The organism is Pseudomonas sp. DY-1 (assembly GCF_003626975.1).
GTDB lineage: Bacteria > Pseudomonadota > Gammaproteobacteria > Pseudomonadales > Pseudomonadaceae > Metapseudomonas.
Genome location: NZ_CP032616.1, coordinates 5,424,956 through 5,648,823 on the forward strand (window position 1 = coordinate 5,424,956; position 223,868 = coordinate 5,648,823).

Here is a 223,868-nt window from a genome sequence, read left to right on the forward strand (position 1 = left end):
GGCCAGATGATTCCGGGATACCAGCCGGCTCCGCAGCTGGCCAAACTGGCCCTGGAAGCCAAGTAATCCGGGCGCCCAGCTTGATTGACCAATAAACAGCCGCTTCGTAAAGTGCGGCTCTTTTCCTCGGCCGGGGTACACCCGGCCGTTTTCGCAGTGATGATGGGGAGTTCAGCGTGAAGCCGGTAAAAGTAGGCATCTGTGGCCTTGGGACCGTCGGTGGCGGCACCTTCAACGTACTCAAACGCAACGCCGAGGAAATTGCCCGCCGTGCCGGGCGTGGAATCGAAGTTGCCCAGATTGCCGCTCGTCGCCCCAACCCGAAGTGTGAAACCGGCGCCACCCCCATCACCGCCGATATCTTCGACGTGGCCAACAACCCGGAAATCGACATCGTCATCGAGCTGATCGGTGGCTACACCCTGGCCCGTGAGCTCGTAATGAAGGCCATCGAGAATGGCAAGCACGTGGTCACCGCCAACAAGGCGCTGATCGCCGTGCACGGCAACGAAATCTTTGCCAAAGCGCGCGAGAAGGGTGTCATGGTCGCCTTCGAGGCTGCCGTTGCCGGCGGCATCCCGGTGATCAAGGCGATCCGCGAAGGACTCGCTGCCAACCGCATCAACTGGCTGGCCGGCATCATCAACGGCACCGGCAACTTCATCCTCACCGAAATGCGTGAGAAGGGCCGCGCCTTTGAGGACGTGCTGAAGGAAGCCCAGGCGCTGGGTTACGCAGAAGCCGACCCGACCTTCGACGTCGAAGGCATCGACGCCGCTCACAAGCTGACCATCCTTGCATCCATTGCCTTCGGCATCCCGCTTCAGTTCGACAAGGCCTACACCGAAGGCATCTCGAAGCTGACCAGCGCCGACGTCAACTACGCCGAGGCCCTGGGCTACCGGATCAAACACCTGGGTGTGGCACGTCGCACCGATAGCGGCTTCGAGCTGCGCGTGCATCCGACCCTGATTCCGGCCGACCGCCTGATCGCGAACGTCAATGGCGTGATGAACGCTGTGATGGTCAATGGCGACGCCGCCGGCAGCACCCTTTACTACGGCGCTGGCGCTGGCATGGAGGCCACTGCCTCTGCCGTGGTCGCCGACGTGGTGGACGTGGTCCGCGCGCTGACCACCGACCCGGAAAACCATGTGCCGCACCTGGCGTTCCAGCCGGACTCCCTGTCCGACCACCCGATCCTGCCGATCGAAGCCTGCGAGAGCGCCTACTACCTGCGCATTCAGGCCAAGGATCATCCGGGCGTGCTGGCACAGGTCGCGACCATCCTGTCGGAGCGCGGCATCAACATCGAATCCATCATGCAGAAAGAAGTCGAAGAGCAGGACGGCCTGGTGCCGATGATCCTGGTTACCCACCGGGTCGTCGAGGCGCGCGTCAACGACGCCATCGCCGCGCTGGAAGCTCTGGAAGACGTGGTAGGCAGCGTAGTGCGCATCCGCGTCGAGCAACTGAACTAAGCAGCCACCGGGCGCTGGTGCCGCCGCGAGGGGCGATCCCCCGGAGCGACGCACCAGCCCCGGCCGCTCGAAACCAAGGTTTTAAGACATGCGCTATATCAGTACCCGCGGCCAGGCTCCGGCCCTGAACTTCGAAGACGTGCTGCTGGCTGGCCTGGCCAGTGACGGCGGCCTCTACGTACCGGAAAACCTGCCGCGCTTCACCCAGGAAGAAATCGCCTCCTGGGCCGGCCTGCCGTACCACGAACTGGCCTTCCGCGTGATGCGCCCCTTTGTTGCCGGCTGCATCAATGACGCCGACTTCAAGAAGATCCTCGAGGAAACCTACGGCGTCTTCGCCCACAACGCCGTGGCGCCGCTGCGCCAGCTGAATGGCAATGAGTGGGTGCTCGAGCTGTTCCATGGTCCGACCCTGGCGTTCAAGGACTTCGCCCTGCAACTGCTGGGTCGCCTGCTCGACCACGTGCTGAGCAAGCGCGGCGAGCGTGTGGTGATCATGGGCGCCACCTCGGGCGACACCGGATCGGCTGCGATCGAAGGCTGCAAAGCCTGCAAACACGTCGATATCTTCATCATGCACCCGCACAATCGCGTGTCCGAAGTGCAGCGCCGCCAGATGACCACCATCCTCGGCGACAACATCCATAACATCGCGGTCGAGGGCAACTTCGACGACTGCCAGGAGATGGTCAAGGCGAGCTTCGCCGACCAGGGCTTCCTCAAGGGTACTCGCCTGGTCGCGGTCAACTCGATCAACTGGGCGCGGATCATGGCCCAGATCGTCTACTACTTCCACGCAGCCCTGCAGCTGGGTGGCCCGGCGCGCTCCGTGGCGTTCTCCGTGCCCACCGGCAACTTCGGCGACATCTTCGCCGGCTACCTGGCGCGCAACATGGGCCTGCCGATCAGCCAACTGATCGTCGCCACCAACCGCAACGACATCCTGCACCGCTTCATGAGCGGCAACCAGTACGTCAAGGACACCCTGCACCCGACCCTGTCGCCGTCGATGGACATCATGGTGTCGTCCAACTTCGAGCGCCTTCTGTTCGACCTGCACGGTCGCAACGGCGTCGCCATCGCCAGCCTGATGGATACCTTCAAGCAGGGCGGCGGCTTCAGCGTCGAGGAAGACCGCTGGACCGAAGCGCGCAAGCTGTTCGACTCTCTGGCCGTGGATGACGCAGCTACCTGCGAAACCATCGCCGAGGTGTACAAGGAGTGCGGCGAGCTGCTGGACCCGCACACCGCGATCGGCGTTCGCGCTGCCCGCGAGTGCCGCCGCAGCCTGGCCACCCCGATGGTCACCCTGGGTACCGCTCATCCGGTCAAATTCCCGGAAGCGGTGGAAAAGGCTGGCGTTGGCCAGGTCCCGGCCCTGCCGCCGCACCTCGCCGACCTGTTCCAGCGCGAGGAACGCTGCACCGTGCTGCCGAACGACCTGAAGCAGATCCAGGCCTTCGTCAGCCAGCATGGCAACCGCGGCAAGCCGCTGTAATCCAGGCGCCAGAACGAAAAGGCCGGCTCCCGAAAGGGGCCGGCCTTTTTTATGGCAGCCATTGCGTCGAGACCTCGTAGGGGCGAACTCATTCGCCAAGGGATGTGCAGCATCCCCCTTAGGTATCGCGGGGCAACTCTTCGACCTGCTTGGCGAATGAATTCGCCCCTACAGGAAAATCGGCTCTGTTCCAGCGGCGATCAGATCGCCCCATTTCCCTTCAGCGCCGTAACCTGCTCGGCGTTGTAACCCAGGGCGGCCAGCACCTCTGCGTTGTGCTCTCCAAGTTCCGGACCGATCCATTCGGTCGAACCGGGCGTGTCGGAGAGCTTGGGGACGATGCCCGGCATCTTGAATGGCTTGCCATCCGGCAGCTTTGCCGAGAGGAACATTTCCCGGGCGAGGAACTGCGGGTCGGCGAACATGTCTTCGGCAGAGAAGATGCGGCTGGCCGGCACTTCGGCGCGGTTCAGCACGGCCAGCACCTCGTCCAGCGGCAGCGAGCCCACCCAGCGGTCGATCACCCCATAGAGTTCTTCGCGACGTGCGTCGCGACCGTCGTTGCTGGCCAGGGTCGGATCGTTGGCCAGGTCCTCGCGGCCGATGGCCAGCATGAAGCGTTTGAAGATGGCATCGCCGTTGGCGCCGATCTGTACGTGACGGCCATCGGCGGCGGTGTGGATAGAGGAGGGGGTGATGCCGGGCATGATGTTGCCGGTGCGTTCGCGAATGAAACCGAACACGTCGAACTCCGGCACCATGCTTTCCATCATGGCGAATACCGCTTCGTAGAGCGCCACGTCCACTACCTGGCCCAGGCCGCCATTCACCTCGCGGTGGCGCAGCGCCATGAGCGCGCCGATCACGCCCCACAGGGCGGCGATGGAGTCGCCGATGGAGATGCCGGTGCGCACCGGCGGGCGATCCTCGAAACCGGTGATGTAACGCAGGCCACCCATGGACTCACCCACCGCGCCGAAGCCCGGTTGGTCCTTGTAGGGGCCGCTCTGGCCGAAGCCGGATAGCCGTACCATCACCAGCTTGGGGTTAAGGGCATGAATCACGTCCCAGCCCAGGCCCAGCTTCTCCAGCACGCCGGGGCGGAAGTTCTCGATCAGGATGTCCGCTTCGGTCAACAGCTTCTTGAGGATGTCCCGGCCATCGGGGTGTTTCAGGTTCAGCGTCAGCGACTTCTTGTTGCGCGCCTGTACGAACCACCAGAGCGACGTGCCTTCGTACAGCTTGCGCCACTTGCGCAGTGGGTCGCCGCCATCGGGGGATTCGATCTTGATGACTTCGGCGCCGAACTCCGCGCACAGGCGCGAGGCGAAGGGACCGGCGATCAGCGTGCCGAGCTCGATTACTTTGAGGCCGGCGAGTGGTTTGGCGGGGGCGTTCATCGGGATGTCCATGGGCCAGGCAATGGCGGCGACTCTACTCCCTTGGAGGTTGTTGCGAACAGCCTGGATTGTCGCTGGCGCGCCATTCCCGGGCGACTTAAAGTTCTTGGCAGGCCCCCGATTCGAACGCGTCGACGACCATGCCAGATCGCCTTGCCAGCCGCAGCCACTTGTCGCCCGGAACGTATCGGGAGGAGGGTGCATGCAACTGAATGTCCCCACGCTGGTGCTTGTGGATATCTATGTCCTCGCCCTGGTCGGCCTGCTCATGCTGCACGCCTGGCGTCGTGGTCGTCGCGAACCGACGCTCGGTTACCTCGCCGCCATGCTGCTGCTCGGTGCCCTGGGCACGGTGCTGGGCAGCCTGCGCGGCATGGGCATGGACTTCGTTCCGCTGGTGCTGGGCAATGTGGTGCTTCATTTCTGCGCGGCCATGAACTGGACCGCCATGCGTGTGTTCGCCGGGCGCCAGCCGCACCTGTTGGGTATCTGCGCCGGCTCGCTGGTCTGGATGCTGCTCTGTCTAAACCCGGCGTTCTACGAATCCCTTACCGTGCGCATTGCGGTCAGCTCGCTGATCACAGTCTGTTACTGCGGGCTGAGCGCCCATGAGCTGTGGCGCAGTCGCCAGTCGCTGGAAGTGGCCTACATGCCTGCTTTGGTACTGACCCTCTTCCACATGGTTTTCTACAGCGCGCGCATTGTGATCGATCGCGGCATGCCGTTCGATGCAGCCATGGCCAGCAGCGGCCAGGGCACCAGTTTCTTCTCCCTGCTGGTGTTCGAGACCCTGCTGTACGCCATCGGCATTGCCTTCGTCACCCTCGCGATGGTCAAGGAACGCGCCGAACTGAAGTTTCGCGCTGCCGCCTATTGCGACCCGCTTACAGGGGTCGGCAACCGGCGCGCCTTCATGACCACTGGGGAATACCTGCTGGAAAGTTGTGAGCACCGGCGCGAACCGGTTGCACTACTGCTCTGCGACCTCGACCACTTCAAGCGGCTGAATGACAGCTACGGCCATGCTGCCGGCGACGAGGCCCTGGTCGCGTTCACCCGTATTGCCGTCGGCAGCATGCGCAAGCAGGACGTCTTCGGCCGCATCGGGGGCGAAGAATTCGCCTGCCTGCTGGCCGATGCCGACGACGAAGCCGGTGCCCAGGTGGCCGAGCGCATCCGCCGCGAGTTCGCCGAACTGCCATTCCAAGAGCCGGGGGAGCTCAGCGTCAGCATCGGAATCGTCAGCTCCAAGGAAGCAGGTTACGACCTGTTCCGCCTGCTCTCGATGGCCGACGACGCCCTCTACGCGGCGAAAGACAAGGGGCGCAACCGCATCCAGCGCTACCCCGCCGATTAGCTGGAAGCCCCAGCCAAGGCAATGGAATCAGGGTAGACTTGCGCCCCTCCGCGAATCACCAAGAAGCCCGTCATGGCCCTCCAAGCGACCCCCTACAAAGTCGAACTCAACCTCACTGACCTGGATCGCAGCGTCTACGAGAACCTGCGTTTCACCGTCGCCAAGCACCCCTCGGAAACCGAGGAACGCCTGGCCGTGCGGTTGATCGCCTACGCGCTGTGGTACCACGAGCAGCTGGCTTTCGGCCGTGGCCTGTCGGACGTAGACGAGCCGGCTTTGTGGGAAAAGAGCCTGGATGACCGCGTCCTGCACTGGATCGAGGTGGGGCAGCCGGACGCCGAGCGCATCACCTGGTGCTCGCGCCGCACCGAGCGCTTCAGCCTGGTGGCCTATGGCAACCTGCGCGTCTGGCAGACCAAGGTCCTGGACGGCGTGCGCAGCCTGAAAAACATCAATGTCGTCGCCGTCGGCCAGCAAGCCCTGGAAGAACTGGCCCGCGACCTCCCGCGCTCGATCAGCTGGAGCGTGATGATCAGCGACGGCGAGCTGTTCGTCACCGATGAGCGCGGCCAGCACGAAGTTCCCTTGGAGTGGCTGGCCGGGGAGCGCTGATCGGAAATCCGGAAGATTTCCGGGGCAGGGCGCCAAGCCCTCGCCCCAAGGCCCTTTCCCGGGAGGGAGAGGGGAAGTCGATTCAAAGATTGGACCTTTCATGCGTATCGAACACCGCGTCCTACCCGATGTCCTGCCTGACCTGGGCGAGCTGCCCCCGCTGCTGACCCGCCTCTACGCTGCCCGTGGCGTACAGTCCGTGGCGGAGCTGGACAAGAGCCTGGCGCGGTTGATTCCTTACCAGCAGCTCAAGGGCATCGACGCTGCGGTGGAACTGCTGGTCGAGGCCCTGGAAAAGCGCCAGCGCATCCTTTATGTCGGCGACTTCGATGCCGACGGTGCGACTGCCAGCAGCGTTGGCGTACTCGGCCTGCGCATGCTCGGTGCCTTCCATGTCGATTACCTGGTCCCCAACCGCTTCGAGTACGGCTACGGCCTGACGCCAGAAATAGTTGCCGTTGCCCTGACCCGCCAGCCGGACCTGCTGGTGACGGTGGATAACGGCATTTCCAGTGTCGAAGGCGTGGCAGCCGCAAAGGCTGCGGGGCTCAAGGTGCTGGTCACCGACCACCACCTGCCGGGGCCGGAATTGCCCGCGGCGGACGCCATCGTCAATCCCAACCAGCCTGGCTGCGACTTCCCGAGCAAGTCTCTGGCCGGCGTCGGCGTGATCTTCTACGTGTTGATGGCGCTGCGCGCTCGCCTGCGTGAGCTGGACTGGTTCAATCGTGCCGGCCTCAAGGAACCCAACCTCGGCGACCTGCTCGACCTGGTGGCGTTGGGCAGCGTCGCCGACGTGGTGCCCCTGGACGCCAACAACCGCATCCTCGTGCACCAGGGCTTGGCGCGCATCCGCGCCGGCCGTGCCCGTGCCGGCCTCAAGGCGATCCTCGAAGTTGCCGGGCGTCCGGCAGGGCGCATCACCTCGACCGACCTCGGCTTCATCCTCGGTCCCCGCCTGAACGCTGCCGGCCGCCTGGACGACATGAGCCTGGGCATCGAATGCCTGCTTTGCGAAGACGAGGCCCTGGCCCGCGACATGGCCGTGCAACTGGACCAGCTCAACCAGGACCGCAAGGCCATCGAGCAGGGCATGCAGCGCGAGGCGCTGGCGCAACTGAAGAACCTGCCTATCGAAGACATGCCATTCGGGCTCTGCGTATTCGAGCCGGACTGGCACCAGGGCGTGATTGGCATCCTCGCCTCGCGCCTGAAGGAGCGCTACCACCGTCCGACCATTGCCTTCGCCGATGCTGGCGACGGTCTGCTCAAGGGCTCGGCACGCTCAGTGCCGGGCTTCCACATCCGTGACGCGCTGGATGCCGTCGCCGCCCGCCATCCGGGTCTGATCAGCAAGTTCGGTGGTCACGCCATGGCCGCTGGCTTGTCCCTGCCTGTGGAAAACTTTGGTGCCTTCGCTGCCGCGTTCGACGCCGAGACCCGCCGGCAGCTCGATGAAGACGACCTCACCGGCCGCCTGCTTTCCGACGGTCAACTGAGTATCGAGGAGTTCCACCTGGAGCTTGCCCGTGCCCTACGCCTGGCCGGCCCCTGGGGCCAGCACTTCCCCGAGCCGCTGTTCCATGGCGTATTCCAGATCGTCCAACAGCGCCTGGTCGGCGAGCGCCATCTGAAGCTGGTGCTGAAAAGTGAATGCGGTTCGGTGCAACTGGACGGCATCGCCTTCAACATCGACCGCGAGCAATGGCCCAACGCCAGCGTCCGCTGGGCCGAAGTGGCCTACAAGCTGGACGTCAACGAATACCGTGGCCAGGAAAGCGTGCAGCTGATGGTCGCTCACATCGCCCCGCGTTGACGCGAATGGTTGTGGGGACGAATTCATTGGCTATGCCTGCGTTTGGTGTTGCAAGCAGCTGCATTGCCCGTAGGAGTTGGCTTGCCAGCGAATGGCCCCGTATCGCTGGCAAGCCAGTTCCTACAAGCCTCTTGGCCCGCTGGTCAATCTCTCGCAACAGCTAGCGCAGACCCGCGAGGCAGACCTTCGGTCTGCTTGGCGATTGAAATCGCCCGCACTTGCTCATCCGTCACCCCGTCCGCGCAAACCTCCGATCCGGGTCTACGCTGATCCAGTCCTGCGCCCCCGAGAAAAAAATTTCGGCCTGTTGTCGATCTCGTCGATTCCCCATCGACCATTAAGCACAGTCAGCAGGCAACGGTCGCAGGCTGATGTTCATGCAACCCAACAGGAGAACAACAATGCGCTTCATGGTGATTGTCAAAGCAACCAAGGAATCGGAAGCGGGCATCATGCCCAGCACGGAACTGCTCACGGCCATGGGCCAGTACAACGAAGAGCTCGTCAACGCCGGCATCCTGCTTGCTGGTGAGGGACTGCATCCCAGTTCAAAAGGAGCGCGAGTCGTGTTCAAGGGCAAGGACCGCACTGTCATCGACGGCCCCTTTGCAGAAACCAAGGAACTGATCGCCGGCTTCTGGCTGTTCAAGGTCAATTCCCTGGAAGAGTGCGTCGAGTGGGTCAAACGCTGCCCCAACCCCATGATCTCCGAGTCCGAGATCGAAATTCGCCAGGTGTTCGAGGCCGAGGACTTCGGCGCGGAGTTCACTCCTGAGCTGCGCGAGCAGGAACAGCGCGTTTTCGAGAAAGCCCGGCAGCAGTGACCGCCATCCACCACGGACAGGAGACCATCATGAAAATCGATCCCTACCTCACGTTCGATGGCCAGTGTGGCCCCGCCTTCCAGTTCTACGCCAAGGTGCTGAACGGCACCCTGGAAGCCTTCCTGAGCTTCGCCGAAAGCCCAGCCTGCGAGGATGTGCCGGAGAACTTCCGCGACAAGATCATGCATGCCCGCCTGGCTGTGGGTGATCAGGTGATCATGGGCTCGGATTGCCCGCCTCAAGCGCCTTTCAAGGGCATCAGCGGCATCAGCGTTTCAATCAACGTCGACCGCATAGTCGAGGCCGAGCGGGTCTTCAATGCGCTGGCCGAGGGCGGTCAGGTACAGATGCCCCTGGCGCAGACTTTCTGGGCCGCGCGCTTTGGCATGCTGGTGGACCGCTTCGGAGTGCCCTGGATGATCAACTGTGAGAAGGATCATTAGTTCTCAAAAGTGACTGCGGCGCCGGGGTCTCCCCGGCGTTGTGGGCCTAAGCTTCTGGAGTCATCTGAAGCGGACGGTTCCAATGTTCCTGATCCACAGGCTGCGTGATCACGTCAGCCGTTTCCACTATCGCCGCGATTGGCTGCGCGCCGATCTCACGGCCGGCCTGTCAGTCGCCGCCGTGCAGATTCCTACGGCCATCGCCTATGCGCAGATCATCGGCTTTCCCGCTCAGGTCGGGCTCTACGCCTGCATCCTGCCGATGCTGATCTACGCTCTGGTGGGCGGCTCCCGGCAGCTTATGGTCGGGCCGGATGCCGCCACCGCAGCCATGGTGGCCGCCGCTATTACCCCGCTGGCGGCAGGCGATCCACAGCGTCTGGTACACCTGTCGATGATCGTCGCAGTGATGGTTGGCCTGCTGTCGATCGTGGCTGGCTTCATCCGCGCCGGTTTCATCGCGAGCTTCCTCTCACGGCCCATCCTCGTGGGCTACCTCAACGGTATCGGCCTCAGCCTGCTGGCTGGCCAGCTCGGCAAACTGCTGGGTTACCAGAGCGAAACCAGCGGCTTCATCGCCGGCCTGCTGGCGATGATCCGCAATCTGGCAGACACCCATCTGCCGACCCTGGCCTTGGGCGCCGCGGCGCTGCTGCTGATGATCGTCCTGCCGCGGCGCTGGCCACGGCTGCCGGTCTCGCTGGTGGCCCTCGTGCTGGCTTCGCTGGCGGCCGCCTGGCTCGGGCTCGACCGTCACGGAGTGGCCCTGCTGGGCGCCGTCCCGGCCGGGCTGCCCGAACTGAGCTGGCCGCGCGCCAGCTACCAGGAGCTGCTCAGCCTGCTACGCGACGCCACCGGTATCACGATCGTCAGCTTCTGCAGCGCCATGCTCACCGCTCGCAGCTTCGCCGCCCGTCACGGCTATGCCATCGACGCCAACCACGAATTCATTGCCCTGGGCCTGGCCAACGTCGGCGCCGGGGTGTCGCAGTCCTTCGTCATCAGCGGCGCGGACTCGCGCACCGCGGTGAACGACCTGGTGGGCGGCAAGACCCAGATGGTCAGCGTGGTGGTGGCGCTGGTGATTGTCGCGGTACTGGTGTTCCTCCATGGTCCCCTGGCCTGGGTGCCCATTGCGGCCCTTGGCGCGGTGCTGATGCTGGCAGGGTGGGGGCTGATCGATTTTCGTACGATCAAGGCCTTTTGGCGCCTCAGCCGCTTCGAGTGCGGGCTCTGCCTGCTGACCACCGTGGGGGTGCTGGGCGTCGGTGTGCTGCCCGGCATCTTCGTTGCCATTTCCCTGGCCCTGCTGCGCCTGCTGTATCTCACCTATCGCCCCACCGACGCGGTGCTTGGCTGGGTGGAAGGCGTGGATGGCCAGGTGGAGCTTGGGCGTTATCCACAGGCCACCACCTTGCCGGGGCTGATCATCTACCGATTCGACGCGCCGCTGCTGTTCTTCAATGCCGATTACTTCAAGCAGCGCCTGCTGGCTGTGGTGGAGCGGTCGGAAGCCCCGCGCGCGGTGTTGCTCAACGCCGAAACCATGATCAACCTGGACGTCACGGGCCTGGCCACCTTGCGTGAGGTGCAGGAAACCCTCGCGGCCCGTGGCGTTTTTCTCGGCTTTGCCCGTCTCTTCGGTCCGGCCCACGACCTGTTGCTACGCTCCGGGCAGTTTGGCGAGCTGAAACCGCCGCTGGTATTCAGCTCGGTACGTGCCGGCATCAATGCCTACCGTATCTGGCTGGCGAAGCAGGCCTTGCAGGAAAAGCAGCCTGTCGCGTAAACCACAGGATCAACCCATTGGAAACCAAGGAACGACCATGGACCCTTTCATGCAAGCCGCCATCGAAGAAGCCCGCCAGGGCCTGGCCGAGGGCGGGATTCCCATCGGCTCGGTGATCGTCCACAAGGGCCGCATCATCGGTCGGGGTCATAACCGCCGTATCCAGGAAGGCAGTGCGATCAAGCACGGCGAGATGGACGCCTTCGAGAACGCCGGCCGCCAGCCCGCCAGCGTCTACCGGGAGGCGGTGCTCTACACGACGCTGTCGCCCTGTTCCATGTGCAGCGGCGCGATCCTGCTCTACGGCATTCCCAAAGTGATCATCGGCGAGAACCGCACCTTCATGGGCGAGGAGGAACTGCTTCGCTCCCGTGGCGTGGAGCTGGAGGTGCTGCAGGATGCCGAGTGCGTGAAGCTCATGGAGGATTTCATCGAAGCCCGGCCGGAGTTGTGGAACGAGGATATCGGCGAGCCGGCGGCCTGATCCCAAACCAACGCCACAACCGCATCGTCCCCCCTGGCGCCCGCCAGTGGGACCCCTTGCGAGAGCCCCTCTCGCAAGGGGACTACCAATCGTCGAGTAGCGACTATGCTGGTATTCAGCCGATCCAGCAGCGGATCGGAGACGTCGCTTTAGGCCCGACACGATAGGGGTGTCTAGGCTGGAAGCCGGCAGAAATGACGATCATTGAACAGAAATGACTTGGATCAGACTCCAGTGCGGCTTGAGGATCTTGCGCCGTACGTCCGTTGGATCGCTGCCAAGCAGTAGGAATGTCCGACTGGTTTTGCCTGATTGCTACAGCAGAAGGAGAGCTCAATGCTGTCAAGTTCCGTTTCGGAAAGGATCCTGTCTCGCGGCCTGATGGACGTGCTCATTCGAGCAGGCCTGGTCGCGATCCTCGCCATTTCCTGCTACCAGGTTTTCCATCCCTTCCTCAACCTGATGCTCTGGGCATTGATCCTGGGGGTCACTTTCTATCCACTGCATCAGAGTCTGAAGGCCAAGCTGGGCATGCGTGATGGCCACGTGGCCACGCTGATCGTTGTGGTTTCCCTGATTCTGCTGATGGTGCCGGTCTACCTGCTGGCATCTTCCATGGCCGAGTCGGTGCAGGGGGCCATCGAACTGTTCAAGGGCGGTGAACTGAATATTCCATCACCCAACGCGTCCGTTGCCAGCTGGCCCCTGATCGGCCAGCCGTTGTTCGACTTCTGGCAGCAGGCGTCGGTCGACCTGACCAGCCTGATGAAGAAGTTGCTGCCCCACCTGCGCGGCTTCGGCATGAGCATGTTCGGCAAGCTGGCCGGCGTAGGGGCGGGCTTTCTGCTGTTCATCGCCGCATTGATCGTGGCAGGCATCTTCATGGCATTTGGCGAGAATGGTCACCGCAGTGCCATACAGATCGCTTCACGCATCTCCGGGCCGGACCGTGGCCCGCAGATCGCCGAGCTTTGCACGGCGACCATTCGTGCAGTGGCGCAGGGCGTGGTCGGCATTGCCTTCATCCAGATGCTGCTGGTGGGCATCGCCTTCGTGCTGATGGGAATCCCGGGCGCTGGCCTCCTGGCGCTCGGCGTGTTGCTGCTGGGCATCATGCAACTGCCCGCACTGCTGATCACCATTCCGGTGATCATCTTCGTGTTCGCCAGCCAAGGAGCGACCGCCGGAGCCATCATCTTCGCCATCTACACCTTCGTTGCCGGGATGTCGGACAACGTCCTGAAACCCCTGTTGCTGGGGCGTGGTGTCAACGTACCGATGCCCGTGGTGCTGATCGGCGCCCTGGGCGGCATGGTCACCGGCGGCATCATTGGGTTGTTCATTGGCCCGGTCATGCTGGCCGTCGGCTACATGCTGTTCTGGCACTGGGTCGACGACCAGCCGGAAAGCGCGGCGGTGACAACCACTTCGGAAGAAGAGACGACGACCTGACGCTCCGACTTCCCCATGTACATGGCCGGCAGATCTACCTGGCTGTTCCTGTTCGGAGCCCTTGGCCTCAGTGGCTGCGTGCGTCTGGGACCGGATTTCCAGACGCCGCGCGAACCCTGGATCGACCAATGGAACAGTCCGGCCATCGCGCAGGCGAGCCTTGATCGCCCGCAGCCGGACTTCCGCCAATGGTGGCAAGTGTTCACCGACCCGGTCCTCGATGCCCTGATTGCCGAAGCCGACGCGTACAACCCAAGCCTGGAAATTGCCGGCCTGCGGGTGATGGAGGCGCGCGCGCAGCTCGGCATCGCCATGAGCGGCCGATATCCGCAGGTGCAGCAGGTCAGTGCTGATGCGCTGTACCTGGACCGCAACCAATCCGGGGGGCGCAATCCGCAAGACAGCCATTCCTGGCAATACGGTGCGGGCTTCGACGCGGCCTGGGAGCTGGATTTCTGGGGACGATTCAGCCGCGCCATCGAGTCGGCCGACGCCGCCTACTTCGCCGCCTATGCCAACTACGAAGACGTGCTGGTGCTGCTGCGTGCCCAGGTGGCGGACACCTACTTCTCACTGCGCACCTTCGAGGCTCGCCTGCGCATCGCCCGTGACAACGCCGAACGGCAGCGGCGCAGCTTCGAGATCACCGAGCGGCGCTTCCGCAGTGGTGACAGCGACGAGCTGGACTTCCAGCAAGCCAAGACCCAGTACCTCGGCACCCTGGCTACCATCCCTGACCTGGAAAGCCAGGTGCTTCGCACGCGCAATGCCCTGGCCGTGCTGGTGGGCCGGCCGCCAGGTCCACTGCCGGAGCTGCGCGAACGAGAGGGCCTCATTCCATTGCTGGATCGCGCGGTGCTGCAGGACGTTCCCGCCAACCTGCTGCTACGTCGTCCCGACGTCCGCGCAGCCGAGCTCGCGGTTGCCGCCCAGTCGGCGTTGATCGGCGTATCCGAGGCGGATCTCTATCCTTCCATCACCCTGCTGGGCAGCATCGGCTGGAGCGCCTCGACCCTGGATGGCGCTTCCGACAGCCTGGACCTGGCCGCGGGGCCGAGCCTGGTGTGGAACGTGTTCGACCATGGTCGGATCAAGAACGATGTGCGCGTCCAGGATGCGCGCCTGCAACAGCTCATCGAGGTTTACCGTGACGGCGTGCGCCAGGCCGCGCGCGAGGCCGACGACGCCGCCACCGGGCTGATCAAATCGCTCGAAAGCGAACGCATCCGGCGCGAGGCTGCCGAATCGGCGGAGCGCTCCCTGACCCTGGCAATGGCGCAGTACCGCGAAGGCTTCGCAGATTTCCAGCGGGTGCTGGATGCCCAGCGGGAGCTATTCCAGCAGCAGGACAGCTATCTGGTCAGCCGCAGCAACGCAGTGGCCAACCTGATCGGACTGTACAAGGCCCTGGGCGGTGGCTGGTACAGCACGAGACCGTTGATCGACGACAGTACGCGCCAGCAGATGCAGCAACGCACCGATTGGGGTGACCTGCTGGACGAGCCCGATGCGCCGTCCGACTCGTCTCCGATCGAACAAGGTGAACGACCATGACCGATTCTCTTCAGGCCAATCCGCAGCCACCGGCCCAGCCCGCTCCCGAGAAGGCTGCGGACGGCGCGAAGAAGGGGACCCGCTGGGTCGCCCTGGTCATCGTCCTGACGCTGGTCTGGTACCTGCTGGCCGATCGTTTCACCCCCTATACGCAGCAGGCGCGACTGCAGGCCTTCGTGGTGCCGGTGGCCGCTGAAGTAGCCGGCCGGGTCACCAAGGTGCACGTTCGCAACAACCAGGACGTCAAGGTGGGCGAGGTGCTGTTCGAAGTGGACCCGACGCACTACCAGATTGCCGTCGACCGCGCCCGTGCCGACCTGGAAACCGTACGCCGGCAGGTGGGGGCGAGCACTGCCGCCATTGATTCGGCACTGGCTTCCCAGCGGGCCGCCGAGGCCAACGAACTGAAGGCGCGCCAGGACAGCGAACGCCTTGAACGCCTCTACCAGCAGGACCCGGGCACTCTCTCCGTACGGCGCCTGGAAGGGGCGCGGGCATCCCGCGAGCAGGCCATCAGCCAGGTAGCGGCAGCGCGGGCCGAAGTGCAGCGTGCGCGGGAGCAGCAAGGTGGCAGCGAAGCGGAGAACGCGCAGTTGCGCAGTGCCGCCACCGCCCTGGAAAAGGCCGAACTGGACCTGGCCAACACCCAGGTCAGGGCACGCTCGGCCGGCCTGATCACCGACCTTCGCACCGACATCGGGCAGTACGTGGGGGCGGGTAACCCGGTGATGACCCTGATCGCCATCCACGACCTGTGGATAAGCGCCGACTTCACTGAAAACAACCTGGGCCACGTCCAGCCGGGGGCTCCGGTCGCCATCGTGCTCGATGCCCTGCCTGGGCGAGTTTTCAAAGGACGGGTACGCAGCGTCGGCTATGGCGTCAGCGTTGGTCAGGCGCCGGCCCCCGGTAGCTTGCCATCGGTGGAGAACAGCCGTGACTGGCTGCGGCCCGCCCAGCGATTCCCGGTCATCGTCGAGCTCCTGCCGGGCGAACTCGACGAACTGCGCGGCCTGCGTGTTGGCGGCCAGGCCGAAGTCATGGCCTTTCCCCGCGAAGGCAACGTCCTCAATCCGCTGGGCCGACTGTTCATTCGCATGATGAGCTGGCTGTCCTATGCCTACTGAGCACGACCCACGCAGTCAGCGCGCCCTGCGCCTGGCCAGTGGTACGGCGCTGGGCTTGGCGATCAGCTTCGGCCTGGCCCTGCCGATTCCCTTCCTGGCGCCGATTTTCGTCCTGGTCCTGCTGACCGCCGGCAATCGTCCCCTGCCTTTGAAGGCCGGACCGGGACTGGCGCTGGTGATCATGCTCAGTACCGGAACTGGCCTGTTGCTGATTCCACTCCTGCGCCATGCGCCAGCGAGCGGTGTGTTGCTGGTCGCACTCTGCCTGTACCTGTGCTTTCGCTATGGATTGTGCGGCGGCAACCCGCTGGTGGCGCAGTTTCTGGTGATCGGCCTGACCATGATCAGCGCCGCCGGCACGGCCGAATTCGCGTTGGCACTGACGGTGATCCAGGCATTGGGCAAGGGTGTGCTGCTCGCTGTACTGGTGGTTTCGCTCAGCCATATGGTCTTTCCCGAGCCAACCGCGCCGCCGGCGCCCGCCGCGCGCCCGGTGCTGGAGGACGTGGAGGCTGCCTGGGTGGCGCTGCGCGCAGCGTTGGTGGTGCTGCCTGCTTTCCTCCTGGCGCTTATCGACCCGGCCAGTTACATGCCGCTGATCATGAAGTCGGTCAGCCTCGGCCAGCAGGTCTGCGGTGCCAGCGCACGCACGGCCGGTCGCGAACTGCTGGGCTCGACCCTGCTGGGCGGCGTGCTCGCCATGCTGTTCTGGAGCGCGTTGAGCCTCTTTCCGCACCTCTGGATGTTCTTCCTCTGGATGCTGCTGTTCGGCCTGCTGCTGGCCCGAAAGCTCTATCGTCTCAGCCCAACGGCGCAGACGCCGGGTTTCTGGGTCAACACCCTGATCACGCTGATCATCCTGCTGGGCCAGTCTGTGCAGGACAGCGCGGCGGGCAAGGATGTCTACACCGCCTTCGCCGTCCGCATGGGCCTGTTCATCGCCGTCACCCTGTATGCCTGCGCCGCGGTTTACCTGATCGATCGGCGTCGTTTCCGCCGGCAACGGCGCTCCACGCTCTGACGAGGTCGCTTCATGTTGCTCAATCTGCTAGTCGGAATTCCCGTGATGTTGCTCTGCCTCCTCATGCAGGCGTACTTCGTGGCGCTCTGCCTGAAATACTTCGTGCGTTATCGGAAGCTCTGGCAGGGGCATGATTCGCAATTGCGCAACACCGGATACCTGGCCGTGGTGATGCTTCTGATGCTGCTGGGCAATTTCGTGCAGATGGCGATCTGGGCGGCGTTGTTCCGGCTACTTGGTGAGTTCGATGACTTCGCAACCGCGCTTTACCACTCGGCGGTCAACTTCGCGACCCTGGGTTACGGCGACATCGTCATGTCTGGCGCCTGGCGCTTGCTGGGACCGCTGGAGGCCGCCAACGGCATCCTCATGTTCGGGGTGTCCACCGCCGTAATGACTGCGGCGGTGACCGAAGTCATCAAGCTCCACATGTCACGAGGGCTGCACAAGCAGGACGACTAGACTGTATCTGTCAGTCCGCCTTCGCCTGGAGGTGCAGCATGGCGATCCGCGAAGGTTTCATCGGCAGTGTCGGAAACACGCCGCTGCTGCGTCTCGAAAGCCTGAGCAACGAGACTGGTTGCGACATCCTCGCCAAGGCCGAATTCCTCAATCCCGGTGGGTCGGTAAAGGATCGCGCGGCGCGCTCCATCCTCGACGACGCCGAATGCCAGGGCTTGCTGTATCCCGGCGGCACCGTGGTAGAGGGCACCGCCGGCAATACGGGAATCGGCCTGGCACACATCTGCGCGGCGCGTGGATATCGCTGCATCATCGTGATTCCTGACAACCAGTCCCCGGAGAAGCTCGACCTGTTGCGTACCCTCGGCGCCGAAGTGCGTCCGGTGCCGCCCAGGCCTTACAAGGACCCGGACAATTACCAGAAGATCGCCGGACGGCTGGCCGCCGAGCTGCCAGGGGCGATCTGGGCCAACCAGTTCGACAACACCGCCAATCGGCAAGCCCACTTCGAAACGACCGGCCCGGAAATCTGGGCCGATACGGATGGTCGGCTGGATGCCTTTGTCTGCGCCACCGGTACCGGTGGCACTTTGGCCGGGGTGGCGCGGTTCCTCAAGGCGCGTGACCCGGGCATCCGCATCGTCCTCGCCGACCCGCTGGGCAGCGCGCTGTACAACTGGGTGAAGCACGGTGAACTGGTGGCCGAAGGCAGCTCCATCACCGAAGGCATCGGCACCACGCGTATTACCGCCAACCTCGAAGGCACGCCTATAGACGACGCCGTGCAGGTGGACGACCCCGCCTGCGTGGCCATGGTCTATCACCTGTTGCGGGAGGAGGGCCTGTTCGTCGGTGGCTCCTCCGGCATCAACCTCGCCGCGGCTGTGCAGGTGGCCCGCGCGTTGGGGCCGGGGCACCGGATCGTGACCCTGCTCTGTGATCGAGGCGGGCTCTATCAGGGGCGGCTGTTCAATCCGGCGTGGTTGGCGGAGAAGGGGCTGGCTGGTGCGGCTGGGTTCTAGGCTGTCGTTGCGCTGGGGCTTTCAGATCAGCCTTGGCACACGCTTGAGATGTTTCCCCCTCACTCAAGCCCCCTCCCTCTGGGGGAGGGGGGATTCGGCAGTACTGCGAGCCTCGGGGCATCAGGTGAGAGGGAAGGGGGAGAGGGTCACTCTGCTTCAGCTAGCCAGATCAGGATCGAACTGCAGCAGCAACGACCAGGGCGCATTGCAGTTGCCGACGAAAATCGGATGCAGCAGGCATATGGTGTTGCCGGCGCCCTTGAAGCGCAACGTCTGGCCATCGCGAATTGCACTGCGCGCATCGCCAGGAAGTTCGTTGGCCGGGGTGCCCAGCCGCTTCTCATTCGGGTGAGTCACGTAGTGGGCAGCGTTGGAAAGCAGCGCGTAGTGGCCGTTGCCGAACGGCTTGAGCTGGCTCAGACGCTCCTGAAGCTGTTGCAGGCTGTAGTCGGCACCAAGGATGCCGAGGAAGCGCCCGCCGGCCTGCATCGGGGTCATGAAGGAGGTCATCAGCACCGTGTTGCCGGCCACCGTGTACTCGTAGGGCTCCATGAACAGGTCGCGGCCTTTGCGCCGGGGTAATTCGTACCAGTCGCCGTCGTAGCCCACCAGGCACTCGCGCTGGATGGCGCCGGCGCCCCGGTTCCAGTAGGCCATGATGCGGCCGGTATGGTCGTGCCCCGGCTGGTTGGCGAACTCGCCGTCACGGCCGTCCAGGGCGTTGGGTTCGCTGGCACAGGCGAAAGCCAGCAGACCGGGGTTTTGCAGCAGGAATTGCTGCATCACGGCGTCGATCTGCTCGCGCTGCGGGCCGAGGCCCTGGGCATGCAGGCCGAGGATGAAATGCTTGAGGCCATAGAGCGCAGTAGCCATTACCGCAAACTGGTTCTGCAATTGCTGCGCCTCTCGGGCGAGCAGGACCGCAGCCGTCTCCGCCTTTGAGGCGCTTTCCGCTCGTTGCACCTGCTCGAGGGCCTTTTCGCTCTCCTGGCGGATGGTGGCGACCACGTTGCCAATATCGGAGGTGGCGTTGGCCGACTGGGTGGCCAGGCGCCGCACCTCGTCCGCGACCACGGCGAAGCCGCGACCGAGTTCGCCGGCGCGAGCAGCCTCGATGGCGGCGTTGAGGGCGACCAGGTTGGTATTCCTGGCGATCTGGCGGATCACGTCGGAAACCTTGCTGATCTCGTTCCAGCGGCTGTTCAGGCCGTCGATCAGCAGCTTGACCTGGTCGAGGGTGGAGTTGTCCTGGACGCCGTCGTCCGATATGGGCGCCTGGGGCTGTCGGGTACTGCTCTGCATGGTGGGCTACCGAAATGGATTGGGGCAGGAAGACGCCACAGGCAGTGGCGCGAAACCGGGGCCCGATCGCTCGTACCCCGGATGGCCTCGACCTGTCAGCCGAGTTCGCTGACCGCCCGGTGGGCTTCGTCTATGGCCGCGTGGGCATAGGCGCTCCAGGCCGAGTCGGAGTTTGCGATTGTCACGTTGCCTACCGGCTTGCGCGCCAGGAGCATGGTTTTCTCGCTCTCTTTTTCATCGTCGAACAGTGAGTTGGAGAAGTAGGCGTAGCCGTGGGACCAACGGTTCACGGTAATGGCGAGGATGTCTTTCTGGTGGTCGAAACCACCTGGACCGAGCATGCGCTGGAGCTGGTCGCGAAGCTGCGCTTCGAGCTGCTCGAAGGTCGTCGCATAGAGCTTGGCACGGCCAGTGCGGGCCTGGGTGCGGGCGTCCATGCCGGAGTTAGGCGACGTCGGCACGTAGACCATGTGCAGGCCGATGGGCTGCTTCGGTTCCCGCGGGTGGTTGTAGCCACCGAGGTCTACCGGGTAGTCCAGTTTGATCCGGCTGTAAGGCTGCGTGGTCGCATAGATTTCGTGCACGCCGAGCTTCTGGAAACTCTCCCAGTTGCGGATCACCACCTTGGTGTACACCAGCGGGAACTTCACGTTCTGACTCAGAGCCTGGGCCTGGTCGGGGGAGAGGTCGGGCAGGAGATAGGGAATCATCATGTTGTAGCAGGCCATTACGCAGTGCTTGCTACGTACCCTGGCCAGCTGGCCGCCACGGCTGTAACCGATATCGACGCCGCCGGCGCGGTTCTTCACGTTCACCGCCGTGCTGTTGAGGCGCAGGCGTACGGGGCTGCCTGCGACGTCCAGCTGGCTGTAGTCGAACTGCGCCAGGACGATGTCGTCCATGCCCTTGCCGGGCGCTACGGCCGGGATCAGGTCGCGCACCAGCAGGCGTGCCACCGAGGCGTTGCCGTCGGGGAAGTGATAGATGTACGGCTCTTCCATCTCCGCCTTGGCTTCCTCGCCAATGGGCGGCAGCTGCATCGCCGCGAAGCCGGGGAAGCCGACGTAGTAGGCGTCGTAGGCGGCCACGGCATCGATGCTGAGGGCTGAGAAATCATTGGTGCGGCTCTGGAAGTACTTCACCGCACCCTCGGACAGGCCAACGTCCTTGAGCAGGAAGTCGCGGTAGCTGGTTTTGGCCAGGTGGGCTTCCTTCTCGTCGCTTGTCTTGCCGGCCAGGTAGTCGCGGGGCGCTTCATAAAGATCGATCAGCGCCTGGCGGTCTGCCTCGGGCAGCGGGAAGTCGCTGATGAATGCGCGCCAGGAGCGGGCATTGAGTTTTTCCGGGGCGATGTCGTCGGCCACCATGGGTGTCGGGTCGCCGCTCACCAGCTTGTCCACGCCGAAGTTCTCCTTGTCGAAGAACACCCCGCGGGACAGGCCGAGGTTGGGGTAGAAGTTGCGATCGAAGGCGGTCTCGAAGCGCTTGATGTCGACACCGAGCTTCTTCAGCAAGCCATTCACGGTCTCGCTGTAGAGGTGGTTGGGCGACTGGAAGGATTCGCTGCCGCCGTAACCGATGATCATGCGGCCACCGACCTCGAACTCGTTGCGCTTGGCGTGGCCGCCGAAGTCGTCGTGGTTCTCGATGATCAGGATGCGCGCATTGGGCTGCTTCTCGCGGTAGAACCAGGCGGCAGCCAGGCCGCTGATGCCACCGCCGACCACCACCAGGTCGTATTCCTCGGCTACCGGCATGCCATCGGTGTCGAATTTCTTCTTCTCCCAACCCATCTGGTGGGCCACTTCGAAGGCGCCGGGGTGGCTGCCGCGCAGGCCGGTGAGGGCCGGCGGGTAGTAGCGGCCGGACGGCGCTGCGCGCAGCAGCTGCGTGGGCGTGAGGCCGGCGGCGATGGTGAGGGCGACACCGTTGAGGAAATCACGGCGGGTGATGGTCATAGCGAATCCTTGCAAGGCAGTTGTTTTCGATCTTTGCAGCGACGCTGGCGCGAAGCCGGGCGGGAGGAGACCGGTGCCCCGCATTGGGGGCACCGGTGAAGGGGTTACCAGCCGAGTTGCTTGTTGAAACCGAGGGCATCGTAGTAGTCGCCCTGGTAGGTGATCTTGCCGTTCTTGACGCGTACGAAGCTCACGCCTTCGAACTTCAGCGGCTTGTTGGTGGCCGGGGTTTCGGCACTCCAGGCACCGCTGTTGGTACCCGCGAATTCCCACTGGAAGGCGATGCCTTCGGCGCTGACGATGGGCTCGCTGATCATTTTCCACTTCAGGTCCGGCACGGCGCCGATGAACACCTTGATGACGTTGTCGCGGGCAGCCGCACGACCTTTCTGCGGCGTGCCGACGGTGGCATCGAAGTATTCCGCGTCCTCGGCCAGGAAGCTGGCGGCCTTGTCGACGTCGTGGGCGTTCCAGGCAGCCATGTAGCCATCGACTATGGCCTTGGCATCGTCAGCCGCCTGGGCCATCCCGGCCATGGCGAAAAACAGGATGAAGCTGAAATTACGCAAGGTATTACGCATTGCTCGTTCTCCTGGTTGGGTGAGGCGTACTGCGGGTGGAACGTTCTTGCTTTGCTTGTCTGTGGAGGCGATTTCAATCGCTAAGGGCGGCGTAGCTGCCCCAAGGTTTCCCCGGGCAGGCCTGCGGCCTGCTTGGCGAATGAAATCGCCCCTACAGCAGGTGGCGCGAATCCGGGCGTCGCTCACGCCGTGCGGGCTAGGCGAGAAGAGCGGAGAACGCGGAATGTACTGTTGTACATGAGCATTTCGACGTTCTTCTCAACAACGCCCGAGCAAGCGAGCGGCGGCCGGATCAGTGCTTGAACATCACGTGGCGAATGGCGGTGTAATCCTCCAACCCATACATGGACATGTCCTTGCCGTAGCCGGAGTGCTTGACGCCACCGTGGGGCATTTCGCTGACCAGCATGAAATGAGTGTTGACCCAGGTGCAGCCGTACTGCAGGCGCGCGGACAGGCGGTGGGCGCGGCCGACGTCGGCGGTCCAGAGGGAAGAGGCCAGGCCGTAGTCGGAATCGTTGGCCCACTCCAGCACCTGCTCCTCGCTATCGAACTCGGTGACCGAGACCACCGGGCCGAACACTTCGCGGCGGACGATCTCGTCGTCCTGGCGGGCGCCGGCGAGCACGGTGGGCTGGAAGAAGAAGCCCGGGCCGTCGACACGCTTGCCGCCGGTGACCACCTGGATGTGCGGCACGGCGGCAGCGCGCTGGACGAAGCCCTCGACGCGCTCCAGGTGCTGCTCGGTGATCAGCGGGCCGAGTTCGGTATTCGGGTCGTCCTGCAGGCCGGTCCGGATGCTGCCGACGGCTTCGCCGAGCTTGGCGACGAACTTCTCGTAGATGCCTTTCTGCGCGTAGATGCGGCAGGCGGCGGTGCAGTCCTGGCCGGCGTTGTAGAAGCCGAAGGTGCGGATGCCTTCCACGGCGGCGTCGATGTCGGCGTCGTCGAAGATGATCACCGGGGCCTTGCCGCCCAGTTCCATGTGCATGCGTTTCACGCTGTCGGCGGTGCCGGCGATGATGCGCGAGCCGGTGGCGACCGAGCCTGTGAGGGAGACCATGCGCACCTTCGGGTGGGTGGTCAGCGGTTCACCGACGCTCGGGCCGCGGCCGAAGACCATGTTCACCACGCCGGCGGGGAAGATCTCGGCGATGAACTCGGCGAGCTTCAGGGCGGTCAGCGGGGTCTGCTCGGAGGGTTTCAGTACCACGGTGTTGCCGGCGGCCAGGGCCGGGCCGAGTTTCCAGGCGGCCATCATCAGCGGGTAGTTCCACGGCGCGATGGAAGCGACCACGCCGACCGGGTCGCGGCGGATCATCGAGGTATGGCCGGGCAGGTACTCACCGGCGGCGGAACCGCTCATGCAGCGGCTGGCGCCGGCGAAGAAGCGGAACACGTCGGCGATGGCCGGCAGTTCGTCGTTCAGCGCGGCGGCGTAGGGCTTGCCGCAGTTCTGCGATTCCAGGCGGGCCAGTTCTTCGGCGTGGGCGTCGATGCGGTCGGCGAGCTTGAGCAGGAGGGTGGAGCGGTCTTTCGGCGAGGTCTGCGACCAGGCCGGGAAGGCGGCGTCGGCGGCGCGCACGGCGGCATCGACCTGGGCCGGGCTGGCCTCGGCGATTTCCACCAGGGCGGTGCCCAGGGACGGGTTGAGCACGGCGAGGCTGGGGCCTTCACCAGCGACGAGCTGGCCGTTGATCAGGAGTTTGGTTTGCATGGGGTGATCCTTGTTCGGTTCTAGCCCCTCTCCCCCTGGGAGAGGGGTTGGGGTGAGGGAAAATCGGTGTGGCTCGGACCGCCCTCACGCCCGGCCCCTCTCCCGGAGGGAGAGGGGAGAAAGCGAGGGAGAGGGAGCCGGCCTGAAACTGTTTACTTCCCGCTACCCGCCACGCTCTCGCCACCCTTGGTCAGGTAGTAGGCGGCGAGGATGGGCAGCATGGTCACCAGCATCACCAGCATGGCGACCACGTTGGTGACCGGGACATCACGCGGGCGGCTGAGCTGGTTGAGCAGCCAGATCGGCAGCGTGCGCTCGTGGCCGGCGGTGAAGGTGGTGACGATGATCTCGTCGAACGACAGCGCGAACGCCAGCATGCCGCCCGCCAGCAGGGCCGAGCCCAGGTTCGGCAGGATGATGTGGCGGAAGGTCTGCCAACCGTCGGCACCCAGGTCCATCGAGGCTTCGATGAGGCTATGGGAGGTGCGGCGGAAGCGCGCGATCACGTTGTTGTGGACGATCACCACGCAGAAGGTGGCGTGGCCGATGACGATGGTCAGCAGGCCGGGTTCTATGCCCAACTCCTTGAACGCCGAGAGCAGGGCGATACCGGTGATGATGCCGGGCAGGGCGATCGGCAGGATCAGCATCAGCGAGATGCCTTCCTTGCCGAAGAAGCTGTGGCGATACAGCGCGGCGGCCGCCAAGGTGCCCAGAACCATGGCGATCAGCGTGGCGACGACCGCGACCTGCAGCGACAGCTTGATCGCTTCCACCACGTCGGCGCGGCCGAAGGCGACGCTGAACCAGTGCAGGGTGAAGCCCTGCGGCGGGAAGCTGAAGGCGGCGTCTTCGGTGTTGAAGGCGTACATGAAGATGATCAGGATCGGGATGTGCAGGAATGCCAGCCCGCCCCAGGCGGCCGCTTTCAGGCCCCAGGACGCTTTCTCAGAGTGCATCGAAGGCCCCCAGACGTTTGACGATGGACAGGTAAACGGCGATCAGCACGATCGGCACCAGGGTGAAGGCGGCGGCCATGGGCATGTTGCCGATGGCGCCCTGCTGGGCGTACACCATGCTGCCGATGAAGTAACCGGGCGGGCCCACCAGCTGCGGCACGATGAAGTCGCCCAGGGTCAGGCTGAAAGTGAAGATAGAGCCGGCGGCGATACCCGGAATGGACAGCGGCAGGATCACCTGCATGAAGGTCTGGCGCGGGTGCGCGCCGAGGTCGGCAGAGGCTTGCAGCAGCGACGGCGGCAGGCGCTCCAGGGAGGCCTGGATCGGCAGGATCATGAACGGCAGCCAGATGTACACGAACACCAGGAAGCGCCCCAGGTGCGAGGTGGAGAGGGTGCTGCCACCGACACCGGGCACGCCCAGCAGCAGTTCCAGCACGGGCTGCAGATGCAGCGCCTGGACGAACCACATCACTACGCCGCCCTTGGCCAGCAGCAGGGTCCAGGCGTAGGCCTTGACGATGTAGCTGGCCCACATGGGCATCATCACCGCGATGTAGAAGAACGCCTTGGTCTTGCCCGTGGTGTAGCGCGCCATGTAGTAGGCGATGGGGAAGGCCAGTGCGGCACTGGCGATGGACACGGCGATGGCCATGCTCAGCGTGCGCACGATGATGTCGAAGTTGGCGGCCTGGAACAGTGCGCCAAAGTTGACCAGGGTCAGGTCCGTCGACACCGTCATGGTGAAGTCGTCGAAGGTGTAGAAACCCTGCCAGAGCAGCGTCAGCAGCGAGCCCAGGTAGATAGCGCCGAACCACAGCAGCGGCGGCACCAGCAGCAGCGAGAGGTACAGCGTCGGACGGCGATAGAGCAGGCCCGAGAACCTGCGCATCAAGCCATTGGCGGCGCGCGGCCGCTCGGCGTTGAGGGTCAGTTCCATGTCACGCACCCTCGGTCAGCTGGACCATGGCATCGCGGGCCCAGCGAGCGGTGACCACCTGGCCCTGCTGGTGCAGCGGCGCGGCGTCCTGCCACTGGCTGTTGGCCAGGCTGACGCAGAGGTTCTGGCCGTTATCCAGGCGGATTTCGTAGCGGGTGGCGGCGCCCTGGTACTGGATGTCGTGGAGCAGGCCGCTGATTTCCACCTCGTGGCTGCCGACCTCGCCCTGGGCGAAGCGGATGTGCTCGGGGCGGATGGAGAAAGGTTGCTCTACACCGGAGAGCTGGCGGGCCAGGTCGCCGCGCAGCACGTTGGAGGTGCCGACGAATTCGGCAACGAAAGGCGTGGCCGGCTTCATGTAGAGATTGCGCGGGGTGTCCACCTGCTCGATGCGGCCCTTGTTGAACACCGCCACGCGGTCGGACATGGACAGCGCCTCGCCCTGGTCGTGGGTGACGAAGATAAAGGTGATGCCGAGCTGGCGCTGCAACTTCTTCAACTCGCTCTGCATCTGCTCGCGCAGCTTCAGGTCCAATGCGCCGAGGGGTTCGTCAAGCAGCAGCACGCGCGGGCGATTGACCAATGCGCGAGCAAGGGCCACGCGCTGGCGCTGGCCGCCGGAAAGCTGCGCGGGCTTGCGGTCGCCGTAGCCGGCCAGGGCGACCATTCCGAGCGCTTCTTCGGCACGTGCCAGGCGCTCGGCGCGAGCTACGCCCTTCACCTTGAGGCCATAGGCGACGTTGTCGCGCACGTTCATGTGGGGGAACAGGGCGTAGTCCTGGAACACGGTGTTCACGTCGCGCTCGTAGGGCGGCAGGCCGGCGGCCTCTTCACCGTGGATGCGAATGGAACCCGAGGTGGGTTGCTCGAAGCCGGCGATCAGGCGCAGGCAGGTGGTCTTGCCCGAGCCCGAGGGGCCGAGCATGGAAAAGAACTCGCCGTCCTTGATATCGATGGATACCCGGTCGACGGCTTTGACCTCGCCGAACTGGCGGGAAACCTGAGTGAACTGGACAGCAAGTGTCATGGTGTGGTGCTCCGGTGACGCGAAAAATCAGGTGTGCAGGCAATAGCTCCCTCTCCCCCTGGGAGAGGGTTGGGGTGAGGGAAACGCCATTTGCAAGGTGTTTCAAAGGACTAAGGACAGCGCCCTCTCCCGTCAGGGAGAGGGCAGGACATGGGGTCAGCGACCGCCCATGATCGCGATGTAGTCCTGGGTCCAGCGGCTGTACGGCACGAACTTGCCGCCCTCGGCCTGCGGGGTTTTCCAGAAGGCGATCTTGTCGAACTGCTCATAGCCGTTGGTGGCGCAACCTTCGGCACCGAGCAGGGCGCTGGCCTTGCAGCCGGCGGGAACGGCCGGCAGGGCGCCGAACCAGGCGGAAACGTCACCCTGGACCTTGGGTTCAAGCGACCAGTTCATCCACTTGTAGGCGCAGCTGGGGTGCTTGGCGTCCACGTGCAGCATGGTGGTGTCGGCCCAGCCAGTGACCCCTTCCTTCGGGAACACGGTGTCTACCGGCTGACCTTCGGCCTTCAGGGTGTTGGCCATGTAGCCCCAGGTGCTGGAAGCGGCCACGCCTTCGTTCTTGAAGTCGCTCATCTGTACGGTCGCGTCGTGCCAGTAACGGTGCACCAGGCCATGTTGCTTGCGCAGCAGGTCGAGCACGGCGGTGTACTGCTCTTCGGTCAGTTGGTACGGGTCCTGAATGCCCAGTTCCGGCTTGGCGGATTTCAGGTAAAGGGCGGCGTCGGCGATGTAAATCGGGCCGTCGTAGGCCTGCACGCGGCCCTTGTTGGCCTTGCCGTCGGCCAGTTGCTGCGGCTCGAAAACCGCGCTCCAGCTGTCCGGGGCCTTGGCGAAGGCCTTGGTGTTGTACATCAGCAGGTTCGGGCCCCACTGGTAGGGGGTGCCGTATTGCTGGCCCTGAACGGTGAACCAGGGCGCGTCCTTCAGGCGCGGGTCGAGGTTCTTCAGGTTGGGGATCAGCTCCGGATTGATCGGCTGCACGCGCTTGCCGTAGATCAGGCGCAGCGAGGCGTCGCCGGAAGCGGTGACCAGGTCGTAGCCGCCCTTGGCCATCAGGCTGACCATCTCGTCGGAGGTGGCGGCGGTCTTCACATTGACCTTGCAGCCGGTGTCCTGCTCGAACTGGGTGACCCAGTCGTAGTTCTTGTCCGACTCGCCGCGTTCGATGTAGCCGGGCCAGGCGATGATGTCGAGCTGGCCTTCGCCCTTGCCGACTTGTTTCAGGGCTTCGGCGGCCTGCAGGCTGCCGCTGGCGAGGATGGCGGTGGCCACTGCGCTGAGCAGGGCGGTTTTGCGCACGGACATGTTGTTCCCTCTTTTTCGTTATTGGTCGGGGCAGATGAAGCAGGTACAGCCGGCCTTCAAGGCCGTTTATCTCTCTTAAAAGTCGTTCCCGTGGCGGGCCATGATGTGGCGCACCACGCTGTAGTCCTGGAGTGAATCGCTGGACAGGTCCTTGCCGTAGCCGGAGCGCTTGAGCCCACCGTGAGGCATCTCGCTGGCCAGCATGAAATGGGTGTTGATCCAGGTGCAGCCGTATTGCAGGCGCGCGGCCACCTGCATGGCCTTATCCAGGTTCTGGGTCCAGACCGAGGAGGCCAGGCCGTACTCGGAATCGTTGGCCCAGTCCACGGCCTGCGCCAGGTCGTCGAAGCGGGTGACGGTGACCACCGGGCCGAAGACTTCGCGCTGGACGATCTCGTCCTGCTGCTTGCAGCCGGCCAGCAGGGTGGGCTGGTAATAGAAGCCTGCGCCTGAGTGCACGGCGGCGCCGGTGACCCGCTCGATGTGGGGCTGGCCCAGGGCGCGCTCGACGAAGCTGGCCACGCGGTCGCGCTGGCGGGAGCTGATCAGCGGGCCGATTTCATTGTCCTGATCGCGCTTGCGGGCGAAGCGCAGGCTGGCCACGGCTTCGCCCAGCGCGCTTACCAGACGGTCGTGGATACCGGCCTGGGCGTAGATGCGGCAAGCAGCGGTGCAGTCCTGGCCGGCGTTGTAGTAGCCATGGGTGCGCACGCCCTGGACCACGGCATCGATGTCGGCATCGTTGCAGACGATCACCGGCGCCTTGCCACCCAGTTCCAGATGGGTGCGTTTCAGGGTGCGCGCGGCGCTCTGGAGGATTTTCTGGCCGGTGACGATGTCTCCAGTCAGCGACACCATGCGTACCCGTGGGTGGCCAACCAGTTGGCTACCGACGCTGTCACCTCCGCCGCAGAGAATGTTGATCACCCCCGGTGGGAGGATCTCCGCCAGGGCCGGCGCCAGGGCCAGGATGGACAGCGGCGTGTGTTCGGAAGGCTTGAAGATCAAGGTATTGCCGGCGGCCAACGCGGGGGCGATCTTCCAGGCCGCCATCATCAGCGGGTAGTTCCACGGCGCGATGGATGCGACCACGCCCACTGGATCGCGGCGCACCAGGCTGGTGTGGCCGGGCACGTATTCTCCGGCGAGCTGGCCCTGCTGGCAGCGCACTGCACCGGCGAAGAAGCGGAATACGTCGGCGGTGGCGGGAATGTCGTCCTGGCGCGCCAGATGCAGCGGCTTGCCGCAGTTCAGGGCTTCCAGGCGGGAGAGTTGGTCTGCGCGTTTCTCGATGGCGTCGGCAATGGCCAGCAGTGCGGTGGCGCGTTGTGCCGGCGTGGTGCGCGACCAACTGGCAAAAGCGCGATTGGCGGCAGTGATGGCAACTTCCACCTGTTCGATGGACGCTTCGGTGATGGTCACCAGGACCTCGCCGCTGGCGGGGTTGATGATCGGCTCGGCCAACCCTTCGCCGATGACGAGCTGGCCGTCGATCAGCAGTTCGGTGTGCAGGGTGGGTGTGCTGGCGGCGCCGGTCATCTTGCTGGCTCTTTTCTTCTCGGTTTTTTGTTCTTCGGTCATTCCGGTGCTCCCTGAATGGGCCCGGCATGCCTCTGCTTATGGAGACGAGAGACTAGAGGTCGGGCTTGAGGTCGACAAATTCTAAATATTGAAAGTGGCGTTCGATTAAATCGAAGGCTTGCGATTATTCGGCTGCTCTCGCGCCACGGTGAGGAATGGGTCCACCAGCGCCGGGCGCGCGGTGCCGCGGCGCCAGGCCAGGCCCACGTCCAGTGGGGCGCCCAGGTCCACCAGCGGACGGGCTTCGATGATGTCGCCCTCCAGCGACCAAGGGCGGTAGGTCATGTCTGGCTGGATCGACAGTCCGAGGCCTGCCGCCACGAGGCTTCGTACCGCTTCCACAGACGCGGTGCGCAGGGTGACCTGGGGCGTCAGACCCGCTCGGGACCAGATTCGCTGGGTGTGCAGGCCCATCTCGTCGGCATTGAGCTGGATCAGCGGTTCGCCCGCCACGTCCGCCAGTGCGATGCTGTCGAGTTCCAGCAGCGGGTGCTGGGCCGGCAGCCAGAGACGGTGTGGAGAGTGGGTCAGCACTTCGGTCTGCAGGGCATGGCGGTCTTCCAGGTTGGAGAGGATCAGCACGCCTACATCGATCTCGCCGCTGACCAGCAGATGCTCGATGTAGGGGCGTTCGTCCTCGACCACGCGGGTCCTTACGTTGGGGTAGGCGCGCTGGAAGCGCGTAATCAGGTCCGCCAGGTAGTAACCGGCTACCAGGCTGGTCACGCCAATGGTCAGGCTGCCGGCCACCTGGTCAGTGCTCTGCTGCAGGCTGCGCTTGGCGTTCTCGACCGTCGCCAGGATCAGGTGCGCCTGGCGCAGGAACTGGTGGCCCTGGTGGGTCAGAGACATGCCCTTGGCATGGCGATTGAACAGATTGACGCCGATTTCCTCCTCCAGTTGCTGGATGGCCAGGGTCAGTGTGGATTGGGATATGAACACTGCCTGGGCGGCGGCGGAGATGGAGCCGGTTTCGGCGACAGCAATGAAATGGCGGATCTGGCGGAGGGTCATCATGGGCGTGGCTCGCGTCTGGATGGCAGCCGGAGATTAGGGTTTATCGAAATCTGAACGGTTGATTCGCTTTTTTAGATGGTTATGCAGATTTCCGCCACTCTGCGGGCCCGCAGCAATATCTCGAAGCACTCTGTGAACTGCCGCGAGGAGTCCCTCCGGCTAGAGTCGGTCGATCTGTGAATTCGGACTGACCTGGAGGTTTCCATGAACACCCGCGGACTGCTCGACCAACTACTCAAATCCGGCCAGGACCTTCTGCAACAGAAAACCGCCGGTAAATCCGGCGGTTTTTCGGGCGGGAAGTCCAACTCCGGCGACCTCGGCAGCCTGCTCAAAGGTGCGGGTGGCGGAGCGCTTGCGGCAGGCGCCCTGGGGCTTCTGCTCGGCAACAAGAGTGCTCGCAAGCTGGGCGGCAAGGCGCTGACCTATGGCGGCCTGGCAGCACTCGGTGTGCTGGCCTACAAGGCCTACGGCAACTGGCAGGCCCAGCAGGCCGGTGCGCCGCAAAGCGAACCCCAGACCCTCGATCGACTGCCCGCTCCCCAGGCTGAACAGCACAGCCAGGCCATCCTCAAGGCGCTGGTGGCTGCGGCCAAGGCCGATGGCCATGTGGATGCCCGTGAGCGCCAGTTGATAGAAGAAGAACTGGCCAAACTGACCCAGGATGCAGACCTGCGCCGCTGGCTGGATGCCGAACTGAACAAGCCGCTGGACCCCACGGACGTGGCCCGCGCGGCCACAACCCCGGAAATGGCGGCCGAGATGTACCTGGCCAGTGTGCTGATGGTGGACGAGGAGCACTTCATGGAGCGCGCCTATCTGGAAGAGCTGGCGCGCCAGCTGCGCCTCGATCCGGGGCTCAAGGCCGAGCTTGAGCGTCAGGTTCGGCAAGAGCTGGCCTGAACAAGACGATCAACGAATGAAGTCGAGTCTTCTGTAGGAGCGAGCTTGCTCGCGAAAGATCGTGCTCGGGACTCTTCGCGAGCAAGCTCGCTCCTACAAATTCGGAATTCGCTCCCCACGCGCTTGCCCCGTCCATTCCCTTCCTGCAAACCGGCAACTTTCTGCCAAACTCCCAAAGCCACGCGCCGTCGGCTTTCTGGCGACGTAAATGTACGTCTTCCGGTGCTTGCGGGCGTTGGGGCGAGTCACTAGAGTCGCCGCCAATGGCGCTGCGCCGCCAAGATTCCGGGCATTGGTAACTGGGGAAGTTTTGTGAAGAACTGGACTGTTCGCCTGCGTATCCAGGCAAGTTTCGCGGTGATCATCGCCATCATGCTGTTGATGGCCGCCATGTCCTACATGCAGCTGAGAAACATCGAGCACGAAGGCGACCGGGTGCTGGCCGACTCCGTACCCGGCATGTTCATGATCAGCAAGCTGCGCAGCAGCTGGACTGACAACATGCTGCGGACCCAGGCGTTGCTGGGCGGCGCTGGTGCAAGCGACGTACTGGTTTATCCGGGCGACGAGAAGGCGCTGAAGGAAAGCAACGACCAGCTCGATGCCTTCATCAAGTCGTACGAAGAGACGATCTCCAAGACCGATGACCTGGACAACTACCGGCAATTCCTCGGTATCTACAAGGCCTATCGCGAGCACCAGGCACAAATACTGGTACTGGCGCGTGCCGGTAGCCTGGTGCAGGCTCGCCAGAGCTTCCGCGAAGGACTGATCGTGCAGTGGAACGGTGGGCGCCAACTGCTTAACGAAATGATCGATTTCAACAAGGGGACCGCCGAGAGCTCGGTCGGGGAGATCGTCAGCTCGGTGCGCAATGCCGAGCGCAGCATGCTCCTTGCCATGGTGTTGGCGGTTGCCGCCGCGGCCGTTTGCGGCTTGCTGTTGATGCGTGCGATCACCCGCCCGGTTGGCGGTATCGTCGATACCCTGCGGATCATGGGCGGCGGCGATCTGTCCGCGCGCCTGGATCTCAAGCGCCAGGATGAATTCAACGCCATCGAGACCGGCTTCAATAGCATGGCCGAAGAGCTCAAGGCCCTGGTTTCCCAGGCCCAGCGCTCCGCAGTCCAGGTGACCACTTCGGTCACCGAGATCGCCGCCACAAGCAAGCAACAGCAGGCCACCGCTACCGAGACCGCTGCCACCACCACCGAAATTGGCGCCACTTCGCGGGAAATCGCCGCGACCTCTCGCGACCTGGTCCGCACCATGAACGAGGTGTCCGGCACCGCGGAGCAGACTTCCATCCTCGCGGGTTCCGGCCAGCTTGGCCTGGCGCGAATGGAAGACACCATGCACCAGGTGATGGGCGCGGCCGAGTTGGTGAATGCCAAGCTGGCGATCCTCAATGAGAAGGCCGGCAACATCAACCAGGTGGTCACCACCATCGTCAAGGTGGCCGACCAGACCAACCTGCTGTCCCTCAACGCCGCGATCGAGGCGGAAAAGGCAGGCGAGTACGGTCGCGGCTTTGCCGTGGTGGCGACTGAGGTGCGGCGCCTGGCCGACCAGACCGCCGTTGCCACCTACGACATCGAGCAGATGGTGCGCGAGATCCAGTCGGCGGTGTCCGCCGGGGTCATGGGCATGGACAAGTTCTCCGAAGAAGTGCGCCGCGGCATCGCCGAAGTGGGGCAGGTGGGTGAGCAGCTGTCTCAGATCATCCAGCAGGTGCAGGCGCTGGCGCCGCGCGTGCAGATGGTCAACGAGGGCATGCAGGCCCAGGCCACCGGCGCCGAACAGATCAACCAGGCCCTGGTACAACTGGGCGAGGCCACTGGTCAGACGGTGGAGTCCCTGCGCCAGGCCAGCTCAGCCATCGACGAACTGAACCTGGTGGCCAACGGCCTGCGAACCGGCGTCAGCCGATTCAAGGTCTGAGTCGGCGCCCATGTGCCCGAGTCGTACCCGCGCGCCGGCCCGCACTGTCAGGGACCGGCTCTACCTGCAGTTCCGCATGGGCGGCGACCGCTATGCGCTGGATGTCCATGAAGTGGTGGAAGTCCTGCCCCTGCGCCAGCTGAAACAGGTGCCCGAGTCACCGGGCTGGGTGGCCGGGGTGTTTTCCCATCGCGGCGTGCTGGTGCCAGTGCTGGACCTGGGCGTGCTCGCCTTCGGCCAAGCTGCGCAGGTGCGCACCAGTACCCGGCTGGTGCTGGTGGATTACCCATTGGAGGGGCGGACGCGCTGGCTCGGGCTGATCCTCGAGCAGGCTACCGACACCTTGCGCTGCCGCCCGGATGAGTTCCGCGACTACGGTCTGGAGCAGGGCGGGGCACGCTACCTGGGGCCTGTCTACCAGGGCGCGGATGGCCTGGTACAACGCATTCGTGTGGCCGAGTTACTGCCGGATGAGGTTCGCGCGTTGCTGTTTCCGGCCACGGAGGGTGCGGCATGATCGAACGCTTCGAGGCCCTGTTGAAGAGCCGCATCGGCCTGGAGGCGGAGTCCGTCGGCCGGGTGGTGATCGAACGTGCGCTGCGCCAGCGCATGAGCGCTTGCGGCAGTCGCGATGAAGAAGCCTACTGGGCCACCCTCAACGCCTCGCCGGCCGAGCAGCAGGCGCTGGTGGAAGCGGTGGTGGTACCTGAAACCTGGTTCTTCCGTTATCCCGAATCCTTCGCCGCCCTTGGTCGCCTGGCCTTCGAACGGCTGCCGACGCTGGCGGGTGGGCGGCCCTTGCGCATCCTCAGCCTGCCCTGTTCCACCGGGGAAGAGCCGTTTTCCATCGTCATGGCACTACTGGATGCCGGTCTTGCACCAGGACTGTTCCAGGTGGATGCAGTGGATATCAGCGAACGTGTACTGGAGCGGGCGCGCCAGGGGCTGTACGGACGCAACTCGTTCCGTGGCGAGGACATGGGCTTTCGCGACCGTTATTTCATCCCCTCGGGCGAGAGCTATGTGCTGGCCCAGCAGGTAGCGTCGAAGGTGCGCTTCCTGCGGGGCAACCTACTTGACCCCGGCCTCCTCTCTGGTGAGCCGCCCTACGACTTCGTCTTCTGCCGCAATCTGCTGATCTACTTCGACCGAACCACCCAGATCGCCGTGCTGGAGGTGCTCAAGCGCCATATGCTGAAGGACGGCGCCATGTTCATCGGTCCGGCCGAAGCCAATCTGCTTAGCCAGCAGGGCATGCAACCGCTGGGTTATCCACAGGCCTTCGTGTTCCGCAATGCGCCGCCCCAGGCTGCCGCCAAGCCGGCCAAGGCACGCGCTCCGGCACCCACTCCCGTCGTGACCGCCCCGCTGCCCAGCAGAGCGCCGGCCAGGCCGCGCGCGATGCTGCCGAAGCCCGAACTGCCCAGGGCCAAGGCCGATGGCGTGGGGCCCGACGCCGCCTTGGCGGCTATCGCCAGCCTGGCCAACAGTGGCCGAACCGAGGAGGCTCGCGTCGCTTGCGAAGCCTTCCTGTCAGCTCACGGCCCATCGGCCGACGTCTTCTATTGGCTCGGGCTGCTCAGCGATGTGGCCGGCAAGAGCGATGAAGCCCAGGACCACTACCGCAAGGCGCTCTATCTGGCGCCCCAGCATGCCGAGGCGCTGGCACACCTGGCGGCGTTGCTCGCCGCCCGTGGCGATCGCGCCGGTGCAGAACGCCTGTTGCAGCGCGCCAGTCGCGGAGTGAACAGCCATGGCCGATAACCGCTTGCCCCTGATTGCCAGCGACCAACTGCCCGCCGTGGACGACTGCTGGAATCGCATTGGCGTGCATGGCGACAAGTCCTGCGAGCGCCTGGCAGCCCACGTGCACTGTCGCAACTGCGAGGTTCACGCCGCCGCCGCCACCTTGTTGCTCGACCGCTACGCACTGGTTCGCGAGGACATTGCCGCCGCGCCAGTGGCCGGCGTGGAAGAGGATGGCCGCGACTGCCGTTCCACCCTGGTGTTCCGCCTGGGCGAGCAGTGGCTGGGATTGGCGACGCGCAGTCTGGTTGAGGTGGCCTCGATCAACCCCATCCATTCCCTGCCGCACCAGCGTTCCCTGGCCCTGCTTGGGGTGACCAATGTTCGTGGGGCGCTGGTGGCCTGCCTGTCTTTGAGTGAGTTGCTGGGGCTGGAGAAGGGCGGCCTGGTGAATGGCGAGCGGCGTGTCGTGCCGCGAATGCTGATTCTCGCCAGCCAGAGCGGACCCTTGGTTTCGCCAGTGGACGAAGTGGATGGCATACACGGCATACCCGTGGATGCGGTGATCGATCCTGGCCGTACCCCGGATCTGGCGGCTCGCCAGTTCGCGTCGGGGGTGGTTCAGTGGCGTGGACGCAGCATCACGCTGCTGGACGAAAGCCTGCTGTTGCAGGCCATGGCAAGGAGCCTGGCATGACCCCGGACCAGATGCGCGACGCATCCTTGCTGGAGCTGTTCCGCCTGGAGGCGGATGCCCAGACCCAGGTGCTCAACGCCGGCTTGCTGGTGCTGGAGCGCAATCCGACCCAGGCCGACCAGTTGGAAGCCTGCATGCGCGCGGCCCACTCCCTGAAAGGTGCTGCGCGTATCGTCGGGCTGGATGCCGGGGTGCGCGTCGCCCATGTGATGGAAGACCTGCTGGAGGCTGCGCGGCAGGGGCATGTGCGGCTGCAACCGGACAATATCGATGCATTGCTGCAGGGGTCCGATCTGCTGCTGCGCATTGGCAGCGATGCCGATTGGGCGGAGAGCGCAGGCCGCGATGCCATCGCTGCGCTGATAGCCCGGCTGCAGGGTCGGTCCGCCGAACCTTCGCCCGTGGCCGAGGATTTCAACGAACCGGTCATCCCCGCGCCGACTGTATCTGCTCCCGCCATCCCTGCTGCACTGTCGCCGTCGCCGGAGTCCGCTCCCCGCGAAGTGGAAGCTCAGGTCCCTGTGGACAGCGGTGCCGAGGCCCGTGACCGGGTACTGCGGGTGAGTGCCGAACGTCTTGATCACCTGCTGGATATCTCCAGCAAGTCGCTGGTGGAGTTCCAGCGCATAAAACCCCTGAACGATGCCCTGCACCGCCTCAAACGCCTTCAGGCCAGTGCCAGCCGCGCCCTTGATGTGGCGCGGGAATCGGTGCTGGATGGCACCCTGGACCCGCAAGCCCAGGCGATGCTCGGCGAGGCCCGGCAGCTGCTCGGTGAGTGCCAGCAGATGCTCTCCGGCTACATGGCCGATTTCGATGAGTTCGGCTGGCAAGGTGGCCAGCGGGCCCAGTTGCTCTATGACGCCGCCCTGGCTTCGCGCATGCGTCCGTTCGCCGACGTGTTGGCCGGTCAGGCGCGCATGGTCCGTGATCTTGGCCGCTCACTGGGCAAGCCGGTGCGGTTGGAAGTGAGCGGCGAGACCACGCAAGTCGACCGCGACGTGCTGGAGCGCCTGGAGGCCCCACTCACACACTTGCTACGCAATGCCGTGGATCACGGTATCGAGAGCCCGCAGGTGCGCTCGCGCCTGGGTAAGCCGGAAGAGGGCGTGATCCGCCTGCATGCCCGCCATCACGCCGGGATGCTCCTGTTGGAGCTGGCGGACGATGGCGCCGGGGTGGACCTGGAGCGCCTGCGCGATGCGGTGGTCGCCCGCCAGTTCGCCAATCCCGAAACCGCCGCGAGGATGACCGAGGAAGAGTTGCTGGCCTTCCTCTTCCTGCCCGGTTTCAGCATGCGCGAGCAGGTCACCGAGGTTTCCGGACGTGGCGTTGGCCTGGATGCAGTTCAGCACATGGTGCGCCAGCTGCGTGGCGGCGTACGCATGGAACAGCGCAGCGGACAGGGCGCCACCTTCCGCATCGAAGTACCGCTGACCCTGTCGGTGGTGCGCAGTCTGGTGGTGGAGGTGGGCGGCGAGGCCTACGCCTTCCCGCTGGCCCATATCGAACGCATGACCCGCCTGCAGCACGAGGACATCGTCCAGCTCGAGGGTCGCCAGCATTTCTGGTACGAGGGCCGGCACGTGGGGCTGGTCTCGGCCAGCCAGATCCTCCAGTGCGCCGAGGGCAAGCGTGACGAGGCCGGCATCCCGGTGGTGCTGATCAACGAGCGTGACACCTGCTACGGCGTTGCCGTGGAGCGATTCATCGGCGAACGAACGCTGGTAGTGATGCCGCTGGACCCGCGTCTGGGCAAGGTCCAGGACCTGTCCGCCGGGGCATTGCTGGATGATGGCCGGCCTGTGCTGATCCTCGATGTCGAGGACTTGCTGAAGTCCGTCGGCAAGCTGCTGGGCAGTGGTCGTCTGGAAAAGGTCGATCGCGGCAGCCGCCAGGGAGTTGGTGCCCAGCGCAAACGCGTGCTGGTGGTGGATGACTCGCTCACGGTGCGTGAGCTGGAGCGCAAGCTGCTGGCCGGTCGTGGTTACGACGTGGCGGTGGCAGTGGATGGCATGGACGGCTGGAACGCACTGCGTTCGGAGCACTTCGACCTGCTCATCACCGATATCGACATGCCGCGCATGGACGGCATCGAACTGGTCACCCTGGTGCGTCGTGACAATCGCTTGCAGTCGTTGCCGGTCATGGTGGTTTCCTACAAGGATCGTGAAGAGGACCGGCGACGCGGCCTGGATGCCGGCGCCGACTATTATCTGGCGAAAGCCAGCTTCCACGACGAAGCGTTGCTGGATGCAGTGGTCATGCTGATCGGGGAGGCCCAAGGGTGAGGATAGGGATAGTCAACGATATGCCCCTGGCGGTCGAGGCGCTGCGTCGGGCCCTTGCCCTGGAACCGGCGCACCAGATCGCCTGGATAGCCGGCAATGGCGCGGAAGCGGTGGAGTGCTGCGGTCGGGATGTGCCGGATGTGGTGCTGATGGACCTGCTGATGCCGGTGATGGACGGGGTGGAGGCGACCCGCCAGATCATGGCTCGCAGCCCTTGCGCCATCCTCATCGTCACCGTGGATATCGAGCAGAACGTGCACCGGGTGTTCGAGGCCATGGGCCATGGTGCCCTGGACGCAGTGAATACGCCCGCGCTTGGCAGCGGCCAGGCCCAGGAGGCCGCGCTGCTGCTGCGCAAGATCCAGAATATCGGCTGGCTCGTGGGCCAGCGCGACAACCGCGGACGCGGGGCAGACGAGCCGCGTTCCCGGCACAGTGGCGGCCAGCGGCTGGTCGCCATCGGTGCCTCGGCGGGTGGTCCGGCGTCCCTGGCGCAACTACTCAAGCGGTTGCCGGCGGATTTTTCGGCAGCCGTGGTGTTGGTCCAGCATGTGGACGAAGTCTTCGCTGCCGGCATGGCCGACTGGCTGGCCAGCGAGTCCCGACTGCCCGTTCGACTGGCACGGGAAGGCGAGCCGCCACAGCCGGGAAGCATCCTCCTGGCCGGCACCAACAATCACCTGCGACTGCTGAAAAATGGCACGTTGGCCTATACCGCCGAGCCCACCAGCTTCGTATATCGTCCATCCATCGATGTTTTCTTCGACAGTCTGGTGGAGCACTGGAAGGGCGAGGCCATCGGCGTGCTCCTTACCGGTATGGGGCGGGACGGTGCCGAAGGCTTGAAACGCATGCGCGACCGGGGCTTCCTGACCATTGCCCAGGACCAGGCCAGCTGCGCGGTTTATGGCATGCCCAAGGCCGCCGCCGCCATTGGCGCGGCGGTGGAGATCCTCGGCCTGGAACGCATCGCGCCCCGGCTGGCCGAGGTGTTCGGATGATTTCTACCTCAGGCCTGCGGGCCCGGAGAGCGTTATGCAATACCCCTATCGCAACCCCATGGACATGACCCCGGTCGAGCCGTCGGCAATGGTGCTGCTGGTCGATGACCAGGCCATGGTCGGTGAAACGGTGCGTCGGGCACTGATGGCCGAACCGGGCATTGACTTCCATTTCTGCTCCGACCCGTTGCAAGCGGTCGCCGTGGCCCTGCAGATCAAGCCAACGGTCATCCTCCAGGACCTTGTGATGCCGGGAGTCGACGGTCTCAGCCTGCTTGCCGAGTACCGCGCGGTGCCAGCGCTGCGCGATGTGCCGATCATCGTCCTGTCGACCAAGGAAGAACCCACGGTGAAGAGTGCAGCCTTCGCCGCCGGGGCCAACGACTACCTGGTCAAGTTGCCCGATACCATCGAGCTGGTCGCGCGCATCCGCTACCACTCGCGCTCCTTCACCGCCCTGCAGCAGCGCGACGAGGCCTACCGCGCCCTGCGCGAGAGCCAGCAGCAATTGCTGGAAGCCAACCTGGTGCTGCAGCGGCTGATGAACTCCGACGGGCTGACCGGGCTGTCCAACCGGCGTCATTTCGACGAGTACCTGGACATGGAGTGGCGCCGCGCGCTCCGCGAGCAGAGCGAGCTGTCGATGCTGATGATCGACGTCGACCACTTCAAGGGCTTCAACGACAGCTTTGGCCATGTAGCGGGCGATGAGGCGCTGCGCCGGGTGGCGGAGTCGATCCGCACCTGCTGCAGCCGCGCCACCGACCTCGCCGCGCGCTACGGCGGCGAAGAGTTCGCCATGATCCTGCCAGGTACCGCCGCTGGCGGCGCGCGCCTGCTGGCGGAGAAAGTACGGCGCTCGGTGGAGGCCCTGGGCATCCACCACGACCTGCCGGTGGCGGGCTCGGTACTGAGCGTCAGTATCGGTGTCGCCACGCTCACTCCCAAGCCAGGCCAGGTTTCCCTGGTGCTGGTGGACATGGCTGACCAGGGGCTCTATCAGGCCAAGCACAATGGCCGTAACCAGGTGGCCATGGTGGCAACCAGCTCCACTCCGTGATCGGGACGGGCTTCATTGAGCCCGTGCGTCGCCGGCGTGGCGCAATTCGCGGCTGGCATGCTGCCGGCATCCAGTGACTCGGGTATACTCGCCGGCTTTTCCGAAAGTTTTGCCAGCGAGAGCTTCCCGTCATGGAAATCAACCCGATCCTGAACAGCATCAAGGACCTCTCCGATCGCACCCTGTCTATTCGGGGGTATCTTTGACTACGATCAGAAGCATGATCGTCTCGTCGAAGTAAACCGCGAACTCGAAGACCCCGCCGTCTGGAACAACCCCGAATACGCGCAGAATCTCGGCCGTGAACGTGCCCAGCTGGCGCAGATCGTCGAAACCCTGGACGACCTGACCAGCGGCCTGGCCGACTCCCGCGACCTGCTGGACATGGCGGTCGAGGAGAACGACGAAGGCGCCGTGAATGACGTCGCCACCGAAGTCGAGCGCCTGCGCACGATCCTCGAGAAGCTCGAATTCCGTCGCATGTTCAGCGGCGAGATGGACATGAACAACGCCTACCTGGACATCCAGGCCGGCTCCGGCGGTACCGAAGCCCAGGACTGGGCCAACATGCTGCTGCGCATGTACCTGCGTTGGGCCGACAAGCGCGGCTTCGACGCCACCATCATCGAACTGTCCGAAGGCGAGGTCGCCGGTATCAAGGGCGCCACCGTCCATGTGAAGGGCGAGTACGCCTTCGGCTGGCTGCGCACCGAGATCGGCGTGCACCGCCTGGTACGCAAGAGCCCGTTCGACTCCGGCAACCGTCGCCACACCTCGTTCACCGCGGTGTTCGTCTCGCCGGAAATCGATGACAACATCGAGATCGAGATCAACCCGGCCGACCTGCGCATCGACACCTACCGCTCCTCCGGCGCAGGCGGTCAGCACGTGAACACCACCGACTCCGCGGTGCGTATCACCCACGTGCCGACCAACACCGTGGTGGCGTGCCAGAACGAACGCTCCCAGCACGCCAACAAGGACACCGCCATGAAAATGCTGCGGGCCAAGTTGTACGAGCAGGAAATGCAGAAGCGCACCGCCGCGTCCCAGGCCCTGGAAGACACCAAGTCCGACATCGGCTGGGGCCACCAGATTCGCTCCTACGTACTCGACCAGTCGCGGATCAAGGACCTGCGTACCGGCGTCGAGCGCAGCGACTGCGACAAGGTGCTGGACGGCGATCTGGACGAATACCTCGAGGCCAGCCTCAAGCAGGGGCTTTGACGCGATTTCGCCGGCCGGGCTGCGTGTTGGCCGGCGCTCGCTAAGCTTTTGAGCCTTTGCAACGCGATTATTTTCAAACAGGCGATTCGACGCCTAACCGGGAACCACCAAGACCATGAGCGACCAACAACTCGACCAGCACGAACTGCAACAGGAAGAAAACAAGCTGATCGCCCAGCGCAAGGAAAAACTTGCCGCCGTGCGAGAAGCCAAGGCCATTGCCTTCCCCAATGACTTCCGCCGCGAAAACTACTTCGCGGACCTGCAGAAGCAATACGCCGACAAGACCAAGGAAGAGCTGGAAGCAGCCGCCATCCCGGTCAAGGTCGCTGGTCGCATCATGCTCAACCGCGGTTCTTTCATCGTCCTTCAGGACACCAGCGGCCGCCTGCAGGTCTACGTCAACCGCAAGACCCTGCCGGAAGAGACCCTGGCCGAAATCAAGACTTGGGACCTGGGCGACATCATTGGCGCTGAAGGCACCCTGGCCCGTTCCGGCAAGGGCGACCTGTACGTCGAGATGACCAACGTGCGCCTGCTGACCAAGTCCCTGCGCCCGCTGCCGGACAAGCACCACGGCCTGACCGACACCGAACAGCGCTATCGCCAGCGTTACGTCGACCTGATCGTCAACGAGGAAACCCGCAACACCTTCCGCGTGCGTTCCCAGGTGATCGCCCACATCCGCCGCTTCCTGTCCGACCGCGGTTTCCTCGAAGTGGAAACCCCGATGCTGCAGACCATTCCCGGTGGCGCCGCGGCCAAGCCGTTCGCGACCCATCACAATGCGCTGGACATGGCCATGTTCCTGCGTATCGCGCCGGAGCTTTACCTCAAGCGTCTGGTGGTAGGTGGTTTCGAGAAGGTCTTCGAAATCAACCGCAACTTCCGTAACGAAGGCGTTTCGACCCGGCACAACCCCGAGTTCACCATGCTCGAGTTCTACCAGGCCTACGCTGACTACGAAGACAACATGGACCTGACCGAGGAACTGTTCCGCGAACTGGCCCAGGCGGTGCTTGGCTCCACCGACGTGCCCTACGGCGACAAGGTCTTCCACTTCGGTGAGCCGTTCGCCCGTCTGTCCGTATTCGACGCCATCCTCAAGTACAACCCGGAAATCAGCGCCGCCGACCTCAAGGATGTCGAGAAGGCCCGTGCGATCGCCAAGAAGGCCGGTGCCAAGGTCCTCGGCCACGAAGGCCTGGGCAAGCTGCAGGTGATGATTTTCGAAGAGCTGGTGGAGCACAAGCTGGAGCAGCCGCACTTCATCACTCAGTACCCCTTCGAAGTGTCGCCGCTGGCGCGCCGCAACGACCAGGACCCGAGCGTCACCGACCGCTTCGAGTTGTTCATCGGTGGCCGCGAGATCGCCAACGCCTACTCCGAGCTGAACGACGCCGAAGACCAGGCCGAGCGCTTCATGCTGCAGGTCAAGGAGAAGGATGCCGGTGACGACGAGGCGATGCACTACGATGCCGATTTCGTAAATGCCCTGGAATACGGCATGCCGCCCACCGCTGGCGAAGGCATTGGTATCGACCGACTTGTGATGTTGCTCACCAATTCGCCGTCTATTCGTGACGTCATCCTGTTCCCGCACATGCGGCCCCAGGCTTGATGCAGGAGCAAGAATAAAACCGCCTTCGGGCGGTTTTTTCTTGGCCGCCGACCGGCATGCGAACCTTTTGCCCCGGCGCCGCTCCTACAAGGCGCTCGTCAGGGAGACAGAGCCTAAATCTCGCCAGCTCCTGCATTGATAAGCGGGATAAATGGTCAACACTTTCACCTTGAGTGAGTTCGGAGGGTTTCCTGTCTTGAACCAGTCGTCCCGCAGTGACAGCGCCGCCCGCGTGGCCAGCGCAGTTGCCGAGAGCGTGAAGTACCAGGGCCGCAAGGCCAGCCGCCAAGGTAGCGAGCAACGCCGCCAGGCGATCCTCGATGCCGCCATGCGCATCATCGTCCGCGACGGTGTGCGGGCGGTGCGCCATCGCGCCGTGGCCGCAGAGGCCCAGGTACCGCTATCGGCCACTACCTATTACTTCAAGGACATCAACGATCTCATCACCGATACCTTCGCCCAGTTCGTAGAGCGCAGTTCGGCGGTGATGGCGGCCTTCTGGGCCAGCGTGGAGGATGACCTGCAGGCCATGGCAGCGGTGCTCAGCCGCGACGGTGATTCGCGCCGGGCCATGACCGACCAGATCGTCGAACTGGCCATCCAGTACGTGCGCAGCCAGTTGGAGGAGAACCGCGACCAGTTGCTGGCCGAACATGCTTTCCGTCAGGAGGCGCTGTTGAATGCCGGTCTGCGTAATCTTGCTGACGCACATCGCAAGATACTCTCGCTGGGCGCGGAGCATTTCTTCCAGGTACTGGGTTCGGCCGAGCCCACCGAAGACGCCAAGGTGTTGACGGCCGTCATTCTGCGGATGGAATATCAGGGCCTCCTCGACGGCGTGGAAAACCTCGACATCGGCGAGATGCGAGCGGTCCTGAAGCGATACCTGTATCTGGTGATGGGACTCTGAGCGCGTAGATCAAACCCCGCTATCGCGGGGTTTTTCGTTATCACAAGGAGAGCGAGATGAAAGTCTGGCGTGCCGTGGTTGCCCTGTCCTTCCTGCTGTTGGGCGGCTGCCTGGTCACCTTCAAGGATCCTATTCCGGCCAACGAACCGGCCCCTATCCCCCTGCTCGGGGACTGGACCCGCAAGGACGAGTGGGGCGAACGCGAGTATCTGGAGATCAGCCGCTCCGGCTCCAACGTGTACAAGGCGCGCAGCTTCGAGGGCAGCAAAGACAACCTGGAGGGCATGGAGGAGTTCGGTTTCACCGTCGCTCACCACGGCCGCCGCTGGTATCTCTCTGCCGGGCTGCCGAAAAAACTGGGCGCGAACTTCGCCATCGTCGGTTTCGAGTTGACCACCGATAACGAACTGGTGGTCTACAACCTGGACGTCGAGCGCATCGAACAGGAAATGCAGGAAGGCAAGTTCCAGGGGCAGCCTGTGGAAATGCCGGACGGCGACGGCGTGCTCATCACCACTCCTCTGGATGTGGTCTTCGGCTGGCTGGATGATCCCGCGAACTCGGACGTCTTCGTTGAAGTGGCGCGTTACCAGCGCTCAGCCGAGGAGTGAGTCAACGATGACCCGTCGCAAGTTGCCTGACGATTACCAGAAAACCATTCGCGCGCTATCCGACCGCATCGTCCAGGCGCAGACGCCGATTCGCGTGCTCGACGCCGTGAAATGGGACGACAGCGTTCGCCAGGACTTCCTCAAGCACAAGGGCAAGTCCATGCCCCATGTGGACCGCGCCTACTACGAGAGCCGTCCGCTGGCCTTCGACTCGGTGGAGAAGAAGCTGGAGTTCCAGAACATCGAGCGCGATATCACCCGTCATCTGGGCCAGTTCAACCCGGTGGGGCAGATCATGCGGCGCATGTGCAAGGAATACCGCATGGTGATCCGCATGCTGGAAGCACGCGGCACCGCGGATTTCGGCCTGATTTCCCAGGAGCTCTACGGCGCGGCCTCCGATGCCTTCCATGCCGGCGATCCGACCCTGGCCGATCTCGGCCTGATGCTCTCGGACTACCTGAACAACATCGACCATCGAGGCGACCTCAAGGACGAGCCCAAGACTCTCACTGCCAAGGATGCCGTCAACCTGCTGCAGAGCCGGCTGGGAGACGTGTTCGGCGATGACACCATCCGCGTTTTCGAGTCCGACGGTATCGTCGCCGACGCGGCGGCCGGTGCGGACTACATCAAGATTCGCGCCGATGCCATGTTCAACGAGCGCGACGTGCGTGCCTTGGAAGTCCACGAGGGACTGGTGCACGTGGGTACAACCCTGAACGGCCAGAACCAACCGATCTGCACCTTCCTTTCCAAGGGCCCGCCGTCCTCCACCGTGACCCAGGAAGGCCTGGCGATCCTGATGGAAGTGATCGCGTTCGCGTCCTATCCGACCCGGCTGCGTCGGCTGACCAACCGCACCCGCGCGATCCACATGGCGGAGGAGGGGGCTGATTTCCTCGAGGTCTATCACTTCTACCGCGAGCAGGGTTACAGCATGGAGGAGAGCTATGGCAGCGCCAGCCGCGCCTTCCGGGGTTCGTTGCCGGGCGGGCTGCCGTTCACCAAGGACCTGTCCTACCTGAAGGGCTTCATCCTGATCTACAACTACATCCAGCTCGCAGTGCGCAAAGGCAAGCTGGAGCAGATCCCGCTGCTGTTCTGCGGCAAGACCACCCTGGAAGACACCCGCACGCTGCGTCAGTTGGTGGACGAAGGCCTGGTGGTGCCGCCGAAGTACCTGCCGCCGCAGTTCCGTGACCTCAACGCGCTGTCGGCGTGGATGTGCTTCTCCAACTTCCTCAACCACTTGAGCCTGGAGCGCATCGAGGCGGACTACGCCAACATTCTCTGACCGACCTTGTCGGGGCGAAGGCACTCGCCCCGGCAGAGCGGCACGAACCCTGTAGGGGCGAATTCTTTCGCCAACCAGCCCGCAGGGCTGGCCTGTGATGTTTCAGGAAGGAAATGCACATGCCCGCTTCCCGCCTCTTGCTGATCCTCTTCGTTCTGATCCTGCAAGGCTGCAGTGCGCTGCTGTTCTACCCGGACCAGCACCTGCCCTTCACGCCGGAAAAGGCCAAGCTGGAGTATCGCGATATCAGCCTGACTGCCGCCGATGGCACACGCCTGCATGCCTGGTGGCTGCCGGCCAAGCCTGGCGTGGAGGTGAAGGGGACGGTGCTACACCTGCATGGCAATGGCGGCAATGTCGCTACGCACCTGGGCGGCAGCTGGTGGTTACCGGCGAAGGGCTACCAGGTGCTGTTGCTGGATTATCGTGGCTACGGCCGCTCCGAGGGTTCGCCCAGGCTGCCGGACGTCTACCAGGACATCGATGCCGCCTTCGCCTGGCTGGACCAGGCGCCGGAGGTCCAGGGCAAGCCGGTCGTGTTGCTTGGCCAGAGCATCGGTGGCGCCTTGGCCGTGCACTACCTCTCCGAGCGCCCACAACGGCGCGATCTGCTCAAGGCCCTGGTGCTCGATGGGGTGCCGGCCAGCTACCGCGAAATCGCCCGCTACAGCCTGTCCAATGCCTGGCTGACCTGGCCATTGCAGGTGCCGTTGTCCTGGCTGGTGCCCGACGGTGACAGCGCCATACGTGGCATTGGCGAGCTGAAGGGCTTGCCGCTGCTGATCTACCACAGCATCGATGATCCGGTGGTGCCTCTTTCCAACGGCGTGCGCTTGTATCAAGCTGCGCCCCCGCCGCGGGTGTTCCAGCCGGTCCGTGGCGATCATGTGCAGACCTTCGCCGATCCCACCTGGCGGAAGGTAATGCTGCTTTACCTCGAAGACCCCACGGGCTTCGTCGGACTGCGCCGACTGGCTGAAGTCCCGAATACAGAGAGTCCCCAATGAGCGAACGCAATCCCATCCCGCTGATCCTCACCGGCATCGGCAGCATTGTCGGCACCGTGATGGTGCTCTGGTTCTACGGTTACCTGCACTTCGCCAAACCCGAGGACGCGCTTCTGCTGTCCGACTTCACCATGCTCAAGACCATCCCCGGCGAGGACTACAAGGTTTCCCTGGAGCCCGCCGCGCAAGTGGCGCAGTGCATCGACGGCGTGCTGGTGATGTTCGATACCCAGCAAAAAGGCCTGACTGGCGTGCTCGTGGACAACAAGAAGAAAGCGGTGCGCTGCGTGGGTCAGGAGACCCCGCAAGAGGTCAAGTAAGGGGCTAGCTTCCGTAAGGAGGTGACTCGCATGAACATTCGTATCTGGCAGGGCGATATCACCACCCTGGAGGTGGACGCCATCGTCAATGCCGCCAACTCCTCGCTGCTTGGCGGCGGGGGTGTTGATGGCGCCATTCACCGCGCCGCCGGCCCCGATCTCCTCGCGCTGTGCCGTACCCTTGGCGGTTGTCCCACGGGCGAGGCACGCATCACGCCGGGCTTCCGCCTGCCTGCACGGTTCGTGATCCACACCGTCGGCCCGGTTTGGCGCGGCGGCAATCATCGTGAACCGGAACTGCTCGCCAACTGCTACCGCAACAGCCTGGCCCTGGCCGAAGCCGAAGGGCTGGCGAGCATCGCCTTTCCGGCGATCAGTTGCGGCGTGTATGGCTATCCGCTGGAGGCAGCGGCGCGTGTCGCGGTGGCCGAGTTGAAGCGGTCGAGGCCCGAGGGCAGCAGTTTGCGTGAAGTGCTGTTGGTGGCGTTCGGCGGGGACATGGTCAGGGTCTATCAAGAGGCTCTGACGTAGGTTGGTGCTGAGGAGCGATGCCCAGCACCATAGTTTCCGGCTTTGACACCATCGTTGGGCTTCGCTGCGCTCTGCACCAACCTACGTTTCGTTAGCGCAACGACTTCGGCGACAACAACCGCAGCCCATTGAACACCACCAGCAGGCTGGCTCCCATATCGGCGAAGACCGCCATCCACAGCGTGCCTTCGCCCATCAACGTCAATGCCAGGAACACCGCCTTGATGCCCAGTGCCAGGCTGATGTTCTGCATCAGCACCCTGTGGGTACGGTGAGACAGACGGATGAATTGCGGGAGCTTGCGCAGGTCGTCGTCCATCAGCGCCACGCCGGCGGTTTCGATGGCGGTATCCGTGCCGGCGGCGCCCATGGCGAAGCCGATGTCGGCGCGGGCCAACGCAGGCGCGTCGTTGATGCCGTCGCCGACCATGCCCACGGGCACGTTGCCGGACTGGCGCCTGCTGATTTCCGCCAGTTTGTCCGCGGGCAGCAAGTTGCCGCGTGCGTCGTCCATGCCCACCTGGCTGGCGATGGCCTGCACCGTGTGCGGGTTGTCGCCGGACAGCATGAGCGTCTTCACCCCCAGCTCATGCAGCTGGCCGATGGCCTCGCGGCTGCTGTCACGCACTGTGTCGGCCACCGCGAACAGCGCCAGCACGGCGTTTTCCCCACACAGCGCCACCACTGTCTTGCCCTGGGTTTCCAGGCCGTCCAGACGCGCTTCCAGGCCTGCCCCGCAAAGGCCGAGTTCCTCCACCAGGCGGTGATTACCCAGGTGGTAGGTTTGACCCTCGATCTGACCGCTGACGCCGCGGCCGGGCAGGGCGGCCAGGTTATCCACAGCGTAGAGCGCGATGCCGTCTGCCTCGGCGGCGCGGGCCACGGCCTGGGACACCGGGTGGTCCGAACGGGCCGCCAGGCTGGCCGCCAGGGCTCGGGCGTCACGCTCATCCGCGTGCAGCAGCTCGAAGTCTGTCTGCCGGGGGCGGCCCTCGGTCAGGGTGCCGGTCTTGTCCAGTGCGATCCAGGCCAGCTTGCGGCCAAGCTCCAGGAAAACGCCTCCCTTGATCAGGATGCCGCTCCGCGCCGCCGCGGACAGGCCGCTGACGATGGTAACGGGGGTGGAGATCACCAGCGCGCAAGGGCAGGCGATCACCAGTAGCACCAGTGCCCGGTACAACCAATCGAGCCAGAGGCCGTCGAACAGCAGGGGCGGGAGCAGGGCGGTGAGTACGGCGATGAGGATCACCACTGGGGTGTAGATGCTCGAGAACCGATCGACGAAGCGCTGGGTAGGCGCGCGCGAACCCTGGGCGGCTTCCACCGCATGAATAATGCGTGCCAGGGTGCTGTCGTCGGAGGCACGGGTGGCGCGGTATTCCAATTCGCCCTCGCCATTGATTGTGCCGGCGAACAGCGGATCGCCCAGGTCCTTATCCACAGGCAGGCTCTCGCCGGTAATCGGGGCCTGGTTGACGCTGGAGCGCCCGCTCAGCACTTCACCGTCCAGAGCGATGCGCTCGCCCGGCCGCACCCGCAGGCGGGTGCCGGGCTGTACCTCACGGGCTGGGCGTTCGCGCCATTGGCCGCTTTCGAACACCGTGGCCTGTTCGGGCGCCAGTTGTAGAAGGCCGCGAATGGCGTCCCGCGCGCGTTCCAGCGATCGCGCTTCAAGGAGCTCGGCAATGGCGAACAGCACGCTGACCATGGCTGCTTCTGGCCACTGACCTATCAGCAGGGCACCGGTGACGGCGATGCTCATCAGTGCATTGATGTTCAGGTTGCGGTTCTTCAGGGCGATCCAGCCCTTCTTGTAGGTGGGCAGGCCGGCGCCGAGGATGGCGAGTATTGCCAGGCCGGCGATCACCCATTCTGGCGCCAGGCCAAACCACTCGCAGGCTTCCGCTGCCAGTGCGGCCAGCCCAGCCAGCGCCAGGGGCCACCAGGGCTTTTTCGCTTGGGCCGGGGCCGTGGCGGAAGCGCCTTCGGCCAGTGGTACTGCCTGCATGCCCAGACTCTCGATCAGACGTTGCAGGGGCTCGACGTCGTCGAAGCGATGGCGTACGCGCAGCAGACGCTGCATCAGATTGAATTCCAGCGCCTCGACTGCCGGGACCTTGCCCAGGGCGTCGCGGATCAGGCGTTCTTCCGTGGGACAGTCCATGGCATCGATGCGCAGGCTGCTCCAGCGAGCTTCGGCGGTAGCGGCGAAGACGGCTAATTCCGGCGTGGCGGAGCGGGGCGCATGGTCATGGTCGTGGCAGCAATGGTGGCTCATGGGTCAATTCCTGTTTGACGCTTCGAGTGGCATTGCACACCCTGTAGCAACTACAGAGTCAAGCGGAGGTGCCGCATGAAGATCGGCGAACTTGCCACCCTCACCGGGTGCCCTGTGGAAACCATCCGCTACTACGAGCGCGAAGGCCTGTTACCGGCGCCCTCGCGCAGCGCGGGCAACTACCGGCAGTACGACACGGTCCACGTCGAGCGGCTGTCGTTCATCCGCCACTGTCGTTCGCTGGACATGACCCAGGAGGAAATCCGCGCCCTGCTGGCCTTGCGCGACCGTCCCGAGGCCGATTGCGGCACCGCCAACCGGCTAATCGAGGAGCACCTGCACCATGTGGAGGTGCGCATCGCGGAGCTGCAGTCACTGCGCGACCAGCTCCATGACCTGCGCGCGCGCTGCAGCGGGGAGGGCGCAAGCGAGGCCTGCGGCATTCTCCGCGAACTGGAGCAACCGGGGCCGCCGCCGGTGACCAGCGAGGAATGCGCGCACGCCGGCCACCTGCACGTACCGGGCGTGCATCGGCGGGGCTGACTTGGCGTGCAACGGTCTAGTGGTTCGTGTTGTCGCGCTGATCACTCAATTGCCGCAGGTAGCGGCGTGAAAGGGCCAGGAAACGGGGCGTCGGCCCGATATCCTCGTACAGCGGGTCGCCCTGTTCATCGGTGGCGACCACCTGGCTGCCCTTGACGTAGGGGAAGCTGGCCTCCAGTTCCTCCAGTGCGGAACCGACCAGTTCTCCAATCAGCTCCTCGACACTGCGCTTGGGGTACATCTCGGCCAGGGCGGCCAGTCGCGCGGCGGACTCCAGGTCCAGGTGAATGCTGTACTCGCTGCGGGTCAGGCGACCCTTGGCGTTCTGCTCCCAATGGCGGACTAGTTCTCGGATTTTCATAGACACCTCATCCTCTTCCCACGTGGTTGTGGGTGGCTTTGAACTCCGGGCGGTCCCTGCCACCCGGGAGTCGTCATTCGTGATGGCGGCTATTGTTCAGACTAGCTCGCAGGCGCCTGGGGATACGCCGTTCGTCGCGCCCTTGTATCTGCATGGCGCTATCGGCAATCTGGAGGTCGAATCCAGCTAAGGAGGGGGAGGCAATGGCCGAAATAGACGCGCGCTTGCGCGAGGACGTCCACCTGCTCGGCGAGTTGCTCGGCGACACCATTCGCGCCCAGCTGGGAGATGCCTTCCTCGATAAGATCGAGCGCATTCGCAAGGGCGCCAAGGCCGCGCGTAAAGGGTCGGCTCAGGGAGAACGCCAGCTCATCGAGACCCTCGACAGCCTCAGCGACGGCGAGCTGCTACCGGTGGCTCGTGCCTTCAACCAGTTCCTCAACCTGGCGAACATCGCCGAGCAGTACCACCGCATCCGTCGGCGCGGCCCGGACGAACCGCAACCCTTCGAAGACTCGGTCCTCGGTGACCTGCTGCAGCGCCTGATCCATGCCGGTCATGGACCGGAGCAGCTGGCCCGGCAGCTCGGACGCCTGGACATCGAACTGGTGCTGACCGCCCATCCCACGGAAGTCGCGCGGCGCACCCTGATCCAGAAATACGACGCCATGGCCGCGCAGCTGGCGGCCCTGGACCATGCGGACCTTAACGAAGCCGAGCGCGAACAGACGCGCCTGCGCCTGCTGCGGCTGATCGCCGAAGCCTGGCACACCGAGGAAATCCGCCGCAGTCGGCCGAGTCCGGTGGATGAGGCGAAATGGGGCTTCGCGGTGATCGAACACTCCCTCTGGCACGCCCTGCCCAACGTGCTGCGGCATGTCGATCAGACGCTGCACGCCGCCACCGGGCTGCGCCTGCCATTGACCGCCGCGCCGGTGCGTTTCGCTTCATGGATGGGGGGCGACCGCGACGGCAATCCCAACGTCACCGCCGCCATTAGTCGCCAGGTGCTGCTGTTGGCGCGCTGGATGGCGGCCGACCTCTATCTGCGCGATGTCGATCACCTCGCCGCCGAGCTGTCCATGCAGCAAGCCAGCGATGAGTTGCGGGTGCGGGTGGGTGTTCATCCCGAGCCATACCGTGCAGTGCTCAAGCAACTGCGCGACCGCCTGCGCGCCACCCGTGCCTGGGCTGAAGCGGCGCTGGAGCGCGAAATCGCACCCGGTGCCGAGGTGCTCAGCGAGAATGCTCAATTGCTGGAACCCCTGGAGCTCTGCTATCACTCGCTACACGCCTGCGGTATGGGCGTGATCGCCGATGGCGCGCTGCTCGACTGCCTGCGCCGTGCGGCCACGTTCGGTCTGTTCCTGGTGCGCCTGGATGTCCGCCAGGACGCCAGCCGTCACGCTGCCGCCCTCGGTGAGATCACCGATTACCTTGGCCTCGGCAACTATGACAAATGGGATGAAGAGGCCCGCCTGGTCTTCCTCCAGCGCGAGCTGGACAACCGCCGTCCTCTGCTGCCTGCGAACTACCGGCCCTCTGCCGATACCGCCGAAGTGCTCGCCACCTGCCGCGTGGTGGCCAACGCTCCGGCAGCCTCCCTCGGCTCCTACGTTATCTCCATGGCCGGGGCGCCGTCCGACGTGCTGGCCGTGCAGTTGCTGCTCAAGGAAGCCGGGTTGCAACGAGCTATTCGTGTGGTGCCACTTTTCGAAACCCTGGCCGACCTCGACAACGCGGGTCACGCCATCGACCGTCTGCTGAGCCTGCCTGGCTATCGTGCCCGGTTGCACGGTCCGCAGGAAGTGATGATCGGCTACTCCGACTCGGCCAAGGACGCCGGCACCGTCGCCGCCGCCTGGGCTCAATATCGTGCCCAGGAACGCCTGGTGGACGTTTGCCGCGAGCATCAAGTGGAGTTGCTGTTGTTCCACGGCCGCGGTGGCACCGTGGGGCGCGGCGGCGGTCCGGCGCACGCGGCCATTCTGTCGCAACCACCGGGGTCGGTGGCTGGGCGATTCCGCACCACGGAGCAGGGCGAGATGATCCGCTTCAAGTTCGGTTTACCGGGTATCGCCGAGCAAAACCTCAATACCTACGTGGCGGCTGTCCTGGAGGCGACCCTGCTGCCGCCGCCGGAGCCAGAGACCGCCTGGCGCGCAGCCATGGACCGCCTGGCTGCGGACGGTGTGACCGCATACCGCGCCGTGGTGCGCGAGCATCCGCAGTTCGTGGAGTATTTCCGCCAGGCCACGCCCGAGCAGGAACTGGGCCGCCTGCCTCTGGGCAGTCGACCCGCCAAGCGCCGCGCCGGTGGGGTGGAAAGCCTGCGGGCGATTCCGTGGATCTTCGCCTGGACCCAGACCCGCCTGATGCTACCGGCCTGGCTAGGCTGGGAAGCGGCCCTGGCCAACGCCCAGCAACGTGGCGAAACCCAGTTACTGGCGCGAATGCGCGAGCGTTGGCCGTTCTTCGCCACGCGCATCGACATGCTTGAGATGGTCCTGGCCAAGGCCGATGCCAATATCGCCGCGCTTTACGACGAGCGGCTGGTGCCTGAAGAGCTGAAATCACTAGGTGCGCAGTTGCGCGACCTATTGTCGCAGGCGGGTACTTCGGTACTGGCTCTGACCGGCCAGTCCGAGCTTCTGGCGCATAACCCGGAGACCCGTGAAGCCATCAGTGTGCGCAATACCTACCTTGACCCCTTGCACCTGCTTCAGACGGAGCTCCTGGCCCGTTCCAGACGCTGTGAAGAGCATGTCGAGGGCCCTCTGGAACAGGCCCTTCTGGTGAGCGTGGCGGGTATCGCGGCGGGGCTTCGCAACACTGGTTGAGGCCGTTTTAGCCCCTACTTCCGGCGTCTTGTGCGCTATAGGGGCGCTGTGTATCTTGAACGTCCTTTTTGGCCCGACAGCGACGCCGAAACCCTATTCTGAGATTGGCCCCATGAGGCAAATCCGACCGATCTGAAAACAAAATCTTTGAGGAGCACATCGATGCGCGTGATTCTGCTGGGGGCCCCTGGTGCCGGCAAAGGTACTCAAGCCGGTTTCATCACCAAGAAGTTCGGCATTCCGCAAATTTCCACCGGCGACATGCTGCGCGCAGCCGTCAAGGCCGGTACCGAGCTCGGCCTGCAGGCCAAGAGCGTGATGGATGCCGGTGGCCTGGTTTCCGACGACCTGATCATCAACCTGGTCAAGGAACGCATCGCCCAGCCCGACTGCGACAACGGCTTCCTCTTCGATGGCTTCCCGCGCACCATTCCTCAGGCTGAAGCCATGAAGCAAGCCGGCGTGAGCATCGATCACGTGGTCGAGATCGCCGTGGACGACGAGGAAATCGTCGGCCGTATCGCTGGCCGTCGCGTACACCCGGCTTCCGGCCGCGTCTACCACACCGAGCACAACCCGCCGAAGGTTGCCGGCAAGGACGACGAAACCGGTGAAGATCTGATCCAGCGCGAGGACGACAAGGAAGAGACCGTGCGCAAGCGTCTCGCCGTGTACCACTCGCAGACCAAACCGCTGGTGGATTTCTACCAGAAGCTCTCTGCTGCTGAAGGCACCCCGAAGTACAGCGCCATTGCCGGCGTAGGCTCGGTGGAAGAGATCACCTCCAAGGTGCTGGCCGCGCTCAGCTGAGACGCTGCCCGTATCTGACCAACGGCCCGCTTGCGGGCCGTTGGCGTTTATAATGCGCGCCTTTTTCTGCGTCTGGACTGATCGATGACCACTCTGCTGGCCCTGGATACCGCCACCGAAGCCTGCTCCGTCGCCCTGCTGCATGACGGCAAGGTGCTTAGCCACTACGAGGTGATCCCGCGTCTGCACGCCCAGCGCCTGCTGCCGATGATCCAGGCCCTGCTGGGCGAGGCCGGCGTGCCGCTGTCGGCGCTGGATGCCATCGCCTTCGGTCGTGGCCCCGGGGCTTTCACCGGTGTGCGTATCGCCATTGGTGTCGTCCAGGGGTTGGCCTTTGCCCTGGATCGTCCGGTGCTGCCGGTGTCGGACCTGGCCGTGCTGGCCCAGCGCGCCCACCGCGAGCAGGGTGTCGATCAGGTGGCCGCCGCCATCGACGCTCGGATGGATGAGGTCTACTGGGGCTGCTACCGCCTGGACGCCGGTGAAATGCGCCTGGCTGGGTTGGAAGCCGTATTGCCGCCCGAGCAAGCGCTGCTGCCGCGTGATGCCAGCGGTGACTGGTACGGTGCCGGTACTGGCTGGGGTACTTTCGCCGCGCGGATTCCGGTTGCGATCAGTGGTCAGTCGCCGAACCTGCTGCCCCACGCCGAAGACCTGCTGAGCCTGGCCCGTTTCGCCTGGGCGCGAGGCGAGGCTGTGCCCGCCGATCAGGCTCAGCCGGTCTACCTGCGCGACAACGTCGCCACGCCCAAGGCGCCGCAGTAGAATTGCGTCAATGAGCCCTGCGCCGCGGATTGCCAAGCCGTGGCCGGGCGGCTAGAGTCCACCCGCAATCATTTCGAAACGCCAGCACTGCCGAGCAGTAATCGATGCGCATCGACGGCTTCACCTCTTCCTTTCCGCTGGAACGCAGCCCCCGCCAGGGCAGCGCGGTCACGCCTTTTCGCGAGATCCAGCGTGAAGAAGAAGCTCGCCGCGAGCAGCCGGGCACCCCGTCCTCGACCCAGGGTTACGAACAGGCTCCCCAGCCCCGCCGCGTGCAGGCCAGCAATGGCTCCGGCGACAGCCTGCCGGTGCGTCCGCAGGATCTGATCCAGCAGCAGCGCAACATGAGCAACCGCGCCGCCCAGGCCATTGCCAGCTACAGCACCACCGCCCGCATGACCGCCGAGTACGACGCCCCCGAAGTCCTCGGTCTCGATCTCTACGCCTGATGCTGCCTTACCATCTGGGCTGCCCGTCCTGGAACGAGCCGGCCTGGCGCGGTAGCTTCTATCCCGCCGACCTGCGTCCTGCCGATACCCTTGGCCACTACGTTCAGGTGTTCAACGCGGTGGAAGGCAATACCACCTTCTATGCCCGTCCCTCCGCTGACACCTTGCAGCGTTGGGCGAATACGATGCCGGAGCGGTTTCGATTCTGTGCAAAGGTGCCCCGCGATATCAGCCACGAAGGCGATCTGCGTGACCAGTTCGCCGCCACGTCGGACTTCCTCAAGCTCCTGGCTCCCCTTGGCCAACGCCTGGCGCCGCTCTGGCTGCAGCTGCCGGCGGCCTTCGGCCCGAGCCGCCTGGGCGAACTGGCTTGCTGGCTGGACGAGTTCCAGCATCAGCCCATCGCGGTGGAAGTGCGAAGCCCGGCCTTCTTCGACAAGGGGGGCGATGAGCGGCTGCTCAACCGCCTGCTGCATGAGCGTGGCGTGGAGCGAATCTGCCTGGATTCACGGGCGTTGTTCAGCGTTCGTTCTCAGGACCCGGCGGTGCTTCATGCTCAGTCGAAGAAGCCACGTGTGCCGGTGCGGCCCACGGCCTTCAGTGGCAGTCCGCAGGTGCGCTTCATCGGTGGGCCGGACCTGGACGCCAACCAGCCATTCCTCGAGCCCTGGCTGAACAAGGTCGCCGACTGGATCGAGCAAGGCCTTACGCCGAACGTCTTTCTGCACACCCCGGATAACCATCTGGCCGCGGCCCAGGCCCTGCGCTTTCATGCCAGCCTGTGCGAGCGCTTGCCTGAATTGCCGGAGCTGGTGATTCCGGAGCCGCCTGCGCAACAACTGGGCCTGCTCTGAGAGTTAGCGGGGGTGCGCGCATCCACAGTTCGCGGGATCACGAAATGACCTGCTTCGCCTTGGGCTAGGCTATCGAACTCTTCCCCATGGATTGCGGAGCCTGCCATGTCCACACAAGCCCAACGCGGTGAAGCCTTCGCCAGTCTGCATCGAGGCCCTGGCGTTCTCGTTCTGCCCAATCCCTGGGACGCCGGCTCGGCGAGGATGCTCGCCCACCTGGGGTTCCATGCACTGGCCACTACCAGTGCCGGCCTGGCGTTCGCCTTGGGCCGAAGGGATGCCGAAGGCAATGTCAGCCGCGACGAGGCCCTGGCCAATGCTCGCGAAATCGTGGAAGCCACATCGTTGCCGGTGGCGGCGGACCTGGAGAATGGTTACGGCGATCATCCCGAGGACTGTGCGGCGACTATTCGTGCCGCCGCTTCCGTTGGATTGGTTGGCGGTTCCATCGAAGACGCCAGTGGGCGTCCGGAAGCCCCCATCTACCCCATGGACCTGGCCGTGGAACGTATCCGTGCCGCAGTTGTGGCCGCTCGCGGCCTTGGTTTTCCGTTCACCCTGGCGGCCCGGGCGGAGAATTACCTTCATGGCCGTCCTGACCTGGACGATACCCTGCGCCGCTTGGTGGCTTATGCTGAAGCCGGTGCCGACGTGCTCTATGCGCCTGGCCTGAGCACTCGAGAACAGATTCACGAGGCGGTGCTTGCCGTGGCACCGCGGCCAGTGAATGTGCTGGTGGGATCGGCCAGTTTCAAGCTGAGCCTGGATGAACTGGCCGAGCTTGGGGTCAAGCGCGTCAGCGTTGGTTCGAACCTGGCGCGCGTGGCTCTTGGTGCCTTCTACCAGGCTGCCGAAGCACTGCGCCGGGGCGACTTGGCATCCATGTCCCATGCGATGCCCTTCGACCGCCTGAACGACCTGTTCAAGCCCTGAGCCTGACTTGCGTCGAATCCTGCTCGGTATCGCGGCGCTGACTGTTCTGCTGGCGCCGCCTGTGGGGCAGGGGTGGCGTCTGGAGTTGCCGCCGCGCTGGAATCCCTGGGCGCCGCTGGATGTGCGGGAAGCGCCCAACCTGATGACCCGCTTCAAGGTCTCTCGCATGCAGGGCCATCCCGAACTTTGCCGACAGGCCCTGGCCAGTTCTCCACTGCGGTATGCGGCATTGCCCGATAGTGCCCCGATCGCCGGTTGTCCTCTCTCCAATAGCGTGCGTATCAGCGCATCCGATCTGACCTTCAGCAGCAGCTTCATCGCCACGTGCGAACTTGCGGTAGCCTTCGCCCTATTCGAGCGCCATGGCCTGCAGCCCGCTGCTCAGCAGGTATTCGGCCAGCGAGTGACGCGCATCGACCACCTGGGAAGCTTCGCCTGCCGCAACATCGAAAGCAGCCAGCGTCGGAGCCAGCATGCGTCGGCCAACGCGCTGGATATCGCTGGCTTCCGACTGGCCGACGGTCGCCATATTTCGGTGGCCAGGGATTGGGCTGGGGAGGGAGACAATGCCCGATTCCTTCGTGAGGTGCGGGAAGCAGCCTGTAAACACTTCAAAGTGACCCTCGGCCCGGATTACAACGCGGCTCATCGCGACCACTTCCATCTGGACATGGGGCGATTCCGCATGTGTCGCTGAGACGGGCGCGAAACTGCGTCACCGGTCTGGCAGAATGCGCGGGTTTTTACCGGTCAGGCGATTGCGTCCATGAGTGAAAATTCTGTCAGGGTGAGGGCCGAGGCCCTCGAGCCGGCTTTTACCGAAGCGCTGGATGTTTGGGCTGCGCGCCTGGGCCTGACGCGCGAAGGTGAGGCGGAGTTCGCCCTGCAACTGGGCGGCGAGGGTCTGCAACTGCTACAGCTCGGGCCGGACTCACCTGGGCCGGTGCGGGTGGATTTCGTCGAGGGCGCCGCTGCTCACCGGCGCAAGTTCGGTGGTGGCAGCGGGCAGATGATTGCCAAGGCTGTCGGCGTGCAGCCGGGCGTGCGCCCAACGGTGCTGGATGCCACGGCCGGGCTTGGTCGCGATGCCTTCGTCCTGGCGACGCTGGGTTGCGACATGACCCTGATCGAGCGTCAGCCGCTGATCGCCGCCTTGCTGGAAGATGGCCTGGCTCGCGCCGGTCATGACCTGGAAACGTCGGCCATCGCTGCACGCATGCGCCTGCTGCATGGCAATGCCATCGAGCTGATGCGCAATTGGCAGGGTGAGGCCCCCCAGGTCATCTACCTTGACCCGATGTTTCCGCACCGCGACAAGAGCGCCCTGGTGAAGAAGGAAATGCGCCTGTTCCGTCCCCTGGTCGGGGACGACCAGGACGCGCCGGCCCTGCTGGAGGCCGCCCTGGCCCTGGCCAGTCACCGGGTCGTGGTGAAGCGCCCGCGCAAGGCGCCGATCATCGAAGGCGCAAAGCCGGGTTATGCGCTGGAAGGCAAGTCCAGCCGCTACGACATCTATCCGAAGAAGAAGCTCGGGGCCTGAGCTACAGCGTTGGCTCCAGCGCAAGCATCACGCTGGACCACCGCACCCCGGAAATCAGGGCGCATACGCCCTGATGAACAGCTCGACCACTTCCTTTACATGCTCTTCGGCTTCTTCCCCTTCCAGGGCTGTCGCGCAGCCAATCAGCATGCGGAAGTTGTGCCCGCCCTTGATCAGGCAGAAGAAATGCTCGGCAGCGTTCTGCGGGTGGTCAATGCGTAGCTTGCCGGCCTGGTTGGCGTGCTCCAGCAGCCCGGTCATTTCCTGCAGGATCTGCAGCGGTCCCGCCTCGTAGAACATGCGCGACAGCTTCTGATCCTGGTTGGCCATGGCCACCATCACCCGGTGCAGCTCCAGGGATTCCCGGCTGTTGATCAGCTGGTGGAAGCTGCGGCCGATGTTCAGCAGCACATGCTCGATGCTGGCGTCCGCCGGCAGCTCGAACAGCAGCTCCGGCAGCTGCTCCTCGCATTTCGCCTTAACCGCGGCAGAGAACAGCGTCTCCTTGTCGGTGAAGTGGCTGTACACGGTCAGCTTGGACACGCCGGCCTCGGCGGCGATGGCGTCCATGCTGCTGCCGTCGTAGCCGTTCTGTAGGAAAAGATTCTTCGCGGCTTCGAGAATTGCCTTTCTCTTCGCGGGATCTTTCGGGCGGCCTGGGCCGCTAGTCGGAAATGAATTGTCTGACATTTCTTTATAAATACTGGACTGGTGAGTTTGCTATTTTTACTATACCCAGCAGTATAAATATTCCAGCTGCTCTTCGCGAAAGGTCATTCATCATGTTTCGCCATGCCTTGCCCCTCGCTTTGCCCATTTCCCTCTCCCTTTTGATCACGGCCTGCGGTAATGGGGAGCCCGTGCAACAGGTGGTGCGACCGGCCATGGTGGTGCAACCCGAGCCTGCTGCCGATGCGGTGGATACCTTCCCGGGCGAGGTGCGCTCGCGTTACGAGCCGGATCTGGCCTTCCGTATCGGCGGCAAGATCGCCAAGCGCCTGGTGGAAGTGGGCCAGCGGGTGAAGAAGGATCAGGCCCTGGCCGAGCTGGACCCGGAGGACGTGCGTCTTCAACTGGAAGCCAGCCGGGCTCAGGTGGCCGCGGCTGACGCGAACCTCAAGCTGGTGCGGGCCGAGCGGGATCGCTACCGCACCTTGCTGGACCGCCAGATGATCAGCCGTTCTCAGTACGACAACGTGGAGAACCAGTACCGGGCCGGCGAGGCGCGGGTGAAGCAGATCAAGGCCGAACATAACGTCGCCAGCAACCAGGCTGCCTATACCGTTCTGCGCGCGTCCCAGGACGGTGTGATCGCCAGCCGACGAGCTGAAGTAGGACAGGTGGTGGCCGCCGGGCAGACCGTCTTCACCCTGGCTGCCGATGGTGAGCGCGAAGTGGTGATCAGCCTGCCGGAACATGCAATCGATCGCTTCAAGGTGGGTCAGGATGTGGCGGTGGAACTCTGGTCGCTTCCCGACCAGCGATTCCCGGCGCGAATCCGTGAACTGGCGCCAGCAGCAGATTCACAGTCGCGCACGTTCGCCGCGCGGGTCGCCTTCAACGATGGCAAGGCACCCGCCGAACTGGGACAAAGCGCCCGCGTGTTCATCCGCAGCAATGGCTCTGTGCCGCTCTCCGTACCGCTCTCGGCGCTAACCGCCGAGGCCGGCCAGCCTTACGTCTGGATCGTCGACCCGAAAGACTCCACGCTGAAGCGCCGCCAAGTGCGCGTCGGCCCCTATGGTGAGGATCGCGTGCCGGTGCTCGAAGGCCTCCAGCCTGATGACTGGGTGGTGGCCGCTGGCGTGCAGGTGCTGCGCGAAGGCCAGCAGGTGCGGCCGGTGGACCGTGCGAATCGTTCGGTGAAGATGCTGGCCAAGGAGTAAGGCGTCGTGAACTTCAACCTATCCGCCTGGGCGCTGCAGAATCGCCAGATCGTCCTCTACATCATGCTGCTGCTGGGCATCGTTGGGGCCATTTCCTACACCAAGCTGGGGCAGAGCGAAGATCCGCCCTTCACCTTCAAGGCCATGGTGGTGCGTACGAACTGGCCGGGCGCCAGCGCCGAGGAAGTGTCCCGCCAGGTCACCGAACGCATCGAGAAGAAGCTGATGGAGACCGGCGAGTACGACAAGATCATCTCCTTCTCCCGCCCTGGCGAGTCGCAGGTGACCTTCATCGCTCGCGATTCCATGCATTCCAATGAGATTCCCGAGCTCTGGTACCAGGTCCGCAAGAAGATCAGCGACATTCGCCACACTTTGCCGCCGGGAATCCAGGGGCCGTTCTTCAACGACGAGTTCGGTACCACCTTCGGCAATATCTATGCGCTGACCGGCGAAGGCTTCGACTACGCAGTGCTCAAGGACTATGCCGACCGCATCCAGCTGCAGCTGCAGCGAGTCAAGGATGTGGGCAAGGTGGAGCTGCTCGGCCTGCAGGACGAGAAGATCTGGATCGAACTGTCCAACGTGAAACTGGCAACCCTGGGACTTCCGCTCGCTGCCGTGCAGCAAGCCCTGGAAGAGCAGAACGCGGTGGCGGCAGCCGGCTTCTTCGAAACCCCAAGCGACCGTGTGCAGCTGAGGGTTTCCGGCCGCTTCGATTCGGTGAAGGAAATCCGCGATTTCCCTATCCGCGTGGGCGACCGCACCTTCCGCATCGGCGATGTCGCAGAAGTTCGCCGTGGCTTCAATGACCCGCCGGCACCGCGCATGCGCTTCATGGGCGAGGACGCCATTGGTCTGGCTGTGTCCATGAAGGCCGGAGGCGACATCCTGGTGCTCGGCCAGGCGCTGGAAACCGAGTTCGCCCGCCTGCAGCAGAATCTGCCGGCCGGCATGCAGCTGCGCAAGGTGTCGGACCAGCCGGCAGCGGTGAAGACCGGAGTAGGGGAGTTCGTCCGCGTGCTCACCGAAGCGCTGATCATCGTGTTGCTGGTGAGCTTCTTCTCCCTGGGCCTGCGTACGGGCCTGGTGGTGGCGCTGTCCATTCCGCTGGTGTTGGCAATGACCTTCGCCACGATGTACTACCTCGGCATCGGCCTGCACAAGATTTCCCTTGGCGCCCTGGTGCTCGCGCTTGGCCTGTTGGTGGACGACGCGATCATTGCGGTGGAGATGATGGCCATCAAGATGGAGCAGGGCTACGACCGCCTGAAGGCGGCGAGCTATGCCTGGAGCAGCACCGCATTCCCCATGCTCACCGGCACTCTGATCACCGCCGCCGGCTTCCTGCCCATCGCCACCGCGCAGTCGGGTACGGGCGAATACACCCGCTCGATCTTCCAGGTGGTGACCATCGCCCTGGTGGTGTCCTGGATCGCCGCGGTGATGTTCGTGCCCTACCTGGGCGACCGACTGCTGCCGGACCTTGCCAAGCTGCATGCGAAGAAGCACGGCGGCAGCGACAAGGGCCACGACCCATACGGCACGCCCTTCTACCAGCGCGTCCGTCGCGTGGTGGAGTGGTGCGTGCGGCGGCGCAAGACGGTGATCCTGCTGACCCTGGCGGCGTTCGTCGCTTCCATTGCCCTGTTCCGTTTCGTGCCCCAGCAGTTCTTCCCATCCTCCGGACGCCTGGAGCTGATGGTCGACCTCAAGCTGGGCGAGGGTTCGTCCCTGGCCAATACCGAGGTCGAGGTGAAGCGCCTGGAGCAACTGCTCCGCGAGCATCCGGGTGTGGACAACTATGTGGCCTATGTCGGCACCGGTTCGCCACGCTTCTATCTGCCGCTGGATCAACAATTGCCGGCGGCGAGCTTCGCCCAGTTCGTCGTGCTGGCCAAATCCATCGAATCGCGCGAAGAAATTCGCAGTTGGTTGATCCAGGTGTTGAACGACGAGTTCCCCACTCTGCGCAGCCGTATCTCGCGTCTGGAGAACGGCCCGCCGGTGGGTTACCCGGTGCAGTTCCGCGTTTCCGGTGAGCACATCGACGAAGTCCGTGCCCTGGCCCGCAAGGTTGCCGACAAGGTTCGTGAGAACCCCCATGTCGTCAACGTGCATCTGGACTGGGAAGAGCCCAGCAAGGTGGTGCGCCTGAATATCGAACAGGACCGCGCGCGTGCCATGGGTGTGAGTACCGCCGATCTATCGCGCTTCCTGCAGAGTTCACTGACCGGCGCGCCGGTGAGCCAGTACCGCGAGGACAACGAGCTGATCGAGATACTCCTGCGCGGCACGGTGCGCGAGCGCCAGGAGCTGGCCCTGTTGCCGAGCCTGGCGGTGCCCACCGACAGCGGCCACAGCGTGCCGTTGTCGCAGATTGCCACCCTGGAATACGGTTTCGAGGAAGGCATCATCTGGCACCGCAATCGCCTGCCGACCGTTACCGTGCGTGCCGATATCTACGACAAGTCGCTGCCGGCGGGGCTGGTCAAGGATATCTCGCCAACGCTGGATCCGATCCGCGCAGAGCTGCCGGACGGTTACCTGCTGGAAGTGGGCGGCACGGTGGAAGACTCCGCTCGCGGGCAGAAGTCAGTGAATGCTGGCATGCCGCTGTTCATCGTGGTCGTGCTGACGCTGCTGATGTTGCAGCTGAAGAGCTTCTCGCGCTCGGCCATGGTGTTCCTAACCGCGCCTCTGGGGCTGATCGGTGTGACCCTGTTCCTGTTGGTGTTCCGCCAGCCGTTCGGCTTCGTCGCCATGCTCGGCACTATCGCTCTGGCGGGGATGATCATGCGCAACTCGGTGATCCTGGTTGACCAGATCGAGCAGGACATCGCCCTCGGACTGGATCGCTGGCACGCCATCATCGAAGCCACGGTGCGGCGCTTCCGGCCCATCGTGCTCACCGCACTGGCGGCGGTGCTGGCGATGATCCCGTTGTCGCGCAGCGTATTCTTCGGGCCGATGGCCGTTGCCATCATGGGTGGCCTGATCGTTGCCACGGCCCTGACGCTACTGTTCCTGCCTGCTCTCTACGCGGCCTGGTTCCGGGTCAAACCGGCTGAAGCGGAACAGGTCCGGGCGGTACCGGTGCCAGACACCCAGCCCAGCCATTGACGACAAAGGCCCCTCCGGGGGCCTTTTTCATGGGCGTCCCGGTCGATCCTGCCAATCATCAGGCCACTTCTTCCCGAGCTCTTGGCGTTGATCGCCTGTGGACAGAGACTGGCGGGGCCTGTCTCCGCCCATCACAACAAGACGAGGTGCCCATGCAGCACGCGACCCAGGTGGACTTGCTCAAACGGACCCTGGCCCTGGTGGAACGGGGCGTCTCCGAATGCGTCGAGACGCCCTCATCACTACCCGTGGACCTGTACCTGGACGAGCAACGCTACCGCCGCGAGCGAGACGAGGTCCTTCGGCGCGAGCCGTTGCTGGTGGCTCGCTCCGGGGAGATTCCCGCGGGCCACTTCATTACCCGTGATCTGTTGGCGCCGCTGCTGCTGACCCGCGACGAACAGGGCAGGTTGCGGGCCTTCCTCAATGTCTGCAAGCACCGAGGTACCCAGCTGGTGGGCGATGTGGCCGGGCGCAACCGCGTCTTCGTCTGTCCTTATCACGCCTGGTCCTACAACCCCGATGGCCAGCTGCGGGGTATCCCCCATGGCTACGGCTTCGAGGGCATCGACCGTACCTGCCTGAATCTCACCGAAGTCCCGGTGGCCGAGCGCTTTGGCGCCATTTGGGCCCGGCACTCACCGGGGCCTGCGCTGGACATGGATGCCTTCTTCGGCGAACAGATCCTGGCCGATTTCGACAGTTTTGCCTTGGAAGGGCACGTGCTCTTCGACCCCCAGGACATTCGCCGGCCGGTGAACTGGAAACTGACCATCGACACCTTCCTCGAGAACTACCACGTCTCCCGCGCCCACCAGGCCACCATCGATCACCTGTTCTGGCCCAACCTGGGACTGTTCGAGCGTTTCGGCCGGCATATCCGCAACTACTACGTGAAGCGGAACCTGCGGGAGATCCTCGACCAGCCCGAGCGGGATTGGGACCTGCGGCGCCATGGCAACCTGTTGTACTTCCTCTGGCCCAACACGCTGGTGCTGGTGGAGCCGGACCACATCGACTTTTCCACCGTATTCCCCGACGGTCCCCTCGCGACCCGCGTGCTGGGCCATACCCTGCTGCCGGAGACTCCGGCAACGGAAAAGGCACAGCGCTATTTCGAGAAGAACAACGCCATTCTCTATTCGGCATTGGAGGAAGACTTCGCCATGGCCGCACGAGTGCAGGCGGGAATCCAGGCCGGCGCGAGCGACCGGCTCTGGCATGGCCGGTTCGAACAGGCGCTGAGATGGTTCCATCAGGGGCTGGATGAGGCGTTGGCGGAGGAGCGGGTGGAGGTTTTATGATTGGTTCCGCATCGCCGGACAGCGCTGGCCTGAAATTTGGCAACCTAGGGGGGGACGGGGGTTCCGGCGCGGCTGGAGCCGGATGTAGGAGCAAGTTTTTTGCTTCCTTTTCACGGAGCTGGCCATCCGGCGATTGGAAAAGAGAGTCGCCCGGCAAGGCGAAACGAAAGCCCGAACCAACTCGGTAAGGAGCTGAACAACAAGTTCCCAAGCCCTCACACCGGAATGCTCATCCGGCACGAACCGCATTGCCCGTATCTGTCCGGTCACTCACAAAAAAGCCCGGCATCAAGCCGGGCTCTTCGCGACGGAGAACGCTCAAAGCGCCCCGAACACCTTCTTCGCCAGGCTGGTGGCTGCGCCCGCCGGGTTCTGGCGGATGCTGGCTTCCTGCTCGGCGATCATCTTGAACAGGCCGTCCAGGGCTTCTTCGGTCACGTAGCTTTCGATATTGGCACTCTTGGCATCCACCACGCCGAAGCTCGCGGCCTGGCCGGCGAAGCTGTTGTATTGCTGGGCGAGCCCCACCTTGTCGGTGGCCTGCTTGACGATGGGCAGGAACTTGGCGCGGAGCTGGTCGCGGCTGGACTTGTTCAGGTACTGGGTGGCGGCGTCGTCCGGGCCGCTGAGGATGCCCTTGGCGTCCTGCACGGTCATCTTCTTCACCGCGTCCACCAGCAACGACTGGGCTTGCGGCACCGCGGCCTCGGCGGCCTTGTTCATGGTGTCTTCAAGCTGTTCCACCTGGGCGCCCATGCCCATCATCTTCATGGTCTTGGCGGCCTTGCCGAGGTTGCCCGGTAGTTCGATGCGGACGTCCGGGTTGTTGGCGAAGCCGCCCGGCTTGCCAAGTTGCTGGACGGCGACCTTGGCACCTTGGGTCAATGCATCCTTCAGGCCCCCGCTGGCATCCGACTGGCTGAGATCGGCAATGGACAGGGCAAAGGCGCTGGCGGACAGGGCGAGGCCTGCGCAGAGGGTGGCGAAGCGGATCATGGCTGCATCCTTGTGGCTATTTGGGGGCGGTCCGTCTCGATGATCAGCGGACCGGATCGACCTTGATGCGCAGTGGTTGCGGGTCGGAGCCGTCGAGTTTAACCGAGTGCTGCTCGGTGCTGATGAACATCAGCCTGCCGTCCAGTTCGATTCGCGCACTCACTGCGTAGTGGTGGTTGGGCTGGATCTTGGCAGAGTCGTAGTCGAGGCGGAACGCGAGGGGTATCTGGCCCTGGACCGGCCCCTGCTGGCGAGCCAGTTCCACCGCAGGGGCATCGGCCATGGATACGTCCTGCAGGCTGACACTGAGGGTGGCGGCGGGAGGCAGCGCGATGCGTTGCAGGTAAAAGACTTCACCTGCCAGATGGCTCTTCTGGTCGGCGGGCTGGCCAGCACAGGCGGCGAGCAGGCCGCTGGCGATGATCAGGGGCAGTGATTTCATTGGGACCTCGGGACCATGTGGTGTCGATAGCACCCACTATAGAAGTCGAAGTGCGTTGAACCATGGCGTCGGGTCAAGGCGCCCGAAAAGAAATCGCCCCCGATCGGGGGCGATGTAGGGTCAGTGCGCGCTGTCGTCCAGCGCGGTATTGGAGATGGCGTTGAGGGTGTCGTTGAACTGCACGGTTTCGTTGAAAGACTTGACCAGTGCCCGGAAACGATCCTTGGCGGCGATCAGCTGTTTGAGGTTCTCGGCCAGTTCGTCCTCCTTTCGACCGAGCGCGGCTTCGCGTTCGTCCAGGGCATCGCTGCGGCGCTGCAGGGCTTCGGTCAACTCGTCATTGCGCTGCTTTTCGTGGCGCAGGGTTTCGGCGAGCCTGGCAGTGCTGCGGTCCCGCGCCTCCACGTTCTCGGCCAGGGATTTGAGAGCGGCACTGCGCTCGGCCAGGGCCCGTGCATTGTCTTCGGCGCTGCGCTCCAGATTGCCGACTTCGCGAGTCAGGCGCACTTCAAGCAGGCGCAATTGCTCTTCCTTGTCGGCGAGGAGGCGTTCCTTGTCCTGCAGTTGGGCCTTGCGTTGCTCCAGGCTCTCCTGATGCTTCAGTGCGTCCAGCTTCTGCTGGGTGAGACCCTTTGCCATATCCGCGAGGGAGTCGAGTGTGTTCTGCACATCGCCCAGGAGATTGTCGGCCTCGCCGCCAACGGACACCGACACCGTGGATTGGGGTATTGGTCCAACCTCCGGCTGCTCCGACGTTGCTGCATCGGGTTGCTCGCACGGGACTTGTGTCGCGAGTTCGACTCTGAAGCTCCGCAGGTCTTCGGCCTCGATATTCCCCTCTGCTTCGGTGCCAGGTTTATCCCAGGACTCCGGCTCCGGTTGGGAAATAGCCAGCGGCACCATCGCTTCCTGGTTGGCGTCCTGATCGACAACTTGTGCTTCCTGCGACTCTGCGCGTCTTTCCTCGGATTCGGGCAGTGGCTCCGCTGCAATCACGGCTTCGGCTGATGGTGGCAGGCTGAAATCCACACTCAGGAAGCGGCTGTCGAAGGATTGGGGAGGTGCGACTTCCTCGGTGCCCTGATCTGCCAGCGGTGGGCGGGTGGATGGCAGCGTATCGCCGGTGTTGGCGCTCTGGCGAGTGGCAATAAGCTTGTCTATCGAGGAGCGGTTGATGGCGAGGCTGCGGTGTTCACGGGTTGTCGGAGGTTGCCGGTCTTCGCCAGTAATCTCGCCGTCGAAATGGACGAAGTGGAACTGAATTTTGTCGGTCTTGCTCACGATTGATTCCCCTTGGTGATCTGTCTGAGCACCTCCAGGGTGTACTGCCACTCCTGTTCGGACTCCAGATTGGCCAGGCGGAATCCGTTCTCCTGGGGAACTGCACTCGTCACGTACACCTTGGCGGTGCCGTGATTGCCTTCTTCGTTGAGGGTATAGACGAGGATGTTTCTGTCGATCAGGGGAATGGCGAAGCTGCAAAGGACGGCAGCGTTGACCACCTCTCCAGTGCCGTCCTCGACAGTGATGGTTCTAAGCATCATGGGGCGGGCCTTCCGTGTTCAGGGCTGGTAGCGCGCTCGATTGACCGAGGCGGCGCAGCGCCGAATGGTACGAAGTGGCCCCGGCCACGCCTGCCGGAAGCTGTCTGGATGTCTTGTAGGAACGGTCTAAAGCGAGAATTGCAGGAGCATGCCAGGCCCGGAGGCCTGGCAGATACGTGGTCAGCCGGCTTCTGCCGGGACTTCCGGCTCCGGCTCGGCCTGGCGATCGAATGCCACCTGGCGGATGGACAGTCGAATCTCCGCGGGTAGCACACGCTTGGCGGCACCCTCGGCCAGTTCGCCGAGCAACTCGTGGTAACCCAGCTTGCCGGCCTCGTCCCGGCGTAGCACGCGCTGGTCCAGCAGGGTCTGGATGAAGTTGCGGAACAGACTCTTGTCGAAGAACTCCGGGGCGTTCAGGCCATGGAGAATCGACAGGCGCTGGGCCATTACGGTGCAGAGGTCTTCCAGTTCTTCGGCGCTCAACTGGTTCTGCCCGGCGTTCAGCAGCAGGGCGATGGCCATGTAGAAACGCTGCAAGGTCTGGACTATGGCGCGGGCCAGCAGGGTCAGCAGGACGAATTGCCGCGAGCTTGGTGCCGGACGCACGTAGATGTCGCCTTCCACCTTGAGCAGGTCCTGCTCGACGAAGGCGGCCAGCCATTGGTCCACCACGCTTTCCAGTTCGCCCGCGTCCCAGCGGATGAACAGTTCGGCTTGCAGATAGGGATAGAGCGCGCGGGTATAGCGCAGGATCTGCTCGCGGCTCATGCGCGCACTGCTCTGGAAGAAGCACGCGAGCAATGCCGGCAAAGCGAAAACGTGGAGGACGTTGTTGCGGTAGTAGGTCATGAGGACGGCGTTCTGCTCGTCCAGATAGAGGATCTTGCCCAACGCGTCTTTCTGCTCGGCCAGCAGGTTCATGCTCTGCACGTACTGGATCAGCGCCTGGCCGTCGCCTTCCGGCAAAGTCGCATGGGGTGAATAGGGAACGGCTCGAAGCAGCGCCAGGTAAAGGTCGAGCACACGGGTGAGGGCACGCTCATCCAGAGCCAGGCGGCTAGTGGAAAGCAACGCCAGGGCCACCAGGTTGACTGGATTGATCGCCGCCGCGTCGTTGAGGTGGCGGGCGATGCGCACGGCGAGCTGGTTGGTGGTGTCGTTGAGCCATGCCGGGCGGAACTGCGGGCCCAGTTCCTGAGCACGCCAGTCCGGTTGCTGCTGGTCGAGGAATTCAGCCAGCTTGATCGGCTCGCCAAAATTCACCGCCACAGAGCCGAAACGCAGCTTGAGGGCGCTGATGACCTTGAAGATGTCGAAGATGGATTCCTTCTTCTTGCTCGCGCCGCGCAGTTCGCCCAGGTAGGTACGGCCTTCCAGTACGCGCTCGTAGCCGATGTAGACCGGCACGAAAACGATGGGCAGGCGCGAGGAGCGCAGGAAGCTGCGCAGGGTGATGGCGAGCATGCCGGTTTTCGGATGCAGCATGCGCCCGGTGCGCGAGCGCCCGCCCTCGACGAAGTACTCCACCGGGAAACCGCGGCTGAAGAGGGTGTGCAGGTACTCGTTGAATACTGCGGTGTACAGCGGGTTGCCCTTGAACGTACGACGCATGAAGAATGCGCCGCCACGGCGCAGCAGGCCGCCGATGACCGGCATGTTGAGGTTGATGCCGGCGGCGATGTGCGGTGGCGTCAGGCCATTGCGGAACAGCAGGTAGGACAGCAGCAGGTAGTCGATATGGCTGCGGTGGCAGGGCACATAGATGACTTCGTGACCATGCACGATCTCCTGCACCTGCTCGATGTGGTTGACCTTGATGCCCTCGTACAGCTTGTTCCAGAACCAGGACAGCACCACTTCAAGGAAGCGGATGGCGGTATAGGCGAAGTCCGAAGCGATCTCGTTGCCGTACTTGAGCGCCTGGGCTTCGGCAATGGCCAGGCTGATCTTCTCGCGCTCAGCCTCTTCGGCGATGGCCTGGCGCACAAGCGGGCCGCGCACCAGGCCCTTGACCAGATTGCGGCGGTGGGAAAGGTCGGGACCGATGACAGCGGTCTTCTGGTTGCGGAAGTGCACCCGCAGGATGCGGTTGACCATGCGCAGCGTGCGCTCCGGGCCCTTGTCCTGCTCCACCAGCTCGCGCAGGTGGATCGGTGCGGAGAACTGCACGCGGGTCTTGCGCCCGAGAATGAGGATGCTGACCAGCTTGCGCAGGCGACCGGTCACCGCCCAGCTATCGGCGAACAGCAGTTTCCAAGGGCTGGTTTCACGGTCGGGCGACTGGCCCCAGAACACCGTCACCGGGATGATCTGCGCGTCTTCCACAGCCTGTCGCTCGATCGCGCCCAGTACCCGCACCAGCGTAGGGGAGGCGGCGCGTTTGTCCTGGCCGCCGAGCCAGCCAGGCTCTGGCGACAGGTAGAAGAACGCTGCCGGCTCCATCAGGTCGCCCACCCCCACAGGCAGTACCGGGCGCGGCAGGCCGGCCTTGGTGCATTCCCGATCCACCACCGCCAGATCGCTGGCCGACGGTTGTTGCAGGACGTAGAACACCGGCTTGCTGCGGTCGAGCTTCAGGGTGAAGGCCGATTGGTTGATGGTTTCCGAACGTACCCACAGGTAGAGCAGGCGGCGCAGGGCACCAAAGGCAAGGCGGCGGAAGGGGGAGCGGGTCATGGCGGGGTAATGCTGTGAAACGAGCAATTGCTCGGGGCGGCTAGTTTGCCGTATTCGCCGCCGGGTCGCAAAAAGGCGCGGGCCGTCGATTTAGCCCGAATAATCCTGCAACTTTTCGCGCAAATGGCTGTCTTGCAATGCCGGCGGATCACTCCTTATAGTCCGCCGGCGTTTTGCAAGGCCCCGGTGGCCAGCATGGCCAGGGGCTGCTCCCTACGGGACTAAAGGCCATGATCGAGATAACAAATCTGACTAAGCGCTTCGCGCAGCATACTGCCGTGGATAACCTGTCCTTCAGCGTCGCACCTGGGGAGGTGCTGGGGTTCCTTGGCCCCAATGGCGCAGGCAAGTCCACCACCATGAAGATGCTTACCGGCTTCCTTGCTCCTACTGCCGGTAGCGCCAGCATCTTTGGCTTCGATATCCAGACCCAGACCCTGAAGGCCCAGCGGGAAATCGGCTACCTGCCGGAAGGCGCTCCCTGCTATGGCGATATGACGGTGCGTGGCTTTCTCGAGTTCATTGCCGAAGTACGTGGCTTCCGTGGTGTCGAGAAGAAGTCCCGCGTGGCTCGCGCCGTAGGACAGGTAGAGCTGGACAACGTCCTCGGCCAATCCATCGAAACGCTCTCCAAGGGCTACAAACGTCGTGTCGGCCTGGCCCAGGCGATCCTCCACGACCCGCGCGCGCTGATCCTCGACGAGCCCACCGATGGCCTCGATCCGAACCAGAAGCACCAGGTGCGTCAACTGATCCAGAGCCTGGCTCGGGACAAGATCGTGATCATCTCTACCCACATCCTCGAAGAGGTCGCCGCAGTCTGCACCCGTGCGCTGGTGATCGCCTCCGGCAAGGTGGTGGCTGACGGCACGCCGTTCGAGCTGGAGAGCCGCTCGCGTTATCACCAGGCCGTCACCCTCGTGGCCGAGGAGCCTCTGGACATGCTGGCGCTGGCGGTGCTTCCGGGTGTCGCTGGCATCGAGGAGAACGCCATACAGGGCGGCCTGACCATCCTGGCCAAGCCGGGCGAAGTGATCTTCCCGCAGGTGAACCAACTGATTCACCAGCGGGGTTGGAAAGTGAAGGAGCTGGACGTGGAGCGCGGTCGTCTCGACGAAGTATTCCGCCGACTGACCCGAGGAGAAGCGGCATGAGGCAGTTGCCGGTGATTTTCAAACGCGAGCTGGCGAGCTACTTCGCAACGCCGCTGGCCTATGTGTTCATCGTGATCTTCCTGGTGCTCTCCGGGGTCTTCACCTTCTATCTGGGCGGTTTCTACGAAAGTGGCCAGGCGAGCCTTGCGCCGTTCTTCAACTTCCATCCGTGGCTGTACCTGTTCCTCGTTCCCGCCATCGCCATGCGACTCTGGGCCGAGGAGCGCAAGTCCGGCTCCATCGAGCTGCTGATGACCCTGCCGATCACCCGCTTCGAGGCGGTCACCGGCAAGTTCCTCGCGGCCTGGGCCTTCTCTGGACTGGCGCTGCTGCTGACCTTCCCGATGGTGATCACGGTCAACTACCTGGGCGAACCGGACAATGGCGCCATCATCACCGGCTACATCGGTAGCTGGCTGCTTGCCGGTGCCTTCCTCGCCATTGGTTCGTGCATGTCGGCGCTGGCGAAGAACCAGGTGATCGCCTTCATTCTCGCCGTCAGCGTCTGCTTCCTGTTCATCGTCAGCGGCTTCCCGCTGGTGCTGGACGCCTTCAGCGCCTGGGCACCGCAGTGGCTGCTGGATGCCGTGGCTTCGCTGAGTTTCCTGACCCGTTTCGATGCCATCAGCAAGGGCGTGATCGATCTGCGTGACCTGCTCTACTTCGTCACCCTGATCGCGGCCTGGCTGGCTGCCACCGCTGTGGTGGTCGATCTGAAGAAGGCCGACTGAACATGAAAAGAATGATGTATTCCGGCGCCGGACTGCTGCTCATCGCCCTGGCTTTCCTTGCCTTCAACATGCTCGCCGGCCTGACCCTGACCAACGCGCGGGTCGATCTCACCGAGCAGAAGCTCTACACCATTTCTGACGGTACGAAGCAGATCCTTGGCGAGATCGACGAGCCGATCAACCTGTACTTTTTCTACTCCGACAAGTCCGCCAAGGACCTGGTCGTGCTGCGCAACTACGCCCGCCGCGTAGAGGAGATGCTGAAAGCCTACGAGCGCGCCGCCGACGGCAAGATCAAGTTGCACGTCATCGATCCCGAGCCCTTCTCCGAGGACGAGGACAAGGCCGCCGAGTTCGGCCTTCAGGCCGTGCCGTTGCAACAGGGGGGCGACCAGATCTATTTCGGCCTGGCAGGCACAAACGGAGTGGATGACACCCAGATCATTCCGTTCTTCCCGCTGGACCAGGAGGAGTTCCTCGAATACGAGGTCAGCCGCCTGGTGCAAAGCCTGGCCAAGCCGGAGCGCCCGGTGGTGGGGATTCTCTCCGGTCTGAAGCTCAATGGCGGCTTCGACATGATGACCCGTCAGCCGACCCAGCCCTGGATGGTGATGGAGGAAGTTCGCCAACTGTTCCAGATCGAGAGCCTGAAGAGTGATATCGACCAGATTCCCGAGAAGGTCTCTGTATTACTGCTGGTGCATCCGAAGAACCTGCCACAGCAGACCCAATACGCCATCGACCAGTTCGTCCTGCGTGGAGGCAAGCTGCTGGCCTTCGTGGACCCTTGGAGCGAAGCGGACAGCGGCATGGAAATGCCGGGTGAGCCGGGCGGGGACAAGTCGTCTGACCTGGACGCGCTGTTCAAGGCCTGGGGACTGCAGATGGTGCCGGGCAAGGTGCTGGGGGACGGTGCCAATGCGATGTCCGTCAGCGTGGGCCAGGACAAGCCGCCGGCGCGCCATGCCGCCTGGCTCAACCTGCCAAGGCATAGCCTTGATCAGAACGATGTCAGTACCGCCGGCCTGGAGAACATCACCGTGGCCACCGCTGGCATCCTCAAACCGCTGGATGGCGCCAAGACCCATTTTGTGCCGCTGATCCAGAGTTCCGAGTACTCCATGCCCTTCGACGTGCAACGCTTCGGAATGCTCGCGGATCCCGAAGAATTGATTCGTGAGCTCAAGCCGACCGGCCAGCGCTACACCGTGGCCGCGCGGATCAGTGGGCCGGCAGAATCGGCTTTCCCTGAGGGTATCGAAGGTCGCAAGGACGGCCTGAAGTCCGCCGAGAACATCAACGTGATCGCCGTCGCCGACACTGACATCCTCAGCGACCGTATGTGGGTGCAGGTGCAGGACTTCTTTGGCCAGCGCGTACCGCAACCCTGGGCCGACAACTCGGGCTTCGCCATCAACGCGCTGGACAACCTGGCCGGCTCCGATGCACTGATCAGCGTACGTTCCCGCGGCCGCTACAGCCGCCCGTTTGACGTAGTGGAGAAGCTCCAGCGCGATGCCGAGGTCAAGTTCCGCGAGCAGGAGCAGGAACTCCAGCAGCGCCTGGCGGACACTGAGCAGAAGCTGGCCTCGCTGCAGCAGAACCAGGACCCTGCCAAGGCCCTGGAACTGACTCCGGAACAGCAGGCGGCGCTGCAACAGTTCGTCCAGGAAAAGCTGCGCATTCGCAAGGAACTTCGCGATGTGCGCTTCCAGCTCAACGCCAGCATCGAAGACCTGGGGCGCACCCTGAAATTCATCAACATCGCCCTGGTGCCGCTGGTGCTGACCCTGGGTGTGCTGGTGCTGTGGTTCTGGCGCCGCCAGCGCAAGGCCTGAGGGAGACACAATGGGACACAAAGGTCTGATCGTTCTTGCGTTGCTGGCCGCCGGTCTTGGCACCGCCTATGTCATTCAACACGACAGCTCGCGGCCCCAACCGCAGCCGACCGGTGTCACACGCGAGCTGCTGTTACCTGCGCTGCAAGGCAGGCTGGCGAGCGTGTCCGCCCTTGACGTGCAAATACCTGGGCAGCCGGATCTGCGACTGGCGCGCAAGGATGGCCTCTGGGTACTACCGGCCAAGGCCGACTACCCAGCGGCCGGACTGCCCGTGGCGACTCTGCTGCGGGCGCTGGCAGATGCGCGCAAGGTGGAGGCCAAGACTGCCAATCCGGAGTTGCATGGCCGGGTCGGCCTCGCTGACAAGGGAAGCGCCGAGGAACAGGGAACGAGGATCAAGCTGGAGCGCGGTGGCGAGCCCCCGTTGGAGCTTCTCGTGGGAAAACCGGCGCAACAGGGCAACGGTCAGTTGGTGCGTCTCTACGGCGACAATCAGGTCTGGCTGATCGACCAGGCCATCACGTTGCCTGCGAACGAACTCGGCTGGCTGGATCGTCGGGTGGCCGGCATTCCGTTCGCCAGCGTGAGGCAGGTGGAAATCACCTATCCGAGTGGCAACCGCCTGACTGTCTATCGCGATACGGCCGAAGAACCCAACCTCAAGCTCAAGCAACTGCCCAAGGGGCGCAGGCTGGCCTTTGATGCTGCGGCCAATGGCATGGCGACGCTGTTCGCTGGCCTCGAGTTCGCCGACAACGCGCCCTTGGCGCAAGTGCAGTTCAAGGGCAAGCCGATGCTTCAGTTCAGTCTTTCCACCTTCGATGGTGGAGAGCTTCGCGGCGAGGTCTTCAGTCAGGGCGAGCAGGCCTGGATGGTTCTGAAGGACAAGAAGAAACTTGTCGATGAGCAAGTGCCGGGCAAACTGGATTGGGCCTATCGGCTGGAACCATTCCAATATCAGGCATTGGCCAAGAAGCTCGAGGATGTACTTGCGGCCAAGTAGTGCAAGTTGTTGAGGGGGCGGTAAATCGGACAATAGCCAGTTCATTTCCGCCTATCCTTATGCCCCATTTTGTACTTCCAAAGAGCCAAAAAAGGGCGCCCAGCCCGCGTGGCACGGCCATTCTGCACTGTCATAAAAAAGTGCTTTTCAGCGCGAACTCTTGTCGTATACTCCGGTCGCGGTCAAAAAAAGAACGCCATTCGAAGTAGCCGCTCCAAGCTTGATTCGGCCGGGGTCGGATATAACAAGAAGAACGTCTTTGTCGTACCGTCGAAACCCCCACCAAAGGGGGTAAACAACAAAATTGTGAGTTGGAGAGAGCAGTAATGGCTGATCGTGAGGTCGGAACCGTCAAGTGGTTCAATGACGCCAAGGGCTATGGTTTCATTCAGCGCGAAAGCGGTCCTGATGTATTCGTTCACTACCGCGCTATCCGCGGCGAGGGCCACCGCTCTCTGCTGGAAGGCCAGAAGGTAGAGTTTTCCGTGATCCAGGGTCAGAAAGGCCTGCAGGCGGAAGACGTCGCCAAGGTCTGAGGCTCAAAAACAAAAGGCCCGTCAGTGACGGGCCTTTTGTTTTCTGCGAATCCTGCACCGGGCGGCCGAAAATTCATTCGGTGCGCCAGATGATCTCCTGCTCGCCTTCCGCATTAACCTTGATCCAGCGGTCGGCATCCTCCTCGCCCTGTACTTCCTGCCAACCACCTGGCGCGCAGCGGATTTCCACTCCGAGAGCCGCGAAGGCCGCGCGGGCACAACCCAGATCGTCCTCCCAAGGCGTTGTGTCGCTTTCCAGGTAGAGGCTGTTCCACTTGCCCACGGCCTTCGGTAGCCAGGTCACGGGAATGTTCCCTGCCAGGCATTTGAAGGTCTGCCCCTTCTGCTGCCAGGGCGTGCATGAGCCCAGCGCCTCGTTGAGCCAGACGGTGACGGCGTCCTGGTCGGCGTCCTTGAGGTAGATCTCGATATCGGGTTGGCGCATGGGGACTCCCTAGATTCGTTCGATCCAATCGTAGCGGATTGAAACCGTGACCTCGAATGGTGCCGACACTACTGCCTCACGGCGCTCGGCATTGGCGCGCCAGCCGTGGGGGGTCATCGCCAGCAGGTCGGCGCGGGCGTCTGCTTCGTCCAGTTGCAGGCGATAGGTCAAGTTTTCGCTGTGGGCCAGGCGCATGCCAGCAGGGATCTGCGCCAGGTGCTTCTGGTCGTCGTAGTCGCGCACTTCGTCATAGAGCTTCTCGCGCAACTCCAGCAGGTGCTCACGAGTTGGCCCCATTCGCAGCAGGCCACCACCTGGAGAAAGCAGGCGCAGCGCTTCCTGCCAGTCCAGCGGGCTGAAGACGCTGGCGAGCAACTGGCAACTGGCATCGGCCAGGGGCACGCGCGCCATGCTCGCCACCAGCCAGTGCAGCTGCGGTGCGCGGCGACAGGCGCGTTTGACCGCCTCGCGGGAGATGTCCAGGGCATAGCCGTCGGTGGCGGGAAGGGCCATCGCCAGTTGGCTGGTGTAATAGCCCTCGCCACAACCGATATCCAGCCAGCGCTCCGGATCCCGTTCGGCGGCCAGGGCGGCCAATCGGCTGGCGAGCGGTGCATAGTGGCCGCCATTGAGGAAGCGTCGGCGTGCCTCGACCATGGTGGCGTTGTCGCCCGGATCGCGGCTGTTCTTGTGTTGCACTGGCAGCAGGTTGTAGTAGCCCTGGCGGGCGCGGTCGAAGCTGTGGTTCGCCGGGCACGCCAGGCCCTGGTCGCGGGCGCTCAGCGCGCCCTGGCAGAGGGGGCAGATGAGCGTCATTGTGCGAGCAGTCGGACCAGGGTCTGCTGGTAGATGTCGGTCAGCAGATCGAGATCGCTGGCCAGCACCCGCTCGTTCACCTGGTGGATGGTGGCATTCACCGGACCGAGCTCGACGACTTGAGTACCCATGGTGGCGATGAAGCGGCCATCGGAGGTGCCGCCACTGGTGGACGGCGTAGTGTCGCGGCCGGTGATGGCCTTGATGCTCGCGGAAACTGCGTCCAGCAGTTCACCCGGCTGAGTCAGGAAGGGCAGGCCGGACAGCGACCACTCCAAGTGGTAGTCCAGGCCATGCTTGTCGAGAACCGCCTCGACGCGGCGCTGCAGGCCTTCCACCGTGGATTCGGTGGAGAAGCGGAAGTTGAATACTGCTACCAGATCGCCCGGGATCACGTTGGTGGCGCCTGTGCCGGAGTTGAGATTGGAGACCTGGAAGCTGGTCGGCGGGAAGAAGGCGTTGCCGTCATCCCAGTGCTCGGCGGCGAGTTCGGCCAGGGCGGGAGCTGCCAAATGAATGGGGTTCTTCGCCAGGTGCGGGTAGGCCACGTGTCCCTGGACGCCGCGCACGGTCAGCTTGCCGCCCAGGGAGCCGCGACGGCCGTTCTTCACCACGTCACCCACCAGCGAGGTGCTCGACGGTTCGCCGACGATGCACCAGTCCAGGCGCTCGCCACGAGCGGCCAGGCGCTCGACTACGGCCTTGGTGCCGTGATGGGCCGGGCCTTCTTCGTCGCTGGTGATGAGGAAGGCGATAGCGCCCTTGTGCTGCGGGTGTTCGGCGACGAAGCGTTCGACCGCAATCACCATGGCCGCGAGGCTACCTTTCATGTCCGCCGCGCCACGACCGCAGAGCATGCCCTGCGCGTCGATCAGGGCATCGAACGGCTGGTGCTGCCAGGCTTGCACGGGGCCGGTGGGGACCACGTCGGTATGGCCGGCGAAGCAGAGCACCGGGCCATCGCCGCCACGGATGGCCCAGAAGTTTTCCACATCCTCGATGCGCATGCGCTCGATGCGGAAGCCTGCGGCCTCCAACCGACGCATCATCAAGTCCTGGCAGCCTTCGTCGACCGGGGTGACCGAGGGACGACGAATGAGGTCGCAGGCGAGTTCGAGGGTGGGGGACAGGGACGACATGAAGGGCTCCGGAGGGCAGCGCGGCAACGCAAGGGATGAAAAGGCCGATATCTTAAAACAAGAACGGCGGCCATAGGCCGCCGTTTAAGGGTTTCGCTCGCCAATCAGGCGGTGGCGACCTCCTCTTGCTCCTCTTCCTGACCCTTGGGCAGGGAGGAGAGGAGGGCCATGATCAGCGCTGCCAGGTAAGGCAGCGACTGCACCAGCAGCATGGCCACCCAGAACTTCACGTCCGGACTGGGCATGCCCTGGACGATGGCGATCCCGATCGCCGCACCCCAGAGCAGAAGCATCACGAAGACTTCTTCGCGGGCTTCGGCCAGGGCCATCAACAGGCCGTGATTGCTGCGCATCTTCGGCGTGCGGAAGAACGGGATGCTCTTGGTGAAGAAACCATAGAGCACGGCCTTGGCGATGGTATGCGAGAGGGCAAGGCCCGCCACCGCTGCGCAGAAGGCGTCCTTCAGGTTGACCCCCACCGCGCGCTGGTAGAGGAAGACGATTTTGCCGACTTTGAAGAAGAACAGCGCCAGCGGCGGGATGGCGAAGATCAGCAGCGGCGGGTCGACCCGTTGCGGCACGATGATCATCGCCGCCGACCAGAGCAGGGCACCGGCGGTGAAGAAGATGTTCAGGCCATCGGCGACCCAGGGCAGCCAGCCCGCGATGAAGTGGTAGCGCTGGCCTTGCTTTAGCTTGGAGTCCTTGCCGAGGAACAGGCTGCGGGCGTGGCCTTTCATGATCTGAATGGCGCCATAGGCCCAGCGGAAGCGCTGCTTCTTGTAGTCGATGAAGGTGTCCGGCATCAGCCCACGACCAAAACTCTCGTGCGCGTAGGCGGCGGCATAACCGCTCTTGAACACGCGCAGACCCAGTTCGGCGTCTTCGCAGATGGTCCAGTCGGCCCACTTCAACTCGTCCATCACACTGCGACGGATCATGGTCATGGTGCCGTGCTGGATAATGGCGTTGCGGTCGTTGCGGGTGACCATGCCGATGTGGAAGAAGCCCTTGTATTCCGCGTAGCAGAGCCGCTTGAAGGTGTTCTCGTTGCCGTCGCGATAGTCCTGCGGTGACTGCACCACGGCGATCTCCGGGTCGGCGAAGTGCGGAACCATGTGCTTCAGCCAGTTGCGGTCGACGCAGTAGTCGGAGTCGATCACCGCCACAACTTCGGCGTCTGCTGCGGTGTACGGCAGGATGTAGTTCAGCGCACCACCCTTGAAGCCTTCCAGCGGGGCGACATGGAAGAATTTGAAGCGCGGGCCCAACTGCTCGCAGTAGTCGCGCACCGGTTCCCAGACAGCCGGGTCCTTGGTGTTGTTGTCGATGATCAGGACTTCGTAGTCCGGATAGTCGAGGTTGGCGAGGGCGTCGAGGGTCTGTTTGACCATCTCCGGCGGCTCGTTGTAGCAGGGCACGTGTACCGAGACTTTCGGACGGTAGGCGCTGTCGGCCAGCACCGGCAGGAACGGACGGCGGCGCTTGCGCACCCAGACCGCCTCGGCGAGTTCATGGGCTTCGGTCAGCAGCACGATGAATACGCCCAGGGCGCCGACACCGAGGAGCAGACCGACGGTCAGGCTGAACCAGGTGCTGTACTGCTGGCTGTAGTCGTAGGCGATCCACACCAGTACCGAGCCGCCGGCGAAGGCGACGAAGGTCAGGAAGGTGCGGCCGCGCTGGCGCAGTGCGCTGCCATCGATCAGCATCAGGGCCAGGGCCAGCAGTGCCATGACCACAGAAGCGACCGCGAGCATGCGCCATTGCGGGATGGCGATCACCGGCCCTTCGAAGGCGAACTTCGGCTGGCGGTCGAGGTTGTAGACGCCCCAGTAGGCGCCCACCGAACCTTCGTCACTGGCCTTCCACGGCTGGTCGAAGGCCTCGATCACGAAGTAGTTGTAGCCCTTGGCGTTGAGAGCGTTGACCAGGGTTCGCAGGTAGATGGCCTGGTCGGCTTGGGAAGCGTCGGCACCGCCGCGCATGCGGCCGTTGCTCGGCCAGCCCACTTCGGAAAGCAGCAAGGGCTTCTTCGGGAAGGCTTTCTTCAGGTCCTTGGCGCGCTCCAGGACGAACTCGGTGGAGTCCTCCATCGGCACGAACTCCCAGTAAGGCAGCACGTGGGCGGCCACCAGGTCGACGTGCTTGGCCAGTTCCGGATACTTCAGCCAGATGTGCCACTGCTCGGAGGTGGTCACCGGTACCTTCACGGCGGCGCGCACGCGGTCCAGATAGACCATCAGGTCCTTGCGGCTGATCTCGCGACGGAACAAGGCTTCGTTACCCACTACCACGCGAACCACGCTACGGGAGGCGTTGGCGATTTCGATGGCCTTGGCGATCTCGCGCTCGTTGCGTTCCTCGTCCGGGCTGATCCAGACACCAAGGGTCACCCGCAGGCCGAACTCTTCGGCCAGGCGCGGAATGTCGGCCAGGGTGCCGTCCACCGAGTAGGTGCGGATGTTGTCGGTCTGCTTGCTTACCAATTCGAGGTCCTGGCGGATCTGCTCGTCGTTGGGATAGCGGTTGGTTTGCGGGTTCTGGTCCGCCCGGAACGGCGAGAAGGAGTAGCCGGATATCTGTTCCGGCCAGTCCGGCGCGGTGACCGGGCGGTTGTAGAGCGCCCAGATACCGGTGAACAACGCGGCGACTGCCACGAAGACCACCAGGTTGAGTCCAAATTTACGCGATGGCATAGAGGTCAAGGGTTCCGAATCGAGGAACTGGGTTCCATACGAGAATGATCGCCATTTGATCAAAATTCGTACAAAACCTGGGGTAGGGCCAGCGATATGCTGGTCGGCGCGAATCCTACCCCGGCGCCCAACAGCTGTATAGATTGCGACCAGCCGGGGAAGCCGGATAGCTGTCCCCGCCAGATGGTTTGTTTGCCCGCGGCGCGAGAAGTTCGACCGACGAATCGAAATGCCGCTTCGGCTTGACCTGGATCAGCTTCAGAGGGCGCGCAGCAGAATGCGTTCGCTGGCTTCCAGGTCAAGGTCTCGGCGCTCGCTCAGCGCGGTCATTCCATGGCGCTCCAGTTGCGCGAGCACCTGGGGGATCACATCGGCATCCAGGCCATGTTCGGACAGACGGGTAGGCACGCCCATGCGCTTGAAAAAATCGCGGGTAGCCTGAATCGCTGCGTCGATACGCTGTTCTTCGTCGCCCTCCTTCAGACCCCAGACGCGCGCCCCGTATTGAAGCAGCTTCTCGCGCTTGACCTGGCGGCGTTCCGCCAGGAGGGCCGGCAGCACCACGGCCAGGGTCTGGGCGTGATCGATGTGGTACAGCGCAGTCAGCTCGTGGCCGATCATGTGGGTCGACCAGTCCTGGGGCACGCCGCAGCCGAGCAGGCCGTTCAGGGCCTGGGTGGCGCACCACATGAGGTTGGCGCGTACGGCGTAGTCCTCCGGGTTGGCCAGGGCCTTGGGGCCTTCTTCTATCAGGGTCAGCAGCAGGCCTTCGGCATAGCGATCCTGCAGGGGCGCATCGGCAGGGTAGGTGAGGTACTGCTCGATGGTGTGGACGAAGGCATCCACCACGCCGTTGCCGATCTGCCGGGGCGGCAGGCTGAACGTGGTGCGCGGGTCGAGGATGGCGAAGCGCGGGTAGAGCAGGGCGCTGGAGAACGGCAGCTTTTCCTGGCGGCCAACGTGGGTAACCACACCGTGGGGATTGCTCTCGGAGCCGGTGGCGGCCAGTGTCAGTACGCAGCCCATGGGAAGGGCGGCGGTGATCCGCTTGCCACTGAGCAGGTCCAGCGGGTCACCGTCGTAGCAGGCCGCCGCAGCGATGAACTTGCTGCCATCGATTACCGAGCCTCCACCCACGGCAACGATGAAGTCGCACTGTTCGGTTTTGGCCTGTTCGGTTGCTCTGACCAGGGTGTCGAACTGCGGATTGGCCTCGATTCCGCCGAAACGGACGACCTTGTGATCAGCCAACGCCTCCTCGACCTGTTGCCAGACACCGTTCTGGAAGATGCTTCCTCCGCCGTGGGTCACCAGCACCCGGCTACCGGCCGGGACATCCCGCGTCAGCTTGCTGATCTGGCCTTCGCCGAAGTGGATGCGGGTAGGGTTGTAGAAGGTGAAGTTGCGCATGACCGGCTCCCTTGTCGTTATCGGCCGACTATAGCCCTGGCGCACCGTGCCCGAATCTATAGGTCGCCATTCAGCGGCAATGGACTTGGGCCGAGGGATAGCGCTTCCTATAATGCGCGCCCGCCCGAAAGTTGGCGATGGGAGTGATTGGGATGAGTACAGACGAGCGTTTTGGCGGCATCGCCCGGCTATATGGCCTGGAAGGACTTGCCCGGCTGCAGGCCGCCCATGTGGCTGTGGTCGGCATTGGCGGCGTGGGTTCCTGGGCGGCCGAGGCCCTGGCGCGCTCCGGGGTGGGGGAGATATCCCTGTTCGACCTGGATGACGTCTGCATCACCAACACCAATCGCCAGGTGCATGCCATCGAGGGAGCCGTGGGCAAGGCCAAGGTGGATGTGATGGCCGAGCGCCTTCGTGCCATCAACCCGGCTTGTGTCGTTCACGCCGTGGCCGACTTCGTGACCCGCGAGACCATGGCCGAGTACATCACGCCCGCACTGGACGCTGTGATCGACTGCATCGACAGCGTAGCGGCCAAAGCCGCGCTGATCGCCTGGTGCAAGCGACGCAAGATCCAGATCGTTACCACCGGCGGTGCAGGCGGCCAGGTGGACCCGGCCCAGATCCAGGTCGCCGACCTGAACAAGACCTTCAACGACCCGCTGGCGGCCAAGGTGCGTTCCACCCTGCGCCGCGACTACAACTTCTCCCGTACGCCGGGGCGCACCTACAGCGTGCCCTGCGTGTTCTCGACGGAGCAGTTGCGCTACCCGAAGCCGGATGGCTCGGTGTGCCAACAGAAGAGTTTCGTCGGCGAAGGCGTGAAGCTGGACTGCGCTGGCGGATTCGGTGCGGTGATGATGGTGACCGCGACCTTCGGCATGGTAGCGGCAGCGAGGATTGTGGATAAGTTGGTGGCAGGGGCGCGCAGGCCGTCGGGGCGCCAGGCGGGCTAGGGACGGCTGCGCCGTCCTTTTGCGAATGAATTAGCCCCCAGAGTGCTCATGCCTGCGCCATTTCCCGCATTTTCTTGAGGACGGCGTTCAGGCCATTGCTGCGTGAGGGCGACAGTTGGCGGCCGAGGCCGAGCTGGCTGAACCAGTCCGCCAGATCGACGGCAGCCAGTTCGCCCGCCGACAGCCCTTCCACCCGTGCTACCAGCACTGCCAGCAGGCCGCGAATCAACCGGGCGTCGCTGGCAGCACGAAAGTGCCAATGCTCGTCTTGCCGTTCGCCCACGAGCCACACCTGGCTTTCACAGCCATGCACCCGATTGGTGTCGTTGCGCTCGGTATCCGTAAGCGGCTCCAGCCGCTCACCCCATTGCATCAATAGACGCGCGCGCTGTTCCCAGCCTCCGGCGGCAGTGAAGGCGTCCAGGGCTTCCTGTGCCTTTGCGGGTAGGCTCATCGCAGCAACTCCAGGGCCTTGTCCAGCGCGGCGAAGAACCGCTCCAGATCATCGCCGTCGTTATACAGTCCGAGGGACACGCGAACAGCACCTTGCACGCCAAGGGTCTGCATGAGCGGCATGGCACAGTGATGCCCGGCACGCACGGCAATACCCTGCTCGGTGAGAAGGTGGGCCAGGTCAGCGCTATGCACGCCATCGATGCTGAAACTGGCGAGCGCCAGTTCCGGGGCACCGAGGAGACGCACGCCGTCTCGTGCGCCAAGGCCGGCCAGTAGCTTGGCGTGAAGGGCCGCCTCATGCCCGGCGATGGCGGCAGCTTCCAGGTTGCCCAGGTAGTCCAGCGCCGCGCCCAGGCCGATAACCGAAGCAATCGCCGGGGTACCGGCTTCGAAGCCCAGGGGCGCGCCATGGAAATCGGCCGTCTGGTAGCCGGTGGTATGGACCATCTCACCTCCAAACTGCCAATGCTTCAGGCGGCCCAGGGCCTCGTTACGGCCATAGAGCACGCCGACGCCGTCCGGGCCGTAGAGCTTGTGGCTGGAGAATGTGTAGAAGTCGCAACCCATAGCCTGTACGTCATGGCGGCCATGGACTGCGCCCTGGGCACCGTCGACCACGGTAATGGCGCCTTGGCTGCGCGCCAGGGGCAGCAGTTCGGTCAGCGGCTGCCAGCGACCGAGCACATTGGACAGCTGACTCACCGCCAACAAGCGGGTACGCGGGCCAATCAACTGCCGGGCCTGCTCCAGATCTATCAGGCCACGATCATCCAGTGGCAGCACCACCAGCTTGAGCTGCCTGCGCAGGACGAGTTGCTGCCAGGGCAGCAGGTTGGCGTGATGCTCCAGCGCGCTGATGGCGATCTCATCGTCAGGCTGGAACAGGTGCTCCAGGCCGTAGGCCAGCAAGTTGATTGCCTCGGTGACGCCTCGGGTGAAGAGGATTTCCGCCGGATTCGCGGCATTCAGCCACTGCGCTGCGCGCATCCGGGTCCCTTCAAAGGCTCGGGTGGCGCGTTCTCCGGGCAAGTGTTGGGCGCGATGTACATTAGCCGCGCCACTGGCGTAGTAGCCGAGCAGGGCGTCGAGCACTGGCTGGGGCTTCTGCGAGGTGGCGGCACTGTCCAGATAGGTCTGCCCCTCGGCCGCCAGGGCCGAAAGGGCGGGGAAGTCGGAGCGCCAGGGTGAAATCAGGGACATGGCTTGCAGCACGCAAAATAAAGAGTGAAGCGTTGCGAATAACGGCCAGCTGAAACATGAACAGGCCCGGACACACGTTCTACTGAGTGTAAACGAGCGTCCGGGCCTGGTCGGAAACTGTCCCGAAGCCGAGGCTTCGGGACCATGGCTCAGTTGTGAGCGTGCAGGGCTTCGTTCAGCTCGATGGCAGTCTTGTTGGTCTTGCACTCAACGGCGCCGTTCTGCGAGTTGCGGCGGAACAGCAGGTCAGCCTGGCCAGCCAGGTCGCGGGCCTTGACCACTTTCACCAGCTGGTTCTGGTCGTCCAGCAGGGCCACCTTGGTGCCAGCGGTGATGTACAGGCCGGCTTCAACGATGTTGCGGTCACCCAGCGGAATGCCGATGCCGGCGTTGGCGCCGATCAGGCAGCCTTCGCCTACGGAGATGACGATGTTGCCGCCGCCGGACAGGGTGCCCATGGTGGAGCAACCGCCGCCCAGGTCCGAGCCTTTGCGTACGAAGACGCCTGCGGACACGCGGCCTTCGATCATGCCCGGACCTTCGGTGCCGGCGTTGAAGTTGACGAAGCCTTCGTGCATCACGGTGGTGCCTTCACCCACGTAGGCGCCCAGGCGTACGCGGGCGGTGTCGGCGATACGCACGCCGGCCGGAACCACGTAGTCGGTCATTTTCGGGAACTTGTCCACGGAGAAGACTTCCAGCAGCTCGCCCTTCAGGCGGGCTTCCAGCTGGCGCTCGGCCAGTTCGGCCAGGTCGACGGCGCCCTGACTGGTCCAAGCAACGTTCGGCAGCAGCGGGAAAATGCCGGTCAGGTTCAGGCCATGGGGCTTGGCCAGGCGGTGAGACAGCAGGTGCAGCTTGAGGTAGGCCTCCGGGGTGGAGGTCAGGGCGGCGTCTTCGGCCAGCAGGGTGGCGACCAGCGGCTTGTGGCTTTCGGCCAGGCGGGTCAACAGGGCTGACTGCGCTGCGTCGATATCCTTGAGCACGGTCGCCAGTTGGGCGGCCTGGGCATTGCTGATGGTGATGGCCTGGTTGCCGGCACTGTAGCCGAGCACCGGGGCGACTGCAGCGACCAGTTGCTCGGACGGCTTGAGCAGCGGAAGGGCGTAGAAGACTTCCAGCCAGTTGCCCTGGCGATTCTGGGTACCGACGCCGAAGGCGATGCTGAAGAGAGCGTTGGACATGAGGATTCCTCTTGCTGAAGGGGTTGATCAGGCGGGGCGGCGGCTGAGCAGCAGGCCCAGGCCGGCGCTGCCCAGCAGGACAGCGCAGCCACGGTTGAACAGGCGCCGGGCACGAGGCCCGGCGAGCAGGCGGCCGAGATTCAGCCCGGCCAGGGCGTAAAGCAGGATGGCCAGCCATTCCAGGGCCAGGAAGGCCAGGCCTAGAGCCAGGAATTGCGGGCCGACCGCCTGCTGCGGATTGACGAACTGCGGCAGGAAGGCGGTGAAGATCAGGATTGCCTTGGGATTGCCCGCGGCTACCCAGAACTCCTGGCGCGACAGCTTCCACAGGGACAGGCGAACGACCTCGCCGGGTTCGGCGAAGTGGCCACCTGGTGCGCGCCAGAGCTGGTAGGCCAGCCAGAACAGGTAGCCGGCGCCCAGCAGCTTGATGGCCAGGAACAGCGTGGCCGAAGCCTGCAGGACCAGGGCCAGCCCTGAGGCGGCGAGGGCGATCATCCCGGCGAAGGCCAGCAATCGTCCGGCACCAGCGAGGCAGGCGGGGCGCAGACCCTGGCGCGCTGCGTTATGCAGCGACAGCAGGTTGTTCGGCCCCGGCGCCATGTTCAGCGCGAAGCAGGCCGGGATGAAGAGCGCCCAGGCGATTTCCATGGTTACTTGAAGGCGGCCGCGTAAAGGTCCGGCTTGAAGCCGACCAGGGTGCGATCACCCAGGTCCAGCACCGGACGCTTGATCATCGAGGGCTGGGCCAGCATCAGGGCGATTGCCTTTTCCTGGTCAAGGTCGGCCTTCTGCGCGTCGTCCAGTTTGCGGAATGTGGTTCCGGCGCGGTTCAGGACGGTTTCCCAGCCGTGTTCGGCGCACCATTTGTCGAGATTGGCGCGATCGATGGCCGATGCCTTGTAGTCATGGAAGCTGTAGGCGACGCCTTGCTCTTCGAGCCAGGTGCGGGCCTTCTTCATGGTGTCGCACGCTTTGATGCCGTAGAGGGTGATGCTCATCGTGTATTTCCTTTGAATCTCACAGGCCCCTGATGAAGTCGCGGATACGTTCACCGGCTTCGACACACTCGGCCAGCGGGGCCACCAGGGCCATGCGTACGCGGCCCGCACCGGGGTTGAAGCCATTCACAGCGCGCGACAGGTAGGAGCCGGGGACCACGGTGACGTGCTCGCGGGCGAACAGTTCGCGGGTGAAGGTCTCGTCGTCCACCGGCGTCTTCGGCCAGAGATAGAAGCCGCCGTCCGGGCGCTGCACATCGAGGACCGGACCAAGGATATCCAGCATTGCGTCGAATTTCTCTCGGTACAGGGCGCGGTTGGCGCGCACGTGCACTTCGTCATTCCAGGCTGCGACGCTGGCCAGCTGGGTCTGCACAGGCATCGCACAGCCGTGGTAGGTGCGGTACAGCAGGAAGGACTTGAGGATGCCTGCGTCGCCGGCGACGAAGCCCGAGCGCAGGCCAGGCAGGTTGGAGCGCTTGGACAGGCTGTGGAACACGACACAGCGCTTGAAGTCGGAGCGGCCGAGTTCGGCGCAAGCGGTGAGCAGTCCAGCCGGCGGGTTCTGCTCGTCGAAGTACAGCTCGCTGTAGCACTCGTCGGCCGCGATCACGAAGTCGTGCTCGTCGGCCAGGGCGATCAGCTTCTTCAGGGTATCTACCGGGATCAGCGCGCCGGTAGGGTTGCCCGGAGAGCAGAGGAAGAGGACCTGGCAACGCTGCCAGACGTCAGCTGGAACGGCGTCGAAGTCCGGGTTGAAGCCGTTCTCCGCCAGGCATGGCAGGTAATGGGGCTCGGCACCGGCCAGCAGGGCTGCACCTTCGTAGATCTGGTAGAAGGGGTTCGGGCTGACTACCAGTCCGTTATCTGCACGATTGACCACTGCCTGGGTGAAAGCGAACAGCGCCTCGCGGGTGCCATTCACCGGCAGTACGTGGCGGGCAGCATCGAGCCAGCCACCCGGTACCTTGAAGCGACGCTCGCACCATTGGGCAATGGCCTCGCGCAGCGCCGGAATGCCCAGGGTCGTGGGGTAGACCGCCAGTTGGTCGAGATTGGCCGACAGGGCTTCGGCGACGAAAGCCGGAGAGCGGTGCTTGGGTTCGCCGATGGACAGGGCGATGGCCTTCTTCTCCGCCGGTGACTGGGCGCCGGCCAGCAGGGCACGGAGTTTCTCGAAGGGGTAGGGCTGCAGGTGATTCAGGGCGTCGTTCATGGTTGTAGGGCGTCAACAGGGAGGTCGTGGGTAAAACGGTGCAATCCGGCCTGCGGCCTTATTGCACCCTACGGGTTCAGATGCTTATTCGCGTGGGGTCCAGGCTCTGCCCATTGGCTTCGGACAACTGGGAGACGATCGCCTCCTGCAGCCGCAGGCAGAGCTCAGGGTCGGAGAGTGGCTGGTTGTCCGCATCGGTGACGAAGAAAACGTCTTCCACGCGCTCGCCCAGGGTGGCGATCTTGGCGTTCTGCAGCGACAGGTCGAACTCCAGGAAGATACGCCCGATGCGCGCCAGCAGGCCAGGGCGGTCGGGGGCGATCAGTTCGAGGATGGTCACCGGACGCTGCGCGTCATTGGAGATGGTCACTTGTGGCGGGAATGCAAAGTGCTTGAGCTGGCGCGGGACGCGGCGCTGGATGATGGCCGGGTACTCGTCCGGATTCTTCAGGGCGTCGATCAGGCCTTCACGGATTTCGCGGATACGCGCCGGGTTCTCGCCGATCCGCCCGCCGTCCGCGTCGAGCACGATGTAGGTGTCGAGGGTGAACTGGCTGGTGGACGTGATGATCCGTGCGTCATGAATGTTCAGATTCAACTGCGACATGGCCGCCACGGTCACGGCGAAGAAGTCGTGCTGGTCCGGCGCGTAGATGAATATCTGTGTAGCGCCTTCGAATTCGCGCTGGGCGGTTTCCTTGATCAGTACCAGCGGGTCGTTGCCGGCCGGATGCTGGAGTATCGCCTCGGTATGCCAAACCACGTCGCTGGCGGTATGGCGCAGGAAGTAGTCGTCGCCCAACTGGCTCCAGAGCTGTTCGGCCTCGTCCTGGTCGATGCCGTTGCGCACCAGGGTATCGATGGCGGCGGACTGGGTCTGGCGAATCTGCTCTTCGCGGTCCAGTGGATTTTCCAGGCCACGGCGCAATGCGCGCTTGGTCTCGGTGTAGAGCTGGCGCAGCAGGCTGGCGCGCCAGGAGTTCCAAAGGCTCGGGTTGGTGGCGTTGATATCGGCCACGGTGAGCACATAGAGGTAATCCAGACGGGTCTGGTCGCCTACCAGACGCGCGAAGTCGTAAATCACCTGCGGATCGGAAAGGTCCTTGCGCTGCGCTGTGGTGGACATCACCAGATGATGCTGCACCAGCCAGGCCACCAGTCGTGAGTCCCATACCGGCAACTGGTGTCGTGCGCAGAAGACCTCGGCATCCACGGCGCCCAGCTCGGAGTGGTCGCCGCCACGGCCCTTGCCGATGTCGTGGTAGAGCCCGGCGAGGTAGATCAGTTCGGGCTTGGGCAGCTTGTCCATCAGCTTGCTGGCCAGGGGGAATTTCTCCGCCAGCTCGGGCCACTTCAACTTGCGCAGGTGTTTGATCAGGTTGAGAGTGTGGGCATCCACCGTATAGATGTGGAACAGGTCGTGCTGCATCTGCCCGATGATCTGGCCGAACTCCGGTAGGTACAGGCCAAGGATGCCGTAGCGATTCATCCGGCGAAGATTGCGGTGGATGCCTTGGGCGGACTTGAACAGCTCGATGAACAGGCTGGTATTGCGGATGTCCTTGCGGAACTCGTCGTCGATCAGATGACGGCTTTCACGCAGCAGGCGAATGGTATCGGCGCGAACGCCCTTGATCTCTGGGTGCTGGGCCATCAGCACGAAGATTTCCAGCATTGCGAAGGGCGTGCGCTTGAAGACGTTCGGGTGGGTCACCTCGATGTAGCCGTCGCGCAGCTGGAAGCGGCTGTTGAGCGGCTGTGCCTGACCGGTTTCCCCTGCACGCAGGATGACTTCCTCGAAATGCTGGTTGATCAGGTCGCTGAGTTCGGAGACGCCCATCACCACCCGGTAGTACTTCTGCATGAAACGTTCGATGTTGAGCTTGCCGTCTCCGTCCCCGAAGCCGAGGAGGGCGGCGATCTTGCGTTGGTGGTCGAACAGCAGTCGGTCTTCGGCTCGACCGGCGAGCATGTGCAGCGCGTAGCGGACCTTCCAGAGAAACTCCTGGCTGGAGGCCAGCATGCTGCACTCGCTTTCTACAAGGAAGCCTTGCTGCACCAGGCCGTGCAGGTTGAGGCTGCCGAACTGCCGGCGAGCGACCCAGAGAATGGTCTGGATGTCACGCAGGCCGCCGGGGGAACCCTTCACGTTGGGTTCCAGGTTGTATTCGGTGTCGTTGTATTTGGCGTGGCGTGCCTTCTGCTCGGTGCGCTTGGAGAGGAAGAAGTGCTTGCTCGGCCACATCTGCTCGGGGCTGGTGACGTCCAGCATGCGCTGACGCAGGTGCTCGGGACCAGCAATGGTGCGGCTTTCCATCAGGTTGGTGATCACCGTCAGGTCGGCACGTGCTTCTTCGGCGCATTCGGCAACCGAGCGAACGCTCTGACCGACTTCCAGGCCGATGTCCCAGAGCAGGGTGAGGAAGCCTTCGATGGGCGCGCGGAAGACTTCGTGGTCGGCGCTGTCCAGCAGGATCAGCAGGTCGATGTCAGAGTAAGGATGCAGCTCGCCGCGACCATAGCCGCCCACTGCCAGCAGGGCGATGTCGGCATCTTCGCTCCAATCGAAGCGCTCCCAGGCCGCCCGCAGTATCTGGTCGACGAACCAGGCACGATCCTCCACCAGGCGACGGATGTCGCGACCGTTGGTGAAACGGTTGTCGAGCACGTCGCGGGCCTGGCGGATGGCTTTCTTGAAGGCAGCGATGGGGCTGGACTTCAAGGCCAGTTCCGCCTGGAACTGCCCGCGGTCGAACAACTCGGGATCCACCTGCGGCATGGGGCGGCATTCCTTATATAGGTTGTTGATCAGGACGAGGTGCGCGGCAGGGTATCGTCGCTGCGCAGGGTGAGGATCTCATAGCCGTCGGCGGTGACCAGTACGGTGTGCTCCCACTGTGCGGAGAGCTTGCGGTCCTTGGTGATGGCGGTCCAGCCGTCGCCGAGCAAGCGCGTTTCCGGGCGGCCCTGGTTGATCATCGGCTCGATGGTGAAGGTCATGCCTTCCTTGAGTTCCATGCCGGTGCCGGCGCGGCCGTAGTGCAGGACCTGGGGTTCTTCGTGGAACACGGCACCGATGCCGTGGCCGCAGTACTCACGGACCACGGAGTAGCCCTGCTTCTCGGCATACTTCTGGATCACCTCGCCGATGTCGCCCAGGCGAGCGCCAGGCTTGACCAGCTCGATGCCCTTGTACATGCATTCCTGGGTCACGCGGCAGAGCTTGTCCGCCCATTCCGGCGCCTTGCCCACCATGAACATCTTGCTGGTGTCGCCGTGGTAGCCGTCCTTGATGACGGTGACGTCGATATTAACGATGTCGCCATCCTTCAGCGGCTTCTCGTTGGGAATGCCGTGGCACACCACGTGGTTGATCGAGGTGCAGATCGACTTGGGGAAGCCCTTGTAATTGAGGGGCGCGGGGATGGCCTGCTGCACGTTGACGATGTAGTCATGGCAGATGCGGTCCAGTTCGTCGGTGGTCACGCCGGCTTTGACATGCTCGCCGATCATCTCCAGCACTTCGGCGGCCAGGCGGCCGGCAACGCGCATTTTCTCGATTTCTGCGGGCGTCTTGATGGTGACGGTCATATTGGCTCTCGGGCGCAAACGGAAAAGGCTTGATATTAACAGCTTCAAGCCGCAAGCCATAAGCGGCTGGCAGCAAGCGGCCTGTTTTGCTGGGCATTGTTCCAGTAGCTTGGGCCTGCTTTTTGTGCTATAAAACGCGCCGCTTTACGGACGACCTGTCTGCAAGGCACAAACCCACACACGTATCGACACGATTTCCTGGGTGCCCGCAAGGGTTGGAAATTGGGATGCGTGGAGGCCTAACCCGACTATCGAGGAATAGAAATGTCCCAAGTCAATATGCGCGATATGCTGAAGGCCGGTGTGCACTTCGGCCACCAGACCCGTTACTGGAATCCGAAAATGGGCAAGTACATTTTCGGCGCGCGTAACAAGATCCACATCATCAACCTTGAAAAAACCCTGCCGATGTTCAATGAAGCTCTGTCCTTCGTTGAGAAACTGGCTGCAGGCAAGAACAAGGTTCTGTTCGTCGGCACCAAGCGTTCCGCTGGCAAGATCGTTCGCGAAGAAGCTGCTCGTTGCGGCTCCCCGTACGTCGATCACCGCTGGCTGGGCGGCATGCTGACCAACTACAAGACCATCCGTCAGTCCATCAAGCGTCTGCGCGACCTGGAAACCCAGGCCCAGGACGGCACCTTCGCCAAACTGACCAAGAAAGAAGCCCTGATGCGTACCCGCGACCTCGAGAAGCTCGAGCGCAGCCTGGGTGGTATCAAGGATATGGGCGGCCTGCCGGACGCTCTGTTCGTGATCGACGTTGACCACGAGCGCATCGCCATCAGCGAAGCCAACAAGCTGGGTATCCCGGTAATCGGCGTAGTCGATACCAACAGCAGCCCTGAAGGCGTTGATTACGTCATTCCGGGTAACGACGACGCCATTCGCGCCGTTCAGCTGTACCTGGCCAGCGTTGCTGATGCTGTAATCCGCGGCCGTCAGAATGCCGTTGGTGGCCCTGACGAGTTCGTTGAAGAAGCTGCTTCCGAGGCCGCTGAAGGCTGATTTGACAGCCCTCTAGCGTTACCCGGTGCGCAAGAAGGGGGCTAGGCCCCCTTTTTGCCACCTCCGAATTGTGAATGCCCGGATTCCGGGCTGAATGGTTGAAAACCTATTCAAGAGGATTGCGACATGGCAGAGATTACTGCAGCCCTGGTTAAAGAACTGCGCGAGCGTACCGGCCTCGGCATGATGGATTGCAAGAAGGCCCTGACCGCCGCTGACGGCGACATCGAAAAGGCCATCGACGACATGCGTGCCGCTGGTGCCATCAAGGCTGCCAAGAAGGCTGGCAACATCGCCGCCGAAGGTGCCATCGCTGTCAAGGTTGCTGACGACAATAAGGTTGCCGTCATCATCGAAGTCAACTCCCAGACCGACTTCCTGGCCCTGCAGGACGACTTCAAATCCTTCGTTGCCGCTTCCCTGGAACAGGCTTTCAACGAGAAGCTGACCGACGCTGCTCCGCTGGTTGAGTCCCGCGAAGAGGCTCGCCTGGCCCTGGTTTCCAAGACCGGTGAGAACGTCAACATCCGTCGTCTGAGCCGCGTTGAAGGTGACGTGGTTGGCGCCTACCTGCACGGCCACCGCATCGGCGTAGTCGTGAACCTGAAGGGTGGCAACCCGGAGCTGGCCAAGGACATCGCCATGCACGTGGCAGCCAGCAATCCGCAGTTCCTGAGCTCGTCCCAGGTTTCCGAAGAAGCCATCGCCAAGGAAAAGGAAATCTTCCTGGCCCTGAACGCCGACAAGATCGCCGGCAAGCCGGAAAACATCGTCGAGAACATGGTCAAGGGCCGTATCGCCAAGTTCCTGGCCGAGGCCAGCCTGGTCGAGCAGCCTTTCGTCAAGGATCCGGAAGTCAAGGTAGGTGATCTGGCCAAGAAAGCCGGCGCCGAGATCGTTTCCTTCGTTCGTTATGAAGTAGGTGAAGGCATCGAGAAAGTCGAAGTCGACTTCGCTGCCGAAGTAGCTGCTCAAGTCGCTGCTACCAAGCAATAAGACGGCTCCGGCTGTCGCCCCAAGAGGCTGCCCGCTCACGCGCGCGGCCTCTTCGTCAAACTGGGGAGCCATTTTGGGGTGGCTTCCACGGCGGGCCCGGTTGTCGGGCACCAACCGCCGTTTGCGCAGTCTCAGGACTCGCCAGTACATCGGGCCTTTAGGCCCAAGAATTCAATAGCGCCGCAGGAGAGATACGCAATGGCTCAGCAGGTGAGTGGTCGCCAACCTCGCTATAAACGCATTCTGCTCAAACTCAGCGGTGAGGCCCTGATGGGCTCCGAGGAGTTCGGTATCGATCCGAAGGTCCTCGATCGCATGGCGCTGGAGATCGGCCAACTGGTCGGTATCGGCGTGCAGGTCGGCCTGGTAATCGGCGGCGGCAATCTTTTCCGCGGTGCGGCCCTCAGCGCCGCTGGCATGGACCGCGTGACCGGCGACCACATGGGCATGCTGGCTACCGTGATGAATGCCCTTGCCATGCGCGATGCGCTGGAACGTTCCAATATCCCGGCCATCGTGATGTCGGCGATATCCATGGTCGGCGTGACCGATCACTACGACCGCCGCAAGGCCATGCGCCACCTGGCTTCCGGCGAAGTGGTGATCTTCTCTGCCGGTACCGGCAACCCCTTCTTCACCACTGACTCGGCCGCGTGCCTGCGTGCCATCGAGGTGGATGCGGACGTGGTACTGAAAGCCACCAAGGTCGATGGCGTGTACACTGCCGACCCGTTCAAGGACCCCAATGCCGAGAAATTCGAGCGCCTGACCTACGACGAGGTGCTGGATCGCAAGCTGGGCGTCATGGATCTCACGGCCATCTGTCTGTGCCGTGACCAGAAGATGCCGCTGCGGGTCTTCAATATGAATAAACCGGGTGCCTTGCTGAACATCGTGGTTGGCGGCGCCGAAGGAACCCTGATCGAGGAGGGCGAACAGTGATCAACGAGATCAAGCAAGAAGCGCAGGAGCGCATGAAGAAAACCCTGGAATCGCTGGATCATGCTTTCGCCAAGATCCGCACCGGGCGCGCGCATCCGAGCATCCTGGATAGCGTGATGGTGTCCTACTACGGTACTGACACTCCGCTGCGCCAGGTTGCCAACGTGATTGCCGAGGACTCCCGTACCCTGGCCCTGACCGTGTTCGACAAGAGCATGATCCAGGCTGTGGAAAAGGCCATCATGACCTCCGACCTGGGCCTGAACCCGGCCACTGCCGGCACCACCATTCGCGTACCGATGCCCGCGCTGACCGAGGAAACCCGCAAGGGTTTCACCAAGCAGGCGCGAGCTGAAGCCGAGAACGCCCGTGTTGCCGTGCGCAACATCCGTCGCGATGCCCTGGCGCAGCTGAAGGACCTGGTCAAGGAAAAGGAAATCAGCGAAGACGACGAGCGTCGTGGCGCTGATGACGTCCAGAAGCTGACCGACAAGTTCGTCGGCGAAGTCGACAAGGCTCTGGAAAACAAAGAAAAAGACCTGATGGCCGTCTGACGTCCGGAATCGTCATGGACAAGAACCAGCAAGGCGCGAACCCCGCGGTGCCACGGCATGTGGCGATTATCATGGACGGTAACAACCGTTGGGCGAAGAAGCGTCTGCTGCCTGGCGTAGCCGGCCACAAGGCCGGCGTGGATGCGGTCCGGGCTGTGATCGAGGTGTGCGCCGAGGCAGGCGTCGAAGTGCTCACCCTGTTCGCCTTCTCCAGTGAGAACTGGCAGCGCCCGGCTGACGAGGTGAGCGCCCTGATGGAGCTGTTCCTGGGGGCGCTGCGCCGTGAGGCACGGCGCCTGAACCAGAATGACATCCGGCTGCGCATCATCGGCGATCGCTCGCGCTTCCATCCGGAGTTGCAGGCCGCCATGCGCGAAGCCGAACAGTTGACCGCCAGCCATCAGAAGTTCGTCCTCCAGGTCGCCGCCAACTATGGCGGTCAGTGGGACATCACCCAGGCCGCACAGCGCCTGGCGCGAGAGGTCCAGGCTGGTCACCTGCAAGTGGACGATATTTCCCCGCAGTTGCTGCAAAGTTGCCTGGTTACCGGCGACCTGCCGCTGCCCGACCTGTGCATCCGCACCGGTGGCGAGCACCGCATCAGCAACTTCCTGCTTTGGCAGCTCGCTTATGCAGAGCTGTATTTCTCCGATCTCTACTGGCCCGACTTCAAGCACGAAGCCATGCGTAAGGCGCTGACCGACTACGCAAAGCGCCAGCGTCGCTTCGGCAAGACGAGCGAGCAGCTAGAAGCCGAGGCCCGAGCCAAATGCTGAAACAACGCGTCATCACCGCGCTGGTGTTGCTGCCCATTGCCCTTGCGGGTTTCTTCTGGCTGGACGGTGGCGCCTTCGCGCTGTTCATCGGTGCCGTTGTGAGCCTCGGTGCCTGGGAATGGGCGCGCCTGGCGGGCTTCTCTTCCCAGCCCTTGCGCGTCGCTTACGGACTTCTCGTGGCGGCGCTGCTCTATGGGCTTTATCTCGTGCCGGCCATGGCGCCCCTGGTACTGGTGCTTGGTGTGCTCTGGTGGGGGGCTGCCACGGTTTTCGTGTTGGGATACCCCGAAACCAGCCGCTACTGGGGTGGAACACCTGGCAAGCTGGTCATCGGTTTGTTGATCCTGCTGCCCGCCTGGCAGGGCCTGATCCTGTTCAAGCAGTGGCCGCTGGCCAACTGGCTGATCCTGGCAGTGATGGTGCTGGTCTGGGCAGCCGATATCGGCGCCTATTTCTCCGGCAAGGCTTTCGGTAAACGCAAGCTTGCGCCTCAGGTGAGTCCCGGTAAGAGCTGGGAAGGCCTGGTGGGTGGATTGCTGGCCAGTCTCCTGATTACCGCAGGTGTCGGTTTCTATCGTGGATGGGTCGGTTCCGAGCTGTTGCTGGCCTTGGTGGGTGCAGCCTTGGTTGTGCTGATCTCGGTGGTAGGGGACCTGACCGAAAGCATGTTCAAGCGTCAGTCCGGCATCAAGGACAGCAGCAATCTGCTGCCGGGCCACGGTGGCGTACTGGACCGAATCGATAGCCTGACCGCGGCCATCCCGCTGTTCGCCGCGCTGCTCTGGGCCGCTGGCTGGGGAGCCCTGTGACTCAGCCGCAACGCATTACCGTTCTGGGTGCGACTGGCTCGATAGGTCTCAGCACCCTCGACGTCATAGGTCGTCATCCTGATCGCTATCAGGCTTTCGCGCTCAGTGGCTTCAGTCGCCTGAGCGAGCTGGAGGCGCTGTGTCTGCGCTATCGGCCCGAGTTCGCTGTGGTGCCGGACGCCGATTCCGCCCGTCACTTGCAAGGCGGCCTGCTGGCGGCCGGATTGCACACTCGCGTCCTGGTTGGCGAGCAGGGTCTTTGCGAAGTCGCTGCGCATCCGCAGGTCGACGCAGTAATGGCCGCTATTGTCGGTGCCGCCGGCCTCAAGCCTACCCTGGCAGCCGTGGAGGCTGGCAAACGCGTGCTGCTGGCCAACAAGGAAGCGCTGGTCATGTCCGGCGCCCTATTCATGCAGGCCGTACGCAAGAGCGGTTCCGTGCTGCTGCCCATCGACAGCGAGCACAACGCGATCTTCCAGTGCCTGCCTCGGGATTACGCTCAGGGTTTGGCTCCCGTAGGCGTTCGGCGCATCCTGCTGACCGCCTCAGGCGGCCCGTTCCGTGAGATGCCGCTGGCACAACTGCCGGATGTTTCGCCCGAGCAAGCCTGCGCCCACCCGAATTGGTCCATGGGGCGAAAGATCTCCGTTGATTCGGCCAGCATGATGAACAAAGGTCTCGAGCTGATCGAAGCCTGCTGGCTTTTCGATGCGCGACCGGCCCAGGTTGAAGTGGTGATACACCCGCAGAGCGTTATCCACTCCCTGGTGGACTACGTGGATGGCTCGGTACTGGCGCAGCTCGGCAATCCGGACATGCGCACCCCCATCGCCCACGCAATGGCTTGGCCGGAGCGCATCGATTCCGGTGTGTCGCCGCTGGACTTGTTCGCGGTGGCTCGTCTGGACTTCCAGGCGCCGGACGAAGAGCGCTTCCCATGCCTGCGTCTTGCGCGGCAGGCGGCAGAGGAGGGGGGCAGCGCCCCGGCGATGCTCAATGCCGCCAACGAGGTGGCTGTGGCGGCATTCCTGGATAGGCGCATCCGCTTCACAGAGATCGCGAGTATCATCGACGAAGTGCTGAACCGCGAAGCGGCGAATGCGGTCGAAACGCTGGATTCCGTACTGCTGGCGGATGCCCGTGCTCGGGCGGCGGCGCAGCAGTGGTTAGTTCGTCAAGGGCGGTAACAGGTGGCCTAGACAGCCCGCCTGTTCCGGAGGAAACCGATGAGCGCTCTATACATGATTGTTGGCACCCTGATCGCCCTCGGGGTGCTGGTGACCTTTCACGAGTTTGGTCACTTCTGGGTTGCACGGCGCTGCGGGGTCAAGGTCCTGCGCTTTTCCGTGGGCTTCGGCAAGGCCCTGTTCCGCTGGCATGATCGCCACGGCACCGAGTTCGTAGTCGCTGCCATCCCCCTCGGTGGGTACGTGAAGATGTTGGACGAGCGCGAGGCTGAAGTGCCCGAAGAGCTGCTTGGTCAGTCCTTCAATCGCAAGCCGGTTGGGCAGCGCATCGCCATTGTGGCTGCCGGTCCCATCGCCAACTTCCTACTCGCACTGCTGTTCTTCTGGGTACTGGCCATGCTCGGCAGTCAGCAGGTGAAGCCGGTGATAGGCAGCATTGCGCCGGACAGCATTGCTGCCCGTGCCGGTCTTGAAGCTGGCGAAGAAATCATTTCTGTAGATGGTGAGGTCGTCACTGGCTGGTCGCAGGTCAACCTTCAGCTGGTGCGCCGTCTGGGTGAAAGCGGCACGCTGCGGGTGAGTGTGCGCGAGTCCGGTGCTTCGACCGAGCAAAGCCATGAGCTGCAGTTGAACAACTGGCTCAAAGGCGTCGACGAGCCCGATCCTATCGGCGCCCTTGGTATCACGCCCTGGCGCCCGGCGATTCCGCCGATTCTCGCTGAACTCGATCCGAAAGGCCCTGCCCAGGCTGCTGGTCTCAAGCTCGGCGACCGCCTGTTGGCACTTGATGGGCAGCCTCTGGACGATTGGCAGCAGGTGGTGGAGCGAGTCCGCAAGCGTCCTGCTGAGCGCGTTACCTTGCGTGTCGAGAGCGATGGGCAGGTGCGCGATGTTCAATTGAGCCTGGCTGCTCGGGGCGAAGGCGAAGCTCGCAGTGGCTACCTGGGCGCTGGGGTGAAAGGTGTGGATTGGCCCGCTGAAATGCTACGGGAGGTCAGTTTCGGACCGCTGGATGCTGTTACCGAAGCGATGGCCAGAACCTGGTCCATGAGCCTGCTAACTCTGGATTCCTTAAAGAAAATGTTGCTTGGCGAGCTCTCGGTAAAAAACTTGAGCGGGCCGATAACCATTGCTAAAGTGGCGGGCGCTTCGGCCCAGTCCGGGGTGGGGGATTTTCTGAACTTCCTCGCCTATCTGAGCATAAGCCTGGGGGTTCTCAATCTGTTGCCAATTCCTGTCCTGGACGGGGGGCACCTGCTGTTCTACTTGATCGAACTGGTGCGGCGTCGCCCAGTATCGGAGCGGGTGCAGGCTTGGGGGGTGCAGATCGGTATCAGTCTGGTCGTGGGGGTGATGTTGCTCGCCCTGGTAAACGATCTGAGCCGTCTGTAACGAGTCACTGAATTTCGAGTCTGCCGCCTTGTGCGGCAGATTCTTTATTACCGGTTGGAATAAAAAAGGACTTCATGAAACGCCTGCTGCTACCTGCGGTGCTTGCCGCACTCATGATCGCCGAGGTTCACGCCGAGTCCTTCAACATCTCCGACATTCGCGTCAACGGCCTGCAGCGAGTTTCCGCTGGCAGCGTGTTCGGCGCACTTCCGCTCAACGTCGGTGACACCGCGGACGACCGTCGTCTGGTCGAAGCTACCCGCGCACTGTTCAAGACCGGCTTCTTCCAGGATATCCAACTGGGTCGCGATGGCGATGTGCTGGTCATTACCGTAGTCGAGCGCCCGTCGATTTCCAGCATCGAGATCGAAGGCAACAAGGCCATCAGCACCGAAGACCTGCTCAAAGGGCTAAAACAGTCGGGCCTTGCCGAAGGTGAAATCTTCCAGCGCGCGACCCTTGAAGGTGTGCGTAACGAACTGCAGCGCCAGTACGTGGCCCAAGGCCGATACTCCGCCGAGATCGAGGCTGATGTGAATCCGCAGCCGCGTAACCGCGTAGCGCTGAAGATCAAGATCAACGAAGGCTCCGTTGCGGCCATCCAGCACATCAATATCGTCGGCAATACTGTCTTCTCTGATGAAGACCTGATCGACCTGTTCGAACTGAAGACCACCAACTGGCTGTCCTTCTTCAAGAACGACGACAAGTACGCCCGCGAGAAACTCTCCGGTGACTTGGAGCGTCTGCGCTCCTACTACCTGGACCGCGGCTACATCAACATGGATATCTCCTCCACCCAGGTATCCATCACTCCGGACAAGAAGCACGTCTACGTCACCGTGAACGTGGACGAGGGCGAAAAGTACACCGTCAGCGACGTCAAGCTCTCCGGTGACCTGAAGGTTCCCGAAGACGAAGTGAAGAAGCTGCTGCTGGTGCAGAAGGGGCAGGTCTTCTCGCGCAAGGTAATGACTACCACTTCCGAGCTGATAACCCGTCGCCTGGGTAACGAGGGCTATACCTTCGCCAACGTGAACGGCGTCCCGGAGGCCCATGACGAGGACAACACCGTTTCCATCACCTTCGTGGTCGATCCGGGTAAACGTGCCTACGTCAACCGTATCAACTTCCGCGGCAACACCAAGACCGAAGACGAAGTACTGCGCCGCGAAATGCGTCAGATGGAAGGTGGCTGGGCCTCGACCTACCTCATCGACCAGTCCAAGACTCGTCTTGAGCGTCTCGGCTTCTTCAAGGAAGTCAACGTCGAGACCCCGCAGGTGCCTGGCACCGACGACCAGGTCGACGTGAACTACACCGTGGAAGAGCAGCCGTCCGGCTCCATCACCGCCAGCGTGGGCTTCGCCCAGAGTGCGGGCCTGATCCTGGGCGGCTCCATCAGCCAGAACAACTTCCTGGGCACCGGTAACAAGGTCAGCATTGGCCTGACGCGTTCCGAGTACCAGACCCGCTACAACTTCGGTTTCGTTGACCCCTACTGGACACCGGACGGCGTGAGCCTGGGCTACAACGCCTTCTATCGCAGCACCGACTACGACGACCTCGACGTGGACGTATCCAGCTATGCGGTGGACAGCTACGGCGCGGGCGTCAGCATCGGCTACCCGATCAGTGAGACCGGGCGCCTTACCTACGGCCTGACCGTGCAGCAGGACAAGATCAACACCGGCATCTATACCGTCGACGAGATCTTTGACTTCATCGATCAGGAAGGCGACAGCTACCTGAACTTCAAGGGCTCCATCGGCTGGTCCGAATCGACCCTGAACAAAGGCGTGCTGGCCACTCGTGGTCATTCCCAGAGCCTGGTGCTGGAAAGCACCATTCCGGGTAGCGACCTGTCGTTCTACAAGCTCGACTACCGCGGCCAGTTGTTCACTCCGCTGAGCCAGAACACTGCCCTGCGCTGGCACACCGAGTTGGGCTACGGCGACAGCTACGGCTCCACTTCCGAGCTGCCGTTCTACGAGCATTACTTCGCGGGTGGCTTCAACTCCGTGCGTGGCTTCGAAGACAGCAGCCTGGGCCCACGCAGCACACCGAGCAAAGGTACCAAGCCGGGCACTGCTTTCGACCCGGACCAGGATCCGCTGCCTTTCGGTGGCAACGTTCTGATCCAGGGTGGTGTCGAGTTGCTGTTCCCGATGCCATTCGTCAAGGACCAGCGCCAGTTGCGTACTGTGCTGTTCTGGGATGTGGGTAACGTATTCGATACCAGTTGCTCGTCTACTGCGACCAACTGCAGCAGCATCAACGCCGGTGACCTGGCCAGTTCCGTGGGTGTCGGCCTGACCTGGATCACTGCATTGGGTCCGCTGAGCTTCAGTCTGGGCATGCCTGTCAAGAAACCGGACAATGCCGATACCCAGGTGTTCCAGTTCTCTCTGGGCCAGACCTTCTAAGTGTTATTTCAAGACAACAGTAAGTGTTGCAGGAGTTGCATCGTGCGTAAGTTGACTCAATTCGTTCTGGTTGCCGCTGCCATGATGGCGACTCCGGCCTTCGCGGAAATGAAGATTGCGGTACTGAACTATCAAATGGCCCTGCTCGAGTCCGACGCCGCCAAGAAGTACGCGGTCGATGCCGAGAAGAAATTCGGTCCCCAGCTGAACAAACTGAAGACCCTGGAGAGCGACGCCAAACGTATCCAGGACCGTCTGGTGAAAGACGGCGAGAAGATGCAACAAGCCGAACGTGAGCGCCTGGAGCTTGAATTCAAGCAGAAGGCCCGCGATTTCCAGTTCCAGTCCAAGGAACTGAACGAAGCCAAGGCCGTTGCTGACCGCGACATGCTCAAGCAGCTCAAGCCGAAGCTGGACAAGGCTGTTGAAGAAGTCCTGAAGCAAGGCAGCTATGACCTGGTGCTGGAGCGTGGTGCTGTGGTTGATGTCAAGCCGCAGTACGACATCACCCGCCAAGTCATTGAGCGCATGAACCAGCAGCGCTGATGATGGCAACTCCGGTCTTCACTCTGGGCCAACTGGCTGAGCGTCTCGGAGCCACCGTGCGTGGTTCCGAGGAAAAAGCGATCACCGGCCTGGCCACCCTGCAGGAGGCCGGCCCTGGCCACCTCAGCTTCCTGGCTAATCCGCAGTACCGCAAGTTCCTTGCCGACTGCAAGGCGGGAGCGGTGTTGCTGACTCAGGCTGATGCCGAGGGCTTTGCCGGCGACGCGCTGGTGGTACCCAATCCCTATCTGGCCTACGCCGAGCTATCCCACTTGTTCGACCCGAAGCCGAAGGCTCAGCCCGGCATTCATCCGACCGCTGTGGTGGCGGTTGATGCCAAGGTTGACCCGAGTGCCAGCGTTGGAGCTTATGCGGTGATCGAGTCCGGTGCGCAGATCGGGGCCGGAGTGACCTTGGGCGCCCACTGCGTCGTAGGTGCCCGTACCGTGATTGGTGAGGGCGGCTGGCTCGCGCCGCGCGTGACCCTTTATCACGACGTGAAGATCGGCAAGCGTGTCGTGATCCAGTCCGGTGCCGTGATAGGCGGTGAGGGCTTCGGCTTCGCCAACGAAAAGGGCGTTTGGCAGAAAATCGCACAGATCGGCGGCGTTACCCTGGGCGACGACGTGGAAGTGGGGGCCAATACCACCATCGACCGTGGTGCCCTCTCCGATACGCTGATCGGCAATGGCGTGAAGCTGGATAACCAGATCATGATCGCCCACAACGTGCAGGTCGGTGACAACACCGCCATGGCTGGCTGTGTGGGCATTTCCGGCAGCACCAAGATTGGCCGCAACTGCATGATCGCCGGTGGCGTGGGCATGGTTGGCCATATCGAGGTCTGCGACAACGTGTTTGTCACCGGCATGACCATGGTGACTCGCAATATCACCGAGCCGGGTGCTTATTCCTCCGGTACCGCGATGCAGACTGCCGCGGATTGGAAGAAGAGCGCTGCCCGGATCCGCCAGTTGGACGACATGGCGCGTCGTCTGCAGCAACTGGAAAAACGCCTGGCGGCAGTGACCCCGGGCGGGGATGCTTCATCAGAAGCGTGATTCACGCCGCGCCGTGCATCCCCAATCCTCTGAAAAGGCTCCAGGAACATGATGGACATCAACGAGATTCGCGAATATCTGCCGCACCGCTACCCTTTCCTCCTGGTAGATCGGGTGGTGGAGCTGGATGTTGAAGGCAAGCGCATTCGCGCCTACAAGAATGTCAGCATCAACGAGCCCTTCTTCAATGGCCACTTCCCGCAGCATCCCATCATGCCGGGCGTACTGATCATCGAGGCCATGGCCCAGGCGGCGGGCATCCTTGGCTTCAAGATGCTCGACGTCAAGCCTGCGGACGGCACCCTTTATTACTTCGTGGGTTCCGATAAGCTGCGCTTCCGCCAGCCGGTGCTACCGGGCGATCAGTTGATCCTCAGTGCGCAGTTCCTCAGCGTCAAACGCGGCATCTGGAAGTTCGACTGCCATGCCAGCGTCGATGGCAAGGAAGTATGCTCGGCCGAGATTATCTGTGCGGAACGCAAACTATGAGTTTGATTGACCCTCGCGCCATTATCGATCCGGCAGCCAAGCTGGCGGATGGAGTTCAGGTCGGCCCCTGGTCGATCATTGGACCCGATGTGGAAGTCGGCGAGGGGACCGTGGTCGGACCGCATGTGGTCATCAAGGGACCGACCCGTATTGGCAAGCACAATCGCATCTACCAGTTCTCTTCGGTGGGTGAAGACACGCCTGACCTCAAGTACAAGGGTGAACCCACGCGCCTGGTGATCGGTGACCACAATGTGATCCGCGAAGGCGTGACCATCCATCGTGGCACCGTGCAGGACCGCTCCGAGACCACTATCGGCGACCACAATCTGCTGATGGCCTACGTGCATATCGGTCACGACAGCGTGATCGCCAACAATTGCATCCTGGTCAACAACACTGCACTGGCCGGCCACGTACATGTGGATGACTGGGCGATCCTGTCCGGCTATACCCTGGTCCACCAGTTCTGCCGCATCGGCGCCCACAGCTTCTCCGGTATGGGCACGGCAATCGGCAAGGATGTTCCGGCATACGTCACGGTTTTCGGCAACCCAGCCGAGGCCCGCAGCATGAACTTCGAAGGCATGCGACGTCGTGGCTTCAGTGCCGAGGCCATCGCCGCTCTGCGTCGTGCCTACAAGGTGGTCTATCGCCAGGGGTTGACCGTGGAGCAGGCGCTGGCCGAACTGGCCGAGTCCGCTGCGCAGTTCCCGGAAGTGGCAGTTTTCCGCGACTCCATCCAGTCCTCGACCCGCGGCATTACCCGCTGAGCACATGAATCGTCCATTGCGCATCGCGCTGGTTGCCGGCGAGGCGTCCGGCGATATTCTCGGCTCCACCCTGATGCACGCGCTAAAGGCGCGCCATCCTGACGCCCAGTTCATTGGCGTTGGCGGCCCGCTTATGCAGGCAGAAGGGTTGGAATCCTATTTCCCCATGGAACGCCTGGCAGTCATGGGACTGGTGGAAGTCCTTGGGCGCCTCCCGGAGCTGCTGGCACGCCGCAAACAGCTCATCCGGACCCTGATCGACGAGCGCCCTGACGTTTTTATTGGAATCGATGCACCTGACTTCACCCTCGGCGTCGAACTCAAGCTTCGTCGTGCCGGTATCAAGACAGTGCATTACGTCAGCCCTTCGGTCTGGGCTTGGCGGCAGAAACGTGTACTGAAGATCCGCGAAGGCTGCGATCTGATGCTCACGCTCTTCCCCTTCGAAGCACGTTTCTACGAAGAGAAAGGCGTTCCGGTCCGATTTGTCGGGCATCCGCTGGCCGATGCCATCCCGCTGGAGGCCGATCGCTCAGCCGCTCGCAGGGCGCTGGACTTGCCGGAAGACTCTGCCGTTGTAGCGCTACTACCCGGTAGCCGCGGTGGTGAAGTGGGCAGGCTGGGGGAGTTGTTCCTCGATGCTGCCGAGCGTCTGCGTTCGATTCGCCCCGGTATCCGTTTCGTTCTGCCGTGTGCGAGCCCGGAGCGGAGGGTGCAGATCGAGGCGATGCTAGCCAGTCGAAACTTGCCGTTGAAGTTGCTCGACGGCCGCTCCCATGACGCTCTGGCCGCTTGCGACGCGGTACTGATCGCCTCTGGGACTGCCACCCTGGAGGCACTGTTGTACAAGCGCCCGATGGTGGTGGCCTACAAGGTGGCACCGCTGACCTATCGGATTCTCAAGCGCCTGGTGAAAAGCCCGTACGTGTCCTTGCCCAACCTGCTGGCCCAGCGCTTGCTGGTGCCCGAGCTGCTGCAGGATGCCGCTACGCCGGAGGCGCTTGCCCAGGCCGTTTCGCCCCTGCTCGACGACGGCGAGGTGCAGACGCACGGTTTCGACGTCATTCATCGCGCTCTGCGCCGAGACGCCTCGCGCGAGGCGGCCGATGCCATCCTGAAATTGATTGGAGTGTCCTGATGCAACTCGGTCTGGATTTCAGTCTGGTAGAAGAGTTGGTGGCTGGTGTCGACGAAGTTGGCCGTGGCCCCCTCTGTGGTCCGGTGGTGACGGCCGCGGTGATCCTCGACCCGGCACGGCCGATCCTCGGCCTTAACGATTCGAAGAAGCTCTCCGAAGCCCGTCGTGATGCGCTGTTCGACGAAATACGCGAAAAGGCTCTGGCCTGGTGCATCGCGCGCGCCGAAGTGGAAGAGATCGATCAGCTGAACATCCTTCACGCGACCATGCTGGCCATGCAGCGCGCAGTGGAGGGCCTCAGTGTGACGCCGAAGCTGGCCCTTATCGACGGCAACCGTTGTCCCAAGCTCAAGGTGCCCAGCGCTCCTGTGGTCAAAGGCGACAGCCAGGTTCCCGCGATCGCCGCCGCGTCCATCCTGGCCAAGGTCAGCCGTGACCGTGAAATGGCCGAACTGGACGCGCTTTACCCGGGTTACGGCATCGCCGGACACAAGGGTTACCCCACGGCCGTCCATCTGGAAGCCTTGCGCCGACTGGGCCCCACCTCAATCCATCGCCGTTCTTTCGGCCCGGTCCGGGATCTCATCGAAGGCGGTTATTGAGGCGCAATGTCGCGCCTATCCGCGACCTTGCCCCAAGCCTGTAGCTTTGTCCGAGGGCCCGGTACAATCCGGGCCCTGTCGTTTTCGCGTTTTGCATAGGACTTCCATGACCGCTTCTTTCGTCCATCTGCGTCTGCATTCCGAATACTCCCTGGTAGACGGCCTGGTACGGGTCAAGCCACTGGTCAAGGCCGTGGCGGGAGCGGGCATGCCGGCGGTGGCGATCACCGACCAGAGCAACATGTGCTCGCTGGTGAAGTTCTACAAGACCGCCATGGGCGGCGGCATCAAGCCCATCTGCGGCGCGGACATCTGGCTGGCCAGTCCCTTCGAGGACGGCCCGCTCAGCCGCATGACGCTCCTGGCGATGAACGCCAAGGGTTACCGCAATCTGACTGAGCTAGTTTCCCGCGGCTGGTCCGACGGTCAGAGCAATGGCCTGGTGATTATCCAGCGCGAATGGGTGAAGGAGGCGGCCGAAGGCCTGATCGCCCTGTCCGGTGCCAAGGAGGGCGAGATCGGCATGGCCCTCCTCAACAATGACCCGGCGAGCGCCGAGGCCATGCTGGCTGAGTGGCAGAGTGTGTTCCCCGACCGCTTCTATCTGGAGCTGCAGCGTACCTCTCGCATCAACGACGAGGAGCACGTCCACGCTGCCGTCGCCCTGGCCAGCCGCTGTGGTGCGCCGCTCGTGGCCACTAACGACGTGCGTTTCATCAAGCCCGGCGACTTCGAGGCCCACGAGACCCGCGTTTGCATCGGCGAGGGCCGTGTCCTCGATGACCCGCGCCGTCCTCGCAACTACTCCGATCAGCAGTACCTCAAGTCTCCTGAGGAAATGGCCGAGCTGTTCGCCGATATTCCGGAAGCGCTGGAGAACACCGTCGAGATTGCCAAGCGTTGCAACATCGAGGTGCAACTGGGCAAGCACTTCCTGCCCGATTTCCCCACACCCAACGGCATGAGCATCGATGACTACCTCCGTCATGCCTCCTTCGAGGGCCTGGAAGAGCGCCTGGCCGTGCTCTTGCCGAAGGAAACCACGCCCGATTACGAAGAGAAACGCCAGCTCTACATCGATCGCCTGGAGTTCGAACTCGGCACGATCATCCAGATGGGCTTCCCCGGCTACTTCCTGATCGTTGCGGACTTCATCCAGTGGGCCAAGAACAATGGCGTGCCGGTAGGGCCGGGCCGGGGCTCGGGTGCCGGCAGCCTGGTTGCCTACGTACTGAAGATCACCGACCTCGACCCATTGGCCTACGACCTGCTGTTCGAGCGCTTCCTCAACCCTGAGCGGGTATCCATGCCCGACTTCGACGTCGACTTTTGCATGGATGGCCGCGACCGGGTGATCGACTACGTGGCCGACAAGTACGGACGCAATGCGGTGAGCCAGATCATCACCTTCGGCTCCATGGCGGCCAAGGCGGTGGTGCGCGACGTGGCGCGCGTGCAGGGCAAGTCCTACGGATTGGCGGATCGTCTGTCGAAGATGATCCCGTTCGAAGTGGGTATGACCCTGGAGGCCGCGTTCAACCAGGAAGAAGCGCTGCGGGACTTCCTCAAGGTGGACGAAGAGGCCCAGGAAATCTGGGACATGGCCCTGAAGCTGGAAGGCATCACCCGGGGCACCGGCAAGCACGCCGGTGGTGTAGTGATCGCGCCGACCAAACTTACCGATTTTTCTCCGATCGCCTGTGACGAAGAGGGCACCGGCCTGGTGACCCAGTTCGACAAGGACGATGTGGAGGCCGCCGGCCTGGTGAAGTTCGACTTCCTCGGCCTGCGTACCCTGACGATCATCAAGTGGGCCATGGAGATGATCAATCGGGAGCAGGAGAAGCTGGGCAAGCCCCTGGTCGACATCGACCGCATCCCGCTGGACGACAAGAAAACCTACGACATGCTGCAGAAGGCGGAGACCACCGCGGTCTTCCAGCTCGAATCGCGCGGCATGAAGGAACTGATCAAGAAGCTCAAGCCCGACTGCCTGGAGGACATGATCGCCCTGGTGGCGCTGTTCCGCCCGGGTCCGCTTCAGTCCGGCATGGTGGATGACTTCATCAACCGCAAGCACGGCCGTGCCGAGCTTTCCTACCCGCACCCCGACTACCAGTACGCCGGCCTCGAGCCGGTGCTCAAGCCCACCTACGGCATCATCCTGTACCAGGAACAGGTGATGCAGATCGCTCAGGTGATGGCCGGCTACACCCTTGGTGGCGCGGATATGCTGCGACGTGCCATGGGTAAGAAGAAACCCGAGGAAATGGCCAAGCAGCGCGGCGGCTTCATTGAAGGCTGCTCCAACAACGGCATCGACCCGAACCTCTCGGGCAACATCTTCGACCTGGTGGAAAAGTTCGCCGGCTACGGCTTCAACAAGTCCCACTCCGCCGCCTACGGCTGGGTCTCGTACCAGACCGCGTGGCTCAAGGCTCACTTCCCGGCACCCTTCATGGCCGCGGTGCTCACTGCGGATATGCACAACACCGATAAGGTGGTGACGCTCATCGAAGAATGCCGGCACATGAAGCTGCGTATCGTCGCCCCAGACGTGAACAATTCCGAATACCGCTTCACCGTCGACAATGACGGCCAGATCGTCTACGGCCTGGGCGCCATCAAGGGCGTGGGTGAGGGACCGGTGGAGGCCATTACCGAATGCCGCGCCGAAGGTGGTCCGTTCAAGGACCTGTTCGACTTCTGCAACCGTGTCGACCTCAAGCGCATCAACAAGCGCACCCTGGAGGCCCTGATTCGGGGTGGAGCGCTCGATCGCCTCGGACCGTTCTTCAGCAACGAGCCCAAGGCTTATCAGGCTGGCATTGACCGCAACCGAGCGGTGCTGCTGGCCGCCATGGAAGAGGCCATCCAGGCGGCGGAGCAGACCGCTCGCAGTCATGACAGCGGGCACATGGACCTCTTCGGCGGCCTGTTCGCCGAGCCTGAGGCCGACATGTACGCCAATCACCGCAACGCCAAGGAGCTATCCCTCAAGGAGCGCCTGAAGGGCGAGAAGGAAACCCTGGGCCTGTACCTCACCGGTCACCCGATCGACGAGTACGAAGGCGAGATCCGCCGCTTCGCCCGCCAGCGCATCGTCGAGCTCAAGCCAGCGCGCGACACCCAGATCATTGCCGGCCTGATCGTCAACTTGCGGGTAATGAAGAACAAGAAAGGCGACAAGATGGGCTTCATCACCCTTGACGACCGCTCCGGCCGCATCGAAGCCTCGCTCTTCGCCGAGGCCTTCAACACTGCCCAGGGGCTGCTGCAGACCGACGCCCTGGTGGTTGTCGAAGGGGAGGTCAGCCATGACGATTTCTCCGGCGGCCTGCGCTTGCGCGCCAAGCGCGTGCTTAGCCTGGAAGAGGCGCGCACCGGCCTCGCCGAGAGCCTGCGCATGAAAGTGGATTTCAGCGCCCTGCAAGGCGATCGCTTGCGCTGGTTGGCTGAACTTTGCGGCCGCCATCGCGGCTCCTGCCCGCTGACGCTGGACTACAGCGGTAATGACGCGAAGGCTGTGCTGCAGTTCGGCGACAACTGGCGAATCGCACCGGCCGACGCTTTGATTCAGGCATTGCGTGACCAGTTCGGGCGCGACAACGTCTTCCTGCACTACCGCTGATGCGAACGTGATTGCACGCTCGCAGCGGCCCGATTTCGATTTGATCTCGACCCGAACGCGCCCGATCCCTTAAGGTAGGGCGCCAAATGGAACCAGCCGCCTGGCCCCAAGCGCACGACGGAAGCCTATGAACCCGAACTTTCTGGATTTCGAACAGCCCATCGCCGATCTGCAAGCCAAGATCGAGGAGCTGCGTCTGGTCGGTAACGACAACGCCCTGAATATCACCGACGAGATTTCGCGCCTGCAGGAGAAGAGCAGTGCGCTCACCGAAAGCATCTTCGGCAATCTCAGCAGCTGGCAGATCGCCCAGCTGGCGCGCCATCCGCGCCGGCCCTACACCCTTGACTACATCGAGCACATCTTCGCCGAGTTCGACGAGCTGCACGGGGATCGTCATTTCTCCGACGACGCCGCGATCGTTGGCGGTATCGCCCGTCTGAACGATGAGCCGGTCATGGTCATCGGCCATCAGAAGGGCCGTGAAGTGCGCGAGAAGGTTCGCCGCAACTTCGGCATGCCGCGCCCGGAGGGCTACCGCAAGGCTTGCCGCCTGATGGAAATGGCCGAGCGCTTCAAGATGCCGATCCTCACCTTCATCGATACCCCCGGTGCCTACCCGGGTATCGATGCCGAGGAGCGCGGCCAGAGCGAAGCCATCGCCTGGAACCTGCGTGTCATGGCCCGCCTGAAGACCCCGATCATCGCCACCGTGATTGGCGAGGGTGGTTCCGGCGGCGCGCTGGCCATTGGTGTCTGCGACCGCTTGAACATGCTGCAGTACTCCACCTACTCGGTGATTTCGCCGGAAGGTTGCGCATCCATTCTGTGGAAAACGGCCGAGAAAGCGCCGGACGCAGCTGAAGCCATGGGCATCACTGCCGAACGCCTGAAAGGCTTGGGTATCGTCGACAAGGTGATCGCCGAGCCCCTGGGCGGCGCGCACCGCGATCCGGCCGCTGCGGCCGAGTCGATCCGCAAGGAGCTCTCCGAGCAACTGAAGACCCTGCAGAAGCTCAGTAACGAGGATCTGCTGGCTCGTCGTTATGATCGACTGATGAGCTACGGCGTAGCCTGATCCCGCTTCAGGCTGTAAAGATCGGGCCCCGGCTTTATGCTTGGGGCCCGATTTCTTTTTGAGCCGTCCATGTCCCTCGAGTCCCGCCTTCTGACGAACCTGGCGTCCTGGCGCCACGCGCCGGCCTGGCGCGTCGCCTTTTCCGGCGGGCTCGATTCCACTGTCCTGCTGCATATGTTGGCGCGCCTCGCCATTCGCGAATCCTTGCCGCCGCTATCCGCCATCCATGTGCATCACGGCCTGCAGGCCGCGGCCGATGCCTGGCCAAACCACTGCCAACGGGCCTGCGACGCATTGGGCGTGCCGCTCACGGTGCTGCGGGTAACCGTTGATACTGGGCCGAGCCTGGAGCGCGCTGCGCGGGACGCACGCTACGCCGCTTTCATCGGCCAAATGTGCGCCGGGGACGTGCTGCTCAGCGCACAGCATCGGGACGACCAAGCCGAAACGCTTCTTTTCCGTCTGTTCCGAGGTGCTGGCGTGCGCGGACTGGCCGGTATGCCGCAATGCCGACCTCTGGGCCTGGGTAGCCTGGTCAGGCCATTGCTGCAAGCGTCCCGTGCCGAGCTGGAAGCCTATGCCCGCGCTGAAGGACTTGAGTGGGTGGAGGACCCGAGCAATTCAGACACTTCGCTCGCTCGCAACTTTCTCCGTCGCGATGTGTTCCCGCTGCTGCAGTCTCGCTGGCCTAGGGTGACGGAAAGCCTGTTCCGTAGCACGGAGCACATGGCTGAGGCAGAGGGCTTGCTGGGTGAGTTGGCCGAGGCTGATCTGGAACTTGCCCAAGTTGGCAGCGATTTCCCATGGCTGCCACTGCCGTCCCTGGAGCTGGGCGCGCTGGCGTCGTTATCGCCGCCACGACAGCGCAATGCCTTGCGTTACTGGCTCGCACAGTTGACGACGCTTCCGGACAGCAACCACTGGGCAGGATGGGAAGACCTCCGCGATGCCGCCGTCGATACAACTCCGATCTGGCGCCTTGCGATGGGGGAGCTGCATCGTGCCGACGGACGGTTGTGGTGGCTGTCCGGGGAGTGGCTGGCGGCGCCGGAGTGCGATTTTTCGTGGGCCGACCCTGCTCTGCCGCTCGAACTGCCTGGCAACGGCAGGTTGAGCCTGCTGGGTGAGCCGCCGGCCGGCAGGCTCGAAGTCCGCTATCGCCGGGGAGGTGAGGTGCTGGAACTGCCGGGGCGAGGGCGTCGCGATCTCAAACGGCTGCTTAACGAAGCTCGTCTGCCTGCTTTTGTCCGCGGCCGATTGCCGCTGTTGTTTGTCGACGGCGAGTTGCTGGCCGTCGCCAACCTTTCGGGGCTGGACCGTCCGGGAGCGGGCGACGGGCAACTGCGCTGGATGCCACCGACGAATGACCAAGGTTTGAGCTGGTAGGGTCTTTCCGGTAGACTACGCTCCCGTCTTACATAGCTTCCGCTGATTCCTTCGGAATCGGCGGTTGTTGCTTTTGAAGCAGCGCCCCAGCGGCGCTCCATGGTTGAAGGCCATAGCCCTTCATCGCTTTCCCCGGCGGCCTTCCGCCTAAACGCAGACTTCTAGGGTTTTTCATGACGCGCTACATCTTCGTCACGGGCGGTGTTGTTTCTTCTTTGGGGAAAGGCATCGCCTCGGCATCCTTGGCCGCCATTCTGGAAGCGCGGGGACTGAAGGTCACCATGCTCAAGCTCGATCCGTACATCAACGTCGATCCGGGTACCATGAGCCCCTTCCAGCACGGCGAAGTCTTCGTGACCGAGGACGGCGCCGAGACCGACCTCGATCTGGGCCACTACGAGCGCTTCGTGCGCACCACCATGACCCAGAACAACAACTTCACCACCGGCCGCGTCTATGCCGACGTGCTGCGCAAGGAGCGTCGTGGTGACTACCTGGGTGCGACCATCCAGGTGATTCCGCACATCACCGACGAGATCAAGCACCGCATCATCAAGGGAGCCGCCGGCGCGGACGTGGCCCTTGTGGAAATCGGCGGCACCGTTGGTGACATCGAATCCCAGCCGTTCCTTGAAGCCATCCGTCAGCTGCGTGTGGAAGTGGGCGCCAAGCGCGCCATGCTGATGCACCTGACCCTGGTTCCGTATATCGCCACCGCTGGCGAGACCAAGACCAAGCCGACCCAGCACTCGGTTAAGGAGCTGCGCTCCATTGGCCTGCAGCCTGATGTTCTGGTCTGCCGTTCCGACCATGACGTCGACCTGTCCTCCCGTCGCAAGATCGCCCTGTTCACCAACGTTGAAGAGCGCGCGGTGATCTCCCTGCAGGACGTCGACACCATCTACAAGATCCCGTCTGTGCTGCACGCCCAGGGCCTGGACGATTTCGTCGTCGAGCGTTTTGGCCTGCAATGCGGCAGTGCCGACCTTTCCGAATGGGATCGCGTGGTGGATGCCAAGCTGAATCCCGAGAAGGAAGTCACCATCGCCATGGTCGGCAAGTACATGGAGCTGCTGGATGCGTACAAGTCGCTGATCGAAGCGATGAGCCACGCCGGCATCCAGAGTCGCACCAAGGTAAACCTGCGCTACATCGACTCCGAAGACATCGAAACCCAGGGCACCAGCTTGCTGGAAGGTGTTGACGCCATCCTGGTTCCGGGTGGATTCGGCTTGCGCGGCGTGGAAGGCAAGATCTCCACCGTGCGCTTTGCCCGCGAGAACAAGATTCCCTACCTCGGCATCTGCCTCGGCATGCAGGTGGCGGTAATCGAGTACGCCCGTAACGTGCTGGGCTGGACCGATGCCAACTCCACCGAATTCGACAAGTCCAGCGGCCACCCGGTCGTGGGCCTGATCACCGAGTGGGAAGACGCCACTGGCGCCACCGAAATCCGTACTGAAGCCTCTGACCTCGGTGGCACCATGCGCCTTGGCGCCCAGGCGTGCCAGCTGGAGAACGGCTCCCTGGTACACGATTGCTATGGCAAGGACGAGATCGTCGAGCGCCATCGCCACCGCTACGAAGTGAACAACAATCTGCTGCCACAATTGCAGGAAGCCGGCCTGAAGGTCACTGGCCGCTCTGGCGACGGTGCCTTGGTAGAAGTGGTCGAAGCTCCGGATCATCCGTGGTTCGTGGCTTGCCAGTTCCACCCGGAGTTCACCTCCACGCCGCGTTATGGCCACCCGCTGTTCAGCGGCTTCGTCAACGCCGCCTTGGCGCAGAAAGCGAAGAAGGCCTGAGCCATGGCGCAGAAGATCGTCCGCGTCGGTAACATCGAGATTGCCAACGACAAGCCCTTCGTGCTGTTCGGCGGTATGAACGTGCTGGAGTCCCGCGACCTCGCCCTGAAGGTCTGCGAGGAGTACGTCAAGGTGACCGAGAAGCTCGGTATCCCTTACGTGTTCAAGGCCAGTTTCGACAAGGCCAACCGCTCCTCGATCAACTCCTTCCGCGGCCCGGGCCTGGAAGAGGGCATGAAGATCTTCGAGGAAGTGAAGAAGACCTTCGGCGTGCCGGTGATCACCGACGTCCATGAGCCCTATCAGGCAGCTCCGGTGGCTGAAGTTTGCGACATCATCCAACTGCCGGCCTTCCTGTCTCGCCAAACCGACCTTGTGGTCGCGATGGCGAAGACCGGTGCGGTGATCAACATCAAGAAGGCCCAGTTCCTTGCACCCCACGAGATGAAGCACATCCTCACCAAGTGCGAGGAAGCCGGTAATGATCGTCTGATCCTCTGCGAGCGTGGTTCCTCCTTCGGCTACAACAACCTGGTCGTGGACATGCTCGGCTTCGGCATCATGAAGCAGTTCGAGTACCCGGTTTTCTTCGACGTCACTCACGCCCTGCAAATGCCGGGTGGCCGTGCCGACTCCGCTGGCGGCCGCCGTGCCCAGGTCACCGACCTGGCCAAGGCCGGCATGAGCCAGGGGCTGGCGGGCCTCTTCCTTGAAGCCCATCCGGACCCGGACAACGCCAAGTGCGATGGTCCCTGCGCTTTGCGCCTGAACAAACTCGAACCCTTCCTGTCCCAGCTCAAGCAGCTGGACGACCTGGTCAAGAGTTTTCCGCCGATCGAGACTGCCTGAACGGGCCGATCTCCGGTAAAGTGCCGCGTGGGCACAATCTGACCGATCGGTCAGGACGTTCGCCGGGTCAGCCGACCCCGAGGCCCGGCGAATTGCCTCACTTTCTGCTGAGCGTTTTCGTCAACTTTTGGAGTGCTAACAACAATGGCAAAGATCGTCGACATCAAGGGCCGCGAGGTTCTGGACTCCCGTGGCAACCCCACCGTGGAAGCCGATGTGATCCTCGAGAACGGCATCATCGGCAGCGCTTGCGCGCCGTCCGGTGCTTCCACCGGTTCCCGCGAGGCACTGGAACTGCGTGATGGCGACAAGAGCCGTTACCTGGGCAAGGGCGTACTGAAAGCTGTGGGCAACATCAATGGCCCGATCCGCGACCTGCTGCTGGGCAAGGACGCTGCTGACCAGAAAGCCCTCGACCGCGCCATGATCGAGCTGGACGGTACCGAGAACAAGGCCAAGCTGGGCGCCAACGCCATCCTCGCCGTGTCCCTGGCCGCCGCCAAGGCCGCTGCCCAGGCCAAGGGTGTACCGCTCTACGCCCACATTGCCGACCTGAACGGCACTCCCGGTCAGTACTCCATGCCGGTACCGATGATGAACATCATCAACGGTGGCGAGCATGCCGATAACAACGTCGACATCCAGGAATTCATGGTGCAGCCGGTTGGCGCCAAGAACTTCGCCGACGCCCTGCGCATGGGCGCCGAGATCTTCCACCACCTGAAAGCCGTGCTGAAGGCCCGTGGCCTGAACACCGCCGTCGGTGACGAAGGCGGCTTCGCTCCGAACCTGGCTTCCAACGAAGACGCCCTGGCCGCGATCGCCGAAGCTGTCGCCAATGCAGGCTACAAGCTGGGCACTGACGTGACCCTGGCTCTGGACTGCGCCTCCAGCGAATTCTTCAAGGAAGGCAAGTACGACCTCGCCGGTGAAGGCAAAGTGTTCGACGCTGCAGGCTTCGCCGACTACCTGGCTGGCCTGACCCAGCGTTATCCGATCATCTCCATCGAAGACGGCATGGACGAGTCCGACTGGGCCGGCTGGAAAGACCTGACCGACAAGATCGGCACCAAGGTTCAGCTGGTAGGTGATGACCTGTTCGTGACCAACACCAAGATCCTCAAGGAAGGCATCGAGAAGAACATTGCCAACTCGATCCTGATCAAGTTCAACCAGATCGGCTCCCTGACCGAAACCCTGGAAGCCATCCAGATGGCCAAGGCTGCCGGCTACACCGCGGTGATCTCCCACCGTTCCGGTGAGACCGAGGACAGCACCATCGCCGACCTGGCCGTAGGCACCGCCGCCGGTCAGATCAAGACTGGCTCCCTGTGCCGTTCCGACCGCGTTTCCAAGTACAACCAGCTGCTGCGTATCGAAGAGCAACTGGGCGAGAAAGCGCCGTACCGTGGCCGTGCCGAGTTCCGCGGCTAAGTCCGCAGCTGCAATCGGTCAGGCCGGGTTGAAATCAGCCGCTGAATGCCTCTTTACTTCATGTAAACTGCGCGTTATCACCTGATTTCAACCTGCCCAGCCGGCAGGGACTGGTAGAAGGGCAGCGCAAGCTGCCCTTTTCGCATGGATACTCCCTGGCAAAATGACTCGCCCTAACACTTACTGGTTGTTCGTTGTCCTGATCCTGATGCTGGCGGGCCTGCAGTATCGCCTCTGGGTGGGCGACGGTAGCCTGGCGCAGGTCCAGGATCTACAACACCAGATTGCCGAACAGAAAGGCGAGAACGAACGCCTGCTGGAGCGAAACCGCATTCTGGAAGCGGAAGTGATGGAGCTGAAAAAGGGTATGGAGACCGTCGAAGAGCGTGCCCGGCACGAGCTGGGTATGGTCAAGGAAGGCGAAACCCTCTACCAGATTTCCGAATGAACCAGGCCGATATCCCCTTTTTCTGGGCGGTGATTCCTGCCGCCGGTGTCGGTGCCCGCATGCGCGCCGACCGTCCCAAGCAGTATCTCGAACTCGCCGGGCGAACCATTCTCGAGCACAGCCTCGACTGCTTCCTGGATCATCCACAGCTCAAGGGACTGGTAGTCAGCCTTTCGGTCGACGATCCCTACTGGCCAACGCTGCCCTGCGCCACCGACGAGCGCATCATCCGTGCCGATGGCGGCAAGGAGCGCTCGGATTCGGTGCTCAGCGCTTTGTTGCGGCTGGCCGAGCACGGCGCCCGAGCCAACGACTGGGTGCTGGTGCATGATGCGGCGCGACCGAACCTGTCGCGCTACGATCTTGACCTGCTGCTGGCAGAGTTGGCTGACGACCCGGTGGGTGGCCTGCTGGCCGTGCCGGCCCGGGACACCTTGAAGCGTGCAAGCGCCGATGGCCGGGTAGCGGAAACCGTAGACCGCAGCCTGATCTGGCAGGCATACACGCCACAGATGTTTCGCTTCGGTGCCCTGCACCGGGCGCTGGCTGATGCCTTGGTAGCAGGTGTTGCCATCACCGACGAAGCCTCTGCCATGGAGTGGGCCGGCAACGCGCCCAGGCTGGTAGAGGGTCGCGCCGACAACCTCAAGATCACCCGTCCCGAAGATCTCGACTGGCTGCGTCAGCGTTGGTCGACACGCGTCTGATCCGTCGCATATTCCGGCCGTTCGGCCAGCCCAGCCTTCAGTAGGTCCACTAGTTGCCGCACCTTTGGCGAGAGGTGCCGCTGCTGTGGATAAAGTGCCCAGACCGCCGTGTTCGGCGGGCGGTGTTGTTCCAACAGCGACACCAACGCACCGCTACGCAGATGCTCCAGCACGTAGTAGTCGGGCAACTGGCATAGGCCGAACCCCCGCAGCGCCGCATTTAGCACGGCCTGGCCACTGTTGCAGCGCCAGTTGCCCTGGACCCTGATCGCATGCTCGCGCCCTTGCTGGAGGAAATCCCAATGGTCCGCGCTGCCAATCAGGCAGTTGTGCCGCGCCAACTCCGAGAGGCTGTGCGGGCGACCATAACGCTCCAGATAGGAAGGCGCTGCGCAGAGGTACATGACCCTCGGCGCAAGGCGCGTCGCCACCAGCCGCGAATCCTGCAAACGGCCCAGGCGTATCGCCAGGTCGAGTCCTTCATGCACCAGGTCCAGGGTGCGATTGCTCAATTCGATGTCCACGCGCAACTGTGGATGGCGTGCCATGAACTCGTTGACCAGTGGCACGATGAACCGTTCGCCATAGGCCACCGCGCAGGTCATGCGCAGCAAGCCCTTGGGTTCGCTGGCGAGGTCGCTCACTGCTCGAAGCGCTTCCTCGCGTGCATCCATCAGGCGTTGGCAGTGCTGCAGGAAGGTCTGTCCGGCCTCGGTAAGGGCTACCTTCCGGGTACTTCGATAGAACAGGCGTGTCTGCAGGCGTTCTTCGAGTCGGGCGATCTGCCTGCTGACATGGGATGACGAAATACCCAGGCGATCCGCCGCAGCGGTGAACTGGCCGGTTTCGGCAACGGCGACGAATTCGTCCAGGCCTTCCCAACGACTCATCATTATCCCTCCACAGCAATAAAGTTTTGCTTTGTGGTCGATTATTTACCATTGGCGCCTCAACTACACTCCTTGGCCATTTCAATCAGCAGGAGAATGACCATGATCAAGTCCCGTGCCGCTGTGGCCTTTGCGCCCAACCAGCCGCTGCAGATCGTCGAAGTCGACGTCGCGCCGCCCAAGGCCGGCGAAGTCCTGGTTCGGATCGTGGCAACGGGCGTTTGCCATACCGATGCCTATACCCTGTCCGGCGCCGACTCCGAAGGCGTGTTCCCCTGCATCCTTGGCCATGAAGGTGGCGGCATCGTCGAAGCGGTGGGCGAGGGCGTTACCTCGCTGGCGGTGGGTGATCACGTCATCCCGCTCTACACAGCCGAATGCCGCGAGTGCAAGTTCTGCAAATCCGGCAAGACCAACCTGTGCCAGAAAGTACGCGCCACTCAGGGAAAGGGTCTGATGCCGGACGGCACTTCCCGTTTCAGCTACAACGGTCAGCCGATCTACCACTACATGGGCTGCTCCACCTTCTCCGAGTACACCGTGCTGCCGGAAATCTCCCTGGCGAAGATCCCGAAGGAAGCTCCGCTGGAGAAGGTCTGCCTGCTGGGTTGCGGCGTGACCACCGGCATCGGCGCTGTGCTCAACACCGCCAAGGTAGAAGAGGGCGCCACAGTGGCCATCTTCGGTCTGGGCGGCATCGGTCTGGCGGCGATCATTGGCGCCAAGATGGCGAAGGCATCGCGCATCATCGCCATCGACATCAACCCGGAGAAGTTCGATGTGGCCCGAGAACTGGGTGCCACCGATTTCGTCAATCCGAAGGACCATGCCAAGCCGATCCAGGACGTCATCGTCGAAATGACTGATGGCGGCGTCGACTACAGCTTCGAGTGCGTCGGTAACGTCAATCTGATGCGCGCGGCGCTCGAGTGTTGCCACAAGGGTTGGGGCGAGTCCGTCATCATCGGCGTAGCGCCGGCTGGTGCGGAGATCAGCACCCGTCCGTTCCAGTTGGTGACCGGTCGTGTGTGGCGCGGTTCGGCCTTTGGCGGCGTGAAGGGGCGTACCGAGTTGCCGAGTTATGTGGACAAGGCACAGAAGGGTGAAATCCCGCTGGATACCTTCATCACCCACACCATGGGGCTGGACGACATCAACAAGGCCTTCGACCTGATGCACGAAGGCAAGAGCATCCGCTCGGTCGTCCACTACTAATCAGGCGGGCAGCCCGAGGCAGGCAAGGCCTTCAGCTTCGGGCGCCCGGCTTTGACGGAGATCGCTCCATGACTCTTGAGATCGTTTCCAGCAACAAGAGCTTCGGCGGCTGGCACAAGCGCTACCGTCACCGCTCGACCAGTCTCAACTGCGAGATGGTGTTCGCGGTCTACCTGCCGCCCCAGGCGGAACAAGGTGGAAAGTTGCCAGTGCTCTACTGGCTGTCGGGGCTGACCTGCACCGATGAGAACTTCATGCAGAAGGCCGGCGCGCAACGCCTGGCCTCGGAGCTGGGGCTGATCATCGTTGCGCCGGACACCAGCCCACGTGGCGCAGATGTACCTGCTGATCCAGACAATGCCTGGGATTTCGGTCTTGGCGCCGGCTTCTACCTGAATGCCAGCCAGGAGCCCTATGCACGTCACTACCGCATGCATGACTACGTGGTGCACGAGTTGCCCGCGCTTATCGAGGCCAACTTCCCTGTGTCTGGGAAGCGCGGTATCAGCGGCCACTCGATGGGAGGCCACGGTGCATTGGTTTGCGCGCTGCGCAATCCGGGGCGCTATCAGTCGCTGTCGGCGTTCGCCCCTATCAGCAATCCTATGGCCTGCCCTTGGGGCGAAAAGGCATTCAGTCGCTATCTGGGTGACGACCGAGCCCGCTGGCGCGAGTGGGATGCCAGCGTGTTGCTGGCCGAGGCTAACGAGCGCTTACCGATCCTGGTGGACCAGGGCGACCGTGATGACTTCCTTGCCAATCAGCTCAAGCCCGAAGCCCTGCAGGCAGCAGCCAATGCAGCCGGGCACCCGCTGACTCTGCGCCTGCAACCTGGCTACGACCACAGCTACTACTTCATTGCCAGTTTCATTGGCGACCACCTGAAGCATCACGCCGAGGCCCTCAAGGGCTAAGCGTCCGCAAAATGGGTAGAATCACGCCCTGACTTTTCAGGGCGTTCTTCTCTATGCGAATTGGCCACGGCTACGATGTACACCGCTTCGGTGAAGGCGACTTCATCACCCTCGGCGGCGTGCGCATACCCCACAAGTTCGGGCTCATTGCCCATTCCGACGGCGACGTGCTGCTGCATGCATTGGCCGATGCCCTTCTTGGCGCAGCCGCGCTGGGCGACATCGGCAAGCACTTCCCTGATACCGACCCACAGTTCAAGGGTGCTGACAGCCGTGCGCTGCTGCGTCATGTGCTCTCTCTGGTGAAAGCCAAGGGCTGGAAAGTCGGCAATGTCGACGGAACCATCGTTGCACAGGCGCCGAAGATGGCACCACATATCGAGGCCATGCGCGCCAATATTGCAGCCGATCTGGAGGTCGACCTGGACCACGTCAACGTCAAGGCCACCACTACCGAGAAGCTCGGTTTCACGGGGCGTGAGGAGGGCATCGCCGTACACGCGGTTGCCCTGCTGCTACCGGTATGAACGAGCTCGAACTGCTGGGCCCGCGCGCCCATGGTGAGCCCCTCGGGCAGGCACAACTGAAGGCCGTGGCAGAGGATTTCCAGGTCGACGAAGTGCTGGACATTCCGCTGGAAGGTGAGGGCGAGCACCTCTGGCTCTGGGTGGAGAAGCGTGAGCTGAACACCGAGGAAGCCGCGCGGCGCATTGCCCGGGCTGCCGGCGTGCCGTTGAAAGTGGTGAGCTATGCCGGGCTGAAGGACCGTCAGGCGTTGACCCGCCAATGGTTCAGCCTGCACTTGCCGGGCAAGGCTGATCCGGACCTGTCTGCCGCTGAGAGCGCGAATCTGCGGATACTCAAGATAGTCCGTCACAAGCGCAAGCTGCAACGCGGGGCCCATTCGGCCAATGGCTTCACCCTGCGCCTGACCCGCCTGGTTGCTGATCGAGAAGCACTGGACGCGCGACTCAAGCAACTGGCCGAGGCCGGGGTGCCCAACTATTTCGGCCTGCAGCGCTTTGGTCATGGCGGTGGAAACGTGGTTGACGCCCTCGCCTTTGCTGAGCGCAAGGAACTGCCGGTGCAACGCAATCTTCGTTCGCGGCTGCTCTCGGCAGGTCGCAGCTTTCTCTTCAATCGGGTGTTGGCCGAGCGTATTGCGGCCGGTACCTGGAACCGGGCTCAAGTTGGTGATCTGCTCGCTTTCACCACCAGTCGCAGCTTCTTCCCTGCAGGCGAGGCCGAGTGCAGCGACCCCCGTCTGGCCGAGCTGGATCTGCATCCGACCGGGCCGCTGTGGGGAGAGGGCGCATCGCCTGCTCAAGGTCAGCCTCAGATGCTGGAAGCGGCGATTGCCGCGGTGGAGCCGGCACTTTGCCACTGGTTGGCCGAAGCGGGAATGGCGCACGAACGGCGCATCCTCCGCCTCCCCATCGGCGGCCTGACGTGGCATTATCCCGAGCCTGACGTTCTGCAACTGGAATTCGTCCTGCCGGCTGGATGCTTCGCCACCGCAGTGGTGCGTGAGCTCGTCGATCTGCTGCCGACAGGGCAGACGGAAAACCCATGCGCATTCTGATTTCCAACGACGACGGGGTGAATGCACCCGGTCTGGCCGCTTTGCATGGTGCGCTCAAGGATTACGCCGACTGCGTGGTCATCGCACCGGACCAGGACAAGAGCGGCGCCAGCAGTTCCCTGACCCTGGACCGCCCGCTTCACCCCAGTACGCTGGACAACGGTTTCATCTGCCTCAACGGCACGCCGACCGACTGCGTCCACCTCGGGCTCAACGGCATGCTCGAGCAATTGCCTGACATGGTGGTTTCGGGGATCAACCTCGGCGCCAACCTGGGCGATGACGTGCTCTATTCGGGGACCGTGGCCGCGGCTCTGGAAGGGCGCTTCCTCGCCTTGCCCGCGTTCGCCTTCTCGCTGCTGTCGCGCCAGGCCGATAACCTGCCCACCGCCGCGCACATCGCGCGCCGGCTTGTGGCTGCGCATGATCAGCTCGACCTGCCGCCGCGCACCGTGCTCAATGTGAACATTCCCAACCTGCCGCTCGAGCGCATCCGGGGTATCCAACTGACCCGCCTGGGCCATCGCGCACGTGCTGCCGCACCGGTAAAGGTGGTCAACCCCAGGGGCAAGGAGGGATATTGGATCTCAGCGGCCGGTGACGCTGAAGACGGCGGGCCCGGTACGGATTTCCATGCAGTGATGCAGGGCTATGTGTCCATCACACCCCTGCAGCTCGATCGGACTTTCAATGAGGCCTTCCAGGGCCTCGATAGCTGGTTGGAGGGCCTGCTCTGATGTCCCGGGAACAGGATGACCTGATGCGCCGTGGGATTGGCATGACCTCCCAGCGCACTCGCGAACGCCTTATCCAGCGTCTGTACGAGGAAGGGCTGTCCAACGCCCGTGTGCTCGAAACCATTCGCCGGACACCGCGTCACCTGTTCGTCGATGAGGCCCTGGCCCATCGCGCCTACGAGGACACTGCGCTGCCGATCGGCCACAACCAGACCATCTCGCAACCCTATATGGTCGCTCGGATGACCGAGCTCCTGCTGGCTGCGGGACCGCTGGACAAGGTGCTGGAGATTGGTACCGGCTCGGGCTATCAGACCGCAATCCTCGCGCAGCTGGTCGAGCGCGTGTTTTCCGTTGAACGCATTCAGGTCCTGCAGGACAAGGCCAAGGAACGTCTGGCGGTTCTCAACCTGCGCAATGTGGTGTTCCGCTGGGGCGATGGATGGGAAGGCTGGCCAGCGCTGGCGCCTTACAACGGCATCATCGTGACGGCGGCGGCGGCGGATGTTCCCCAGGCGCTGCTGGATCAACTGGCTCCCGGTGGGCGTCTGGTGATTCCGGTGGGTGCGGGCGATGTCCAGCAATTGATGCTGATCGTTCGCGAGGAGCAGGGATTCACTCGCCATGTGCTCGACGCCGTACGCTTCGTGCCGCTGCTCAGTGGCCCGCTCGCCTGAGGCCGATTTCAGGGAACCTGCGTCTAGGGCAACTTTCTGATGCACCGCCAAGCGGCCTTCCTGCAGTACTTTGTGCGGCAGGCGACTGGCTCGTCCGGATATTTCCGGCACAATGATCAAGACCTTCGAATGTTGGGAAAGGGGACAAGAGTGAGCCTGAAGGCCATTCGGCAGTGGATTCGCGTGGGGAATGGGCTTACCTGGTTGCCCGTTTTGGCCGTCGGCATTCTGCTTGCCGGCTGCTCCAGTACCCAGAAAGATGGTGTCAGCATCGTCGATCGCAATCATTCGGGGGCGACTTCCGCGCCACAGCGACAACCCGTCACCAGCGGCCAGTACCGCGTCCAGCGCGGCGACACCCTCTATTCCATAGCGTTTCGCTTTGGCTGGGACTGGAAAGCCCTGGCAGCGCGCAACAGCATTCCTGCACCCTACGTGATTCGTCCCGGCCAGATCATCCGTTTCGATGGCCAACCTAGCCAGGCTCGTCCGACAACGGTCGCTACCGCACCCGTGGTGACCAATTCAAGAACGGGTAGTAGCGCTACTTCGACCCGCCCGCCCGTGCAGCCCCAGCAACCGGCTGTCCGCCCCCAATCGCAAGCACCGCAACCGGTCGCGACTGCACCTGTATCTACCCAGAACGCGTCTATTACGCGCTCTGCAGCCGGTTGGGTATGGCCCGCGAGTGGGCCTTTGATCGGCCGTTTTTCGTCAAACGGCAGTTTGAATAAAGGGATTGATATCGCTGGGGAATTAGGCCAGCCTGTCTTGGCTGCGTCAGATGGATCAGTTGTTTATGCCGGAAGTGGATTACGGGGCTACGGCGAATTGGTCATCATCAAGCACAGCGATACCTACGTAAGCGCCTACGGTCATAACCGCAGGCTGCTGGTGCGGGAGGGACAGCAGGTCAAGGTCGGGCAGACAATTGCCGAGATGGGCTCAACGGGAACTGACCGGGTGAAGCTTCATTTTGAAATTCGCCGTCAGGGTAAGCCTGTAGATCCGCTGCAATACCTGCCACGTCGTTGACCCGTTATTCAGCCCGTTCCACCACGTGGTAAGGACGGGCTCGGGCGGCGCCAGGGATATAAGGCTTCGCCAGGGCTTGTTGTCGAACTCAGCAAGGGACAACAACAATGGCACTCAATAAAGAAGCGCCGGAGTTTGACGTCGATGACGAACTGCTCCTTCTGGAGCCGGGCGTCATATTGGATGATGCGTTGAGCGAGGAGAACGACGCGCCTCTGCCTACCGCAAAATCCCGGCATTCAACCTCACCAAAGCAACACAAGTATATCGACTACACCCGCGCGCTAGACGCGACTCAGCTGTACCTCAACGAAATCGGTTTTTCCCCCCTGCTAACCCCGGAAGAAGAAGTGCACTTCGCGCGCCTTGCGCAGCGTGGTGATCCTGCCGGGCGCAAGCGCATGATCGAAAGTAACCTCCGCCTTGTAGTGAAGATCGCACGACGTTACGTCAACCGCGGTTTGTCGCTGCTCGACTTGATCGAAGAGGGCAACCTCGGTTTGATCCGGGCTGTGGAGAAGTTTGATCCGGAGAGAGGCTTCCGCTTCTCTACCTATGCGACCTGGTGGATCCGTCAGACCATTGAACGGGCCATCATGAACCAGACCCGGACCATCCGCCTGCCGATCCATGTGGTCAAGGAGCTCAATGTCTATCTGCGAGCCGCACGTGAGTTGACCCACAAACTGGATCACGAGCCTTCGCCTGAAGAAATCGCCAATCTGCTGGAAAAGCCTGTTGACGAGGTCAAGCGCATGCTCGGTCTCAACGAGCGGGTGACTTCCGTGGACGTTTCCCTCGGTCCGGATTCCGACAAGACTCTGTTGGACACACTGACCGATGATCGACCCACCGACCCCTGCGAGCTGTTGCAGGACGATGATCTCTCGCAGAGCATCGACCAGTGGCTGTCCGAACTTACCGACAAGCAACGAGAAGTGGTTGTTCGCCGCTTCGGATTGCGCGGTCATGAAAGCTGCACGCTCGAGGAAGTGGGCCAGGAAATCGGCCTGACCCGTGAGCGGGTGCGGCAAATCCAGGTCGAAGCGCTGAAACGGCTTCGGGAGATCCTGGAGAAGAACGGTTTGTCTAGCGATGCCCTGTTCCAGTAAACCTGGAGCAAAGCGAAAGAGCCCGGCTTAGGCCGGGCTTTTTCATGGTCGGAGTGGAGGAATAGAACGGCCTGATGCTGTGACTGGAGTCGGGCTTGAAGGCGTGTTTCACGGATCAACGAAGTCCTCTTTTATGCGTTGCGGTGTAAGTCATTGCTTACACGCTATGTGCGTGATTAGAGGAGGTTGCTGCTCGTGATTGGTGAAAATCTGATAGGAGAATTTTTAACTTATTGATTAATAAGAAATTTATTTTTTTACATTGAACTGGCTTGGTCGTCTGTGCGGCAGCCTGCCAACTTGCTCTGTGCTCCCGGATCACTAATATCACTCTTGCGTACAGGATGTACGCGGGTTGATAAGGACGTCGACCAGGGACATCGCGGGATGCGATTCATCAGGATGATGAGCAAGGAATACAGGGAATAGGGACAAAAGAGTGGGCGGGTATCCCCCGCCCCTTTTTTCGCCCGCAGGAAAGCAAAAGGCCCGCAGATGCGGGCCTTTTTGCGTTTGGATGCGCAGACGAATCAGCGCTCCAGATGCTCCAGCTTGCCTTTGACACCATCCCACTCTTCGGCGTCGGCCAAGGCTTCTTTCTTCTCGGTGATGTTTGGCCACACTTCGGCCAGATCACGGTTCAGTTCGATGAACTCCTGCATGTCCTCAGGCACTTCATCCTCGGAGAAGATGGCTTGCGCCGGGCATTCGGGCTCGCACAGTGCGCAGTCGATGCACTCGTCCGGGTGAATGACCAGGAAGTTCGGGCCTTCGTAGAAGCAGTCCACCGGACAGACTTCCACACAGTCGGTGTATTTGCATTTGATGCAGTTGTCGGTGACGACGAAGGTCATTTCTATTCTTCTCCTCAAGCGGCGGCTCGGAAGCCTTCTATATCCGGCTTCTCGGCTCGGGAACTCACGGTACCGGGTAGGCTGATTCCCGGGTGCACTCCAGAGCGCGCGGGATTCTAGCAGCTTGTGCGGTTAAGGGGTTAGATGCGTGACTTCAGTGTATATAACAGCTCCAGCGCCTGCCGAGGCGTCAGATCATCCGGCTTGATCTTCGCCAATTCGTCCAGCACCGGGTGCGGCAGGCTTGCGAACAGGTCGCTCTGCATTGGCGCGCTTGGCTGGCCGGGGGCCTGCCGCGGAGCTTCATGAGGCAGGCTGGTGGTTTCCAGCCGCGCCAGATGCTCGCGGGCGCGCTGGATCACTCCGCCGGGGACGCCTGCCAATTGCGCTACCGCCAGGCCATAGCTCTGGCTTGCCGGGCCCCGCAGCACATGGTGCAGGAATACGATGCGCTCTTTGTGCTCGGTGGCATTCAGATGGACGTTCGCTACCACCGGTTCAGCTTCAGGCAGAACGGTCAGCTCGAAGTAGTGGGTGGCGAACAGGGTGAAGGCACGCAGTTGGGCCAGATGCTCGGCTGCCGCCCATGCCAGCGAGAGACCGTCGAACGTACTGGTGCCGCGACCCACTTCGTCCATCAGCACCAGGCTGCTTGCGCTGGCGTTGTGCAGGATGTTGGCGGTTTCGCTCATCTCCACCATGAAGGTGGAACGGCCGCCAGCCAGGTCGTCGCTGGAACCGATGCGGGTGAAGATGCGGTCCACCAGCGACAGCTCGCAACTGGCCGCCGGCACGAAGCAACCGATGTGGGCGAGCAGCACGATCAGTGCGGTCTGGCGCATGTAGGTCGATTTACCGCCCATGTTCGGGCCGGTGATGATCAGCATGCGGGTGGCGTCATCCAGGGCCAGGTCGTTGGCCACGAAGGGGGTGTCCAGTACCTGTTCCACCACCGGGTGACGGCCTTGGTTGATGCGCATGCAGGGTTCGTCGACGAAGCGTGGTCGGTTCAGGTCGAGGTTCAGCGCCCGCTCGGAGAAGTTGCTCAGCACATCCAGCTCAGCCAGGGCGGCGGCAGTATCCTGCAGCGGTGCCAGCTGTTCGATCAGCAGTTCCAGAAGCTCGTCGTAGAGCATCTTCTCCCGTGCCAGGGCGCGGCTCTTGGCCGATAGCGCCTTGTCTTCGAAGGCTTTCAGTTCTGGCGTGATGAAACGCTCGGCGCCCTTCAGGGTCTGGCGGCGAATGTAGTCCGCAGGTGCCTGTTCGGCTTGCACGCGCGGCAGCTCGATGAAGTAACCGTGGATGCGGTTGTAGCCGACTTTGAGGTTGGGTAGGCCGGTACGGGCCTTTTCCCGCGCTTCCAGATCCATCAAGTACTGGCCGGCGTTCTCGCTAAGTGCCTGCAGTTCGTCCAGTTCAGCGTCGTAGCCGGTCTTGATCACGCCACCGTCACGAATGACAGCTGGCGGGTTTTCTATGATGGCGCGAGCCAGCAGGTCGGCCAGTTCCGGATAGGTGCGGATACTGCCTGCCAGCTCCTGCAGGTGCGGAGCTTCCAGTTCAGTCATCGCGCCTTGCAGTTGCGGCAGGGCGGCGAGGGCGTCGCGTAGGCGGGCCAGGTCACGGGGGCGCGCATTGCGCAGGCCGATTCGGGCGAGGATACGTTCGACGTCGCCGATCTCCTTCAGCTGCGGCTGCAGGCTTTCGAAACGATAGCGATCCAACAGACAGTCGATGGCGTCCTGCCGGGCAACCAACACAGCACGGTCGCGCAGTGGGCGGTTCAGCCAGCGACTCAGGAGGCGGCTGCCCATTGCGGTCTGGCAGCGGTCGATCACTGATTGCAGGGTGTTGTCTCGGCCCCCGGCCAGGTTCACGTCCAGCTCCAGATTGCGGCGACTGGCAGCATCGAGGATGACGGTGTCGTCGATGCGCTCGTGGCGTAGGCTGCGTAGGTGGGGCAGGGCGGTGCGCTGCGTCTCCTTCGCATAGCCCAGGAGGCAGCCGGCCGAGCCAATTGCAAGGGTCAGCGTTTCGCAACCGAAGCCCTTGAGGTCCTGAACTCCGAACTGCTGGCAGAGGCTCTTCTTTGCCGAATCGCGGTCGAAGTCCCAGGGGGCACGACGGCGTACGCCGCGGCGCTTTTCGGCCGGCAGGCCCTGGGGCCAGTCGTCCGGTATCAGCAGCTCGGCAGGGTTGAGACGCTCCAGTTCAGCCAGCAGGTTCTCCCAGCCTTTGATTTCCTGCACGGTGAAGCGCCCGCTGGTGATGTCCAGAACTGCGAGGCCGAACAGACGCTCATCGCCGAGCACGGCAGCGAGCAGGTTGTCGCGGCGTTCATCCAATAGCGCTTCGTCACTGATGGTGCCTGGCGTAATGATACGAACCACCTGGCGTTCCACCGGGCCTTTGCTGGTGGCGGGGTCGCCAATCTGTTCGCAAATGACTACGGACTCACCAAGCTTCACCAGTTTGGCCAGGTAACCTTCCACCGAGTGGAAAGGGATGCCGGCCATGGGAATCGACTTGCCTGCCGATTGGCCGCGTGCGGTCAGGGTGATGTCGAGCAGCTTGGCGGCTTTCTTGGCGTCCTCATAGAAGATCTCGTAGAAGTCGCCCATGCGATAGAACATCAGCTGGTCCGGGTGCTGATTTTTCAGCTTCCAGTACTGCTGCATCATCGGGGTGTGTTCGCTGAGATCGCTCTGACTCATTGGCTGGCCTTGCGTGCAAAAGGCGCTAGTGTACGGTATCCCGCTGGCCCGCTTTAACCCCGGAGTGCACATGTCCGTTACCGATGAAGAGCTGACTTCCCTGGCCGCCAGGCTGGGAGAGGAGCTAAAGGCGCGTGGTGAGTCGGTAACCACCGCAGAGTCCTGTACCGGCGGTGGCATCGCCGAAGCGATCACCCGTATTCCGGGTAGCTCCGCCTGGTTCGAGGCGGGCTATGTCACCTACTCGAATACGCAGAAAACCGAGCAGCTCGCGGTGCCGATGGAGTTGTTTCCGCAGGTGGGAGCGGTCAGCCGAGAGGTGGTCGAGGCAATGGTGCATGGCGCCCAGCAGCGTAGCGGCGCACGTTTCGCCATAGCGGTCAGCGGTGTGGCCGGACCGGATGGTGGCTCGCCGGATAAACCGGTCGGTACGGTCTGGTTGGCGTGGGGGAATGGAAGGGATGTCGAGGCTGTACGCCGCCACTTTCCGGGCGATCGCCTGGCCGTGCGCCGACAAACTGTTGCGGAAGCGCTCAAGGGACTGATCCGACTAGCTGCAGGAGAAAAAGCCGTTCAGGGGTAGGCGAGCGACTTGCCCTATGGAATAATACTGTCTACTTATACAGTTGTTGGTGGCCGCCAGGCCCTCTTGATTTTAGTGAGGACTTCAATGGACGAGAACAAGAAGCGCGCCTTGGCTGCTGCCCTGGGCCAGATCGAGAAACAGTTCGGCAAGGGCGCGGTCATGCGCATGGGCGACCATGACCGCCAGGCTATCCCGGCTATTTCTACCGGTTCCCTGGGCCTGGACATCGCGCTTGGTATTGGCGGCCTGCCGAAGGGGCGTATCGTAGAAATCTACGGTCCCGAATCTTCCGGTAAGACCACCCTGACCCTCTCCGTCATCGCCGAAGCCCAGAAAATGGGCGCTACCTGCGCCTTCGTCGACGCCGAACATGCCCTGGATCCGGACTACGCCGGCAAGCTCGGCGTGAATGTCGACGATCTGCTGGTTTCCCAACCGGATACTGGCGAACAAGCCCTGGAAATCACCGACATGCTGGTGCGCTCCAACGCCGTTGACGTGATCATCGTCGACTCCGTGGCCGCTCTGGTACCCAAGGCCGAAATCGAAGGCGAAATGGGTGACTCCCACGTTGGTCTGCAAGCGCGCCTGATGTCCCAGGCACTGCGCAAGATTACCGGCAACATCAAGAACGCCAACTGCCTGGTCATCTTCATCAACCAGATTCGTATGAAGATTGGTGTGATGTTCGGCAACCCGGAAACCACCACTGGCGGTAACGCCCTGAAGTTCTACGCCTCCGTGCGCCTCGACATTCGCCGCACCGGCGCGGTGAAAGAGGGTGAGGAAGTCGTGGGCAGTGAAACCCGCGTCAAGGTTGTGAAGAACAAGGTGGCTCCGCCCTTCCGCCAGGCCGAATTCCAGATCATGTACGGCAAAGGCATCTACCGCACCGGCGAGATCATCGACCTGGGTGTGCAGCAGGGCCTGGTGGAGAAGTCCGGTGCCTGGTACAGCTACCAGGGCAACAAGATCGGCCAAGGCAAGGCGAATGCCGCCAAGTACCTGGAAGACAACCCGGAAGTTGCTAGCGCCATCGAGAAGATCATCCGCGAGAAGCTGCTGGTCGACTCGTCTGCCAACACCAAGTCGGCTGCCACAGTTGACGATCTGGCCGACGTAGACCTCTGATCCTCCTATGCCTGTAGTGCTCGACAACTCCGCCGCAGTGCGGCGGGCCGCCATGGACCTACTGGCGCAGCGCGAGCATGGGCGATTCGAGCTGACGCGTAAGCTGCGTCAGCGCGGCGCCCCTCCTGAGTTGATCGACAGTGCCCTCGACCGTTTGACGGAAGAGGGCCTGCTCTCCGAATCCCGCTATCTCGAAAGCTTCATCGCCAGCCGCGCCCGCGGCGGCTATGGGCCGCAACGCATTCGCGAAGAGCTGGCCCAGCGCGGTCTTCCACGAAGCGATATCGACCTGGCCCTGCGCGAGGCTGATATCGACTGGAACGAACAGCTGCGCGAGGTCTGGCGTCGTAAGTTCAATCGGCAGCCCCAGGACGCCCGCGAGCGTGCTCAGCAGGGCCGCTTTCTCACCTACCGTGGCTATTCCATGGAGATGATCAGCCGTCTCCTGCGCGGTAGTTCCGACGACTGACGTTCCATAAGGGCAGCCTTGAGCCATGCGCGGTCGCGCATGGCTGGTCGCTGGATGGGATTGGTTGTGCTTGGCGGATCAGACTTTGCTGGCCCAGTGTTGCGGCAGGTTGATGAAGTCGATCAGCTCGCGCAGGCGACCGTGGTCACGGCCATTGAAGCGAAATGCCAGGCGAATGAGCTCACTGAACTCCGGCTCATCCTTCTCCGGCTCGAGATACGCTTGCTGACTGAAATCGCCCTCCAGGCATAGGTCTGCGAACTGCTCCCGAATCTGGTCGAGGGCCCGTCCGCTGAGCGAATGATTCATGCGAATCACAAAGCTGTTCTTCAGCCAGCGGCTGGAGTGGTAGTTGCGGTAGAACTGCGCGATTTCTGCTGCGGCTTCGTCGGCATTGCGCACTAGACGCATCAGGTTCATGTCGCTGGGCAGGATGTAGCGGTTGCGTTCCAGTTGCTCGTGGAGGAATCCGATGGCGTCTTCCCAATAGCTACCATCCGGCTCGTCCAGCAACACCACTGGCACGACCGGGCTCTTGCCAGTCTGGATCAGGGTAAGCACTTCCAGCGCTTCATCCAGCGTGCCGAAACCACCTGGGCATAGCACCAGCGCATCGGCTTCCTTGACGAAGAACAGCTTGCGTACAAAGAAGAAGTGGAACGACAGCAAATGTTCGGTGCCATCGACCGTAGTGTTGGCATGTTGTTCGAAAGGGAGGGTGATATTCAGTCCAAGGCTGTTTTCCAGCCCAGCACCTTCATGGGCTGCGGCCATGATGCCGCCACCTGCACCGGTGATAACCATCAGGTCGCGCTTGGCCAGTTCAGCGCCCAACTGGCGGGCCAGAGTGTAGACGGGGTGCCCCTCAGGGGTTCGCGCCGAGCCAAACACGGTGACTTTGCGACGCCGCTTGAACTGCTCTAGTACGCTGAAGGCGTGCTCCATTTCGCGCAGAGTCTGCAGCATGATCTTGGCGTCCCAACGGTTGCGGTCGGCCTGCGCCATGCGCACCACGGTAATCAGCATTTCGCGGTAGAGCGCGAGGTTGGGGCTGCCGCTGGGAACGGTAAGGTTGATCAGCTCATCGACTTTCTGGGTCAGGTCGATTCCACTGGTCTGGAAGTGCCGGGAGAGATAATCGTCCGGATCATAGGGCATAGCATTCTCCTTGCTCATCGACTTCTCTGAGCCGCTCTGCTGGCTGTGTCCGGAATCCGGGCGACCCAGTCGAGCCGCTCAACTACAGCTTGCGGCAGGGAACGAATCTTTTCCAGCCGACCTCCGCCTGAATGTAGGGAGGCCAAGCTCTGGAGCATGGCGCAGCGCGTCGGCTGCACATAGGGGAAGGAGAAGGCGCTCCGAACTGGGGAGCGCCGCAGAAACGATTAGTTGGTCTTGGCCTTGAGGCCGCAGTCCTTGGCGGTGAAGCGCTCGGAAGTCACCGGGCGATTGGTCTTGTACTCGCTGAACTCATAGCGCAGGCCTGCGCCACGTGCCAGCAATTGACGGTAGCCGGTGTTGCGGCAAACGCTCGCACCTAGTTGTGCGCGCACGGCATCGGGATTTGCGCGCATCTGGGCGGCATGGGCCTCACGCACGCTGAGGTGATTCACCAGTTCGTTGCCATCCACCGTGTAGCCCTGGTCGAGGATGTCCTCGTTGATCGCGCGCGGCGTACCGGCGCTGCTCTCCTTGGCCACTTTATCGAGCATCTTGCTGAGCTCGTAGTCCTTCAGTGAGGCGGCCTGGGCGAACAATGGCAGGGTCGCGCAAAGGGCGAGGGCAGTGAGGCGCAGCATGGAAATCTCCTAACGAAAAGTAGCTGTTTGACCAGCGCGGCAATTGTGCGTTCGCAGGCGGGGCTTGTCGCGTGAAAAATCTGCGTCGTCCGGTCGACGGTGCGTTACGACGCCTCTGGTAGAATCGCTCGATTCTTTCCGATCAATCTGATTTCACCTGCCACCATTCGGTATGCGGGCTGATCAGCTGCCGTACTGGAATCCGCTTCGATGAGTCACGCTGTTTTCCGCCTGCGCGCCGAGTGTCTTGCGCGCAGCACCCGTCCCTTCGTGGCCCGTGGATCGCGTTCGCCCCGCTGCCCGGGGTGCCGGGTCGCTTTCGAGTATTGCTTCTGCGCCTGGCGCCCCAAGGTCCCTGTGCGCTCCGGCGTGTGCCTGATGATGTATCACTCCGAGCCAATGAAACCGAGCAACACCGGTTGGCTGATTGCGGATCTGGTGCCCGATACCTGGGCTTTTGGCTGGTCGCGCACCGAGGTGGATGAGGCACTGCTGGCGCTGCTGGAAGACTCGCAGTGGCAGCCGTACCTGGTGTTTCCAGGCGAGTATGCGGAGCCGGAGCGTGTGGTGGATCACGTCGAGACGGGGGCGGGCAAGCGGCCACTGTTTATCCTGCTCGATGCCACCTGGACCGAGGCGCGCAAGATGTTCCGCAAGAGCCCCTATCTGGATCGCTTCCCAGTGCTGAGCCTGACCCCGGAGCAGATTTCCCGCTATCGCTTGCGCCGCTCCACTCGCGAGGAGCACCTATGCACCGCCGAAGTCGGTGCGCTTTGCCTGGAGCTGGCCGGTGACGAACAGGCCGGTGGCGCGCTGAACGCCTATCTGGATGTGTTCACTGAACGCTACCTGGGCGCCAAGCGGAAGTTGCCCCTGGACGAGGCAAGTCCGGCGCACCAGGCGCTCAGTGTTTTCCTCTGATCAGGCTTCGGCGCTGGTCGGGCTCGCCTGCACTTCACGCTTCTGCGGCCAGAGCTGGGCCACCAGCATGCCGGCGAACATCAGGGCACAGCCGAAGTAGCCGCGTGTGTGCAGGGACTCATCCAGCAGCAGGGCACCTGCGATAGCGGCGAACACCGCTTCCAGGGAGAGGATGATGGCGGCGTGGGAGGCGATGGCGTGGCGCTGCGCTACCACCTGCAGGGTGTAACCGATGGCGACGGCGATAACGCCGCCATAGAGAATGGCCGGGCCGGCCTGGAGGATGGCGTCTATCCGGATCTCTTCGAACACGACGGCCAGCACCAGGCTCACCAACGCGCATACCGCGAATTGCAGGATCGCAAGGCGGATCGGGTCATAGCGGCTGGCAAAGAAACCCACCAGCAGCACATGCACGCCCCAGACGCAGGCGCCAGCCAGCTGCAGCCAGTCACCGGATGCAACCTGGAAACCTTCACCGACGCTGAGCAGGAACATACCGATGACCGCCAGGCTGGCCCCCAGCCAGGTCCCCATGCCAGTGCGATGGCCGAGGAAGAGTCCCAGCAGCGGCACGATGATGACGTAGAGACCGGTGATGAAGCCGGAATTGGTGACGCTGGTAAACAGCAGGCCCACCTGCTGCAGATTGATTCCCAGCGACAGGGCCAGGCCCATCAGCAAGCCGCCGAGCAGCATGCCGCGATTGAGTGGTTGCTTGACCGCTGGCTTGGGCAGCACCAGCAGCAGGGGCAATAGGATCAGGGCGCCAAGGGCGAAGCGCAGGCCGGTATAAAGGAAGGGGCCGACCGCATCCATGCCCAGGCGCTGGGCGACGAAAGCTGCGCCCCAGATGGCGGCAGTGATCAGCATCAGGATATCGGCGCGCAGTGCTTGGCTTCGCATGGTGTTTCTCGACGGGAAAAGCCGGAAACTTTGCCGTAAAGCGTTCGACTTGACCACCCCGTCCCGGCTCGGCATGCTGAGCGCCGCTTTACGGCCTGCCCGTATCAAGCTCCGGGTCCTGGCTAGCGTATCCCGTCGTGCCGAAATGCCTCTCCACACCCCAGAGAGGCGTGTCTGGGCCCATTACAAAAAGGACATGCCCATGGCCTCATACGAAATTCTCATCGCCGATGACCACCCGCTGTTTCGCAGCGCCTTGCAGCAAGCCCTGACCCTGGGCCTCGGGCCTGATGTACGGCTGGTGGAAGCGGCGAGCATTGCCGAACTCGAGACCCGTCTGGGCGAGCGCGCCGACTGGGACCTGGTCCTGCTCGATCTGAACATGCCAGGCGCCTATGGCTTTTCCGGACTGGTGTTATTGCGTGGCCAGTACCCACAGATTCCCGTCGTAATGATCTCTGCACAGGAAGAGGCCGCGGTAGTCGCACGTTCGCGTGAGTTCGGTGCGAGCGGCTTCATTCCCAAGTCCAGTCCACTGGAAGTGATCCAGAACGCGGTGCGCGCGGTGCTCGATGGCGACGCCTGGTGGCCGCCCCAGCTCCAGGAGGCCCAGGCCCTGTCCGATGAGGCCAAGGCGGCCAGTGAAGGCCTCGCCAGCCTGACGCCTCAGCAGTTCCGCGTACTGACCATGGTCTGCGAAGGGCTGTTGAACAAGCAGATCGCATTCGAGCTGCATGTCTCCGAAGCTACGGTGAAGGCCCACGTAACGGCCATCTTCCGCAAGCTCAATGTACGTACGCGAACCCAGGCTGCACTGCTGCTGCAACAGATGGAATCGATTCCTTCGGCCTGAGTTCGGCATTTCACGCAAATTTGAAGCGCGTTGCGTTAGGCTGCGCGCTCCTTTCTAAAGCCCCTTCTCCTATGTCGCCATTCAAAGGCCAGACTGGCCTCAAACGCATCCTCAATGCCGCCGGCTATTCCTTCGACGGCCTGCGTGCCGCCTTCACTGGCGAAGCTGCCTTCCGCCAGCTGGTATTGCTCAATGTGGTACTGATCCCGCTGTCCTTCTTTCTCGATGTCAGTCGTGGCGAACGCGCCCTGATGATTGGCGCGTGCCTGTTGGCGCTGATTGTCGAACTGTTGAACTCGGCGGTGGAAGCGGCCATCGACCGCATCTCGCTCGAGCGCCATCCGCTGTCGAAGAACGCCAAGGATATGGGCAGTGCGGCTCAGTTCACGGCGTTGACCCTGATCACCGCCGTCTGGGCCACGATCCTCCTCGGGTAATCCTCAGGCTATCGGTGGTAGCACGATCTCGTCGCTTCGGTTCACGCCAGCGGTCAATGCCCTGCACTGGTCGAGAAACTCGCGCATGGCCGCTGTCTGGTACTTCTGCCGGTGCCAGATGAAGTAGAACTGCCGGCGCAAATCGATGCCCGGGGTTTCCAGCGGCACCAGGCTGCCACGGCGGAAGGCATCGCGCAGGGCCAGCCGCGAGATGCAGCTTATGCCCAGCCCAGACTCCACCGCGCGCTTGATCGCCTCGGTGTGCTCAAGCTCAAGCCGTATGTTCAGCGGGGTAGGGTGATGACGCATGGCCTGGTCGAAGGTCAGCCGTGTGCCTGAGCCCCGTTCTCGAAGGATCCAGGCCTCGCGGCTGAGTTCTTCCATGCTCGCCTGGCCCTTGGCTGCCAGTGGATGCCGCGGTGCGCAGAACACCACCAACTCATCCTCCACCCAGGGTACGACTTCGATATCCGGGTGCTGACAGTCACCTTCGATTAGACCCAGATCAAGTTCGTACAAGGCAATCTGCTGGACGATATTCGCCGTGTTCTGCACGTGCAGGCTCACGCGACATTCCGGGTGGCGTTGCATGAAGGCGCCTATCAACAGTGTGGCGAGATAGTTACCCACGGTGAGTGTGGCGCCGACATCAAGGGAGCCGAAGCCAGTCTTGCCATTGAGTAGATCCTCGATCTCTCGTGCCTGGTCCAGCAGGGCGACGGCCTGGGGCAACAACTGGCGACCGAGGGCACTGAGGCTGAGGCGCTTGCCGGCCCGATCGAACAGCTGGCAGCCGGATTGGCGCTCCAGTTCAGTTAGTGAGGTACTGGTTGCCGACTGGGAGAGCGACAACTGCTCCGCAGCACGGGAGACGCTTTCCTGTTGGGCGACGGCGACATAGACCTGGATCTGTCTGAGAGTAAATCGCATATCTATATAACCGATAACCTATATCTTGATAATTCAGTTAACAGATATTGTGGCGGTCATTACAATGTCGCGCAATTGCGCCCCCTGACCAGTGCGGCGCTGGCGACTTCCCAAACTTTCGGAGCCCCGTAAATGAGCAACATGAACTCCGAACGCATCCTCAGCGTTCATCACTGGAACGACACGCTGTTCAGCTTCAAGTGCACCCGCGACCCGGGCCTGCGCTTCGAGAACGGGCAGTTCGTCATGATCGGCCTGCAACAGCCCAGCGGCCGTCCGCTGATGCGCGCCTATTCCATCGCCAGCCCGAACTGGGAAGAGCACCTTGAGTTCTTCAGCATCAAGGTGCCGGATGGTCCGCTGACCTCCCAGCTGCAGCACCTCAAGGAAGGCGACGAGATCATTATCAGCAAGAAGCCCACCGGCACCCTGGTCCTCGATGACCTGAACCCCGGTAAGCACCTCTACCTGCTGAGCACTGGCACCGGCCTCGCCCCCTTCATGAGCGTGATCCAGGACCCGGAAACCTACGAGCGTTTCGAGAAGGTCATCCTTGTGCACGGCGTGCGCTACGTGAACGAAGTTGCCTACCGCGAGTTCATCACCGAGCACCTGCCGAAGAACGAGTTCTTCGGTGAGGCGGTGAAAGACAAGCTGATCTACTACCCCACCGTGACCCGCGAGCCGTTCGAGAACCAGGGCCGCCTGACCGACCTGATGCGCAGCGGCAAGCTGTTCGAGGACATCGGCCTGCCGCCGATCAACCCGCAGGACGACCGCGCGATGATCTGCGGCAGCCCGAGCATGCTCGACGAGACCAGCGAAGTGCTCGACAGCTTCGGCCTGAAGATCTCCGCACGCATGCGTGAGCCGGGTGACTACCTGATCGAGCGCGCCTTCGTAGAGAAGTAAGCCTCGACAGCTCCAGAACAAAGCCCGCCAATTGGCGGGCTTTGTCGTTTCCGGAGAATCAGACCGGGGAACTGAAGCGCTGCCCGGAGATAGCCGGGTGGTAGATCGGCTGGATCTTGTTCCCCGCCGGGTCCAGCACATGGAAGCTGTAGGCGCCGTCGCCATGGGCGAAGGGACGGTCAAGCATGGTCACGCCATGAGCCTTGAGGTACTGGAACCAGGCCTCCAGCTCGTCAAGGCTGTCCACCACGAAGCCGTAGTGATCCACCGCCTGCATGCCGCTACTGGGAGCAAAGGCTCGGCCGAGGGAGAGATTGTCGTTACCGCAGGTTAGGTAAACCAGGTCCTCGTTGGCGCGGTTGAGGACTTCCATGCCCAGTACGTCCACGTAGAAGCGTTCGCACTCTTCCAGATTGGGCACGACGATGGCGATATGGCGCAGGCCATTGAGGCGACTTGGACGGCTGGGCATTTCTTTGACTCCGTTTTTGTATACAATTTTTTGTAAATATAAGACAAAACGGAGTTCAACGTGTACTGCCTTCTTCTCAAGACCCGCCTGCGTCCCGGTAGCCTGGACGCCTTCATGGATGCCATGCGCATCAACGCCGCTGCGTCGGTACGAGTCGAGCCCGGTTGTCTGGTGTTCGATGTGCTGCAGGATCGCAGCGACCCCGACCTGATCTGGCTCTACGAGGTCTATACCGACGAAGCCGCCTTCGAGGCGCATATGCTGACCCCGCACTTCCTCGCCAGCCGGCCGCTGGTGGAGCCTCTGATACTCGAACAGGATTGCATCGAAGCGGATTCCCTGGCGTTCAACGCCGCTCGCTGATTCCTGCGTCTGAAGGGTGGCAATCGCCCTTCATTCCCACCACCGTTGCTGTCGAGCGTCATTGGTGGATCGAAGAAGTGATTCACGAAACTGTGGGAGCGAGTTCATTCGCGATCCAAATCGCTCCCACAGTTTCAACCTTGCGCGATTTCCAGCACGCGAATCCGTCCGGGTTCCGGGTAGTGCCAGCGCACATCCACGTCCCACAGCCGGGTGCCGTAGCGGCGTTCGGGCTCAGGCTTCTGATAGGCCGGGCGTGGGTCCTGGGCGAGGCACTGTTCGATCAATTCGGTCAGGGGCTCACCCAGGCGCTGGCCGTGCTCATGGGCCTGGAGCAGGGCGGTTGGCTCCCATTCCACTGGAATGAGTTCAGGTGCAGCGTCGGCGATGGCATTCAGCGCGCCATCCTGGCAATCGGCGTAGGGCACATAGGGTTTGATGTCGATTACCGGAGTGCCGTCCAGCAGGTCGATCCCGGATAGCCAGAGTCGGCCGGCCTCCACCTTTTCCAGCTTCACCACCGACTGACCAATGCCGTTGGGCCGGTAGGTGGAGCGACTGGCAAAGACGCCGATGGACTGGTTGCCGCCAAGCCGTGGCGGACGCACCTTCAGGCGCGGCTTGTCTTCCAGTGCCTGGTGGAAGAGGAACAGCAGCCAGACATGGCTGACCTGCTCCAGGCCGGCCACGGCATCGCCAGTGTCGAAAGGCGGCGTAAGCTCCAGCACGCCCCGGGCCGCAGGGGCCAGATGCGGCTGGCGGGGGATGGCGAATTTTTCCTTGAAGCAGGAACGGACGTAGCCGACCGGCGAAATGTTGTGCTGCATATCAGTAAGGAACGCGGCAGCCGGCGTCGCGGAAAGCTCCACCGAGGCGCTGCCAGCCTTCGCCCGGACTGGTCTGGGCGCAGGTCAGGGCACCATCGAGCTTGCTTTGCCAGATGAAGAAGGGAGACGGCGCGGCGAAACTCGGGGTGGCCAGAGTGAGCAGCAAGGTGAGGAGCGTGAGGCGCATGGGGTAATTCCGGTGACGTGCGCGGCTACCCTAGCGCCGCTCCGGGCGCCGCGCAATAGACCGGTTACAGGTGGAAACCGCCGTCGATGGGGATGATGGCACCGGTCATGTAGGCCCCGGCGGTGCTGGCCAGGCTGATAGCCAATGCCGCCATCTCTTCACCCCGGCCCCAGCGCTTCATCGGAATCAGCGCGGTATCGCGCGCCATGGCTTCCGGGTCGTTGGCGATGAAACGGGTCATCTTGCTGGGGAAGCGACCAGGGGCGATCACATTGACGTTGATGTGTTCCGCCACCAGTTCCCGCGCCAGCATTCGCGACAGCTGATGCAGAGCAGCCTTGCTCGGGCCATAGGCGTAGGCTTCCTCGCCATGGGAGGTGATGCCCGCGACCGACCCGATATTGATCACCCGGGCCGGGCTCGCTTCGCTGCCAGCCTTGCGCAGCAAGGGCAGTAGCTGCTGGATACAACTGAACACGGAGGTGACGTTGAGCTGCATGACCTTCTCCCAGCCTTTTGCCGGATAACTTTCCAAGGGCGCGCCCCAGGTTGTGCCGGCGTTGTTCACCAGGATGTCCAGTTGTTCCGTGCGTTGCGCCAGCGCAGCAGCCAGGTCCCTGGCCCCTTCCTCGCTAGAGAGGTCCGCGGCAAGGCCTTGGCATTCGCCGTAGACGGAGAGTTCGGCTGCAGTTTCACGACAGGCTTCGGCATCACGGGCGCAAATGAAGACGCGGGCACCTGCCTCGAGAAAGCCCTGGGCGATCATCCGTCCGATGCCACGGGTACCACCGGTGACCAGGGCGGTGCGGCCCTGAAGACTGAAATAGGGGGGCATAGCGAACCTCGCGAGTGAGCCGGGAAAGGCCCATACCCTAGCCCCGGCATGGCCGGGGCGGGGGCATTATCGAGGTGCGGAATGAGGCGGCATTGTCACGCCGGAGCCGCCTGGGAAGCAGCCAATTCGGCATCCTTGGCCAAGGCTCGCTTGTAGGCCGGACGTTCGATGAAGCGTGCGATGTAGTCCTTGATCGCCGGAACTTCCGGGATCAGGCCGAACTGGGTCGTCCAGTTCAACGCGCTGCCCCAGAGCACATCGGCGGCGGTGAACTGTTCACCCAGTAGCCAGGGGCCGTCCTTCAACTGGCCGAGCAAGGTCTTCATGACGCTGTCGAAATCGCCGTATGGCGAGCGCGATTCTGGAATCGGCTCGCGCTTCTGCACACGATCCACCACAGCCGGTTCGAAGCACGAGCCGTAGAACACCATCCAGCGCAGATAAGGCCCGCGCAATGGATCGCCCAGCGTTGGCGCCAGCTTGGCTTCTGGATATATATCGGCGAGATAGAGGTAGACCGAAACCTGCTCGGTGACTACCGCATCGCCATGGGTGATGGTGGGCACCTTGCCCATGGGGTTGATGGCGAGAAACTCGGGCTTGCGCTGTTCGCCTGTCTTCATATTCATCACATGGAGGTTGTACTCCACGCCCAGTTCTTCCAGCAGGGTCAGCGCACCCGTGGATCGGGTGTAGGGGCAGTGGTAGAGGGTTACCTGGCGGTTCTCGGTAGTCATTGTTCTGGTTCCGCGTGTTCCATGGATGAAGCGAGTCTAGACGGTGCCCCTAGAGCCTGCCGTCCCGGCGCAGACGGCGCAGTACCCAGTGGCGGTAAGCCAGTGACAGAAGTGGTTTGATGAGCGGCAGGCCGATCAGCCAGGCCAGCGGCGCCAGTCTGGGAACACGGGCGAGCAGGAGGATGTAGGCGTCCAGTTCGCGGTGAACTCGGCCGGCTTCATCCTGGACATGGAGTTCGGTGAGCGCGAGGTAGGGGTCGATACCAAGGGTGCGCAGTTCTGCGTCGCGGCCGGTGATGTCGATCCATTCCACACCTTCGGCGGCCCTTGGAAGGGATTCGTACCAGTGGCGATCGGCATTACAGCGAGGACAGGCGCCGTCGTAGAAGACCTTGAGCATGGTCAGGCTCCGGTGATGGGTGTCGCTGCGCTCAACCACATCCTACGACTAATAGGGCGCGTGAGTTTGCCCAAAAGAAAAAGCCCCGCATCAGCGGGGCCCTTTCATTCATCTATCGACTCAGACCAGCTCGGCCCACATGTCGTACTCGTCGGCGTCGACGATGCGTACGCGGACCTTGTCGCCCGGCTTCACGCTGGTGGATTCGATGAACACGCTGCCATCGATTTCCGGCGCGTCCGCCCAGGAACGGGCCACGGCGCCTTCGTCGTCCACCTCGTCGATCAGCACGTCCATTTCCCGGCCAATCTTCAGCTGCAGGCGAGCGGTGGAAATAGCCTGCTGGTGCGCCATGAAACGCTCCCAGCGGTCCTGCTTCACGTCGTCCGGTACCGGCTCCAGGCCGAGGTCGTTGGCCGGTGCGCCGTCCACGGGGGAGTACTGGAAGCAGCCGACGCGATCCAGCTGGGCTTCGGTCAGCCAGTCCAGAAGGTACTGGAAGTCTTCCTCGGTTTCGCCGGGGAAGCCGACGATGAAGGTGGAGCGGATGGTCAGGTCCGGGCAGATCTCGCGCCACTTCTTGATGCGGGCCAGGGTCTTGTCCTCGAAGGCCGGACGCTTCATCGACTTGAGCACTTTCGGGCTGGCGTGCTGGAAGGGGATGTCCAGGTAGGGCAGCAGTTTTCCCTCGGCCATCAGCGGGATCACGTCATCCACGTTGGGGTACGGATAGACGTAGTGCAGACGGACCCAGACCCCCATGGCGGACAGGGCTTCGCACAGCTCCAGCATGCGGGTCTTCACCGGCTGACCGTTCCAGAAGTCCAGTTTGTACTTGAGGTCGACGCCGTAGGCGCTGGTGTCCTGGGAGATCACCAGCAGTTCCTTCACGCCGGCCTTGACCAGGCGCTCGGCCTCGGAGAGCACATCGCCTACAGGGCGGCTGACCAGGCGGCCGCGCATGGAGGGGATGATGCAGAAGCTGCAGCTGTGGTTGCAGCCTTCGGAAATCTTCAGGTAGGCGTAGTGACGCGGGGTCAGCTTGATGCCCTGGGGCGGTACCAGGTCGACGAAGGGGTCGTGGTCGGCCTTTGGCGGAATCACCTCGTGCACGGCACTGACCACTTGCTCGTACTGCTGAGGACCGGTCACGGCCAGTACGCTCGGGTGCACGTCACGAATGGAGTCTTCGGAAACACCCATGCAACCGGTGACGATCACCTTGCCGTTCTCTGCGATGGCTTCACCGATGGCGTCCAGGGATTCGGCCTTGGCGCTGTCGATGAAACCGCAGGTGTTTACCACTACTACGTCGGCATCCTGGTAGGTCGGCACGATCTCGTAGCCTTCCATGCGCAGCTGGGTGAGGATGCGTTCGGAGTCGACAGTGGCCTTTGGGCAACCCAGGCTGACGAATCCGACTTTTGGAGTAGCGGTGGACATTGCGGCTAACCTCGATGGGCGCTCGGGAGGGCGCCTCTGATCAAAAAGTGCGCAATTCTAGCGGCAGGCGCGGACCATTTCCACCCTCATCTGTTGTCATTTCGCGGCTAGCCTTTAGGAAACTGGTGAGGGATGAGTGGGATGCTTCTCATTGCCGGGAAGGCTTCTCAAATGATGCGCGGCAACAGTCATCAACAGGAAGGTTCAGATGAGCGAGAGCATCACGCAACCTGCCGAGCAGCACGCCGGACATACGGCTTCCGGCCTCGGCATGCTGGTCGCCGCAGCGGGAGTGGTCTACGGCGATATCGGCACCAGCCCGCTGTACACCCTCAAGGAAGTGTTTTCCGAACAGTATGGAGTCCAGGTCAACCATGACGGGGTTCTGGGGGTACTTTCACTGATCTTCTGGTCGCTGATCTGGGTGGTCTCGATCAAGTACATGCTGTTCGTGCTGCGCGCCGATAACGACGGGGAAGGCGGCGCCATGGCGTTGACCGCCCTGGCCCAGCGTGCCGCCAGGTCATACCCCAGGCTGAAACTGGCGGTGTTGCTGCTCGGCCTGTTTGGCACGGCGCTGTTCTATGGCGACAGCATGATCACCCCGGCAATCTCGGTTCTCTCGGCTATCGAGGGCCTCGATCTGGCGTTCGATGGCATCAGCCACTGGGTGGTGCCGCTATCGTTGATCGTGCTGGTAGGGCTGTTTCTGATCCAGAAACACGGCACCGCGCGGATCGGGATTTTCTTCGGGCCGATCATGGTGCTCTGGTTCAGCGTGCTGGGTGCCCTCGGGCTCTACGGGATACTCCAGCAGCCCGAAGTGCTCAAGGCGATAAACCCATACTGGTGCGTACATTTCTTCATTACCCATCCGGCCGTCGGCGTGGCCATTCTCGGGGCGGTGGTGCTGGCCCTGACCGGGGCCGAGGCGCTCTACGCCGATATGGGTCACTTTGGCCGCAAACCTATCGCCCGCGCCTGGTTCTTCCTGGTGCTACCGGGGCTGGTGCTGAACTACTTCGGCCAGGGTGCGGCGATCCTTGGTGATGCCAACGCGGCGCGAAACCCTTTCTACTTATTGGCACCGGGCTGGGCGCTGCTGCCCATGGTGCTGCTGTCTACCCTGGCCACCGTGATCGCGTCCCAGGCGGTGATATCCGGAGCATTCTCCCTGACTCATCAGGCCATGCAGCTGGGGTACATACCACGCATGTTCGTGCAGCACACGTCGCAGCAGGAGCAGGGACAGATCTATATCGGCGCCGTGAACTGGGCGTTGATGGTGGGCGTTGTGCTGCTGGTGCTGGGCTTCGAGTCGTCTGGGGCGCTGGCCTCGGCGTACGGCGTGGCGGTGACGGGGACCATGCTGATCACCACCCTGTTGGTGTCCGTGGTGATGCTGCTGCTGTGGAAAACGCCCTGGTGGCTGGCGGTTCCGGTGCTGCTCGGCTTTCTCTTCGTCGATAGCCTGTTCTTCGCCGCCAACGTGCCGAAGATCCTCCAGGGTGGTGCCTTCCCGGTTGTTGCCGGTACTGCCTTGTTCATCCTGATGACCACCTGGAAGCGTGGCAAGCAGATCGTGGTCGAGCGCCTGGACGAAACCGCGTTGCCATTGCCGCTGTTCATCGCCAGCATCCGTTCGCAGCCGCCCCATCGGGTGCAGGGTACTGCCGTGTTCCTCACCGCGCGGACGGACGCCGTGCCCCACGCGCTGTTGCACAACCTGCTGCACAACCAGGTGCTGCATGGGCAGGTAGTGCTACTGACGGTTATCAGCGAGGACACGCCGCGGGTGGCGCCAGATCGGCGTTTCGAGGTGGACGCCTACGGCGATGGTTTCTTCCGGGTGATCCTGCACTTCGGTTTCATCGAAGAACCGGACGTGCCGGCGGCGCTGAAGCTCTGTCACCTCAATGAGCTGGATTTCAGCCCGATGAGCACCACCTACTTCCTCAGTCGCGAGACGGTGATTCCCACTAAGCGCATTGGCATGGCGCGTTGGCGGGAGGCGCTTTTCGCCTTCCTGCTGAAGAACGCCAACAGCAACCTGAAGTACTTCAACCTGCCGCTGAACCGGGTGATCGAGCTGGGGACGCAGGTGGAAATTTGAAACCTTGCAAGTAGGGTGCGTCATGCGCACCGGAACATCGCGCGATGCTTCCGGTGCGCGCGGCGCACCCTGCTGGGAGCCTGGTATCAGCTCTTGCCTGGCAACATACGCGCCAGGGTGTTGTCCCGGCTCACATAGTGGTGGAACAGCGCGGCCACGGCGTGTAGGCCGATCAGCCAGTAGCCGGCGGTGCCCGCCAACTCGTGGAGCTCCTTGATCTGGCCGGCCAGTTCCTTGTTCGGGCCAATCAGTGCCGGCAGTTCCAGGCCGAAGAAGGGGATGGGCTTGCCTGCGGCGCTGAGGATCAGCCAACCGGCCAGGGGGGCACCGATCATCAGGGCGTAGAGCGCCAGGTGCATCAGCTTGGAGAGGGCGTTCTGCCAGCTTGCCGGTGCGGGTTCGATGGCCGGGGTTGGGGAAGTCATTCGTCCGATCAGGCGCAGCCCGACCAGGAAGAGCACTGCCAGGCCGAGCATGAAGTGCCAGTGCTTGAGAAGTTCGCGGGCTTCGCTGCCTTTGGGAAAGTTGCCCTTCAGCTCGATGCAGGCATACACGGCGGCGATCAGTACCAGCATCAGCCAGTGCAGGGCGATGGACAGGCTCCCATAGCGGGCGGGTGTGTTCTTGAGACTCATCACGGTTCCTCTTTCTCGTTATGCGAAACAGCCGAAGAGAATAGTCGCCTTGCCTTAAGCGAATCTGAACCCAGATCAATCCCTGGCCAGGGAATCCTGCCGTTTCTCTACTGCTGCCAGCAGTTTCTCCGCCAATGCCGGATATTTCTCGTCGTAATGGTGGCCACCCGGAAGCTCCAGATTTTCCCTGACGGCGCCCGGTTGGGTGCATCCGCTTTCATTGGCTTCGTCCTTGCCGAACACGCACAGCACCTTGGCTGCAGGCAACCTGGCCAGTTCCGGAGCGGTGGCGGCTTCCTGGCCGGCTTTGCCGAGCCAGCCTTGTACTTCGATTTCGAAGCTGCCGCTGCGCGCCAGGGCCAGCAGCAGGATGGCGTCCACCTGGTCCTGGTCGGCCTTGGGCAGACGGTTGTAGAAGGCCGGTAGCACGTCGGCGCCAAACGAGTAGCCCGCCAACACGAAGCGCTTGGCGCCCCACTTTTCGCGGTATTGCTTCATCAGTCGGCTGAGATCGGCGGCGCCCTGTTCCGGGCTCTTGTGCTGCCAGAAGTAGCGCAGTGAATCGATGCCGACCACTGAGTGGCCACGCTTGGCCATTTCGTCCGCCACGGCGCGATCCAGGTCGCGCCAGCCGCCGTCACCGGAATAGAACAGGGTGACGGTTTCGACGGGTTTGGCCGCTGGCACTTCCACGACCGGCAACGGCTCGCCCTGGCCTTGCAGCAGGCTGGCGAGGCGCTGCTGGAGCAATTGCACGAGGCTGGTGTCGTAGTCGCTGATCAGGGTTTCGGCGTTGGCCTGGTTGCGTGCGAATGCGGCGCTAGGGTCGTCCGGGTTGTCGTTCCATGCAGCCAGCCAGTGGCCGTGGGGAGCCTGGTTGGGCAGGGCGGCGGGGCAGTCCGGGGTGTCCAGGCTGAAGTCGATGGACACGGCCTGGGCGTTGTCATCGCCCTGGCCGGCCAGCCAACGCCAGGCGAAGGAGGCCCCCGGGCCGATCCCTGCCACCAGATCAGGTTCGCCGCCGAGGGTGTTACGGGCCTGCTGCAGACGCTGCTGCTGCGCCGCGCAATTTTTCTCCGGCAAGTCCACTTGCAGCAGGCGGGCATTACCGCCGCGGGCCAGGGCCAGCAGGTCGGTGTCGGCCAGGCGCTGGTCGCCGCTGGCCAGCAACAGGACGCGGTGCTGTAGGGCGCCAGCCGGGCTGGCCAGGGTCATGGCACTGCCGTCCGGCGATTTCAGGTGATCCAGCCGGGCTTGGGGCGCTGGGCGGCTCCAGATCAACAGGGCGGTACCGACCAGGGCGAGAACCAGGATCAGCAGCAGGCGCCGCCAATTGCGCTTGAGCATGAGCACCTCAGCGTTTTACCAAACCTGTGAAACCGCCCGCGATCAGGGCTGCGGTATCGGCCAGTGCCACCAGCGGGTCGAGGCCAGCGGGCACCGCCATGTAGCGCGGTTCCCAGTCGGGCTGGAATTTTTCCTTGAAGCGACGCAGGCCCTGGAAGTTATAGAACTGCTCGCCACGGCGGAAAATGAGGGCGCCGAGGCGCTGGGTCAGAGGTGCACCGCGGCGCGGTTGCAGGCCGGCCAGCGGGACCATGCCCAGGCTGAATCGGGCATGGCCGCGCTCCTTGTAGTGCAACAACAGGCTGAGCATGAGGAACTCCATGGTCAGCTTGGGTGCGTGAGGGTGAACGCGCATCAGGTCGATGCTGGAGAGAATGTTGCCTTCGGTTTCCAGCAGGTTGGCGAAGGCCACCGGCTTGCCCTCGAACTGAATGGTGGCGATGCGGAAGTGGTTCAGGTAGTCCGGGTCGAAGCGACCGAGCGAGAAGCCTTTCTCTCGTGCCTGTTTGCCTTGCATCCAGGCTTCGGAAATGGACTGGAGCTGGTCGAGCGGCGCGGTTCCGACTTCGTAGATCTGCAGGCTGAGGCCGTCGCGCTGGCCACGGCTCAGGGTGTAGCGCAGGTCCTTCATGGCCTTGTTCTTGGCTTCCAGGTCGAAGCGGGGCAAGTCGACGCGCGCTTCCTCGCCCAGCTTCAGCGCCGACAGGCCAATGTCCATGTAGTAGGGCAGGTTTTCTGCGCGAACCTGGTAGAACACCGGCCTCGCATGATGGTGGTCGCACAGGTCGCGGAACTGCCAGATCAACTCGGCGCGCCGGTGCGCCGGGCCGATGGGGTCGAACAGGGCGACCAGGCTACGGCCACGGCGGGCGTACATGAGGAACGCGTCGCCTTGCGGATGGAACAGCAGGGCCTTGTCGCCGGTCAGCACCAGACCGCCGTCGGGCTGGTCGGAGGCACGGATCACGTCTGCGGCGCGCCGCAGTTCTTCGTCAGTGGGCTCGTGGATGGTCGGCGGCACTGGGCGCAACAGCCAGGCCAGGGCGATACCGGCCAGCAGCACGCCACTGGCCAGGGAGGCGCGAAGTGCGCGGGGCGCATCGCCATCCACTTCGAACTGCCACCAGAGTTCATGGCTGTAGGGCACGTCCTGGAAGGCGAAGAACATCACCCAGATCGCCGCCAGAAGTACGCAGGCACTGGCTGCCAGGTTGAGCGGCGAGAAGGGCATCTCCAGCAGGCGGCTGGGGCGGTAGAAGGCGGTACGGAAGATGGCCAGCAGCACGGCCGTCATGGTCAGCAGGCTGGCTTCTTCCCAGTCGAAGCCCTTGAGCAGTGACATCCCGGCACCCGTCAGCAGCAGCACCACGGTCAACGCCCAGGCCGCCGACAGGCGGTGCCTCAGGCCGTGGGCCAGCAACAGGCAGAGCACGCCGACAAGGCTGGCGACCAGGTGCGAGGCATCGATCAAGCGATGGGGAATGAGGAAGCTAAGGTGCTCCAGGCGGACGTCGGCTGCCGGGGTGACGCCGGAGAACAGCAGCACCACGCCGCTCAGAAACACCAGTAGCGAAAGTACCGGCGCTGCAAGGCCTGAAGCGGCGCGAAGGGCCTGGCGACTAGCGGGGAACAGGCGTTGGGCCTCATTGGCGAGCAACAACAGGCAAGCCAGCACCAGTGGCAGGCCGACATAGATCAAACGGTAGAGGAGCAGTGCGGCTGCCAGTGGTGCTGCGCCCAACTGGCCAGCGAAGGCTGCCAGCAGCACAGCCTCGAATACACCGACTCCGCCGGGTACATGGCTGAGCACGCCAGCGGCCAGGGCGAGCATGTACACCAGCAGGAATGCACCGAGGGGCGGCGCTTCCGGCAGCAGGACATAGAGCACGCAGGCTGCGGCACAGACGTCCACCACCGTGATCAGCAACTGCAGTGCCGATAGACGCAGACCCGGCAGGCGCACGCTGCGATTGCCCAGAGGCAGGTCGATACAGCCGGGCACTGGCGGCTCTGCTGCACGGTGTCGCGAAATCCAGAGGATGAGTCCGCCACTGGCCAGCAATACACCCATCGCAAGGATGATCACCAGGTTTTTCGGCAGGCCCAGGGCAAGGGAGGCGGCAGCCGGGGCGCTCAGTGCGGCAAGGGCGGCCAGGGGGGGGAGTGCAGAACCCAGGGCCAGGCTGGCGAACAGGGTGATGCGGGCGATGTCGCCTGCGCCGAGATCGTTGCGCCCGTAGAGGCGAAAGCGCACCGAGCCGCCGGTGAGCATGGACAAGCCAACGGCATTGCCGACCCCTGACGCACAGAAGCTGCCGAGTGCCATGCGCTGCAAGGGCAGGTGCACTCCGGCGAAGCGGCAGCCGGACCACTCGTAGCCGATGTAGGCGATGAAACTGACTGCGGTGGCACCCAGGGCCAACAGCAGGCTGGTGCCAGGGACGTCATGGATGGCACCACGCAATGCATCGGGGTCCAGTTCTCGCAGCAGGTGCCAGCACGCCAGCAGGCCGAGGACGAAGACCAGCAGGGTGAACGCGACGACGATCCACTGCCGATAAGCCGTGAGGCCATCCAGCCAGCGTAGCGGGGCGGGTTCTTCGTTGAGTGGGCCGTTGGCCGGGTTTTCCGCTGGCGGAGTGTTGGCGCGCATCAAGCACCTCTAGGCAATGTGCGCCACTGTGTGTGGGCGCCGACAGCAAGTTCCAAGTGTCTGGCAGAACTTTTTTCATGGCCGGCAGGGCCGCACGGAAACACGTGGGACAGCCGGGTGTAGCGCCAAGTCTAGGCGAGCGCGGGAGGGCGGCTGTAGCGGGGATTCGGGGAGGACAGGAGGCGAGCGGCAATTTGTCGCGGCCGGAGGCCCCGCCGGTCAATGCCAGACCGAGCGGGTCTCCCAATCGCGGAACTGATCGGCAGGGATCGGCTGGCTGATCTTGTAGCCCTGGGCGATATCGCAGCCGTACTGGCCGAGCTGGTTGAAGGTCAGCTGGTCTTCGACCCCTTCGGCGACGACCGTCAAATCCAGGTTATGCGCTAGCTCGATGATGGAGCGAACGATCTTCGCCGAACCGTCGTTGCTGGTCATGGCGGTCACGAAGGACTGGTCGATCTTCAGCGAATCCACCGGCAGTCTCTGCAGATAGGCAAGGGACGAGTAACCGGTGCCGAAGTCGTCAATGGTCAGGTGGGCGTCCAGTTCCTTGAGTGCGCTGAGGGTTTGCATCGAGGCAACCGGGTCTTCCATCAGTGCGCTTTCGGTCAGCTCGAACTCGATCCAGTGGGGCTTGGCGCCCCAGGTGGCGAAGGAGCCCTTGATGCGCTCCAGCAGGCGAGGGTCTCGCAGGTCGTGGGCGGAGAGATTGACCGATATCGGTCGTTCATCGCCCTCCTCATGCCAGGCATATCGTTGGCCCAGGGCGGTATCCAGCACCCAGAGGGTCAGCGGGGTGATCAGGCCGGTGTTCTCCGCAAGGCGGACGAATTCGTCCGGAGGCAGCATGCCGTGTTGCGGATGGCGCCAGCGCACCAGGGCCTCAGTGCCACAAACGCGATTGCTGGCGATATCCACTTTGGGTTGGTAGTAGAGCAGCAGTTCGTTGCGATCGATGGCGCGGCGCAGGTCGCCCATCAGCGTCAGGTGCTGGGCGCATTCCTGATCGAGTCCGCCCTGGAACACCGCGAAGCCCGCATTGGAGCGCTTGGCCTGTTCCATGGCACTGCCAGAGCGGCGGATCAGCGCTTCTGGCGCCGTGCCGTGGCCGGGGTAGAGAGCAATGCCGATGCTGGCGCGGGCTTCCAGATAGAGGCCGGAAAGCTCCACCGGGTCGTACAGCGCGGTGAGAATCTGCTTGGCCAATTGCGAGGCGTGCTCGGCACCGCTATTGGGCATTAGCACAGCGAATTCACACTCACCCATTCTTGCCACGGTTCGTTCCGGCCCCACCACCTGCTTCAGGCGGGACGCGATCTCGATCTGCAGGCGGTCGCCTTCGCGATAGCCGAGGGTCTCGTTGATCTCCTGGTTGCGCGCGATTTCCAGGTGCAGCAGGCCAAAGGGGCGGCGTTCCTGGCGGGCAGTGGCGATGGCGGTGTCCAGCAGCTCGTGCAGGCGTACCCTGTTGGGCAGGCCGGTCAGCGCGTCTTCATAGGCCATCCTGCGGATGGTCGCTTCGGCTTCCAGGGCGCGGGATCGGGTGCGCAGCGTGGCGATGCCGAAACCCAGATCGTTGGCCATGGCCAGGAGCAGTTCCACTTCCTTTTCATCGAAGGCATCGGCGCTGGCGGCCATGATCACCAGCATGCCGATGGGTTTTTCTTCCACGTGAAGGGGGAGTGCCAGTGCGCCGGAGAAACCAAGCTCCAGGGCTTCCTCATGCAGTGCCGCGGCGGAATCATTGAGCAGGTCACGCATTACCAACGGACTGCCGGCGAGCAGCGCCTGCTCCAGTTCGCCATGGAAGTTTCGGTCATGGCTGCCGGCGCCCCATCCCTGGCAGATGCCATTAGCGGCGTGGCATGCCATCACCTTATATGGATGCGCCGGATCGTCTTGGCGATAGTCGACCCAGGCCTGGCAATAACCGCATTCATCCACCAGGACCCGGCAGATATCTGCCAGCAGCGGGGTTTCGCTAGCAGCGTGGATCACCGCATGGTTGACCGCCACGCGAGTCGTCAGGGCGCGATTGAGGGCTTCCACCTGGAGTTCGGCCTGTCGGCGGTGGGCCTTGCTGCGCAGTGCCTGGAGGCCGAAGGCCAAGTCATCGGCGGCTTCGCTGAGCAGTTCCAGTTCGCGTTCGCCAAAGGCGTCGGGTTCTTTGGCACAGATGGCGAGGGCGCCAAAGATTTGGCCTTCCACCCGCAGGGGTAGAGACAGGACCGAGGCGATACCGTGGGTTACCGCGCTTTCCCGCCAAGGGCTGAGCCTGGGGTCGGTGAGGATATTGCGCGTAATAGTTGGGGTGCCGGTGCGGATGGCCGTACCCGTGGTGCCCTGTCCCCGCTCGCGGTCGGCCCAGGTGATGTTTAGCGAGTCGACATATTCTTTATCCAGTCCCACATGCGCCAGGGGAGTCACCGACTGCGCTTCGTCATGCTCGGCGCGACCGACCCAGGCCATGCGGTAGCCACCTTCTTCTACGACTACGCGGCAGATTTCCTTGAACAGGAAACACGGGTCTTCGGCGCGTAGAAGGGCGCGATTGCAGCCGCTCAGCGTACGCAGGGCGCGGTTGAGGTATTCGACTTCCTCGCTGGAGGCGCAGTAGGCGGCCATGGCCAACCTCCATCTGGTAGACGGGTGCGCTTGAAGTATAGAGGTCGGGACTTGTCCGGTCGGGTGACTGACGAACAGCCTGGACAGACGGAGGGACGGTGGAAACGAAAAAGGCCACTCCGAAGAGTGGCCTTTTCCTAATGTTGGTTGCGGGAGCTGGATTTGAACCAACGACCTTCGGGTTATGAGCCCGACGAGCTACCAGACTGCTCCATCCCGCGACGGCAATTCTACAGATCGGCGGGGGGCTGTCAAATGATTTCTGCTTTTTAAATCAAATACTTAATTCGAGCCCAAACGAAAAAGGCCACTCCGAAGAGTGGCCTTTTCCTAATGTTGGTTGCGGGAGCTGGATTTGAACCAACGACCTTCGGGTTATGAGCCCGACGAGCTACCAGACTGCTCCATCCCGCGGCGGCAATTCTACAGTTCTGCGAGGGGCTGTCAAACGATTTCTCAGAAAAAATCTTTTTCCCTCAAATATTTAGCAATCCGCGGAGAGGGCAAGGCTGGCTTACTACTACGCTAGAGCGGCCGGCGGGAGCGACGGCTGCTGTATCATCGCCGGTTACCCGAACCGCCCCTGCGCCACCTACCGCCATGCCGCAACGAAAAATCATCCACATTGACTGCGACTGCTTCTACGCCGCTATCGAAATGCGCGATGACCCTGCTTTGGCGGGTAAGCCCCTGGCCGTGGGTGGTTCCCCGGACAAGCGCGGGGTCGTGGCTACCTGCAACTACGACGCACGGGCCTACGGAATACGCTCGGCCATGCCGATGCGCACGGCCGTCAAGTTGTGCCCGGACCTGAACATCGTCCGTCCGCGGATGGATGTCTATAAATCCGTGTCGCGGCAAATCCACCAGATTTTTCGCGACTACACCGAGATCATCGAGCCGTTGTCGTTGGACGAGGCTTACCTGGATGTATCCGACAGCCCGCATTTCAATGGCAGCGCAACGCGCATTGCCCAGGAAATTCGCCGGCGAGTGGCGGCGGAGTTGCATATCACGGTGTCCGCTGGTGTTGCGCCCAACAAGTTCATCGCCAAGATCGCCAGTGACTGGCGCAAGCCGGATGGCCTGTTCGTGGTCACGCCGGACCAGGTGGACGAATTCGTCGCCGCGCTTCCGGTGGGCAAGCTGCATGGGGTCGGCAAGGTGACTGCAGAGAAGCTTGCGCGCCTGGGGGTACGCACCTGTGCGGACCTTCGCGACTGGAGCAAGCTGGCACTGGCACGAGAGTTCGGCAGCTTCGGCGAGCGCCTCTACAACCTGGCCCGTGGTCAGGACGACCGCATCGTGCAGGTGGACAGCCGCCGACAGTCCATCAGCGTGGAAAACACCTATGACCAGGATTTGCCGAATCTGGACGCCTGCCTTGAGCAACTACCGGCCCTGCTGGATGAACTACGCGGGCGAATGGCGCGGCTGGATGCCAGCTACAAACCGGATAAACCCTTCGTGAAGCTGAAGTTCCACGACTTCACCCAGACCACTCTGGAACAGGCCGGTGCCCGTCGTGACCTGGACAGCTATCGGCAACTGCTGAGCACGGCATTCGCCCGTGGCGACAAACCGGTGCGTCTGATTGGCGTGGGGGTGAGGTTGCAGGACCTGCGTGGCTCGCTCGAGCAACTATCCCTGTTCTGACGCACGCCCCGCCTTTTTGTAGGGGCGAACTCATTCGCCAAGCAGGTCGAAGGCCTGCCCTTCGACGCTGCGAGGGGCAGCGTTGCTGCCCTTGGCGAGTGAGTTTACCCCTACATTGAAAGGATGGCGCGGGAGGAGGAGATCAACCTTCCGCCGGCCAAAGCCGGATCGGCTTGCCTTCGGCGGGCCACAGGCGCAGTTGGTCGATGGGGGAAATGTCCCAGCGTTGCACCTTGCCCAGGGAGTCGAGGAAGCGCTGTTCCTGCTCCATCAGTGCTGGGGCGCACATCTTGCGGGTGCTGCCGGCGGCGCCGAAGGTGAGCTTGTCGCCTTCCAGGGTGTAGGACGCGAACCAGTGGTTGCAGCCGGCGTTGCCGTAGGCGCGGTTGTCGTCGCCCAGGGTGATGGTCAGGTGGCTACGGTCGATCAGCGGGCGTTCGCCGATCCACTCCACCTGATAGGTCGTGCCGGTTTCCAGTTGCGGACGGTCAGTGGCGCAGCCTGTGAGAGCGGCAGCCACGGCAGTCAGCAGCAGGGTTTTTGGGATCATTGGGCGTCCTCCTGACGACAGTTCGGGCAGTAATGCTTGCCAGCCTGGCTGCGCCAGCCCAGCTCCGCGATACGCGCTTCGGCGGCGGGGGCCTGGGCCTGCTTGCCGAGGCCGCCGTCGACGGCGAACTCGAAGTCCAGGTGCGCGCCGCAGGCGTCACAGTCAACTTGCCAGTTGTGAATCGAGAGCTCCTTGAAAACCGGGCCCTTGGCCACCGCCAGCCACTGGCCGGGCGGGTTGATCAGGTGGCGCACCTTGTCCACGGTCAGGCGCATGCTGAGGTCGCGGCTGCCTTTGAGGGTTACCAGCAGGGTGTCGCCAGTCTTGATCGAGCCGCCGGTACCCGTTACCTGGTAGAGGCCCGGGGAGAGGGCGCGGCATTCGTTCAAGGTGTGGGCGGGATTGAGCAGGTTGTAACGGAAATCGTGTTCGGCCATAGGTCCTCCGGAAGCGCCGCGCATGCTAACACGGCCTAGGCGTCCACCTGATTGCACGGCCGTCCGGCGGCCCAGGCGAGGATGTTATCCAGGGTGGTGCGGGCTATGGCGGATAAGGCTTCGTGGGTGAGGAAGGCCTGGTGGGCGGTGATGATCACGTTGGGAAAGGTGAGCAGTCGCGCCAGCACATCGTCCTGCAGGGGCAGGTCGGAACGGTCCTCGAAGAACAGGTTGGCTTCTTCTTCATAGACATCCAGGCCCAGGTAGCCGAGCTGGCCGGATTTCAGCGCATCGATCAGCGCTGGCGTATCCACCAGGGCACCGCGCCCGGTGTTGATCAACATGGCACCGGGTTTCATCTGTTCCAGGCTACTGGAGTTGATCAGATGCCGGGTGGCCTCATTGAGCGGGCAATGGAGGCTGATGACGTCGCTATCGGCCAGCAATTCCGGCAGCTCGACATAGACCGCGCCCATCGCTTCGACACTCGGATTGCGCTGCGGATCGAAGGCCAGCAGGCCGCAGCCGAAGCCGGCCATGATGCGAGCGAAGGTGGCGCCGATCTGGCCGGTGCCGACCACGCCGACGGTCTTGCCTACCAGATCGAAACCAGTCAGGCCGTGGAGGGTGAAGTCGCCTTCGCGGGTGCGGTTATAGGCACGATGCAGGCGTCGGTTGAGCGCCAGGATCAGCGCTACCGCGTGCTCGGCTACGGCATGGGGGGAGTAGGCCGGTACTCGCACCACGGTCAGGCCGAGGCGCTTGGCGGCCGCCAGGTCGACATGGTTGTAGCCGGCCGAACGCAGGGCGATGAGTCGTGTACCGCCGCTGGCCAGGCGCTCCAGTACGGGGGCGCACAGGTCGTCATTGATGAATGCGCAGACCACATCGAAACCATTGGCCAGGGCCGTGGTGTCGAGGGTCAGCCGCGTCTGCTGGAAGTGCAGCTCGAAGTTTGGGCCGGCCCCGAGGAAGCTCTCGCGATCATAGGCCTGACTGCTGAACAGAATGGTGCGCATGGATTCTCCTTGGTTGCCCAGCAGCATAGCTGGCGTCTGGCCACTGCACGTTGTTCCGGGTCAGGCCTCCATTCGCGCCACTTCGGCGAGGCGAGCGATGGCCGCATCCAGTTCAGCCAGTGCCTGCGGGGCGCCGGGATCGTTCTGTTTGAGCAGGGTTTCGCTGCGCTGGCAGGCTGCGCGCAGTTGTGGAACGCCGCAGTAGCGAGTGGCGCCGTGCAGGCGGTGAACGCGTTCCAGCAGGGTGGTGCGGTCGCCACTGCGGGCGGCGAGCTGGATGGCTTCGCGGTCTGCGTCGAGAGAGGCCAGCAACATCGAAAGCATGTCCGCGGCAAGGTCCGCCTTGCCCGCGGCCAGGCGCAACCCTTCCTCCGGGTCGAGCACTTCCAGGCCATCATCCAGCCGGCCTTCACGCCCCTGGCGTTGCACGGGCTGGCTACCGAGGCTGAGGCCGGTCCATTTGAGGACGACCTGGGCCAGCTGGCGTTCGCCAATGGGCTTGGTCAGGTAGTCGTCCATTCCGCCCTGGAGCAGGGCGCGCTTTTCGTTCGCCAGAGCGTGGGCGGTGAGGGCGACGATGGGCACCGGATCGATGCGCTGGTCGCTTTCCCAGCGGCGGATCGCCTCGGTGGCCTGGGTGCCATCCATGCCGGGCATCTGCACATCCATCAGGATCAGGTCGAAGCGCTCGCGTTGCACGGCTTCTATGGCGTCGAAGCCGCTGTCGACGGCTCGCACTTCGGCGCCCATGTCCGTCAGCAGGGTCTGCACCAGAAGTAGGTTGGCCGGGTTGTCGTCGACGCAGAGCAGACGTGGCGCACGGCTGTTGTTCGGTTGCTGCGGCTCGACGCGCATTTGGCGGGGGCTGACCAGGCCGCTCAGGGCCTGCTGCAGCTTGATTGTGCAGGTGGGCTTGGCCTGCAATTGGCTATGTGCTTCGGGCAGGGCGCGATGGTAGAGCGCCTGTTCGGTCGTGGGGCAGAGCACCAGGCTCTTGCAGCCGAGCTGTTCGAGATCCCAGACCCTTTGGCTGAGCTGCTCTGGTGAAAGTGCCTGGACGTCGGCGCCGATCACGGCGAGGCCGATTGGGCGCTTGCTCAGGCGGCGTGCGGCGACGTCGTCCACCAGAGCGCTGATGCTCGGGTAGTCCAACACTTCCAGGCCGCAGTCTTCCAGTTGGTGATGCAGCGACTGCCGTGTCAGTTCCTGTGGCTCCAGCACGGCTATGCGACGGCCTTCCAGTTGGGGTTGTACACCGCTCTCCATCTCGTCCAGCGACTTGGGCAGGCTGAGCGTGATCCAGAACTCCGAGCCGACCCCCGGTGTGCTGCTGACGCCAATCTCACCGCCCATCTGTTCGATAAGGCGCTTGGATATCACCAGGCCGAGACCGGTGCCACCGGCCTGGCGGGAGAGGGAGTTGTCGGCCTGGGTGAAGGCCTGGAACAAGGCGCGCAAGTCTGCGTCGGTCAGGCCGATGCCGGTGTCCTGAACGCTGATGCGCAACTGCGCCAGCTCGTCGTCGCTGTCGTCTTCGAGCATGGCGCGCACGGCGATGCTGCCTTCGCGGGTGAACTTGATGGCATTGCTCACCAGGTTGGTCAGGACCTGCTTGAGACGCATCGGATCGCCCATCAGGTGCAGGGGGGTGTCGCGATAGACCAGGCTGACCAGCTCCAGGTGTTTCTCGTGGGCAGCCGGGGCAAGGATGGTGAGGGTGTCCTGGACCAGGTCGCGGAGATTGAAGGGGATGCTCTCCAGGACCAGTTTGCCAGCCTCGATCTTCGAGAAGTCGAGCACCTCGTTGATGATTCCCAGCAGGCTGTCGGCGGATTTTTCGATGGTGGCGAGGTAGTCCTGCTGGCGTGAGGTGAGGTCGCTTTTCTTCAGCAGGTTGGTGAAACCGAGAATGCCGTTGAGCGGGGTGCGGATCTCGTGGCTCATGTTGGCGAGGAACTCTGACTTGATGCGGCTTGCCTCCAGGGCTTCCTTGCGCGCCAGGTCCAGCTCGATGTTCTGGATCTCGATGGTCTCGAGGTTCTGGCGGACGTCCTCGGTGGCCTGGTCGATGTTGTGCTGCAGTTCTTCCTGGGCGGTCTGCAGGGCCTCAGCCATGCGATTGATGCCTGACGCCAGTTCGTCCAGTTCATGGCTACCCAGCGGGGGCAGGCGGGTTTCCAGGCGACCCTCCTTGAGCAGCGCGACACCCTGCTTGATGCGGCGTAAGGGGTCGTTGATCGCGCGGCTCATGCGCAGGGCCAGCAAAGCGGTGACACCCAGGCCCGTGGAGATCAGCAACAGACTGGCGAGCAGGCTGCGATAGCCGCGCAGCAAGGTGCCCTGGTGGGACATTTCCAGTTCAACCCAACCCAGCAGGTTGTCGTTGGGTAGTGGTGTCTTGTCGCCGGAAAGCACCCGATGGCGCTCGAACACTGGCTGCAGGAAGCGAGTGGCCTCCGTGTTGCTCGTCAGCGAGAGATTGTTGCCTTCGCCATCAGGGCTTTCATTGAGCATGCGGGGCCCGGCATGGGCGAGGCGCTTGTGATCAGCACCGATGAAACTCACTGCGCGCACATCGGCCTGGTCCAGCGCGTGGTCGGCGATGCGCTCCAGCAACACAGCGTCCCCGCGAATCAATGCGGGAGCAGCGAGAGGCGCCAGGTGCTCGGCGATCATCTGGCCGCGTTGCAGCAGCTGGGCCTGCATGTCGGCCTGCTGCACCCAGGTGAAATAGCCGCCCAATACCAGTGCCAGCAGGCTGGTGGGCAGCAACGTCAGCATGAGCACGCGGCCCTTGATACCCAGATCCTTGTACACGCCCATCCTCTCCCCATGCGCTTTCCGCGCAGTGTAGCGACTCATTGGGTGGGAATCTGCTGGCCGTCTTGTAGAATTGCCGGCGCTCTACGTAATCATTCCTGTTTGCAGGTGATCTCCGTGCTAGGTATCCATCGCGCTCCCGCTCGAATCCTGGCTATCAAGGACGATCTCCGCGACGAAGGCTCAGGTGTACTCGAAGAACAACTGGAACTGATGCTCGAACCCTTCGCCCGGCTCAACCAGGCACGTCAGGGGATGGCGGCTTCGGTTTGGGTTTGAGCATCGCCGCAGCGCGATCGTCCTGCAGGGTGGGGCGGTCTGGGCGCGTAACCTCGATCCGGGCTGTGCATGTACCTTCGTCTGCCGGTCTGGCAGGGCAGCCCGAGCTGAGCCGCCCCGTCACAGGTCAGAACCTGACGTTGGTGGTCAGTTCGGCGAACGGCCTGCAGGTGGCCCACAGGCTGAGGCTTTCCGGGGCGATGTACTTCATCTCCTTGCCGGAATAGTCCGCACCACCGCGTTTCTTCGCGGCCAGGCAAAGGTTTGCCGAAGGCAGAATGGCGCCCTCGGACCTGTTTGTGCTCATCGCAAGTTTCTCCCCGGTGAAAAAATGGAGGGGATCAGATGAGAGGGCTTCTCAAAAGAAAGTTTTTACGTTTGGTTTACCGGTGCGCTATCAACAGGTATTCCTGTAGCGCCTCGCGATCGCTGTCGTCGCCCAGTTCGGCCGCGCGCTGGTAGTAGGGCAGGGCCAGCGCCTGGATGCGTGGTTCTGCCGCTTCAGCCAGGCTGGCGCGGCTGGCTCGCAGGAAATTGAGGTTCCCTCCCGCCAGGGCCTGTTCCAGCCAGTGGACGGCTTCATCCACCTCGCCTTTGGCCGCCAGCACCGCAGCAAGGCTGAACTGGCCGCGGAAGTCGCCAGCTTCGGCGGAGCGGCGATACCAGGCGAAGGCAACCTTGGAATCAGGCTCAACAGTGATGCCTTCCTCGTAATAGCGCCCCACCAGGTTCATCGACTTGGCATGTCCCAATTGTGCCGCGCGCAGGTAGAGCGCCATGGCCTGGTGCTGATCGCGCTGGACGCCGCGTCCGGTGGCCAGCAGACCCGCGAAGTTGTACATCCCCCAATCGAGTCCCGCTGCCGCGGCCATGCGGAAGTGAGACGCGGCGCCAGGCAGGTCGATCAGGCCTCCCCAGCCCTGCTCCAGGCAACGGCCGAGCATGTTCCGCGCCATGGCGTCGCCGCGCTCGGCGGCGATCTGGAACCAGGTGCGCGCCAGCGCGGCGTCCTGCTCGATGCCCTGGCCGTCCAGGAGAATCTGGCCCAGCAGCGTCTGTGCTTCAGTCACCCCGTCCCGCGCGGCGCTAAGAATGGTTCGGGCTGCCTGGCGCGGATCGCTGGCCAGACGTTCGCGAAGTTCTTCGCTGCTGAGGGTTTCAGTGCGTGTCAGGGTGAGGTGCATGCCTAGACCTCGACCCAGCGACGCAGAAGGTTGTGGTAATTGCCTGTGAGCTGGACCAATGCGGGATGGTCCGGAACGTCACGCGCAAGACTCTGGATGGCCTGGTCCATCTCGAACAGCAGCGTCCGCTGACTGTCCTCGCGGACCATGCTCTGGATCCAGAAAAACGAGGCGAGGCGTTCACCACGGGTAACCGGTTCCACTTGGTGCAGGCTGCTGGAGGGGTAGATCACCAGGTCGCCGGCTGCCAGTTTCACGCGATGGGCGCCATAGGTGTCCTGGATAACCAGGTCTCCGCCGTCGTAGGCATCCGGCTCGCTGAAGAACAGCGTGGCGGACACATCGGTGCGGACGTGCTCGGAGCTGCCCTTGATTGGGCGCACGGCGTTGTCGATGTGGTAGCCGAAGGTGCCGCCGCACCGGTAGCGATTGAACAGCGGCGGATAGACCTTGTTCGGCAGGACCGCGGATACGAACAGGGGGTTGTTCCACAGCCGTTGCAGCATGGCACTGCTGATTTCGCGAGCCAGCGGGTCGCCTTCTGCCAATTGCTCGTTGTGCTTGGCCTTGGCTGACTGGTATCCCGCAGTAGCCTTGCCGTCCAACCAGTCGGCCTGCTCCAGGGCCTCGCGGATGCGCGTTGCCTCTTCTGAAGTGAAGATGCCGGGAATGTGCAGAAGCATGGCGGTGCACCGGGGAAAACTGAGATGGAGGCGAATAGTATTTATTTTCATTCAGCCTGTAAAACCGAAGCGCTCGGGGCCTTTTTGCGCTCACGGATTACTTTGGAAATGTTGTAAAAAAGATGCGAATAAGACATGTCAATTAATTTCGACAACCATTGGCTCACCTGCCAGCGGCAGGCTGACCGACAAGTGGCAGGTATTCGCCGGCTACAGCTACCTGGATAGCGAGGTGGTGGACCCGGGCGCGGTGGGTGATCGTGCCGGCGTGGTGACCAGCATCGTCAACCATGCGGCTGGCCGTATCGCGCAGTTCACCGCCAGCGTGCACTTCTAAGCGCAGCAAGCGGAAGCCCCGGCCGGGAAACCCGCCGGGGCTTTCGTTATTCGGGGGTGCGAGAAATGCCTTTCCGCTACATATATATAGCTCCACGCCATAAGCCGAAACGCTAGCGCGATATGGCGTAGCGCGGTTTGCCGCTATCATATGCACCCCCTGCGTCTGGATTGCGAAACCCGCCATGACCCTGCAGTACCCCACAATCGCCGATTGCATCGGCCATACCCCGCTGGTGCGTTTGCAGCGGCTGGCCGGCGAAACCAGCAATACCCTCCTGGTCAAGCTCGAAGGCAACAACCCCGCCGGCTCCGTCAAGGATCGCCCAGCCCTGTCGATGATTACGCGCGCCGAACTGCGTGGTGACATCAAACCCGGTGACACCCTGATCGAAGCCACCTCCGGCAACACTGGCATCGCTCTGGCCATGGCTGCGGCCATCAAGGGCTACAAGATGATGCTGATCATGCCGGACAACATGAGCGCCGAGCGCAAGGCCGCCATGACAGCCTACGGTGCCGAGCTGATCCTGGTGAGCCGCGAAGAGGGCATGGAAGGTGCCCGCGACCTGGCAGAAAGCCTGCAGCGAGGTGGGCGTGGCAAGGTACTGGACCAGTTCGCCAACGGCGACAACCCGGAGGCCCATTACGTCGGCACCGGCCCGGAAATCTGGCAGCAGACCCAGGGCACCATTACCCATTTCGTCAGCTCCATGGGTACCACCGGCACCATCATGGGCGTGTCGCGCTACCTCAAGGAGCAGAACCCGAATATCCAGATCGTCGGCCTGCAGCCGCAGGAAGGCTCGGCCATCCCCGGCATCCGCCGCTGGCCGCAGGAATACCTGCCGAAGATCTACCAGGCCGACCGTGTCGATCGCGTGGTCGACATGGCCCAGATCGAAGCCGAAGAAACCATGCGCCGCCTGGCCCGCGAAGAAGGCATCTTCTGCGGTGTCTCCTCCGGCGGTGCGGTGGCCGCGATGCTGCGCCTGTCCCGCGAAGTGGAGAATGCCGTGATGGTGGCGATCATCTGCGACCGTGGCGATCGTTACCTCTCCACCGGCATCTACGAAGACCCAGAACGGCTGTGAAGATATCTACTGCGCGTCCCGATAGCTGCGTTGGGCGGTGCTCGCTCCTTGCCTGTCCAAACGATATGTCTCGTCGCTGCGCTCCGGCCGCTTTGCTCTCGGGCCGCTCTTCACGATCTCTTCAGAGCGTTCATCATGTCCCGGCGTAACACAGGCCTGCGCTTCCAGCCCAGCGGCGGAGCGCGGTCCCAGCAAGTCCCAGTGGGCAAGAAGCAGCGGCTCTCCATCGAGCGGCTGGCCCATGACGGGCGTGGCATAGCCTTCGTCGAAGGGCGCACCTGGTTCGTTGCCGGTGCGCTACCGGGTGAAGAAGTGGAAGCCCGTGTCCTTGCGGCTCGCAGCCAGATTGTGGAGGCCCGTGCCGAGCGTGTGCTCAGCGCCAACGCTATGCGCCTGGTACCGCCCTGCGCCCATGCCGGCCAGTGTGGTGGCTGCACCCTGCAGCACCTGCCCCATGTCGAACAGCTCGCCCTGAAACAGCGCACGCTTGCTGAGCAGCTGGCGCGTTTCGCCGACCTCCAGCCGCAGGAGTGGGTGGCCCCACTTGTGGGGACCGAATTCGGTTATCGGCGCCGCGCTCGCATCGCCGTGCGCTGGGATGTCAAGGCCCGCCATCTGGAAGTCGGATTCCGCGCGGCCGCCAGCCAGGCGATAGTCGGGATCAAGGATTGCCAGGTGCTGGTACAGCCCTTGCAAACGTTGATGCGGGCACTGCCCGACCTGCTTAGGGGCCTGGACAAGCCCCAGGTAGTCGGGCATGTGGAGCTATTCCATGGCACCGCATCGGCGTTGCTGTTGCGTCACACGCAGCCACTTGGCGAGGCCGACCTGCAGCGCCTTCGCGAGTTCTGCGCGGCGCATCAGGCCCAACTCTGGCTGCACGGCGAGGGCGAACCCCAACCGGATCAGCCTGCTGCTCGCCTGGGCTACCGTCTGGAACGTTGGAACCTGGAGCTTGAATATCGCCCCGGCGATTTCGTCCAGGTAAATGAAACGGTCAACGAAGCAATGGTGGCGCAGGCGCTAGACTGGATGAATCCGCAGCCGGGCGAGCGGGTGCTGGACTTGTTCTGCGGCCTCGGCAACTTCGCCCTGCCATTGGCGCGCCAGGTGCGCGAGGTGGTTGCGGTGGAAGGTGTGGAGGCGATGGTGCAACGGGCACGCGGCAATGCCACGGCCAACGGCCTGGAGAATGTGCACTTCTTCCAGGCCGACCTGTCGAACCCCTTGGCCAAGGCGCCCTGGGCCAGACAGGGGTTCGACGCTGTGCTGCTCGATCCGCCACGAGACGGTGCTTTCGAAGCCGTTCGGCAGATCGCTGCAACCGGTGCGCAACGAGTGGTCTATGTATCCTGCAACCCGTCGACCCTGGCGCGTGACAGTGCTGAACTGGTCAAGCAGGGATACCAGCTGAAGAAGGCCGGGATTCTCGACATGTTTCCTCAAACGGCCCATGTCGAGGCCATGGCGTTATTCGAGGCGGGCTAGGAAGCCCGTGTAATCCGACCGGCACGACAGAGGCTGGCGACAATTCGGCGTGAGGGGTTCACGTCGTAGGGAAGGTAGGCAAGATGGTACAGGTGAGAGCGCAACAGCCGGTCAATACGGACGGCAGCATCAACCTCGAGGCGTGGCTGGACCATGTCATCAGCCTCGATCCGGTGCTCGACCGCGCGGTACTCAAGGAGGCGTGCGAGTTCGCCCGCGACGCCGAACAACAGGCCATCGCCGCGCAGAACAGTTGGGCGGAGGGCAACTCGAGCTTCCAGACCGGTCTGGAAATCGCCGAGATCCTGGCTGACCTGAAGCTGGACCAGGAATCCCTGGTGGCTGCAGTGATCTACCGCGGCGTGCGTGAAGGCAAGATCCAGTTGCAGGCTGTGCAACAGCGATTCGGTCCGGTGGTCGCCAAGCTGATCGAGGGCGTGTTGCGCATGGCTGCGATCAGCGCCAGCCTCAACCCCCGGCAATCCATGGTCCTCGGCACCCAGGCGCAGGTGGAGAACCTGCGCAAGATGCTGGTCGCCATGGTCGACGACGTACGAGTCGCGCTGATCAAGCTGGCCGAGCGTACCTGTGCCATTCGTGAAGTGAAGAACACCGACGAGGAGAAACGGCACCGCGTTGCCCGCGAGGTGTTCGACATCTACGCGCCTCTCGCCCACCGCCTCGGCATCGGCCACATCAAGTGGGAGCTGGAAGACCTGTCCTTCCGCTACCTGGAGCCGGAGCAATACAAGCAGATCGCCAAGCTGCTCCATGAGCGCCGTCTCGATCGCGAGCAGTACATCGCCGACGTGATGAAGCAGCTTCGCGAGGAGCTGGCCGCCACCGGCATCAAGGCCGACATCAGCGGCCGCGCCAAACACATCTATTCCATCTGGCGGAAGATGCAGCGCAAGGGCCTGCAATTCAGCCAGATCTACGACGTACGTGCCGTACGCGTGCTTGTGCCCGAGGTACGTGATTGCTACACCGCACTCGGCATCGTCCACACCCTATGGCGGCACATTCCCAAGGAATTCGACGACTACATCGCCAACCCCAAGGAGAACGGCTACCGCTCCCTGCACACCGCGGTGATCGGCCCGGACGGCAAGGTGCTGGAAGTGCAGATCCGCACCCACGCCATGCACGAGGAAGCCGAGCTAGGGGTCTGCGCCCATTGGCGCTACAAGGGCACTGACGTCAAGTCCAGCTCTGACCACTACGAAGAGAAGATCGCCTGGTTGCGCCAGGTGCTCGAATGGCACGAGGAACTGGGCGACATCGGTGGCCTGGCCGAGCAACTGCGGGTGGATATCGAGCCCGACCGCGTCTATGTCTTCACCCCCGATGGCCACGCCATCGATCTGCCCAAGGGCGCCACGCCGCTAGACTTCGCCTACCGCGTCCACACCGAAATCGGCCACAACTGCCGCGGTGCCAAGGTCAACGGTCGTATCGTGCCGCTGAACTACGGACTGCAGACTGGCGAGCAGGTGGAAATCATCACCGGCAAGCACGGTGCGCCCAGCCGCGACTGGCTGAACCCGAACCTCGGCTACATCACCACCTCGCGCGCGCGGGCGAAGATCGTCCACTGGTTCAAGCTGCAGGCCCGCGACCAGAACGTCGCAGCGGGCAAGGCGATGCTCGAACGCGAACTGTCGCGCCTGGCATTGCCGCCGGTGGACTTCGAGAAGCTGGCCGAGAAGTGCAATCTGCGTACAGCCGAAGACATGTACGCGGCCCTCGGCGCCGGCGATCTGCGTTTGGCCCATGTGGTCAACGCCGCTCAGGCGCTGGTAGAGCCGGAGCGTGGCCATAGCGAGCAGTTGGAGCTGATCCCTCGGAGGCCGTCTCACAACAAGCCTGGCAAGCGCGGAGACGTGCAGATCCAGGGCGTGGGCAACCTGCTCACGCAGATGGCTGGCTGCTGCCAACCGCTGCCGGGCGATCCCATCGTGGGCTACATCACCCTTGGTCGCGGTGTCAGCATTCACCGCCAGGACTGCCCATCGGTGTTGCAACTGGGTGGTCGTGAGCCCGAGCGGATGATCCAGGTGAGCTGGGGACCGGTACCGGTACAGACCTACCCGGTGGACATCATCATCCGCGCCTACGACCGTTCCGGTTTGCTGCGTGACGTCTCCCAGGTACTGCTCAACGAGCGCATCAACGTGCTGGCGGTGAATACCCGCTCCAACAAGGAAGACAACACCGCCGCCATGCTGCTGACCATCGAGATCCCCGGCCTGGACGCGCTGGGCCGGTTGCTGGCGCGCATCTCGCAGCTGCCGAATATCATCGAAGCCCGTCGCAACCGGGCTGCCTGATCTGTAGGTTGGTCCGAGCCTGCGAGGCCCAACGACGAGCGTTGGGTTTCGCTTCGCTCTAACCAGCGTGGCCCGCACCGACCTACAGGCGTTTTTAACGGGACCCCCACCATGTACCAACTCGATGACCTGCTGCACCTCATGGCCCGGCTGCGCGATCCGCAGTACGGCTGCCCCTGGGACCTCAAGCAGGACTACGCCAGCATCGTCCCGCACACGATCGAGGAAGCCTACGAGGTGGCCGATGCCATCGAGCGCGGTGACTTCGACCATCTGCCGGGCGAGCTCGGCGACCTGCTGTTCCAGGTGGTCTATTACAGCCAGTTGGCCAAGGAGGAGGGGCGCTTTGAGTTCGCCGGTGTGGTGGATGCAATCACCCGCAAGCTGGTCCGCCGTCACCCCCATGTCTTCCCCGACGGCGATCTCTATGGCGCGCCGGACATGGCCCGGCTGGAAGAAGCCGCGATCAAGCAGCGCTGGGAAGAGATCAAGGCCGAGGAGCGCGCGGAGAAGGCTGATGCCCCTGAGCAGCTTTCACTTCTGGATGACGTACCTACCGCGTTGCCTGCCCTGAGCCGCGCCGCCAAATTGCAGAAACGCGCGGCCCAGGTGGGTTTCGACTGGCCTGAGGCACTGCCGGTGATCGACAAGCTCCGTGAGGAGCTGGACGAGGTTCTGGAGGCCATGAGCGACAACGACCCGCAGGCCATCGCCGATGAGCTGGGTGATTTGCTGTTCGTGGTGGTCAACCTGACCCGTCACCTCAAGGTCGATCCGGAAACCGCCCTGCGTGGCGCCAATGCAAAATTCGACCGTCGCTTCCGCTTTATCGAACAGGCATTGCGCGAGGCGGGTCGTCCCATTGAAGATTGCACCCTGGAAGAACTGGATGCCCTCTGGGGCGAAGCCAAGAAACAGGAAAAACTCAGCCTTGGCTGTTAACTCGAGAGACTGAACCCCGTCATGAGCCTTTCCCTCCGCGACCAGCTGCTGAAAGCCGGGCTGGTGAACGAAAAGCAGGTCAAACAGGCCGGCAAACAGCAACAGAAACAACAGCGCCTGGAGAAGAAGAACCAGGTCGAGAAGGACGATAGCCTGCGTCAGGCTGCCTTGCAGGCCCAGGCCGAGAAGGCCGCCCGTGACCAGGAGCTGAACCGCCAGCAACAGGAAAAGGCCGACCAGAAGGCCAAGGCGGCGCAGATCAAGCAACTGATCGAAAGCTCACGCCTGCCGAAGCTGACTACCGACGACTACTACAACTTTGTCGACGAGAAGAAGGTCAAGCGCATCGCGGTCAACGCCATGCTGCGTGACAAGCTGAGCCGCGGCTCGCTGGCTGTCGTCCGCCATGGCGGCGGCTACGAGATCATTCCCCGTGATGCTGCCCTGCGTATTCAGGAGCGCGATCCGCGCCGGGTGGTGCTGCTCAACACCCAGACCGAAGAGCCGGATGCCGATGATCCGTACGCGGCCTACAAGGTGCCGGATGACCTGATGTGGTAATGCGGTGACGAAACCGGGCCTTGTGCCCGGTTTTTCATTGTGGGAGCGCAGCTCCTGTAGCCTGGACGCAATCCGGGGCGGGCGGAGCGGGGCTATCCAGCGTGTCTGGGCTGGCGACGCGCTTCAGCAGATCTGATTCCCCAGCAACACCCGCCCGAAGCTCGCACCCTCGGTCAACGGTGTGATCGCCGTTATCTGGTCCAGCCGCAGGCGCTCCTGGCCACCCTCGTTCTGCACGATCAGGAACTCTTCCTTGTCGGGGGTCGTCAGGGTGGTCATGGCACGCGCGTCCAGGCGCGCACCGCCAGCCAGCTCGATATGCAACTGGTAGCGATGCAGGCAGGCGATCTCGATGTAGTCATAGAGGTCGCAGGAGAGCGGCAGATATTCCTCGGTCATGGCAGTGTCCTCTGCGGCATGTCGGATGGACAGCATAGGCGCTGCGGGCGCGCCTTGGCTTACCTTCAAGTATCCGCCTGTTTCGCCCATCCAGGTCCCGACCAAGGTTCGGCGGGTTTCCCCCAGGCACAAAAAACCGGGCACTGGGCCCGGTTCTTCGTGAGGGGGTGTTACTCCTGCAGGCCTTTTACCGACTTGCCGTTGACTGTGCCCTCCTTGAGCATGATCTGGTATTCCTTGCCGTCCTTTTCCACCTGGTGCAGGCGGACCAGCAGGTAGTCCCAGTCCTTGGCGAACCAGAGCACGGTCTTACGGCTGCTCTGGGTGGGGTCACGCACACGCTCGACCTTGATCGCGTCTACAAGGCCGGCCTTGGTGCGTACGCGCTCCTCGCCCAATACGCGGAAGTCGTAGGTTTCGATCTCGTCGCCATCGATCACCTGGTAGCTCATGCTCTTCTTGCCGTCGGCGACGTCGTGCTGGAGCACCAGCTGGTAGGTGGATTTATCTTGCAGGCCACGGTTCAAGGGCAGGCGAACCTGATTGCCGCGGTCGTTGCCGATGATCTGTTTCTGGGCCCAGTCGAAATCGAACTCCACCTGTTTGCTCTTGCCCAGGCCGCTGCGATTGAAGCGGTAGGTCAGGGGCATGAAAGCGTTGTTCTCGAGGCGGAAGGTGCTCACTTCGCTGAGGCTGGCGACCAGCATGGATGCTTCGAAGTCCAGCTCCCAGCGGCCATTATCGAGCTGCTTCAGGCTCCGTCCGGCGGTGCCGCTGACAGGCAGCTGTTTCCAGTCGGCGGTGTAGCTGGCCTCGAAGGGTTTCAACTCGACTGCCACGGCGGGCAGGGCCACGAGGGCGAGGAGCAACAGCAAGGCACGACGCATTGGCGAATCTCCTAGTTACGCAGTTGTTGCCCCGAGGGAGGCAACGCTTGTCCATCCATTTCGGCGCCGTTCGGGCCCAGGCGCAGTCTGCCTTCGGCAAACCAGCGCATGGCCAGCGGATAGATGCGGTGTTCCTGTGCATGGACCCGCTGGGCCAGACTATCCGGCGAGTCGTTCGACTCTACCGGGATCAGGGCCTGCACTACCAGAGGGCCACCATCAAGTTCTTCGGTGACGAAGTGCACGCTGCAGCCATGCTCGGAATCACCGGCTTCCAGCGCGCGCTGGTGGGTGTGCAATCCCTTGTACTTGGGCAACAGCGACGGATGAATGTTCAGCAGGCGCCCGTGGTAGTGGCGCACGAAACCGGGCGTGAGAATCCGCATGAAACCAGCCAGCACCACCAGTTGTGGGGAATAGGCATCGATGGCTTCGATCAGGGCGGCATCGAAGGCTTCGCGGTCGGCATAGGCCTTGTGATCGAGTATCCCGGTTTCGATGCCGGCCTTTTTCGCCCGTTCCAGGCCGAAGGCATCGGCGCGGTTGGATATCACCGCGCGAATGCGGGCCGGATGGTCGTCGCCGGTGATGCTGTCGATCAGCGCCTGCAGGTTGCTGCCAGAGCCGGAGATCAGCACCACCACATCACAGCGTGCAACCATCAGTGACTCTTCAGGTTGTTCAGTACGACGCGTTGGGCACCTTCGGCGGCCGCAGCGATTTCACCGATGACCCAGGGCTGCTCGCCGGCTGCACGCAGGACCTTGAGCGAGGCTTCGACCTGCTCCGGTGCAACGCAAATGACCATGCCCACGCCGCAGTTCAGCACGCGGTGCATTTCGGTCTCGTCGACGTTGCCTTGTTCCTGCAGCCAGTCGAATACCGCCGGACGCTGCCAGCTGGCTACGTCGATCACTGCCTGGGCGTTGTCCGGCAGAACGCGCGGAATGTTGTCCAGCAGGCCGCCGCCAGTGATGTGGGCCATGGCCTTGACCGCGCCGGTTTCCTTGATCAGCTGCAGCAGCGGCTTCACATAGATGCGGGTCGGGGCCATCAGCAGGTCGGCCAGGGGCTTGCCGTCGAGCTGGACCTGTTCGATATCGACGCCGCTGACTTCGATGATCTTGCGGATCAGCGAGTAGCCGTTGGAATGCGGACCGGAGGAGGGCAGGGCGATCAGGGTGTCACCGGTGCGGACCTTGGAGCCGTCGATGATTTCGGCTTTTTCCACCACGCCGACACAGAAGCCGGCCAGGTCGTAGTCTTCGCCTTCGTACATGCCGGGCATTTCGGCGGTCTCGCCGCCAACCAGGGAGCAGCCAGCCAGTTCGCAGCCGGCGCCGATGCCGGTGACCACGGTAGCAGCCACGTCGACGTTGAGCTTGCCGGTGGCGTAGTAGTCCAGGAAGAACAGCGGCTCGGCGCCGCAGACCACCAGGTCGTTCACGCACATGGCCACGAGGTCCTGGCCGATGCTGTCGTGTTTGTTCAGGTTCAGCGCCAGGCGCAGCTTGGTGCCGACGCCGTCAGTGCCGGACACCAGGACCGGCTGCTTGTAGCCGGCCGGGATTTCGCAGAGGGCGCCGAAGCCGCCCAGGCCGCCCATCACTTCCGGGCGCGCGGTGCGCTTGGCCACGCCTTTGATGCGTTCGACCAGGGCTTCACCAGCGTCGATGTCTACACCGGCGTCCTTGTAGCTCAGGGAGGGTTGCTTGCTCATAAATCCAGGCCTATAGGGGGAAATTCGAGGATCGACCGGCAAGTCTGGCTGCCGGTTTGCGAAGGCGCGCGATTTTATCAGGCTTGCCCGGTAGCGGCCATCCGCAGCGGTCGGCCCAAGGAGAAAACAATGTGAAAACGCCTGCGTTGCCCCGGGGCAAGCGGCTGATTAAGGTATAGCCCTTCGATTGCGGCCTATGCTGCATCTGTTCGCCTACAGAGAATCCACCATGCGCCTGATCGCTTCAGCTGTCCTGCTTTGCCTCACGCTGCTGGGCTTGCCCGCCCATGCTGAAACGGCCGAGAACCTCTACCAGGTTCGCGAACCGGTAGCATCTCAGCAGCCGGAGGAGCGTACCCAGGCCTTGGTGCGCGCTCTGGAAACCCTGGTAATGCGCCTGTCCGGCGATCCCAAGGCCGCCCAGAGTCCCGCGCTGGAGGCCGTGCGCAAGGACCCGCAGCAGCTCGTCAGCCAATACGGGTATGAAGGCCAGACCCTGGTGGTCGACTTCGATCCGGTTACCACCGAACGGACCCTGCGCCAGGCCGGCATCCCTCTGTGGAGTGCCAATCGCCCAGCCATCCTGGCCTGGTGGCTGAATCGCTCCGGCGAAGGCAGTAACAACCTGGTGGGCGACGGCCAGGACGCCGCAACTCCGTTGCGCCAGGCAGCACAGAACCGCGGCCTGCCGCTGCGCCTGCCGATCGCCGATCTCAACGAGCAACTGCTGGCGACGCCCGAGCAGCTGACATCCGCCAAGCCCGGCGCCCTGACCCAGGCGTCCGAGCGCTATGGCGCGGATGCCCTGCTGGCGGTGGATGCCAGTGAGGCCGATGGCAAATGGCAGGCCCAGTGGCGCCTGTGGCTGGGTGACAGCCGCGAGCAGGGCACCGCCGAAGGGGCTGACAGCGCCGCGCTGGCCGATGCCGTGATGTCCGCAGTGAGCCAGCGTCTGGCGCCGCGCTTCGTGGTGGCTCCCGGCTCCGGACAGAACCTGGAGCTGGAAGTACAAGGTGCCAACCTCGCCCGTTACGCCGAGCTGTCTCGCCTGCTGGAACCCTTCGGAGCACGCCTGCTGAAGGTTGACGGCGACCGCCTTGAGTATCGGGTCAACGCCAGCCCCGAACAGCTGCGTGCTCAGCTGTCCCTGGCCGGACTCCAGGAGTCAGCAGCCGAACCGCCGGCCGCACCGGCCCCTTCCGCTGATCCGCAGGCAGCGCCGGCGCCCCAGGTGATACCGCGCAACAACCTGCTGCGCTTCCACTGGTAGCGGGCGTAAACTGCTGGCCTACCCGTGACGGGGATGCCATGCACCAGTTGCCCAATCTGTTGACTCTGCTGCGCCTGGCACTGGTTCTTCCCATTGCCGGGCTTCTGTTGTCCGATCGATATGCGCAGGCGCTTGTCCTTTTTGCCGTGGCGGGTTGTTCCGATGCCCTGGATGGTTTCCTTGCCCGGCGCTACGGCTGGACCAGTCGGTTCGGTTCGCTGTTCGACCCTGTGGCCGACAAGCTACTGCTGGTGACCAGCTTCGTCTGCCTGGCCATGACCCAGTTGCTGCCGTTCTGGCTGACGCTCGTGGTGGTCCTGCGGGACCTGCTGATCCTGCTCGGTGCCGGGCTGTTCCGGGTACTGGCGGGACCGGCGGAGTTCTTGCCAAGCCGGCTGGGCAAGCTGAGTACATTGCTGCAGATGCTGCTGGTGCTGTGCCTGTTGCTGGAGCTCAGCCTGGCTCCGGCACTGGCTTCATTGCGCTGGCCCTTGAGCTGGCTGGTACTGGTGGTGACGCTATGCAGCGGAGCCCAGTACATCTGGGATTGGGGACGGAAATATCGCTACGCAAGGATGAGGGCCTGACATGACCGATTCACGCCGCTGGCTATGGCTGGGTGGCTTCCTGCTTTTGGGGTGGCTGCTTTATCAGCTACACCCGGTTCTCTCGCCGTTCCTGATAGGCATGCTGCTGGCTTACCTCGGAGACCCACTGGTGGATCGCCTTGAGCGCCTGGGACTTTCGCGTACCTGGGGCGTCGTGCTGGTGTTCGGCCTGTTCGGACTGGTCCTGCTGGCGCTGCTGCTGGTCCTGTTGCCCATGCTCGGTCGTCAACTTTTCCGCCTCTACGAGGTGGCGCCGCAGATGATCGACTGGCTACAGCAAACGGCGTTGCCCTGGGTTCAGGCCAAGCTCGGCCTGCCCGGTGAATTCTGGCGCTTCGACCGTTTCAAGGCGGTGATCAGCGGCCATCTCGGCCAGACCACGGATTTCGCCGGTACTCTGCTTGCCAGCGTCACTGCCTCGGGGCTGGCGCTGCTGGGCTGGCTGGGCAACCTGTTGCTGATCCCCGTAGTGGGCTTCTATCTGTTGCGCGACTGGGATCTGATGGTGGCTAAGCTCCGTGGCTTGCTGCCGCGCAATCGTGAGTCCCTGGTTGTCGGGCTTGTAGGTGAATGTCACGAAGTGCTGGGGGCCTTCCTTCGCGGCCAATTGCTGGTGATGCTGGCGCTGGGCCTCATCTATGCCGTCGGTCTGATGCTGGTAGGGCTCGATCTGGGATTGCTGATCGGTTTGCTGGCAGGCCTGGCCAGCATCGTGCCCTACATGGGGTTCGTCGTCGGCTTCGGTGCCGCATTGATTGCCGCTCTCTTCCAGTACGGCGGTTTCGAACTCTATCCGCTGGTCGGCGTCGTAGCGGTCTTCACAGTGGGACAATTGCTCGAAGGTATGCTGCTGACGCCGCTGTTGGTGGGTGATCGTATCGGCCTTCACCCAGTGGCAGTTATCTTTGCGATACTTGCCGGCGGCCAGCTGTTTGGCTTCACTGGTGTGCTCCTGGCTCTGCCAGTTGCAGCGATCATCATGGTTTTGCTGCGCCATGCGCATGATTTCTATAAACTTTCCGACCTTTACGGACAGTCGAGTAGCGGTCCAGACGACCCTTCCAGTACGGCATGACACCGATCCAGCTTCCCCTGAGTGTGCGTCTGCGTGACGACGCCACCTTCGCCAACTTCTATCCCGGCGCCAACGCCGCGGCACTCGGCTATGTCGAGCGCCTGTGCGAGCCTGATGCGGGCTGGACCGAAAGCCTGATTTATCTCTGGGGGGGCGAGGGCGCCGGGCGCAGTCACCTGCTGCAGGCCGCCTGCCTGCGTTTCGAGCAGCGCGACGAACAGGCGATCTACCTGCCCATGGACGAACTGGTGCACTACGGTCCGGAAGTCTTCGACAACCTGGAACAGTGTGAACTGGTCTGCCTGGACGACCTGCATGCCCTGGCCGGTCGGCCGGAATGGGAAGAAGGCCTGTTCCACCTGTTCAACCGCCTGCGCGATGCCGGTCGAAAGCTACTGCTGTCTGCCAGCAAATCGCCGCGCGAATTGGGGGTGAAGCTGCCTGACTTGAAGTCGCGCCTGACCCTGGCGCTGGTGTTCCAGCTGCATGCGCTGTCCGACGAGGACAAGCTGCGAGCGTTGCAGCTGCGGGCCTCGCGCCGTGGCCTGCACCTGACCGACGAAGTCGGGCGTTTCATCCTGACCCGCGGCCCGCGCAGCATGAACCTCCTGTTCGATCTGCTGGACATCCTCGATCAGGCTTCGCTCCAGGCCCAGCGCAAGCTGACCATTCCTTTCCTCAAGGAAATCTTCGGCTGGTAGCCAACGCTTCGTGGGGTCGCTGAAGAAAAAGCCCGGATCTGAATCCGGGCTTTTTCGTTTCCGTGCAGGAATCACTCTCCCGCCAGCTTGCGATTGTACTGGAACCGCCATCGGGTATAGAGCAGGGCGGCGCAGAACAACAGCAGGCTGAGACCGGCTTCCAGCCAGCCGAACAGGCTGCGCGCCGGATCGATAGCGGCGAGTACGCCCTGGATGAAATAGAGGTTAACCACGAAGCAGGCCCAGGCATGAGCACGAGCGTTGCCGAGGATCATGCCGGGTGCCAGCAGCGCCAGCGGAACCAGCAGGATGGCCAGGACCACCCAGGTCCGGGCGCCGTGCAGGTCGGCGAAGAACAGTGTGTTGACCGTAAGCAGTGCAGCCAGGGCGATGAAACTCACCAGGCTGACTACGCGGCTGGCCGTCATGCGCGGGGTCAGCCACGTCAGTTCCGGCAGTGTCTTGGGTTTCTTAGCCACGCGGAGCCTCCAGGCGTTGGGCGGTCTGCGCCAGGCGTTGACCCAGGGCGCGGCAGAGGGCGATTTCGTGCACGTCCAGTGGGCGCTTGCCATCGGCACCGGCGTGGTGGCTCGCGCCGTAGGGGGTGCCGCCGCCACGGGTTTCCAGCAGCGCCGACTCGCTATAGGGCAAGCCGGTGACCAGCATGCCGTGGTGCATCAGTGGCAGCAGCATGGACAGCAGCGTGGTTTCCTGGCCGCCGTGCAAGCTGGCGGTCGAGGTGAACACTGCCGCCGGTTTGCCAACCAGTTCGCCGGTGAGCCAGAGGCTGCTGGTGCCGTCGAGGAAATACTTGAGAGGGGCCGCCATGTTGCCGAAGCGGGTGGGGCTGCCCAAGGCCAGGCCAGCGCAATGGCGCAGGTCGTCCAGTGTGGCGTAGAGCGCGCCGTCGGCAGGAATGTCCGGGGCAACCGCTTCGCACTCGGTGGACACTGCCGGTACGGTGCGCAGACGTGCCTCCAGACCGCTCAGCTCGATACCTCGGGCGATATGCCTGGCCATTTCGGCGGTGGCACCGTGGCGGCTGTAGTACAGGACCAGGATGTAGGGCGCGCTCAAGGAAGGATCTCCAGGACCTTCTCCGGCGGTCGGCCGACAACAGCCTTGTCACCTGCGATCAGGATGGGGCGCTCGATCAACTTGGGGTGCGTGGCCATGGCGGCGATCAGCTGCGCTTCGGAGAGGCTGGCATCGTCCAGTCCGAGGGCCTTGTACTCGTCCTCGCCGGTGCGCAGTAGCTGGCGGGCGGATAGCCCCAGCTTGGCCAGCAGATCACGCAGTTCGGCGGCGTTGGGAGGGGTTTCCAGGTACCGCACAATGGTGGGTGCCAGGCCACGGGCTTCCAGCAGCTCCAGGGCTCCGCGGGATTTGGAGCAGCGCGGGTTGTGGTAGAGGGTCAATTCGGTCATGTCGGGGGTCGCATGGGCTTGGTCGAGGCGGCTATTCTAACCGCGTCGTGGCGCCGGTCTGAACCGTGAGCTGCGCTTGCGGTCTGCTTAGCCTGGCCGGATCGATCTGAATCAAGGAGATGGAATGCGCCAACGCCTCACCGACGTCGTCGAATTCTGGCGCTTCCTGCTGCAGAGGTTCATTGCCGATCATGGCACCAACAGCGCAGCGGCCCTGACCTATACGAGCCTGTTCGCCGTAGTGCCGATGATGACGGTGACCTTCACCATGCTCTCGGCCATCCCGGCTTTCGAGGGGACGGGCGAGCAGATCCAGAGCTTCATTTTCCGCAACTTCGTCCCTTCCACCGGTGAAACCCTGCAGGAATACCTGCGTGGCTTCACGGTACAGGCCCGGCACCTGACATGGGTCGGGGTTGGCCTGCTGGTGGTAACGGCATTCATGATGCTGGTGACCATCGAAAAAGCCTTCAACACCATCTGGCGCGTGCGCCAGCCACGTCGAGGCGTATCCAGCTTCCTGCTCTATTGGGCGATCCTCAGCCTGGGCCCGTTGCTGCTGGGGGCGGGCTTTGCCGTCAGCACCTACATCACATCGCTGTCGCTGATTTCCGGTCCGGATGCACTGATCGGCGCCAAGACGCTGCTGGGCTTCATGCCGCTGCTCTCCAGCATTGCCGCTTTCACGCTGATCTACGCTGCGGTACCCAATGCCCGGGTACCCGTGCGCCATGCGCTGGTGGGCGGTGCCTTCACGGCATTGTTGTTCGAAGCCGCCAAGGCATTGTTCGGGCTCTATGTCAGCTTCTTTCCCGGATACCAGTTGATTTATGGCGCCTTCGCAACGGTGCCACTGTTCCTGCTGTGGATTTATCTGTCGTGGGTGATCGTGCTGTTCGGTGCCGAGCTGGTCTGCAACCTTTCGACTCCCTGGCACTGGCGACGCCGCGCATTGCCGCGCCTGCTGGTATTGCTGGGCATCCTGCGAGTGTTCCACGACCGACAATTGCGTGGCATGCCGGTTCGTCATCTCGACGTGCAGCGGGCCGGCTGGCATTTGCCGGAAGACGAATGGCTGGAAATGCTGGAGCTGCTGGAAAGCCAGCATCTGGTCTGCCGCGCCAGCGGCGGTAACTGGGTGCTCTGTCGCGATCTGGGAGGCTACAGTTTCTATCAATTGCTCGTTCATTTGCCTTGGCCGCTTCCACGGTTGAACCAATTGCCCGAGCATCTGGACGAGGAATGGTATCCGCCGCTGCGCACGGCCCTTGAGCTGCTTCAGGAAGAGCAGCAGGCCTTGTTCGGTGGCAGCCTGGCGCAGTGGCTCAAGCCGGGGAACGACTGACGAAATTTGTCAGTTACAAACGACGGAGCGTTTGCTGGACGCAACAGCGGCCCGTGCGATAGCGGGTCCGAGCGATTGGCATGCTTATGGCACTGACAGGGAAGAGGCCATCGAGTCGATGGCCAGGGGATGAGAGCGATGGGTAGCAAGAAAGACAAACTGGTCCGTCTGCACGAGCGCGCACCGCAACGGGCGCTGGAGGGACTCAATCGGGTGACCGGGCTGAGTTTCCGCCACTGGCCAGAGTCGCTGACACCTGTGGTCGTGCAGGAGGAATGGGAGAGTGCGGAGCTGTCGCTCCAGGAGAACAATCGGGCGCTGCCCGGCTGAGTTGCAGGTCAGGCGCGAGCCTGGCTCTTTGCTGGCTCGGCCAGTTCCACGGCCTGCACGAAGAGTTCTTCCACCAGCAAACCCTTGATTGGTACCGCCGAGCGCAGGCGCACCTGCATCAGCTCGATTTTCTGCTTGAACGGCACGCGGGCGATGCCCGCCAGTAGAATCTTGCCCTTGGTATTCAGCCTGCCGTGATCCACCGCGACCTCGCGGCGTTGTCCGCCGTCCATATAGCTCACCAGCAGCGAGACCGGCAGATCGGTCATTCCGGGCAGGTGCAACCAGGCCGCGACATTGAAATCAGCCACCCTTCCCTCGAATGGGGTGAGAGTGGAGCGGGCGACTTCGATGATTCGGACAGGGACAGGGCCGATCAGGCTGTCTTGCTGTGGCATGGGGCATCCAGGCTGGGAAAGGTACGCTCGTACCGATAGGGCAGGATTATAAGCAGCCATTCCCTTGCGTACTGTGCGCCTTGGCCCCCGCTGGGCGTGACCCGTCTCGCAGTTTGACTACTCAGGCAAGTTGCAGGGGATAGCGCGCCACCATCGACGAGGCGAGATTGGGCTCCGGTAGCGTCACGATGGCCTGGTTGTTCACGCTGGCCAGTTGAAGCCAGAGATTCTCCCCTTCGACGAATTGTTTGCAAGGCAGCCACAGGCCGTGGTGCCAGCCGTTACCGGGCTCCGGCGTGCTTTGCAGGACGCCTGGGTGGGTCTGGGCGCTGGGCGCGCGGCGCAGCCAGACAGGACGTGGCAAGCCTTTGAGGTAGCGCAGGCCGAGGTGCAGGCCTTCGCTGTTCTGGTAGCGCCAACGTACCAATGCGAGAACCGGCGTGCTTTGGTTCCGCACCAGGACCAGTTGCCCCACCGGAAGTTGGCTGCCCAGGTCACCGTGACAGAGCAGGCGGGTGCCGCCAGGGCTGGCGTCCAATAGTTGTGCATCGCAACGACCAGGATGCTGTGCCAGCAAATCGGCATGAATGGCAGCCAGGCTCACGACCAACTGGCAACTTCCTGATTGCTCCGTGCGTGGGTGACGGCGCTGCTGGCGCCCCAGCCAGTGCTGGCGAACCCTCTCCAGAAGCTGGTGTTCGGTTTCACTGCGCAGGGGGGCGGGTTCGTGCACGGCGATCAACAAGGCGCCCAGCTCGAAGCGGCGCAGATAGCCGTTGGCGCCATCCGGGCGCTGGTCCAGTGGCAGGCAGGGTTGGGACTCGGTCAGGTCTACTGTCGGACCGCCGTTGTTGTCTTCTTCATCCCAGGGCAGGAGTCGCGCCAGGTTGGCAAGCGGCGCCAGGGCGCCGAACAACAAAGGGCATTCGCCTTCACTCAAATGGAATGGGTTGCTGAGCGCCAACAGCAGCATCTGCTGGTAGAGCCCGCGCAAGGTATTGGCAGGCGTGGGGCGGAAAGCGGCTGCGACTGGCTCATCCAGGCAGTTCTGGTGCTCACCTATCCAATAGAGCAGATGGCTGTCACGCCACAGTCGTGGGTTGGGTTCCTGATAGAGCTGGTAGTGACGCAGTTGGGTCTGGGCGAGGAAGTGCTGGGCCATGTACAGGCACCAGGCCAGATGTGGGCGCGATGGCTGATGGCCCTGGAGGATCTGTAGCAGCAGGCGTTTGAATCCGCAGGCCAGCTCGTTGCAGAGCTTGACGAATAGCGTGGGGGGCACCTTGCGGTCGTGATTGGCCTGAGCGTAGTGGCGAAACTCCTCGCTGAAGCTTTGCAGCACGCGTTGCCTTTCGAGTAAGGTCATTGCGCTGCGGTTGAGCCTGAACAAATGCCCCAGGAGCTGCTGCAGGGCACTATCCTGAGGAAGCTGGCGCGCTTTCGCGAGGAGGGTCGGCACACTTGCCAAAGAAGTGCTGTTTTCCTCAAGGATGTCTGGCACTTCCAAGCGCAGGGCATCCAGCGTCATATCAACCCCGCGTAAACGAGGACCGAATGCATGGGATCGCGACTCCAGGCTGTTTTGGGGGTATTCGCACTGATGGGCGCCGGCCTGCTCCTGGCCAGCTGCTCGGACGACGTAGGTGTCGATCAGCATGGGCAGAAGGTAGCGGTTGAGCGCCTCGAAGGCCAGTGGCTGGTTATCAATTACTGGGCGGAATGGTGTGCGCCGTGCCGCACGGAGATTCCCGAGCTGAACGCATTCGCTGAACAACAGCGGGACAAGGGCGTGAAGGTGTTGGGCGTCAACTTCGATGGGCTTCAGGGCGACGAACTCGGCCAGGCCGCGCAGAAAATGGGCATCCAGTTCACTGTGCTTTCGGAGGACCCCGCCAAGCGATACGACCTGCCGCGCAGTGAAGCATTGCCTGTCACCTACATCATCGATGCTCAGGGCAAGATGCGGGAGCGTTTGCTGGGTGAGCAGAGCGCTGCAGGCCTGACTGCACGCTTGGACGAGCTGCGCAAGGGAGGCTAGGACGATGGCTCGAATCTGTTTGCACGGCTACGTGAGCGGCACGGTGCAAGGCGTCTATTACCGTCAGTCTACCCAGGAGCAGGCTGACCAGCTGGAGCTGGATGGCTGGGTGCGAAACCTGGCGGATGGCCGGGTCGAGGTGTTGCTGGAGGGAGAGGAGGACGCCGTGCGTGCGTTGGCTGCCTGGTTGGAGCAAGGGCCTGCAGAAGCAAGGGTGACGGGCGTCGAGCTTCAGGAACAGCCGGTACAGGGCGTTACCGGCTTCATCGTGAGACGCTGAAGTCACGAGGTGGGAGCGAGCCAGGCTCGCTCCTCGCGCAAGTCAATCCGAATCGCCGGGATCGGCAGCCAGTCGGCCGGCATCTTTCATCAGCGAGTGAAGAAACTCCTGCTGCAGTTCCGGATCGTTGCGGGTCAGTTCGATCAGGCTCTGCTCCAACTCGCTGGCTTCTTCTTCGAGGCCCAGTTCCGACAGACGCTTGACCCGGTGGACCCACTGCGGGACTTCATCGTCTTCGAGGTCTTCGAAGATCAGCGCATGGGCCTCCATCAGCTTGCCGCGCAGAGCGTGGCTAATGCCGAGGTTGGCGTCGGCGCGGGCGTTGTCCATCGGGTCCTCGACGCTCAACTGGAGCTTTCCGATGCGGCTGATGTCCTGGTCGGCGAAGGGGCCGTCCAGCAGGTTCAGGCGCAGGATTCCGTTGCGGTCGGTAGCCAGTTCATGGGTGTGGTCGCCCAACTTGACCAGTACCGGGCGCTCGGCCCAGGGCAGGCTCGAATACTCCATGCGCTTGTCCAGCTGCTTCTCGTCGATGCTGGCAAGGTTCTGCTCGGAGCGACCATTGGATTCGACGTTCATCGCCGGGTTGAGGCCGGCGAAGCCGTAGCTGATCCAGTCTTTGGTGGCGGTATCCGGCAGGCTGCCGAGTAGTACCACGTTGAGCACGTTCGCGCCGACGCCTGCGACCACCGCAACCGCACCCAGCGGGACCTCGTAGAGCTCCCGCCAGGGCTGGTAGGGCGTATAGCGGTCGTAGTGACGGCTGACCTCGAACTCGGTGACTTCGAAAGTCTTCTGCTCGTTGATGCGGATGCGTCGCTGCGGTAGTTCCAATACCTGTGGATCACCAACGTCGATCTGCAGGCTGTGGTTGAGCAGTTTGCGCTCGACACGCTCCTCGTGCTCGCTGCGCTGTGGCAAATGATTGGCACAGCCGCTGAGGAAGAGGGCGCCGCACAGGGCGGCGCCGACGAGGTAATGGGAACTACGCTTGGACATTTTTTAGATCAGCGATTCACGCGGGCGGTGATGAAGGACAGAACCTCAGCAACCGGCACATTATGATTGTCGGTCTCGCGGCGGTTCTTGTATTCCAGGTTGCCTTCGGCCAGGCCACGCTCGCTCACGACGATGCGGTGCGGAATGCCGATCAGCTCCATGTCGGCGAATTTGACGCCGGGGCTGGTCTTCTTGTCACGGTCATCCAGCAGTACGTCGACGCCCGCTGCGCGCAGCTCGGCGTAGAGCTTGTCGGTGGCTTCCTTGACGGCCGGAGTCTCGTACTTGAGCGGAACCAGTGCGACTTGGAACGGCGCCAGAGCCTCGGGCCAGAGGATGCCGCGCTCGTCGTAGTTCTGCTCGATGGCTGCGGCCACAACGCGAGATACGCCAATGCCGTAGCAGCCCATGATCAGGGTCACCGGCTTGCCTTGCTCGCTCAGTACGTTCAGCTTCATGGCTTCGCTGTACTTGGTGCCCAGCTGGAAGATATGGCCGACTTCGATGCCGCGCTTGATTACCAGGGTTCCCTTGCCGTCCGGACTCGGGTCGCCAGGAATCACGTTACGCAGGTCAGCGACTTCCGGCAGCGGCAGATCGCGCTCCCAGTTCACGCCGAAGTAATGCTTGTCGTCGATGTTGGCACCGATGCTGAAGTCACTCATCAGGGCCACGGAACGGTCCACGATGCAGGGCAGCGGCAGATTCATCGGGCCAAGCGAGCCTGCGCCGGCGCCGATGGCCTGGCGCAGTTCGGCTTCGCTGGCGAACACCAGCGGGCTGGCAACCTGTGCCAGGTTGGCTGCCTTGATTTCGTTCAGTTCGTGGTCACCACGGACGATCAGGGCGACCAGCTTGCCTTCTTCGGCACCGTGGACGACCAGCGTCTTGATGGTTTTTTCGATCGGCAGGCCGAAGTTTTCCACCAGATCGGCAATGGTCTTGGTATTCGGCGTATCGACCAGCTTAAGTTCCTGGCTGGGCGCAGGACGTTCGGTCTCACGCGGCAGGGCTTCGGCTTTCTCGACGTTGGCCGCGTAGTCGGAGCTGTCGCTGAAGGCGATATCGTCTTCACCGGACTCGGCCAGTACATGGAATTCGTGGGAACCGGTGCCGCCGATGGAGCCGGTGTCGGCCAGTACGGGGCGGAAATCCAGGCCCAGGCGGCTGAACACGTTGCAGTACGCCTGGTGCATGCGGTCGTAGGTTTCCTGCAGCGACTCCTGGTTCATGTGGAAGGAGTAGGCATCCTTCATGATGAATTCGCGGCCGCGCATCAGGCCGAAGCGCGGACGGATCTCGTCACGGAACTTGGTCTGGATCTGGTAGAAGTTGAGCGGCAGCTGCTTGTAGCTGTTCAGCTCGTTGCGTGCCAGGTCGGTGATGACTTCTTCGTGGGTCGGGCCAACGCAGAAGTCGCGCTCATGGCGGTCCTTCAGGCGCAGGAGTTCAGGCCCGTATTGCTGCCAACGGCCGGACTCCTGCCACAGCTCTGCAGGCTGCACGGCAGGCATCAATACTTCCAGCGCACCAGCGGCGTTCATCTCTTCGCGGACCACCGTCTCGACCTTGCGCAGCACTCGCAGGCCCATTGGCAGCCAGGTGTAGAGGCCGGAGGCAAGCTTGCGGATCATGCCAGCGCGCAGCAGCAGCTGATGGCTGATCACCACGGCATCGGTGGGGGTTTCCTTGAGGGTAGACAGCAGGTACTGACTGGTACGCATGTTTGGCCGTTTTGTCGGTTGCGATGGGTTTGAATGGCTCGGCATTGTACGGCGCAGATCAAGTGGCGTACAGGATTGCGGTCCGGTTGAGGGAGGAGGGCGACGTAGTGAGTCTTACAGCGACAGAGGTCCAGGCACTGATTCGCAATGGGGTACCCATGGCGGAGGAAATCGATCTGCGGATCGAGCGGATGGACGATCGGGGTACGTTGGCCAGGGTGCCGTTCCAGTCCAGATTGGTGCGTCCGGGTGGAACTCTGTCCGGTCCCACGATCATGGCGCTGGCTGATGCCGCCATGTATGCAGTAGTGCTGGGCAGGTTGGGGGAAGTTGAAATGGCGGTGACGTCTAACTTAAACATCAACTTCCTGGCCAGGCCCAAGCCGGTGGATCTATTTGCAGAGGCGCGGATACTTAAACTTGGTCGGCGTCAAGCGGTATGCGAAGTATCACTTTATTCATTGGGCGCGGAAGATGACCTTGTGGCGCATGTAACAGGCACTTATGCCTTGCCGTTCCTGGTTAAAGTTTGAGCAGTTGATTGGTGGCGATTTGATCAACTCGAGAGTCAAGTTCTTCCGCCCAAAAAGAAACCCGGCCTAGGCCGGGTTTCTTCTATCACTTACGTGTACACAAAGGATATTACAGGATATCCAGCGGGTACTCGGTGATTACGCGGATTTCGTCGTTGGCAGTGCCGCCAGCGGAGCCGAAGAAGGCCATGTCGCTGTTGGCGCGCCAGCTGGCGTGACGAATGCGGATGGACAGGTCTTTAGCTGCGCCTTCCTGAACCACGTACTTGGCTTCGATATCGCGTTCCCATTCCTTGCCATCGTCGCCGATCGCACCCGCGAAGGCGCCATTCGGGTCGGCCTTGGTGCCGTCAACGTCTTCACCGGTGATGTAGCGAGCCATGAAGCTCAGGCCGGGGATGCCGAATTCAGCCATGTTCAGGTCGTAGCGAACCTGGATGGACTTCTCGTTCGGGCCGTTGAAGTCGGAGTACTGAACCGAGTTGGCCAGGAAGATGGAGTCGCCGGAGTTCTGGCCGTCCATCGAGATGTAGTCGAAGGGCTCGTCGCCGTTCACTTTCTGGTAGGCCAGGGTGAACTTGTGAGCGCCGAGGGAGTAGGCGGCAGCAGCGGACCAGGCGGTGGTATCCAGGTCGCCGGCGATGGCGTCGCCCTTGTCGGTGGTGCGGTAGACGTTGAAGTCCAGGTTCAGGGCCTGAGAGTCAGAGAACGGAATGTTCCAGTTCAGGTTGCCGTAGTACTGGCGCCAGATGTCTTCCAGCTCGGCACCGTACAGGCTGGCGCTGACGTTGTCGTTGAAGGAGTAGGAGCCGCCTACGTAGTCAGCGCTGTTGCTGGCGAGACCGGTGTAGGTGGTGGTGATTTCGCCGTGACGGTTGGTGGAGGCGCTGCCGTCGCGAATGGAAGTGAAGTGACCTGCGTCGATGTTCAGGCCTTCGAGTTCGCTGCTGGTCAGCTGGAAGCCTTCAGCGGAGCCCGGGAACAGGCGCGCGGTACCGGTTGCGAATACCGGAGCGGTCGGGAACAGGTTGCCGTACTTCAGCTGGGTGTTGGACACCTGCATCTTAACGGAGCCGCCGGCGTAGGAGTAATCGTCCTGGGAACGGCCGTCGGAACCGGTGGGGAGCAGGCCGGTACCGTTGGTGCCGTTGCCGCTGTCCAGTTTCAGACCCAGCATGCCGTGGGCGTCAACGCCGAAACCAACAGTGCCTTGGGTAAAGCCGGACTCGTACATGGCGCTGATGCCATGGGCCCATTCTTTACGGTAGTTCTGGCTGGTGTTCGGGTTGTTACGGAAGTCGCGGTAGAAGAAGAAGTTCTTGTTCAGAAGAGTCAGGTTGCTGTCTTCTACGAAGCCCTTGGACTCTTCCTGGGCGCTGGCAAAAGCCAACTGCATGCTACCGGCGGTCACGGCCAGAGCCAGTGCGCTCCACTTCATCACTTGCATTGTGATTGCTCCTTTGGTTTTGAAGATTCTCGCCGCTTTCTTATTAATGGAAGGCGGTTCTTTCTTTTTGTGTCGGCGCTAACTTATAGCACGGCGACAATATTGGCGATAGTTGAAACCGGGTCCTTACGATTTCTTCACAGTGCTGTCGCAAATCGAGAAGACCTGTGTCGCATATCTATAGGTTTGGCCTTGCATCCCTTCACCCCCTATGTATCCAAGGCACTTTGCGAGCGGGCGCCCAATGACGTAGTTCCCGGCGTCGCGTGTGACCTGGCACCTGCCAAGCAACAAACGTGCACAAAACGTAAGGGGTGGAGATAAAACTCGCTACGTCTACGTGGTGCGCTCGTTCCAGCTCCTCTAACCCCTGATCCATGTGTGGTTGCTGCAGAATAATGTGCCCTGAAATGAGGCATTCTGCATGCCGGCTGGCTCTTGACAGGCAAGAGTGCAGGAGTTGAAGAGACCACCGCCCCCAGTCTTCAGTAGGCGGGCGTAACCAGGGGTGTGGCGAGAAGTAACGCGGTGTTGGGTTTGAGCAGTTTTGGTGCGTGTGGCGACAATCCTTCCTTTATATAGCCAGGATGTCATGGTGAGTTCCGCTGGGCGTTAGCCTTGGCTATGCTGCGCGACCCCGTGGCGGTCGCCTGGTCGTGATGGGGTGTTAATCTCGAATTCCCTACAGTCGAACAGGAGAGGCCAGTATGTTCGCCCTGGACCCAAGACTTCAGCAGGATACCCTGCCCATCGGTGATTTTCCCCTGTGCCGGCTGCTGTTGATGAACGATGCTCAATACCCCTGGTTCATCCTAGTGCCGCGTCGTGAGGAAATCAGTGAGCTGTTCCAGCTCGGCGTCGATGAGCAGCGCCAGCTTTGGCAGGAAACGACATTCCTGGCGGAGACCCTCAAGGACACCTTCGGCGCTGACAAGATGAACGTTGCTACGTTGGGCAATGTAGTTAGCCAATTGCACATGCATGTGATCGTGCGTCGTCGTGAGGATGCTGCCTGGCCGGCGCCTGTCTGGGGGCGTCATCCAGCTGTGGCTTATTCGTCCGAACAGGTGGCTGCCATTCGCTCAAAGCTTCGCTTGGTGCTGGCGGATGATTTCCATTTCGTGGGGGAGTGAGTCATGAGCCTTGAAATGCGGATTGCCGACCTGGAGAGCCGACTCGCTTTCCAGGACGACACCATTCAGACCCTCAACGACGTTCTGGTTGAGCAACAGCGGCTGGTGGATCGCCTGCAGCTACAGGTGGCGGTACTGGCCAAGCGCCAGGAGGAGCTGCTCAGCCAGTTCGGGCCGAGTGAGGATGAGGCACCGCCACCGCACTATTGAGTGACCATGAAAAAGCCCGCCATTCGGCGGGCTTTTTCGTTCTGCTTTAGCGTCGGCTGGGTAATGCAGCGATTACGTCTTCGGCCTGCAGACCTTTGTCGCGCTGGATGACCGAGAACTCCACGCGCTGGCCCTCGATCAGTACACGGTGACCTTCGCCGCGAATGGCACGGAAGTGGACAAAGATGTCATCGCCGGAGTCCCGGGAGATGAAACCGAAACCCTTGGAGGTGTTGAACCACTTCACCGTACCGGTTTCACGGTTGGACATGTCCTGGGGCAGCAGTGGAGCCTGGGTGACCTTGTGCAGGTTGATACAGAGGTGCAGCACAACGGCTACGATCACAGCCAGGAGGCTGACGAGGATTGCTGGCTGCTCACCGATCATCGGTAGCGGGGCCAGGAGGATCAGAGTTTGCAGGACGACCGCCAGAGCCAGAAGGGCGGAAACCAGGCTTTGCAGCTGATTGCGCAGCCCCTTTGCCCAGACTGGAACCACGGGTGCCAACAGAAGATTGAGCAGGCCGGAGAAGGCCAGATACAGCGCATCAGGTTGTTGCAGGTAGGGCAGGGCGTCGGCGCGCAGGCTGGGAATGAAGGACAGCAGCAAAGCGGCAGCGCCCGTCAACAGATGGACGATTTTCAGGATGTTCAATGGATTCACCTTGGAAACGGAATCTCTAACGAAAGAGCCGGGCCACGCGAGATGAAAAAGGCATGGGCATCGGCCTATGCCGCAAGTCTTTGGATCGACTTGCGGCACCGGCTGTATTTAACAGCAAAGGAGAGGGCTACTCAAATCAAGCGGTTAGCGCTGCTTCAGGTGCTGGTGGATGCACTTGATTACGGCCATTGCGCTTGGCTTGGTAGAGCGCATCGTCAGCTCGTGTGATGAAACTTTCCAGGGTATCGCCCGGTTCCGCCAGTGCCAGGCCGAAGCTGGCGGTGATGGTGTCGAGCACCTGGTCGGTGCGGCGGACCTTTACACGTAGCGCCTGCATCTTGCTGCGTAGTTGCTCTGCGAAGACGCGTGCTGCCTCCAGCCCCTGGCAGTCGCGCAGCACAACGCAGAACTCCTCGCCGCCGTAACGACCGGCCATGGCGCGCGGAGGCAGCAGTTCACGCAACAGCTGGCCCACATGCTGGAGCACGCGATCTCCCAGCGGGTGGCCGAACTGGTCGTTGAATTGCTTGAAGTGGTCGATATCCAGCATCACCAGCGCCAGTCCTTCCTGGTCGCTTTTCAGTGATTGTTCCAGCAGGCGAGTGAACGCCTGGCGGTTGAATACCTGGGTCAGGCCATCCAGAGTGGCGGCCAGTTGCGCGCGCTCCAGCTGATTGCGCAGATGCTGAATTTCCGCCTGGGCGGCACGCAGGCGATAGAGGAACTGTTCCTGCTGCTCCTGCATCAGTTGGGTGCTCTCCTGAAGGTGGTTCAGGACGCTGGGGAGGTCGTCGATTATGGGTTCGTGCAGGGCTGCCAGGCCCGCTGTCAGGCTGCTCTGGTAAGCGTGGCTGCCGTTGACGCTGCGGCTGACATCACCCTCGATATCGTCGACAAGGTCGATGACTTGTTGCTGGCCATGGCGTGCTTCTTCGAGTTCGCCACGAATGATGTACTCGCGGAACAGCTTGAGGGCTGATTCCGGCGGGAAGGCGTCGAAGTCGTTGGTAATCTTGTCCAGGCGGCGATTGAGGTCCGGCTGCGCACCCTGGCTGTAGCTGTACCAGAGCGCGTAATGCACTGGGTTCGGCGGAATCGCATGGCGCACCATGTGGGGGACCGCCTGCTTCAGCAGATCGGCCGCCTCACGCGTTTCTTCGGGGAAAAGCTCAAGCAGCGACGGATGTTTCGGAGGCTGGCTCATGCACTTCACTGTGGCGAGATATCGAATTGCCAGAGCATAGAACAGGCAGTCTTTCGCGCATAGCGAAAGGCCCGGTTTCCCGGGCCTTTTTGATTTGCCTCGACGTCAGGCGGCGAGCAGGCTGCGGAGCATCCACGCAGTCTTTTCGTGAACTTGCATGCGCTGGGTTAGCAAGTCGGCGGTGGGTTCATCGCTAACCTTGTCCAGCAGCGGGAAGATGCCACGGGCGGTGCGCACCACGGCCTCCTGGCCCTGCACGAGCTGCTTGATCATGTCCTCGGCAGACGGCACGCCTTCTTCTTCCTTAATGGAAGACAGCCGGGCGTAGGCCGCGTAGGTGCCGGGTGCTGGGAAGCCCAGGGCGCGGATTCGCTCGGCGACGGCGTCCACTGCCAGGGCGAGTTCGTTGTACTGGCCTTCGAACATGAGGTGCAGGGTGTTGAACATCGGCCCGGTAACGTTCCAGTGGAAGTTGTGGGTCTTGAGATAGAGGGTGTAGGTGTCGGCCAGCAGGCGGGACAGGCCCTCGGCGATGGCTGCACGATCCTGCTCGGCGATTCCGATGTTGATTTCCATACCAGTTCTCCTCTCGGTAGCTTGTGGCCCGCACCGGGCGTGTGATGGGCAAAGCCTAACACGGGGTGGTCGCGGGACAGTCTTGTCTTCCATCAATGAAAGCCATGCTTAGAAGTCATTGGCTACTTCAGGGTTCACGTCTTCTTCAGCAATTTGGCCAGCAGGCGGGGGTAGCTGGCGGGCATCAGGCGCTGAATTTGGTCGAGCAAGCGTGCGTCGGCGCCTATGAGGATGCGTGGCTGCCCGGCCCTTATACCCTTGATGATGCTCTGGGCCGCCTGTTCTGCTGAGGTGCGTGCCAGCTTGTCGAAGCGGGCCGCCGCCTTGGTGGCGTCTGTCTTGCCGTCGATTCCCTGATAGAAGCGTGCCGAGCGAGCGATGTTCGTGCGAATGCCACCGGGATGCACGCAGCTGACTTTGATGGCGGTGCCGCAAAGTTCCTGACGCAGTGCCTCGGTAAAGCCCCTCACTGCGAACTTGCTGGCGTTATAGGCGCCCTGGGTGGGCATGCTGACGATGCCGAAGATGCTCGACACATTGACGATATGGCCCTCGCCCCGTGCCAGCAGGTGAGGGAGGAAGGCCTTGGTGCCGTGGACCACGCCCCAGAAGTTGATGCCCATAAGCCATTCGAAGTCGTCGTAGCGGAGTTCCGCGATGGTTTGCGATACGGCCACGCCGGCGTTGTTGATTACCAGGTGTGCCTGGCCGTGTTGGGTCAGGACGCTATCGGCGAAGGCGTGGACCGCTTCGCGGTTGGAGACATCCAGGTTGTGGGTGGAGAGTTGAAGGCCGTCGCGGCGTAGGGTGGAAGCCGTGGCCTCCAGGCCGTCGGTGTCCACATCGGCGAGGGCAAGGTGGCAACCCAGTGCGGCGAACTCATTGGCCAGCGCACGGCCGATGCCGGAGCTTGCGCCCGTGATGACTGCGACTTTCCCAGCAAGCGATTGCATCTCCACTCCTTCCTTGTGTGCTTCGCGTCCGTCCGTCGGGCGAGTGCTGGCGAGCTTAGACACTGCCCGGTAGCCCAGCAAGAGAACCCGCTCCCGATCAGGGGTTGCGGGGTGGCGGGGAGGGCGGCTGCGCGGTGGCAATTTACGCTATATAATCCCGCTCTTTGCCGCGAACCCCGGCCTGCCCGGCAGGGGTTGCACCTCCGCCGGATGCTCCGCAGCCCTTGGGCGGGCGGACGAATTCACGACTCAAGAGAAGCGAAACACGACCATGATGCGCAGCCACTATTGCGGCCAACTGAACGAGAGCCTGGACGGCCAGGAAATCACCCTCTGCGGTTGGGTACACCGCCGCCGCGACCACGGCGGGGTCATTTTCCTCGATATCCGTGACCGCGAAGGCCTGGCCCAGGTGGTGTTCGACCCGGATCGCGAAGAGACCTTCGCCCGCGCCGACCGCGTCCGCAGCGAGTTCGTGGTCAAGATCACCGGCAAGGTCCGCCTGCGTCCAGAAGGCGCGCGCAACGCCAACATGTCGTCCGGCGCCATCGAAGTGCTGGGCTACGAGCTCGAAGTGCTGAACCAGGCCGAGACGCCCCCCTTCCCGCTGGATGAATACTCCGACGTCGGCGAAGAAACCCGCCTGCGCTATCGCTTCATCGACCTGCGTCGTCCGGAAATGGCCGCCAAGCTGAAGCTGCGTGCGCGTATTACCAGCAGCATCCGTCGTTATCTGGACGAGAACGGCTTCCTCGACGTGGAAACCCCGATCCTGGGTCGTCCGACTCCGGAAGGCGCCCGCGACTACCTGGTACCGAGCCGCACCTACCCGGGCCACTTCTTTGCCCTGCCGCAGTCGCCCCAGCTGTTCAAGCAACTGCTGATGGTGGCCGGCTTCGACCGCTACTACCAGATCGCCAAGTGTTTCCGCGACGAAGACCTGCGTGCCGACCGTCAGCCGGAATTCACCCAGATCGACATCGAAACCAGCTTCCTCGACGAGAGCGACATCATCGGCATTACCGAAAAAATGGTTCGCCAGCTGTTCAAGGAAGTGCTGGATGTCGAGTTCGACGAGTTCCCGCACATGCCTTTCGAAGAAGCCATGCGCCGCTACGGCTCCGACAAACCTGACCTGCGTATCCCGCTGGAACTGGTTGATGTCGCCGACCAGCTGAAGGGAGTGGAGTTCAAGGTGTTCTCCGGTCCGGCCAATGATCCGAAGGGCCGAGTCGCTGCCCTGCGCGTGCCGGGTGCCGCTTCCATGCCGCGCAGCCAGATCGATGACTACACCAAGTTCGTCGGTATCTACGGTGCCAAGGGGCTGGCTTACATCAAGGTCAACGAGCGCGCCAAGGGTGTCGAGGGGCTGCAGTCGCCCATCGTCAAGTTCATTCCCGAAGAGAACCTCAATGTGATCCTCGACCGCGTGGGTGCGGTTGATGGCGACATCGTGTTCTTCGGCGCCGACAAGGCCAAGATCGTCTGCGACGCCCTGGGCGCGCTGCGTATCAAGGTCGGTCATGACCTCAAGCTGCTCACCAAGGAGTGGGCGCCGATGTGGGTCGTGGACTTCCCAATGTTCGAAGAGAACGACGACGGCAGCCTGACCTCGCTGCACCACCCGTTCACCTCGCCCAAGTGCAGCCCGCAAGAGCTGGAAGCCAACCCGGCTGCCGCTCTGTCCCGTGCTTATGACATGGTGCTGAACGGCACCGAGCTGGGCGGCGGTTCCATCCGTATCCACGACAAGTCCATGCAGCAGGCGGTGTTCCGCGTGCTCGGCATCGACGATGCGGAGCAGGAAGAGAAGTTCGGCTTCCTCCTCGATGCCCTCAAGTACGGCGCGCCGCCGCATGGTGGCCTGGCCTTCGGTCTGGACCGTCTGGTGATGCTGATGACTGGCGCGGCGTCGATCCGCGAAGTTATCGCCTTCCCGAAAACCCAGAGTGCCGGCGACGTCATGACCCAGGCACCGGGCACCGTGGATGCCAAGGCTCTGCGCGAGCTGAACATCCGCCTGCGTGAGCAGGCCAAGGCCGAGTAATCAGAACCAACCCGGGGCGGCGCCAGATGGCGCCGTCCGTTCAGAAAGTACGGAGTGAGTTATGGCTGGTCATTCCAAATGGGCCAACATCAAACACCGCAAAGAACGCCAGGACGCCAAGCGCGGCAAGATCTTCACCAAGCTCATCCGTGAGCTGACTGTCGCCGCCAAGCATGGCGGTGGCAACCCTGCGGACAATCCGCGTCTGCGTCTGGCTGTGGACAAGGCGCTGACCGCGAACATGACCCGCGACACCATCGATCGTGCGATTGCGCGTGGCGCCGGCTCGAACGAAGCCGACAACATGGTCGAGCTCAGTTACGAAGGTTATGCGCCGAGCGGCGTGGCCATCATCATCGAAGCCATGACCGACAACCGCAACCGCACTGCGGCGGAAGTGCGTCATGCCTTCAGCAAGTGTGGCGGCAACCTGGGTACCGACGGCTCGGTCGCCTACATGTTCGACCGCAAGGGCCAGATCAGCTACGCGCCCGGTGTGAACGAAGAATCCCTGATGGAGGCTGCCCTGGAAGCGGGCGCCGACGACGTCGTGGCTGACGAAGACGGTTCCGTCGAGGTCTACACCACCTTCGCCGACTTCCTCTCTGTGAACGAAGCGCTGACCGCAGCCGGCTTCAAGGGCGATGAGGCCGAAGTGGCGATGATCCCGTCGATCACTGCGCCCATCTCCGACCTGGAAACCGCGCAGAAGGTGATGAAGCTGATCGATATGCTGGAAGACCTGGATGACGTCCAGAACGTCTACCACAACGCTGAAATCCCTGACGAGATCATGGAGCAGCTCGGCTGAGAACCTGATCACGATAAGCTGCGCCTCGGCCCTGCGGCGTTAAAAACCGGCTCGGAATGCTCATTTACAGCTCGTAAACTCCGCTCCCTTTCCTGTTTTTGCCCATGGCTTTAGCCCGCACGATCGTGACTAGGTTCGAGTGCTGGCGTGATCCGAAAGCCGGAAGTCGCCCCGTGCGCTTCCGGCTTTTTTGTTTGCGGGCCGCTCCGTATACTCGCGGCTGGATAAATAGACAGTGTGCCGGCTTCAGGTCGGCCCGTGGAGCTTGCGGCGGCATGACCCTGATTCTTGGTATCGACCCTGGTTCGCGTATCACCGGTTATGGTGTGGTTCGCGATACTGGGCGCGGCTGCGAATACGTCGCCTCGGGTTGCATCCGTACTGGCGCTGGCGCATTGCACGAGCGCTTGCAGATCGTTTTCCGGGGGGTAAGTGAAGTCATCCGTTCCTACGAGCCGGTGACCATGGGTATCGAGCAGGTATTCATGGCGCGGAACGCGGATTCCGCGCTCAAGCTCGGCCAGGCTCGTGGTGCAGCCATAGTCGCGGCTGCCGAGGCGGGTCTGGAAATCGCCGAATACACCGCCAGTCAGGTCAAGCAGGCTATTGCCGGAACCGGTGGTGCTGACAAGCAGCAGGTGCAGATGATGGTCATGCACCTGCTCAAGCTGGTGCAGAAACCCCAGATCGACGCATCCGATGCCCTGGCAATCGCCCTGTGCCATGCCCATCACCGGCAGAGTCTGATTCCCCATGGTCTGGCCACCGCCAAACGGCGGGGTGGCCGCCTTCGTCTGTAATCAATTCAAAGGACGCAATTCGTGATTGGACGCCTGCGTGGCAACTTGGCGGAGAAGCAACCGCCGCATCTGATCCTTGACGTCAATGGCGTGGGCTATGAGCTGGAAGTGCCCATGACCACCCTCTATCGCCTGCCTTCAGTGGGCGAGCCGGTGACATTGTACACCCATCTGGTGGTGCGAGAGGACGCCCACCTGCTCTACGGCTTCTTCGAGAAGCGGGAGCGAGAGCTGTTTCGCGAGCTGATCCGCTTGAATGGCGTCGGGCCGAAATTGGCCCTGGCACTGATGTCCGGCCTGGAGGTGGATGAGCTGGTGCGCTGCGTACAGGCCCAGGACACTTCCACGCTGGTGAAGATTCCTGGCGTCGGCAAGAAGACCGCCGAGCGCTTGCTGGTCGAGCTCAAGGATCGATTCAAGGCTTGGGAAAGCATGCCGGCCATCGCCACCCTGGTGGTCGAACCTCGGGTTGGCGTGGCAGTCTCTAGCGCGGAGAATGATGCGCTGGCTGCGCTGATCGCCCTCGGATTCAAGCCTCAAGAGGCCAGCCGCGCTGTGTCCGCGATCAAGGAAGACGGGCTGTCCAGCGAAGAAATGATCCGTCGCGCCCTGAAAGGAATGGTGTAAGTCCGAATGATCGAAGCCGACCGCCTCATCACTGCCAGCAGTCGCGACCGCGACGAGCAGCTGGACCGTGCCATCCGCCCACTGAAACTTGCCGACTACATCGGGCAGCCGGTGGTGCGTGAGCAGATGGAACTCTTCATCCAGGCTGCCAAGGGACGGAGCGAGGCTCTCGACCATACCCTGATCTTCGGCCCGCCCGGCCTTGGCAAGACTACCCTGGCGAACATCATTGCCAGCGAGATGGGGGTTGCCATCAAGAGCACATCCGGCCCAGTTCTGGAGCGCCCGGGAGACTTGGCGGCGCTGCTGACCAATCTGGAGGCGGGCGACGTGCTCTTCGTCGACGAGATCCATCGCCTTTCACCCATCGTTGAAGAGGTGCTTTACCCCGCGATGGAGGATTTTCAGCTGGATATCATGATCGGCGAAGGCCCTGCGGCTCGTTCGATCAAGCTGGACTTGCCCCCGTTCACCCTCGTCGGCGCCACCACGCGGGCTGGCATGCTGACAAACCCTCTGCGCGATCGCTTCGGTATCGTCCAGCGCCTGGAGTTCTACAGCACTCCGGACCTGGCCACCATCGTTGCGCGCTCCGCCGGTATCCTCGGCCTGCATATCGAACCGGAGGGCGCGTTCGAGATCGCGCGCCGTGCCCGTGGTACGCCGCGTATCGCCAACCGCCTGCTGCGCCGGGTACGGGACTTCGCTGAAGTGCGTGGTCAGGGTGAGATCACCCGCGTCATTGCCGACAAGGCTCTGAATCTGCTGGATGTCGACGAGCGTGGCTTTGACCACCAGGACCGGCGTCTACTGCTGACCATGATCGACAAGTTCGATGGCGGCCCGGTAGGGATCGACAACCTGGCAGCGGCCATCAGTGAAGAACGCCACACGATCGAAGACGTTCTCGAGCCCTATCTGATCCAGCAGGGCTACATCATGCGTACGCCGAGGGGGAGGGTGGTGACCCGTCACGCCTACTTACACTTCGGTCTCAACCTGCCCAAGCGCATGGCGGAGAATCCGACCGCCGATCTTTTCAGCTCGGGTGACGAATAGGCGCTTTCGTGGTCGAAGCGCTCGGCAGGGCTAGCCATGAAAAAACAGTTGCCTGGCCGGATTGGCAACCTTAGGAGTAAGCACTAGAGTATGCGCGCGCAAAATGGGGCCCAGCCGTTTCAGCATCGTTGTCGTGTGTATTACGAAGACACCGATGCCGGCGGCATCGTCTACTACGTCAATTACCTCAAGTTCATGGAGCGGGCTCGAACCGAGCGCCTGCGCAGTCTGGGCTTTGCCCAGTCCGAGCTGGCCGGGGAGAACCTGCTGTTCGTCGTTCATTCGGCCCAGGCGCGCTACGTGGCGCCTGCGAAGCTGGACGATGAGCTGGAGATCAGTGCCGAGGTGATGGAGTTGAACCGTGCCAGCCTGCGTTTTCGTCAACAGGTCAGGCGAGCCACCGATAACGCATTGTTGTGCGAAGGGCAGTTCCTGATTGCCTGTGTACGTGCCGACAGTTTGAAACCCCGGGCGATCCCCGAAGCGCTGCGTGAAGCCTTCGCCGCCGACCCGGGTCTATTCCCAGCAGGAGATTAAGCGTGGAAGCCAACGTCGTCGACCATACCTCCATGTGGAGCCTGATCAGCAACGCCAGTATCGTGGTGCAGCTGGTCATGCTGACCCTGGTGGCCGCATCGGTCACCTCCTGGATCATGATTTTCCAGCGCAGCAACATGCTGCGCGCCGCCAAGAAGTCCCTGGAAACCTTCGAAGAGCGTTTCTGGTCCGGTATCGACCTGTCCAAGCTGTACCGCCAGGCAGGCAGCAACCCGGATCCGGACTGCGGCGTCGAGCAGATCTTCCGCGCCGGCTTCAAGGAATTCTCCCGTCTGCGCCAGCAAGCCGGCGTTGATCCGGATGCGGTGATGGAAGGTGTGGCCCGCGCAATGCGCGTAGCCATTTCCCGTGAGGAAGAGAAGATCGAACAGAGCCTGCCGTTCCTCGCTACTGTGGGCTCTACGAGTCCGTACATCGGCCTGTTCGGTACCGTCTGGGGCATCATGAACTCCTTCCGTGGCCTGGCCCAGGTGCAGCAGGCGACCCTGGCCACTGTGGCGCCCGGCATCGCCGAGGCTCTGATCGCCACCGCGATCGGCCTGTTCGCCGCGATCCCGGCGGTAATCGCCTACAACCGCTTCTCCGCTCGCGGCGAGACCCTGATCGGTCGCTACTACACCTTCGCCGATGAGTTCCAGGCCATCCTGCACCGCAAAGTGCACACCAGCGACGAGTAAGTCGCTGGGTCCCTGATAGGAAAGGTTTCAAGTCATGGCCAGAGTCCGCCACAAACGCAAACCGGTCGCCGAGATGAACGTCGTGCCTTACATCGACGTCATGCTCGTGTTGCTGGTGATTTTCATGGTCACCGCGCCCATGCTCAACCAGGGCGTCAAGGTCGACCTGCCGAAGGTTTCCAGCGAGGCCCTGCCGCAGGACAACAATGCCCGTGTCCTGACGATCTCGATCAAGGCCGACAAGTCCTACTACTGGAACATGGGCGAAGAAGTACAGACCGACCAGACCCGCAAGAGCGAGACCTCGGTCTCTCTGGATGCTCTGGTTCAGGCAGCCTCCGGCATCATGGCCGAGAACAGCCGCCAGGGTAAGACGGTCCAGGTATTCGTCCGTGGCGATAAAACGGTCGACTACGGCGCCGTGATGGCCGTGATGGGCGGCCTGCAGAAGGCCGGCGTGGCCAACGTCGGGCTGATCACCGAGGCGCCCTGATGCAGCAGCAGAGCGAACGCTCCTCCTCGGAAAGTTACTTCTGGCCGACCGTCTGGGCTGTGTCTCTGCACGTCCTGATGTTCGGCATGTTGTTCGTCAGCTTCGCCTTCACACCGGAACTGCCTCCGTCCCGTCCGATCGTCCAGGCCACTCTGTACCAGCTCAAATCCCAGAGTCAGGCCACTACCCAGACCAACCAGAAGATCGCCGGCGAGGCCAAAAAGACTTCTGCGCCGCAGTTCGAAACCGAGCAGATGGAGCAGAAGAAGGCCGAGGAGCAGAAGGTAGCGGCGGCCAAGGCCGCGGAACAAAAGAAAGCTGACGAAGCTCGAAAGGCCGAAGAGGCGGAACAGAAAGCCGAGGAAGCCAAGCAGGCGGCCGAAGCCAAGAAGGCTGATGAAGCGAAGAAGGCCGAAGAGAAGAAACAGGCCGATTTCGCCAAGAAAAAAGCCGAAGAGGAAGCCAAGAAAAAGGCGGCCGAAGAAGCGAAGAAGAAAGCCGCTGAAGAGGCCAAGAAAAAGGCTGCGGAAGAGGCGAAGAAGAAGGCGGCAGCCGAGGCAGCGAAGAAGAAGGCCGCCGAGGATGCCAAGAAGAAAGCGACCGCTGACGCCGCGAAGAAGAAAGCGGCCGAGGAAGCCAAACGCAAGGCCACCGAGGACAAGAAGGCCGCCGCGCTGGCCGAGCTGTTGTCCGAGGATGTAGGCCGCCAGCAAGCGTTGGCCGACGAAGTCGGCGACCAGGTAGCAGGCAGTCTCGACGATCTGATCATCAAACTCGTCAGCGAGCAGTGGCGCCGTCCGCCATCGGCACGTAACGGCATGAGCGTAGAGGTACTGATCGAGATGCTGCCCGATGGCACCATTACCAACGCCAGCGTCACCCGCTCCAGCGGTGATTCGCCCTTTGACAGCTCGGCCGTGAGTGCGGTGCGCAGCGTGGGGCGCATCCCCGAGATGCAACAATTGGATCGCGCTACCTTTGACCAGATGTACAGGCAGCGCCGCATCATCTTCAAACCGGAGGATTTAGGTCTGTGAATACCCTCATTCGTATCGTCCTGGTCGGGGTGGCCATGCTGGTCGGCTCCGTCCAGGCCGCCGACCCGCTGGTAATCACCAGTGGTACCGACCGGGCGACCCCGATCGCCGTAGTACCCTTTGGCTGGCAGGGCGGTACCGTGCTACCCACTGAAATCTCAGAGGTGGTCGGCAACGACCTGCGCAACTCGGGCTATTTCGAGCCGATCCCGCGCCAGAACATGATCAGCCTGCCGACCCAGGCCAGCGAAGTGATCTACCGCGACTGGAAGGCCCTTGGCGCCCAGTACGTGCTGGTAGGCAGCGTCGTCCCGTCCGGCGGCCGTCTGCAGGTGCAGTTCGCCCTGTTCAACGTAACCACCGAGCAACAGGTCATGGCCGGCAACGTCAGCGGCTCGACCGACCAGCTGCGTGACATGGCGCACTACATCGCCGACCAGTCGTTCGAGAAACTCACCGGCATCAAGGGTGCGTTCTCCACCCGCATGCTCTACGTGACCGCCGAGCGTTTCTCGGTGAACAACACCCGCTACACCCTGCAGCGTTCCGACTACGACGGCCAGCGTGCGGTGACCCTGCTGCAGTCCCGCGAGCCCATCCTGTCGCCGCGCTATGCGCCTGATGGTCGCCGTATCGCCTACGTGTCCTTCGAGCAGCGTCGTCCGCGTATCTTCGTCCAGCACATCGACACCGGTCGCCGCGAGCAGATCACCAACTTCGAAGGCCTGAACGGTGCGCCTGCATGGTCTCCTGAGGGCAATCGCCTGGCGTTCGTGCTGTCCCGCGATGGCAACCCGGAGATCTACGTGATGGACCTTGGCAGTCGCCAGATGCGTCGCGTAACCAACAACATGGCCATCGACACCGAACCGTTCTGGGGCGCGGACGGCCAGACCATCTATTTCACCTCGGATCGCGCCGGCAAGCCGCAGATCTACAAGGCCAACATCAATGGCGGCGAACCGCAGCGCGTGACCTTCGTGGGCAACTACAACGCCAACCCGAAGCTCTCGGCTGACGAGAAGATGCTAGTGATGATCCATCGTCAGGATGGCTTCACCAACTTCAAGGTGGCTGCCCAGGATCTGACCCGCTCGGGTAGTGCTCCGCGCATCCTTTCTGGCACCACGCTGGACGACTCGCCCACTGTTGCGCCTAATGGCACCATGCTAATCTACGCAACTCGCCAGCAGGGGGGCGGCGTGCTGATGCTCGTGTCTACAAACGGGCGCGTACGAGTCCCGATTCCCACAGTTCAGGGCGACATTCGCGAACCTTCTTGGTCGCCGTACCTGAACTGAAGCGGTCTTTAAAAATACCTTTGCTAAACACACCTGGGGTTCATTAGGAGTTACATGATGGAAATGCTGAAATTCGGCAAATTTGCCGCTCTCGCTCTGGCCATGGCCGTAGCTGTTGGTTGCTCGTCCAAAGGCGGCGAAGGCACCGGTGAAGGCGCTGTTGACCCGAACGCTGGCTACAACGCCGGTGGCAGCGGTGTAGACGGCAGCATGAGCGAAGAAGCCGCTCTGCGCGCTATCACCACCTTCTACTTCGAGTACGACAGCTCCGACCTGAAGCCGGAAGCCATGCGCGCTCTGGACGTACACGCCAAGGACCTGAAAGCCAACGGCAACCGCGTTGTCCTGGAAGGCCACACTGACGAGCGCGGTACCCGCGAGTACAACATGGCTCTGGGTGAGCGTCGTGCCAAGGCCGTTCAGCGCTACCTGGTTCTGCAGGGCGTTTCCCCGGCTCAGGCTGAGCTGGTTTCCTACGGCGAAGAGCGTCCGGTTGCCACTGGCAACGACGAGCAGTCCTGGGCGCAAAACCGCCGCGTAGAACTGCGTAAGTAATTCGCTATGCGCAAGTCCAGTCGTGCTCTGACCATCCTGGCCCTCTCCAGCCTGCCGTTCGCGGCTCTGGCTGAGGTTCCCGTTGTGGATAACGACGCCGGTTACGGTGGCAGTTACCCTCCGGCCGGTTACGGCACGACTGGTGCCGCCTACGCAGGGACCGGGGCCCCCGCGGCCCCTGTCTCCGCGCAGGGCGAGCTGTTCATGCAGCTGCAGCAAATGCAGGAAGAGATCGCTCGCCTGCGCGGCATGCTCGAAGAGCAGCAGTACGAAGTCCAGCGCCTGAAACAGGAAAGCCTGGAGCGATACCAGGATCTGGATCGCCGTCTTTCCGGTGGTGCCGCAGCCGGCGCGCCGGTATCTCCGAATTCCCCTGCCGCTGGCGCACCTGCAGCCAACGGCGCCCCAGCCGCCCCGGCGCAGCAACCGGCTGCCAGCAGCGAACCGGGCGACCCTGCGAAGGAAAAGCTCTACTACGACGCTGCCTTCGACCTGATCAAAGCAAAGGATTTCGACAAGGCCAGCCAGGCCTTCACCGCTTTCCTGCGCAAGTATCCGAACAGCCAATATGCTGGCAACGCACAGTACTGGCTGGGCGAGGTAAACCTCGCCAAGGGCGACCTGCAAGGCGCCAGCCAGGCTTTTGCCCGCGTTGGCCAGGCTTATCCACAGCACCCGAAAGTGCCGGACTCCATGTACAAGCTGGCGGATGTTGAGCAGCGCCTGGGTAACACCGACAAGGCCAAGACCATTCTCCAGCAGGTCGTCAGCCAGTTCCCTGGCAGCTCGGCCGCCCAGTTGGCCCAGCGCGACCTGCAGCGCCTGCCCTGAGGTTCTGCCTCCAGATCACGAAAACCCGCGCCAGCCGCGGGTTTTTTCGTTAGAATCGCCGCCCCAAACCTTCATTCCCGCAACGGAGGCGGATGGCCTGTTTCGCCGTCACGCCCGTGGCTGATATGCATCAAACCCTGCGAATTACCGAGATTTTCTACTCGTTGCAGGGGGAAACACGTACCGCCGGCTTGCCGACGGTCTTCGTGCGCCTGACCGGCTGCCCCCTGCGTTGTCAGTACTGCGACACCGCCTACGCCTTCAATGGCGGTGAGATCATGACGCTCGACGCCATCCTCGAACGCGTCGCCGCCTACAAGCCGCGCTATATCTGCGTCACCGGTGGTGAGCCGCTTGCCCAGCCGAATTGCATCCCGCTGCTGCAGCATTTGTGCGACGCCGGCTATGAGGTGTCCATCGAGACCAGCGGTGCGCTCGATGTCTCCGCTGTGGATCCTCGAGTGAGCAAGGTCGTTGATCTCAAGACTCCGGGCTCGGCGGAAGTCGGTCGTAACCGCTACGAAAACATTGCCCACCTCACGGCAAATGATCAGGTGAAGTTCGTCATCTGCTCCCGCGAGGACTATGACTGGGCGGTGTCCAAGCTGATCGAGTACCGCCTCGACCAGCGCGCCGGTGAGGTGCTGTTCTCTCCTAGTCACAAGGAGGTGAGTGCCCGCGACCTAGCGGACTGGATCGTCGCCGACAACCTGCCAGTGCGCCTGCAGCTGCAGTTGCACAAAATCCTCTGGAACGACGAACCGGGTCACTGATCCGGCTCCATTGCGCACCTTGCCTCCCAGCGCCTTGCGTGCGGGGTAGGCCGATTTCGAGGGATATCCCATGAGCGAGAAAAAAGCGGTCATCCTGCTGTCCGGGGGCCTGGATTCGGCCACCGTAGTCGCGCTGGCCCGCGCCGAAGGCTACGCCTGCTACACCATGAGTTTCGATTACGGCCAGCGTCATCGCGCCGAACTGAATGCGGCGGAGCGCGTCGCCCGCCAGTTGGGCGTGGTGGAGCACAAGGTGATCGGTCTCAATCTGAATGGAATTGGTGGCTCGGCCCTGACGGACGCCTCAATCGACGTGCCTGAAAGCCCGACCGAAGGTATTCCAGTGACCTATGTGCCGGCGCGCAATACCGTGTTCCTGTCGCTGGCACTGGGTTGGGCCGAGGTGCTGGGCGCGCGCGACATCTTCATCGGTGTCAACGCAGTCGACTATTCCGGCTACCCGGATTGCCGCCCCGAATTCGTCGAAGCGTTCGAGCGCATGGCCAACCTGGCCACTAAGGCTGGTGTGGAAGGCAATGGATTCCGAATCCAGGCGCCGCTACAGAACCTGAGCAAGGCCGACATCGTCCGTGCTGGGCTACGTCATGGCGTGGACTACGGGTTAACGGTGTCTTGCTACCAGGCTGACGACGACGGCCGCGCCTGCGGCAAGTGCGACAGCTGCCGGCTGCGTGCGGCAGGCTTCACCGCTGCCGGTGTTGAGGATCCGACCCGCTACCAGTAATTTTTTTCACGAGGGGTGTTGAATTCCTGAATAAAATCAGTATCATGCGCCTCGCGTTGGGTCGTTAGCTCAGTCGGTAGAGCAGTTGGCTTTTAACCAATTGGTCGTAGGTTCGAATCCTACACGACCCACCATCTCCAAAAGCCCGCCTTGAAAAAGGCGGGCTTTTACGTTTCCGCCTCCCAGTATTCGCCCCCGCCCATTGCTCTCGTTCGCTCCCGGCGGCACCGATGCCGCGCCGTTGCCAGCGCGGCATAGAGCAGCAAGGGCTTAGTTCAGCGCGTCGCGGCTGTAGACGCCATCCACCAGGCGCAGGATGCCCAGCGGGTTGGCGTCCCGCAGGGCCTCGGGCAGGACATCGTCCGGATAGTTCTGGTAGCACACCGGGCGCAGGAATCGGTTGATTGCCAAGGTACCCACCGAGGTGCCACGGGCATCCGAAGTCGCCGGGTAGGGGCCACCATGCACCATCGCGTCGCAGACCTCGACACCGGTGGGGTAGCCGTTGAGCAGTACGCGCCCGGCCTTCTCTTCCAGCAAGCCGATCAGCTCGCGGTAGGCCAGCAGGTCGTCCCGTTCGGCGATCAGGGTGGCTGTCAGTTGCCCGTGCATGCTCCGCAGCGCGCGGGTCAGTTCGTCGCGGTCGGCGACCTCCACCACAATGGTGGTCGGGCCGAACACCTCCTCCTGCAGCAGGGGGTCGCCGCTCAGCAGCATGTCCACATCCGCCTTGAACAGTTGGGGTACGCCCTGTTGGCCGTTCTGCTCGGTACCGGCCAGATGGCTGACCTGTGCGTTGGCGTGCAGGCGGGCGACGCCGGCGGCGTAGCTGCGCAGGGTGCCGGGGTTGAGCATGGTCTGCGCTGGTTGCGTGGCGATGGCGTCCCCCAGTTGGGCCAGGAAGTCGCTGAACGCCGCCGAGCGGATGCCCAGGACCAGGCCGGGGTTGGTGCAGAACTGGCCGCAGCCTAGCGCCACCGAAGCCGCCAGTTCCCTGGCCACGGTCGCGCCGCGTGCCTGCAGCGCGCCGGGCAGTACCACCACCGGGTTGACGCTGGACATCTCCGCGAACACCGGGATCGGTTGCGGGCGTGCGGCTGCCAGATCGCACAAGGCCCGGCCACCTTTGAGCGAGCCAGTGAAGCCGACGGCCTGGATCGCCGGATGCCGGACCAGCGCTTCGCCCACGCCGGAGCCGAAAATCATGTTGAACACACCTTTCGGCATATCAGTCTTTTGCGCCGCGCGAATGATGGCATCGGCAACGCATTCGGCGGTCGCCATGTGCCCACTGTGCGCCTTGAACACTACCGGGCAACCGGCGGCCAGGGCCGAAGCGGTGTCGCCGCCGGCAGTGGAGAAGGCCAGGGGGAAGTTGCTCGCGCCGAACACGGCGACCGGACCAACGCCGATCTGATACTGGCGCAAATCCGGACGGGGCAGTGGCTGACGCTCGGGCTGCGCGCGGTCGATACGCGCCCCGAGGAAGTCGCCGCGCCTTAGCACCTTGGCGAACAGACGCATCTGGCCACTGGTGCGGCCACGCTCACCCTGGATACGCGCTGTCGACAGTGCGGTTTCGCGGGTCACCAGGGCGATGAACTCGTCGCCCAGGGCGTCCAGCTCGTCAGCGATGGCGTCGAGGAATTCGGCGCGGCGCACTGCCGACAGATTGCGGAACCTCGGATAGGCGGCCGCCGCAGCCTCGGCGGCGGCGTCAACTTCCTCCGGAGTGGCCTGGATGAAGCGGTAGGGCAGCGCCTGGCCGGTGCCCGCGTCGAGGCTATGGTGGGTGATGTCGCCTGCGGCTCGGCGGGCACCGCCGATGTAGTTGTGGCCAATCAGATTGAGCATGGGGTTCTCCTGCCCGGGGGCGAGGTTGGGATCGAAGGGAGGCCCCGGCCGTGTGGGCCGAGGCATGGCAGCCGTCGAATGCGGCGCCCAGACTAGTCCAGATGAAAAAGCGCCCGTCCCCCTCGTAGGGGGAGGGGCGTGCCTGCGGTTGGTCGGGTGCGAGAGGGAGGGGTTGCCTCCCGACCTCAATGGGAGTGACGCGGTTCGCCGTTGCTGGTGATCACCTTCATGTACAGGGTCGCCGGCTCCAGGCAGCCGCCGGTGGACAGCTGGCCGACCATCTGCCGGTAGATCTCCTGCCAGGGCGTTTGCGACGGCGGCATGCTGGGTTTGCTGTTCTGCCGACGACGCTCCAGTTCACCCGCGTCCACCAGCAGTTCGACCCGGCGGGCGTTGAGGTCGATGTGCAGTCGGTCGTCGGTTTGCAGCAGGGCGAGGCCGCCGCCGACCGCCGCTTCCGGCGACATGTTGAGGATGGAGGGGCTGGCCGAGGTACCGCTCTGACGTCCGTCGCCCAGGCAGGGCAGGGAGGTGACGCCGCGTTTGATCAGTTCTGCCGGCGGATCCATGTTGACCACCTCGGCGCTGCCGGGGTAGCCCACTGTGCCGGCGCCGCGGATCACCAGGATGCAGCGCTCGTCGATGTCCAGGGCCGGGTCGTCGATGCGCGCGTGGTAGTCCTCCGGTCCTTCGAAGACGATGGCCCGCGCCTCGAAGCTGTTCTCCGCGCCGGGGGTGGACAGGTAGGTCTTTCGGAACGCCTCGCCCACCACCGACATTTTCATGATGGCGTTATCGAAGAAGTTGCCGCACAGCACGATGAAGCCGGCGCCGTGCTTGAGGGGCGCCTCGTAGGGCAGGATCACGTCGGCGTTGCTGGTGGCGGCGTCGCGGACTATCTCACCGATGCGCTTGCCGCTGACCGTGTTGCAGGCCTCATGCAGGCGTCCGGCTTTCTGCAATTCGTGCATCACCGCCGGCACGCCACCGGCGCGGTGGAAGCCTTCGCCCAGGTACTTGCCCGCCGGCATGCAGTTGACCAGTAGCGGCACATCGACGCCGACGCGTTGCCAGTCATCCAGCGTCAGCTCCACACCCATATGTCGCGCGATGGCGATCAGGTGCGGCGGGCAGTTGCTCGAGGCGCCCAGGGCCGAGGCCACGGCTATGGCGTTCTCGAAAGCTTCGCGGGTCATGATCTGCGACGGTCGCACGTCCTGCAGGACCAGGTCACAGATGCGCTTGCCGGTGGCGTAGGCCATCTGCCCACGCTCGCGATAGGGTGCCGGGATGCTGGCGCAACCAGGTAGCGACATGCCCAAGGCCTCGGCCAGGGCGTTCATCGACAGGGCCGTGCCCATGGTGTTGCAGTGCCCCACCGAGGGGGACGCCGCGGTGGTCATTTCCATGAAACCTTCGTAGTCGATTTCCCCCGCCGCCAGCAGCTTGCGGGCATGCCAGAGCACGGTGCCCGAGCCGATCAGCTCGCCCTTGTGGTGGCCGTCGAGCATAGGGCCGCCGGAGAGCACGATGGCCGGCAGGTCGGTGGTGGCCGCCGCCATCAGGCAGGCTGGGGTGGTCTTGTCGCAACCGGTGGTCAGGACCACACCGTCCAGTGGGTAGCCGTGGAGGATTTCCACCAGGCCCAGGTAGGCCAGGTTGCGGTCCAGGGCCGCGGTGGGCCGGCGGCTCTGTTCGGCGATCGGATGCACCGGGAATTCCATAGGAATGCCGCCCGCATCGCGGATGCCGGCCTTGACCCGCTGCGCCAGCTCCAGGTGGTGGCGGTTGCAGGGCGCCAGGTCGCTGCCGGTCTGGGCGATGCCGATGATTGGGCGGCCGGACTGCAGCTCGTCACGGGTCAGCCCGTAGTTCATGTAGCGCTCGACGTAGAGCGCGGTCATATCGGCGTGGGCCGGGTCGTCGAACCATTGCTGGCTGCGCAGGCGGCGTACGGTAGTCGATGTCATGGGCGTTGCTCTCTTGTTCTGGTGGGGCGGCCGGCGCGGAGCTGGGATCAGCGTGGCAGCAGTCCGCGTGCGGTCAGGTTGCGCATCAGGGCGCCGAGGCCGAAGGTCCAGGGCCGGGCTGCGTCGCTGTGGGTCACTTCGTTGTGCAGTCCGCCCAGCAGCGGGCTGCTGATGCTGACGCGGTCACCGGGCTTGTGGGTGAAGCCGGCGCCAGGGTGGTCACGGTCCTCGGTGGGTGCGAACAGCGTGCCGAGGAACAGCATGAAGCCGTCAGGATACTGGTGATTGCGATTCACGGTCTGCGCCACCAGCTCCAGCGGATCGCGGCTGATCTGCTCCATCGAGCTGGAACCGCGCATCTGATAACCATCGAGCCCCTGGACTTCCAGGTCCACCACACAGCGGCGCACCGCATCCAGGTCGAAACCTTCGTCGAACAGGCGGATGAAGGGCCCGATGGCGCAGGAGGCGTTGTTGTCCTTGGCCTTGCTCAACAGCAGGGCGCTACGTCCCTCGAAGTCCCGCAGGTTGACATCGTTGCCCAGGGTGGCGCCGTGGATCTGGCCACGGCTGTTGACCGCCAGTACCACCTCGGGTTCCGGGTTGTTCCATTGCGAATGCGGGTGGACGCCGATCAGGCTGGCGCTGCCCACGGCGGCGAGGACAGGCGCCTTGGTGAAAATCTCGGCGTCCGGGCCGATGCCGACTTCCAGGTACTGCGACCACATGCCCCGCTCGATGAGCACTTCCTTCAGGCGTTGCGCCTGCTCGGAGCCTGGCCGGATCGAACGCAGGTTGTCGCCGATCACCTCGCGCACCATCGCCCGCACCCCTTCGGCCAGGGCCGCATCGCCACCGGCTTTTTCCTCGATCACCCGTTCCACCATGCTGGCGGCGAAGGTCACGCCGGCGGCCTTGATCACCTGCAGATCCAGAGGGGCCAGCAGGTGGGGTTTTTCCGGGTCGGCATCCGCGCCGCTATTGGCCAACAGCTCCTCGATGCTGGTCAGGAAGGTGCCGGGGGTCTGGCGCAATGCCTGCAGCGGTGCGTCCAGCTCCAGCAGCTCGCTGAGGGTGGCGAAACGTCCGGACAGGTCGAAGACGCCATCGGCGCGCAGCACGATGGGCGAGGGGCCTGGCACCGGACCGGGAATCCAGGCGCGGCCAACCAGGGTGGCGGACAGGCCATCGACGGGCAGGGTGTTCGCAGGCGTGAGGCGGATCGACATGGTGAAAGCTTCCTGATGCGTGAAGCCTGCACGCTAGGTGGTGGCGTAGATAAACTCCAATGGCATATTCTCAATATTCGATAACCGTTGGTTATTGGGTAGTCCCATTCATCCCATCGTGGAAGCACCATGTCGGACCTGTCGTTCTCGACCTTCTGCAGCTGGCTCAAGTTCAGGCACCTGGTGCTCATCGATACCCTGGGTCGGACCCGCAACATGCACCTGGCCGCCCAGCAGATGAGCCTCAGCCAGCCGGCCCTGAGCAAGATGCTCAAGGAAATCGAAAGCCTGCTGGGCTTCGCCGTCTTCGAGCGCCAGCCGCGCAGCATGACGCCCACCGCGCTGGGCGAGCAGGTGCTGCGCTACGCCCAGCTGGCGTTGAACGACGCTCGCAGCTTCGTCGAGCAGATCAACAACCTGAGTTCCGGCGGCCACGGCCACCTGAAGGTCGGGGCCATCTTCGCCGCCACTGCAGTGGTGCTGCCGGAGGCCATAGTGCAGATCAAACAGCGCTGGCCCCTGCTGGCGATAGAAGTGGTGGAGCAGACCAGCGATCACCTGATGGAAATGCTTGAGGAGCACACCCTGGACCTGGCCATCGGTCGGTTCACCGAGCAGGGCCAGCAGCGGCGCTACGATTTCCGCGCCCTGGCGCCGGAGCCGTTCTCCATCGTGGTCAACAGCCGCCATCCGCTCTGCGAGGCTGGGCCCATGTCCCTGCAGGAGTTGGTGGAATGGCCCTGGATTCTCTATCCCAAGGGCACGCCGATCCGTGGGCGCATGGAGGATGCCTTCGCCAAGGCCCAGGTCGCCGAGCCGCGCAACACCATCGAAACCATCTCCATGCAGACCTTCCTCCAGGTCCTGCAGAGCGGCCCGATGATCGGCATGTTGCCCCGCGTGATGGTGGAGCCGCACCTCAGGAGCGGTTCGTTGAAAACCCTGGACACTCCGCTGTACCTGGCGCCCCAGGATTACGGCATTCTCACCCGCAAGGGCGAGCCGCTGGTGGGGCGCGCCCTGGAGTTCGCCGAGATCCTGCTGGAGAACGCCCGCCGTACGCAGGTAGCCCAAGACTAAAATCAATAACCCTGCGTTATCGATTAATCCAAAAATGCCATTGGGATTGCATCGATCGGTCACCTAGATTAGCGGCCATCGCTTTCGATTGGTCAGAACGCCCGCCTGTCCACGCCGTCCGCTGCACGCCACGCCTCCCGTGGGCAGGGCAGCGCCAGGGCGATCAGCGCAGGTGAAATGCGCAATCGGCGACCCTGTTAATAACAACAATCAGGCATGTCACGTGCCTAAGGGTTAGCACAATGCAAAGAGTCCCAGAACACTCGCACGCCCCCGTTGGCGCTCCTGACCTCGCCAGCGAGGACCGGCTCTATCGCAAGGTCATCCTGCGTACGCTGCCCATCCTGCTGTTGTGCTACATCGCGGCCTATCTCGATCGGGTCAATATCGGATTCGCCAAGCTCGACATGCTCGGCGACCTGCAATTCAGCAATACCGTCTATGCCCTCGGCGCCAGCGTGTTCTTCTGGGGCTATTTCATCTTCGAAGTTCCCAGCAACCTGCTGCTGCATCGCTTCGGCGCGCGCTTCTGGATCACCCGGATCATGATTACGTGGGCCGTGGTGTCGATGGCCGTGGCCTTCACAGCGCCCCTGGCGGCGTTCTTCCACGTCGAGGCCAGCACCATGTTCTATGTGCTGCGCTTCCTGCTCGGTATCTGCGAAGCCGGCTTCTTCCCCGGGGTCATCCTCTATCTCAACTACTGGTTCCCGACCCACCGGCAGAGCCGGGTGATGTCCGGCTTCCTGATCGCCCTGCCCATCAGCCTGACCCTGGGCGGCGTGCTATCGGGCTGGCTGATGACCTCCATGAATGGTGTGCACGGCCTGTCCGGTTGGCAGTGGATGCTGCTCATCGAAGGCCTGCCGTCGATCGTCATGGCCGTGGTGGTGTTCACCTTCCTCTGCGACGGTATCGATTCGGCCAAGTGGCTGTCGGCCGCCGAAAAGGCCGTGCTCAAGGCCAACCTCAAGCAGGACGACCAAGGTAAGGCCTCACGCCTGGGCGAGGTGTTCTTCAACCCGCGCGTGTGGCTGCTGGTACTGATCCTGCTGACCTTCAATACCGGTTTCTACGGTTTGGCGTTCTGGATGCCGTCGATCATCAAGAGCACCGGCGTTACCAACACCCTGCACATCGGCCTGCTTACCGCCATTCCCTATGGTGTGGCGCTGGTGGCGATGCTGCTCAACGCCCGGCACTCCAACCGCACCGGCGAGCGCCGGCTGCACGCGGCGATTCCGGCCTTCATCGGCGGCACCGGGCTGATCCTCAGCGCCGTGTTCGCCCACAGCCCGGTGCTCTCGGTGCTGTTCCTCACCGTGGCCGCCTCGGGCATCCTCAGCCTGATGCCGATCTACTGGACCTTGCCGGGCAGCGTGCTTTCCGGTGTCGCCGCAGCCGCCGGCATCGGCATGATCAACGCCTTCGGCAACCTGTCCGGCTTCACCGGCTCGATGATCACCGCCATGGCGGAATCCCTGACCGGCGACATCAACAACGGCACCTACGTCCTGGCCCTGTGCCTGTTCGTCAGCGGTGGCCTGATCCTGGCGATTCCCGCCAGCATGCTCGGCAGGTCCGCCGAACGCCGGCCCGCATGCCAGACGGAAGGGGATATGGCGGTGAGCCAAGCATGAGCCCTGGGGCTCGCCACTGACCACAAGGCCCGCCTCCAGGCGGGCCTTTGCGTTTCTCCAGGGGGGCGGCTGTCCGCCCAGGGCCGGCTACGACAGACAGACGGCGCTTGCCAGCGTTGTGCCGACGCCGCCAAATCTGCGTTATTATCCGCCGCCCTCCCGTGGCCCTTTGGCTGTATAGGCGGATGTATAATTGTTTTCGCGCCATCGCGCTCGCAGGTTCAGCTCCCATGACACAGCTTTCCGAACGCTTTCTGGTCCAGGCCCATCTTGCCGCCAAGCAGCCCAAGCCGCTGACGGCCGAGGAGGAGGCGCACTACCGTGCCGCCATTGCTGCTGAGCTGAAGGCCAGGGACGCGGTACTGGTCGCGCACTATTACTGCGATCCGGTGATCCAGGCGCTGGCTGAGGAAACCGGTGGTTGCGTCTCCGACTCCCTGGAGATGGCCCGCTTCGGCAACCAGCATTCGGCGCAGACCGTGGTGGTTGCCGGCGTGCGCTTCATGGGCGAGACCGCGAAGATTCTCAACCCGGAAAAACGCGTGCTGATGCCGACCCTGGAGGCCACCTGCTCCCTCGACCTGGGTTGCCCGGTGGACGAGTTCTCGGCGTTCTGTGACCAGCATCCCGAGCGCACCGTGGTGGTCTACGCCAATACCTCGGCCGCGGTGAAGGCACGTGCCGATTGGGTGGTGACTTCCAGTTGTGCGCTGGAGATCGTCGAGAGCCTGATGGACAACGGCGAAACGATCATTTGGGCACCGGACCAGCACCTGGGCCGATACATACAGCGTGAAACCGGTGCCGACATGCTGCTCTGGGATGGTGCCTGTATCGTTCACGAAGAGTTCAAGGCCAAGCAGCTACAGGATATGAAGGCGCTGTATCCGGATGCAGCGGTGCTGGTGCACCCTGAATCCCCTGAAGCGGTGATCGAGCTGGCCGACGCGGTCGGTTCCACCAGCCAACTGATCAAAGCGGCGCAGACCCTGCCGAACAAGATGTTCATCGTCGCAACCGATCGCGGCATCTTCTACAAGATGCAGCAGCTGTGCCCGGACAAGCAGTTCATCGAGGCCCCCACAGCTGGCAATGGCGCGGCCTGCCGCAGTTGCGCCCACTGCCCGTGGATGGCCATGAACACCCTGGAGCGCACCCTGCAATGCCTGCGCGAAGGCACGAACGAAATCTTCGTCGATCCGGCCTTGGTTCCGAAGGCGATCAAACCGCTCAAGCGAATGTTGGACTTCACCCAGGCTGCACGAATGAAACAGGCCGGTAACGCCTGATTCCTCTCCATGAAAAAGCCCGGACTCGTCCGGGCTTTTTTGTATCTGGGCTGAGCCTGGGGCTTGATGCGGCGATCAGCGCATCATCTGTTTAAGCATCCTCTGTTGCTCAGCCAGTTCCTGCTGGCGGGCGTCTATGCGTGCGGCAAGCGGGAAGTTGCCACTGGCGCGACGCTTGGCGAAGTCCAACTGCTCGATCGCCTGATCGTAGTCGCCCACCAGGGCGAAGAATTCGGCGCGGGCCTGGTGCAGGCCAATGGTATTGCCGGCCAGGCCACGCACTTCCGCCACCTGGTACCACACATCCGGATCGTTCGGCCGGCTCTTGAGCAGGCCGTCGAGCACCTTCTCGGCGTCCTTCGGTTTGTTCTGCTTGATCAGCAGGTCGCTACGCATCTGTTTCAGCGGGTAGTTATTGGGGTATTGCGCGAGCAGGCGGTCGACGCGCTGTTGGGCATCAGGCAATCGATTGGCGGTGATGTCGAGGTCGACCTGAGCCAGGTTGTAGACGATCTCGTTCGGCGCCTTGGCCAGGAGCGGCGCCAGGTTGTCGCGAGCCTGATTGAGCTGTCCACCCTTGATCTGGGCGATCGCCAGGCCGTAGCGGGCTGCGTCCAGCTTCGGGTCTTCGTCGAGCTGGGCGCGGAAGCGCTTGGCAGCGATGCCCGGGGTCTCCTCGAACATGAGTTGCACGCGAGCGCGCATCAGCTGGTAGCGCAGGCTGTTCTCGACGCCCCCCGGCGGCAACTGTTCGGCGCGGTTGCGCGTGTCGGCGATACGATTCTCGGTCACCGGGTGGGTGAGGAGGAATTCCGGCGGTTTGGCGTCATAGCGGTACTGACGCATCAGGCGTTCGAACATGCGTGGCATGGCGCGCGGGTCGTAGCCAGCCTTTTCCAGATTGAGCAGACCGATGCGGTCGGCCTCCTGTTCGTTCTGCCGGGAGAAGCGGCGTTGTTCCTGAATGGCAGCGGCCTGTGTGCCCATGATCGCGGCCATGCCGGCATCGCCAGCGCCGGCTGCGGCGGCAACGATGCCCGCGAGCATCGCAGCCATCACCGGAATCTGCATGCGCTGTTGGGCCTCTACGCCACGGGCGAAGTGGCGTTGCGACAAGTGCGCCAATTCGTGCGCCAGTACCGAGGCGTACTCGGCTTCGGTAGGGGCGTAGAGGAAGAGACCGCCGTTGACACCGATGATCCCGCCGGGGGCGGCGAAGGCGTTCAATTGCGGGCTATTGAGCAGGACGAACTCCAGGCGGCGGTCCTGCAACTGGCTGGTTTCGGCCAGGCGATAGACGCTGGTCTCCACGTAGTCTTTAAGCTGCGGGTCATTGAGTTGCGGCACTTGGCCACGCAGCAGACTCAGCCAGGCGCGGCCGAGTTGATGTTCCTGTTCCGGAGAGACGATCGAAGAGCTGGAGTCCCCCAGCGACGGCAGGTCGTCGGCCATGAGGGGGGGAGCGAGAAAACAGGCAAGCGTCAGCAGAGTGGGGCGCAGAAGATTCATGCACTGGGCTCGTTGGCGGCAAAGGCCTAACTGTAGCCTCCGGCGCTGCTGGCTGGCCAGCGGAGCTCTGCCTTCTGTATCCTAACCGCCCGCTCAAGTATTCCCGCCCCGCGACCTTCCCGAGCGACCCGCCAGGCGCCCTTCCGGAGACTCACCATGACTGACGCTGCCAGTCGAACCGATGATTTCGACGTCGAACTGGATGCCAGTGGCCTGAACTGCCCCTTGCCCCTGCTCAAGGCCAAGCTCGAGCTCAATCGCCTGAACAGCGGAGCGGTGCTCAAGGTGATCGCTACCGACGCTGGTTCCCAGCGCGATTTCCGCGCCTTCGCACAATTGGCCGGGCACCAGTTGCTGCGTGAAGAGGTCGAAGACGGCGTATTCCGCTACTGGTTGCGCAAGGCCTGACCACGGCTTGTCGAGTGGGTCTTTCAAGGATTTCTGATGCTCAAGGTGCTTCGCGATTGGGTCCAGCGCTACTTCTCTGATGAAGAAGCCGTGGTGCTGGCTGTGGTCCTCGTTCTCGGCTTCACGATCGTTCTGACTCTTGGCAACATGCTGGCGCCTGTGTTGGCGGGCATGGTCCTGGCGTTCCTCATGCAGGGGCTGGTCAACCTATTGGAGCGTCTGCGACTGCCGCAAACGCTGGCGGTCTGGATCGTCTTCGCGCTGTTCATCGGTGCCCTGGCCTTGATTCTCGGCGTGCTGGTGCCGTTGCTCTGGCAACAGTTGAGCAAGTTGTTCCAGGAGCTGCCAGGCATGCTTGGCGAATGGCAGTCGTTGCTGCTGCTCCTGCCCGAGCGCTATCCGCATCTGGTGACCGATGAGCAGGTACTGAAGGCCATCGAGGTGACCCGCAGTGAAGTCGCCAAGTTCGGCCAGTGGGCACTGACCTTCTCCCTGTCCAGCCTGCCGCTGCTGGTCAACATCATGATCTACCTGGTCCTGGTGCCGATCCTGGTGTTCTTCTTCCTCAAGGACAGGGTGATGATCGGGCGCTGGATCAGCGGCTACCTGCCACGCGAACGCGGATTGATGACGCAGGTCTGGGACGAAGTGAACATCCAGATCGCCAATTACATTCGAGGCAAGGTGATCGAGATCGTCATCTGCGGATCGGTGACCTATGTGGCATTCGTCTGGCTTGGCCTGAACTATGCGGCGCTGCTGGCCCTGCTGGTGGGGCTCTCGGTGGTCGTGCCCTACATCGGCGCCGTGGTGGTAACCGTGCCGGTCGCCCTGATTGCCCTGTTCCAGTGGGGCTGGAGCGACCAGTTCATCTACCTGATGGTGGTCTACACCGTGATCCAGACCCTGGACGGCAATGTCCTCGTGCCGTTGCTGTTCTCCGAAGCAGTGAACCTGCACCCGGTGGCGATCATCTGCGCCGTGCTCCTGTTCGGCGGACTCTGGGGCTTCTGGGGGGTGTTCTTCGCCATTCCCCTGGCTACCTTGTTCAAGGCTGTACTGGATGCCTGGCCGCGAGCCGACCCGAGAAATGCCATGGCGCAGTAAATGGGTCTGGAAAGCGCATTTCCATGCGCACATCCCTTGATCGGATAAACGAAAAAGGCCGCGATTGCGGCCTTTTCTCATTGGGGCAGGGTCAGCCCTTGTTTAACGCCTCGGCAGCGGCGAGCACCGCATCCACGTGACCGGGTACCTTCACGCCGCGCCACTCCTGGCGTAGTACACCGTCCTTGTCGATCAGGAAGGTGCTGCGGTCCACGCCCATGTACTCCTTGCCATAGAGCTTCTTCAGCTTGATCACGTCGAAAAGCTGGCAGAGCGATTCATCCTTGTCGGAGATCAGCTCGAAGGGGAACTCCTGCTTGCACTTGAAGTTCTCGTGAGACTTCATGCCATCGCGGGAGATGCCGAAAATGGCGGTGTTCGCAGCCAGGAAGGCGGCATGCCGGTCACGAAAACCCTGGCCTTCGGTGGTGCAGCCGGGGGTGCTGTCCTTCGGGTAGAAATAGAGCACTACCTGCTTGCCCTTGAGCGCGGACAGGCTGATCTCCAGGCCGCTGGTGGCCTGGGCGGTGAAGTCGGCGACGGGTTGGTTCAGGGAAACGGCCATGTCTGCTTGCTCCTCAGGGGTGTTGCGGGCGCCAGGGTTCGATCAGGGCGTCCAGGTTCAGTGCATCGGCGAAGTCCAGGAACTGGTCGCGCAGCCAGCTGATTTGGGTGCCGGCGGGCAGAGTCACGGTAATCGTGGCGTTGAGCATGGTGCCGCCAGTCTGCGGTGCCTGGTAGGTATCGCAGGTGAGGTTTTCCAGCTCGACACGGTGATCGATGAAAAACTGGCACAGCTCGTTGAGGATGTCCGGGCGATAGGCTGCGCTGATGTAGGCCACGTAGGGCAGTGCCTGGGGGCGAGTTTCCATGGCGCTGCTGCGGGTCATGTTGGCGGTAAAGCCATGGCGCTTGGCCAATGCCGCCACACCTGACTCCAGGCGCGCCAGGCCATCCCAACTACCGGAAACTTGCAGCACCAGGGCGCTGAACTCGCCGTGGCGGGTCAGGCGGCTGCTGACCACGGCGCAGCGGTTTTCCTGGCTGGCGCGGCACAGCACGTTGGTCAGCTCCATCGGGTTGCGGCCCAGGGCACTGATCAAAAGGAATTGTTCGCGGGGCGGGGTGGTGGACATGCAGCATTCCTAGAGCGAGGGGAGGGCGGCCGAGGCCACACTGTTCAAACGGGGAAGGTTAGCGAAAAGCGTCGCCGAGGGAAATGCTGTAACCGCCTGACGGCGCTTGCGTTCACCTTGTGCAAGGCCAGAGCCGACAGTACCATTACGGCTCACTTTTTCCGGCAGGAGCGGTTGCATGATTGCGGGCAGTATGGTGGCACTGGTTACGCCCATGGATGCGCAGGGTCAATTGGACTGGGACAGCCTTTCCAAACTCGTTGACTTCCATCTTCAAGAGGGCACCAACGCCATAGTCGCCGTCGGCACCACGGGCGAGTCCGCCACACTCGACGTCAACGAGCACGTCGAAGTGATCCGCCGCGTCGTCGACCAGGTCAATGGCCGCATCCCGGTAATCGCCGGCACCGGTGGCAATTCCACTCGTGAGTCGGTCGAACTGACCGCTGCTGCCAAGCAAGTCGGCGCCGATGCCTGCCTACTGGTGACCCCTTACTACAACAAGCCGACGCAGGAAGGCCTGTACCAGCACTTCCGCCATATCGCCGAAGCCGTGGCCATTCCGCAGATTCTCTACAACGTTCCCGGCCGTACCGTATGCGACATGCTTCCGGAAACCGTTGAGCGCCTGTCGAAGATCGGCAACATCATCGGCATCAAGGAAGCCACTGGCGACCTGCAGCGCGGCCAGGAAGTACTGAACCGAGTCAGCAAGGATTTCCTCGTTTATTCCGGTGACGACGCTACTGCCGTCGAACTGATGCTGATGGGCGGCAAGGGCAATATCTCGGTTACCGCCAACGTTGCCCCGCGCGCCATGGCTGATCTCTGCGCTGCCGCCATGCGTGGCGAAGCCGAAGCCGCTCGCGCCATCAATGACAAGCTGATGCCGCTGCACAAGGCTCTTTTCATCGAATCGAACCCGATCCCGGTGAAATTCGCCCTGCACGAAATGGGTCTGATTCCCGACGGCATTCGCCTGCCGTTGACCTGGCTCAGCCCGCGTTGCCATGAGCCTCTGCGCCAAGCCATGCGCCAGTCCGGCCTACTTGCCTAATCCAAGGAAACATTCCGCATGAAGCGACTGGCCGGACTCTCCGCTCTCGCCCTGATCATTTCCAGCACCAGCGGTTGCGGCTGGCTCTGGGGCCAAGATGGCTATTTCCGTGATCGCGGTAGCGATTACCTGGAAGCACGCCAGACGGCCCCCATGCAGCTTCCGCCGGACGTTGATTCCAAGCCGCTCGACCCGTTGCTGCCGGTACCGATGAACGTTGCCGACAGCCGCGCTGAAGGTGAATACGAGGTACCGCGCCCTCAGGCCCTGCAGGGCAAGGGTGAAGTCAGCGACTACAGCCTGCAGAAGAGCGGTGACTCCCGTTGGGTGGTTGCCCAGCGCGTACCGGCCGAAGTCTGGCCTGTAGCCCGCCAGTTCTTCGAGAACGGTGGTTTCCGCATTGCCGACGAGCGTCCGCAGACCGGCGAGTTCAGCACTGACTGGCAGCGCCTCGACCAGCTCTCCGGTCCCCTGGCCCGTCGCCTGGGTAGCCGTGTCAGCGGAGTCGAGCCGGACAGCGAAGTCCGTGCTCGCGTACGTATCGAGCCGGGTGTTCAGCGCAACACCAGCGAAATCTTCGTTACCACTGTCAGCCGTCCAGCTGGCAGCACTGCCGACACCGGTTGGCCCAGCCGTTCCGACAACGCGAGCCTGGAAGCCGCGCTGCTGGATGAAATGCTGGCCAGCATGGCCCGCAGTTCCGAACAGGGCGGATCCGTGTCGTTGCTCGCCGCCCGCGACTTCGATGCGCCGAGCCGCGTGACCCTTTCCGAAGATGGCAACGGCAACCCCATGCTCAGCCTAGGCGCCGACTTCGATCGTTCCTGGTCCAGCGTCGGTCGTGCCCTGGAAACCGGCGACGTCCGCGTCGACGACATCAACCGCAGCCTGGGTGTCTACTACATCAACCTCGCCGAAGGCGCCGAGAAGAAAGACGAGAAGCCCGGCTTCTTTAGCAGCCTTTGGGGTAGCGACGCCAGCGAGGAAGAAATCGAAGCCCGCGCCGAACGCTACCAGGTCCGCCTGACCCGCGTTGGCGATAGCGTTCAGGTAACCGTGGAGAAGGACATCAACACCGTGGCCCCCGCCGATGTGGCGCGCCGCGTGCTGACCCTGATTCAGGAAAACCTCGGCTAAGAGCAAAAGGTGCGCCGCGTAGCGGCGGATCGTGGAAACAAGAAGGCGAAACCCCCGGGTTTCGCCTGTTTCGTTTGATAAAGGCGGAAAACGACATGAGCACACCCACCACCCTCAGCCTGAAGAAGATCTACTCGGGGAAGGTTCGCGACCTCTACGAAATCGACGACAAGCGCATGCTGATGGTCGCCACTGACCGCCTTTCCGCGTTCGACGTGATCCTCGACCAGCCCATTCCGGAGAAAGGCAAGATCCTTACTGCCATCTCCAACTTCTGGTTCGACAAGCTATCCAACGTCGTTCCCAACCACTTCACCGGTGACAAGGTCGAAGACGTCGTTCCCGCCGCCGAATTGCCCCTGGTGGAAGGCCGCGCGGTAGTAGCCAAGCGCCTTAAGCCCGTTGCTGTCGAAGCCATCGTGCGCGGCTACATCGTTGGCTCCGGCTGGAAGGAGTACCAGAAGAGCGGCACCGTCTGCGGCATCCAGCTGCCGGCCGGCCTGAAGGAAGCTTCCAAGCTGCCGCAACCCATCTTCACCCCCTCGACCAAGGCTGCCGTCGGCGACCACGACGAGAACATCTCTTTCGAGCAGTGCGAAGCCATCATCGGCAAGGAACTGGCCGCCAAGGTCCGTGACACCGCCATCGCCCTGTACAGCACCGCCGTCGAGTACGCCGCCACCCGCGGCATCATCATCGCCGACACCAAGTTCGAGTTCGGCATCGACGAAGACGGTACCTTGACCCTGATGGACGAAGTGCTGACTCCCGATTCCAGCCGCTTCTGGCCGGTGGAAAGCTACGTCGAAGGCAAGAACCCGCCGAGCTTCGACAAACAGTTCGTGCGCGACTGGCTGGAGTCTACCGGCTGGAACAAGGAGCCGCCGGCACCTGCCGTACCCGCCGACGTCGCCCAGAAGACCGCTGACAAGTACCGCGAAGCGCTGACCAAGCTGACTTCCTGATCCATGCGTACCCCTCTCACTGTGGGAGAGGGGCTGCGGTGAGGGGTTGCCCGCACCTCGAATTTCCCCTCATTACCGCAACCATCTGAAACCACGCGAAAAAATCTCGCCACGGGCTTCGCCAATGGCCGATGAACTGGTATGATGCGCGCCGTTCGGGAAGATGCCGGAGTGGCCGAACGGGACGGATTCGAAATCCGTTGTGTCAGCAATGGCACCTAGGGTTCAAATCCCTATCTTCCCGCCATATTCAAAAGCCTAAACCCCTGAAATTCTTAGAGTTTCAGGGGTTTTTGCTTTCTGGCTTTTGCCAAGTGTCGAGAAGTGTCGAAGCATGGAGAGTGAGCTTGGCACTCGAAGCCGTTAAACTGCGCCGCACACGGTCAGGCCATTAGCCACTATATGGGCCCCCCACCGAGCCTGACCAGCCAGACAAAGTAGATGCTCGAAAGGAGTCGACATGGCGAAGTTCCTCAACACCAGTGCTACCAACTACTTCCTCGAGGAAATGATCAAGAACGCCAAGGATCGCTTGGTACTGATCAGTCCCTTCCTCAAGCTCAACGACCGGATGAAGGAGCTGCTGGCCGACAAGGACCGCCTTAAGATCGACGTACGTATCGTCTATGGGAAGAGCGAGCTGCAGCCCGAGGAAATCAACTGGCTAAAGGAACTGAGCTACGTACGCACCAGCTTCTGCAAGAACCTGCACGCGAAGTGCTACCTGAATGAAGACCTGTGCATCATCACCAGCCTGAACCTCTATGAGTTCAGCCAGGTGAATAACAACGAGATGGGCGTACTCATCCGTCGCTCTGATGATCCCGAGCTGTACAAGGATGCCTATGAAGAGGCACAGCGGATCATCCGTATCAGCGACGAGGTGCGCATCACCATGGAGCGCATCGCTGCCGACGCCGAGGTGAAGCAGGATAGCGAGGAGGTATCGGAGAAACTCACTTCCTCCAAGCTCGCCCAGAAGCTGGGCCTCAAGACGCCCGAACTCATCGAGAAGCTCATTGCCCTGGAACTCCTCGAGGACCGTGACGGCAAGCCTTACATCACCCAGAAAGGCAAGGACGCAGGCGGCGAGTTCCGCATGAGCCCCAAGTTCGGCCCTTACTTCCTGTGGCCCGATAGCCTCGCCGTTTAAGCCTGCTTACCCTTCCAGCAGGCTCACAAAGTCCATCTGCGGCCCAAGCCTGACTGCCTCTTCGAGGTGGTCAGGTGCAAGATGCGCATAGCGCATCGTCATCGCCACCGTGGTATGCCCCAGAATCTTCTGTAGGGTCAGGATGTTCCCGCCGTTCATCACAAAGTGGCTGGCGAAGGTATGCCGCAGCACGTGTGACGACTGCCCGGCTGGAACCGGTATGCCGGATACGCCCAGGGTCTGGTCGAAGCTGTTGAGACATTTCGAGAACAGGCCATGCCGCTTGAAGTGATCCAGGATGCGTTGCTCCAGGACGGGATTGATCGGCACCGAGCGGGTTCGCTTCCCCTTGGTATTCACGAATAGCACTCGTCCATCCTTGACCTGGTGCGGAGTCAGCGCCTGCGCTTCACCCCATCGAGCGCCCGTAGCCAGGCAGATTGCGGCAATCATGGCGACGTGGGGAGTCCTGCAGCGCTTGTGGATAACTGCGAAGAGTTGCCGGACCTGGTCATCGTTCAGATAGGCCAACTCCCGCTCCTGCAGGCGCAGCGGGCGTACCCGGACAAGCGGGTTGGGGTAGTCGATCTCTTCCAGCTGGAACAGCACATTGAACACCGCACGTAGGTAGGCGAGCCGGTTGTTCAGCGTCTTCGGATTCGCCCCCTTCTTGAGCATCGAGGCGCGGTACTCGGCGTAGTCTTTGCCCGTCATCCGCACTGCAATCGGGTTGCCCAGGTCCTTGGCCATGGAGTCGAGCAGGCGTCGTCGTGCATCTCCATCAGCCAAGGTGTGGGCATGCAGCACGGCCCAGCGGTCAATCAAGTCCAGCAGGCGACGTGTGTCCCGAGGGCGGGGCGACCAGTCCGGGGTGCCAATGCATTTGGCCCGGCAGATGGCTTCGAAGCGCTGCGCCTCACCCTTGGTCTTCACCGTCTTGCGGAAGCGGCGACCCTTGATCGGTTCGGTATCGACTTTCCAGCGGCCATCCGGCAGTTGCTCGATAGCCATCAGACCGCACGCCCCCATCGGACGACGCGTTCCTCCAGGAGCTGCTTGATGCGTTTGTAGAGGGCCCGCTCATCCATGCCCTTGTGGGCGTAGTGGTCACGGATCACCGGCCAGCACTCCCAGTTGCGGAGGCTGGCAAAGGCCTTTTTTGCCCCCACCCGTTCCCGGGCCACCAGGCTGATGAAGTTGCCGATGAACAGGTCCACGTTCTTCCCGGAGAAGCCCTGCGAGGTCTTGTAGTGGCGCTTGTAGTGGGTACGCCCGGCGAGGGAGACGGCGGGCACGGAGACTTTCGTGTCCTGCCGCAGCAAGGTCCAGAACGCATCGAACACGCCCTTGCTGGAGCACAGGCGGAAGGATTCCAGACCGTACTGGAACAGTCCGTCCAGATGCGGGGCAAGGTCGCGGTAGGTGCGGCTGTCGATCATGGCACCGGTGTCCATGCTGGCCGAGCCGTCGGCAAACTGCTGGACGATGGAGTGGTGGAAGCGCAGCTCCACGCGCCACACCGGGGCCTGGGCGTCGTAGTTCTGGTCATCGTCCGGGGCGAAGGGGTTGTCCATGGTCTTCCACACCGACTGCCAGTAGTCGAGCTTGTCGATGCTGTACGCCTGCAGGGACTTGTCGTAGATGGCCAGTTGCATGCCCGAGGCGGAGCCGAACAGGAACGACTGGCCGTTGCCATAGGAGACGGCTTCCCCGTCATAGAACACTTCGTTGATGCCGGTGATGCTGCGGCGGGTACGGGCCCGGCAAAGCAGACGGTCCATCAGGTCCTTCGGCGGTTGCCAGCCTTGCACGTCCAGGGCGAGGTGGACGGCACACTGGTTGGCCTCCATGCATTGCAAGGCGGCCTTGGCGAAGCGGTCCATCCACTCCTGCAGCACGTCAGGGGGCGAGGACTGGATGGCATGCGGGCTGACCTCAATCTTCATGTGCGCACCGATCACATCGGCCTTCACGTTGAAGTTCTTCAGAAGCAGCACAAAGCCCAGGTCGTTGTTCTGCAGCTTGTACTGGTAGCCGGAATCCCGGCTGACGCGCCCGGCATGCCACTGGTGCCCGGCAAAGCTGACCAGACCGCTTTCCTCGAACAGGGCCAGCACCTCGGGCCGGACCATGCCCCGGTACAACTGGCGCACGGTATCCACGCGGCAGCCCAACAGGCGGACCTTCGACAGGTTGGTCATGCGGGCCGCCTTCGGATCGAAGAACAGACGGGAGTTCCGGCACTCCTGGCCGGTCTGCAAATCGACGCGAATCTGGTCTACAGCTTTCCTCATGTCGTCAAACTCCATGAAATGACACGAATTGAAACGGCGTTAAGCCGTTGATAGGACGTGCTACAGGGACGTCCCGCAGGCCGCTTGAGCGCGGGTCCCACCCGCACGCGGGAGCCCTCCCGCGCTCACGCGTTTGCGCGGTACGCGCTGTGCGCGTATCCGTGCAAAACGCGTGTGCGCTCGGGTTTTCACACAGTTCCCGGGGAGGGCTGATCGAGGTGATCGAGGGGAAGTGGCCTTCTGACCAGCAGGGGAACAGCAGGCTTTCCAGCGGGGGAGGGGGTTCCCGGAACTGAACCCGGGGAAGGACGGCCAGGGCGGCCAGAAGGAACAGCGAGCCCAGCAGGGCCGTGAAAACACCAAGGGCGCCGCCCTTGTCATCCCGCTCTTGCCGCCGAGGGCTCGGGAGCGCGGGGCGGAAAAGCTGCCCCACACTCCCCAGCCGAGGCTGTTCGGGCAGG

Annotated in this window: 212 protein-coding genes, 4 tRNA genes and 2 pseudogenes (1 of these 218 cut by a window edge); 133 read left to right on the plus strand and 85 right to left on the minus strand. The window is 62.9% G+C overall.

The features are described from left to right. From D6Z43_RS25565 to thrC, 3 genes are all read left to right on the plus strand, one after another. On the plus strand, positions 1–66 hold the final stretch of the coding sequence (locus D6Z43_RS25565; protein WP_120654783.1) for a disulfide isomerase DsbC N-terminal domain-containing protein. Its footprint begins 663 nt before the window's first position; only the last 66 of its 729 coding nucleotides appear in the window; the start codon falls outside the window, past its left edge; it ends in the stop codon at positions 64–66. Between the two features lie 110 nt (positions 67–176). Further along, complete coding sequence (locus D6Z43_RS25570) at positions 177–1,481, plus strand: homoserine dehydrogenase (protein WP_077526769.1); 1,305 nt, start codon at positions 177–179, stop codon at positions 1,479–1,481. An 88-nt stretch (positions 1,482–1,569) separates the two neighbouring features. Further along, on the plus strand, positions 1,570–2,979 hold the full coding sequence (gene thrC, locus D6Z43_RS25575; protein WP_120654784.1) for a threonine synthase: 1,410 nt from the start codon (positions 1,570–1,572) through the stop codon (positions 2,977–2,979). Between the two features lie 200 nt (positions 2,980–3,179). On the opposite strand, the gene D6Z43_RS25580 is transcribed toward thrC, so the two are convergent. Then, on the minus strand, positions 3,180–4,379 hold the full coding sequence (locus D6Z43_RS25580) for a CaiB/BaiF CoA-transferase family protein (RefSeq protein ID WP_120655363.1): 1,200 nt from the start codon (positions 4,377–4,379) through the stop codon (positions 3,180–3,182). A 202-nt stretch (positions 4,380–4,581) separates the two neighbouring features. Between D6Z43_RS25580 and D6Z43_RS25585 the strand changes: the two genes are divergently transcribed. The 13 genes from D6Z43_RS25585 to D6Z43_RS25645 all read left to right on the plus strand — a co-directional run bounded on the left by D6Z43_RS25585 (position 4,582) and on the right by D6Z43_RS25645 (position 18,342). Next, positions 4,582–5,736 (plus strand): diguanylate cyclase, encoded by a 1,155-nt coding sequence (locus D6Z43_RS25585; RefSeq protein ID WP_120654785.1) that lies wholly within the window; start codon positions 4,582–4,584, stop codon positions 5,734–5,736. 72 nt (positions 5,737–5,808) lie between these two features. After that, the gene (locus tag D6Z43_RS25590) at positions 5,809–6,348 is read left to right on the plus strand and encodes a YaeQ family protein (RefSeq protein WP_120654786.1); all 540 of its coding nucleotides are present in this window, start codon (positions 5,809–5,811) and stop codon (positions 6,346–6,348) included. Between the two features lie 100 nt (positions 6,349–6,448). Next, on the plus strand, positions 6,449–8,164 hold the full coding sequence (gene recJ, locus D6Z43_RS25595; protein WP_120654787.1) for a single-stranded-DNA-specific exonuclease RecJ: 1,716 nt from the start codon (positions 6,449–6,451) through the stop codon (positions 8,162–8,164). 401 nt (positions 8,165–8,565) lie between these two features. Further along, complete coding sequence (locus tag D6Z43_RS25600; RefSeq protein ID WP_120654788.1) at positions 8,566–8,988, plus strand: YciI family protein; 423 nt, start codon at positions 8,566–8,568, stop codon at positions 8,986–8,988. Between the two features lie 29 nt (positions 8,989–9,017). After that, positions 9,018–9,431, plus strand: coding sequence for a VOC family protein (locus D6Z43_RS25605; RefSeq protein ID WP_120655364.1), 414 nt, complete (start codon positions 9,018–9,020; stop codon positions 9,429–9,431). Between the two features lie 82 nt (positions 9,432–9,513). Then, positions 9,514–11,220, plus strand: a complete 1,707-nt coding sequence (locus D6Z43_RS25610) for a SulP family inorganic anion transporter (RefSeq protein ID WP_120654789.1) — start codon at positions 9,514–9,516, stop codon at positions 11,218–11,220. A 37-nt stretch (positions 11,221–11,257) separates the two neighbouring features. Beyond that, complete coding sequence (locus D6Z43_RS25615; protein WP_120654790.1) at positions 11,258–11,704, plus strand: nucleoside deaminase; 447 nt, start codon at positions 11,258–11,260, stop codon at positions 11,702–11,704. A gap of 336 nt (positions 11,705–12,040) precedes the next feature. Next, the gene (locus D6Z43_RS25620) at positions 12,041–13,156 is read left to right on the plus strand and encodes an AI-2E family transporter (RefSeq protein ID WP_120654791.1); all 1,116 of its coding nucleotides are present in this window, start codon (positions 12,041–12,043) and stop codon (positions 13,154–13,156) included. 21 nt (positions 13,157–13,177) lie between these two features. Further along, positions 13,178–14,710 carry an efflux transporter outer membrane subunit gene (locus tag D6Z43_RS25625; RefSeq protein WP_371924434.1) on the plus strand — a complete coding sequence of 511 codons (1,533 nt, stop codon included), beginning with the start codon at positions 13,178–13,180 and terminating at the stop codon, positions 14,708–14,710. Further along, positions 14,707–15,837, plus strand: a complete 1,131-nt coding sequence (locus D6Z43_RS25630; protein WP_120654793.1) for an HlyD family secretion protein — start codon at positions 14,707–14,709, stop codon at positions 15,835–15,837. The genes D6Z43_RS25625 and D6Z43_RS25630 overlap by 4 nt, the downstream gene beginning before the upstream one ends. Then, positions 15,827–16,858: a DUF2955 domain-containing protein gene (locus D6Z43_RS25635; protein ID WP_120654794.1), complete on the plus strand. Its 1,032-nt coding sequence runs from the start codon at positions 15,827–15,829 to the stop codon at positions 16,856–16,858. Before D6Z43_RS25630 ends, D6Z43_RS25635 begins: the two co-directional genes overlap by 11 nt. Positions 16,859–16,870: 12 nt before the next feature. Further along, complete coding sequence (locus D6Z43_RS25640) at positions 16,871–17,320, plus strand: potassium channel family protein (RefSeq protein ID WP_120654795.1); 450 nt, start codon at positions 16,871–16,873, stop codon at positions 17,318–17,320. Between the two features lie 38 nt (positions 17,321–17,358). Continuing rightward, positions 17,359–18,342, plus strand: coding sequence for a cysteine synthase A (locus D6Z43_RS25645; protein WP_120654796.1), 984 nt, complete (start codon positions 17,359–17,361; stop codon positions 18,340–18,342). A gap of 156 nt (positions 18,343–18,498) precedes the next feature. On the opposite strand, the gene D6Z43_RS28860 is transcribed toward D6Z43_RS25645, so the two are convergent. The 11 genes and pseudogenes from D6Z43_RS28860 to D6Z43_RS25695 form a co-directional block, all read right to left on the minus strand. Continuing rightward, positions 18,499–19,215 (minus strand): cache domain-containing protein, encoded by a 717-nt coding sequence (locus D6Z43_RS28860; RefSeq protein ID WP_371924435.1) that lies wholly within the window; start codon positions 19,213–19,215, stop codon positions 18,499–18,501. A gap of 93 nt (positions 19,216–19,308) precedes the next feature. After that, positions 19,309–19,533, minus strand: a pseudogene (locus D6Z43_RS28865) (methyl-accepting chemotaxis protein); the annotation flags it as partial. 206 nt (positions 19,534–19,739) lie between these two features. After that, entirely contained in the window at positions 19,740–21,602 is a 1,863-nt protein-coding gene (locus D6Z43_RS25655) for an NAD(P)/FAD-dependent oxidoreductase (protein WP_120654798.1), read from the minus strand. A 104-nt stretch (positions 21,603–21,706) separates the two neighbouring features. Then, complete coding sequence (locus tag D6Z43_RS25660; protein WP_120654799.1) at positions 21,707–22,183, minus strand: ester cyclase; 477 nt, start codon at positions 22,181–22,183, stop codon at positions 21,707–21,709. A gap of 292 nt (positions 22,184–22,475) precedes the next feature. Then, entirely contained in the window at positions 22,476–23,900 is a 1,425-nt protein-coding gene (locus tag D6Z43_RS25665; protein ID WP_120654800.1) for a gamma-aminobutyraldehyde dehydrogenase, read from the minus strand. A gap of 152 nt (positions 23,901–24,052) precedes the next feature. After that, the gene (locus D6Z43_RS25670; protein WP_120654801.1) at positions 24,053–24,859 is read right to left on the minus strand and encodes an ABC transporter permease; all 807 of its coding nucleotides are present in this window, start codon (positions 24,857–24,859) and stop codon (positions 24,053–24,055) included. Further along, positions 24,849–25,799: an ABC transporter permease gene (locus D6Z43_RS25675; protein WP_120654802.1), complete on the minus strand. Its 951-nt coding sequence runs from the start codon at positions 25,797–25,799 to the stop codon at positions 24,849–24,851. Before D6Z43_RS25675 ends, D6Z43_RS25670 begins: the two co-directional genes overlap by 11 nt. A gap of 1 nt (position 25,800) precedes the next feature. Further along, entirely contained in the window at positions 25,801–26,826 is a 1,026-nt protein-coding gene (locus D6Z43_RS25680; protein WP_120654803.1) for an ABC transporter ATP-binding protein, read from the minus strand. A 156-nt stretch (positions 26,827–26,982) separates the two neighbouring features. Next, the gene (gene ydcS, locus D6Z43_RS25685) at positions 26,983–28,134 is read right to left on the minus strand and encodes a putative ABC transporter substrate-binding protein YdcS (RefSeq protein ID WP_120654804.1); all 1,152 of its coding nucleotides are present in this window, start codon (positions 28,132–28,134) and stop codon (positions 26,983–26,985) included. 75 nt (positions 28,135–28,209) lie between these two features. Further along, on the minus strand, positions 28,210–29,715 hold the full coding sequence (locus D6Z43_RS25690) for a gamma-aminobutyraldehyde dehydrogenase (protein ID WP_174235594.1): 1,506 nt from the start codon (positions 29,713–29,715) through the stop codon (positions 28,210–28,212). 105 nt (positions 29,716–29,820) lie between these two features. Beyond that, entirely contained in the window at positions 29,821–30,732 is a 912-nt protein-coding gene (locus tag D6Z43_RS25695) for a LysR family transcriptional regulator (RefSeq protein WP_120654805.1), read from the minus strand. A gap of 204 nt (positions 30,733–30,936) precedes the next feature. On the opposite strand from D6Z43_RS25695, the gene D6Z43_RS25700 reads away from it, so the two are divergent. The 16 genes from D6Z43_RS25700 to D6Z43_RS25775 all read left to right on the plus strand — a co-directional run bounded on the left by D6Z43_RS25700 (position 30,937) and on the right by D6Z43_RS25775 (position 47,895). Continuing rightward, the gene (locus D6Z43_RS25700) at positions 30,937–31,635 is read left to right on the plus strand and encodes a tellurite resistance TerB family protein (protein ID WP_120654806.1); all 699 of its coding nucleotides are present in this window, start codon (positions 30,937–30,939) and stop codon (positions 31,633–31,635) included. A 312-nt stretch (positions 31,636–31,947) separates the two neighbouring features. Further along, a complete protein-coding gene (locus tag D6Z43_RS25705; protein ID WP_120654807.1) occupies positions 31,948–33,576 on the plus strand; it encodes a methyl-accepting chemotaxis protein in 1,629 nt (542 codons plus the stop codon). Positions 33,577–33,586: 10 nt separating this feature from the next. Beyond that, positions 33,587–34,093 carry a chemotaxis protein CheW gene (locus tag D6Z43_RS25710; RefSeq protein ID WP_120654808.1) on the plus strand — a complete coding sequence of 169 codons (507 nt, stop codon included), beginning with the start codon at positions 33,587–33,589 and terminating at the stop codon, positions 34,091–34,093. Continuing rightward, positions 34,090–35,340 (plus strand): CheR family methyltransferase, encoded by a 1,251-nt coding sequence (locus tag D6Z43_RS25715; RefSeq protein ID WP_120654809.1) that lies wholly within the window; start codon positions 34,090–34,092, stop codon positions 35,338–35,340. Before D6Z43_RS25710 ends, D6Z43_RS25715 begins: the two co-directional genes overlap by 4 nt. Next, positions 35,330–36,019: a chemotaxis protein CheW gene (locus tag D6Z43_RS25720; RefSeq protein ID WP_120654810.1), complete on the plus strand. Its 690-nt coding sequence runs from the start codon at positions 35,330–35,332 to the stop codon at positions 36,017–36,019. The genes D6Z43_RS25715 and D6Z43_RS25720 overlap by 11 nt, the downstream gene beginning before the upstream one ends. Then, complete coding sequence (locus D6Z43_RS25725) at positions 36,016–38,310, plus strand: hybrid sensor histidine kinase/response regulator (RefSeq protein WP_120654811.1); 2,295 nt, start codon at positions 36,016–36,018, stop codon at positions 38,308–38,310. The genes D6Z43_RS25720 and D6Z43_RS25725 overlap by 4 nt, the downstream gene beginning before the upstream one ends. Further along, the gene (locus D6Z43_RS25730) at positions 38,307–39,311 is read left to right on the plus strand and encodes a chemotaxis response regulator protein-glutamate methylesterase (protein ID WP_120654812.1); all 1,005 of its coding nucleotides are present in this window, start codon (positions 38,307–38,309) and stop codon (positions 39,309–39,311) included. The genes D6Z43_RS25725 and D6Z43_RS25730 overlap by 4 nt, the downstream gene beginning before the upstream one ends. 34 nt (positions 39,312–39,345) lie before the next feature. Then, positions 39,346–40,371 carry a PleD family two-component system response regulator gene (locus D6Z43_RS25735; RefSeq protein ID WP_120654813.1) on the plus strand — a complete coding sequence of 342 codons (1,026 nt, stop codon included), beginning with the start codon at positions 39,346–39,348 and terminating at the stop codon, positions 40,369–40,371. A 131-nt stretch (positions 40,372–40,502) separates the two neighbouring features. Continuing rightward, a protein-coding gene (gene prfB, locus D6Z43_RS25740; protein WP_120654814.1) for a peptide chain release factor 2 occupies positions 40,503–41,598 on the plus strand; the annotation gives its coding sequence in 2 pieces (ribosomal slippage) (positions 40,503–40,574 and positions 40,576–41,598; 1,095 coding nt in all). 115 nt (positions 41,599–41,713) lie between these two features. Then, positions 41,714–43,219 (plus strand): lysine--tRNA ligase, encoded by a 1,506-nt coding sequence (lysS, locus tag D6Z43_RS25745; protein ID WP_120654815.1) that lies wholly within the window; start codon positions 41,714–41,716, stop codon positions 43,217–43,219. A gap of 196 nt (positions 43,220–43,415) precedes the next feature. Beyond that, positions 43,416–44,129, plus strand: coding sequence for a TetR/AcrR family transcriptional regulator (locus D6Z43_RS25750; protein WP_120655366.1), 714 nt, complete (start codon positions 43,416–43,418; stop codon positions 44,127–44,129). Between the two features lie 56 nt (positions 44,130–44,185). Further along, positions 44,186–44,740: a hypothetical protein gene (locus D6Z43_RS25755; protein WP_120654816.1), complete on the plus strand. Its 555-nt coding sequence runs from the start codon at positions 44,186–44,188 to the stop codon at positions 44,738–44,740. 7 nt (positions 44,741–44,747) lie between these two features. After that, positions 44,748–46,037: a flavohemoglobin expression-modulating QEGLA motif protein gene (locus D6Z43_RS25760; RefSeq protein ID WP_120654817.1), complete on the plus strand. Its 1,290-nt coding sequence runs from the start codon at positions 44,748–44,750 to the stop codon at positions 46,035–46,037. A 113-nt stretch (positions 46,038–46,150) separates the two neighbouring features. Next, positions 46,151–47,044 (plus strand): alpha/beta hydrolase, encoded by an 894-nt coding sequence (locus D6Z43_RS25765; RefSeq protein ID WP_120654818.1) that lies wholly within the window; start codon positions 46,151–46,153, stop codon positions 47,042–47,044. Further along, the gene (locus D6Z43_RS25770; protein ID WP_120654819.1) at positions 47,041–47,364 is read left to right on the plus strand and encodes a hypothetical protein; all 324 of its coding nucleotides are present in this window, start codon (positions 47,041–47,043) and stop codon (positions 47,362–47,364) included. Before D6Z43_RS25765 ends, D6Z43_RS25770 begins: the two co-directional genes overlap by 4 nt. Positions 47,365–47,394: 30 nt before the next feature. Further along, positions 47,395–47,895 carry an O-acetyl-ADP-ribose deacetylase gene (locus D6Z43_RS25775; protein ID WP_120654820.1) on the plus strand — a complete coding sequence of 167 codons (501 nt, stop codon included), beginning with the start codon at positions 47,395–47,397 and terminating at the stop codon, positions 47,893–47,895. A gap of 91 nt (positions 47,896–47,986) precedes the next feature. Here D6Z43_RS25775 and D6Z43_RS25780 read toward each other — a convergent pair whose 3' ends face one another. Next, positions 47,987–50,173, minus strand: a complete 2,187-nt coding sequence (locus D6Z43_RS25780) for a heavy metal translocating P-type ATPase (protein WP_120654821.1) — start codon at positions 50,171–50,173, stop codon at positions 47,987–47,989. A 75-nt stretch (positions 50,174–50,248) separates the two neighbouring features. Here D6Z43_RS25780 and cadR point away from each other — a divergent pair, with 75 nt between their 5' ends. Beyond that, on the plus strand, positions 50,249–50,716 hold the full coding sequence (cadR, locus tag D6Z43_RS25785; protein ID WP_028627406.1) for a Cd(II)/Pb(II)-responsive transcriptional regulator: 468 nt from the start codon (positions 50,249–50,251) through the stop codon (positions 50,714–50,716). A 16-nt stretch (positions 50,717–50,732) separates the two neighbouring features. On the opposite strand, the gene D6Z43_RS25790 is transcribed toward cadR, so the two are convergent. Further along, positions 50,733–51,077, minus strand: a complete 345-nt coding sequence (locus D6Z43_RS25790; RefSeq protein ID WP_120654822.1) for a pilin assembly protein — start codon at positions 51,075–51,077, stop codon at positions 50,733–50,735. Positions 51,078–51,280: 203 nt separating this feature from the next. Between D6Z43_RS25790 and ppc the strand changes: the two genes are divergently transcribed. The 8 genes from ppc to D6Z43_RS25830 all read left to right on the plus strand — a co-directional run bounded on the left by ppc (position 51,281) and on the right by D6Z43_RS25830 (position 59,268). Then, positions 51,281–53,917, plus strand: a complete 2,637-nt coding sequence (gene ppc, locus D6Z43_RS25795; protein WP_120654823.1) for a phosphoenolpyruvate carboxylase — start codon at positions 51,281–51,283, stop codon at positions 53,915–53,917. A gap of 162 nt (positions 53,918–54,079) precedes the next feature. Beyond that, positions 54,080–54,727 (plus strand): adenylate kinase, encoded by a 648-nt coding sequence (adk, locus tag D6Z43_RS25800; protein ID WP_120654824.1) that lies wholly within the window; start codon positions 54,080–54,082, stop codon positions 54,725–54,727. 84 nt (positions 54,728–54,811) lie between these two features. Continuing rightward, a complete protein-coding gene (tsaB, locus tag D6Z43_RS25805; protein WP_120654825.1) occupies positions 54,812–55,492 on the plus strand; it encodes a tRNA (adenosine(37)-N6)-threonylcarbamoyltransferase complex dimerization subunit type 1 TsaB in 681 nt (226 codons plus the stop codon). Positions 55,493–55,596: 104 nt separating this feature from the next. After that, positions 55,597–55,941, plus strand: a complete 345-nt coding sequence (locus tag D6Z43_RS25810) for a hypothetical protein (RefSeq protein WP_120654826.1) — start codon at positions 55,597–55,599, stop codon at positions 55,939–55,941. Continuing rightward, complete coding sequence (locus tag D6Z43_RS25815) at positions 55,941–56,795, plus strand: DUF72 domain-containing protein (protein WP_120654827.1); 855 nt, start codon at positions 55,941–55,943, stop codon at positions 56,793–56,795. The genes D6Z43_RS25810 and D6Z43_RS25815 overlap by 1 nt, the downstream gene beginning before the upstream one ends. 105 nt (positions 56,796–56,900) lie before the next feature. Beyond that, positions 56,901–57,728, plus strand: coding sequence for an isocitrate lyase/phosphoenolpyruvate mutase family protein (locus D6Z43_RS25820; protein WP_120654828.1), 828 nt, complete (start codon positions 56,901–56,903; stop codon positions 57,726–57,728). Between the two features lie 28 nt (positions 57,729–57,756). Next, positions 57,757–58,425 carry an extensin family protein gene (locus tag D6Z43_RS25825; protein ID WP_256661053.1) on the plus strand — a complete coding sequence of 223 codons (669 nt, stop codon included), beginning with the start codon at positions 57,757–57,759 and terminating at the stop codon, positions 58,423–58,425. 69 nt (positions 58,426–58,494) lie between these two features. Next, positions 58,495–59,268, plus strand: coding sequence for a class I SAM-dependent methyltransferase (locus tag D6Z43_RS25830; protein ID WP_120654829.1), 774 nt, complete (start codon positions 58,495–58,497; stop codon positions 59,266–59,268). A gap of 54 nt (positions 59,269–59,322) precedes the next feature. On the opposite strand, the gene D6Z43_RS25835 is transcribed toward D6Z43_RS25830, so the two are convergent. Further along, positions 59,323–59,958 (minus strand): TetR/AcrR family transcriptional regulator, encoded by a 636-nt coding sequence (locus D6Z43_RS25835; protein WP_120654830.1) that lies wholly within the window; start codon positions 59,956–59,958, stop codon positions 59,323–59,325. A 92-nt stretch (positions 59,959–60,050) separates the two neighbouring features. Between D6Z43_RS25835 and D6Z43_RS25840 the strand changes: the two genes are divergently transcribed. The 3 genes from D6Z43_RS25840 (at position 60,051) to D6Z43_RS25850 (ending at position 65,581) form a co-directional block, all read left to right on the plus strand. Next, the gene (locus D6Z43_RS25840; protein WP_120654831.1) at positions 60,051–61,154 is read left to right on the plus strand and encodes an efflux RND transporter periplasmic adaptor subunit; all 1,104 of its coding nucleotides are present in this window, start codon (positions 60,051–60,053) and stop codon (positions 61,152–61,154) included. Between the two features lie 6 nt (positions 61,155–61,160). Continuing rightward, on the plus strand, positions 61,161–64,277 hold the full coding sequence (locus D6Z43_RS25845) for an efflux RND transporter permease subunit (protein ID WP_120654832.1): 3,117 nt from the start codon (positions 61,161–61,163) through the stop codon (positions 64,275–64,277). Positions 64,278–64,429: 152 nt separating this feature from the next. Next, on the plus strand, positions 64,430–65,581 hold the full coding sequence (locus D6Z43_RS25850; RefSeq protein WP_162945875.1) for an aromatic ring-hydroxylating dioxygenase subunit alpha: 1,152 nt from the start codon (positions 64,430–64,432) through the stop codon (positions 65,579–65,581). A gap of 318 nt (positions 65,582–65,899) precedes the next feature. Here the strand turns inward: D6Z43_RS25850 and D6Z43_RS25855 are convergent, their stop codons facing one another. The 5 genes from D6Z43_RS25855 to plsB all read right to left on the minus strand — a co-directional run bounded on the left by D6Z43_RS25855 (position 65,900) and on the right by plsB (position 71,242). Next, entirely contained in the window at positions 65,900–66,577 is a 678-nt protein-coding gene (locus tag D6Z43_RS25855; RefSeq protein WP_120654834.1) for a DUF4197 domain-containing protein, read from the minus strand. A 43-nt stretch (positions 66,578–66,620) separates the two neighbouring features. Then, positions 66,621–67,019: a YbaY family lipoprotein gene (locus D6Z43_RS25860; RefSeq protein WP_120654835.1), complete on the minus strand. Its 399-nt coding sequence runs from the start codon at positions 67,017–67,019 to the stop codon at positions 66,621–66,623. 120 nt (positions 67,020–67,139) lie between these two features. Further along, entirely contained in the window at positions 67,140–68,300 is a 1,161-nt protein-coding gene (locus D6Z43_RS25865; protein WP_120654836.1) for a hypothetical protein, read from the minus strand. Next, positions 68,297–68,563, minus strand: a complete 267-nt coding sequence (locus tag D6Z43_RS25870) for a hypothetical protein (protein ID WP_120654837.1) — start codon at positions 68,561–68,563, stop codon at positions 68,297–68,299. Before D6Z43_RS25870 ends, D6Z43_RS25865 begins: the two co-directional genes overlap by 4 nt. A gap of 180 nt (positions 68,564–68,743) precedes the next feature. Next, positions 68,744–71,242 carry a glycerol-3-phosphate 1-O-acyltransferase PlsB gene (plsB, locus tag D6Z43_RS25875; protein WP_120654838.1) on the minus strand — a complete coding sequence of 833 codons (2,499 nt, stop codon included), beginning with the start codon at positions 71,240–71,242 and terminating at the stop codon, positions 68,744–68,746. Between the two features lie 230 nt (positions 71,243–71,472). Here plsB and D6Z43_RS25880 point away from each other — a divergent pair, with 230 nt between their 5' ends. The 5 genes from D6Z43_RS25880 to D6Z43_RS25900 all read left to right on the plus strand — a co-directional run bounded on the left by D6Z43_RS25880 (position 71,473) and on the right by D6Z43_RS25900 (position 76,507). Continuing rightward, a complete protein-coding gene (locus D6Z43_RS25880; RefSeq protein WP_120654839.1) occupies positions 71,473–72,396 on the plus strand; it encodes an ABC transporter ATP-binding protein in 924 nt (307 codons plus the stop codon). Beyond that, entirely contained in the window at positions 72,393–73,127 is a 735-nt protein-coding gene (locus tag D6Z43_RS25885) for an ABC transporter permease subunit (RefSeq protein ID WP_120654840.1), read from the plus strand. Before D6Z43_RS25880 ends, D6Z43_RS25885 begins: the two co-directional genes overlap by 4 nt. Positions 73,128–73,129: 2 nt before the next feature. Beyond that, on the plus strand, positions 73,130–74,965 hold the full coding sequence (locus tag D6Z43_RS25890) for a Gldg family protein (RefSeq protein ID WP_120654841.1): 1,836 nt from the start codon (positions 73,130–73,132) through the stop codon (positions 74,963–74,965). A gap of 10 nt (positions 74,966–74,975) precedes the next feature. After that, complete coding sequence (locus D6Z43_RS25895) at positions 74,976–75,971, plus strand: DUF4340 domain-containing protein (protein WP_120654842.1); 996 nt, start codon at positions 74,976–74,978, stop codon at positions 75,969–75,971. Positions 75,972–76,297: 326 nt separating this feature from the next. After that, positions 76,298–76,507: a cold-shock protein gene (locus D6Z43_RS25900; protein WP_016494409.1), complete on the plus strand. Its 210-nt coding sequence runs from the start codon at positions 76,298–76,300 to the stop codon at positions 76,505–76,507. Between the two features lie 73 nt (positions 76,508–76,580). Here D6Z43_RS25900 and D6Z43_RS25905 read toward each other — a convergent pair whose 3' ends face one another. The 5 genes from D6Z43_RS25905 to D6Z43_RS25925 form a co-directional block, all read right to left on the minus strand. After that, positions 76,581–76,952, minus strand: coding sequence for a hypothetical protein (locus D6Z43_RS25905; protein ID WP_120654843.1), 372 nt, complete (start codon positions 76,950–76,952; stop codon positions 76,581–76,583). Positions 76,953–76,961: 9 nt separating this feature from the next. Further along, entirely contained in the window at positions 76,962–77,768 is an 807-nt protein-coding gene (locus D6Z43_RS25910; RefSeq protein WP_120654844.1) for a putative RNA methyltransferase, read from the minus strand. Then, positions 77,765–78,907, minus strand: coding sequence for a succinyl-diaminopimelate desuccinylase (gene dapE / locus D6Z43_RS25915; RefSeq protein ID WP_120654845.1), 1,143 nt, complete (start codon positions 78,905–78,907; stop codon positions 77,765–77,767). Before dapE ends, D6Z43_RS25910 begins: the two co-directional genes overlap by 4 nt. Before the next feature lie 104 nt (positions 78,908–79,011). Beyond that, positions 79,012–81,606 (minus strand): glycosyltransferase, encoded by a 2,595-nt coding sequence (locus D6Z43_RS25920; RefSeq protein WP_120654846.1) that lies wholly within the window; start codon positions 81,604–81,606, stop codon positions 79,012–79,014. A 258-nt stretch (positions 81,607–81,864) separates the two neighbouring features. After that, the gene (locus tag D6Z43_RS25925; protein ID WP_120654847.1) at positions 81,865–83,016 is read right to left on the minus strand and encodes an iron-containing alcohol dehydrogenase; all 1,152 of its coding nucleotides are present in this window, start codon (positions 83,014–83,016) and stop codon (positions 81,865–81,867) included. Positions 83,017–83,168: 152 nt separating this feature from the next. Between D6Z43_RS25925 and tcdA the strand changes: the two genes are divergently transcribed. Further along, positions 83,169–83,972 carry a tRNA cyclic N6-threonylcarbamoyladenosine(37) synthase TcdA gene (tcdA, locus tag D6Z43_RS25930; protein WP_120654848.1) on the plus strand — a complete coding sequence of 268 codons (804 nt, stop codon included), beginning with the start codon at positions 83,169–83,171 and terminating at the stop codon, positions 83,970–83,972. Positions 83,973–84,018: 46 nt separating this feature from the next. Here the strand turns inward: tcdA and D6Z43_RS25935 are convergent, their stop codons facing one another. The 8 genes from D6Z43_RS25935 to map all read right to left on the minus strand — a co-directional run bounded on the left by D6Z43_RS25935 (position 84,019) and on the right by map (position 92,620). Beyond that, complete coding sequence (locus D6Z43_RS25935) at positions 84,019–84,426, minus strand: SufE family protein (RefSeq protein ID WP_120654849.1); 408 nt, start codon at positions 84,424–84,426, stop codon at positions 84,019–84,021. Next, positions 84,423–85,628, minus strand: coding sequence for an aminotransferase class V-fold PLP-dependent enzyme (locus tag D6Z43_RS25940; protein WP_120654850.1), 1,206 nt, complete (start codon positions 85,626–85,628; stop codon positions 84,423–84,425). The genes D6Z43_RS25935 and D6Z43_RS25940 overlap by 4 nt, the downstream gene beginning before the upstream one ends. A 149-nt stretch (positions 85,629–85,777) precedes the next feature. Continuing rightward, positions 85,778–86,812, minus strand: a complete 1,035-nt coding sequence (gene dapD / locus D6Z43_RS25945) for a 2,3,4,5-tetrahydropyridine-2,6-dicarboxylate N-succinyltransferase (protein WP_120654851.1) — start codon at positions 86,810–86,812, stop codon at positions 85,778–85,780. A gap of 27 nt (positions 86,813–86,839) precedes the next feature. Next, on the minus strand, positions 86,840–87,463 hold the full coding sequence (locus D6Z43_RS25950) for a LysE family translocator (RefSeq protein WP_120654852.1): 624 nt from the start codon (positions 87,461–87,463) through the stop codon (positions 86,840–86,842). 2 nt (positions 87,464–87,465) lie between these two features. After that, positions 87,466–87,813: an ArsC family reductase gene (locus tag D6Z43_RS25955; protein WP_120654853.1), complete on the minus strand. Its 348-nt coding sequence runs from the start codon at positions 87,811–87,813 to the stop codon at positions 87,466–87,468. A gap of 19 nt (positions 87,814–87,832) precedes the next feature. Further along, positions 87,833–89,029, minus strand: a complete 1,197-nt coding sequence (gene dapC, locus D6Z43_RS25960) for a succinyldiaminopimelate transaminase (protein WP_120654854.1) — start codon at positions 89,027–89,029, stop codon at positions 87,833–87,835. Positions 89,030–89,105: 76 nt separating this feature from the next. Next, entirely contained in the window at positions 89,106–91,808 is a 2,703-nt protein-coding gene (locus tag D6Z43_RS25965; protein WP_120654855.1) for a [protein-PII] uridylyltransferase, read from the minus strand. 29 nt (positions 91,809–91,837) lie between these two features. Beyond that, positions 91,838–92,620 carry a type I methionyl aminopeptidase gene (map, locus tag D6Z43_RS25970; protein WP_120654856.1) on the minus strand — a complete coding sequence of 261 codons (783 nt, stop codon included), beginning with the start codon at positions 92,618–92,620 and terminating at the stop codon, positions 91,838–91,840. Positions 92,621–92,884: 264 nt separating this feature from the next. On the opposite strand from map, the gene rpsB reads away from it, so the two are divergent. The 23 genes from rpsB (at position 92,885) to ispD (ending at position 118,654) form a co-directional block, all read left to right on the plus strand. After that, positions 92,885–93,625, plus strand: a complete 741-nt coding sequence (gene rpsB, locus D6Z43_RS25975) for a 30S ribosomal protein S2 (protein ID WP_120654857.1) — start codon at positions 92,885–92,887, stop codon at positions 93,623–93,625. 126 nt (positions 93,626–93,751) lie between these two features. After that, a complete protein-coding gene (gene tsf, locus D6Z43_RS25980) occupies positions 93,752–94,621 on the plus strand; it encodes a translation elongation factor Ts (protein WP_120654858.1) in 870 nt (289 codons plus the stop codon). Between the two features lie 198 nt (positions 94,622–94,819). After that, positions 94,820–95,563 (plus strand): UMP kinase, encoded by a 744-nt coding sequence (gene pyrH, locus D6Z43_RS25985; protein WP_077527672.1) that lies wholly within the window; start codon positions 94,820–94,822, stop codon positions 95,561–95,563. Beyond that, entirely contained in the window at positions 95,560–96,117 is a 558-nt protein-coding gene (frr, locus tag D6Z43_RS25990) for a ribosome recycling factor (protein ID WP_120654859.1), read from the plus strand. Before pyrH ends, frr begins: the two co-directional genes overlap by 4 nt. Positions 96,118–96,131: 14 nt before the next feature. After that, complete coding sequence (gene uppS, locus D6Z43_RS25995; RefSeq protein ID WP_120654860.1) at positions 96,132–96,893, plus strand: polyprenyl diphosphate synthase; 762 nt, start codon at positions 96,132–96,134, stop codon at positions 96,891–96,893. After that, complete coding sequence (locus D6Z43_RS26000) at positions 96,887–97,702, plus strand: phosphatidate cytidylyltransferase (RefSeq protein ID WP_120654861.1); 816 nt, start codon at positions 96,887–96,889, stop codon at positions 97,700–97,702. Before uppS ends, D6Z43_RS26000 begins: the two co-directional genes overlap by 7 nt. Continuing rightward, on the plus strand, positions 97,699–98,889 hold the full coding sequence (gene ispC / locus D6Z43_RS26005) for a 1-deoxy-D-xylulose-5-phosphate reductoisomerase (protein ID WP_120654862.1): 1,191 nt from the start codon (positions 97,699–97,701) through the stop codon (positions 98,887–98,889). Before D6Z43_RS26000 ends, ispC begins: the two co-directional genes overlap by 4 nt. A gap of 39 nt (positions 98,890–98,928) precedes the next feature. Beyond that, on the plus strand, positions 98,929–100,281 hold the full coding sequence (rseP, locus tag D6Z43_RS26010; RefSeq protein WP_120654863.1) for a sigma E protease regulator RseP: 1,353 nt from the start codon (positions 98,929–98,931) through the stop codon (positions 100,279–100,281). A gap of 74 nt (positions 100,282–100,355) precedes the next feature. Beyond that, positions 100,356–102,707, plus strand: coding sequence for an outer membrane protein assembly factor BamA (bamA, locus tag D6Z43_RS26015; RefSeq protein ID WP_120654864.1), 2,352 nt, complete (start codon positions 100,356–100,358; stop codon positions 102,705–102,707). 42 nt (positions 102,708–102,749) lie between these two features. After that, positions 102,750–103,253, plus strand: a complete 504-nt coding sequence (locus tag D6Z43_RS26020) for an OmpH family outer membrane protein (protein ID WP_120654865.1) — start codon at positions 102,750–102,752, stop codon at positions 103,251–103,253. Then, a complete protein-coding gene (gene lpxD, locus D6Z43_RS26025; protein ID WP_120654866.1) occupies positions 103,253–104,314 on the plus strand; it encodes a UDP-3-O-(3-hydroxymyristoyl)glucosamine N-acyltransferase in 1,062 nt (353 codons plus the stop codon). Before D6Z43_RS26020 ends, lpxD begins: the two co-directional genes overlap by 1 nt. 48 nt (positions 104,315–104,362) lie before the next feature. Beyond that, positions 104,363–104,803 carry a 3-hydroxyacyl-ACP dehydratase FabZ gene (gene fabZ / locus D6Z43_RS26030; protein WP_077527680.1) on the plus strand — a complete coding sequence of 147 codons (441 nt, stop codon included), beginning with the start codon at positions 104,363–104,365 and terminating at the stop codon, positions 104,801–104,803. Then, the gene (gene lpxA / locus D6Z43_RS26035) at positions 104,800–105,576 is read left to right on the plus strand and encodes an acyl-ACP--UDP-N-acetylglucosamine O-acyltransferase (RefSeq protein WP_120654867.1); all 777 of its coding nucleotides are present in this window, start codon (positions 104,800–104,802) and stop codon (positions 105,574–105,576) included. Before fabZ ends, lpxA begins: the two co-directional genes overlap by 4 nt. Before the next feature lie 4 nt (positions 105,577–105,580). Then, complete coding sequence (lpxB, locus tag D6Z43_RS26040) at positions 105,581–106,714, plus strand: lipid-A-disaccharide synthase (RefSeq protein WP_120654868.1); 1,134 nt, start codon at positions 105,581–105,583, stop codon at positions 106,712–106,714. After that, positions 106,714–107,316, plus strand: a complete 603-nt coding sequence (gene rnhB / locus D6Z43_RS26045) for a ribonuclease HII (RefSeq protein ID WP_120654869.1) — start codon at positions 106,714–106,716, stop codon at positions 107,314–107,316. The genes lpxB and rnhB overlap by 1 nt, the downstream gene beginning before the upstream one ends. A 106-nt stretch (positions 107,317–107,422) precedes the next feature. Beyond that, positions 107,423–110,947 carry a DNA polymerase III subunit alpha gene (gene dnaE / locus D6Z43_RS26050; protein ID WP_120654870.1) on the plus strand — a complete coding sequence of 1,175 codons (3,525 nt, stop codon included), beginning with the start codon at positions 107,423–107,425 and terminating at the stop codon, positions 110,945–110,947. 127 nt (positions 110,948–111,074) lie between these two features. Then, positions 111,075–112,025: an acetyl-CoA carboxylase carboxyl transferase subunit alpha gene (gene accA / locus D6Z43_RS26055; protein ID WP_120654871.1), complete on the plus strand. Its 951-nt coding sequence runs from the start codon at positions 111,075–111,077 to the stop codon at positions 112,023–112,025. Between the two features lie 69 nt (positions 112,026–112,094). Then, positions 112,095–113,411: a tRNA lysidine(34) synthetase TilS gene (gene tilS / locus D6Z43_RS26060; protein WP_120654872.1), complete on the plus strand. Its 1,317-nt coding sequence runs from the start codon at positions 112,095–112,097 to the stop codon at positions 113,409–113,411. Positions 113,412–113,584: 173 nt separating this feature from the next. Then, a complete protein-coding gene (locus D6Z43_RS26065) occupies positions 113,585–115,216 on the plus strand; it encodes a CTP synthase (RefSeq protein WP_120654873.1) in 1,632 nt (543 codons plus the stop codon). A 3-nt stretch (positions 115,217–115,219) separates the two neighbouring features. Then, positions 115,220–116,065, plus strand: a complete 846-nt coding sequence (kdsA, locus tag D6Z43_RS26070) for a 3-deoxy-8-phosphooctulonate synthase (RefSeq protein ID WP_120654874.1) — start codon at positions 115,220–115,222, stop codon at positions 116,063–116,065. Positions 116,066–116,209: 144 nt separating this feature from the next. Further along, entirely contained in the window at positions 116,210–117,499 is a 1,290-nt protein-coding gene (gene eno / locus D6Z43_RS26075; protein ID WP_120654875.1) for a phosphopyruvate hydratase, read from the plus strand. A gap of 163 nt (positions 117,500–117,662) precedes the next feature. After that, complete coding sequence (gene ftsB, locus D6Z43_RS26080; protein WP_077527690.1) at positions 117,663–117,947, plus strand: cell division protein FtsB; 285 nt, start codon at positions 117,663–117,665, stop codon at positions 117,945–117,947. Then, positions 117,944–118,654, plus strand: a complete 711-nt coding sequence (ispD, locus tag D6Z43_RS26085; protein ID WP_120654876.1) for a 2-C-methyl-D-erythritol 4-phosphate cytidylyltransferase — start codon at positions 117,944–117,946, stop codon at positions 118,652–118,654. Before ftsB ends, ispD begins: the two co-directional genes overlap by 4 nt. Here the strand turns inward: ispD and D6Z43_RS26090 are convergent. Next, on the minus strand, positions 118,630–119,544 hold the full coding sequence (locus tag D6Z43_RS26090) for a LysR substrate-binding domain-containing protein (protein ID WP_120654877.1): 915 nt from the start codon (positions 119,542–119,544) through the stop codon (positions 118,630–118,632). The genes ispD and D6Z43_RS26090 overlap by 25 nt on opposite strands. A 102-nt stretch (positions 119,545–119,646) precedes the next feature. Here D6Z43_RS26090 and D6Z43_RS26095 point away from each other — a divergent pair, with 102 nt between their 5' ends. The 8 genes from D6Z43_RS26095 (at position 119,647) to rpoS (ending at position 126,816) form a co-directional block, all read left to right on the plus strand. After that, positions 119,647–120,759, plus strand: coding sequence for an S-(hydroxymethyl)glutathione dehydrogenase/class III alcohol dehydrogenase (locus D6Z43_RS26095; protein ID WP_120654878.1), 1,113 nt, complete (start codon positions 119,647–119,649; stop codon positions 120,757–120,759). Positions 120,760–120,827: 68 nt separating this feature from the next. Next, positions 120,828–121,673, plus strand: coding sequence for an S-formylglutathione hydrolase (fghA, locus tag D6Z43_RS26100; protein ID WP_120654879.1), 846 nt, complete (start codon positions 120,828–120,830; stop codon positions 121,671–121,673). A 53-nt stretch (positions 121,674–121,726) separates the two neighbouring features. Next, positions 121,727–122,200, plus strand: coding sequence for a 2-C-methyl-D-erythritol 2,4-cyclodiphosphate synthase (ispF, locus tag D6Z43_RS26105; protein WP_120654880.1), 474 nt, complete (start codon positions 121,727–121,729; stop codon positions 122,198–122,200). Continuing rightward, entirely contained in the window at positions 122,197–123,255 is a 1,059-nt protein-coding gene (gene truD / locus D6Z43_RS26110; protein WP_120654881.1) for a tRNA pseudouridine(13) synthase TruD, read from the plus strand. The genes ispF and truD overlap by 4 nt, the downstream gene beginning before the upstream one ends. Continuing rightward, entirely contained in the window at positions 123,243–123,992 is a 750-nt protein-coding gene (gene surE / locus D6Z43_RS26115; protein ID WP_120654882.1) for a 5'/3'-nucleotidase SurE, read from the plus strand. Before truD ends, surE begins: the two co-directional genes overlap by 13 nt. A gap of 41 nt (positions 123,993–124,033) precedes the next feature. Continuing rightward, positions 124,034–124,669: a protein-L-isoaspartate(D-aspartate) O-methyltransferase gene (locus D6Z43_RS26120; RefSeq protein ID WP_174235610.1), complete on the plus strand. Its 636-nt coding sequence runs from the start codon at positions 124,034–124,036 to the stop codon at positions 124,667–124,669. Between the two features lie 132 nt (positions 124,670–124,801). Next, entirely contained in the window at positions 124,802–125,704 is a 903-nt protein-coding gene (locus D6Z43_RS26125) for a peptidoglycan DD-metalloendopeptidase family protein (protein ID WP_256661054.1), read from the plus strand. A 107-nt stretch (positions 125,705–125,811) separates the two neighbouring features. Further along, positions 125,812–126,816: an RNA polymerase sigma factor RpoS gene (gene rpoS / locus D6Z43_RS26130; RefSeq protein WP_120654884.1), complete on the plus strand. Its 1,005-nt coding sequence runs from the start codon at positions 125,812–125,814 to the stop codon at positions 126,814–126,816. A 530-nt stretch (positions 126,817–127,346) separates the two neighbouring features. Here the strand turns inward: rpoS and fdxA are convergent. Both fdxA and mutS read right to left on the minus strand, forming a co-directional pair. Then, positions 127,347–127,670 (minus strand): ferredoxin FdxA, encoded by a 324-nt coding sequence (gene fdxA, locus D6Z43_RS26135; protein ID WP_120654885.1) that lies wholly within the window; start codon positions 127,668–127,670, stop codon positions 127,347–127,349. A 140-nt stretch (positions 127,671–127,810) separates the two neighbouring features. After that, positions 127,811–130,384 carry a DNA mismatch repair protein MutS gene (gene mutS / locus D6Z43_RS26140; protein WP_174235595.1) on the minus strand — a complete coding sequence of 858 codons (2,574 nt, stop codon included), beginning with the start codon at positions 130,382–130,384 and terminating at the stop codon, positions 127,811–127,813. A gap of 70 nt (positions 130,385–130,454) precedes the next feature. Between mutS and D6Z43_RS26145 the strand changes: the two genes are divergently transcribed. From D6Z43_RS26145 to recX, 3 genes are all read left to right on the plus strand, one after another. Next, a complete protein-coding gene (locus tag D6Z43_RS26145; RefSeq protein ID WP_120654887.1) occupies positions 130,455–130,967 on the plus strand; it encodes a CinA family protein in 513 nt (170 codons plus the stop codon). A gap of 87 nt (positions 130,968–131,054) precedes the next feature. Next, positions 131,055–132,101 (plus strand): recombinase RecA, encoded by a 1,047-nt coding sequence (gene recA / locus D6Z43_RS26150; RefSeq protein ID WP_120654888.1) that lies wholly within the window; start codon positions 131,055–131,057, stop codon positions 132,099–132,101. A 7-nt stretch (positions 132,102–132,108) separates the two neighbouring features. Further along, the gene (recX, locus tag D6Z43_RS26155) at positions 132,109–132,570 is read left to right on the plus strand and encodes a recombination regulator RecX (RefSeq protein WP_120654889.1); all 462 of its coding nucleotides are present in this window, start codon (positions 132,109–132,111) and stop codon (positions 132,568–132,570) included. Between the two features lie 78 nt (positions 132,571–132,648). Here the strand turns inward: recX and D6Z43_RS26160 are convergent, their stop codons facing one another. Beyond that, a complete protein-coding gene (locus tag D6Z43_RS26160; RefSeq protein ID WP_120654890.1) occupies positions 132,649–133,728 on the minus strand; it encodes an LOG family protein in 1,080 nt (359 codons plus the stop codon). A 227-nt stretch (positions 133,729–133,955) separates the two neighbouring features. Further along, positions 133,956–134,369: a quorum-sensing-regulated virulence factor family protein gene (locus D6Z43_RS26165; protein ID WP_120654891.1), complete on the minus strand. Its 414-nt coding sequence runs from the start codon at positions 134,367–134,369 to the stop codon at positions 133,956–133,958. Between the two features lie 210 nt (positions 134,370–134,579). Here D6Z43_RS26165 and D6Z43_RS26170 point away from each other — a divergent pair, with 210 nt between their 5' ends. After that, the gene (locus D6Z43_RS26170) at positions 134,580–135,290 is read left to right on the plus strand and encodes a tRNA-uridine aminocarboxypropyltransferase (RefSeq protein ID WP_120654892.1); all 711 of its coding nucleotides are present in this window, start codon (positions 134,580–134,582) and stop codon (positions 135,288–135,290) included. Here D6Z43_RS26170 and D6Z43_RS26175 read toward each other — a convergent pair whose 3' ends face one another. Further along, a complete protein-coding gene (locus D6Z43_RS26175; protein ID WP_371924293.1) occupies positions 135,291–136,271 on the minus strand; it encodes a DMT family transporter in 981 nt (326 codons plus the stop codon). It abuts the gene before it with no gap. Between the two features lie 127 nt (positions 136,272–136,398). Here D6Z43_RS26175 and erdR point away from each other — a divergent pair, with 127 nt between their 5' ends. Both erdR and D6Z43_RS26185 read left to right on the plus strand, forming a co-directional pair. Further along, positions 136,399–137,049, plus strand: a complete 651-nt coding sequence (erdR, locus tag D6Z43_RS26180; protein ID WP_120654894.1) for a response regulator transcription factor ErdR — start codon at positions 136,399–136,401, stop codon at positions 137,047–137,049. A gap of 71 nt (positions 137,050–137,120) precedes the next feature. Next, on the plus strand, positions 137,121–137,486 hold the full coding sequence (locus tag D6Z43_RS26185) for a diacylglycerol kinase (RefSeq protein WP_077527711.1): 366 nt from the start codon (positions 137,121–137,123) through the stop codon (positions 137,484–137,486). Between the two features lie 3 nt (positions 137,487–137,489). Here D6Z43_RS26185 and D6Z43_RS26190 read toward each other — a convergent pair whose 3' ends face one another. Then, positions 137,490–138,416: a LysR family transcriptional regulator gene (locus D6Z43_RS26190; protein ID WP_120654895.1), complete on the minus strand. Its 927-nt coding sequence runs from the start codon at positions 138,414–138,416 to the stop codon at positions 137,490–137,492. A 132-nt stretch (positions 138,417–138,548) separates the two neighbouring features. Between D6Z43_RS26190 and fpr the strand changes: the two genes are divergently transcribed. Then, positions 138,549–139,328: a ferredoxin-NADP reductase gene (gene fpr / locus D6Z43_RS26195; RefSeq protein ID WP_120654896.1), complete on the plus strand. Its 780-nt coding sequence runs from the start codon at positions 138,549–138,551 to the stop codon at positions 139,326–139,328. Positions 139,329–139,386: 58 nt separating this feature from the next. Here fpr and D6Z43_RS26200 read toward each other — a convergent pair whose 3' ends face one another. After that, on the minus strand, positions 139,387–139,800 hold the full coding sequence (locus tag D6Z43_RS26200; RefSeq protein WP_120654897.1) for a VOC family protein: 414 nt from the start codon (positions 139,798–139,800) through the stop codon (positions 139,387–139,389). A gap of 60 nt (positions 139,801–139,860) precedes the next feature. Here D6Z43_RS26200 and D6Z43_RS26205 point away from each other — a divergent pair, with 60 nt between their 5' ends. Continuing rightward, on the plus strand, positions 139,861–140,163 hold the full coding sequence (locus D6Z43_RS26205) for a putative quinol monooxygenase (RefSeq protein WP_120654898.1): 303 nt from the start codon (positions 139,861–139,863) through the stop codon (positions 140,161–140,163). Between the two features lie 134 nt (positions 140,164–140,297). Here D6Z43_RS26205 and tsaA read toward each other — a convergent pair whose 3' ends face one another. The 6 genes from tsaA to rimO form a co-directional block, all read right to left on the minus strand. Then, a complete protein-coding gene (tsaA, locus tag D6Z43_RS26210; RefSeq protein ID WP_120654899.1) occupies positions 140,298–140,990 on the minus strand; it encodes a tRNA (N6-threonylcarbamoyladenosine(37)-N6)-methyltransferase TrmO in 693 nt (230 codons plus the stop codon). Position 140,991: 1 nt separating this feature from the next. Next, a complete protein-coding gene (locus D6Z43_RS26215; RefSeq protein WP_120654900.1) occupies positions 140,992–141,177 on the minus strand; it encodes a hypothetical protein in 186 nt (61 codons plus the stop codon). 64 nt (positions 141,178–141,241) lie between these two features. Beyond that, positions 141,242–142,012: an SDR family oxidoreductase gene (locus tag D6Z43_RS26220; RefSeq protein WP_120654901.1), complete on the minus strand. Its 771-nt coding sequence runs from the start codon at positions 142,010–142,012 to the stop codon at positions 141,242–141,244. Positions 142,013–142,107: 95 nt separating this feature from the next. Continuing rightward, a complete protein-coding gene (locus D6Z43_RS26225) occupies positions 142,108–142,749 on the minus strand; it encodes a glutathione S-transferase family protein (RefSeq protein WP_120654902.1) in 642 nt (213 codons plus the stop codon). 49 nt (positions 142,750–142,798) lie between these two features. Beyond that, complete coding sequence (locus tag D6Z43_RS26230; protein ID WP_120654903.1) at positions 142,799–143,149, minus strand: thiol-disulfide oxidoreductase DCC family protein; 351 nt, start codon at positions 143,147–143,149, stop codon at positions 142,799–142,801. 120 nt (positions 143,150–143,269) lie between these two features. Further along, entirely contained in the window at positions 143,270–144,592 is a 1,323-nt protein-coding gene (rimO, locus tag D6Z43_RS26235) for a 30S ribosomal protein S12 methylthiotransferase RimO (RefSeq protein ID WP_120654904.1), read from the minus strand. A gap of 208 nt (positions 144,593–144,800) precedes the next feature. On the opposite strand from rimO, the gene D6Z43_RS26240 reads away from it, so the two are divergent. Continuing rightward, on the plus strand, positions 144,801–146,705 hold the full coding sequence (locus D6Z43_RS26240) for a potassium transporter Kup (protein WP_120654905.1): 1,905 nt from the start codon (positions 144,801–144,803) through the stop codon (positions 146,703–146,705). A gap of 86 nt (positions 146,706–146,791) precedes the next feature. Here D6Z43_RS26240 and D6Z43_RS26245 read toward each other — a convergent pair whose 3' ends face one another. The 6 genes from D6Z43_RS26245 to D6Z43_RS26270 all read right to left on the minus strand — a co-directional run bounded on the left by D6Z43_RS26245 (position 146,792) and on the right by D6Z43_RS26270 (position 154,379). Then, positions 146,792–147,340, minus strand: coding sequence for a cytochrome b (locus tag D6Z43_RS26245; protein WP_120654906.1), 549 nt, complete (start codon positions 147,338–147,340; stop codon positions 146,792–146,794). A 75-nt stretch (positions 147,341–147,415) separates the two neighbouring features. Then, positions 147,416–148,687 carry a virulence factor family protein gene (locus D6Z43_RS26250; protein WP_120654907.1) on the minus strand — a complete coding sequence of 424 codons (1,272 nt, stop codon included), beginning with the start codon at positions 148,685–148,687 and terminating at the stop codon, positions 147,416–147,418. A 7-nt stretch (positions 148,688–148,694) separates the two neighbouring features. Continuing rightward, positions 148,695–151,340 carry a bifunctional lysylphosphatidylglycerol flippase/synthetase MprF gene (mprF, locus tag D6Z43_RS26255; protein ID WP_120654908.1) on the minus strand — a complete coding sequence of 882 codons (2,646 nt, stop codon included), beginning with the start codon at positions 151,338–151,340 and terminating at the stop codon, positions 148,695–148,697. Positions 151,341–151,559: 219 nt separating this feature from the next. Continuing rightward, positions 151,560–153,965, minus strand: a complete 2,406-nt coding sequence (locus D6Z43_RS26260) for a GGDEF domain-containing protein (protein WP_120654909.1) — start codon at positions 153,963–153,965, stop codon at positions 151,560–151,562. A gap of 144 nt (positions 153,966–154,109) precedes the next feature. After that, positions 154,110–154,186, minus strand: a tRNA-Met gene (locus tag D6Z43_RS26265). A gap of 116 nt (positions 154,187–154,302) precedes the next feature. After that, a tRNA-Met gene (locus D6Z43_RS26270) sits at positions 154,303–154,379 on the minus strand. A 186-nt stretch (positions 154,380–154,565) separates the two neighbouring features. Between D6Z43_RS26270 and dinB the strand changes: the two genes are divergently transcribed. Further along, positions 154,566–155,621 (plus strand): DNA polymerase IV, encoded by a 1,056-nt coding sequence (gene dinB / locus D6Z43_RS26275; RefSeq protein WP_120654910.1) that lies wholly within the window; start codon positions 154,566–154,568, stop codon positions 155,619–155,621. 142 nt (positions 155,622–155,763) lie between these two features. Here dinB and D6Z43_RS26280 read toward each other — a convergent pair whose 3' ends face one another. The 4 genes from D6Z43_RS26280 to D6Z43_RS26295 are packed head-to-tail and all read right to left on the minus strand — an operon-like array spanning position 155,764 to position 160,444. Then, the gene (locus D6Z43_RS26280) at positions 155,764–156,171 is read right to left on the minus strand and encodes an META domain-containing protein (RefSeq protein ID WP_120654911.1); all 408 of its coding nucleotides are present in this window, start codon (positions 156,169–156,171) and stop codon (positions 155,764–155,766) included. Further along, the gene (locus tag D6Z43_RS26285; protein ID WP_120654912.1) at positions 156,168–156,608 is read right to left on the minus strand and encodes a hypothetical protein; all 441 of its coding nucleotides are present in this window, start codon (positions 156,606–156,608) and stop codon (positions 156,168–156,170) included. Before D6Z43_RS26285 ends, D6Z43_RS26280 begins: the two co-directional genes overlap by 4 nt. 35 nt (positions 156,609–156,643) lie before the next feature. Continuing rightward, positions 156,644–157,627, minus strand: a complete 984-nt coding sequence (locus D6Z43_RS26290; protein ID WP_120655369.1) for a 2-hydroxyacid dehydrogenase — start codon at positions 157,625–157,627, stop codon at positions 156,644–156,646. A 60-nt stretch (positions 157,628–157,687) separates the two neighbouring features. Next, the gene (locus D6Z43_RS26295; RefSeq protein WP_120655370.1) at positions 157,688–160,444 is read right to left on the minus strand and encodes an ATP-binding protein; all 2,757 of its coding nucleotides are present in this window, start codon (positions 160,442–160,444) and stop codon (positions 157,688–157,690) included. Positions 160,445–160,564: 120 nt separating this feature from the next. On the opposite strand from D6Z43_RS26295, the gene D6Z43_RS28005 reads away from it, so the two are divergent. Then, the gene (locus tag D6Z43_RS28005) at positions 160,565–160,726 is read left to right on the plus strand and encodes a hypothetical protein (RefSeq protein WP_153920858.1); all 162 of its coding nucleotides are present in this window, start codon (positions 160,565–160,567) and stop codon (positions 160,724–160,726) included. A gap of 127 nt (positions 160,727–160,853) precedes the next feature. On the opposite strand, the gene D6Z43_RS26300 is transcribed toward D6Z43_RS28005, so the two are convergent. The 3 genes from D6Z43_RS26300 to D6Z43_RS26310 all read right to left on the minus strand — a co-directional run bounded on the left by D6Z43_RS26300 (position 160,854) and on the right by D6Z43_RS26310 (position 162,593). Next, complete coding sequence (locus D6Z43_RS26300) at positions 160,854–161,033, minus strand: hypothetical protein (RefSeq protein WP_120654913.1); 180 nt, start codon at positions 161,031–161,033, stop codon at positions 160,854–160,856. Positions 161,034–161,109: 76 nt separating this feature from the next. Further along, positions 161,110–161,910 (minus strand): tetratricopeptide repeat protein, encoded by an 801-nt coding sequence (locus D6Z43_RS26305; protein ID WP_120654914.1) that lies wholly within the window; start codon positions 161,908–161,910, stop codon positions 161,110–161,112. 2 nt (positions 161,911–161,912) lie between these two features. Next, positions 161,913–162,593 (minus strand): Fe2+-dependent dioxygenase, encoded by a 681-nt coding sequence (locus D6Z43_RS26310; RefSeq protein WP_120654915.1) that lies wholly within the window; start codon positions 162,591–162,593, stop codon positions 161,913–161,915. 521 nt (positions 162,594–163,114) lie between these two features. Between D6Z43_RS26310 and cysM the strand changes: the two genes are divergently transcribed. The 5 genes from cysM (at position 163,115) to D6Z43_RS26340 (ending at position 169,344) form a co-directional block, all read left to right on the plus strand. After that, entirely contained in the window at positions 163,115–164,023 is a 909-nt protein-coding gene (gene cysM, locus D6Z43_RS26320; RefSeq protein ID WP_120654917.1) for a cysteine synthase CysM, read from the plus strand. Between the two features lie 135 nt (positions 164,024–164,158). Further along, entirely contained in the window at positions 164,159–165,511 is a 1,353-nt protein-coding gene (rlmD, locus tag D6Z43_RS26325; RefSeq protein WP_120654918.1) for a 23S rRNA (uracil(1939)-C(5))-methyltransferase RlmD, read from the plus strand. An 83-nt stretch (positions 165,512–165,594) separates the two neighbouring features. Then, on the plus strand, positions 165,595–167,841 hold the full coding sequence (relA, locus tag D6Z43_RS26330; RefSeq protein ID WP_120654919.1) for a GTP diphosphokinase: 2,247 nt from the start codon (positions 165,595–165,597) through the stop codon (positions 167,839–167,841). A gap of 111 nt (positions 167,842–167,952) precedes the next feature. After that, positions 167,953–168,783, plus strand: a complete 831-nt coding sequence (mazG, locus tag D6Z43_RS26335; protein WP_120654920.1) for a nucleoside triphosphate pyrophosphohydrolase — start codon at positions 167,953–167,955, stop codon at positions 168,781–168,783. A gap of 21 nt (positions 168,784–168,804) precedes the next feature. Then, positions 168,805–169,344 (plus strand): DUF2058 domain-containing protein, encoded by a 540-nt coding sequence (locus D6Z43_RS26340; RefSeq protein WP_120654921.1) that lies wholly within the window; start codon positions 168,805–168,807, stop codon positions 169,342–169,344. Between the two features lie 123 nt (positions 169,345–169,467). Here the strand turns inward: D6Z43_RS26340 and D6Z43_RS26345 are convergent, their stop codons facing one another. The 4 genes from D6Z43_RS26345 to purM all read right to left on the minus strand — a co-directional run bounded on the left by D6Z43_RS26345 (position 169,468) and on the right by purM (position 172,350). After that, complete coding sequence (locus tag D6Z43_RS26345) at positions 169,468–169,743, minus strand: Rho-binding antiterminator (protein ID WP_069086607.1); 276 nt, start codon at positions 169,741–169,743, stop codon at positions 169,468–169,470. Between the two features lie 170 nt (positions 169,744–169,913). Then, entirely contained in the window at positions 169,914–170,630 is a 717-nt protein-coding gene (locus D6Z43_RS26350) for a DUF3108 domain-containing protein (RefSeq protein ID WP_120654922.1), read from the minus strand. 11 nt (positions 170,631–170,641) lie between these two features. Beyond that, positions 170,642–171,292 carry a phosphoribosylglycinamide formyltransferase gene (gene purN, locus D6Z43_RS26355; protein WP_120654923.1) on the minus strand — a complete coding sequence of 217 codons (651 nt, stop codon included), beginning with the start codon at positions 171,290–171,292 and terminating at the stop codon, positions 170,642–170,644. Continuing rightward, a complete protein-coding gene (gene purM, locus D6Z43_RS26360; protein ID WP_120654924.1) occupies positions 171,292–172,350 on the minus strand; it encodes a phosphoribosylformylglycinamidine cyclo-ligase in 1,059 nt (352 codons plus the stop codon). Before purM ends, purN begins: the two co-directional genes overlap by 1 nt. Before the next feature lie 229 nt (positions 172,351–172,579). On the opposite strand from purM, the gene D6Z43_RS26365 reads away from it, so the two are divergent. From D6Z43_RS26365 to hda, 4 genes are read left to right on the plus strand one after another with little or no spacing between them, the layout of a single operon-like run. After that, positions 172,580–173,620: a DUF2066 domain-containing protein gene (locus tag D6Z43_RS26365; protein WP_120655371.1), complete on the plus strand. Its 1,041-nt coding sequence runs from the start codon at positions 172,580–172,582 to the stop codon at positions 173,618–173,620. A 38-nt stretch (positions 173,621–173,658) separates the two neighbouring features. Beyond that, positions 173,659–174,207, plus strand: coding sequence for a CDP-alcohol phosphatidyltransferase family protein (locus tag D6Z43_RS26370; RefSeq protein WP_120654925.1), 549 nt, complete (start codon positions 173,659–173,661; stop codon positions 174,205–174,207). Position 174,208: 1 nt separating this feature from the next. After that, complete coding sequence (locus tag D6Z43_RS26375) at positions 174,209–175,303, plus strand: AI-2E family transporter (protein WP_120654926.1); 1,095 nt, start codon at positions 174,209–174,211, stop codon at positions 175,301–175,303. Beyond that, on the plus strand, positions 175,300–176,004 hold the full coding sequence (gene hda / locus D6Z43_RS26380) for a DnaA regulatory inactivator Hda (RefSeq protein WP_044873840.1): 705 nt from the start codon (positions 175,300–175,302) through the stop codon (positions 176,002–176,004). Before D6Z43_RS26375 ends, hda begins: the two co-directional genes overlap by 4 nt. Positions 176,005–176,075: 71 nt before the next feature. Here the strand turns inward: hda and D6Z43_RS26385 are convergent, their stop codons facing one another. From D6Z43_RS26385 to arsC, 3 genes are read right to left on the minus strand one after another with little or no spacing between them, the layout of a single operon-like run. Beyond that, complete coding sequence (locus D6Z43_RS26385) at positions 176,076–176,483, minus strand: DUF2069 domain-containing protein (RefSeq protein WP_120654927.1); 408 nt, start codon at positions 176,481–176,483, stop codon at positions 176,076–176,078. Further along, entirely contained in the window at positions 176,476–177,081 is a 606-nt protein-coding gene (wrbA, locus tag D6Z43_RS26390; RefSeq protein WP_120654928.1) for an NAD(P)H:quinone oxidoreductase, read from the minus strand. Before wrbA ends, D6Z43_RS26385 begins: the two co-directional genes overlap by 8 nt. Continuing rightward, positions 177,078–177,431, minus strand: a complete 354-nt coding sequence (gene arsC, locus D6Z43_RS26395; RefSeq protein ID WP_120654929.1) for an arsenate reductase (glutaredoxin) — start codon at positions 177,429–177,431, stop codon at positions 177,078–177,080. Before arsC ends, wrbA begins: the two co-directional genes overlap by 4 nt. A 124-nt stretch (positions 177,432–177,555) precedes the next feature. Here arsC and D6Z43_RS26400 point away from each other — a divergent pair, with 124 nt between their 5' ends. Beyond that, positions 177,556–178,776: a YihY family inner membrane protein gene (locus tag D6Z43_RS26400; RefSeq protein WP_120654930.1), complete on the plus strand. Its 1,221-nt coding sequence runs from the start codon at positions 177,556–177,558 to the stop codon at positions 178,774–178,776. 138 nt (positions 178,777–178,914) lie between these two features. Further along, the gene (locus tag D6Z43_RS26405; RefSeq protein ID WP_120655372.1) at positions 178,915–179,106 is read left to right on the plus strand and encodes a hypothetical protein; all 192 of its coding nucleotides are present in this window, start codon (positions 178,915–178,917) and stop codon (positions 179,104–179,106) included. Between the two features lie 8 nt (positions 179,107–179,114). On the opposite strand, the gene D6Z43_RS26410 is transcribed toward D6Z43_RS26405, so the two are convergent. Together D6Z43_RS26410 and D6Z43_RS26415 are read right to left on the minus strand one after the other, a co-directional pair. Next, positions 179,115–179,504, minus strand: coding sequence for a hypothetical protein (locus tag D6Z43_RS26410; RefSeq protein WP_120654931.1), 390 nt, complete (start codon positions 179,502–179,504; stop codon positions 179,115–179,117). 121 nt (positions 179,505–179,625) lie between these two features. Beyond that, entirely contained in the window at positions 179,626–181,032 is a 1,407-nt protein-coding gene (locus D6Z43_RS26415; RefSeq protein WP_120654932.1) for a PilZ domain-containing protein, read from the minus strand. Positions 181,033–181,062: 30 nt separating this feature from the next. On the opposite strand from D6Z43_RS26415, the gene D6Z43_RS26420 reads away from it, so the two are divergent. After that, positions 181,063–181,542: a TlpA disulfide reductase family protein gene (locus D6Z43_RS26420; protein WP_120654933.1), complete on the plus strand. Its 480-nt coding sequence runs from the start codon at positions 181,063–181,065 to the stop codon at positions 181,540–181,542. Between the two features lie 4 nt (positions 181,543–181,546). Further along, positions 181,547–181,822 (plus strand): acylphosphatase, encoded by a 276-nt coding sequence (locus D6Z43_RS26425; protein ID WP_120654934.1) that lies wholly within the window; start codon positions 181,547–181,549, stop codon positions 181,820–181,822. Between the two features lie 42 nt (positions 181,823–181,864). Here D6Z43_RS26425 and D6Z43_RS26430 read toward each other — a convergent pair whose 3' ends face one another. After that, on the minus strand, positions 181,865–182,821 hold the full coding sequence (locus D6Z43_RS26430) for a hypothetical protein (RefSeq protein ID WP_120654935.1): 957 nt from the start codon (positions 182,819–182,821) through the stop codon (positions 181,865–181,867). Positions 182,822–182,829: 8 nt separating this feature from the next. Continuing rightward, positions 182,830–184,545, minus strand: a complete 1,716-nt coding sequence (locus tag D6Z43_RS26435) for a proline--tRNA ligase (protein WP_120654936.1) — start codon at positions 184,543–184,545, stop codon at positions 182,830–182,832. A 158-nt stretch (positions 184,546–184,703) separates the two neighbouring features. Between D6Z43_RS26435 and D6Z43_RS26440 the strand changes: the two genes are divergently transcribed. Further along, complete coding sequence (locus tag D6Z43_RS26440) at positions 184,704–185,078, plus strand: PaaI family thioesterase (RefSeq protein WP_256660924.1); 375 nt, start codon at positions 184,704–184,706, stop codon at positions 185,076–185,078. Between the two features lie 109 nt (positions 185,079–185,187). On the opposite strand, the gene D6Z43_RS26445 is transcribed toward D6Z43_RS26440, so the two are convergent. Further along, entirely contained in the window at positions 185,188–186,525 is a 1,338-nt protein-coding gene (locus tag D6Z43_RS26445; protein WP_120654937.1) for an OprD family porin, read from the minus strand. Between the two features lie 707 nt (positions 186,526–187,232). On the opposite strand from D6Z43_RS26445, the gene D6Z43_RS26450 reads away from it, so the two are divergent. Both D6Z43_RS26450 and D6Z43_RS26455 read left to right on the plus strand, forming a co-directional pair. Then, on the plus strand, positions 187,233–187,658 hold the full coding sequence (locus D6Z43_RS26450) for an HIT domain-containing protein (RefSeq protein ID WP_120654938.1): 426 nt from the start codon (positions 187,233–187,235) through the stop codon (positions 187,656–187,658). A 3-nt stretch (positions 187,659–187,661) separates the two neighbouring features. Then, complete coding sequence (locus tag D6Z43_RS26455) at positions 187,662–187,868, plus strand: SlyX family protein (protein ID WP_120654939.1); 207 nt, start codon at positions 187,662–187,664, stop codon at positions 187,866–187,868. 46 nt (positions 187,869–187,914) lie between these two features. Here the strand turns inward: D6Z43_RS26455 and D6Z43_RS28010 are convergent, their stop codons facing one another. The 5 genes and pseudogenes from D6Z43_RS28010 to D6Z43_RS26475 all read right to left on the minus strand — a co-directional run bounded on the left by D6Z43_RS28010 (position 187,915) and on the right by D6Z43_RS26475 (position 191,265). Then, a complete protein-coding gene (locus D6Z43_RS28010) occupies positions 187,915–188,139 on the minus strand; it encodes a cold shock domain-containing protein (protein ID WP_162945915.1) in 225 nt (74 codons plus the stop codon). A gap of 57 nt (positions 188,140–188,196) precedes the next feature. Next, positions 188,197–188,631: pseudogene (locus tag D6Z43_RS28595) on the minus strand (cold shock domain-containing protein membrane protein); the annotation flags it as partial. A 37-nt stretch (positions 188,632–188,668) separates the two neighbouring features. Next, positions 188,669–189,736: a GGDEF domain-containing protein gene (locus D6Z43_RS26465; RefSeq protein ID WP_120654940.1), complete on the minus strand. Its 1,068-nt coding sequence runs from the start codon at positions 189,734–189,736 to the stop codon at positions 188,669–188,671. A 105-nt stretch (positions 189,737–189,841) separates the two neighbouring features. Then, the gene (locus D6Z43_RS26470) at positions 189,842–190,312 is read right to left on the minus strand and encodes a Dps family protein (RefSeq protein WP_077524023.1); all 471 of its coding nucleotides are present in this window, start codon (positions 190,310–190,312) and stop codon (positions 189,842–189,844) included. A gap of 134 nt (positions 190,313–190,446) precedes the next feature. After that, positions 190,447–191,265 (minus strand): SDR family oxidoreductase, encoded by an 819-nt coding sequence (locus tag D6Z43_RS26475; RefSeq protein WP_120654941.1) that lies wholly within the window; start codon positions 191,263–191,265, stop codon positions 190,447–190,449. A 271-nt stretch (positions 191,266–191,536) separates the two neighbouring features. Between D6Z43_RS26475 and aspS the strand changes: the two genes are divergently transcribed. The 15 genes from aspS to D6Z43_RS26550 all read left to right on the plus strand — a co-directional run bounded on the left by aspS (position 191,537) and on the right by D6Z43_RS26550 (position 203,713). Next, positions 191,537–193,312 (plus strand): aspartate--tRNA ligase, encoded by a 1,776-nt coding sequence (aspS, locus tag D6Z43_RS26480; protein ID WP_120654942.1) that lies wholly within the window; start codon positions 191,537–191,539, stop codon positions 193,310–193,312. A gap of 61 nt (positions 193,313–193,373) precedes the next feature. Then, positions 193,374–194,123: a YebC/PmpR family DNA-binding transcriptional regulator gene (locus D6Z43_RS26485; protein WP_120654943.1), complete on the plus strand. Its 750-nt coding sequence runs from the start codon at positions 193,374–193,376 to the stop codon at positions 194,121–194,123. Positions 194,124–194,398: 275 nt separating this feature from the next. After that, a complete protein-coding gene (ruvC, locus tag D6Z43_RS26490) occupies positions 194,399–194,923 on the plus strand; it encodes a crossover junction endodeoxyribonuclease RuvC (RefSeq protein ID WP_120654944.1) in 525 nt (174 codons plus the stop codon). 21 nt (positions 194,924–194,944) lie between these two features. Next, positions 194,945–195,550 carry a Holliday junction branch migration protein RuvA gene (ruvA, locus tag D6Z43_RS26495; RefSeq protein WP_120654945.1) on the plus strand — a complete coding sequence of 202 codons (606 nt, stop codon included), beginning with the start codon at positions 194,945–194,947 and terminating at the stop codon, positions 195,548–195,550. Between the two features lie 6 nt (positions 195,551–195,556). Further along, a complete protein-coding gene (gene ruvB / locus D6Z43_RS26500) occupies positions 195,557–196,609 on the plus strand; it encodes a Holliday junction branch migration DNA helicase RuvB (RefSeq protein ID WP_120654946.1) in 1,053 nt (350 codons plus the stop codon). Between the two features lie 90 nt (positions 196,610–196,699). Next, the gene (ybgC, locus tag D6Z43_RS26505; protein WP_120654947.1) at positions 196,700–197,146 is read left to right on the plus strand and encodes a tol-pal system-associated acyl-CoA thioesterase; all 447 of its coding nucleotides are present in this window, start codon (positions 196,700–196,702) and stop codon (positions 197,144–197,146) included. A 2-nt stretch (positions 197,147–197,148) separates the two neighbouring features. Further along, positions 197,149–197,844, plus strand: coding sequence for a protein TolQ (tolQ, locus tag D6Z43_RS26510; protein ID WP_120654948.1), 696 nt, complete (start codon positions 197,149–197,151; stop codon positions 197,842–197,844). Between the two features lie 34 nt (positions 197,845–197,878). Beyond that, positions 197,879–198,337: a protein TolR gene (gene tolR, locus D6Z43_RS26515; RefSeq protein ID WP_120654949.1), complete on the plus strand. Its 459-nt coding sequence runs from the start codon at positions 197,879–197,881 to the stop codon at positions 198,335–198,337. Further along, positions 198,337–199,374 (plus strand): cell envelope integrity protein TolA, encoded by a 1,038-nt coding sequence (gene tolA, locus D6Z43_RS26520; protein ID WP_120654950.1) that lies wholly within the window; start codon positions 198,337–198,339, stop codon positions 199,372–199,374. The genes tolR and tolA overlap by 1 nt, the downstream gene beginning before the upstream one ends. Beyond that, complete coding sequence (gene tolB, locus D6Z43_RS26525) at positions 199,371–200,675, plus strand: Tol-Pal system beta propeller repeat protein TolB (protein ID WP_120654951.1); 1,305 nt, start codon at positions 199,371–199,373, stop codon at positions 200,673–200,675. Before tolA ends, tolB begins: the two co-directional genes overlap by 4 nt. Positions 200,676–200,732: 57 nt before the next feature. Beyond that, entirely contained in the window at positions 200,733–201,230 is a 498-nt protein-coding gene (pal, locus tag D6Z43_RS26530; RefSeq protein WP_028627602.1) for a peptidoglycan-associated lipoprotein Pal, read from the plus strand. A gap of 6 nt (positions 201,231–201,236) precedes the next feature. Further along, positions 201,237–202,061 carry a tol-pal system protein YbgF gene (gene ybgF / locus D6Z43_RS26535; RefSeq protein WP_120654952.1) on the plus strand — a complete coding sequence of 275 codons (825 nt, stop codon included), beginning with the start codon at positions 201,237–201,239 and terminating at the stop codon, positions 202,059–202,061. 125 nt (positions 202,062–202,186) lie between these two features. Further along, positions 202,187–202,834 (plus strand): 7-carboxy-7-deazaguanine synthase QueE, encoded by a 648-nt coding sequence (gene queE, locus D6Z43_RS26540; protein ID WP_120655375.1) that lies wholly within the window; start codon positions 202,187–202,189, stop codon positions 202,832–202,834. 70 nt (positions 202,835–202,904) lie between these two features. Continuing rightward, on the plus strand, positions 202,905–203,579 hold the full coding sequence (queC, locus tag D6Z43_RS26545) for a 7-cyano-7-deazaguanine synthase QueC (RefSeq protein ID WP_120654953.1): 675 nt from the start codon (positions 202,905–202,907) through the stop codon (positions 203,577–203,579). A 58-nt stretch (positions 203,580–203,637) separates the two neighbouring features. After that, positions 203,638–203,713: transfer RNA gene (locus D6Z43_RS26550), tRNA-Lys, on the plus strand. 136 nt (positions 203,714–203,849) lie between these two features. Here the strand turns inward: D6Z43_RS26550 and D6Z43_RS26555 are convergent. From D6Z43_RS26555 to D6Z43_RS26565, 3 genes are all read right to left on the minus strand, one after another. Then, positions 203,850–205,433, minus strand: a complete 1,584-nt coding sequence (locus D6Z43_RS26555; protein WP_120654954.1) for an aldehyde dehydrogenase (NADP(+)) — start codon at positions 205,431–205,433, stop codon at positions 203,850–203,852. A 185-nt stretch (positions 205,434–205,618) separates the two neighbouring features. Continuing rightward, on the minus strand, positions 205,619–207,403 hold the full coding sequence (locus tag D6Z43_RS26560) for an IlvD/Edd family dehydratase (RefSeq protein WP_120654955.1): 1,785 nt from the start codon (positions 207,401–207,403) through the stop codon (positions 205,619–205,621). A 47-nt stretch (positions 207,404–207,450) separates the two neighbouring features. Further along, positions 207,451–208,632 (minus strand): fumarylacetoacetate hydrolase family protein, encoded by a 1,182-nt coding sequence (locus D6Z43_RS26565; protein WP_120654956.1) that lies wholly within the window; start codon positions 208,630–208,632, stop codon positions 207,451–207,453. Between the two features lie 129 nt (positions 208,633–208,761). On the opposite strand from D6Z43_RS26565, the gene D6Z43_RS26570 reads away from it, so the two are divergent. The 3 genes from D6Z43_RS26570 to nadA all read left to right on the plus strand — a co-directional run bounded on the left by D6Z43_RS26570 (position 208,762) and on the right by nadA (position 212,641). Further along, positions 208,762–209,712, plus strand: a complete 951-nt coding sequence (locus D6Z43_RS26570) for a LysR family transcriptional regulator (RefSeq protein ID WP_120654957.1) — start codon at positions 208,762–208,764, stop codon at positions 209,710–209,712. 242 nt (positions 209,713–209,954) lie between these two features. Further along, positions 209,955–211,352 carry an MFS transporter gene (locus D6Z43_RS26575; RefSeq protein ID WP_120654958.1) on the plus strand — a complete coding sequence of 466 codons (1,398 nt, stop codon included), beginning with the start codon at positions 209,955–209,957 and terminating at the stop codon, positions 211,350–211,352. Between the two features lie 230 nt (positions 211,353–211,582). Continuing rightward, a complete protein-coding gene (gene nadA / locus D6Z43_RS26580; RefSeq protein WP_120654959.1) occupies positions 211,583–212,641 on the plus strand; it encodes a quinolinate synthase NadA in 1,059 nt (352 codons plus the stop codon). A gap of 75 nt (positions 212,642–212,716) precedes the next feature. On the opposite strand, the gene D6Z43_RS26585 is transcribed toward nadA, so the two are convergent. After that, positions 212,717–214,150 carry a M48 family metalloprotease gene (locus D6Z43_RS26585; RefSeq protein WP_120654960.1) on the minus strand — a complete coding sequence of 478 codons (1,434 nt, stop codon included), beginning with the start codon at positions 214,148–214,150 and terminating at the stop codon, positions 212,717–212,719. Between the two features lie 156 nt (positions 214,151–214,306). On the opposite strand from D6Z43_RS26585, the gene D6Z43_RS26590 reads away from it, so the two are divergent. Then, positions 214,307–214,558, plus strand: coding sequence for a sulfurtransferase TusA family protein (locus D6Z43_RS26590; protein ID WP_120654961.1), 252 nt, complete (start codon positions 214,307–214,309; stop codon positions 214,556–214,558). A 36-nt stretch (positions 214,559–214,594) separates the two neighbouring features. Continuing rightward, the gene (locus tag D6Z43_RS26595; RefSeq protein WP_120654962.1) at positions 214,595–215,665 is read left to right on the plus strand and encodes an AI-2E family transporter; all 1,071 of its coding nucleotides are present in this window, start codon (positions 214,595–214,597) and stop codon (positions 215,663–215,665) included. A gap of 91 nt (positions 215,666–215,756) precedes the next feature. On the opposite strand, the gene D6Z43_RS26600 is transcribed toward D6Z43_RS26595, so the two are convergent. Continuing rightward, complete coding sequence (locus D6Z43_RS26600) at positions 215,757–216,230, minus strand: peroxiredoxin (RefSeq protein WP_120654963.1); 474 nt, start codon at positions 216,228–216,230, stop codon at positions 215,757–215,759. A gap of 13 nt (positions 216,231–216,243) precedes the next feature. Then, positions 216,244–216,801 (minus strand): glycine cleavage system protein R, encoded by a 558-nt coding sequence (locus tag D6Z43_RS26605; RefSeq protein WP_120654964.1) that lies wholly within the window; start codon positions 216,799–216,801, stop codon positions 216,244–216,246. 178 nt (positions 216,802–216,979) lie between these two features. Here D6Z43_RS26605 and dapA point away from each other — a divergent pair, with 178 nt between their 5' ends. From dapA to D6Z43_RS26630, 5 genes are all read left to right on the plus strand, one after another. Beyond that, the gene (dapA, locus tag D6Z43_RS26610; protein ID WP_120654965.1) at positions 216,980–217,858 is read left to right on the plus strand and encodes a 4-hydroxy-tetrahydrodipicolinate synthase; all 879 of its coding nucleotides are present in this window, start codon (positions 216,980–216,982) and stop codon (positions 217,856–217,858) included. Positions 217,859–217,876: 18 nt separating this feature from the next. Continuing rightward, positions 217,877–218,995: an outer membrane protein assembly factor BamC gene (gene bamC, locus D6Z43_RS26615; protein WP_120654966.1), complete on the plus strand. Its 1,119-nt coding sequence runs from the start codon at positions 217,877–217,879 to the stop codon at positions 218,993–218,995. A 95-nt stretch (positions 218,996–219,090) separates the two neighbouring features. Beyond that, on the plus strand, positions 219,091–219,960 hold the full coding sequence (locus tag D6Z43_RS26620; RefSeq protein WP_120654967.1) for a phosphoribosylaminoimidazolesuccinocarboxamide synthase: 870 nt from the start codon (positions 219,091–219,093) through the stop codon (positions 219,958–219,960). Positions 219,961–220,117: 157 nt separating this feature from the next. Beyond that, positions 220,118–220,207, plus strand: a tRNA-Ser gene (locus tag D6Z43_RS26625). A 213-nt stretch (positions 220,208–220,420) separates the two neighbouring features. Beyond that, positions 220,421–221,113: a phospholipase D family protein gene (locus D6Z43_RS26630; protein WP_120654968.1), complete on the plus strand. Its 693-nt coding sequence runs from the start codon at positions 220,421–220,423 to the stop codon at positions 221,111–221,113. A gap of 6 nt (positions 221,114–221,119) precedes the next feature. Here D6Z43_RS26630 and D6Z43_RS26635 read toward each other — a convergent pair whose 3' ends face one another. Next, positions 221,120–222,124, minus strand: coding sequence for a tyrosine-type recombinase/integrase (locus D6Z43_RS26635; RefSeq protein ID WP_120654969.1), 1,005 nt, complete (start codon positions 222,122–222,124; stop codon positions 221,120–221,122). After that, complete coding sequence (locus tag D6Z43_RS26640; protein ID WP_120654970.1) at positions 222,124–223,407, minus strand: hypothetical protein; 1,284 nt, start codon at positions 223,405–223,407, stop codon at positions 222,124–222,126. The genes D6Z43_RS26635 and D6Z43_RS26640 overlap by 1 nt, the downstream gene beginning before the upstream one ends. Positions 223,408–223,868: the final 461 nt, after the last annotated feature.

Excerpts from the sequence above, each read along its gene's own strand:
- thrC (WP_120654784.1), top strand. The coding sequence starts at position 1,570 with ATGCGCTATATCAGTACCCGCGGCCAGGCTCCGGCCCTGAACTTCGAA.
- D6Z43_RS25580 (WP_120655363.1), bottom strand. The coding sequence starts at position 4,379 with ATGAACGCCCCCGCCAAACCACTCGCCGGCCTCAAAGTAATCGAGCTC.
- D6Z43_RS25585 (WP_120654785.1), top strand. The coding sequence starts at position 4,582 with ATGCAACTGAATGTCCCCACGCTGGTGCTTGTGGATATCTATGTCCTC.
- D6Z43_RS25590 (WP_120654786.1), top strand. The coding sequence starts at position 5,809 with ATGGCCCTCCAAGCGACCCCCTACAAAGTCGAACTCAACCTCACTGAC.
- recJ (WP_120654787.1), top strand. The coding sequence starts at position 6,449 with ATGCGTATCGAACACCGCGTCCTACCCGATGTCCTGCCTGACCTGGGC.
- D6Z43_RS25600 (WP_120654788.1), top strand. The coding sequence starts at position 8,566 with ATGCGCTTCATGGTGATTGTCAAAGCAACCAAGGAATCGGAAGCGGGC.
- D6Z43_RS25605 (WP_120655364.1), top strand. The coding sequence starts at position 9,018 with ATGAAAATCGATCCCTACCTCACGTTCGATGGCCAGTGTGGCCCCGCC.
- D6Z43_RS25610 (WP_120654789.1), top strand. The coding sequence starts at position 9,514 with ATGTTCCTGATCCACAGGCTGCGTGATCACGTCAGCCGTTTCCACTAT.
- D6Z43_RS25615 (WP_120654790.1), top strand. The coding sequence starts at position 11,258 with ATGGACCCTTTCATGCAAGCCGCCATCGAAGAAGCCCGCCAGGGCCTG.
- D6Z43_RS25620 (WP_120654791.1), top strand. The coding sequence starts at position 12,041 with ATGCTGTCAAGTTCCGTTTCGGAAAGGATCCTGTCTCGCGGCCTGATG.
- D6Z43_RS25625 (WP_371924434.1), top strand. The coding sequence starts at position 13,178 with ATGGCCGGCAGATCTACCTGGCTGTTCCTGTTCGGAGCCCTTGGCCTC.
- D6Z43_RS25630 (WP_120654793.1), top strand. The coding sequence starts at position 14,707 with ATGACCGATTCTCTTCAGGCCAATCCGCAGCCACCGGCCCAGCCCGCT.
- D6Z43_RS25635 (WP_120654794.1), top strand. The coding sequence starts at position 15,827 with ATGCCTACTGAGCACGACCCACGCAGTCAGCGCGCCCTGCGCCTGGCC.
- D6Z43_RS25640 (WP_120654795.1), top strand. The coding sequence starts at position 16,871 with ATGTTGCTCAATCTGCTAGTCGGAATTCCCGTGATGTTGCTCTGCCTC.
- D6Z43_RS25645 (WP_120654796.1), top strand. The coding sequence starts at position 17,359 with ATGGCGATCCGCGAAGGTTTCATCGGCAGTGTCGGAAACACGCCGCTG.
- D6Z43_RS28860 (WP_371924435.1), bottom strand. The coding sequence starts at position 19,215 with ATGGCTACTGCGCTCTATGGCCTCAAGCATTTCATCCTCGGCCTGCAT.
- D6Z43_RS25655 (WP_120654798.1), bottom strand. The coding sequence starts at position 21,602 with ATGACCATCACCCGCCGTGATTTCCTCAACGGTGTCGCCCTCACCATC.
- D6Z43_RS25660 (WP_120654799.1), bottom strand. The coding sequence starts at position 22,183 with ATGCGTAATACCTTGCGTAATTTCAGCTTCATCCTGTTTTTCGCCATG.
- D6Z43_RS25665 (WP_120654800.1), bottom strand. The coding sequence starts at position 23,900 with ATGCAAACCAAACTCCTGATCAACGGCCAGCTCGTCGCTGGTGAAGGC.
- D6Z43_RS25670 (WP_120654801.1), bottom strand. The coding sequence starts at position 24,859 with ATGCACTCTGAGAAAGCGTCCTGGGGCCTGAAAGCGGCCGCCTGGGGC.
- D6Z43_RS25675 (WP_120654802.1), bottom strand. The coding sequence starts at position 25,799 with ATGGAACTGACCCTCAACGCCGAGCGGCCGCGCGCCGCCAATGGCTTG.
- D6Z43_RS25680 (WP_120654803.1), bottom strand. The coding sequence starts at position 26,826 with ATGACACTTGCTGTCCAGTTCACTCAGGTTTCCCGCCAGTTCGGCGAG.
- ydcS (WP_120654804.1), bottom strand. The coding sequence starts at position 28,134 with ATGTCCGTGCGCAAAACCGCCCTGCTCAGCGCAGTGGCCACCGCCATC.
- D6Z43_RS25690 (WP_174235594.1), bottom strand. The coding sequence starts at position 29,715 with ATGACCGAAGAACAAAAAACCGAGAAGAAAAGAGCCAGCAAGATGACC.
- D6Z43_RS25695 (WP_120654805.1), bottom strand. The coding sequence starts at position 30,732 with ATGATGACCCTCCGCCAGATCCGCCATTTCATTGCTGTCGCCGAAACC.
- D6Z43_RS25700 (WP_120654806.1), top strand. The coding sequence starts at position 30,937 with ATGAACACCCGCGGACTGCTCGACCAACTACTCAAATCCGGCCAGGAC.
- D6Z43_RS25710 (WP_120654808.1), top strand. The coding sequence starts at position 33,587 with ATGTGCCCGAGTCGTACCCGCGCGCCGGCCCGCACTGTCAGGGACCGG.
- D6Z43_RS25715 (WP_120654809.1), top strand. The coding sequence starts at position 34,090 with ATGATCGAACGCTTCGAGGCCCTGTTGAAGAGCCGCATCGGCCTGGAG.
- D6Z43_RS25720 (WP_120654810.1), top strand. The coding sequence starts at position 35,330 with ATGGCCGATAACCGCTTGCCCCTGATTGCCAGCGACCAACTGCCCGCC.
- D6Z43_RS25725 (WP_120654811.1), top strand. The coding sequence starts at position 36,016 with ATGACCCCGGACCAGATGCGCGACGCATCCTTGCTGGAGCTGTTCCGC.
- D6Z43_RS25735 (WP_120654813.1), top strand. The coding sequence starts at position 39,346 with ATGCAATACCCCTATCGCAACCCCATGGACATGACCCCGGTCGAGCCG.
- lysS (WP_120654815.1), top strand. The coding sequence starts at position 41,714 with ATGAGCGACCAACAACTCGACCAGCACGAACTGCAACAGGAAGAAAAC.
- D6Z43_RS25755 (WP_120654816.1), top strand. The coding sequence starts at position 44,186 with ATGAAAGTCTGGCGTGCCGTGGTTGCCCTGTCCTTCCTGCTGTTGGGC.
- D6Z43_RS25760 (WP_120654817.1), top strand. The coding sequence starts at position 44,748 with ATGACCCGTCGCAAGTTGCCTGACGATTACCAGAAAACCATTCGCGCG.
- D6Z43_RS25765 (WP_120654818.1), top strand. The coding sequence starts at position 46,151 with ATGCACATGCCCGCTTCCCGCCTCTTGCTGATCCTCTTCGTTCTGATC.
- D6Z43_RS25770 (WP_120654819.1), top strand. The coding sequence starts at position 47,041 with ATGAGCGAACGCAATCCCATCCCGCTGATCCTCACCGGCATCGGCAGC.
- D6Z43_RS25775 (WP_120654820.1), top strand. The coding sequence starts at position 47,395 with ATGAACATTCGTATCTGGCAGGGCGATATCACCACCCTGGAGGTGGAC.
- D6Z43_RS25780 (WP_120654821.1), bottom strand. The coding sequence starts at position 50,173 with ATGAGCCACCATTGCTGCCACGACCATGACCATGCGCCCCGCTCCGCC.
- cadR (WP_028627406.1), top strand. The coding sequence starts at position 50,249 with ATGAAGATCGGCGAACTTGCCACCCTCACCGGGTGCCCTGTGGAAACC.
- D6Z43_RS25790 (WP_120654822.1), bottom strand. The coding sequence starts at position 51,077 with ATGAAAATCCGAGAACTAGTCCGCCATTGGGAGCAGAACGCCAAGGGT.
- ppc (WP_120654823.1), top strand. The coding sequence starts at position 51,281 with ATGGCCGAAATAGACGCGCGCTTGCGCGAGGACGTCCACCTGCTCGGC.
- adk (WP_120654824.1), top strand. The coding sequence starts at position 54,080 with ATGCGCGTGATTCTGCTGGGGGCCCCTGGTGCCGGCAAAGGTACTCAA.
- tsaB (WP_120654825.1), top strand. The coding sequence starts at position 54,812 with ATGACCACTCTGCTGGCCCTGGATACCGCCACCGAAGCCTGCTCCGTC.
- D6Z43_RS25810 (WP_120654826.1), top strand. The coding sequence starts at position 55,597 with ATGCGCATCGACGGCTTCACCTCTTCCTTTCCGCTGGAACGCAGCCCC.
- D6Z43_RS25815 (WP_120654827.1), top strand. The coding sequence starts at position 55,941 with ATGCTGCCTTACCATCTGGGCTGCCCGTCCTGGAACGAGCCGGCCTGG.
- D6Z43_RS25820 (WP_120654828.1), top strand. The coding sequence starts at position 56,901 with ATGTCCACACAAGCCCAACGCGGTGAAGCCTTCGCCAGTCTGCATCGA.
- D6Z43_RS25830 (WP_120654829.1), top strand. The coding sequence starts at position 58,495 with ATGAGTGAAAATTCTGTCAGGGTGAGGGCCGAGGCCCTCGAGCCGGCT.
- D6Z43_RS25835 (WP_120654830.1), bottom strand. The coding sequence starts at position 59,958 with ATGTCAGACAATTCATTTCCGACTAGCGGCCCAGGCCGCCCGAAAGAT.
- D6Z43_RS25840 (WP_120654831.1), top strand. The coding sequence starts at position 60,051 with ATGTTTCGCCATGCCTTGCCCCTCGCTTTGCCCATTTCCCTCTCCCTT.
- D6Z43_RS25850 (WP_162945875.1), top strand. The coding sequence starts at position 64,430 with ATGCAGCACGCGACCCAGGTGGACTTGCTCAAACGGACCCTGGCCCTG.
- D6Z43_RS25855 (WP_120654834.1), bottom strand. The coding sequence starts at position 66,577 with ATGATCCGCTTCGCCACCCTCTGCGCAGGCCTCGCCCTGTCCGCCAGC.
- D6Z43_RS25860 (WP_120654835.1), bottom strand. The coding sequence starts at position 67,019 with ATGAAATCACTGCCCCTGATCATCGCCAGCGGCCTGCTCGCCGCCTGT.
- D6Z43_RS25870 (WP_120654837.1), bottom strand. The coding sequence starts at position 68,563 with ATGATGCTTAGAACCATCACTGTCGAGGACGGCACTGGAGAGGTGGTC.
- plsB (WP_120654838.1), bottom strand. The coding sequence starts at position 71,242 with ATGACCCGCTCCCCCTTCCGCCGCCTTGCCTTTGGTGCCCTGCGCCGC.
- D6Z43_RS25880 (WP_120654839.1), top strand. The coding sequence starts at position 71,473 with ATGATCGAGATAACAAATCTGACTAAGCGCTTCGCGCAGCATACTGCC.
- D6Z43_RS25885 (WP_120654840.1), top strand. The coding sequence starts at position 72,393 with ATGAGGCAGTTGCCGGTGATTTTCAAACGCGAGCTGGCGAGCTACTTC.
- D6Z43_RS25890 (WP_120654841.1), top strand. The coding sequence starts at position 73,130 with ATGAAAAGAATGATGTATTCCGGCGCCGGACTGCTGCTCATCGCCCTG.
- D6Z43_RS25895 (WP_120654842.1), top strand. The coding sequence starts at position 74,976 with ATGGGACACAAAGGTCTGATCGTTCTTGCGTTGCTGGCCGCCGGTCTT.
- D6Z43_RS25900 (WP_016494409.1), top strand. The coding sequence starts at position 76,298 with ATGGCTGATCGTGAGGTCGGAACCGTCAAGTGGTTCAATGACGCCAAG.
- D6Z43_RS25905 (WP_120654843.1), bottom strand. The coding sequence starts at position 76,952 with ATGCGCCAACCCGATATCGAGATCTACCTCAAGGACGCCGACCAGGAC.
- D6Z43_RS25910 (WP_120654844.1), bottom strand. The coding sequence starts at position 77,768 with ATGACGCTCATCTGCCCCCTCTGCCAGGGCGCGCTGAGCGCCCGCGAC.
- dapE (WP_120654845.1), bottom strand. The coding sequence starts at position 78,907 with ATGTCGTCCCTGTCCCCCACCCTCGAACTCGCCTGCGACCTCATTCGT.
- D6Z43_RS25920 (WP_120654846.1), bottom strand. The coding sequence starts at position 81,606 with ATGCCATCGCGTAAATTTGGACTCAACCTGGTGGTCTTCGTGGCAGTC.
- D6Z43_RS25925 (WP_120654847.1), bottom strand. The coding sequence starts at position 83,016 with ATGCGCAACTTCACCTTCTACAACCCTACCCGCATCCACTTCGGCGAA.
- tcdA (WP_120654848.1), top strand. The coding sequence starts at position 83,169 with ATGAGTACAGACGAGCGTTTTGGCGGCATCGCCCGGCTATATGGCCTG.
- D6Z43_RS25935 (WP_120654849.1), bottom strand. The coding sequence starts at position 84,426 with ATGAGCCTACCCGCAAAGGCACAGGAAGCCCTGGACGCCTTCACTGCC.
- D6Z43_RS25940 (WP_120654850.1), bottom strand. The coding sequence starts at position 85,628 with ATGTCCCTGATTTCACCCTGGCGCTCCGACTTCCCCGCCCTTTCGGCC.
- dapD (WP_120654851.1), bottom strand. The coding sequence starts at position 86,812 with ATGTCCAACGCTCTCTTCAGCATCGCCTTCGGCGTCGGTACCCAGAAT.
- D6Z43_RS25950 (WP_120654852.1), bottom strand. The coding sequence starts at position 87,463 with ATGGAAATCGCCTGGGCGCTCTTCATCCCGGCCTGCTTCGCGCTGAAC.
- D6Z43_RS25955 (WP_120654853.1), bottom strand. The coding sequence starts at position 87,813 with ATGAGCATCACCCTCTACGGCATCAAAGCGTGCGACACCATGAAGAAG.
- dapC (WP_120654854.1), bottom strand. The coding sequence starts at position 89,029 with ATGAACGACGCCCTGAATCACCTGCAGCCCTACCCCTTCGAGAAACTC.
- D6Z43_RS25965 (WP_120654855.1), bottom strand. The coding sequence starts at position 91,808 with ATGCCGCAGGTGGATCCCGAGTTGTTCGACCGCGGGCAGTTCCAGGCG.
- map (WP_120654856.1), bottom strand. The coding sequence starts at position 92,620 with ATGACCGTCACCATCAAGACGCCCGCAGAAATCGAGAAAATGCGCGTT.
- rpsB (WP_120654857.1), top strand. The coding sequence starts at position 92,885 with ATGTCCCAAGTCAATATGCGCGATATGCTGAAGGCCGGTGTGCACTTC.
- tsf (WP_120654858.1), top strand. The coding sequence starts at position 93,752 with ATGGCAGAGATTACTGCAGCCCTGGTTAAAGAACTGCGCGAGCGTACC.
- pyrH (WP_077527672.1), top strand. The coding sequence starts at position 94,820 with ATGGCTCAGCAGGTGAGTGGTCGCCAACCTCGCTATAAACGCATTCTG.
- uppS (WP_120654860.1), top strand. The coding sequence starts at position 96,132 with ATGGACAAGAACCAGCAAGGCGCGAACCCCGCGGTGCCACGGCATGTG.
- D6Z43_RS26000 (WP_120654861.1), top strand. The coding sequence starts at position 96,887 with ATGCTGAAACAACGCGTCATCACCGCGCTGGTGTTGCTGCCCATTGCC.
- rseP (WP_120654863.1), top strand. The coding sequence starts at position 98,929 with ATGAGCGCTCTATACATGATTGTTGGCACCCTGATCGCCCTCGGGGTG.
- bamA (WP_120654864.1), top strand. The coding sequence starts at position 100,356 with ATGAAACGCCTGCTGCTACCTGCGGTGCTTGCCGCACTCATGATCGCC.
- lpxD (WP_120654866.1), top strand. The coding sequence starts at position 103,253 with ATGATGGCAACTCCGGTCTTCACTCTGGGCCAACTGGCTGAGCGTCTC.
- fabZ (WP_077527680.1), top strand. The coding sequence starts at position 104,363 with ATGATGGACATCAACGAGATTCGCGAATATCTGCCGCACCGCTACCCT.
- lpxA (WP_120654867.1), top strand. The coding sequence starts at position 104,800 with ATGAGTTTGATTGACCCTCGCGCCATTATCGATCCGGCAGCCAAGCTG.
- lpxB (WP_120654868.1), top strand. The coding sequence starts at position 105,581 with ATGAATCGTCCATTGCGCATCGCGCTGGTTGCCGGCGAGGCGTCCGGC.
- rnhB (WP_120654869.1), top strand. The coding sequence starts at position 106,714 with ATGCAACTCGGTCTGGATTTCAGTCTGGTAGAAGAGTTGGTGGCTGGT.
- dnaE (WP_120654870.1), top strand. The coding sequence starts at position 107,423 with ATGACCGCTTCTTTCGTCCATCTGCGTCTGCATTCCGAATACTCCCTG.
- accA (WP_120654871.1), top strand. The coding sequence starts at position 111,075 with ATGAACCCGAACTTTCTGGATTTCGAACAGCCCATCGCCGATCTGCAA.
- tilS (WP_120654872.1), top strand. The coding sequence starts at position 112,095 with ATGTCCCTCGAGTCCCGCCTTCTGACGAACCTGGCGTCCTGGCGCCAC.
- D6Z43_RS26065 (WP_120654873.1), top strand. The coding sequence starts at position 113,585 with ATGACGCGCTACATCTTCGTCACGGGCGGTGTTGTTTCTTCTTTGGGG.
- kdsA (WP_120654874.1), top strand. The coding sequence starts at position 115,220 with ATGGCGCAGAAGATCGTCCGCGTCGGTAACATCGAGATTGCCAACGAC.
- eno (WP_120654875.1), top strand. The coding sequence starts at position 116,210 with ATGGCAAAGATCGTCGACATCAAGGGCCGCGAGGTTCTGGACTCCCGT.
- ftsB (WP_077527690.1), top strand. The coding sequence starts at position 117,663 with ATGACTCGCCCTAACACTTACTGGTTGTTCGTTGTCCTGATCCTGATG.
- ispD (WP_120654876.1), top strand. The coding sequence starts at position 117,944 with ATGAACCAGGCCGATATCCCCTTTTTCTGGGCGGTGATTCCTGCCGCC.
- D6Z43_RS26090 (WP_120654877.1), bottom strand. The coding sequence starts at position 119,544 with ATGAGTCGTTGGGAAGGCCTGGACGAATTCGTCGCCGTTGCCGAAACC.
- D6Z43_RS26095 (WP_120654878.1), top strand. The coding sequence starts at position 119,647 with ATGATCAAGTCCCGTGCCGCTGTGGCCTTTGCGCCCAACCAGCCGCTG.
- fghA (WP_120654879.1), top strand. The coding sequence starts at position 120,828 with ATGACTCTTGAGATCGTTTCCAGCAACAAGAGCTTCGGCGGCTGGCAC.
- ispF (WP_120654880.1), top strand. The coding sequence starts at position 121,727 with ATGCGAATTGGCCACGGCTACGATGTACACCGCTTCGGTGAAGGCGAC.
- truD (WP_120654881.1), top strand. The coding sequence starts at position 122,197 with ATGAACGAGCTCGAACTGCTGGGCCCGCGCGCCCATGGTGAGCCCCTC.
- surE (WP_120654882.1), top strand. The coding sequence starts at position 123,243 with ATGCGCATTCTGATTTCCAACGACGACGGGGTGAATGCACCCGGTCTG.
- D6Z43_RS26120 (WP_174235610.1), top strand. The coding sequence starts at position 124,034 with ATGACCTCCCAGCGCACTCGCGAACGCCTTATCCAGCGTCTGTACGAG.
- rpoS (WP_120654884.1), top strand. The coding sequence starts at position 125,812 with ATGGCACTCAATAAAGAAGCGCCGGAGTTTGACGTCGATGACGAACTG.
- fdxA (WP_120654885.1), bottom strand. The coding sequence starts at position 127,670 with ATGACCTTCGTCGTCACCGACAACTGCATCAAATGCAAATACACCGAC.
- mutS (WP_174235595.1), bottom strand. The coding sequence starts at position 130,384 with ATGAGTCAGAGCGATCTCAGCGAACACACCCCGATGATGCAGCAGTAC.
- D6Z43_RS26145 (WP_120654887.1), top strand. The coding sequence starts at position 130,455 with ATGTCCGTTACCGATGAAGAGCTGACTTCCCTGGCCGCCAGGCTGGGA.
- recA (WP_120654888.1), top strand. The coding sequence starts at position 131,055 with ATGGACGAGAACAAGAAGCGCGCCTTGGCTGCTGCCCTGGGCCAGATC.
- recX (WP_120654889.1), top strand. The coding sequence starts at position 132,109 with ATGCCTGTAGTGCTCGACAACTCCGCCGCAGTGCGGCGGGCCGCCATG.
- D6Z43_RS26160 (WP_120654890.1), bottom strand. The coding sequence starts at position 133,728 with ATGCCCTATGATCCGGACGATTATCTCTCCCGGCACTTCCAGACCAGT.
- D6Z43_RS26165 (WP_120654891.1), bottom strand. The coding sequence starts at position 134,369 with ATGCTGCGCCTCACTGCCCTCGCCCTTTGCGCGACCCTGCCATTGTTC.
- D6Z43_RS26170 (WP_120654892.1), top strand. The coding sequence starts at position 134,580 with ATGAGTCACGCTGTTTTCCGCCTGCGCGCCGAGTGTCTTGCGCGCAGC.
- D6Z43_RS26175 (WP_371924293.1), bottom strand. The coding sequence starts at position 136,271 with ATGCCGAGCCGGGACGGGGTGGTCAAGTCGAACGCTTTACGGCAAAGT.
- erdR (WP_120654894.1), top strand. The coding sequence starts at position 136,399 with ATGGCCTCATACGAAATTCTCATCGCCGATGACCACCCGCTGTTTCGC.
- D6Z43_RS26185 (WP_077527711.1), top strand. The coding sequence starts at position 137,121 with ATGTCGCCATTCAAAGGCCAGACTGGCCTCAAACGCATCCTCAATGCC.
- D6Z43_RS26190 (WP_120654895.1), bottom strand. The coding sequence starts at position 138,416 with ATGCGATTTACTCTCAGACAGATCCAGGTCTATGTCGCCGTCGCCCAA.
- fpr (WP_120654896.1), top strand. The coding sequence starts at position 138,549 with ATGAGCAACATGAACTCCGAACGCATCCTCAGCGTTCATCACTGGAAC.
- D6Z43_RS26200 (WP_120654897.1), bottom strand. The coding sequence starts at position 139,800 with ATGCCCAGCCGTCCAAGTCGCCTCAATGGCCTGCGCCATATCGCCATC.
- tsaA (WP_120654899.1), bottom strand. The coding sequence starts at position 140,990 with ATGCAGCACAACATTTCGCCGGTCGGCTACGTCCGTTCCTGCTTCAAG.
- D6Z43_RS26215 (WP_120654900.1), bottom strand. The coding sequence starts at position 141,177 with ATGCGCCTCACGCTCCTCACCTTGCTGCTCACTCTGGCCACCCCGAGT.
- D6Z43_RS26220 (WP_120654901.1), bottom strand. The coding sequence starts at position 142,012 with ATGCCCCCCTATTTCAGTCTTCAGGGCCGCACCGCCCTGGTCACCGGT.
- D6Z43_RS26225 (WP_120654902.1), bottom strand. The coding sequence starts at position 142,749 with ATGACTACCGAGAACCGCCAGGTAACCCTCTACCACTGCCCCTACACC.
- D6Z43_RS26230 (WP_120654903.1), bottom strand. The coding sequence starts at position 143,149 with ATGCTCAAGGTCTTCTACGACGGCGCCTGTCCTCGCTGTAATGCCGAT.
- rimO (WP_120654904.1), bottom strand. The coding sequence starts at position 144,592 with ATGTCCACCGCTACTCCAAAAGTCGGATTCGTCAGCCTGGGTTGCCCA.
- D6Z43_RS26240 (WP_120654905.1), top strand. The coding sequence starts at position 144,801 with ATGAGCGAGAGCATCACGCAACCTGCCGAGCAGCACGCCGGACATACG.
- D6Z43_RS26245 (WP_120654906.1), bottom strand. The coding sequence starts at position 147,340 with ATGAGTCTCAAGAACACACCCGCCCGCTATGGGAGCCTGTCCATCGCC.
- D6Z43_RS26250 (WP_120654907.1), bottom strand. The coding sequence starts at position 148,687 with ATGCTCAAGCGCAATTGGCGGCGCCTGCTGCTGATCCTGGTTCTCGCC.
- mprF (WP_120654908.1), bottom strand. The coding sequence starts at position 151,340 with ATGCGCGCCAACACTCCGCCAGCGGAAAACCCGGCCAACGGCCCACTC.
- D6Z43_RS26260 (WP_120654909.1), bottom strand. The coding sequence starts at position 153,965 with ATGGCCGCCTACTGCGCCTCCAGCGAGGAAGTCGAATACCTCAACCGC.
- dinB (WP_120654910.1), top strand. The coding sequence starts at position 154,566 with ATGCCGCAACGAAAAATCATCCACATTGACTGCGACTGCTTCTACGCC.
- D6Z43_RS26280 (WP_120654911.1), bottom strand. The coding sequence starts at position 156,171 with ATGATCCCAAAAACCCTGCTGCTGACTGCCGTGGCTGCCGCTCTCACA.
- D6Z43_RS26285 (WP_120654912.1), bottom strand. The coding sequence starts at position 156,608 with ATGGCCGAACACGATTTCCGTTACAACCTGCTCAATCCCGCCCACACC.
- D6Z43_RS26290 (WP_120655369.1), bottom strand. The coding sequence starts at position 157,627 with ATGCGCACCATTCTGTTCAGCAGTCAGGCCTATGATCGCGAGAGCTTC.
- D6Z43_RS26300 (WP_120654913.1), bottom strand. The coding sequence starts at position 161,033 with ATGAGCACAAACAGGTCCGAGGGCGCCATTCTGCCTTCGGCAAACCTT.
- D6Z43_RS26305 (WP_120654914.1), bottom strand. The coding sequence starts at position 161,910 with ATGCACCTCACCCTGACACGCACTGAAACCCTCAGCAGCGAAGAACTT.
- D6Z43_RS26310 (WP_120654915.1), bottom strand. The coding sequence starts at position 162,593 with ATGCTTCTGCACATTCCCGGCATCTTCACTTCAGAAGAGGCAACGCGC.
- cysM (WP_120654917.1), top strand. The coding sequence starts at position 163,115 with ATGACCCTGCAGTACCCCACAATCGCCGATTGCATCGGCCATACCCCG.
- rlmD (WP_120654918.1), top strand. The coding sequence starts at position 164,159 with ATGTCCCGGCGTAACACAGGCCTGCGCTTCCAGCCCAGCGGCGGAGCG.
- relA (WP_120654919.1), top strand. The coding sequence starts at position 165,595 with ATGGTACAGGTGAGAGCGCAACAGCCGGTCAATACGGACGGCAGCATC.
- mazG (WP_120654920.1), top strand. The coding sequence starts at position 167,953 with ATGTACCAACTCGATGACCTGCTGCACCTCATGGCCCGGCTGCGCGAT.
- D6Z43_RS26340 (WP_120654921.1), top strand. The coding sequence starts at position 168,805 with ATGAGCCTTTCCCTCCGCGACCAGCTGCTGAAAGCCGGGCTGGTGAAC.
- D6Z43_RS26345 (WP_069086607.1), bottom strand. The coding sequence starts at position 169,743 with ATGACCGAGGAATATCTGCCGCTCTCCTGCGACCTCTATGACTACATC.
- D6Z43_RS26350 (WP_120654922.1), bottom strand. The coding sequence starts at position 170,630 with ATGCGTCGTGCCTTGCTGTTGCTCCTCGCCCTCGTGGCCCTGCCCGCC.
- purN (WP_120654923.1), bottom strand. The coding sequence starts at position 171,292 with ATGGTTGCACGCTGTGATGTGGTGGTGCTGATCTCCGGCTCTGGCAGC.
- purM (WP_120654924.1), bottom strand. The coding sequence starts at position 172,350 with ATGAGCAAGCAACCCTCCCTGAGCTACAAGGACGCCGGTGTAGACATC.
- D6Z43_RS26365 (WP_120655371.1), top strand. The coding sequence starts at position 172,580 with ATGCGCCTGATCGCTTCAGCTGTCCTGCTTTGCCTCACGCTGCTGGGC.
- D6Z43_RS26370 (WP_120654925.1), top strand. The coding sequence starts at position 173,659 with ATGCACCAGTTGCCCAATCTGTTGACTCTGCTGCGCCTGGCACTGGTT.
- D6Z43_RS26375 (WP_120654926.1), top strand. The coding sequence starts at position 174,209 with ATGACCGATTCACGCCGCTGGCTATGGCTGGGTGGCTTCCTGCTTTTG.
- hda (WP_044873840.1), top strand. The coding sequence starts at position 175,300 with ATGACACCGATCCAGCTTCCCCTGAGTGTGCGTCTGCGTGACGACGCC.
- arsC (WP_120654929.1), bottom strand. The coding sequence starts at position 177,431 with ATGACCGAATTGACCCTCTACCACAACCCGCGCTGCTCCAAATCCCGC.
- D6Z43_RS26400 (WP_120654930.1), top strand. The coding sequence starts at position 177,556 with ATGCGCCAACGCCTCACCGACGTCGTCGAATTCTGGCGCTTCCTGCTG.
- D6Z43_RS26405 (WP_120655372.1), top strand. The coding sequence starts at position 178,915 with ATGGGTAGCAAGAAAGACAAACTGGTCCGTCTGCACGAGCGCGCACCG.
- D6Z43_RS26410 (WP_120654931.1), bottom strand. The coding sequence starts at position 179,504 with ATGCCACAGCAAGACAGCCTGATCGGCCCTGTCCCTGTCCGAATCATC.
- D6Z43_RS26415 (WP_120654932.1), bottom strand. The coding sequence starts at position 181,032 with ATGACGCTGGATGCCCTGCGCTTGGAAGTGCCAGACATCCTTGAGGAA.
- D6Z43_RS26420 (WP_120654933.1), top strand. The coding sequence starts at position 181,063 with ATGGGATCGCGACTCCAGGCTGTTTTGGGGGTATTCGCACTGATGGGC.
- D6Z43_RS26425 (WP_120654934.1), top strand. The coding sequence starts at position 181,547 with ATGGCTCGAATCTGTTTGCACGGCTACGTGAGCGGCACGGTGCAAGGC.
- D6Z43_RS26430 (WP_120654935.1), bottom strand. The coding sequence starts at position 182,821 with ATGTCCAAGCGTAGTTCCCATTACCTCGTCGGCGCCGCCCTGTGCGGC.
- D6Z43_RS26435 (WP_120654936.1), bottom strand. The coding sequence starts at position 184,545 with ATGCGTACCAGTCAGTACCTGCTGTCTACCCTCAAGGAAACCCCCACC.
- D6Z43_RS26440 (WP_256660924.1), top strand. The coding sequence starts at position 184,704 with ATGGCGGAGGAAATCGATCTGCGGATCGAGCGGATGGACGATCGGGGT.
- D6Z43_RS26445 (WP_120654937.1), bottom strand. The coding sequence starts at position 186,525 with ATGCAAGTGATGAAGTGGAGCGCACTGGCTCTGGCCGTGACCGCCGGT.
- D6Z43_RS26450 (WP_120654938.1), top strand. The coding sequence starts at position 187,233 with ATGTTCGCCCTGGACCCAAGACTTCAGCAGGATACCCTGCCCATCGGT.
- D6Z43_RS26455 (WP_120654939.1), top strand. The coding sequence starts at position 187,662 with ATGAGCCTTGAAATGCGGATTGCCGACCTGGAGAGCCGACTCGCTTTC.
- D6Z43_RS28010 (WP_162945915.1), bottom strand. The coding sequence starts at position 188,139 with ATGTCCAACCGTGAAACCGGTACGGTGAAGTGGTTCAACACCTCCAAG.
- D6Z43_RS26465 (WP_120654940.1), bottom strand. The coding sequence starts at position 189,736 with ATGAGCCAGCCTCCGAAACATCCGTCGCTGCTTGAGCTTTTCCCCGAA.
- D6Z43_RS26470 (WP_077524023.1), bottom strand. The coding sequence starts at position 190,312 with ATGGAAATCAACATCGGAATCGCCGAGCAGGATCGTGCAGCCATCGCC.
- D6Z43_RS26475 (WP_120654941.1), bottom strand. The coding sequence starts at position 191,265 with ATGCAATCGCTTGCTGGGAAAGTCGCAGTCATCACGGGCGCAAGCTCC.
- aspS (WP_120654942.1), top strand. The coding sequence starts at position 191,537 with ATGATGCGCAGCCACTATTGCGGCCAACTGAACGAGAGCCTGGACGGC.
- D6Z43_RS26485 (WP_120654943.1), top strand. The coding sequence starts at position 193,374 with ATGGCTGGTCATTCCAAATGGGCCAACATCAAACACCGCAAAGAACGC.
- ruvC (WP_120654944.1), top strand. The coding sequence starts at position 194,399 with ATGACCCTGATTCTTGGTATCGACCCTGGTTCGCGTATCACCGGTTAT.
- ruvB (WP_120654946.1), top strand. The coding sequence starts at position 195,557 with ATGATCGAAGCCGACCGCCTCATCACTGCCAGCAGTCGCGACCGCGAC.
- ybgC (WP_120654947.1), top strand. The coding sequence starts at position 196,700 with ATGCGCGCGCAAAATGGGGCCCAGCCGTTTCAGCATCGTTGTCGTGTG.
- tolR (WP_120654949.1), top strand. The coding sequence starts at position 197,879 with ATGGCCAGAGTCCGCCACAAACGCAAACCGGTCGCCGAGATGAACGTC.
- tolA (WP_120654950.1), top strand. The coding sequence starts at position 198,337 with ATGCAGCAGCAGAGCGAACGCTCCTCCTCGGAAAGTTACTTCTGGCCG.
- pal (WP_028627602.1), top strand. The coding sequence starts at position 200,733 with ATGGAAATGCTGAAATTCGGCAAATTTGCCGCTCTCGCTCTGGCCATG.
- ybgF (WP_120654952.1), top strand. The coding sequence starts at position 201,237 with ATGCGCAAGTCCAGTCGTGCTCTGACCATCCTGGCCCTCTCCAGCCTG.
- queE (WP_120655375.1), top strand. The coding sequence starts at position 202,187 with ATGCATCAAACCCTGCGAATTACCGAGATTTTCTACTCGTTGCAGGGG.
- queC (WP_120654953.1), top strand. The coding sequence starts at position 202,905 with ATGAGCGAGAAAAAAGCGGTCATCCTGCTGTCCGGGGGCCTGGATTCG.
- D6Z43_RS26555 (WP_120654954.1), bottom strand. The coding sequence starts at position 205,433 with ATGCTCAATCTGATTGGCCACAACTACATCGGCGGTGCCCGCCGAGCC.
- D6Z43_RS26560 (WP_120654955.1), bottom strand. The coding sequence starts at position 207,403 with ATGACATCGACTACCGTACGCCGCCTGCGCAGCCAGCAATGGTTCGAC.
- D6Z43_RS26565 (WP_120654956.1), bottom strand. The coding sequence starts at position 208,632 with ATGTCGATCCGCCTCACGCCTGCGAACACCCTGCCCGTCGATGGCCTG.
- D6Z43_RS26570 (WP_120654957.1), top strand. The coding sequence starts at position 208,762 with ATGTCGGACCTGTCGTTCTCGACCTTCTGCAGCTGGCTCAAGTTCAGG.
- D6Z43_RS26575 (WP_120654958.1), top strand. The coding sequence starts at position 209,955 with ATGCAAAGAGTCCCAGAACACTCGCACGCCCCCGTTGGCGCTCCTGAC.
- nadA (WP_120654959.1), top strand. The coding sequence starts at position 211,583 with ATGACACAGCTTTCCGAACGCTTTCTGGTCCAGGCCCATCTTGCCGCC.
- D6Z43_RS26585 (WP_120654960.1), bottom strand. The coding sequence starts at position 214,150 with ATGAATCTTCTGCGCCCCACTCTGCTGACGCTTGCCTGTTTTCTCGCT.
- D6Z43_RS26590 (WP_120654961.1), top strand. The coding sequence starts at position 214,307 with ATGACTGACGCTGCCAGTCGAACCGATGATTTCGACGTCGAACTGGAT.
- D6Z43_RS26595 (WP_120654962.1), top strand. The coding sequence starts at position 214,595 with ATGCTCAAGGTGCTTCGCGATTGGGTCCAGCGCTACTTCTCTGATGAA.
- D6Z43_RS26600 (WP_120654963.1), bottom strand. The coding sequence starts at position 216,230 with ATGGCCGTTTCCCTGAACCAACCCGTCGCCGACTTCACCGCCCAGGCC.
- D6Z43_RS26605 (WP_120654964.1), bottom strand. The coding sequence starts at position 216,801 with ATGTCCACCACCCCGCCCCGCGAACAATTCCTTTTGATCAGTGCCCTG.
- dapA (WP_120654965.1), top strand. The coding sequence starts at position 216,980 with ATGATTGCGGGCAGTATGGTGGCACTGGTTACGCCCATGGATGCGCAG.
- bamC (WP_120654966.1), top strand. The coding sequence starts at position 217,877 with ATGAAGCGACTGGCCGGACTCTCCGCTCTCGCCCTGATCATTTCCAGC.
- D6Z43_RS26620 (WP_120654967.1), top strand. The coding sequence starts at position 219,091 with ATGAGCACACCCACCACCCTCAGCCTGAAGAAGATCTACTCGGGGAAG.
- D6Z43_RS26630 (WP_120654968.1), top strand. The coding sequence starts at position 220,421 with ATGGCGAAGTTCCTCAACACCAGTGCTACCAACTACTTCCTCGAGGAA.
- D6Z43_RS26635 (WP_120654969.1), bottom strand. The coding sequence starts at position 222,124 with ATGGCTATCGAGCAACTGCCGGATGGCCGCTGGAAAGTCGATACCGAA.
- D6Z43_RS26640 (WP_120654970.1), bottom strand. The coding sequence starts at position 223,407 with ATGAGGAAAGCTGTAGACCAGATTCGCGTCGATTTGCAGACCGGCCAG.